Annotated in this window: 212 protein-coding genes and 11 pseudogenes (2 of these 223 only partly in view); 101 read left to right on the top strand and 122 right to left on the bottom strand. The window is 57.6% G+C overall.

The genetic code is table 11. The annotated features are described in order from the left end of the window. Nucleotides 1–534: the 5' portion of a succinyl-diaminopimelate desuccinylase gene (gene dapE, locus ACQY4M_RS03640; protein WP_428540949.1), read on the bottom strand. It extends 615 nt beyond the left edge of the window; the window shows 534 of its 1,149 coding nt (coding positions 1–534); its start codon is at nt 532–534; its stop codon lies off the left edge, out of view. 117 nt (nt 535–651) lie between these two features. Here dapE and ACQY4M_RS03635 point away from each other — a divergent pair, with 117 nt between their 5' ends. Further along, nucleotides 652–1,770 (top strand): transporter substrate-binding domain-containing protein, encoded by a 1,119-nt coding sequence (locus ACQY4M_RS03635; RefSeq protein ID WP_428540946.1) that lies wholly within the window; start codon nt 652–654, stop codon nt 1,768–1,770. Here the strand turns inward: ACQY4M_RS03635 and ACQY4M_RS03630 are convergent. Beyond that, entirely contained in the window at nt 1,759–2,169 is a 411-nt protein-coding gene (locus tag ACQY4M_RS03630) for a hypothetical protein (RefSeq protein ID WP_428540943.1), read from the bottom strand. The two genes, ACQY4M_RS03635 and ACQY4M_RS03630, sit on opposite strands and share 12 nt — an antisense overlap. A 73-nt stretch (nt 2,170–2,242) precedes the next feature. On the opposite strand from ACQY4M_RS03630, the gene ACQY4M_RS03625 reads away from it, so the two are divergent. After that, entirely contained in the window at nt 2,243–2,596 is a 354-nt protein-coding gene (locus tag ACQY4M_RS03625; protein ID WP_428540940.1) for a MerR family transcriptional regulator, read from the top strand. Here ACQY4M_RS03625 and ACQY4M_RS03620 read toward each other — a convergent pair. The 3 genes from ACQY4M_RS03620 to dapD all read right to left on the bottom strand — a co-directional run bounded on the left by ACQY4M_RS03620 (nt 2,593) and on the right by dapD (nt 4,580). Next, complete coding sequence (locus ACQY4M_RS03620) at nt 2,593–3,228, bottom strand: HAD hydrolase-like protein (protein ID WP_428540937.1); 636 nt, start codon at nt 3,226–3,228, stop codon at nt 2,593–2,595. The genes ACQY4M_RS03625 and ACQY4M_RS03620 overlap by 4 nt on opposite strands. Continuing rightward, nucleotides 3,225–3,590: a hypothetical protein gene (locus ACQY4M_RS03615; RefSeq protein ID WP_428540934.1), complete on the bottom strand. Its 366-nt coding sequence runs from the start codon at nt 3,588–3,590 to the stop codon at nt 3,225–3,227. The genes ACQY4M_RS03620 and ACQY4M_RS03615 overlap by 4 nt, the downstream gene beginning before the upstream one ends. Before the next feature lie 162 nt (nt 3,591–3,752). After that, on the bottom strand, nt 3,753–4,580 hold the full coding sequence (dapD, locus tag ACQY4M_RS03610; protein ID WP_428540931.1) for a 2,3,4,5-tetrahydropyridine-2,6-dicarboxylate N-succinyltransferase: 828 nt from the start codon (nt 4,578–4,580) through the stop codon (nt 3,753–3,755). Between the two features lie 134 nt (nt 4,581–4,714). Here dapD and mnmH point away from each other — a divergent pair, with 134 nt between their 5' ends. Continuing rightward, entirely contained in the window at nt 4,715–5,755 is a 1,041-nt protein-coding gene (mnmH, locus tag ACQY4M_RS03605) for a tRNA 2-selenouridine(34) synthase MnmH (RefSeq protein ID WP_428540928.1), read from the top strand. Here mnmH and selD read toward each other — a convergent pair. Then, a complete protein-coding gene (selD, locus tag ACQY4M_RS03600; protein WP_428540925.1) occupies nt 5,752–7,935 on the bottom strand; it encodes a selenide, water dikinase SelD in 2,184 nt (727 codons plus the stop codon). The genes mnmH and selD overlap by 4 nt on opposite strands. A 153-nt stretch (nt 7,936–8,088) precedes the next feature. On the opposite strand from selD, the gene ACQY4M_RS03595 reads away from it, so the two are divergent. Beyond that, nucleotides 8,089–8,904, top strand: a complete 816-nt coding sequence (locus ACQY4M_RS03595; RefSeq protein WP_428540922.1) for a TIGR00730 family Rossman fold protein — start codon at nt 8,089–8,091, stop codon at nt 8,902–8,904. Nucleotides 8,905–9,363: 459 nt separating this feature from the next. Here the strand turns inward: ACQY4M_RS03595 and rlmN are convergent, their stop codons facing one another. Beyond that, nucleotides 9,364–10,527, bottom strand: a complete 1,164-nt coding sequence (rlmN, locus tag ACQY4M_RS03590; protein WP_428540919.1) for a 23S rRNA (adenine(2503)-C(2))-methyltransferase RlmN — start codon at nt 10,525–10,527, stop codon at nt 9,364–9,366. 116 nt (nt 10,528–10,643) lie between these two features. Next, on the bottom strand, nt 10,644–11,171 hold the full coding sequence (locus ACQY4M_RS03585; RefSeq protein ID WP_428540916.1) for an invasion associated locus B family protein: 528 nt from the start codon (nt 11,169–11,171) through the stop codon (nt 10,644–10,646). A 180-nt stretch (nt 11,172–11,351) separates the two neighbouring features. Between ACQY4M_RS03585 and ACQY4M_RS03580 the strand changes: the two genes are divergently transcribed. Together ACQY4M_RS03580 and ACQY4M_RS03575 are read left to right on the top strand one after the other, a co-directional pair. Continuing rightward, on the top strand, nt 11,352–12,350 hold the full coding sequence (locus ACQY4M_RS03580; protein ID WP_428540913.1) for an asparaginase: 999 nt from the start codon (nt 11,352–11,354) through the stop codon (nt 12,348–12,350). 82 nt (nt 12,351–12,432) lie between these two features. Beyond that, nucleotides 12,433–12,678 carry a hypothetical protein gene (locus ACQY4M_RS03575; RefSeq protein WP_428540910.1) on the top strand — a complete coding sequence of 82 codons (246 nt, stop codon included), beginning with the start codon at nt 12,433–12,435 and terminating at the stop codon, nt 12,676–12,678. A gap of 165 nt (nt 12,679–12,843) precedes the next feature. On the opposite strand, the gene serB is transcribed toward ACQY4M_RS03575, so the two are convergent. Beyond that, nucleotides 12,844–13,716 (bottom strand): phosphoserine phosphatase SerB, encoded by an 873-nt coding sequence (gene serB / locus ACQY4M_RS03570; protein ID WP_428540907.1) that lies wholly within the window; start codon nt 13,714–13,716, stop codon nt 12,844–12,846. Between the two features lie 141 nt (nt 13,717–13,857). On the opposite strand from serB, the gene ACQY4M_RS03565 reads away from it, so the two are divergent. The 3 genes from ACQY4M_RS03565 to ACQY4M_RS03555 all read left to right on the top strand — a co-directional run bounded on the left by ACQY4M_RS03565 (nt 13,858) and on the right by ACQY4M_RS03555 (nt 17,518). Continuing rightward, nucleotides 13,858–15,000 (top strand): phosphoserine transaminase, encoded by a 1,143-nt coding sequence (locus ACQY4M_RS03565; RefSeq protein ID WP_428540904.1) that lies wholly within the window; start codon nt 13,858–13,860, stop codon nt 14,998–15,000. A gap of 61 nt (nt 15,001–15,061) precedes the next feature. Beyond that, entirely contained in the window at nt 15,062–16,657 is a 1,596-nt protein-coding gene (gene serA / locus ACQY4M_RS03560; RefSeq protein WP_428540901.1) for a phosphoglycerate dehydrogenase, read from the top strand. Nucleotides 16,658–16,789: 132 nt separating this feature from the next. Then, nucleotides 16,790–17,518 carry a metallophosphoesterase gene (locus ACQY4M_RS03555; protein ID WP_428540898.1) on the top strand — a complete coding sequence of 243 codons (729 nt, stop codon included), beginning with the start codon at nt 16,790–16,792 and terminating at the stop codon, nt 17,516–17,518. Here ACQY4M_RS03555 and ACQY4M_RS03550 read toward each other — a convergent pair. Genes ACQY4M_RS03550 through ACQY4M_RS03535 form a run of 4 tightly spaced genes read right to left on the bottom strand, consistent with a single transcriptional unit; the run spans nt 17,515 to nt 21,906 of the window. Further along, on the bottom strand, nt 17,515–19,077 hold the full coding sequence (locus ACQY4M_RS03550) for a hypothetical protein (protein ID WP_428540895.1): 1,563 nt from the start codon (nt 19,075–19,077) through the stop codon (nt 17,515–17,517). The genes ACQY4M_RS03555 and ACQY4M_RS03550 overlap by 4 nt on opposite strands. A gap of 39 nt (nt 19,078–19,116) precedes the next feature. After that, a complete protein-coding gene (locus ACQY4M_RS03545) occupies nt 19,117–19,305 on the bottom strand; it encodes a DUF2783 domain-containing protein (RefSeq protein ID WP_428540892.1) in 189 nt (62 codons plus the stop codon). After that, nucleotides 19,306–20,916 (bottom strand): FAD-dependent oxidoreductase, encoded by a 1,611-nt coding sequence (locus tag ACQY4M_RS03540; protein ID WP_428540889.1) that lies wholly within the window; start codon nt 20,914–20,916, stop codon nt 19,306–19,308. 39 nt (nt 20,917–20,955) lie between these two features. After that, complete coding sequence (locus ACQY4M_RS03535) at nt 20,956–21,906, bottom strand: MBL fold metallo-hydrolase (RefSeq protein WP_428540886.1); 951 nt, start codon at nt 21,904–21,906, stop codon at nt 20,956–20,958. Between the two features lie 58 nt (nt 21,907–21,964). On the opposite strand from ACQY4M_RS03535, the gene ACQY4M_RS03530 reads away from it, so the two are divergent. Then, nucleotides 21,965–22,531, top strand: coding sequence for a DUF2585 domain-containing protein (locus ACQY4M_RS03530; protein ID WP_428540883.1), 567 nt, complete (start codon nt 21,965–21,967; stop codon nt 22,529–22,531). 26 nt (nt 22,532–22,557) lie between these two features. On the opposite strand, the gene fahA is transcribed toward ACQY4M_RS03530, so the two are convergent. The 4 genes from fahA to hmgA all read right to left on the bottom strand — a co-directional run bounded on the left by fahA (nt 22,558) and on the right by hmgA (nt 27,229). After that, nucleotides 22,558–23,820, bottom strand: coding sequence for a fumarylacetoacetase (fahA, locus tag ACQY4M_RS03525; protein ID WP_428540880.1), 1,263 nt, complete (start codon nt 23,818–23,820; stop codon nt 22,558–22,560). 9 nt (nt 23,821–23,829) lie between these two features. Then, entirely contained in the window at nt 23,830–24,375 is a 546-nt protein-coding gene (gene maiA, locus ACQY4M_RS03520) for a maleylacetoacetate isomerase (protein ID WP_428541116.1), read from the bottom strand. Nucleotides 24,376–24,440: 65 nt separating this feature from the next. Next, on the bottom strand, nt 24,441–25,871 hold the full coding sequence (locus tag ACQY4M_RS03515; protein ID WP_428540877.1) for an IS256 family transposase: 1,431 nt from the start codon (nt 25,869–25,871) through the stop codon (nt 24,441–24,443). Continuing rightward, nucleotides 25,868–27,229: a homogentisate 1,2-dioxygenase gene (hmgA, locus tag ACQY4M_RS03510; RefSeq protein WP_428540874.1), complete on the bottom strand. Its 1,362-nt coding sequence runs from the start codon at nt 27,227–27,229 to the stop codon at nt 25,868–25,870. The genes ACQY4M_RS03515 and hmgA overlap by 4 nt, the downstream gene beginning before the upstream one ends. A gap of 144 nt (nt 27,230–27,373) precedes the next feature. On the opposite strand from hmgA, the gene ACQY4M_RS03505 reads away from it, so the two are divergent. Together ACQY4M_RS03505 and ACQY4M_RS03500 are read left to right on the top strand one after the other, a co-directional pair. Then, entirely contained in the window at nt 27,374–27,808 is a 435-nt protein-coding gene (locus ACQY4M_RS03505; protein ID WP_428540871.1) for a MarR family winged helix-turn-helix transcriptional regulator, read from the top strand. Beyond that, nucleotides 27,801–28,976 carry an acetyl-CoA C-acyltransferase family protein gene (locus tag ACQY4M_RS03500; RefSeq protein WP_428540868.1) on the top strand — a complete coding sequence of 392 codons (1,176 nt, stop codon included), beginning with the start codon at nt 27,801–27,803 and terminating at the stop codon, nt 28,974–28,976. Before ACQY4M_RS03505 ends, ACQY4M_RS03500 begins: the two co-directional genes overlap by 8 nt. 110 nt (nt 28,977–29,086) lie before the next feature. On the opposite strand, the gene pbpC is transcribed toward ACQY4M_RS03500, so the two are convergent. Further along, nucleotides 29,087–31,120, bottom strand: coding sequence for a penicillin-binding protein 1C (gene pbpC / locus ACQY4M_RS03495; RefSeq protein ID WP_428540865.1), 2,034 nt, complete (start codon nt 31,118–31,120; stop codon nt 29,087–29,089). Beyond that, a complete protein-coding gene (locus ACQY4M_RS03490; RefSeq protein WP_428540862.1) occupies nt 31,117–36,498 on the bottom strand; it encodes an alpha-2-macroglobulin family protein in 5,382 nt (1,793 codons plus the stop codon). Before ACQY4M_RS03490 ends, pbpC begins: the two co-directional genes overlap by 4 nt. Nucleotides 36,499–36,708: 210 nt before the next feature. On the opposite strand from ACQY4M_RS03490, the gene ACQY4M_RS03485 reads away from it, so the two are divergent. Beyond that, on the top strand, nt 36,709–38,919 hold the full coding sequence (locus tag ACQY4M_RS03485; protein WP_428540859.1) for an ATP-binding protein: 2,211 nt from the start codon (nt 36,709–36,711) through the stop codon (nt 38,917–38,919). Here ACQY4M_RS03485 and yaaA read toward each other — a convergent pair. The 5 genes and pseudogenes from yaaA to ACQY4M_RS03460 form a co-directional block, all read right to left on the bottom strand. Further along, complete coding sequence (gene yaaA / locus ACQY4M_RS03480) at nt 38,904–39,680, bottom strand: peroxide stress protein YaaA (RefSeq protein WP_428540856.1); 777 nt, start codon at nt 39,678–39,680, stop codon at nt 38,904–38,906. The two genes, ACQY4M_RS03485 and yaaA, sit on opposite strands and share 16 nt — an antisense overlap. After that, a pseudogene (locus ACQY4M_RS03475) lies at nt 39,681–40,007 on the bottom strand (HRDC domain-containing protein); the annotation flags it as partial. Nucleotides 40,008–40,139: 132 nt separating this feature from the next. Continuing rightward, nucleotides 40,140–41,183: an IS5 family transposase gene (locus ACQY4M_RS03470; RefSeq protein WP_428539227.1), complete on the bottom strand. Its 1,044-nt coding sequence runs from the start codon at nt 41,181–41,183 to the stop codon at nt 40,140–40,142. Nucleotides 41,184–41,227: 44 nt separating this feature from the next. Continuing rightward, nucleotides 41,228–43,015, bottom strand: coding sequence for a DNA helicase RecQ (gene recQ / locus ACQY4M_RS03465; protein ID WP_428540853.1), 1,788 nt, complete (start codon nt 43,013–43,015; stop codon nt 41,228–41,230). A gap of 3 nt (nt 43,016–43,018) precedes the next feature. Beyond that, nucleotides 43,019–43,306: a YggT family protein gene (locus ACQY4M_RS03460; protein WP_428540850.1), complete on the bottom strand. Its 288-nt coding sequence runs from the start codon at nt 43,304–43,306 to the stop codon at nt 43,019–43,021. 135 nt (nt 43,307–43,441) lie between these two features. Between ACQY4M_RS03460 and ACQY4M_RS03455 the strand changes: the two genes are divergently transcribed. The 8 genes from ACQY4M_RS03455 to ACQY4M_RS03420 all read left to right on the top strand — a co-directional run bounded on the left by ACQY4M_RS03455 (nt 43,442) and on the right by ACQY4M_RS03420 (nt 50,760). Next, complete coding sequence (locus tag ACQY4M_RS03455; protein WP_428540847.1) at nt 43,442–43,984, top strand: thioesterase family protein; 543 nt, start codon at nt 43,442–43,444, stop codon at nt 43,982–43,984. Nucleotides 43,985–44,050: 66 nt separating this feature from the next. Continuing rightward, complete coding sequence (locus ACQY4M_RS03450) at nt 44,051–45,421, top strand: MFS transporter (RefSeq protein WP_428541113.1); 1,371 nt, start codon at nt 44,051–44,053, stop codon at nt 45,419–45,421. Beyond that, complete coding sequence (gene mepA / locus ACQY4M_RS03445) at nt 45,418–46,281, top strand: penicillin-insensitive murein endopeptidase (RefSeq protein ID WP_428540844.1); 864 nt, start codon at nt 45,418–45,420, stop codon at nt 46,279–46,281. Before ACQY4M_RS03450 ends, mepA begins: the two co-directional genes overlap by 4 nt. Further along, nucleotides 46,254–47,138, top strand: coding sequence for an esterase-like activity of phytase family protein (locus ACQY4M_RS03440; protein WP_428540841.1), 885 nt, complete (start codon nt 46,254–46,256; stop codon nt 47,136–47,138). The genes mepA and ACQY4M_RS03440 overlap by 28 nt, the downstream gene beginning before the upstream one ends. Nucleotides 47,139–47,223: 85 nt before the next feature. Continuing rightward, nucleotides 47,224–47,844 (top strand): queuosine precursor transporter, encoded by a 621-nt coding sequence (locus ACQY4M_RS03435; RefSeq protein WP_428540838.1) that lies wholly within the window; start codon nt 47,224–47,226, stop codon nt 47,842–47,844. Nucleotides 47,845–48,104: 260 nt separating this feature from the next. Next, nucleotides 48,105–48,527 carry an alternative ribosome rescue aminoacyl-tRNA hydrolase ArfB gene (arfB, locus tag ACQY4M_RS03430; protein ID WP_428540835.1) on the top strand — a complete coding sequence of 141 codons (423 nt, stop codon included), beginning with the start codon at nt 48,105–48,107 and terminating at the stop codon, nt 48,525–48,527. Then, nucleotides 48,524–49,789, top strand: a complete 1,266-nt coding sequence (locus tag ACQY4M_RS03425) for an aminotransferase class III-fold pyridoxal phosphate-dependent enzyme (protein WP_428540832.1) — start codon at nt 48,524–48,526, stop codon at nt 49,787–49,789. The genes arfB and ACQY4M_RS03425 overlap by 4 nt, the downstream gene beginning before the upstream one ends. Next, on the top strand, nt 49,786–50,760 hold the full coding sequence (locus ACQY4M_RS03420) for a phosphotransferase enzyme family protein (RefSeq protein ID WP_428540829.1): 975 nt from the start codon (nt 49,786–49,788) through the stop codon (nt 50,758–50,760). The genes ACQY4M_RS03425 and ACQY4M_RS03420 overlap by 4 nt, the downstream gene beginning before the upstream one ends. Here ACQY4M_RS03420 and pncB read toward each other — a convergent pair. The 10 genes from pncB to mutM all read right to left on the bottom strand — a co-directional run bounded on the left by pncB (nt 50,757) and on the right by mutM (nt 62,325). After that, on the bottom strand, nt 50,757–52,049 hold the full coding sequence (gene pncB / locus ACQY4M_RS03415; RefSeq protein ID WP_428540826.1) for a nicotinate phosphoribosyltransferase: 1,293 nt from the start codon (nt 52,047–52,049) through the stop codon (nt 50,757–50,759). The genes ACQY4M_RS03420 and pncB overlap by 4 nt on opposite strands. 3 nt (nt 52,050–52,052) lie before the next feature. After that, nucleotides 52,053–52,652, bottom strand: a complete 600-nt coding sequence (gene pncA, locus ACQY4M_RS03410) for a bifunctional nicotinamidase/pyrazinamidase (RefSeq protein WP_428540823.1) — start codon at nt 52,650–52,652, stop codon at nt 52,053–52,055. 27 nt (nt 52,653–52,679) lie between these two features. Then, complete coding sequence (gene gyrB, locus ACQY4M_RS03405; RefSeq protein WP_428540820.1) at nt 52,680–55,097, bottom strand: DNA topoisomerase (ATP-hydrolyzing) subunit B; 2,418 nt, start codon at nt 55,095–55,097, stop codon at nt 52,680–52,682. A gap of 87 nt (nt 55,098–55,184) precedes the next feature. Then, the gene (locus tag ACQY4M_RS03400; protein WP_428540817.1) at nt 55,185–55,994 is read right to left on the bottom strand and encodes a nucleotidyltransferase domain-containing protein; all 810 of its coding nucleotides are present in this window, start codon (nt 55,992–55,994) and stop codon (nt 55,185–55,187) included. After that, nucleotides 55,991–57,103 (bottom strand): DNA replication/repair protein RecF, encoded by a 1,113-nt coding sequence (gene recF, locus ACQY4M_RS03395; RefSeq protein WP_428540814.1) that lies wholly within the window; start codon nt 57,101–57,103, stop codon nt 55,991–55,993. The genes ACQY4M_RS03400 and recF overlap by 4 nt, the downstream gene beginning before the upstream one ends. Continuing rightward, nucleotides 57,100–58,218: a DNA polymerase III subunit beta gene (gene dnaN, locus ACQY4M_RS03390; protein WP_428540811.1), complete on the bottom strand. Its 1,119-nt coding sequence runs from the start codon at nt 58,216–58,218 to the stop codon at nt 57,100–57,102. Before dnaN ends, recF begins: the two co-directional genes overlap by 4 nt. Before the next feature lie 105 nt (nt 58,219–58,323). Next, a complete protein-coding gene (gene dnaA / locus ACQY4M_RS03385; RefSeq protein ID WP_428540808.1) occupies nt 58,324–59,664 on the bottom strand; it encodes a chromosomal replication initiator protein DnaA in 1,341 nt (446 codons plus the stop codon). A gap of 564 nt (nt 59,665–60,228) precedes the next feature. After that, nucleotides 60,229–60,492, bottom strand: coding sequence for a 30S ribosomal protein S20 (gene rpsT / locus ACQY4M_RS03380; protein WP_428540805.1), 264 nt, complete (start codon nt 60,490–60,492; stop codon nt 60,229–60,231). Nucleotides 60,493–60,654: 162 nt separating this feature from the next. Further along, nucleotides 60,655–61,431 (bottom strand): enoyl-CoA hydratase, encoded by a 777-nt coding sequence (locus ACQY4M_RS03375; RefSeq protein ID WP_428540802.1) that lies wholly within the window; start codon nt 61,429–61,431, stop codon nt 60,655–60,657. A 63-nt stretch (nt 61,432–61,494) separates the two neighbouring features. Then, nucleotides 61,495–62,325: a bifunctional DNA-formamidopyrimidine glycosylase/DNA-(apurinic or apyrimidinic site) lyase gene (mutM, locus tag ACQY4M_RS03370; protein WP_428540799.1), complete on the bottom strand. Its 831-nt coding sequence runs from the start codon at nt 62,323–62,325 to the stop codon at nt 61,495–61,497. Between the two features lie 72 nt (nt 62,326–62,397). On the opposite strand from mutM, the gene ubiE reads away from it, so the two are divergent. Next, nucleotides 62,398–63,150 carry a bifunctional demethylmenaquinone methyltransferase/2-methoxy-6-polyprenyl-1,4-benzoquinol methylase UbiE gene (gene ubiE, locus ACQY4M_RS03365; RefSeq protein ID WP_428540796.1) on the top strand — a complete coding sequence of 251 codons (753 nt, stop codon included), beginning with the start codon at nt 62,398–62,400 and terminating at the stop codon, nt 63,148–63,150. A 3-nt stretch (nt 63,151–63,153) separates the two neighbouring features. After that, the gene (gene ubiB, locus ACQY4M_RS03360) at nt 63,154–64,689 is read left to right on the top strand and encodes a 2-polyprenylphenol 6-hydroxylase (protein WP_428540793.1); all 1,536 of its coding nucleotides are present in this window, start codon (nt 63,154–63,156) and stop codon (nt 64,687–64,689) included. Here the strand turns inward: ubiB and ACQY4M_RS03355 are convergent. After that, nucleotides 64,686–65,348 (bottom strand): flagellar hook capping FlgD N-terminal domain-containing protein, encoded by a 663-nt coding sequence (locus ACQY4M_RS03355; RefSeq protein WP_428540790.1) that lies wholly within the window; start codon nt 65,346–65,348, stop codon nt 64,686–64,688. The genes ubiB and ACQY4M_RS03355 overlap by 4 nt on opposite strands. Nucleotides 65,349–65,359: 11 nt before the next feature. Continuing rightward, nucleotides 65,360–65,710, bottom strand: a complete 351-nt coding sequence (locus tag ACQY4M_RS03350) for a flagellar hook-length control protein FliK (protein ID WP_428540787.1) — start codon at nt 65,708–65,710, stop codon at nt 65,360–65,362. Nucleotides 65,711–66,016: 306 nt separating this feature from the next. Here ACQY4M_RS03350 and ACQY4M_RS03345 point away from each other — a divergent pair. Further along, nucleotides 66,017–67,242 (top strand): annotated as a pseudogene (locus tag ACQY4M_RS03345) (IS256 family transposase). A gap of 37 nt (nt 67,243–67,279) precedes the next feature. Here ACQY4M_RS03345 and ACQY4M_RS03340 read toward each other — a convergent pair. From ACQY4M_RS03340 to istA (ACQY4M_RS03310), 7 genes are all read right to left on the bottom strand, one after another. Then, nucleotides 67,280–67,876 carry a hypothetical protein gene (locus ACQY4M_RS03340; RefSeq protein WP_428540784.1) on the bottom strand — a complete coding sequence of 199 codons (597 nt, stop codon included), beginning with the start codon at nt 67,874–67,876 and terminating at the stop codon, nt 67,280–67,282. Then, nucleotides 67,877–68,293: a C40 family peptidase gene (locus tag ACQY4M_RS03335; RefSeq protein ID WP_428540781.1), complete on the bottom strand. Its 417-nt coding sequence runs from the start codon at nt 68,291–68,293 to the stop codon at nt 67,877–67,879. Then, nucleotides 68,293–68,817: a hypothetical protein gene (locus ACQY4M_RS03330; RefSeq protein WP_428540778.1), complete on the bottom strand. Its 525-nt coding sequence runs from the start codon at nt 68,815–68,817 to the stop codon at nt 68,293–68,295. Before ACQY4M_RS03330 ends, ACQY4M_RS03335 begins: the two co-directional genes overlap by 1 nt. Then, nucleotides 68,814–69,236: a hypothetical protein gene (locus ACQY4M_RS03325; protein WP_428540775.1), complete on the bottom strand. Its 423-nt coding sequence runs from the start codon at nt 69,234–69,236 to the stop codon at nt 68,814–68,816. Before ACQY4M_RS03325 ends, ACQY4M_RS03330 begins: the two co-directional genes overlap by 4 nt. Further along, nucleotides 69,233–70,732 (bottom strand): hypothetical protein, encoded by a 1,500-nt coding sequence (locus ACQY4M_RS03320; RefSeq protein WP_428540772.1) that lies wholly within the window; start codon nt 70,730–70,732, stop codon nt 69,233–69,235. The genes ACQY4M_RS03325 and ACQY4M_RS03320 overlap by 4 nt, the downstream gene beginning before the upstream one ends. A 121-nt stretch (nt 70,733–70,853) precedes the next feature. After that, nucleotides 70,854–71,585, bottom strand: a complete 732-nt coding sequence (istB, locus tag ACQY4M_RS03315; RefSeq protein WP_428539322.1) for an IS21-like element helper ATPase IstB — start codon at nt 71,583–71,585, stop codon at nt 70,854–70,856. Next, nucleotides 71,582–72,622: an IS21 family transposase gene (gene istA, locus ACQY4M_RS03310; protein WP_428541110.1), complete on the bottom strand. Its 1,041-nt coding sequence runs from the start codon at nt 72,620–72,622 to the stop codon at nt 71,582–71,584. Before istA (ACQY4M_RS03310) ends, istB (ACQY4M_RS03315) begins: the two co-directional genes overlap by 4 nt. Before the next feature lie 112 nt (nt 72,623–72,734). Here istA (ACQY4M_RS03310) and ACQY4M_RS03305 point away from each other — a divergent pair, with 112 nt between their 5' ends. Together ACQY4M_RS03305 and ACQY4M_RS03300 are read left to right on the top strand one after the other, a co-directional pair. Next, the gene (locus ACQY4M_RS03305) at nt 72,735–73,961 is read left to right on the top strand and encodes an IS256 family transposase (protein ID WP_428539582.1); all 1,227 of its coding nucleotides are present in this window, start codon (nt 72,735–72,737) and stop codon (nt 73,959–73,961) included. Between the two features lie 341 nt (nt 73,962–74,302). Further along, nucleotides 74,303–74,968: pseudogene (locus ACQY4M_RS03300) on the top strand (recombinase family protein); the annotation flags it as partial. Here ACQY4M_RS03300 and ACQY4M_RS03295 read toward each other — a convergent pair. The 4 genes from ACQY4M_RS03295 to ACQY4M_RS03280 all read right to left on the bottom strand — a co-directional run bounded on the left by ACQY4M_RS03295 (nt 74,968) and on the right by ACQY4M_RS03280 (nt 78,469). Then, nucleotides 74,968–75,369, bottom strand: coding sequence for a hypothetical protein (locus tag ACQY4M_RS03295; protein WP_428540769.1), 402 nt, complete (start codon nt 75,367–75,369; stop codon nt 74,968–74,970). The pseudogene ACQY4M_RS03300 and the gene ACQY4M_RS03295 overlap by 1 nt on opposite strands. A 26-nt stretch (nt 75,370–75,395) precedes the next feature. Then, on the bottom strand, nt 75,396–76,067 hold the full coding sequence (locus ACQY4M_RS03290; protein ID WP_428539759.1) for an IS1595 family transposase: 672 nt from the start codon (nt 76,065–76,067) through the stop codon (nt 75,396–75,398). Nucleotides 76,068–76,333: 266 nt separating this feature from the next. Beyond that, on the bottom strand, nt 76,334–77,119 hold the full coding sequence (locus tag ACQY4M_RS03285) for a lysostaphin resistance A-like protein (protein ID WP_428540766.1): 786 nt from the start codon (nt 77,117–77,119) through the stop codon (nt 76,334–76,336). A 123-nt stretch (nt 77,120–77,242) separates the two neighbouring features. Then, nucleotides 77,243–78,469 (bottom strand): IS256 family transposase, encoded by a 1,227-nt coding sequence (locus ACQY4M_RS03280; RefSeq protein ID WP_428539582.1) that lies wholly within the window; start codon nt 78,467–78,469, stop codon nt 77,243–77,245. 226 nt (nt 78,470–78,695) lie between these two features. Here ACQY4M_RS03280 and ACQY4M_RS03275 point away from each other — a divergent pair, with 226 nt between their 5' ends. After that, nucleotides 78,696–79,019, top strand: coding sequence for a winged helix-turn-helix transcriptional regulator (locus ACQY4M_RS03275; protein ID WP_428540763.1), 324 nt, complete (start codon nt 78,696–78,698; stop codon nt 79,017–79,019). Here ACQY4M_RS03275 and ACQY4M_RS03270 read toward each other — a convergent pair. Both ACQY4M_RS03270 and pepN read right to left on the bottom strand, forming a co-directional pair. Continuing rightward, nucleotides 79,016–79,768: an SDR family oxidoreductase gene (locus ACQY4M_RS03270; RefSeq protein WP_428540760.1), complete on the bottom strand. Its 753-nt coding sequence runs from the start codon at nt 79,766–79,768 to the stop codon at nt 79,016–79,018. The genes ACQY4M_RS03275 and ACQY4M_RS03270 overlap by 4 nt on opposite strands. A gap of 1 nt (nt 79,769) precedes the next feature. Continuing rightward, a complete protein-coding gene (gene pepN, locus ACQY4M_RS03265; RefSeq protein WP_428540757.1) occupies nt 79,770–82,322 on the bottom strand; it encodes an aminopeptidase N in 2,553 nt (850 codons plus the stop codon). A gap of 210 nt (nt 82,323–82,532) precedes the next feature. Here pepN and ACQY4M_RS03260 point away from each other — a divergent pair. The 7 genes from ACQY4M_RS03260 to ACQY4M_RS03230 all read left to right on the top strand — a co-directional run bounded on the left by ACQY4M_RS03260 (nt 82,533) and on the right by ACQY4M_RS03230 (nt 89,635). Beyond that, a protein-coding gene (locus ACQY4M_RS03260) for an IS3 family transposase (protein ID WP_428539245.1) occupies nt 82,533–83,665 on the top strand; the annotation gives its coding sequence in 2 pieces (ribosomal slippage) (nt 82,533–82,785 and nt 82,785–83,665; 1,134 coding nt in all). A gap of 198 nt (nt 83,666–83,863) precedes the next feature. After that, nucleotides 83,864–84,907 carry an IS5 family transposase gene (locus ACQY4M_RS03255; RefSeq protein ID WP_428539221.1) on the top strand — a complete coding sequence of 348 codons (1,044 nt, stop codon included), beginning with the start codon at nt 83,864–83,866 and terminating at the stop codon, nt 84,905–84,907. Nucleotides 84,908–84,955: 48 nt separating this feature from the next. Continuing rightward, nucleotides 84,956–85,558, top strand: a complete 603-nt coding sequence (locus ACQY4M_RS03250; RefSeq protein WP_428540754.1) for a Hint domain-containing protein — start codon at nt 84,956–84,958, stop codon at nt 85,556–85,558. 111 nt (nt 85,559–85,669) lie between these two features. Further along, nucleotides 85,670–87,169: an IS21 family transposase gene (istA, locus tag ACQY4M_RS03245; RefSeq protein ID WP_428539289.1), complete on the top strand. Its 1,500-nt coding sequence runs from the start codon at nt 85,670–85,672 to the stop codon at nt 87,167–87,169. Further along, the gene (istB, locus tag ACQY4M_RS03240) at nt 87,166–87,897 is read left to right on the top strand and encodes an IS21-like element helper ATPase IstB (RefSeq protein WP_428539322.1); all 732 of its coding nucleotides are present in this window, start codon (nt 87,166–87,168) and stop codon (nt 87,895–87,897) included. Before istA (ACQY4M_RS03245) ends, istB (ACQY4M_RS03240) begins: the two co-directional genes overlap by 4 nt. Nucleotides 87,898–88,025: 128 nt before the next feature. Next, nucleotides 88,026–88,313: a Hint domain-containing protein gene (locus ACQY4M_RS03235; protein ID WP_428541107.1), complete on the top strand. Its 288-nt coding sequence runs from the start codon at nt 88,026–88,028 to the stop codon at nt 88,311–88,313. 71 nt (nt 88,314–88,384) lie between these two features. Beyond that, the gene (locus tag ACQY4M_RS03230) at nt 88,385–89,635 is read left to right on the top strand and encodes an IS256 family transposase (protein WP_428539230.1); all 1,251 of its coding nucleotides are present in this window, start codon (nt 88,385–88,387) and stop codon (nt 89,633–89,635) included. 322 nt (nt 89,636–89,957) lie between these two features. On the opposite strand, the gene ACQY4M_RS03225 is transcribed toward ACQY4M_RS03230, so the two are convergent. Then, nucleotides 89,958–91,001, bottom strand: coding sequence for an IS5 family transposase (locus tag ACQY4M_RS03225; RefSeq protein ID WP_428539221.1), 1,044 nt, complete (start codon nt 90,999–91,001; stop codon nt 89,958–89,960). Nucleotides 91,002–91,218: 217 nt separating this feature from the next. On the opposite strand from ACQY4M_RS03225, the gene ACQY4M_RS03220 reads away from it, so the two are divergent. The 3 genes from ACQY4M_RS03220 (at nt 91,219) to ACQY4M_RS03210 (ending at nt 94,739) form a co-directional block, all read left to right on the top strand. Then, nucleotides 91,219–93,357, top strand: a complete 2,139-nt coding sequence (locus ACQY4M_RS03220; protein WP_428540751.1) for a malate synthase G — start codon at nt 91,219–91,221, stop codon at nt 93,355–93,357. A gap of 106 nt (nt 93,358–93,463) precedes the next feature. Further along, complete coding sequence (locus ACQY4M_RS03215; RefSeq protein ID WP_428540748.1) at nt 93,464–94,237, top strand: gamma-glutamyl-gamma-aminobutyrate hydrolase family protein; 774 nt, start codon at nt 93,464–93,466, stop codon at nt 94,235–94,237. A 58-nt stretch (nt 94,238–94,295) separates the two neighbouring features. After that, nucleotides 94,296–94,739 (top strand): c-type cytochrome, encoded by a 444-nt coding sequence (locus tag ACQY4M_RS03210; protein ID WP_428540745.1) that lies wholly within the window; start codon nt 94,296–94,298, stop codon nt 94,737–94,739. Between the two features lie 61 nt (nt 94,740–94,800). Here ACQY4M_RS03210 and ACQY4M_RS03205 read toward each other — a convergent pair whose 3' ends face one another. The 5 genes from ACQY4M_RS03205 to ACQY4M_RS03185 all read right to left on the bottom strand — a co-directional run bounded on the left by ACQY4M_RS03205 (nt 94,801) and on the right by ACQY4M_RS03185 (nt 99,691). After that, the gene (locus ACQY4M_RS03205) at nt 94,801–95,076 is read right to left on the bottom strand and encodes a hypothetical protein (protein WP_428540738.1); all 276 of its coding nucleotides are present in this window, start codon (nt 95,074–95,076) and stop codon (nt 94,801–94,803) included. Nucleotides 95,077–95,147: 71 nt separating this feature from the next. Continuing rightward, entirely contained in the window at nt 95,148–97,382 is a 2,235-nt protein-coding gene (locus tag ACQY4M_RS03200) for a molybdopterin cofactor-binding domain-containing protein (RefSeq protein WP_428540735.1), read from the bottom strand. Nucleotides 97,383–97,384: 2 nt separating this feature from the next. Then, nucleotides 97,385–97,849 carry a (2Fe-2S)-binding protein gene (locus ACQY4M_RS03195; RefSeq protein WP_428540732.1) on the bottom strand — a complete coding sequence of 155 codons (465 nt, stop codon included), beginning with the start codon at nt 97,847–97,849 and terminating at the stop codon, nt 97,385–97,387. Nucleotides 97,850–97,972: 123 nt separating this feature from the next. After that, nucleotides 97,973–99,166, bottom strand: coding sequence for a kynureninase (kynU, locus tag ACQY4M_RS03190; RefSeq protein WP_428540729.1), 1,194 nt, complete (start codon nt 99,164–99,166; stop codon nt 97,973–97,975). A 36-nt stretch (nt 99,167–99,202) separates the two neighbouring features. Continuing rightward, entirely contained in the window at nt 99,203–99,691 is a 489-nt protein-coding gene (locus ACQY4M_RS03185) for a DUF523 domain-containing protein (protein ID WP_428540726.1), read from the bottom strand. 119 nt (nt 99,692–99,810) lie between these two features. Here ACQY4M_RS03185 and ACQY4M_RS03180 point away from each other — a divergent pair. Next, nucleotides 99,811–100,261, top strand: a pseudogene (locus ACQY4M_RS03180) (methyltransferase family protein). Nucleotides 100,262–100,270: 9 nt separating this feature from the next. On the opposite strand, the gene ACQY4M_RS03175 reads toward ACQY4M_RS03180, so the two are convergent. Beyond that, the gene (locus tag ACQY4M_RS03175) at nt 100,271–100,867 is read right to left on the bottom strand and encodes a rhodanese-like domain-containing protein (RefSeq protein WP_428540723.1); all 597 of its coding nucleotides are present in this window, start codon (nt 100,865–100,867) and stop codon (nt 100,271–100,273) included. Nucleotides 100,868–100,924: 57 nt separating this feature from the next. On the opposite strand from ACQY4M_RS03175, the gene ACQY4M_RS03170 reads away from it, so the two are divergent. The 6 genes from ACQY4M_RS03170 to ACQY4M_RS03145 all read left to right on the top strand — a co-directional run bounded on the left by ACQY4M_RS03170 (nt 100,925) and on the right by ACQY4M_RS03145 (nt 106,536). Then, on the top strand, nt 100,925–102,499 hold the full coding sequence (locus ACQY4M_RS03170) for a Re/Si-specific NAD(P)(+) transhydrogenase subunit alpha (RefSeq protein WP_428540720.1): 1,575 nt from the start codon (nt 100,925–100,927) through the stop codon (nt 102,497–102,499). Between the two features lie 13 nt (nt 102,500–102,512). Continuing rightward, complete coding sequence (locus tag ACQY4M_RS03165; protein WP_428540717.1) at nt 102,513–103,952, top strand: NAD(P)(+) transhydrogenase (Re/Si-specific) subunit beta; 1,440 nt, start codon at nt 102,513–102,515, stop codon at nt 103,950–103,952. Between the two features lie 17 nt (nt 103,953–103,969). After that, nucleotides 103,970–104,350 carry a hypothetical protein gene (locus ACQY4M_RS03160; RefSeq protein ID WP_428540714.1) on the top strand — a complete coding sequence of 127 codons (381 nt, stop codon included), beginning with the start codon at nt 103,970–103,972 and terminating at the stop codon, nt 104,348–104,350. Nucleotides 104,351–104,434: 84 nt separating this feature from the next. Next, nucleotides 104,435–104,824, top strand: coding sequence for a MerR family transcriptional regulator (locus ACQY4M_RS03155; protein ID WP_428540711.1), 390 nt, complete (start codon nt 104,435–104,437; stop codon nt 104,822–104,824). Continuing rightward, nucleotides 104,817–105,188, top strand: coding sequence for a carboxymuconolactone decarboxylase family protein (locus ACQY4M_RS03150; protein WP_428540708.1), 372 nt, complete (start codon nt 104,817–104,819; stop codon nt 105,186–105,188). Before ACQY4M_RS03155 ends, ACQY4M_RS03150 begins: the two co-directional genes overlap by 8 nt. 67 nt (nt 105,189–105,255) lie before the next feature. After that, the gene (locus ACQY4M_RS03145) at nt 105,256–106,536 is read left to right on the top strand and encodes a DUF3422 family protein (protein ID WP_428540705.1); all 1,281 of its coding nucleotides are present in this window, start codon (nt 105,256–105,258) and stop codon (nt 106,534–106,536) included. A 9-nt stretch (nt 106,537–106,545) separates the two neighbouring features. On the opposite strand, the gene ACQY4M_RS03140 is transcribed toward ACQY4M_RS03145, so the two are convergent. The 3 genes from ACQY4M_RS03140 to ACQY4M_RS03130 form a co-directional block, all read right to left on the bottom strand. Next, nucleotides 106,546–107,451, bottom strand: a complete 906-nt coding sequence (locus tag ACQY4M_RS03140; RefSeq protein ID WP_428540702.1) for an ABC transporter permease — start codon at nt 107,449–107,451, stop codon at nt 106,546–106,548. Continuing rightward, nucleotides 107,444–108,451, bottom strand: coding sequence for an ABC transporter permease (locus tag ACQY4M_RS03135; protein ID WP_428540699.1), 1,008 nt, complete (start codon nt 108,449–108,451; stop codon nt 107,444–107,446). The genes ACQY4M_RS03140 and ACQY4M_RS03135 overlap by 8 nt, the downstream gene beginning before the upstream one ends. Nucleotides 108,452–108,539: 88 nt before the next feature. Then, nucleotides 108,540–110,237 carry a peptide ABC transporter substrate-binding protein gene (locus ACQY4M_RS03130; RefSeq protein ID WP_428540696.1) on the bottom strand — a complete coding sequence of 566 codons (1,698 nt, stop codon included), beginning with the start codon at nt 110,235–110,237 and terminating at the stop codon, nt 108,540–108,542. Nucleotides 110,238–110,650: 413 nt separating this feature from the next. Here ACQY4M_RS03130 and argE point away from each other — a divergent pair, with 413 nt between their 5' ends. The 3 genes from argE to ACQY4M_RS03115 are packed head-to-tail and all read left to right on the top strand — an operon-like array spanning nt 110,651 to nt 113,734. Beyond that, entirely contained in the window at nt 110,651–111,817 is a 1,167-nt protein-coding gene (gene argE / locus ACQY4M_RS03125; protein WP_428540693.1) for an acetylornithine deacetylase, read from the top strand. Between the two features lie 4 nt (nt 111,818–111,821). Next, nucleotides 111,822–112,985 carry a M20 aminoacylase family protein gene (locus ACQY4M_RS03120; protein WP_428540690.1) on the top strand — a complete coding sequence of 388 codons (1,164 nt, stop codon included), beginning with the start codon at nt 111,822–111,824 and terminating at the stop codon, nt 112,983–112,985. A gap of 8 nt (nt 112,986–112,993) precedes the next feature. Continuing rightward, nucleotides 112,994–113,734 carry a glutamine amidotransferase gene (locus ACQY4M_RS03115; RefSeq protein WP_428540687.1) on the top strand — a complete coding sequence of 247 codons (741 nt, stop codon included), beginning with the start codon at nt 112,994–112,996 and terminating at the stop codon, nt 113,732–113,734. A 105-nt stretch (nt 113,735–113,839) separates the two neighbouring features. Here the strand turns inward: ACQY4M_RS03115 and moaA are convergent, their stop codons facing one another. After that, nucleotides 113,840–114,850 (bottom strand): GTP 3',8-cyclase MoaA, encoded by a 1,011-nt coding sequence (moaA, locus tag ACQY4M_RS03110; RefSeq protein ID WP_428540684.1) that lies wholly within the window; start codon nt 114,848–114,850, stop codon nt 113,840–113,842. Nucleotides 114,851–115,028: 178 nt separating this feature from the next. Between moaA and ACQY4M_RS03105 the strand changes: the two genes are divergently transcribed. Next, entirely contained in the window at nt 115,029–115,460 is a 432-nt protein-coding gene (locus tag ACQY4M_RS03105; protein ID WP_428540681.1) for a hypothetical protein, read from the top strand. Then, on the top strand, nt 115,461–117,077 hold the full coding sequence (locus ACQY4M_RS03100) for an AMP-binding protein (protein ID WP_428540678.1): 1,617 nt from the start codon (nt 115,461–115,463) through the stop codon (nt 117,075–117,077). It abuts the gene before it with no gap. Nucleotides 117,078–117,126: 49 nt separating this feature from the next. Here ACQY4M_RS03100 and ACQY4M_RS03095 read toward each other — a convergent pair whose 3' ends face one another. Genes ACQY4M_RS03095 through glmU form a run of 3 tightly spaced genes read right to left on the bottom strand, consistent with a single transcriptional unit; the run spans nt 117,127 to nt 120,983 of the window. After that, nucleotides 117,127–117,804 (bottom strand): DNA alkylation repair protein, encoded by a 678-nt coding sequence (locus ACQY4M_RS03095; protein ID WP_428540675.1) that lies wholly within the window; start codon nt 117,802–117,804, stop codon nt 117,127–117,129. After that, the gene (gene glmS / locus ACQY4M_RS03090) at nt 117,801–119,624 is read right to left on the bottom strand and encodes a glutamine--fructose-6-phosphate transaminase (isomerizing) (RefSeq protein WP_428540672.1); all 1,824 of its coding nucleotides are present in this window, start codon (nt 119,622–119,624) and stop codon (nt 117,801–117,803) included. Before glmS ends, ACQY4M_RS03095 begins: the two co-directional genes overlap by 4 nt. A gap of 3 nt (nt 119,625–119,627) precedes the next feature. After that, the gene (gene glmU / locus ACQY4M_RS03085; RefSeq protein WP_428540669.1) at nt 119,628–120,983 is read right to left on the bottom strand and encodes a bifunctional UDP-N-acetylglucosamine diphosphorylase/glucosamine-1-phosphate N-acetyltransferase GlmU; all 1,356 of its coding nucleotides are present in this window, start codon (nt 120,981–120,983) and stop codon (nt 119,628–119,630) included. A 130-nt stretch (nt 120,984–121,113) separates the two neighbouring features. Between glmU and ACQY4M_RS03080 the strand changes: the two genes are divergently transcribed. The 7 genes from ACQY4M_RS03080 to ACQY4M_RS03050 all read left to right on the top strand — a co-directional run bounded on the left by ACQY4M_RS03080 (nt 121,114) and on the right by ACQY4M_RS03050 (nt 127,794). Continuing rightward, nucleotides 121,114–121,779 carry an HAD-IA family hydrolase gene (locus ACQY4M_RS03080; RefSeq protein ID WP_428540666.1) on the top strand — a complete coding sequence of 222 codons (666 nt, stop codon included), beginning with the start codon at nt 121,114–121,116 and terminating at the stop codon, nt 121,777–121,779. Nucleotides 121,780–121,804: 25 nt separating this feature from the next. After that, entirely contained in the window at nt 121,805–123,010 is a 1,206-nt protein-coding gene (locus tag ACQY4M_RS03075; RefSeq protein WP_428540663.1) for a DegT/DnrJ/EryC1/StrS family aminotransferase, read from the top strand. Further along, nucleotides 122,998–124,218 (top strand): glycerate kinase type-2 family protein, encoded by a 1,221-nt coding sequence (locus tag ACQY4M_RS03070; RefSeq protein WP_428540660.1) that lies wholly within the window; start codon nt 122,998–123,000, stop codon nt 124,216–124,218. Before ACQY4M_RS03075 ends, ACQY4M_RS03070 begins: the two co-directional genes overlap by 13 nt. Before the next feature lie 55 nt (nt 124,219–124,273). After that, nucleotides 124,274–125,179 (top strand): MBL fold metallo-hydrolase, encoded by a 906-nt coding sequence (locus ACQY4M_RS03065; RefSeq protein ID WP_428540657.1) that lies wholly within the window; start codon nt 124,274–124,276, stop codon nt 125,177–125,179. Nucleotides 125,180–125,236: 57 nt separating this feature from the next. Next, complete coding sequence (locus ACQY4M_RS03060; RefSeq protein WP_428540654.1) at nt 125,237–125,644, top strand: TIGR01244 family sulfur transferase; 408 nt, start codon at nt 125,237–125,239, stop codon at nt 125,642–125,644. Between the two features lie 4 nt (nt 125,645–125,648). Next, nucleotides 125,649–126,473 (top strand): SulP family inorganic anion transporter, encoded by an 825-nt coding sequence (locus ACQY4M_RS03055; RefSeq protein ID WP_428540651.1) that lies wholly within the window; start codon nt 125,649–125,651, stop codon nt 126,471–126,473. 94 nt (nt 126,474–126,567) lie between these two features. Then, a complete protein-coding gene (locus ACQY4M_RS03050) occupies nt 126,568–127,794 on the top strand; it encodes an IS256 family transposase (RefSeq protein ID WP_428539582.1) in 1,227 nt (408 codons plus the stop codon). Between the two features lie 37 nt (nt 127,795–127,831). Here the strand turns inward: ACQY4M_RS03050 and ACQY4M_RS03045 are convergent, their stop codons facing one another. Both ACQY4M_RS03045 and msrB read right to left on the bottom strand, forming a co-directional pair. Next, a complete protein-coding gene (locus ACQY4M_RS03045) occupies nt 127,832–128,422 on the bottom strand; it encodes a cytochrome-c peroxidase (RefSeq protein WP_428540648.1) in 591 nt (196 codons plus the stop codon). A 171-nt stretch (nt 128,423–128,593) separates the two neighbouring features. Next, nucleotides 128,594–129,070, bottom strand: coding sequence for a peptide-methionine (R)-S-oxide reductase MsrB (gene msrB, locus ACQY4M_RS03040; RefSeq protein ID WP_428540645.1), 477 nt, complete (start codon nt 129,068–129,070; stop codon nt 128,594–128,596). Nucleotides 129,071–129,351: 281 nt separating this feature from the next. Here msrB and ACQY4M_RS03035 point away from each other — a divergent pair, with 281 nt between their 5' ends. From ACQY4M_RS03035 to ACQY4M_RS03025, 3 genes and pseudogenes are all read left to right on the top strand, one after another. Further along, nucleotides 129,352–130,395, top strand: coding sequence for an IS5 family transposase (locus tag ACQY4M_RS03035; RefSeq protein ID WP_428539227.1), 1,044 nt, complete (start codon nt 129,352–129,354; stop codon nt 130,393–130,395). Between the two features lie 150 nt (nt 130,396–130,545). Continuing rightward, a pseudogene (locus ACQY4M_RS03030) lies at nt 130,546–131,637 on the top strand (DUF5928 domain-containing protein); the annotation flags it as partial. Between the two features lie 10 nt (nt 131,638–131,647). Continuing rightward, nucleotides 131,648–132,028: an HIT domain-containing protein gene (locus tag ACQY4M_RS03025; protein ID WP_428540642.1), complete on the top strand. Its 381-nt coding sequence runs from the start codon at nt 131,648–131,650 to the stop codon at nt 132,026–132,028. Here ACQY4M_RS03025 and ACQY4M_RS03020 read toward each other — a convergent pair. Continuing rightward, nucleotides 132,025–133,176, bottom strand: coding sequence for a glycosyltransferase family 87 protein (locus ACQY4M_RS03020; protein WP_428540639.1), 1,152 nt, complete (start codon nt 133,174–133,176; stop codon nt 132,025–132,027). The genes ACQY4M_RS03025 and ACQY4M_RS03020 overlap by 4 nt on opposite strands. A 185-nt stretch (nt 133,177–133,361) precedes the next feature. Here ACQY4M_RS03020 and ACQY4M_RS03015 point away from each other — a divergent pair, with 185 nt between their 5' ends. The 3 genes from ACQY4M_RS03015 to ACQY4M_RS03005 are packed head-to-tail and all read left to right on the top strand — an operon-like array spanning nt 133,362 to nt 137,090. Beyond that, nucleotides 133,362–133,538, top strand: a complete 177-nt coding sequence (locus ACQY4M_RS03015; RefSeq protein ID WP_428540636.1) for a zinc-finger domain-containing protein — start codon at nt 133,362–133,364, stop codon at nt 133,536–133,538. 54 nt (nt 133,539–133,592) lie between these two features. Further along, a complete protein-coding gene (gene polA / locus ACQY4M_RS03010; RefSeq protein WP_428540633.1) occupies nt 133,593–136,382 on the top strand; it encodes a DNA polymerase I in 2,790 nt (929 codons plus the stop codon). Between the two features lie 21 nt (nt 136,383–136,403). Continuing rightward, nucleotides 136,404–137,090 carry an aspartate/glutamate racemase family protein gene (locus ACQY4M_RS03005; RefSeq protein ID WP_428540630.1) on the top strand — a complete coding sequence of 229 codons (687 nt, stop codon included), beginning with the start codon at nt 136,404–136,406 and terminating at the stop codon, nt 137,088–137,090. Here ACQY4M_RS03005 and ACQY4M_RS03000 read toward each other — a convergent pair. Next, complete coding sequence (locus ACQY4M_RS03000) at nt 137,087–137,839, bottom strand: hydroxypyruvate isomerase family protein (protein WP_428540627.1); 753 nt, start codon at nt 137,837–137,839, stop codon at nt 137,087–137,089. The two genes, ACQY4M_RS03005 and ACQY4M_RS03000, sit on opposite strands and share 4 nt — an antisense overlap. Nucleotide 137,840: 1 nt before the next feature. Next, on the bottom strand, nt 137,841–138,416 hold the full coding sequence (locus ACQY4M_RS02995) for a DUF1285 domain-containing protein (protein ID WP_428540624.1): 576 nt from the start codon (nt 138,414–138,416) through the stop codon (nt 137,841–137,843). Between the two features lie 71 nt (nt 138,417–138,487). Here ACQY4M_RS02995 and ACQY4M_RS02990 point away from each other — a divergent pair, with 71 nt between their 5' ends. The 4 genes from ACQY4M_RS02990 to ACQY4M_RS02975 are packed head-to-tail and all read left to right on the top strand — an operon-like array spanning nt 138,488 to nt 145,209. Beyond that, the gene (locus ACQY4M_RS02990; RefSeq protein ID WP_428540621.1) at nt 138,488–139,492 is read left to right on the top strand and encodes an AAA family ATPase; all 1,005 of its coding nucleotides are present in this window, start codon (nt 138,488–138,490) and stop codon (nt 139,490–139,492) included. Beyond that, nucleotides 139,489–140,364 (top strand): DUF58 domain-containing protein, encoded by an 876-nt coding sequence (locus tag ACQY4M_RS02985; RefSeq protein ID WP_428540618.1) that lies wholly within the window; start codon nt 139,489–139,491, stop codon nt 140,362–140,364. Before ACQY4M_RS02990 ends, ACQY4M_RS02985 begins: the two co-directional genes overlap by 4 nt. Next, the gene (locus tag ACQY4M_RS02980; RefSeq protein WP_428540615.1) at nt 140,364–143,132 is read left to right on the top strand and encodes a DUF4159 domain-containing protein; all 2,769 of its coding nucleotides are present in this window, start codon (nt 140,364–140,366) and stop codon (nt 143,130–143,132) included. The genes ACQY4M_RS02985 and ACQY4M_RS02980 overlap by 1 nt, the downstream gene beginning before the upstream one ends. A gap of 1 nt (nt 143,133) precedes the next feature. Then, nucleotides 143,134–145,209, top strand: a complete 2,076-nt coding sequence (locus tag ACQY4M_RS02975; RefSeq protein ID WP_428540612.1) for a hypothetical protein — start codon at nt 143,134–143,136, stop codon at nt 145,207–145,209. Nucleotides 145,210–145,429: 220 nt separating this feature from the next. On the opposite strand, the gene ACQY4M_RS02970 is transcribed toward ACQY4M_RS02975, so the two are convergent. Next, nucleotides 145,430–146,562 (bottom strand): IS3 family transposase gene (locus ACQY4M_RS02970; protein WP_428539245.1). Its coding sequence is split into 2 segments (ribosomal slippage): nt 145,430–146,310 and nt 146,310–146,562, totalling 1,134 coding nucleotides; the frame shifts between segments, so codons are not numbered across the junction. A gap of 112 nt (nt 146,563–146,674) precedes the next feature. On the opposite strand from ACQY4M_RS02970, the gene ACQY4M_RS02965 reads away from it, so the two are divergent. From ACQY4M_RS02965 to ACQY4M_RS02945, 5 genes and pseudogenes are all read left to right on the top strand, one after another. After that, nucleotides 146,675–147,148 (top strand): hypothetical protein, encoded by a 474-nt coding sequence (locus tag ACQY4M_RS02965; protein WP_428540609.1) that lies wholly within the window; start codon nt 146,675–146,677, stop codon nt 147,146–147,148. Nucleotides 147,149–147,526: 378 nt separating this feature from the next. Further along, nucleotides 147,527–148,465, top strand: a pseudogene (locus tag ACQY4M_RS02960) (IS256 family transposase); the annotation flags it as partial. Nucleotides 148,466–148,842: 377 nt separating this feature from the next. Continuing rightward, a complete protein-coding gene (locus ACQY4M_RS02955) occupies nt 148,843–150,069 on the top strand; it encodes an IS256 family transposase (protein WP_428539582.1) in 1,227 nt (408 codons plus the stop codon). A gap of 133 nt (nt 150,070–150,202) precedes the next feature. Continuing rightward, nucleotides 150,203–150,850, top strand: coding sequence for a lipopolysaccharide biosynthesis protein (locus ACQY4M_RS02950; protein WP_428540606.1), 648 nt, complete (start codon nt 150,203–150,205; stop codon nt 150,848–150,850). Nucleotides 150,851–151,083: 233 nt separating this feature from the next. Beyond that, on the top strand, nt 151,084–152,211 hold the full coding sequence (locus ACQY4M_RS02945) for a hypothetical protein (RefSeq protein ID WP_428540603.1): 1,128 nt from the start codon (nt 151,084–151,086) through the stop codon (nt 152,209–152,211). 14 nt (nt 152,212–152,225) lie between these two features. On the opposite strand, the gene ACQY4M_RS02940 is transcribed toward ACQY4M_RS02945, so the two are convergent. The 5 genes from ACQY4M_RS02940 to ACQY4M_RS02920 form a co-directional block, all read right to left on the bottom strand. Continuing rightward, a complete protein-coding gene (locus tag ACQY4M_RS02940) occupies nt 152,226–154,238 on the bottom strand; it encodes a sensor histidine kinase (protein WP_428540600.1) in 2,013 nt (670 codons plus the stop codon). Then, on the bottom strand, nt 154,231–155,607 hold the full coding sequence (locus ACQY4M_RS02935; RefSeq protein WP_428540597.1) for a sigma-54-dependent transcriptional regulator: 1,377 nt from the start codon (nt 155,605–155,607) through the stop codon (nt 154,231–154,233). The genes ACQY4M_RS02940 and ACQY4M_RS02935 overlap by 8 nt, the downstream gene beginning before the upstream one ends. A gap of 64 nt (nt 155,608–155,671) precedes the next feature. Next, nucleotides 155,672–156,961, bottom strand: a complete 1,290-nt coding sequence (locus ACQY4M_RS02930; protein WP_428540594.1) for a (Fe-S)-binding protein — start codon at nt 156,959–156,961, stop codon at nt 155,672–155,674. Further along, nucleotides 156,958–157,599 (bottom strand): hypothetical protein, encoded by a 642-nt coding sequence (locus ACQY4M_RS02925; protein WP_428540591.1) that lies wholly within the window; start codon nt 157,597–157,599, stop codon nt 156,958–156,960. Before ACQY4M_RS02925 ends, ACQY4M_RS02930 begins: the two co-directional genes overlap by 4 nt. A 61-nt stretch (nt 157,600–157,660) precedes the next feature. Further along, nucleotides 157,661–158,437, bottom strand: coding sequence for a (Fe-S)-binding protein (locus ACQY4M_RS02920; protein WP_428540588.1), 777 nt, complete (start codon nt 158,435–158,437; stop codon nt 157,661–157,663). A gap of 45 nt (nt 158,438–158,482) precedes the next feature. Between ACQY4M_RS02920 and ACQY4M_RS02915 the strand changes: the two genes are divergently transcribed. Beyond that, nucleotides 158,483–159,709, top strand: a complete 1,227-nt coding sequence (locus ACQY4M_RS02915; RefSeq protein ID WP_428539582.1) for an IS256 family transposase — start codon at nt 158,483–158,485, stop codon at nt 159,707–159,709. A 12-nt stretch (nt 159,710–159,721) separates the two neighbouring features. Here the strand turns inward: ACQY4M_RS02915 and ACQY4M_RS02910 are convergent, their stop codons facing one another. The 11 genes from ACQY4M_RS02910 to ACQY4M_RS02860 form a co-directional block, all read right to left on the bottom strand. Then, nucleotides 159,722–159,907, bottom strand: a complete 186-nt coding sequence (locus ACQY4M_RS02910; protein ID WP_428540585.1) for a hypothetical protein — start codon at nt 159,905–159,907, stop codon at nt 159,722–159,724. A gap of 107 nt (nt 159,908–160,014) precedes the next feature. Beyond that, nucleotides 160,015–161,058, bottom strand: a complete 1,044-nt coding sequence (locus tag ACQY4M_RS02905; protein ID WP_428539221.1) for an IS5 family transposase — start codon at nt 161,056–161,058, stop codon at nt 160,015–160,017. Nucleotides 161,059–161,062: 4 nt separating this feature from the next. Continuing rightward, entirely contained in the window at nt 161,063–161,542 is a 480-nt protein-coding gene (locus ACQY4M_RS02900; RefSeq protein WP_428540582.1) for a 4Fe-4S dicluster domain-containing protein, read from the bottom strand. Beyond that, complete coding sequence (locus ACQY4M_RS02895; protein WP_428540579.1) at nt 161,539–162,183, bottom strand: hypothetical protein; 645 nt, start codon at nt 162,181–162,183, stop codon at nt 161,539–161,541. Before ACQY4M_RS02895 ends, ACQY4M_RS02900 begins: the two co-directional genes overlap by 4 nt. Next, entirely contained in the window at nt 162,180–163,235 is a 1,056-nt protein-coding gene (locus tag ACQY4M_RS02890; RefSeq protein ID WP_428541105.1) for a formate dehydrogenase subunit gamma, read from the bottom strand. Before ACQY4M_RS02890 ends, ACQY4M_RS02895 begins: the two co-directional genes overlap by 4 nt. 111 nt (nt 163,236–163,346) lie before the next feature. After that, complete coding sequence (fdh3B, locus tag ACQY4M_RS02885) at nt 163,347–163,940, bottom strand: formate dehydrogenase FDH3 subunit beta (protein WP_428540576.1); 594 nt, start codon at nt 163,938–163,940, stop codon at nt 163,347–163,349. Between the two features lie 14 nt (nt 163,941–163,954). Further along, nucleotides 163,955–166,849 (bottom strand): formate dehydrogenase subunit alpha, encoded by a 2,895-nt coding sequence (locus tag ACQY4M_RS02880; RefSeq protein WP_428540573.1) that lies wholly within the window; start codon nt 166,847–166,849, stop codon nt 163,955–163,957. Between the two features lie 103 nt (nt 166,850–166,952). Next, nucleotides 166,953–167,147 (bottom strand): twin-arginine translocation signal domain-containing protein, encoded by a 195-nt coding sequence (locus ACQY4M_RS02875; RefSeq protein WP_428540570.1) that lies wholly within the window; start codon nt 167,145–167,147, stop codon nt 166,953–166,955. A 52-nt stretch (nt 167,148–167,199) separates the two neighbouring features. After that, nucleotides 167,200–167,811, bottom strand: a complete 612-nt coding sequence (locus ACQY4M_RS02870) for a TorD/DmsD family molecular chaperone (RefSeq protein ID WP_428540567.1) — start codon at nt 167,809–167,811, stop codon at nt 167,200–167,202. A 15-nt stretch (nt 167,812–167,826) separates the two neighbouring features. Next, nucleotides 167,827–168,402, bottom strand: a complete 576-nt coding sequence (locus ACQY4M_RS02865; protein WP_428540564.1) for a DUF3306 domain-containing protein — start codon at nt 168,400–168,402, stop codon at nt 167,827–167,829. Then, complete coding sequence (locus tag ACQY4M_RS02860) at nt 168,399–168,971, bottom strand: DUF3305 domain-containing protein (RefSeq protein ID WP_428540561.1); 573 nt, start codon at nt 168,969–168,971, stop codon at nt 168,399–168,401. Before ACQY4M_RS02860 ends, ACQY4M_RS02865 begins: the two co-directional genes overlap by 4 nt. Nucleotides 168,972–169,313: 342 nt before the next feature. On the opposite strand from ACQY4M_RS02860, the gene ACQY4M_RS02855 reads away from it, so the two are divergent. Further along, on the top strand, nt 169,314–171,272 hold the full coding sequence (locus ACQY4M_RS02855) for a 4Fe-4S binding protein (protein ID WP_428540558.1): 1,959 nt from the start codon (nt 169,314–169,316) through the stop codon (nt 171,270–171,272). On the opposite strand, the gene ACQY4M_RS02850 is transcribed toward ACQY4M_RS02855, so the two are convergent. Beyond that, nucleotides 171,266–172,018 (bottom strand): hypothetical protein, encoded by a 753-nt coding sequence (locus ACQY4M_RS02850; protein ID WP_428540555.1) that lies wholly within the window; start codon nt 172,016–172,018, stop codon nt 171,266–171,268. The two genes, ACQY4M_RS02855 and ACQY4M_RS02850, sit on opposite strands and share 7 nt — an antisense overlap. Before the next feature lie 61 nt (nt 172,019–172,079). Here ACQY4M_RS02850 and ACQY4M_RS02845 point away from each other — a divergent pair, with 61 nt between their 5' ends. From ACQY4M_RS02845 to ACQY4M_RS02835, 3 genes are read left to right on the top strand one after another with little or no spacing between them, the layout of a single operon-like run. After that, nucleotides 172,080–173,144: an Mrp/NBP35 family ATP-binding protein gene (locus ACQY4M_RS02845; protein ID WP_428540552.1), complete on the top strand. Its 1,065-nt coding sequence runs from the start codon at nt 172,080–172,082 to the stop codon at nt 173,142–173,144. After that, nucleotides 173,141–173,890, top strand: coding sequence for a DUF4444 domain-containing protein (locus tag ACQY4M_RS02840; RefSeq protein WP_428540549.1), 750 nt, complete (start codon nt 173,141–173,143; stop codon nt 173,888–173,890). Before ACQY4M_RS02845 ends, ACQY4M_RS02840 begins: the two co-directional genes overlap by 4 nt. Next, nucleotides 173,887–174,366: a DUF6505 family protein gene (locus ACQY4M_RS02835; RefSeq protein ID WP_428540546.1), complete on the top strand. Its 480-nt coding sequence runs from the start codon at nt 173,887–173,889 to the stop codon at nt 174,364–174,366. Before ACQY4M_RS02840 ends, ACQY4M_RS02835 begins: the two co-directional genes overlap by 4 nt. Before the next feature lie 150 nt (nt 174,367–174,516). On the opposite strand, the gene ACQY4M_RS02830 is transcribed toward ACQY4M_RS02835, so the two are convergent. From ACQY4M_RS02830 to ACQY4M_RS02815, 4 genes are all read right to left on the bottom strand, one after another. Beyond that, nucleotides 174,517–175,326: a substrate-binding domain-containing protein gene (locus ACQY4M_RS02830; RefSeq protein WP_428540543.1), complete on the bottom strand. Its 810-nt coding sequence runs from the start codon at nt 175,324–175,326 to the stop codon at nt 174,517–174,519. Then, on the bottom strand, nt 175,323–176,039 hold the full coding sequence (locus tag ACQY4M_RS02825) for an energy-coupling factor ABC transporter ATP-binding protein (RefSeq protein ID WP_428540540.1): 717 nt from the start codon (nt 176,037–176,039) through the stop codon (nt 175,323–175,325). The genes ACQY4M_RS02830 and ACQY4M_RS02825 overlap by 4 nt, the downstream gene beginning before the upstream one ends. Nucleotides 176,040–176,186: 147 nt before the next feature. After that, nucleotides 176,187–176,891 (bottom strand): ABC transporter permease, encoded by a 705-nt coding sequence (locus ACQY4M_RS02820; RefSeq protein ID WP_428540537.1) that lies wholly within the window; start codon nt 176,889–176,891, stop codon nt 176,187–176,189. 100 nt (nt 176,892–176,991) lie between these two features. Beyond that, complete coding sequence (locus ACQY4M_RS02815) at nt 176,992–177,903, bottom strand: LysR family transcriptional regulator (protein ID WP_428540534.1); 912 nt, start codon at nt 177,901–177,903, stop codon at nt 176,992–176,994. A 134-nt stretch (nt 177,904–178,037) separates the two neighbouring features. On the opposite strand from ACQY4M_RS02815, the gene ACQY4M_RS02810 reads away from it, so the two are divergent. Continuing rightward, nucleotides 178,038–178,601: an ester cyclase gene (locus tag ACQY4M_RS02810; RefSeq protein ID WP_428540531.1), complete on the top strand. Its 564-nt coding sequence runs from the start codon at nt 178,038–178,040 to the stop codon at nt 178,599–178,601. A gap of 65 nt (nt 178,602–178,666) precedes the next feature. Continuing rightward, complete coding sequence (locus tag ACQY4M_RS02805; RefSeq protein ID WP_428540528.1) at nt 178,667–179,176, top strand: hypothetical protein; 510 nt, start codon at nt 178,667–178,669, stop codon at nt 179,174–179,176. 38 nt (nt 179,177–179,214) lie between these two features. Here the strand turns inward: ACQY4M_RS02805 and ACQY4M_RS02800 are convergent. Further along, nucleotides 179,215–180,347 (bottom strand): IS3 family transposase gene (locus ACQY4M_RS02800; RefSeq protein WP_428539245.1). Its coding sequence is split into 2 segments (ribosomal slippage): nt 179,215–180,095 and nt 180,095–180,347, totalling 1,134 coding nucleotides; the frame shifts between segments, so codons are not numbered across the junction. Nucleotides 180,348–180,447: 100 nt separating this feature from the next. On the opposite strand from ACQY4M_RS02800, the gene ACQY4M_RS02795 reads away from it, so the two are divergent. Continuing rightward, nucleotides 180,448–181,017, top strand: a complete 570-nt coding sequence (locus tag ACQY4M_RS02795) for a glutathione S-transferase C-terminal domain-containing protein (protein ID WP_428541102.1) — start codon at nt 180,448–180,450, stop codon at nt 181,015–181,017. On the opposite strand, the gene ACQY4M_RS02790 is transcribed toward ACQY4M_RS02795, so the two are convergent. The 7 genes from ACQY4M_RS02790 to ACQY4M_RS02760 form a co-directional block, all read right to left on the bottom strand. Beyond that, entirely contained in the window at nt 180,912–182,381 is a 1,470-nt protein-coding gene (locus ACQY4M_RS02790) for a TRAP transporter large permease (RefSeq protein WP_428540525.1), read from the bottom strand. The two genes, ACQY4M_RS02795 and ACQY4M_RS02790, sit on opposite strands and share 106 nt — an antisense overlap. A 1-nt stretch (nt 182,382) precedes the next feature. Further along, nucleotides 182,383–182,946 carry a TRAP transporter small permease subunit gene (locus ACQY4M_RS02785; protein ID WP_428540522.1) on the bottom strand — a complete coding sequence of 188 codons (564 nt, stop codon included), beginning with the start codon at nt 182,944–182,946 and terminating at the stop codon, nt 182,383–182,385. A gap of 72 nt (nt 182,947–183,018) precedes the next feature. Then, entirely contained in the window at nt 183,019–184,059 is a 1,041-nt protein-coding gene (locus ACQY4M_RS02780; RefSeq protein WP_428540519.1) for a TRAP transporter substrate-binding protein, read from the bottom strand. Between the two features lie 86 nt (nt 184,060–184,145). Continuing rightward, nucleotides 184,146–185,876 (bottom strand): thiamine pyrophosphate-binding protein, encoded by a 1,731-nt coding sequence (locus tag ACQY4M_RS02775; RefSeq protein WP_428540516.1) that lies wholly within the window; start codon nt 185,874–185,876, stop codon nt 184,146–184,148. Beyond that, nucleotides 185,873–186,844 carry an alpha-ketoacid dehydrogenase subunit beta gene (locus tag ACQY4M_RS02770; RefSeq protein WP_428540513.1) on the bottom strand — a complete coding sequence of 324 codons (972 nt, stop codon included), beginning with the start codon at nt 186,842–186,844 and terminating at the stop codon, nt 185,873–185,875. The genes ACQY4M_RS02775 and ACQY4M_RS02770 overlap by 4 nt, the downstream gene beginning before the upstream one ends. Further along, complete coding sequence (locus tag ACQY4M_RS02765) at nt 186,844–187,842, bottom strand: thiamine pyrophosphate-dependent dehydrogenase E1 component subunit alpha (protein ID WP_428540510.1); 999 nt, start codon at nt 187,840–187,842, stop codon at nt 186,844–186,846. The genes ACQY4M_RS02770 and ACQY4M_RS02765 overlap by 1 nt, the downstream gene beginning before the upstream one ends. Nucleotides 187,843–187,844: 2 nt before the next feature. Further along, nucleotides 187,845–188,618, bottom strand: coding sequence for an IclR family transcriptional regulator (locus ACQY4M_RS02760; protein WP_428540507.1), 774 nt, complete (start codon nt 188,616–188,618; stop codon nt 187,845–187,847). A gap of 76 nt (nt 188,619–188,694) precedes the next feature. Here ACQY4M_RS02760 and ACQY4M_RS02755 point away from each other — a divergent pair, with 76 nt between their 5' ends. Then, a complete protein-coding gene (locus ACQY4M_RS02755) occupies nt 188,695–189,486 on the top strand; it encodes a hypothetical protein (protein WP_428540504.1) in 792 nt (263 codons plus the stop codon). 33 nt (nt 189,487–189,519) lie between these two features. Continuing rightward, a complete protein-coding gene (locus ACQY4M_RS02750; RefSeq protein ID WP_428540501.1) occupies nt 189,520–190,521 on the top strand; it encodes a KpsF/GutQ family sugar-phosphate isomerase in 1,002 nt (333 codons plus the stop codon). Between the two features lie 13 nt (nt 190,522–190,534). Here ACQY4M_RS02750 and ACQY4M_RS02745 read toward each other — a convergent pair. The 3 genes and pseudogenes from ACQY4M_RS02745 to ACQY4M_RS02735 form a co-directional block, all read right to left on the bottom strand. Then, nucleotides 190,535–191,289, bottom strand: a pseudogene (locus ACQY4M_RS02745) (IS5 family transposase). A gap of 88 nt (nt 191,290–191,377) precedes the next feature. Beyond that, nucleotides 191,378–192,196 (bottom strand): 3-deoxy-8-phosphooctulonate synthase, encoded by an 819-nt coding sequence (gene kdsA / locus ACQY4M_RS02740; RefSeq protein WP_428540498.1) that lies wholly within the window; start codon nt 192,194–192,196, stop codon nt 191,378–191,380. Next, nucleotides 192,193–192,999: a 3-deoxy-manno-octulosonate cytidylyltransferase gene (locus tag ACQY4M_RS02735; RefSeq protein WP_428540495.1), complete on the bottom strand. Its 807-nt coding sequence runs from the start codon at nt 192,997–192,999 to the stop codon at nt 192,193–192,195. Before ACQY4M_RS02735 ends, kdsA begins: the two co-directional genes overlap by 4 nt. A gap of 111 nt (nt 193,000–193,110) precedes the next feature. Between ACQY4M_RS02735 and ACQY4M_RS02730 the strand changes: the two genes are divergently transcribed. The 5 genes from ACQY4M_RS02730 to ACQY4M_RS02710 all read left to right on the top strand — a co-directional run bounded on the left by ACQY4M_RS02730 (nt 193,111) and on the right by ACQY4M_RS02710 (nt 196,240). Continuing rightward, nucleotides 193,111–193,725, top strand: a complete 615-nt coding sequence (locus ACQY4M_RS02730) for a ribonuclease D (RefSeq protein WP_428540492.1) — start codon at nt 193,111–193,113, stop codon at nt 193,723–193,725. 103 nt (nt 193,726–193,828) lie between these two features. Beyond that, the gene (lptC, locus tag ACQY4M_RS02725) at nt 193,829–194,437 is read left to right on the top strand and encodes an LPS export ABC transporter periplasmic protein LptC (RefSeq protein WP_428540489.1); all 609 of its coding nucleotides are present in this window, start codon (nt 193,829–193,831) and stop codon (nt 194,435–194,437) included. A 24-nt stretch (nt 194,438–194,461) separates the two neighbouring features. Beyond that, a complete protein-coding gene (gene lptA, locus ACQY4M_RS02720; RefSeq protein ID WP_428540486.1) occupies nt 194,462–194,962 on the top strand; it encodes a lipopolysaccharide transport periplasmic protein LptA in 501 nt (166 codons plus the stop codon). A 3-nt stretch (nt 194,963–194,965) separates the two neighbouring features. After that, a complete protein-coding gene (lptB, locus tag ACQY4M_RS02715) occupies nt 194,966–195,727 on the top strand; it encodes an LPS export ABC transporter ATP-binding protein (RefSeq protein ID WP_428540483.1) in 762 nt (253 codons plus the stop codon). A gap of 21 nt (nt 195,728–195,748) precedes the next feature. Beyond that, the gene (locus tag ACQY4M_RS02710; RefSeq protein WP_428540480.1) at nt 195,749–196,240 is read left to right on the top strand and encodes a hypothetical protein; all 492 of its coding nucleotides are present in this window, start codon (nt 195,749–195,751) and stop codon (nt 196,238–196,240) included. A gap of 38 nt (nt 196,241–196,278) precedes the next feature. Here the strand turns inward: ACQY4M_RS02710 and ACQY4M_RS02705 are convergent. Next, a protein-coding gene (locus ACQY4M_RS02705; protein ID WP_428539245.1) for an IS3 family transposase occupies nt 196,279–197,411 on the bottom strand; the annotation gives its coding sequence in 2 pieces (ribosomal slippage) (nt 196,279–197,159 and nt 197,159–197,411; 1,134 coding nt in all). Nucleotides 197,412–197,540: 129 nt separating this feature from the next. Between ACQY4M_RS02705 and ACQY4M_RS02700 the strand changes: the two genes are divergently transcribed. From ACQY4M_RS02700 to ACQY4M_RS02685, 4 genes and pseudogenes are all read left to right on the top strand, one after another. Beyond that, entirely contained in the window at nt 197,541–198,338 is a 798-nt protein-coding gene (locus tag ACQY4M_RS02700) for a hypothetical protein (RefSeq protein WP_428540477.1), read from the top strand. Between the two features lie 70 nt (nt 198,339–198,408). After that, a pseudogene (hpf, locus tag ACQY4M_RS02695) lies at nt 198,409–198,984 on the top strand (ribosome hibernation-promoting factor, HPF/YfiA family). 35 nt (nt 198,985–199,019) lie between these two features. Continuing rightward, on the top strand, nt 199,020–199,484 hold the full coding sequence (locus ACQY4M_RS02690; protein WP_428540474.1) for a PTS sugar transporter subunit IIA: 465 nt from the start codon (nt 199,020–199,022) through the stop codon (nt 199,482–199,484). Nucleotides 199,485–199,608: 124 nt separating this feature from the next. Then, on the top strand, nt 199,609–200,652 hold the full coding sequence (locus tag ACQY4M_RS02685) for an IS5 family transposase (RefSeq protein ID WP_428539221.1): 1,044 nt from the start codon (nt 199,609–199,611) through the stop codon (nt 200,650–200,652). A 69-nt stretch (nt 200,653–200,721) separates the two neighbouring features. Here the strand turns inward: ACQY4M_RS02685 and ACQY4M_RS02680 are convergent, their stop codons facing one another. From ACQY4M_RS02680 to ACQY4M_RS02670, 3 genes are read right to left on the bottom strand one after another with little or no spacing between them, the layout of a single operon-like run. Next, the gene (locus tag ACQY4M_RS02680; protein WP_428540471.1) at nt 200,722–201,078 is read right to left on the bottom strand and encodes a hypothetical protein; all 357 of its coding nucleotides are present in this window, start codon (nt 201,076–201,078) and stop codon (nt 200,722–200,724) included. Between the two features lie 14 nt (nt 201,079–201,092). Continuing rightward, the gene (locus ACQY4M_RS02675) at nt 201,093–201,971 is read right to left on the bottom strand and encodes a hypothetical protein (RefSeq protein WP_428540468.1); all 879 of its coding nucleotides are present in this window, start codon (nt 201,969–201,971) and stop codon (nt 201,093–201,095) included. 13 nt (nt 201,972–201,984) lie between these two features. Beyond that, nucleotides 201,985–202,710 (bottom strand): Hint domain-containing protein, encoded by a 726-nt coding sequence (locus ACQY4M_RS02670; RefSeq protein WP_428540465.1) that lies wholly within the window; start codon nt 202,708–202,710, stop codon nt 201,985–201,987. Nucleotides 202,711–202,838: 128 nt separating this feature from the next. Between ACQY4M_RS02670 and ACQY4M_RS02665 the strand changes: the two genes are divergently transcribed. Then, complete coding sequence (locus ACQY4M_RS02665; RefSeq protein WP_428539227.1) at nt 202,839–203,882, top strand: IS5 family transposase; 1,044 nt, start codon at nt 202,839–202,841, stop codon at nt 203,880–203,882. 150 nt (nt 203,883–204,032) lie between these two features. Here the strand turns inward: ACQY4M_RS02665 and ACQY4M_RS02660 are convergent, their stop codons facing one another. The 3 genes and pseudogenes from ACQY4M_RS02660 to ACQY4M_RS02650 form a co-directional block, all read right to left on the bottom strand. Further along, entirely contained in the window at nt 204,033–204,155 is a 123-nt protein-coding gene (locus ACQY4M_RS02660) for a hypothetical protein (RefSeq protein WP_428540462.1), read from the bottom strand. Between the two features lie 6 nt (nt 204,156–204,161). Next, a pseudogene (locus ACQY4M_RS02655) lies at nt 204,162–204,941 on the bottom strand (beta-1,6-N-acetylglucosaminyltransferase); the annotation flags it as partial. Nucleotides 204,942–204,972: 31 nt separating this feature from the next. Next, complete coding sequence (locus ACQY4M_RS02650) at nt 204,973–206,223, bottom strand: IS256 family transposase (protein ID WP_428539230.1); 1,251 nt, start codon at nt 206,221–206,223, stop codon at nt 204,973–204,975. A gap of 94 nt (nt 206,224–206,317) precedes the next feature. Between ACQY4M_RS02650 and ACQY4M_RS02645 the strand changes: the two are divergent. The 4 genes and pseudogenes from ACQY4M_RS02645 to ACQY4M_RS02630 all read left to right on the top strand — a co-directional run. Continuing rightward, a pseudogene (locus tag ACQY4M_RS02645) lies at nt 206,318–206,887 on the top strand (transposase); the annotation flags it as partial. A gap of 44 nt (nt 206,888–206,931) precedes the next feature. After that, nucleotides 206,932–207,867: pseudogene (locus tag ACQY4M_RS02640) on the top strand (SulP family inorganic anion transporter); the annotation flags it as partial. A gap of 79 nt (nt 207,868–207,946) precedes the next feature. After that, nucleotides 207,947–208,960 (top strand): tRNA dihydrouridine(20/20a) synthase DusA, encoded by a 1,014-nt coding sequence (dusA, locus tag ACQY4M_RS02635; protein ID WP_428540459.1) that lies wholly within the window; start codon nt 207,947–207,949, stop codon nt 208,958–208,960. A gap of 1 nt (nt 208,961) precedes the next feature. Beyond that, nucleotides 208,962–209,786: a sulfite exporter TauE/SafE family protein gene (locus ACQY4M_RS02630; RefSeq protein ID WP_428540456.1), complete on the top strand. Its 825-nt coding sequence runs from the start codon at nt 208,962–208,964 to the stop codon at nt 209,784–209,786. An 89-nt stretch (nt 209,787–209,875) separates the two neighbouring features. On the opposite strand, the gene ACQY4M_RS02625 is transcribed toward ACQY4M_RS02630, so the two are convergent. Next, nucleotides 209,876–210,553 carry a helix-turn-helix transcriptional regulator gene (locus tag ACQY4M_RS02625; RefSeq protein ID WP_428540453.1) on the bottom strand — a complete coding sequence of 226 codons (678 nt, stop codon included), beginning with the start codon at nt 210,551–210,553 and terminating at the stop codon, nt 209,876–209,878. A gap of 246 nt (nt 210,554–210,799) precedes the next feature. Between ACQY4M_RS02625 and tatA the strand changes: the two genes are divergently transcribed. From tatA to ACQY4M_RS02605, 4 genes are read left to right on the top strand one after another with little or no spacing between them, the layout of a single operon-like run. Then, complete coding sequence (gene tatA, locus ACQY4M_RS02620; RefSeq protein WP_428540450.1) at nt 210,800–211,024, top strand: twin-arginine translocase TatA/TatE family subunit; 225 nt, start codon at nt 210,800–210,802, stop codon at nt 211,022–211,024. 39 nt (nt 211,025–211,063) lie between these two features. Then, nucleotides 211,064–211,654, top strand: a complete 591-nt coding sequence (gene tatB, locus ACQY4M_RS02615; protein ID WP_428540447.1) for a Sec-independent protein translocase protein TatB — start codon at nt 211,064–211,066, stop codon at nt 211,652–211,654. Then, nucleotides 211,651–212,601 (top strand): twin-arginine translocase subunit TatC, encoded by a 951-nt coding sequence (gene tatC, locus ACQY4M_RS02610; RefSeq protein ID WP_428540444.1) that lies wholly within the window; start codon nt 211,651–211,653, stop codon nt 212,599–212,601. Before tatB ends, tatC begins: the two co-directional genes overlap by 4 nt. Continuing rightward, complete coding sequence (locus tag ACQY4M_RS02605) at nt 212,598–213,437, top strand: ATP-binding protein (protein WP_428540441.1); 840 nt, start codon at nt 212,598–212,600, stop codon at nt 213,435–213,437. Before tatC ends, ACQY4M_RS02605 begins: the two co-directional genes overlap by 4 nt. 19 nt (nt 213,438–213,456) lie before the next feature. Here the strand turns inward: ACQY4M_RS02605 and ACQY4M_RS02600 are convergent, their stop codons facing one another. The 5 genes from ACQY4M_RS02600 to ACQY4M_RS02580 all read right to left on the bottom strand — a co-directional run bounded on the left by ACQY4M_RS02600 (nt 213,457) and on the right by ACQY4M_RS02580 (nt 217,307). Beyond that, nucleotides 213,457–214,620, bottom strand: coding sequence for a peptidoglycan DD-metalloendopeptidase family protein (locus ACQY4M_RS02600; RefSeq protein ID WP_428540438.1), 1,164 nt, complete (start codon nt 214,618–214,620; stop codon nt 213,457–213,459). A gap of 54 nt (nt 214,621–214,674) precedes the next feature. Beyond that, on the bottom strand, nt 214,675–215,313 hold the full coding sequence (locus tag ACQY4M_RS02595; protein WP_428540435.1) for a protein-L-isoaspartate(D-aspartate) O-methyltransferase: 639 nt from the start codon (nt 215,311–215,313) through the stop codon (nt 214,675–214,677). Further along, the gene (gene surE, locus ACQY4M_RS02590) at nt 215,310–216,098 is read right to left on the bottom strand and encodes a 5'/3'-nucleotidase SurE (protein ID WP_428540432.1); all 789 of its coding nucleotides are present in this window, start codon (nt 216,096–216,098) and stop codon (nt 215,310–215,312) included. Before surE ends, ACQY4M_RS02595 begins: the two co-directional genes overlap by 4 nt. A gap of 137 nt (nt 216,099–216,235) precedes the next feature. After that, on the bottom strand, nt 216,236–216,886 hold the full coding sequence (locus tag ACQY4M_RS02585; protein ID WP_428540429.1) for an SDR family NAD(P)-dependent oxidoreductase: 651 nt from the start codon (nt 216,884–216,886) through the stop codon (nt 216,236–216,238). 10 nt (nt 216,887–216,896) lie between these two features. Then, nucleotides 216,897–217,307, bottom strand: coding sequence for a DUF1801 domain-containing protein (locus ACQY4M_RS02580; RefSeq protein ID WP_428540426.1), 411 nt, complete (start codon nt 217,305–217,307; stop codon nt 216,897–216,899). Nucleotides 217,308–217,543: 236 nt separating this feature from the next. On the opposite strand from ACQY4M_RS02580, the gene ACQY4M_RS02575 reads away from it, so the two are divergent. After that, nucleotides 217,544–218,770 (top strand): IS256 family transposase, encoded by a 1,227-nt coding sequence (locus ACQY4M_RS02575; protein ID WP_428539582.1) that lies wholly within the window; start codon nt 217,544–217,546, stop codon nt 218,768–218,770. Nucleotides 218,771–218,807: 37 nt separating this feature from the next. Here ACQY4M_RS02575 and ACQY4M_RS02570 read toward each other — a convergent pair whose 3' ends face one another. The 8 genes from ACQY4M_RS02570 to alr form a co-directional block, all read right to left on the bottom strand. Continuing rightward, nucleotides 218,808–219,293, bottom strand: a complete 486-nt coding sequence (locus tag ACQY4M_RS02570; RefSeq protein ID WP_428540423.1) for a DUF2199 domain-containing protein — start codon at nt 219,291–219,293, stop codon at nt 218,808–218,810. Next, the gene (purF, locus tag ACQY4M_RS02565; protein WP_428541099.1) at nt 219,290–220,744 is read right to left on the bottom strand and encodes an amidophosphoribosyltransferase; all 1,455 of its coding nucleotides are present in this window, start codon (nt 220,742–220,744) and stop codon (nt 219,290–219,292) included. Before purF ends, ACQY4M_RS02570 begins: the two co-directional genes overlap by 4 nt. A 105-nt stretch (nt 220,745–220,849) precedes the next feature. Continuing rightward, a complete protein-coding gene (locus ACQY4M_RS02560; RefSeq protein WP_428540420.1) occupies nt 220,850–221,440 on the bottom strand; it encodes a CvpA family protein in 591 nt (196 codons plus the stop codon). A gap of 30 nt (nt 221,441–221,470) precedes the next feature. Then, nucleotides 221,471–222,835: a DNA repair protein RadA gene (radA, locus tag ACQY4M_RS02555; RefSeq protein WP_428540417.1), complete on the bottom strand. Its 1,365-nt coding sequence runs from the start codon at nt 222,833–222,835 to the stop codon at nt 221,471–221,473. Between the two features lie 30 nt (nt 222,836–222,865). Further along, complete coding sequence (locus ACQY4M_RS02550; RefSeq protein ID WP_428540414.1) at nt 222,866–223,324, bottom strand: paraquat-inducible protein A; 459 nt, start codon at nt 223,322–223,324, stop codon at nt 222,866–222,868. A 109-nt stretch (nt 223,325–223,433) separates the two neighbouring features. Further along, nucleotides 223,434–224,180, bottom strand: coding sequence for an ABC transporter ATP-binding protein (locus tag ACQY4M_RS02545; RefSeq protein WP_428540411.1), 747 nt, complete (start codon nt 224,178–224,180; stop codon nt 223,434–223,436). Continuing rightward, nucleotides 224,177–224,959 carry an MlaE family ABC transporter permease gene (locus ACQY4M_RS02540; RefSeq protein ID WP_428540408.1) on the bottom strand — a complete coding sequence of 261 codons (783 nt, stop codon included), beginning with the start codon at nt 224,957–224,959 and terminating at the stop codon, nt 224,177–224,179. The genes ACQY4M_RS02545 and ACQY4M_RS02540 overlap by 4 nt, the downstream gene beginning before the upstream one ends. Continuing rightward, complete coding sequence (gene alr / locus ACQY4M_RS02535) at nt 224,956–226,002, bottom strand: alanine racemase (protein ID WP_428540405.1); 1,047 nt, start codon at nt 226,000–226,002, stop codon at nt 224,956–224,958. Before alr ends, ACQY4M_RS02540 begins: the two co-directional genes overlap by 4 nt. A gap of 242 nt (nt 226,003–226,244) precedes the next feature. Here alr and ACQY4M_RS02530 point away from each other — a divergent pair, with 242 nt between their 5' ends. Next, nucleotides 226,245–226,297, top strand: the 5' portion of a protein-coding gene (locus tag ACQY4M_RS02530) for a leucine-rich repeat domain-containing protein (RefSeq protein WP_428540402.1). It continues 1,216 nt past the right edge of the window; 53 of the gene's 1,269 nt are visible here — the first part of the coding sequence; it begins with the start codon at nt 226,245–226,247; its stop codon lies beyond the right edge, outside the window.

The following is a 226,297-nucleotide window of genomic DNA, read 5'->3' as shown; positions in this document are numbered from 1 at the left end:
CTTCATCATCTCGCCCATTTCATTGGGGCAGGTAGGTTCGCCCACCAGACAGGCGTCCATCCGCTCTCCGTTCGCTTGCATCCAGTCCAGCAGCGCCACGGTGCCGTCTATCGCATCACCTTCTTCATCACCGGTAATCGCCAGCACGATCGACCCGTCCGGAGGGGTATCGCGCACGAAATCAATCGCGGCGGCGGCAAAGGCGGCCACGCCGGATTTCATATCGGTTGCCCCGCGCCCCCACAACCAGCCGTCCACAATGTCACCGCTAAACGGGCCACGGGTCCAGGCGGATTCGTCCCCGACAGGCACAACATCGGTATGGCCGTTAAAACCAAAGGTCTTGCCGTTGCCCTGCTTGCCCCAGCGGGCGAACAGATTAGACACCTCGCCGCGATCCACACGGGTGCAGGTGAAACCGGCGTCAGACAGCAGGTTCTCCATCAAAACCAGCGCGCCACCTTCATTCGGGGTGACAGATGGGCAGCTCAGTAAATCGGCAGTTAACTGGACGGGATCAATCGGGTTGGTCATCTTGTCTCTCCTTGGCTTGCCCTTAGCGATATAGGGATACCGGATTGGCCGCAATCCTTGCCCGAACCACACCCCGGATTTCAGCCGGTCAGGCGCATCATTCTGTCACGCCGGGGAATGGAAAATTTGGATTGCGATTCGCTACCTCGTAGTGCATTAGAGGCACGAACCTGGGGAACTATCATGCGAATTATGTTGATTCTGGCTTTTATGGCCAGCGTTATGTCCACAATTGCATCAGCTCAAGAACTGCGCGTCGCGACAGTGACACGCCCGCCCTTTTCGATGGAAATGAATGGTGAAAACGTTGGCTTTAGCATTGATCTGTGGAAAGCCCTGATGATCGACATGCGGCGGAACTCGAAAATTATCCGTGCGGAAACATTCTCTGGAATGCTGGATATGGTTGAAAAGGGGAAAGCAGACGCAGCGATTGCCAATATTTCAATCACGTCCAAACGCGAAAGCCGGTTTGATTTCACCCACCCGATTTTCGAGGGTGGGTTGCAGATCATGGTGCATTCCGACGCCAATAACACACCTTCGATCTGGTCAGCGCTGTGGTCCAAAGACCTGCTGTTGGCAATTGCCCTGTCATTTGCAGCTTTGCTGGGTGGCGGAATGCTGATGTGGCGATTTGAGCACGGCAAAGAGGAATATTTCAACATGCCCGCCCGCAAGGCGATTTTCTCGGCTTTCTGGTGGGCGTTGAATCTGGTGGTCAACGGCGGGTTTGAAGAACGTGTTCCAAAGTCTGTTTTCGGGCGCTTGTTCGGGGTTTTTCTGGTTGTGTCATCGCTATTTGTTGTTTCGGTGGTCGTGGCAAAAATTACGGCAACCCTAACGATTGCCGGCATTCAGAATTCGGTTAATTCCGTCAACGACCTGCACGGAAAATCCGTCGGAACAACAACTGGCTCGACCGCCAGTGCCTATCTGGATACCCGCGATATACGCCATAAAACATATGATGATCTTGATACATTGCTCGCGGCTTTCGAAAGTAAGAAACTGGATGCCGTGGTTTTTGATGCCCCTATTCTTGCCTATTATGCAAATAATAAAGGGCGGGACACAGCAGAAGTGGTCGGGCCTGTATTCCTGCGGGAAAACTATGGCATCATCCTGCCACCCGAATCACCACTGGCCGAGCCAATCAACCAAAGCCTGCTGCGCCTGCGCGAAGATGGCACCTACACCGAAATTTATCGCAAGTGGTTCGGTTCAGCCCCCTGATGGATCGTCAGCGACGGGCCACCATTGAATAATGCCGAAAACCAGTTCGACCACCAGAAATGCAATGATCAAGCTACTTGCCCCTGATATGACAGCATTCACCTGCCACGCCGCAAACAGCAACCAAGCGGTGCCATCCAACCGGCCCAAAAATACCGATGTCTGACGCAGGCGGACGATTGACCATATCACCACGACCGTACCGAAAAAGTTTGCGAACAGGGTGTCATATATCCCCGCCACCGGCATTTGGCCGGACAACCCCAGCCCATTATGCAATTGTGTTAAGCTTCCGATAAGCAGCGCGAAACTCCATGGCGACGCAAAGGCGGCAGAAACGACAATATCGTACCACGCGCTGATACGGACGATCTTTAGATAATTCTTGTAACACAACATATTCCTGCTCCGTTTGATTTTACAATTCTGGCAGGCTACACCTTGGACTATAGTCAAAGGTCAAGAGGTTTTTATGCGCATTGGTAAACTGGCGGAAATGACAGGTGTTAGCCGCGACGCGTTGCGCATGTACGAGGCCCGCGGCCTGCTGCGCAGTGAGCGCAGTGCAAACGGATATAGGGATTTTTCAGAAGGCAGCGATCAGTTGGTTGGATACATCAAGACCGCACAGGCTTTGGGGTTCACCCTTGCCGAAATCGGCAAGGATTTGCCCGCGCTTACCGCTGGTGGATTGCCCGCAAGCGAGGTTGAGGTCATTCTGCGCCGCAAACTGGACGAAATTGACGCGCGGTTGGCTGGGCTGACTGACCTGCGCGTGCAACTGGCCGCCCGCTTGGAGCAGGTTTGCCCACTGGCAAAAGTCTAGGACAATAGCCCTTGCACCACCGACAGCAACTCTTGCGGAGTTTCGCACACCGCATCAGCCGTGGCCCATTCCTCGGCCGATCCATAGCCCCAAGTCACCGCAATTGCCTTCATCCCCACCGCGCGGGCGGCGTCATAATCGTGGTGGCGGTCCCCCACCATCACCGAAAGTGCCGGGTCTATCCCTGTTAAATCCAGCGCATGGGCCAGCAGGTCACCCTTGTTGTTGCGGGTGCCGTCCAGTTCAGGGCCGAATTCATGTTCCAGAAACGGTGTCAGCCCAAAATGCGCTGTGATCTTGCGTGCATAGGCGTGCGGCTTGGCGGTCGCCAGAAACATGCGGTAATCCGCGCCTTGCAATTGTTCCAAAGCGGGAATAATGCCGGAATAGAGACTGTTTTCCAGCAGACCAACCGAGGTATAGCGTTCCCGATACAGGTCAATCGCCACCTGCGGGTCGGGCACCTGCATACGGGTGAAGCTATCCATCAGGGACGGCCCGATCACCCATTCCAGTTCATCCATATGCGGCACGGGCAGGTCCAGTTTTTCCAGCGCGTAGATAAAGGATTTGGTGATGCCGATCTTGGGGTCTGTCAGTGTGCCGTCCAGATCCAGAAAAACGGTGCTCAATTCGGGCGCCCTTTGCCTGCAGGGCGCTGATCCTCGAAAAACGGGGTCATCTGCGCCACCACCACCGAATTTTCATCCAGCGCGCGTTGCATCAATTCCTTTTCCTCGTCGCTGATGTCGTGGCCCTGTTCCAGACGTTCCTGCAAGGTGCCATAGCCGGTCACATCCAGTGGTGCCATGTCGGCCTGTTTCAGGATTGCCACAGTCTCGCGCACCGCCTCGGCCTCGTCCACACCGCTGGCGTAAACCATCAGCGCCGCACCGGTTGCCCTCTTGGGCAAACCGTCGCCATCCTTGCGGCCCACTTCGACCAAAAGGGTATAGACCTGCTGGCGGGATTTCTTTTTGGGTTTGTCAGTCATGGCATCCTTTCGCCCGGCATCGCCGGGCAGCGCCCGACACTGGAGGGCATTGGAAGGTTGTTGTTGCAGACATCCAGAAAATCAATTCCGGAATTGGTGGCTGTCGTAACGTTGCAAAAGCGCCCTCCCGGGGGAGGGTCGGGCGCTGCCCTATATTGTGCATCAATCCCGCAACAGCTCGTTGATGCCAGTCTTGGAGCGTGTCCGCTCGTCCACCCGTTTCACGATCACCGCGCAATAGAGGCTGATGTTGTTCTTGGTCGGCATGTTGCCCGCCACCACCACCGAATAGGGCGGCACTTCGCCATACATCACTTCGCCGGTTTCGCGGTCCACAATCTTGGTCGACTGGCCGATATAAACACCCATCCCCAGGACCGAGCCTTCGCGGATGATACAGCCTTCAACCACTTCACTGCGCGCGCCGATAAAACAATTGTCCTCGATGATGGTCGGTCCGGCCTGCATAGGCTCTAACACACCACCAATCCCCACACCGCCGGACAAATGCACGTTCTTGCCGATCTGGGCACAGGACCCGACCGAGGCCCATGTATCCACCATCGTGCCCTCATCCACATAGGCCCCAAGGTTTACAAAGGATGGCATCAGAACCACACTGGGGGCGATAAAGGCCGATTTGCGGGCAATCGCGCCGGGTACCGCACGAAACCCCGCCGCCGCCCACTGGTTCGCGCCCCAGCCCTTGAACTTGCTGTCTACCTTGTCCCACCAGCCCGCTCCTTGCGGGCCGCCTTCCATCGATTCCATATCCTTGATGCGGAACCCCAGCAGCACCGCCTTTTTGGCCCACTGGTTCACATGCCAACTGCCATCGGCCTGCTTTTCAGCCACCCGCAATTTGCCGCTGTCCAATGCGTTCAGCGTGTCCTCGATGGCGTCGCGAACCTCGCCTGTGGTGGCAGGGGTGATGGTGTCGCGGGCGTCCCACGCGGCCTCGATAACGGTTTCCAGCTGATCATTTGACATGCGGCTTCTCCAATAATTCGCGGTTTAGGGATTGCTCTACACCAGTGACGGGCCGTCGGGAATAGAAAAACGCGCATCCCTGTTGCGGCTGATTAGCCCTTTTCCCCATCCGCCAACAGGCGTAAACCGCAGCCATGCCTGTCCAGTTAAACACCCTTTCCGACCTGTCCGAACTGCCGTTTGATACCATCATCGACGTGCGTTCACCTGCGGAATATGCCGAAGACCACATTCCCGGTGCGATAAACCTGGCGGTTCTGGATGACGAAGAAAGGGCGCGAGTGGGCACGATTTATGTTCAGGACAACCCGTTCGAGGCCCGCAAAATCGGCGCGGCACTGGTAGCGCGCAACGCGGCAAGGCATATCGAAGACCATCTGATGGATTACCCCAAGGGCTGGAAACCGCTGGTTTACTGCTGGCGCGGCGGGCAGCGGTCCGGGTCATTCACCACCATTCTGAAACAGGTCGGCTGGCAGGCCAAGGTGGTTGAGGGCGGTTATCGCAGTTACCGGCGGCTGGTGAAACAGGCGGTTTATGACACCCCGTTTACCGCACCTGTCACCTTGCTGGACGGCAACACTGGCAGCGCCAAGACTGAGATTTTAACGCTGTTGGATGCGCGCGGGGTGCAGGTGATCGATCTGGAAGGGTTGGCCAACCACCGTGGCTCGCTGTTTGGCGCAATGGTCGGCGGACAACCTTCGCAAAAGGCGTTTGAGGGGGCGGTGGCACAGGTGATCCTGAAAATCGATCCGTCACGGCCTGTGGTGATCGAGGCCGAAAGCTCGAAGGTGGGCGACAGGATCGTGCCGCTGATGCTGTGGGCCGCAATGAAGAACGCCCCGCGTCTGGAGGTTCAGGCGCCGTTGGTGGCACGGGCAAAGTATCTGGTCACGGCTTATCGGGATATGATCGAGGATACCACGCGACTGACCGAAACGCTGGACAGGTTACGCCCCTATCATCCGGCCGAGCGGGTCAAAGACTGGCACGCACTGGCCGCATCCGGTGATATGGAGCAACTGGCCAGTGAATTGATGGCGCTGCATTACGATGCCCGCTACGGCAAGGCCCGCACCCGCACGGATGACATTACGCCACTGCCGGTGGCCGGTTTGGGACCGGATGATCTGGAAGAAGTGGCAGACCGGATTGCGGGTTTGCTGGGTTAAGCCAGCATTATACCGCTGCCGTCCGTGACCTCGCCAATGATCGCGGCGGGTTCGCCAGCATCCAGCAGTTTCGCAAGGGTCGTTTGCGCCTGTTCCGCCGGAACTGCCGCCAACAATCCGCCCGCAGTTTGCGGATCGAACAGCAGGATTTCCGGTGCTGATTTCATATCCCCCTGCACCTGCACCGCCGCACGGTTTGCCATCCAGATGGTTGATCGCACACCCTGATCGGCCAACGTTGCTGCTCCGTCCAGCAGGGGAACATCGGCCAAATTCAAGGCGGCCCCGACACCTGATCCCCGCAGCATCGTATCCAGATGCCCCGCCAGCCCGAAGCCGGTGACATCGGTCATTGCATGGGCCACGGGGGCCAGAATTCCGGCGGCTGTATCCAGCGGACGTTCCATCATCCGGTAGGCGGCCTCAACCCAGCCCCCTTCAGCCAACAGGCGCATTTCGGCGGCCAGAATGGTGCCGGTGCCAATCGGTTTGGTCAGGATCAAAACATCGCCCGCCTGTGCACCGGTATTGGAAACGGTGCGCTTGCCCGCAAGGCCGGTGACTGAAAACCCGATGGTCAGTTCCGCCCCCTGACTGCTGTGGCCCCCCACCACTTCGGCGCCGGCAGCCCCGAAGGTTTCAGTCGCCGCCTGCATGATTTCGCGCAGGGTTTCGGCCTGCAGTTTGGCCCCCATACGGGGCAGGATAATGCTGGCCAGCGCCGCTTGCGGTTTGGCCCCCATCGCCCAGATGTCGCCCATCGCGTGAATGGCAGTGATCCGCGCCATGCGGTAGTGATCGCTGACAAAAGCGCGCAGATGGTCGGTGGTCAGCACCTGCTGGCCATCGCCACAAGCCAGCACGGCGGCGTCATCGCCGGGGCCGGACAACACATCCTTGCGGGCGGCTGCGGGCAAAGTTTGTAGCACGGTTTGCAGATCGGCAGGCGCCACCTTGGCCCCGCAACCGCCGCACAGGGGCACATCGCCCATTTCCTCGCGCACGCCCTGGGCCAGATCACGCGGCAGAGGCGGGGCGGGCATTTCGGGGTATTCCTCGAACTGGCGCATAAATTTCAGGTCGATATGGTTTTTCCATTTCCACAACAGCGGCCCGTCCAGACGCAACCCCGCCTTGTCGGCAATCGCACCTTTGCCGCCGGTCAGCATCAGTTTCAGAAAAGTTTTCTGCGGCCTAAATGCTTTGCGGGTGCCGCCCGTCAGCTCGGCGCGCAGGTTGTGAAACAGAACAGGGGCCTCGCGCACCGCATAAACGCCAGCCTTGGGGCGGGGCGCATGGGTCAGGTCGGCGCAGTCTCCGGCGGCGTAAATCAGCGGATCGGCCAGCGTTTGCAAGGTTTCGCCCACGTCGATAAAGCCGCGATCATTGGTCAGGCCGGTATCACGCAACCAATCATGCGGGCGGGCCATGGTGCTGCCGACGCAAAATGATTTGGGGATGGAAGAGCCATCGGCCAAATGCACCTGATCACGGGCGATATGGGTGACTTCGGCGTTGGTTTTCAGCACAACCCCCAGCCGTCCGATATGGTGCAACAGGGCCTTGCGTGCACCGTTGCCAATCCCGCTAAGGGGGGTATCGGCCCGTTCCAGAATGGTGACGCGGGCGTTGGTTATGCCGTTGGCTTTCAGGTGGTGCATCATCGCCAGTGACAGCTCGACACCGGCCACCCCGCCGCCAATCACCACCACGTCAGGGGTGCGGCTGCCGGCGGTGGCGTCCGTCAGAAACTTTTCCCATTCCGCCGTATAACGGGCCAGCGGTTTCGCCCCCATCGCGTTTTCGTTGAACCCCGGAATGGTCGGGGCCTCGGTGGTGATACCAACATTGACCGAGGCAATGTCATAGGCAATATCCGCCTGCCCCGCCACCTGCACCCGCTGGGCCACACGATCAATTCCCGTGACTTGCCCCAGCACCAGCCGCGCACCGGCGAAACGGGCCAGCCGCACCAGATCGATCTCCAGATCCATCCGTTCGTAATGGCCTGCGATATAACCGGGCAACATACCGGAATAAGGTGCGGTGGGGGCCGGATTGATCACGGTCAGGCGTGCGCCTGCCATCGGTTTCATACCAAACATCCGCGCCACCAGCGCATGGGTGTGACCACCGCCAATCAGAACAATATCGCGGATCAGTGGGATAGGTGTGTGCATGTAGGGACCAATGATACAAGGTTTTGCAATGTGACTATGCCTGTCAGTGGCGAAGTTCAAGTCACGGGAACGCGATCTGTTTGCGCTTGGCATTGGCTGCAAACAGCGCTTTAATGCAGGACTGTTGCGTCACAAGGATATTCAGGAAGCATTATGAACAAAGAACACCGCAAACACCCGATGCGCCACTCGCGGCAAGACATCGAAGCCGCCCGCGAGATACCGGACACACCGCAAACCCGTGCGCCGTCCTACCGGCTGGCCTTTGCCGATGATGAATTCCTGTGCCGTGACGAACTGCGTCCCGTGCGATTGCAGCTGGAATTGCTAAAAACCGAAATGGCGCTGGATGAAGCAGGTATTGATTCAACCGTTGTGCTGTTTGGCGGGGCACGCATTCCTGAACCTGCAAAAAAGGACACAGCCCGCACCAAAACACTGGCCGAACTGTCGAAATACTATGACGAAGCCCGCGAATTCGCCCGCCTGATGACGTTGAAAAGCAATGGTAACGGCGGCAAAGAAAACGTGATCGTCACCGGTGGCGGACCGGGGGTGATGGAGGCCGGAAACCGTGGCGCGCTGGATGCCGGCGGGGTTTCGATCGGGTTGAATATTGTGCTGCCACATGAACAGGCACCGAATGAATATGTAACGCCTGATCTGTGTTTCAATTTCCACTATTTCGCCATACGCAAGATGCACTTCCTGATGCGCGCCAAGGCGCTAGCCGTATTCCCCGGCGGGTTCGGCACGCTGGATGAAACCTTTGAAACGCTGACCCTGATCCAGACCGGCCGGATGGATCGCATCCCCTTCCTGCTGTTTGGCGAAAAATTCTGGCGTAGCATTATCAACTGGGAAGCGCTGGCCGAGGCCGGCACGATTTCGGCCGAGGACCTGAACCTTTTCAAGTTTGTCGAGACGGCGCAAGAGGCGGTCGAGGTGATTGAAAACTGGGCGGGTTAACTCCCGCTGCCCAGCGTCCTGCAGGAAAGCGATTTGTGGCGATGCCCCGGAAACGGTCTGCGGAATTTGCGCATCAGGCTGGCATAGCCATAGCCAAGCTCGGATCCTTTGCAAATCCGGCCACCATTCAGGTGATGCAAACACAGACCCCCGCCTGCCTCATGCAGACAATATCCCTTGCCGGCCAACCGGTTCTGTAAATCCGCCCAGCTGTCCGCATATGCAAAATCATCTGCGAGAAGCGCCCGCAAGGGAGCGACGAGCCGCTCATCAGCCCTGACGGACTTCTTCGCTTTTTCACGGCGCCGGAAATCGCGATTCAGGGCATCGCGAATGATCTGACCTACTGAAACATCCTCTTGTCAGGCGATCCTGTTCAGGGCCTCAAGCGTTACTGCGGGGATTTTTACAAAGACTGATTCCATACCCGAAGATTTGCCGAACATGGTTAGCAATCGGTTAATCCCGAACCTTTCGCTTCTTCACCCGCTCGCTTTCGGATTTTAACTGGCCACAAGCGGCCATAATATCCTCGCCGCGCGGTTTGCGCACAGGCGATGAATAGCCCGCATTAAACACAATATCCGCAAACGCGCGGATGCGGTTGTTACTGGAACGTTCATAGGGCGAGCCGGGCCATTCATTGAACGGGATCAGGTTAATCTTGGCCGGTATCCCCTTGATCAGTTGCACCAGACGCCGCGCATCTTCATCGCTGTCGTTTACGCCTTTCAGCATCACATACTCAAAGGTGATGCGTTCCGAATTGCTGGCTTTGGGATATTCCCGCAGCGCATCCAGCAACGCCTCGATATTCCATTTCTTGTTGATCGGCACCAACCCGTCGCGCACCTCGTCCGTGGTGGCGTGGAAAGACACCGCCAACATGCAGCCGATTTCGTCTGCAGTGCGGGCGATTTCCGGCACCACACCGGATGTCGACAGGGTGATCCGGCGGCGAGAAAGCGATATCCCCTCGGGGTCCATCGCGATTTTCATCGCATCGCGCACGGATTCGAAATTATACAAAGGTTCGCCCATGCCCATCAGCACGATATTGGACAGCAACCGCGCTTCGGGCGGGTTGGACACACCCGGTTCCGGCCATTCCCCCAGATCATCGCGCGCCACCATCACCTGCCCGATAATCTCGGCCGCGGTCAGGTTGCGCACCAGCCGCTGCGTGCCGGTGTGGCAGAACGAACAGGTCAGGGTGCAGCCCACTTGCGAGGAAATGCACAACGTCCCGCGCCCCTCTTCGGGGATGTAAACGATCTCGACTTCATGCCCGCCCGCAATCCGCACCAGATATTTTCGGGTACCATCAGCGGACACCTGTTTGGTCACCACCTCGGGCACCGCCACCACGAATTTTTCGGCCAGCATGGCGCGGATGTCTTTGGACAGGTTGGTCATCTGGGCAAAGTCACGCACGCCCTTTTGGTATATCCACTGCCAGATCTGCCCCGCCCGCATCTTGCCCTGTTTTTCAGGTATCCCTGCCTCGATCAACACTTCGCGAAGCGCCGCACGGGTCAGGCCGACAAGGTTAGCCTTCCCCTCCTGATCCACTTTGCGCGGCAGGGTCACGACTTCGGGGGTGATGGGGGCCTTGTCTGGCATTGTATTCTCCAACGGGGTTAGAACGCACCCTTTAAAGGATTCGCAGGCGTAATGCCAAACAAAACACCCCGCCGCAAACGCAACGAGGTGCCGGTAATTTCAAACGGGGCTATGCCCTAGTTGGAACAGCGCTTGGCCGCTTCTTCCACCGCAGCGGTAAAGCCCAGCAGCGAGAAAGTATCCTTCGTCACCGTGCCCCGCCCTGAACGGCCGGTCACAACGGCCTTGGCGCCGCGCTTCATTGCGGTGATCAGTTTGGCGTCATCCGCTGGTGTCGCGGGCCATGCATTTTCACCCGATGTAAACAATTCATAAGAATTATCGCCAACCTTCATAGAAACGGTTGATCCCTTGGCAAACGGATAGCCACCGGTAAACGATACTTCGCCCTTTACGCCCGATCCGGGCCGGTAGGACACAAACAGCAGGATTTCACTACGCCGCACGGCCACAACGCGCCCGTCCTTGGTGTTTACGGTTTCCTTTGGGCTGGAAACAGCCCAGCATTCGGTCGGGTTATCCTCGACAAAAACGCTCCAGTCGGTTTTGGCCGCCACGCGGTTGGTCGATTGCTGCGCCATAGCGCCGGTTGCCAACATGGCAATCAATGCGCCGCCCAGTGTTCTAGCGATAATAGATTTCATGTCCTTCATAGCCTCCAGCTGTTTCTACCTCAATTAATGCCGCTCCAGTGGTCATTTTGCCTTGACCTTTTGCTTGTGCGGGCGTGTTTTCAACTCGATACATACACATTAACGTATTATCGCCCAGTAATTAAAGCCCTGTTGGCAAATTTTCGCGCAAAACCCGAAAAGGAAAGATAAATGACGAACCCCGTTCCAATGGCCGAAATCTGGCGTGGCCCGTTTCTTGAATCAATTCACACCGGCCATGCGGTGATTTGTGATGCCTCTGGAAATATCGTTGAAAGCTGGGGAGATCCGGATTTCGTGATGCTTCCGCGCTCGTCCTCGAAGATGATTCAGGCACTACCGCTGATCGAAAGCGGCTCGGCGGCGGCGGCTGGACTCGGCACTGAACAACTGGCGCTTTCCTGTGCATCCCACAACAGCGCCGCGATCCACACAGACCGTGTTTCGGCATGGTTAGAGACACTCTCCCTGTCAGAATCCGACCTGCGCTGCGGATCACACGACCCCAAAGATACCGTGGCGCACCACGCCCTGATCCGTGCACATGAAAAACCCTGCCAGATCCACAACAACTGTTCAGGCAAGCACACCGGCTTTCTGACCCTGAACAAACATCTTGGCGGCGGGCCAGAATACATTGATCCCGACCATCCCGTGCAACTGGCCGTTCGCGAAGCCTTCGAGGATGTGACCGGCATGGATAGCCCCGGTTTTGGTATTGATGGCTGTTCAGCCCCCAATTTTGCCACCACCATGCACGGTTTCGCCCGCGCAATGGCTTTTTTCGCATCCGCCAGCGAAGATGGAGCAACTGTGCGCGAACGGGCGGCGGCCGCGCTGGTTCAGGCGATGGTCACATATCCGGAACTGGTCGCAGGCGAAGGCCGCGCCTGCACCGAGTTGATGCGGGCAATGGATGGCCGCGTGGCGCTGAAAACGGGGGCCGAGGCGGTTTTTGCTGCGATCATTCCTGAACTGAAGCTGGGCGTAGCCGTGAAAATATCCGACGGCACATTCCGCGCCTCGGAATGTGCGATTGCGGCAATTTTGGTGAAATTGGGTGTGTTAGAGCCTGATCACCCCGCCACATTGAAACGCATGAACGCGACGGTGACGAATTGCAACGGGATTACGACGGGGTATGTGAAGCCCGCGGAAGGGGTGTTTTAGAAGTAGCACCAGATTAACTTGATCTTTCAATCTCAACAATGCAGATAAGTATAAATCTAATTTTTGATCTGGTATGATTCCTATGAATAAGATTCTGTATATTTCTGGCTCAACCGCGTTTTTCGCATGGGTGTTCTATGCGGGCCTGCAAGTTCACTCCGGCGATTCTCTTGGATGGGGGCGTGGTATTCTAAGAATTATCGTCAGTTTCATAGATTTTCTAAGCACCCAATTTGGGTATGAAAACACTGGATTCCTTATTATGGGACTAGCGGTTTTTGGCGGGATATTTGCAGCAATCTCAATTTGGCGAAGCCCTTTCTTCTAAAATAAAACGTGCTAACGCGCCGATTGCGAATTGCAACGGGACATATGAAGCCTGCGGATGGGGTGTTTTGAAGCGCTGTTGTCATCCCCGCGCAAGCGGGGACCTTTTGAAATATAGTGCGACACCTAGAGAGGTCCCCGCTTGCGCGGGGATGACAACATTGTGCTAAACAAATTCCTCGGCACTATACCCCTGAATATACAGCAGTGCCGTCAGATCACCGTGGTTGATGCGGATATCGCATTCCGCCGCCACCGACGGTTTGGCATGTAGCGCCACGCCGGCACCCGCTAAACCCAACATCCCCAGATCATTCGCACCATCGCCCACGGCCATCACCTGATCCGCCGCCAGACCCAGCCGCGCGGTGATTTCATGCAGCGCCGCCACCTTGGCATCGCGGCCCAAAATCGGCTGCCCCACCTCGCCGGTCAGTTTGCCATCCGCAACGATCAACGTATTGGCGCGGTGTTCGTCAAAGCCCAGCGTTTCGGCCACCATCCCCGTGAACGCGGTGAACCCACCCGACACCAGCGCGGCATAGGCCCCGTTTGCTTTCATCGTCACCAACAGCGCCTTGCCGCCCGGCATCAGGGTAATGCGGTTGGCCAAAACAGTCTCTATTACAGCGGAATCCAGCCCTTTCAGAAGTCCGACCCTTTCGCACAGCGCCTCCTCGAAATCCAGTTCGCCATTCATCGCCCGCGCGGTAATCTGCGCCACATGGTCGCCAATTCCAGCCTGTGCGGCTAGTTCGTCAATACATTCCTGCTGGATCATCGTGCTGTCCATATCCGCCAGCAGCATCTGCTTGCGCCGCCCCTCTGACGGCTGCACCACCAGATCAACGCCCATCCCCTGCAAATCAGCCCAGACATCCCAGCGGTTCGCGGGCACCGTTTCCACCTGGAATTCCGCCGCCACATCCGGCGCCAGCCACAGCGCATCCCCGCCACCCCAGGCATTGCGCAGGGAATCGACCACCGCAGGGCCGACCACAGGGTTTGACGGGTTGGACAAAAGCGTGACTGTAAACATCTCTCATAACCTTTATGTCGTTTTTCCGATTGGAATGCCGCTATGTGGCAATTTTCGGGGTTGCGTCACCCCCCGCGTATCAGTATTGCCGCAAGTGGGCTACCCCTCCCCAACGAGGGGCATTATATCTGGAAGGATACCATGTCTATACCTGTACAACCGGCTACGCGGCCGGCGAATCCGCGTTTTTCATCCGGCCCTTGCGCCAAAAACCCCACCTATACACTTGATGCCCTGTCCGACGCGCCACTTGGCCGTTCGCATCGTGCTGCCGTTGGCAAAGCCAAACTGAAAGCCGCGATCGAAACCACCCGTGAAGTGCTGGGAATTCCCGCCGATTATAAAATCGGCATCGTTCCCGCCTCCGACACCGGCGCAATGGAAATGGCCATGTGGTCATTGCTGGGCGCGCGTCCGGTTGAAATGCTGGCCTGGGAAAGCTTTGGCGCGGGCTGGGTCACCGATGTGGTGAAACAGTTGAAACTGGATGCCAAGGTAACAGTGGCCGATTACGGCCAGATCGTTGACCTGAACGCCGTCGATTTTAACAGCGACGTTGTGTTCACATGGAACGGCACAACATCCGGCGTGCGTGTGCCGAACGGTGATTTCATTCCGGCGGACCGCGAAGGGCTGACCATCTGCGACGCCACATCGGCGGCCTTTGCGATGGACCTGCCGTGGGACAAGCTGGATGTGACCACATTCAGCTGGCAAAAGGTGCTGGGCGGCGAAGCGGCCCACGGGATGCTGATCCTGTCACCGCGTGCGGTTGAACGGCTGGAAACCTACACCCCCGCATGGCCCCTGCCGAAAATTTTCCGCCTGACCAAAGGCGGCAAACTGATCGACGGTATATTCAGCGGGGCCACCATCAACACCCCCTCGATGCTGACAGTCGAGGATTATCTGGTTGCGCTGGACTGGGCCAAATCAGTTGGCGGTCTGAAGGGCATGATCGCCCGCGCAAACGCAAATACCGCCGCGGTTCAGGCGTTCGTTGACAGTCACGACTGGATCGAATTCCTTGCGGATGATCCGGCGCTGCGCTCGAACACTTCGGTTTGTGTCAAATTCACCGATGATCGCATCACCGACGGCGCTGCCTTTGCCAAATCCGTGGCCAAACGTCTGGAAGATGCCGGCGTGGCCTATGACATCGGTGCCTACCGCGATGCCCCTGCGGGCCTGCGGATCTGGTGCGGTGGAACGGTAGAAGCCGCTGATGTTCAGGCGCTGATGCCGTGGATTGACTGGGCCTTTAACGCCGAAATCAACGCGTAAATTTTCGGGCGGCCCACGGGGCCGTCCTCCCCTTGCATTTATATTCAAAGGAGCCTTACCAATGGCACCCAAAGTACTCGTCTCCGACAAACTCTCGGAAACCGCCGTTCAGATTTTCCGTGACCGTGGCATTGATGTGGATTTCATGCCCGACCTTGGCAAAGACAAAGACGCCCTGCTGGCCGCGATTCCCGCCTATGACGGGCTTGCGATCCGCTCGGCCACCAAGGTGACGCCGAAGATTCTGGAAGCTGCAAAAAACCTCAAGGTCGTCGCCCGCGCCGGTATCGGCGTTGATAACGTCGACATCCCCGCCGCATCGAAAAAGGGTGTGATCGTGATGAACACACCATTCGGCAATTCGATCACCACTGCCGAACATGCCATCGCTTTGATGTTCGCCGTTGCGCGGCAACTGCCCGAGGCCAATGCCTCGACCCAGGCTGGCAAATGGGAAAAATCCCGCTTTATGGGGACTGAAATCACCAACAAAACCCTTGGCCTGATTGGCGCAGGGAACATCGGATCAATTGTTGCCGACCGCGCATTGGGGTTAAAGATGAAAGTCATCGCCTATGACCCCTTCCTGTCGGAAGAACGCGCCGCAAGATTGGGTGTGGAAAAGGTAGAGTTGGACGATCTGCTTGCACGGGCCGATTTCATCACCCTGCATGTGCCGCTGACCGACAAAACACGCGGCATCCTGAACGCCGAAGCCATCGCCAAAATGAAAAAAGGCGTGCGCGTGATCAACTGCGCCCGTGGCGGTCTGGTGGACGAAGCCGCCTTGGCCGAAGCCATCAAATCGGGCCATGTTGCCGGGGCCGGTTTTGACGTTTACGAGGTCGAACCCGCCAAGGACAGCCCGCTATTCGGTCTGCCCAACGTGGTTTGCACCCCCCACCTTGGCGCGTCCACATCGGAAGCGCAGGAAAACGTGGCCGTTCAGGTGGCCGAACAAATGTCGGATTACCTGCTGACGGGCGCTGTAACCAACGCGCTGAACATGCCGTCGGTCACCGCCGAAGAAGCCAAGGTCATGGGGCCGTGGTTGAAACTGGCCGAACATCTGGGGGCCTTTGTTGGCCAGATGACACATGAACCGATCAAAGCCATCAATATCCTTTACGACGGTGTGGCCGCCGAAATGAACCTTGCTGCGCTGGACTGTGGGGCGATTGCCGGTATTATGAAGGCGACAAACCCCGATGTGAATATGGTTTCCGCCCCTGTGATCGCCAAGGATCGCGGCATCCAGATTTCCAAAACCACACAGGAAAAATCGGGGGTGTTTGACGGCTATGTCAAGCTGACCGTTGTCACCGACACGCTGGAACGCACCATTGCGGGCACAGTGTTCAGCGATGGCAAACCGCGCTTTATCCAGATCAAGGGCATCAACATCGATGCGGAAATTGGCGAACATATGCTCTATACCACCAACAAGGACGTGCCCGGCATCATCGGCACGCTGGGTCGTGTTCTGGGCGGTCACGATGTCAACATCGCCAACTTTACACTGGGCCGCAAAGAGGTAGGCGGCGATGCGATTGCGCTGCTATATGTTGATGGTCAACTGGACGAAAAAACCAAAGATGAGCTTAAGGCCACAGGCCTGTTCCAATCGGTCAGCCCGCTGGAATTTGAAGTTCACTAGAGCGTGTCGCGTCTGATTGAATTCGAGCATTCATCGACCGGACCGAACGCGCAGTAATAACATTCTGCCAAAGGCCCTCTGGACATTCAGGGGGCCTTTGGTTTTGGTGCGATCAGGAAAAGGGGAAATACAATGCGCGTCTATGCGATTGGCGATATTCACGGACAGATCGAACTGCTGCAAGAAGCACATGAACGCATTGCCGCAGATCGGGCGCAAACTGGCGATATGGCGGCCCCCGTGGTGCATCTGGGCGATTTGCCTGATCGTGGGCCGGATACAAAGGGCGTTATCCAGCTGTTGGTTAATGGTGTCGCCCGAGGCGAGCCGTGGTTAACTGTGCGCGGCAATCATGACCGGATGTTCGCCGGATTCCTGAAGGACCGCGATTACCACGACCCGCGTTTGCGCCGTGAATACACCTGGCTGCATCCGCGCCTTGGTGGCATCGAAACGCTGGCCTCGTACGGGGTCGATGAAAACACCCCGCATGAAGAAGTGCAACGCGCGGTTCCCGACAGCCATAAACAGTATCTGGCGGATATGCCCCTGATGCAACGCTTTGGCGATATTGCCTTTGTCCATGCGGGCGTCATGCCGGATATGCCTCTGGATCAACAGACCGAGGATGATCTGCTTTGGATACGCGACCCGTTCCTGAATTACACCGGCCCGTTTGAAGCGCTGATCGTGCATGGCCACACGCCGGTTGATGCGGCCACGCATTATGGTAACAGAATCAATCTGGATTCGGGTGCTGGCTATGGCCGGTTGCTGACGACTGCGGTATTCGAGGGCACCCATTGCTGGGTTCTGGGGGATAACGGGCGCACCCCCTTAACGCTTGAAAACAACCTCTAATCCTTGCGAATAACGCCCGTTATGGCCGCAGCACCCAATGCCGTGACGATCCAGCCCAGCCCCTTGGCGAACCATCGTAGCCACCATCCGACCCGACCCAGCGGGCTGCGTGATGTGGAGGGTGCCCATGCGCTTTCTTCGCCAAGGTTGACAATCGGGATCACCAGATCTGCGGCATAGGCAAAGCCGGAAAAGGTTTCCCAATCCTGCCCTGCCTGTCCGGGTTGCGACCAAAAAGCCGCCGGGTTTTCGGGGTGGGTTAGCGTCGCCTCGATCCAGGGTTTGGATACCAGAATGGGTGCGGCATTCGGGGCCATGTCACCGGCCTCCCAGACCGCCCTGTAAAACAGGCCCAATCCGACAATCAGGATCAGCGCCAGCCCCACGGCACGCGCTGGTCGATAACCATAACCGATGGTGAACCGCATCACCGGATCGGTAACGACAGACAATAACCAACGCAGAGGCCGTCCATCCTGTTTCAGCATCTTGCGACTGTCGGCCCGTTGCAGTCGTTCCTTGTGCATCAGCACCGTGCGGGCATCATTGCGATGGCCCATCTGGTCCAGCACATAGGCAAGCTGTTCAAACGGCTGGGTGGTGAACGGCGTGCCGACAGGGCGGCGATCCAGCCATGCGAGACGCGACGCCACTGACGTATCTGTATGCCGCGAGAAATCCTTGTAGCGAAAACCATCCAGCCGCACCGGATAATTCGCGCCCGGTCCCGCCGGTTCATCCTTTAGCCGCGCCACCTGCGCGCCGGCCAGATTAACAATCCCGCGCGAGACCTGATTGTCCTGAAAATACAGCAAGCCCCCGATCCGCGCCCGTGCAAGCGACAGGGCAATATCGCTGCCGTGTTCCTCGGTCGCGCCGAAAACGGCATCACCCAATGCCGCATCCATCGGGGAAATTGCCGTGTTAGTGACGAAAAAATCATGCTCCACCCGTGCCGATGAAAAAAACAGGCTGCCGTTGGCGGTCAGCGTCGTGGCCCCTTCACCATACGGGTAGTTCCCCAGAAAAACCGATCCTTCGACGCGCAGCGACGGCGCAAAAACCGCGTCTTGTCCGGTCGGGTTGATCACCACATCGCATAGCTGCAAATCCCCGTTAATACGGGCGCCAGCAAGGCCGATTTCACCGCTGACAAGCGTATCCCTGCGAATATACAAAGAGCCGGAAAAACTGGCATTATCCGCTGACAGCCCCTTGATATGACAACCCGAAATATGCAACCCGCGAAGGCTGGCGTTGACCAGCGTCAGGGTCTCGTCAATCTGGCAATGGGTCAGGGTGATATCGCGGACGCAATCGCTGCCTTGCAAATCCAGCGTGCCCTTAATCCACGCCCCGCGAAGGCGCAAACCTTTTTCATCCAGATCAACCCCACCCAGCAGGATATAGCGGATCAAAGCAGCACGGATGGTGCAATCATCTGTGGCTTCGGGCGGCAATTCGCCATCGCCCACCATGATACGGGTTGGGCTGGCGCATTCGGCCAACAGCTTTTCTTCGGCGGGCGTCAGCGGGGCAAAGGATTTGATCGTTACCATGGCCCTAAACTGGCATGCGCCACAGTGTTGGGCAAGGGTTTACCCTTTGGCTGCTTTCATCGCCTGTTCCAGCACCTTGCGGTCGCCAATATGGTTCGCCAGCAGCAAAACCAGACGGGCATTGATCGCATCGGATTCCTCTTTGCTGTGACCGTCGTGCAGGGCCAGCAGATCGGCATAGAAATCATCGGCACCTTTGATGTTCGGGGTGGTGATCAGATCGGTCATTTACTTGCCTCCCTGCATAGTGGCGGTTTTCAGGGCGTCCAGAACAGCCGCTTTGTCATAGCTTTGCCAGCGGGCCGCAACGTGTTGGTCGGGGCGCATCAGATAGATAGCGGATTTCGCGTCCTCCAGATAACGGGCGGCGAATTCGGGGCTTTCATCGGGGGACAGGTGGATAATTTCAGTCTCTATTCCGCCTAAATCCAGCGAATCATTCACCTTGACACCAATCACCAGCAACTGGAACCGGTCACCCAGCCTGTCCAGCAACCAGCCCTCTTTCAGCGGCGCATCCACAGCGGGCGACCCCGGGCGCAGAGCCACGGGCAGCCCCTCGTCATCCGGTCCGTTCAGAACCGAGCCATCATAGGTGCAGGGCACCGACAGGCGGCCAGAATTCACCAGCGGGCGGGCAAATTCATAGTGTTCGGACAGATCCAGAACCGCATTTCTAAACACACGGCTGATATCCGATTTCGGCGTGATAAAATCGGTCGAGCGGCTGGAGTTCAGGATATTTTCATCCGCCCCGTAGACCCGCTCGTCACTATAGGTATCCAGCAGGGTATCGGGCGCATTACCCTCCAGCACCAGCTTCAGCTTCCATGCCAGATTATCGGTGTCCTGCAACCCGCTGTTCGCCCCGCGCGCGCCGAATGGCGAAACCTGATGCGCGGCGTCACCGGCAAACAGCACGCGGCCGTGGCGAAAGGCCTCCATCCGGCGGCACTGGAAGGTATAGATCGAAACCCATTCCAGTTCGAACTTTGCATCATCGCCCAGCATTGCATGCAGACGCGGGATCACGTTTTCCGGCTGCATTTCCTTTTCGCGGTCAATGTCCCAGCCCAGTTGCAGATCAATCCGCCAGACATTGTCGGGCTGTTTGTGCAGCAAGGCCGATTGCCCGCGGTTGAACGGCGGATCAAACCAGAACCAGCGCTCGGTCGGGAAATCGGCCTCCATGATCACATCGGCAATCAGGAAATTATCCTCGAACACGCGCCCGACAAAATCCAGACCCAGCATCCGGCGGGTGGGGGAACCCGCCCCGTCACAAGCAATCAACCAATCTGCCTCGAGCAGGTAAGATCCGTCCGGCGTCTGCACCTCGATCGTAACGTGATCATCATGGGTGCCCACGGCCTCGACCCGGTTTTTACCGCGCAACTCGATCGGTTTTCCTTCGGCCTGCAATTCGCGGACACGGTTCACCATATACTCTTCTAAATAATATTGTTGCAGATTGATAAATGCCGGGTTTTTGTGGCCTCCCTCATCCAGCAGGTTGAATTTGTAAACTTCGCGTTCATCAAAGAACACCTTGCCGGTGTCCCAGACAACACCCTTGTCCACCATCGGTTCACCACAACCCAGACGGTCCAGAATCTCCAGCGGCCGCTTGGCAAAACAGATCGCGCGGGAACCAAACGACACTTTGTCGTTGTCATCCAGAATAACCACCGGCACATCCTGCTGCACCAGATCAATCGCAACACCCAAACCAATCGGTCCAGCACCGATAACCACCACAGGGTGGCGGACGGGTTTGGTTTTATCCTGATCCTTGGACCGTTTATAAGGATACATCGGGGTTTCAAAGATTTTGGTCATGGTGGTATTCCTTCTAATTCGCCGGATTAGTGCCTGTTTCTAACCTTGTAGCGCCTCCCACATCTCTATATCACGTTGTGCTGTCCAGATGCGGGGCGTGTCGATACCGCGGGCCTCGTCATAGGCACGGGACACGTTAAAGGGCAGACAATGCTCATAAATTGCATAGTCGCTAAACTTGGGGTCACATTCGGCCCGAACGGCATCCCAAGCCTCTTTCAACGTGCCACCACGGGCAGCAACACGGGCGGCGGGGCGATAGGTGCTTTCAACAAAGTCCAGCGTGCTTTCCAGTGCAGCGGCCACTTTGGCCCGCCCGATCAGGGCATCGCCGCGACCCGGTGCAATGCTGACCGGATCAAAGCTGGCGATGTTTTCCAGTGTCTCGCCCCAATCGGCGAAATGGCCATCCCCGCAGTAACAGGCCGAATGGTATTCGACGATATCGCCGGTGAACATCACTTCTGCATCGGGCACCCAGACCACGGCGTCGCCGGCTGTGTGGGCGCGGCCCAGATGCATGATGTCAACGCGGCGGTTACCCAGATAAACGGTCATGGAGTCGGAAAACGTAGTGGTAGGATAAGTCAGGCCGGGGATGCTCTCATACCCTTCAAACAGACGGGGGAAGCGTTGGAATTCACTGTCCCAGTCCTCTTGGCCACGCTCCACCACCATGCCCCGCGCCGCATCCGACATGATGATTTCCGGTGCGCCATAAGCCGATGCACCCAGCACCCGAACGGCGTGATAATGCGTCAGAACCAGATGGCTGATCGGCTTGTCCGTCACCTTGCGAATTTCCGCGATCACCTTTTCCGCCAATCTCGGGGTGGCCTGCGCCTCGATCACCATGACGCTTTCGTCGCCGATGATAACGCCGGAATTCGGGTCTCCCTCGGCGGTAAAGGCCCACAGCCCGTCGCCGATTTCAACAAAGCTGGTCTTTTTCTCGGTCATGTCGCCTTGCGATGCGAATGCTTTGGCCATGTGGTCTCTCTCCTGATTTTATCTAGACAGCGGTGTGCTGCTGTGATTCTGTGCCTGTATGAGTATTAACAAACGTCATTTTCCGTATTGGCTTGTTTTCGCCATTATCCTTGCAACTGCCGGCATTCTTTATTCGATGGGCCGCGTGCCGATCTGTAAATGCGGCACCGTCAAACTGTGGTATTTCGAATTGAATACTTCGGAAGGGTCGCAGCATCTGATTGACTGGTACAGCCCCAGCCACCTGATACACGGGATTCTTTTCTACGCCATTCTTTGGCTGGTGGCGCGGCGGCTGGATGTTGGCTGGCGGCTGGTGATCGCCACGATTGTCGAATCCGCATGGGAAATAATGGAAAACACCAACGCGGTGATCGAACGCTATCGCGAAGTCACCATTTCGCTGGATTACTTCGGTGACAGCGTGGTCAATTCGGTTTCCGACATAACCTGCATGCTGATCGGTTTCTGGCTGGCGCGGCGGTTGCCGGTCTGGGCCAGCGTGGCGATCGTGATCGGGTTCGAGGTGCTGACAACCGCGCTGATCCGCGATGTTCTGACGCTGAACATCCTGATGCTGCTTTATCCGCTGGATGCAATCCGCGATTGGCAGGCGGCGCTTTAGGGCCGGATATGTGGCTCTAACCCGCACTATTCGAACGGGTTTTTCACAGCGGGCAGGATTGTCCCGCGACATTCGCCAAAGCCGATCCGGTATCCATCCCCCTGCGCGTGACCCTTCAGGGTCAAGGTATCGCCATCCTCGATAAAGCTGCGGGTTTCGCCGGTATCAAGCGTGAATGGCTCGCGCCCCGCCCAGCTGAGTTCCAGCAATGAGCCGAATTCATCGCGTGTAGGGCCGGAAATGGTGCCGGACCCCAACAGATCACCTGCGTTCATTTCACAACCGCACACCGCATGGTGGCACAGTTGCTGCGCGGCGGAATAATACATCCGGCTGTAATTGGTGCGGGTGATGGTGGTGGCTTTGTCCGTGCCTGCAGGCTGCATGGTGACTTCCAGATTGACGTCATACAGGCCGGGTTTGTTTTCGGTCAGATAGGGCAGCAGTTCCTTTTCACGCGGCGGCGTGGCGGTGCGGAAATCTTGCAGCGCGGCGGCGGTTACGATCCACGGACTGATGGTGGTGCCGAATGCTTTGCCTTGAAACGGCCCCAGCGGCTGATATTCCCAGCCCTGAATGTCGCGTGCGGACCAGTCGTTCAGCAGCACATAGCCAAAAATCATCTCATCTGCCTGATCAACCGTTATCGGCTGGTCCATTGTTGACCCTGTGCCCACAATCGCGCCCATCTCCAGTTCGATATCCAGCCGTTTGCACGGCCCGAATGTGGGCATCTCGGCATCCGGCGCTTTTGTTTGGCCCAGCGGGCGGTGAATATCGGTGCCCGACACCACCACGGTCGAGGCACGGCCGTTATAGCCAATCGGGATGTGTAGCCAGTTGGCCGGCAGATCGGGTGAGCCACGCATGATCGACCCCATATTCTTGGCGTGCTGCATACCGGCATAGAAATCGGTGTATTCGGACACGGCAAAAGGCATGTGCATTGTAGCATCGGATTGCGCCACCATATGTAGCTCTAACGCTGACTGTTTCGCCGATCCTTCTGCCAAAGCCGCTGTCAGGTCCGCACGAAAGGCAGCCCATGCCTCGGCCCCCAGATCCATAAAGTCATTCCAGAACGGCACGTCGAACACGGGCACATCTGCGGGTGTAAATACCCCCGCTTCCTCGGCTGCGGTGACGTCCAGAATCATATCGCCAATGGCCACGCCGCAATGGGCCTCCCCTTCGCCAATGGAAAACACACCATAGGGCAGGTTGTTCAGCGGGAAATCGGTGTCGGCGGCATTGGCCGAAGTGATCCATGATCTAAGCAAGTTGGACATTTTGGTTCCTCAGGACTGTGCGTCAGGTTGGTTTTCGGGCCGTGCCGCATCAAAGGTAGGCAGGGAAAAACAGTTTTGTTCGATCTCGGTCAGGCGGGCGTAAGGGGTCAGGTCCAGTTCCCAGCGCCGTGCGTTATAATACTGTGCCACAAGGCAAATGTCAGCAAATCCCGGCGCATTGCCAAAAGCAAACGGCGTATCGTTCCGCACCATCTGTTGTAGCGCATCAAATCCCTTGCCGGTCCAGTGGCGCATCCATTCGGCGCTGTCCTCGCGACTGGCCCCGAAACGGGCCTCGAGGTGTTGCACCACGCGCAGATTATTGACGGGATGGACATCAGCCGCAAGTACCAGCGCCGCCGCTTTGACATGGGCGCGTTCAATCGGATCAGAGGGCAGCAGGGGCGGTTCGGGGTTGGTGATGTCCAGATACTCGCAAATCGCCAGTGACTGGGTAAGGGGCGTGCCATCATCCAGAACCAAGGTCGGCACCAGATGTGACGGATTTAACGCCACATAATCGGGCGCATGTTGCTGACCACCGTCGGCAACCAGGTTGTGTCTCGAAAGTGGTGGAAATTGATTTCAGGCACCTCCGAGCGGGTTGAGTTATGCGCCGGTCAGGCGGCTTGGTCAAGGGTTGCGTCGGCGACGGGCTGAGCGAGCGTTTCCCAGCCATCGACCTTTCGCATGACGATCTGCCCCGAGGCCATCAGAGCCCAAAGCAGCATCGGCACGGTCTCGGCGCATGGCAGCACGGTCTGGGTCTTGATGCGGCGGCGGAATTCCTCGTTCAGGCGTTCGATCGCATTTGTCGTTCTGGCCGATTTCCACTGGCCTTGTGGCAGACGCGTGAAGGTGAAAAGCTTATCTCCTGCTTCTTCCAAGCTGTCAGCGACGGCCTTGCATTTCAGCCGCCATTTTCGCAGAAATGCCTTGCGGCGGGTGGCGATTTCCTCGGGTGTTTTGGCGTAGATCATGTCGCGGTAATCTTCTGTCAACTCATCATGCATACGCTTGGGTGCCTTGGCCAGAAGGTTGCGGTGCTTGTGCACCGTGCACCTCTGGATCGGCAGATCTTCACCCCAGAGGGCAATGAGAGCGACCTCAAGTCCCGGTGCCCCGTCCACGATGACAAATTCGGGCCGTTTCAACCCGCGCGCATCCAGATCGTTGATGAACTGACGCCAGGCGGAGGTGCTTTCGCCGCCCATGTTCATCAGTGATAACAAGACCTTCTGCCCATCCCGGCGCACGCCAATCGCGGCCAGAACCGAGATATTGGTGGCCTTCCTGTCAATCCGCGTTTTGATCACGGTGCCGTCCAGGATCAGCCGCACGATGTCTTCATCCGCAAGGCTGCGGGCGCACCACGCCTGCCAGTCCACCTTCACCTTGCGCCAGGCGCGGCTCACCACATCCTTGCTGACCGCCCCCTGAAACAGGCCGAACAGGGCGCGTTTTACCCGCCGTGTGTTGGTGCCCGAAAGGTAGACAGCAGCGATCAGCGCCTCGGCCTTCTTCGTCAGCCGCTGGTAGCGGGGCAATGCCTTCGAGCGCCATTCTCTGGCCTTGCCGGCCTCGCCTGTGATCCGCGCACGCGGCACGCGCACCGTTTCGGTTCCAAATGTTCCGACCAGTTGCCGCTCGCGATGCCCGTGGCGGTATCCGGCCTTTGCCCCGCCGCTGCGGCCATACCGGCAACGGCCCAGAAACTGCTCCAGCTCCTCTTCGAAAACCGCCTCGATCGTCGCGCGGATGTTCTGGCGCAGCCGGTCTTCAATCGGGTCATAGCCTGCTTCATTGGCCAGTAGCGCGGATGTCGATGTTGCTGTATTCTTTGTCATGGCGTGATCTCCTTGGCGGTTCCAGCCGCCGGTTGGGTGGCTTCGATGCACCCGGAGATTACGCCGTCCTCGAATTTCCACCAAACTCGCGACACTACCGGCAACCAGATCAACCGGCACGACCTCATAGTCCAACCCCTTCATGTTCAGCGCAATGCGAACACGGTAGGCTGCGGTTGATCTCCAGTAGGAATAGAGTTTCATTTCACCCCCTTAGTGCCATCGAATTTCTTTTCAAGATCACTCCAGCATTCCACATAATCATCCTGCACCGGTGCCTCGTATGCGGCGAAATCGGTCAGGTGCTGCGGGAAGCGGGTCTCGAACATGAACGACATGGTGTTGTCCAGAAACTCGGGCTTCAGATCAGCGTTGCTGGCCCCCTCGAACGCATCACGGTCGGGGCCATGCGGGATCATCATGTTGTGCAGGCTCATGCCGCCGGGGACAAACCCTTCGGGCTTGGCATCATAGATGCCATAGATATTGCCCATCAGTTCGGACATGATGTTTTTGTGATACCACGGCGGGCGGAAGGTGTTTTCCGCCACCATCCAGCGTTCACGAAACAGCACAAAGTCGATGTTCGCGGTTCCCGGCGTGCCCGAAGGCGCGGTCAGCACGGTGAAAATCGACGGGTCGGGGTGGTCAAACAGGATCGCGCCGACAGGGGAAAAGGTGCGCAGGTCGTATTTGCAGGCGGCATAGTTGCCATGCCACGCAACCACATCCAGCGGCGAGTGATCGATAAAGGTTTCGTGGAACTGCCCGCCCCATTTGATGATCACACGGCTGGCCGCATCCCGATCCTCGAACGCCGCCACGGGCGTTTTGAAATCGCGCGGATTGGCAAGGCAATTGGCCCCGATTGGCCCGCGCGAGGGTAGATCGAATTTCTGGCCGTAATTCTCGCAGACAAATCCGCGGGCGGGGCCGTCGATCAATTCTACCCGAAACACCATGCCGCGCGGCAGGATAGCGATTTCCTTTGGCTCCAGATCAATGATGCCCAGTTCGGTGCAAAACCGCAAACGCCCCTCTTGCGGCACCACCAGCAGTTCGCTGTCGGCGGAGTAAAAATATTCGTCCTGCATGGAGTCGGTGATCAGATAGACATGAGTCGCCATCCCAACCTGCGTATTCACATCCCCTGCCGTGGTCATCGTGCGCATGCCGGTTACGAATGTCTGCGCTTCGTCCGCGTGTGGCACCGGATCCCAGCGATACTGACCCAGTGACAGGGTGTCGGGGTTGATGTTCGGCGCGGATTTCCAGTAGGGTATTTTGATCCGCGAAAAGCGCGATACATGCCGCACGGACGGGCGAATGCGGTAACACCATGTGCGTTCATTCTGTCCGCGCGGCGCGGTAAACGCCGTGCCGGACAGCTGTTCTGCATACAACCCGTATTCGCATTTCTGCGGGCTGTTCATCCCTTGCGGCAGGGCACCGGGCAGGGCTTCGGTTTCGAAATCATTGCCAAATCCGGGCATATATCCATCGGTGGTTCCGCAAGCGGAATTGGCACGGGTCATCCCGTGGTCTGTCCTGTCGGTGGTCATGGGCGCGTCTCCAGTCGGCACTCGTAGCGTTTCCTGATGGCACCCTATCGTTGCAAATGCAACGAAGTCAAGCGCTGTGGACGGTTGATTCCGGTTGCGATACATGTGTTCATTGCAAATGTAACAAACTTGCGGAGTTCCCTGGTGAGCGATTTTGATCTGGACGCTTTTCTGCCCTATCAGCTGGCCGTTCTGGCCGCGCAGGTCAGTCATGGGTTCGCGGCCCTGTACAAACAAAAATTCGGTATCACCATGCCGGAATGGCGCGTGGTCGCGCATCTGTCACACGCAGGGCCGGTCAGCGTGCGCGAAATCCAGCAGCGTGTTGCAATGGACAAATCCAAAGTCTCGCGCGCGGCTTCCCGGCTAGAGGCGGCGGGCTATGTCAGCAAACGGATCAACGAAGGCGACCGGCGGCTGGTTGAACTGGAGCTGACTGAAAAAGGCCATGCGATGATCAACGTACTAACCCCGATTGCCAAGGACTACGAGGCCAGCGTTCTGGCCACACTGGGCGATCATGCAACATGCTTTCGAGCAGCGTTAGAGACACTTTTGAAGGAAAAAGCAGATGACTGACATCGTAATTCTGGGCAGCGCCCGCACCGCAATCGGCACATTTGGCGGGGCATTGGCAGGGATTCCCCCGACAACATTGGGCGCAGTGGTCGCCAAGGCCGCGATGGAGCGGGCGGGTATTAATCCGGCATTGATCGAACATGTGGTTTTCGGAAACGTCATCAACACTGAACCCCAAGACATGTATCTGGGCCGTGTCGCCGCGATGCAGGCCGGCGTGCCCGAATCCGTGCCGGCAATGAATGTCAGCCGCCTGTGTGGTTCTGACGCGCAAGCCATTGTTTCCTCGGCGCAAATGCTGATGCTGGGGGATGCCGATTTCACGCTGGCCGGCGGCGCCGAAAACATGAGCCGCGCACCCTATATCACGCCCGCCGCCCGCTGGGGGCAAAAGATGGGTGATGTGAAATCCATGGACATGCTGCTGGGCACTTTGAACTGCCCGTTTGGTTCTGGGCACATGGGGGTGACAGCGGAAAACGTCGCGGCCGAGTATGGCATTTCCCGCGAGGATCAGGATGCCTTTGCGCTGGAAAGCCAGACGCGGGCAGCCAAAGCGATTGAGGCTGGGTATTTCGAGGAGCAGATCGTGCCGGTCGAGGTGAAAGTACGGCGCGAGGTGGTGAAATTCAAGGTCGATGAACACCCCAAAGTCACATCAGCCGAAGCGCTGGCCGGACTGCGCCCCGCCTTCCAGAAGGACGGCACGGTGACGGCGGGCAATGCCTCGGGCATCAATGACGGCGCGGCGGCTTTGGTTCTGGCACGGCGCGGGGCGGCGGAAAAGGCTGGGTTAGAGCCACTTGCCCGCATCCTTGGCTATGCCCACGCCGGTGTTGCGCCCAATATGATGGGGATCGGGCCAATCCCTGCGGTGCAAAACCTGTTAGAGAGAACGGGCCTGTCGGTCGATGATTTCGACGTGATCGAATCCAACGAAGCCTTTGCCGCACAGGCGCTGGCAGTGAGCAAGGTTCTGGGGCTGGATCCGGCCAGGGTAAACCCGAACGGCGGGGCGATTGCGCTGGGGCATCCGGTGGGGGCCACGGGCGCTTTGCTGACGGTCAAGGCGCTGTATGAACTGGAACGGACCGGCGGCAAACGGGCGCTGATTACCATGTGTATCGGTGGTGGTCAGGGGATCGCGCTGGCAATCGAGCGGGTTTAGAGCATGTCGCACCAAATCGAATTCGTCGCCCCAACTGAACGCATTTGCTCATGCAAACGCTGCCTCGGTCGGGGCGGCGAATACTCGAATCCGGTCAGGTGCGACACGCTCTAGTTCAGCCGGATTTCCGCCCGCGCAGACCGCCCCTTTGCGTCAATCACCGACAGGGTGATGAAACCGGCGCCCTCGGTCTCCAGCACGGATTGCCGCTCATAGGTGGCCACGGCAAATGGTTTGCCGTTGGCCAGCCATGTAAAGGGTGCGATCCCGTCGCGTACCTTAACCACTAGAAAGCCGCCATCCACTTCTACCTCGGCCCCGTCCGGCGGGAAGGCAACAGTGGGTGCGCCTTTGGGTATTTCAAACAGCGCATTGCGGCCACGGAACCGCTGCAAGGGCTGTGGCAGTTCGGCGTTGCTGACGGTCAGTGCAGCAGGAGGTGGTGGGCGCAGCGGGGTCAGTGTGGGTTTTATGCGGCTAAACACCTCGAACAAAACGGGGGCCGCCAAGCCACCACCAAAGGCGCCCGGCACCGGTGTGCCATCGGCACGGCCCATCCAGACACCGACCACATGTTGCCCGTCAAACCCCAGCGCCCATGCATCACGGTGGCCATAACTGGTGCCGGTTTTATAGGCCAGCCGGTTGCGCGGCGCATTGGGTGGCGGGGCAAGGCCCGACAGGATGTCGGCCACATACCACGCCGCCACGGGGGACATCAGGTTTCGACCGACCTGTGCAGGGTTAGAGCCGCTTTTCCATATCAGCGGACGCGGTTTCCCGCCACTCGCCAACCCCGCATAAAGTTGCACCATATCGGTCAATGACACCCCCAACCCGCCCAGCGCGATTGCAAGGCCGGGTTTGCCGCCGGGCACAACAGGGTTCATCCCTGCGCGCCGCAGGTTGGACATCAGGTTGGCGGGGCCAATGGCCTCGGTCAGCTTGATCGCGGGGATGTTCAACGACAATTGCAAGGCGCGGCGGATGCGGATGGTGCCACGAAATTTGCCATCAAAGTTTTGCGGCACATAAGCGCCGAATGCTGTTGGCACATCATCAATCAGGGTTTCAGGGTGGGCCAGCCCCTGATCGAAAGCCATGCCGTAAACCAGCGGTTTCAGGGTCGAGCCGGGCGAACGCAACGCGCGGGTCATATCGACAAAGCCAAGGCGGTTGTCGGCGCGATAGGCGGCAGAGCCGACCGAGGCAAGGATTTCTCCCGTGGTGTGATCAGCCACCAGAATGGCAATGGACAGATTATCGCCTTTGCCCTGAAGCGCGGTTTTGGCCAGCGCTTCCAGTTTACGCTGCAAGGTTGCGTCCAGTGTCAGCTTGCCCACACCTTCGGCCACCGCACGATCGGCCATATGCGGGGCGAGGGCCGGAAAGGGGTGCTTTTGTGCAGGAACAGGCTCTGATAATGCTGTTTGCGCCATGTCCTGATCCAGCACACCCGCCGACAGCATCCGGTCCACCACGCGGGCGCGGGCAGCGCCGGCAGCACTCCGATAGCGATCGGGGCGGCGGGTTTCCGGTGCCTGCGGCAGGGCCACCAGCAGGGCGGCCTGTGCGGGGGTCAGGCGGCGCGGGGCTTTGCCGAAATAGGCGCGAGTGGCGGCGCGCACCCCTTCCAGGTTTCCGCCAAAAGGCGCGCGGTTCAAATAAAGCGTCAGGATTTTATCCTTGCTTAGCCGTCGCTCCAGCGCCAGCGCCACACGGATCTGGCGCAGTTTGCCAGCCCATTTACCGGTTGTGCCATCTTCCAGCAGGCGCGCGGTCTGCATTGTCAGGGTCGAGCCGCCGGAAACGATTTTTCCCTGTATTAGTGCCTGATAAGCCGCCCGTATCATCGCCACCGGATCAACGCCCGCGTGGCTGTAGAATCGCTTGTCCTCGTAAGCAATCAACATTTTGATGTAATCGGAGTCCACACCGTGCAGTGTGGTTTTCAAACGCCAGCGCCCGTCAGCAACCGTATAGGCACGCAGCAGGGTGCCGTTGCGGTCCAGAACCTCGGCCGAGGTTTCGGAGGTCAGCGGTGGCAGAACCGTGGCATCAACCCAATCGTCAAACGCATCCCGCGCTGCCGCAGTGATGAACAGCAGCAGCGCAAAGGCTAAAAGGGCGTGACGGCGGATCATTCGGTGACCGTGATCTGCCCCGCATCCGAAACCGCACGGTAGATCGGACGATACATATCTTCAACACTGGCCGCTGGCTGGTGATAGCTGCCCGGCGAAATGGCCCGCACGATATAGGCCAGGTCAAAGGGGCTGTCGCTGCGCCAATCTACGGCTGCAAGGAAACGATCCGAACGAAACTCGGCGTTTTGCACATCCGTGTTGGCCTCGAGCCAGTCAAGGCTGCTGACATCCCCAGACGAGATCAAACCGGGGTTGTCGATCTCGAACCCGGCGGGCAGCGGGTCATTCACCATCAAACGTCCTTCTGAATCGTTATAGGGACTGATGGTCAGCACCACCACAAGGCGGGTGCCGACAGGATGGCCGGAAGGGTCAACCGGATCACCGTCCAGCGTGTAATAGCTGCGCTTGATCGCATAACCATAACCGGTGGCGGGTTCGGGCTGGTCCGGCACACCGAATGTGGTCAGAGTGACAGGTTCGTCTCTGTCTGACCCATTGCGAATGGCCATACCGGCCGCGGTTGCACCATCCTGCAACACGCGGACCATCGGACCGGTGACAGGTTTGCCATTCACGGTGAACCCCTGCATGTTCGGATCATTCAGCAACGCCTTGACCGCCATCAGCGACCACATGGATTCCTGTGTGGAATGGTAGCGGTCATTGGCATAGGCGTTGGCCACACGATGCGCCAGATCGCCGGTGTCAATCGCATTGCTGCCCGCATCCACAGCCAGTGCCAGAACGGCGGCGGCATCGCGCATATTGGTGCCATAATCGGAACGCCAGTACTGGGTTTCCTCGCGGCCCCAACTGCGGCCAATCATCCGGCCAGCGCGGGCGAACATATCGTCGGCGCGTGGCTGATCGCCATAGCTGGCCAAGGCCGCACCGATCTGGGCAACGGCCAGCGGTGTGGCGAAATCGCCCGCTTTTTCATCGGCGTAGTAACGCAGATCACCCATATTCGCCGCCCCTTCGCGGGCCAGCACGAACAGGGCATAGGCCACGTCCTCGCCGCCATTGTCAAAGTCGGGTGCATAGTTGACGCGGTTGCGCAGGTTATCAATCGCCGAGCGGAAGGCGCGGTCGGGCACATCGAACCCTTTGGCGCGCGCACGGCTTAGGAAATCGGTGACATAGCTGGCCAGCCACAGATCATCCGACCCCGGCCCCCACAGGCCGAAACCGCCGTTACTGGCCTGATTGCTTAGCACCCGTTCAATCGCCTGATCGACCCGTTCGGCGATCTTGTCACGATTGCCAAGGCCCATCACCTGCGCCACTTCGTTCAGATATAGCAGCGGCATGGCGCGGGATGTGGTTTGTTCAGTGCAGCCGTAGGGATAGCGATCAAGCGCCTCAAGCAAACCGGGGGCATCGAACTGCGCCAACGGACCCGCCGACAGGATGGCCGAACCGGTGCCGGGTTTGAATTCGGCAAACAGGTTGTCATCCAGCGTAAACGTATCGCCCGCGTTAAGAGTAAAGCGACGGGTAAAGGAAACCTCGGGGTCCAGCGATTGCACAGGGATCACCAGCGGCTTGTTTAGCACCTTGCCGTCGGGCGTGGTCAGGGTGACGTTGATCTTGTGCTCGCCAATATCGGTTGCGGTGATCGGCACGGAAAACGTGGTTTTCTGCAAATCGCCAAGTGTGAATTCAGCGGGCAGATCGACGGTGTTCACAGCAACACCCTGCCCCCAGACCTCAAGCCCCATTTTGCCCGAAGGCCCTGTAGCGTGGGTGATTTCCAGCAACATGCGCGATGTATCGCCCGGCGCAAGGAAGCGTGGCAGGCTGGCGGTGACCACCACGGGGTCGCGCACCAGAACGTCTTTCTCCGCCTTGCCAACACCCGAAGCCGTCCAGACCACAGCCATCAGGCGCACGGTGCCGTTGAATTCGGGCATGTCGAATGTGGCGTGGGCAATGCCGTTTTCATCCACCTGAACCGGACCGCTGAAATAGGCGACCAGTTCTTCGGTGGGCGGCGGTGATTGCGTACCCATTTCGCTGCCCGCGTCCCCGCCGGAACGGATAGACCCCATCGCGCCGTTCATTCCGTCAATCAGACGGCCATAAACATCGCGGATGCCCATGCCCAGTTTGCGCTGGCCGAAATAATGTTCCGGCGCATCGGGGCTTTGGAACCCCGTCAGGTTCAGGATGCCGACATCAACAGCGGCAATGGTGGCATAGGCTGTATCACCCGCCTTTACCCCGTCCACCTTCAGCGTCACCTGCATAGGTGCCCGCGGGGCGGATTCATCGGCCATGTCAAAGGCGGCCGTCAGTTTGCGTTCACCCGGATCAACCGGCGCATAGGACAGGCCCAGCGCGCGGGCGGGGTTGTGACCGGCGGCCACATCCATCGGGCGGATCACGGTGGCAGTAACGTAAGCACCCGCCCCCCACTTATCGGTCACAGGCAGCGGTATCAGGTTTTCACCCTGCACCACATCCACCACTTTCATGTCAATCAGGTGGTTCGACATCACCGTCACCAGCGCCTTGCCCGCGTAACGGGGAACCACGCGCAGGGTGGCGGTTTCGCCGGATTTATAGGCGGGTTTGTCCAGCGATACTTCCAGAGTATCGGGGGTCGAGGCCGCATCAGCCGAGGCATACCAACCGGCATAAAAATCGATCGAGGACGCCAGATAGGTCCCGTCACTGCGCTGCACGACCAGTTCGTATTCGCCCCAGTCAACGGGGGCCTCGATGGTCAGCGGTTCACCGTTCAGGGCAAGGGCGCCACCGGCCACACGTTTGCGGGTCTGGGTTTCTTCCCAGTTCCAGTTGCCGTATTGCTGATACCACTGGTAACGGGTTTCAATCCGGTTCACGGTCCATTTCACCTGCATTGGTGTCTGGGCCTCGTCTTGATCAATCGCAATGATCTGAAACGCGGCGGCAGAGCCTTCGGCCACCACATCGTCAAACAGCGGCTTGATGCCGATCATCGGGCCATCAGGCGCAAGGCGCTGGGTGATGCGGCGCTCAACGGGACGGCCCGAACCTTCGGCAATAAGCACGCTGAAACGCGCCTCGAGCGGCTGTCCTGTCTGTTCTATTTCAGGGAAGGCGACGGGAATACGGGCGATCCCCGCATTATCGGTGCGCAGATCGGTCGGCAGGGATTCCACCGCCGGGTTCAGCCGTTCATTGTAACGGCCAAAGCTGTAGCCGGGATAGGATTCCAGACCATCACTGGCCCGCACCAGCACTTCACCTTCAATCGGCAGATCAGCCCCCGGTGCGCCAAACAGATAACGCACATCGGCAGTCAGCATGGTGCCCTCAGAAAGACGCAGCGGCGCGTCGGGCAGCTTCAAATCGAAATCAATGCGTTCTGGCAGGAAATCCTCGACCAGTACAGTGGTGCTGGCAAGCGCGGGAGCGTCCACATCGGTGAACAGCTCCAGCCGCCATGTGCCGCGCGGCACGCGGGGGCCGGTGGGCAGGTTAAAGATATGGCCACCAGCGCGTTCGTCCGTGGCGGTCGAAACCTGCCGGCTGTATTCCACCCCGTCGGGGCGGGTCAGGATCGCAGTCAGCGGCAGACCAATGATGGCATCCGCGGTGGCGTCACGGGTCAGGGCGGTGACATTGATCACCTCGCCGGCGTGATAGGCCCCGCGATCGGTGGTCATGAACACGTCGATATGTTTGGCCGGCTCGCGCCCCTCGACCCCGCGGTCAGACAGATCGAATTCGGGATCGCTCAGCGACAGGAAGGCAATATCCTTGTCCCCGTCCTTGGCAATAATCAGCGCCGGTTTTGATCCACCGGTGCCGCGCGCCAAGGCATCGGGGAAACGTACGTAACCGCGTGAATCCGTCTCTAATTCAGCCAAAACAGCGTTGGCGCGGGACAACAGGGTAACTGTGATCCCTTCGCGTGGTTTGGCATCGCCCAGACCACGGACAAAGACGTGAACGCCATCGGCCCCGCTCATCGTGGCCAGCCCCAGATCGGACAGCACGAACCACTGGGTTGCGGGTGGGTTATCATAGGGATCAGCGCCCGGGACACCCGCTTGCAGCGCATAGATGCCCGGCGGCAGATCGTTGATCACCTCGCCCATCGGCAGACGGGTGGTCATATCCTGATTAAGCGACATTTTCACTTCGCCGGTCCCGCGCCAGATTTCTTCGGCCACCTGGCCTGCAAAATTCTGGAGTTGCCATTGCGAAAGGGGACGGCCGAAATATTCGTCCTGCATCGCGCGCAACAAGTTGCGGTCGCTGACACGGCGCAGCACCAGTTCCAGTTCGGACACATTGACGGTTTGCACCGGAATACCTGCATCAGCGGATTTGGGCAGCACATAGGCGCGGCCCGGAAAGGTAACCATTGGCCTGCGGTCATTAACGTAAAGTGACAGTTTCACCGGCTCCAGCAAGGCTTCACCGGATTCCGCAGGCAGCCCTTCACGCAACACCATGTCATAGCGTTTGCCATGTTCGACACCCGAAACGCACAGCTTGTTGTCATTAGCATCAACTGACAGGTTCGATGCGGACAGACGAACGTAAGGTGTGTAATCGACAGCTTTGTCCAGAGGCTCGGAAAACTGTGCGCAAATACGCGGTTCAGCCAGATCGCTTTCGATGTCGTGATCTGTAACCTTCAGGCCGTATTTATCGATAGCATATTGCAGTTTCTCCATCACCTTCCCAGTCGGGGAAATGGTTTCGGCCAGACGCAGCGCTTTTAACATTTCACGGTTGCGCCCATTCAGTTCCAGTGCATCGGCCATTGCCAGCAGGGATGAAACCTTGTCGCCATCCGATGCGCTGCGCAGATAAGCATTGGTTGCAGCCAACAACGCGCGGGTCTTATGACGCCGTTTGTCGCTATAATTGCCGGAACGGTTTTGATATGCCGCGCGGGAATATTCTACCCATAGGCCGGGCTGATCCGATAAAGTAATCGCAGCCCCAAAATATCTCTGTGCTGTAGATGGCCGGGCATCTCGCCCCATCCGCCAAAGTGTCACAGCATTTTCGCCTCTTGTGTCATAAAGACGTGCCAGATCATTTGCAAAATCCTTGGCTGCCTGAAAGTCATCTGGACGCATAAAGTTCAGTTCAGCTGCCCGCGCCGATGCCGCCGCAAGGATTTTCGGATCCGCCGTCAGAACACGGGCCGAAATGGCCCCGTCATAAGGGTTGGTCTCGGTCACATCGCTTTTGGGAAAACAAGAGTTCGAGCGCGCGTTGAAGGTAAACGCCTGACAACGATCATCCGCCAAACAAGCGCGTTCGCAGGCAGGTAGGGTGGTATCAAATAGCGATTGCAAGTCAGAGCCGTAAAAATCCACATCCCGCGTGATCGCAATCCGGCGATCAGGTCGTTGGCCCAAAGGGATGTTGTGAGCAATAATAAAACGGCGACGGCTTTGACCAAAAAGCGCATGAATAACCCTCCTGAAATACAATGCGTAATGGTTGCACAAAGCCACATCAGGTGCAATCCGATCTTGGCGCGCAGAAACTTTACCGCAGTTAAGGCATTGTTCACCATGTTCACGGAATGTTTGATTAACAAAACATCCGGCGAGTCGGAGGGATGAATGGAACTGAGCGAAAAACTGGCGCAGGAACGGCGCGGGCGTCTGGCGGCGGAACGGTTGCTGGAACAGAAACAGAATGAACTGTTCAACGCCAATTCACGGCTGGGACAGCACGCGCGAGCGTTATCGGTGGAAATCATCGAAAAGCGTAACGAGGCCGAGGAACTGAAAGGTGAAAACACGCGCGTTCGTTCCGATCTGAAAACCGCCGAACGCCGTTTGTGGGATTCGATCCAGACCATTCAGGACGGGTTCGCGGTGTTCGATATGAACGACTGTATGGTCCACGCCAATGATTCCTATCTGTCGGTTTTCGACGGGCTTGAGGAAATCCGCCCCGGTGTCAGCTATGTGCGGATCGTGCAGTTGCTGGTTGAAGAAGGAATCGTCGACATCGGCAACAAAACCCCGATGGAATGGCGCGACAGCATGTTGACCCGCTGGCACACCGACCCGATCGAACCCCGCGTGATCCGCTTGTGGAACGGCGAATACATCAAACTGGTTGATCGCCGCGCCAGTGATGGCGACACGGTTACGCTAGCCCTGAATATCACCGAGCAAATCCGCCACGAGGCCGAGTTGAACAAAGCCCGCGATAACGCCGAAGCAGCCAATCGTGCCAAATCGGCGTTTCTGGCAAACATGAGCCACGAAATCCGCACGCCGATGAACGGGGTTGTGGGCATGGCCGATCTGCTGACCGACACGCCGCTGGACGACGAACAGCGCCTCTATGTCGACACCATCAAGAATTCCGGCGAAGCCCTTTTGGTGATCATCAACGATGTGCTGGATTACTCCAAGATCGAGGCGGACAAGCTGACGCTGAATTCCGAACCCTTCGATCTGGAACAATGCATCCACGAAATCGCCACACTGTTGCAGCCCTCGGTTCAGGACAAGCCGGTCGAGATTCTGGTGGATTTCGACATGTTCCTGCCGACGCAATATATTGGCGATGCGGGCCGGATGCGGCAGATTTTAACCAACCTGATCGGCAATGCGGTGAAATTCACCCATGAGGGCCATGTGGCCATCCGTGTGGTCGGGCTGGACGCCGGTGATGGCAAAACGCGTGTGCATATTTCAATCGAGGATACCGGCATCGGCATCCCCCCCGAAATGATTGATCACGTCTTTGGCGAATTCAATCAGGTCGAGGACGAGCGCAACCGCAAATTCGAGGGCACCGGTCTGGGGCTGGCGATTACCAAACAATTGATCGAACTGATGGAGGGCGAGGTCTGGGTGGATTCCGTGGTGGGCGAAGGGTCCAGTTTCGGGTTTCACGTCACCCTGCCCGTGCATGAACCCGCGCTGATCGCACCGGACGATTCCCTGTCGCATATCAATCAGGCGCTGATCATCAGCCCGATGCGCGGCGCGGTCGAAATCCTGACCAAACAACTGGCACTGCTGGGGATCAAGGCGATCAGCTTTGACCGTTGCGATGTGGCGCTGGCCGCTGATTTCAAAAAGCCGGACATCGGGTTCGTCGACCAGATATTGCTGGAAAAGGGGGGCAAAGGGTTGGCTGAAGGGCTGCATGCCAAATTCCCCACACTGCCTTTGGTCCTGCTGGGAACCGATCGCGAAATGCTGGGTAACAGTCCGGCGCTGGCGGTGCTGCAAAAACCGATTTTGCGGCGGGCCTTGTATGAAACACTGCTGAATCTGGATGAATCCCTGCCGGATGAGGTGGAGGAAACACCCGTTCCCGAATTCGATATGGATGAGGTGCCGGAGAGTGTTGAAAGCGAGCCGCCTGTCAATGAAGAGCCACCACAAACCGAGCGAAAAATGCGTATTCTGGCGGCCGAGGATAACAAAACCAACCAGTTGGTGTTCCGCAAAATGGTCAAGGATCTGAACATCGAATTGCAGTTCGCCAACAACGGGGTCGAGGCGGTGGAACTGTTTGAAAGCTTCCGGCCCGATATGATTTTCATGGATATTTCCATGCCGGTGATGGACGGCAAAGAAGCCACCCGCAACATCCGCGAGATCGAGGAAAAATCCGGCCTGGCCCGCACGCCTGTGGTGGCCCTGACCGCGCACGCAATGGCGGGGGATGATACGGAAATTCTGGCGGCTGGGCTGGATTATTACCTGACAAAACCGCTGCGCAAGGCGGCGATCTGTGAAAAGGTTTCAACGCTGATGCCCGAAGATGTGTTGCCGGTGATGCCGGATCAGGCCTCGGGGTAATCCCGCAGAAAAACCCAGCGGTCGCCCTCGGACATATCGGCGTTATACCGGTAACCGCCGGTGTCGAAATCCTTCATCCCTTCGGGGTCGGTCAGCCGCCGCTCGATAATAAACCGCGCCATCGCCCCGCGTGCCTTTTTGGCGAAAAAGCTGACGATTTTCGGCGTGCCTGCCTTTTCCTCCATAAATACCGGCGTGATCACCCGCAAGTTCAGCGCATCGCGGTCTACCGCGTCGAAATATTCCACCGAGGCGCAGTTCACCAGCACATCCGTGCCAACCTGCGCCGCCGCTTCGTTCAGTGCCAGCGCGATCCGGTCGCCCCAGAATTCATACAGGTTCTTACCGCGCGCAGTTTTCAACCGGCTGCCCATTTCCAAACGGTAGGCCTGAATCAAATCGCGCGGACGCAGCAGACCATACAGACCCGACAACATACAAAAGTGGTCCTGCGCCCAGTCCATTTCATCCGCATCCAGCGTTGCCGCCTCCAGCCCCGTATAGGTATCACCGGAAAACAGCAGTGCGGCAGGTTTGGCATTTTCAACGGTGGAAACAGGTTCAAACGCGGCAAACCGACCCGCGTTCAGACGGGCCAGTTTATCGCTGATCTTCATCAGCTTTTGCAGATCATCCGGCGTCAGTTCCCGCGCATAGTCGGCCAGTTCGTTCGCCGCATCCTGAAAGACGGGCAAAGTGGCGTCCGGCAGCATGACCGCCTTTTCGTTCAGCCGTTTGGCCGGTGAAACCACAATCAGCATCTATTCCCCCTCGCTTAACACATCCAGAAACGCCGCGCCAAAGCGTTCGGCCTTGCGTTCGCCCAGCAGGCGTTCCATCGCGGATTGGTCCGATGGTTTAGCATTCGCCACCTTGGCCAGCAAGGACGCGGAACAGGACATCGGTTTATCCAGCCCGTCCGGCCCGCGCGCAAGCATCCCTTGCACTTCCAACAGCCGATCATACAGCGCCCCCGCATCACGCCCCGCCAGTTTGCGACGTTGCGGGTGGGTGGCAACGGCAGCTTCGCCGGTGATGATCTGCAAGAAAATCTCGCCGTATTTCTCAAGGGAACCTCTGTAAATTCCCGTTTTCGCCTTCTTCGCGGCGGGGTGGACGGTTTTTCGCCTGTCCCGCCTGATTGCTTCGGATCATAAACCCATTTTCACCGGTTTCAAGCCGGTTTTGGGTATTTCAGGCACACCTCACCCCATGAACCCTTATCCCGGCGCCGCCAGGCCGCATTCGAACTGGACGAAGCGCTTCATGTTGTAGACCAGGTTCATCATCCCGATGCGAAATCGCGCCCGCTTCAGGCCGATGGAGCGGATCAGCTTGCCGCCCATGGAGCGCTCCTGAAAAGCGAATACATGCTCGACCCGGACCCGCACTTTCGAGCGCCTCCGGTTGGCCTTTTGCTGGCGCTCGCCAAGCGGCTTGCCGCGCCTGCCCTTGTGATGGATATGGCTGTGAAGCCCCCGCTCTTCCAGCTCGCTTTCGATCTTTTGCGAGCGATAGGCGCTGTCGGCCCACAGGTCCGATGAGGTGTTGCTCGCATCAATCAGACCGGCAAGCGCCTGGCTGTCATGCACGGCGGCATCGGTGACATCATAAGCGCGGATGAATTTGTGCCGCCGGTCGACATTGATGTGGTTCTTGTAGCCGTAATAGCTCTTGCCGTGCTTCTTCGTCCAGCGCGCATCCACGTCCTTCTGGCGCTTCTTGTGGGGTTTTTCCTCCCACTCTTCAGGCGTTTCGCCCGCCTTGATTTTCTCGTTCTCGTCCCTTTTGTTGTGCTGGCGCGGCGCCGGAACGATGCTCGCATCAACAATCTGCCCGCCCATCGCCAGATAGCCCTTTTCGCGCAGAAAGGCATCGAACTTGTCAAACAGCTCCTTCATCTTCCCGGCCCCGGCCAGCCTTTCACGGTAGGCCCAGATGGTCTTGGCGTCAGGTACGCTGTCTTCAATGCCAAGGCCGAGAAACCGCATGAACGACAGGCGGTCGCGGATCTGATACTCGATCTGATCGTCAGAGAGGTTGTAGAGCTGCTGCAAAACCATCGTCTTGAATATCAGCACCTCATCCCAAGGCGGGCGGCCAGCGTTGGATTTGCGCTGTTCGGGCGGCGTGCGCCATATGGCCTTCAGCTCGTCCCGGTAATCCTCGAACGGCACCATGTCGTTGAGCAACACCAGCGGATCACCAGATTTGTCCAGTCCCGCGTATCGGCTGGAAAGATCAAAAAATCCCATCTGACCCATGACAAAACCCCGTCGGTCGAATCATTTTCATCCTGATGACGATTCTACCCCGTCAGGCCGGATTTTGGGGGATTTTTAGAGGTTCCCTCAAGCTTTTTCGCACCAACCCCGCCGATATGCGCCATTTCATCCAGCGTCTGCGGACGGGTCTGGGCCATTTCGATTAGGGTGCGGTCGTTGAAAATGATATAGGCGGGCGCGCGGGCTTCTTCCGCCAAGGCGCGGCGCTTGGCCTTCAGGGCAGACAACAGCGGCGCATCCTCGTCCGAAACGAGCGCCTTGACCGCGGGGCGGCGTGACGCCTTGGCACGGCGGATGGTGTCGCGGCGCAGTTCGATTTTTTCTTCGTCCCGCAGGATCGGGCGGGCGTTTTCGGTCATGCGGAAGGCGCCAAAGCGTTCGGAATCCGGGCGGATCAGGTCAAACCCCATCATCTGCCGGAAAATCGCCTGCCATTCGTTGCGGCTGTATTCCTTGCCCACGCCAAAGGTCGGCAGGGTATCATGGCCGCGTTGCTTCACCTTGTCGGTTTCATTGCCGATCAGAATATCAATCAGATGCCCCGCGCCGAAATATTCCCCCGTGCGAAACATGGCCGACAGGGCCATGCGCACCGCCGTGGTGCCGTCAAAGGTTTCCGGCGGGGTTTCGCATTGATCGCAGTTGCCGCAGGGATCGCTTTCTTCGCCAAAGAACGCCAGCAGTTTTTGGCGGCGACAGCCCAGCGCCTCGGCCAGACCCAGCAGCGCGTTCAGGCGGGTGTGATCGGCGGCACGGCGTTCGGGCGGGGCCAATCCTTCGTCGATCTGGGTGCGGCGCAGGCGGATGTCATCGGGGCCGTATAGGGTGAGTGTTTCAGCAGGTGCCCCGTCACGACCGGCACGGCCGATTTCCTGATAATAGGCCTCGATCGACTTGGGCAGATCAGCATGGGCGACCCAACGGATATCGGGTTTATCAACCCCCATGCCAAAGGCCACGGTGGCAACCACGATCAATCCGTCCTCGCGCTGGAAACGGCCCTCGACATGACGGCGATCCGGGGCCGCCATTCCGCCGTGATAAAAACAGGCGGAATGGCCAGCCTCGTTCAGCGCGGCGGACAGGCTCTCGGTTTTCTTGCGGGTGGCGCAATAGACGATGCCGGATTGCCCTTTGCGGGCGGCGGCAAATTCAAGGATCTGGCGGCGGGGGGAATCCTTTGATTCAAACCGCAGGTGGATGTTGGGCCGATCAAAACCGTGCAGGAATACGGCGGGATCGGAACCATCAAACAGGCGGGTGATGATCTCGGCGCGGGTTTTTTCATCGGCGGTGGCGGTAAAGGCGGCCAGTTGCACATTCAGTGTGCGGCGCAGATCGCCAAGGCGCAGGTAATCGGGGCGAAAATCATGACCCCATTGGGAAACGCAGTGGGCCTCGTCCACAGCAATCAGGGTGGTATTGATCCGCTGCAAAAACGCCTGTGTGCCCGAGGACGCCAACCGTTCGGGGGCCATATAAAGGATTTTCAAACGGCCATCGTTGGCGGCGGCATAGACGTATTCGGTCTCTTCCTCGGTATTGCCAGAGGTTAGCGCGCCGGCCTCAACCCCTGCTTCTTGCAGGGCGCGGACCTGATCGCGCATCAGGGCAATCAGCGGCGAAATCACCACCGTCACCCCGTCCCGCATCAGGGCGGGCAGTTGGAAACACAGGGATTTGCCGCCGCCGGTGGGCATGATCGCCAGCGTATTGCGGCCCTGCACCACGGCATCCACGATGTCGGCCTGACCGGGGCGGAACTGATCAAAGCCGAAAACAGAGGAAAGAAGGCCGGTGGCGTCAGACACGGATTACAGGAAGAACGCGATGTTGTTTCGCAGGATGATCCGCAAAACGATGATGCCCAGAAACGCCACCAGCGGGGCAAGGTCCAGCCCCGGTGTGGCCGGCAAGAACCGGCGGATGCGGGAATAAAGCGGTTCCAGAAGGCGGTTCAACCCGTACCAGATTTGCGCGACCATCGGCTGATGCAGGTTCAGCACCTGAAAATTGATCAGCCAGCTCATGATGATATGGGCGATCATAATGAACCACGCCACATCAAGGATCAGGTTCAGGATTTGATAAAGCGAAGTCATATGCAGCGGCCCCTTTAAGCGTTTGTCGGATACCTAAGCATCAAGCGGGGATATGGCAAGCGCTGTGCCGCCACGTTGTGCTTGACGCGGGGTATTATTCCCCCACATTGCACCGACATCACAAAGGAGCCGTTAATGTATCCGTTTTTCCGCATGGCCAAAGAACTGATTGTGCACAGAAATGCACCGCCGCTGAAGATGGGCGAGGTGCATGTGTCCAATCACATCTGCTGGCCGTGGGATCTGGATTTCTGGTTCGAGCTGAACAACGGGCGCTCCCTGACGCTGTATGATCTGGGGCGGATACCGCTGGCAAGCCGCATCGGCCTGATCCGCGCAGTTCGTAAAAACGGCTGGGGGCTGACCGTTGCAGGGACTTCGGTGCGCTACCGGCGGCGCGTGCGGATGTTCCAGCGGTTCCAGATCCAGAGTCGGGCGCTGGGCTGGGACAACCGGTTTTTGTATCTGGAGCAATCCATCTGGACCCGTGGCCATTGCGCCAATCAGGCGCTGTATCGCACGGCTGTGACAGGACCGGACGGGATTATTGACCCTGCCAAGGTGGGTGTCGCGATGGGGGTTGGCGAAACCAGCCCCGAATTGCCCGAATGGGTGCAAAACTGGATAAAGGCCGAGGACAGCCGCCCGTGGCCACCTGAAAATCTGGCTAAAACCTAAAGGTTTCCTTGCACTAGCCTGCCTTTCCCTGTTCTATCACAAAAAAAGAGACGGGGAGTGAGCGGTATGGCTGAAGTTTCGCAAAAGAAACGGGTTTGGGGCTGGATGATGTTTGACTGGGCCAGCCAGCCCTACAACACATTGCTGCTGACCTTTATCTTTGGTCCCTATTTCGCGGAAATGGTCACAACAAACCTGATGGGCAGCGGCGTGGCCGAGGAATTGGCCAAGGCCAAGGCGCAGGCCTATTGGGGCTGGGGGCTGGCCATCAGCGGGCTGATCATCGCCATCACCGCGCCCATACTCGGGGCCTTTGCCGATAGTTCCGGCCACCGGATGGCCTGGATCAAACTGTTTTCGGTATTCTACATCGTTGGCGCATTCGGCCTGTGGTGGACCGCACCCGACAGTTTCAGCATTATCTGGGCGCTGGTATTTTTCGGGATCGGTTTCATCGGTATGGAATTCACCACGATTTTCACCAACTCGATGTTGCCATCACTTGTCCCGCGCGAGGATACCGGCAAGATTTCCGGCTCGGGCTTTGCTCTGGGATATTGGGGCGGCGTACTGGCGCTGGCCATCATGTTCCCGCTGTTTGTGGAAAACGCAAACGGAGTGACATTGCTGGGCAATCCGCCCCTTCTGGGGTTTGATGGCGCAACCCGCGAAGGCACGCGGCTGGTTGGCCCATTCGTCGCCATCTGGTTCATCATCGGTATGATCCCGTTTTTCCTGTGGGTGCGGGAAAAACCTGCCGATGTGCAGATCGAGGGCAACACCCGCGATGCCCTGCGCGGATTGTGGCAAACGCTCAAATCCCTGCCCAAACGCCACAGCATGTTTGCATTCCTGACCTCCAGTCTGTTTTACCGTGATGCCCTGAACGGCCTATACGGCTTTGGCGCGCTATATGCCAAAGGCGTGCTGGGCTGGGAAATCATGATGATTGGTGTATTCGGGGTGATTTCAGCGATTACAGCCGCCATTTTTGCCTATTTTGGCGGAATACTGGATAAAAAGTTCGGGCCTAAACCGGTGTTGATCGGAACAATTATTGCGCTGATAACTGTCTGTATTATCGTGGTGTCGATGACCCGTGAATCGCTGTTCGGGTTCGCCTTTGCGCCGGATTCACAAATGCCCGACATCATCTTTCTCATCTGTGGCGGCGTCATCGGTGCTGCTGTCGGGATGCTTCAGGCCAGTTCACGCACCATGATGGTGCGCCACGCTGACCCCGAACGCCCCACCGAGGCCTTTGGCCTATATGCCCTGTCGGGCAAGGCCACCGCATTTCTGGCGCCTGCCCTGATCGCACTGGTTTCGGAAATCAGTGGAAACCAGCGCATTGGTATCACGCCTCTGGTTTTCTTGTTCGCAATCAGTCTGATTCTGCTAGTTTGGGTCAAACCCCAAGGAGACCACGGCGCATGAAATTCAGGTTTTTAACGATTGTCGCGCTTGCTGTTGGCATCGCCCTGCCTGCCACTGCTGCACCTTTGGCAAAACAGTTGTTCGGCGCCCAAAGGCAGGGATCGGCACAACGCTCCGCCCCTTATGGCAGTTATGCCAAGGGCTGTCTGGCTGGCGGCGTGCAGTTGCCCCATACCGGCCCTACATGGCTGGAAATGCGGGTCGCGCGGAACCGCAACTGGGGGCACCCTGAACTGATTGATTTCATCAAACGCCTTAGCCGCAAAGCATCGCGGATGCGCGGGGCCAAAGGAATTTACCTTAGCGATATGTCACAACCGCGCGGCGGGCCAATGCTGTCGGGGCACCGGTCGCACCAGATCGGGCTGGATGCGGATATCTGGTTGATGCCAGCCACCAACATGAATCTGACCGTGCAACAACGCGCCAACCTGTCCGCCGTTTCCTACCGCCGCGCCAAAGGGGCCTTTGTGAACAGCAAATGGGGCCGGTTCCAGCATAATATCATCAAAGCTGCGGCCCAAGACCCGCGCGTCGCACGAATATTCATCTTTCCCGGTGCCAAGGTGCAGATGTGCAAGGACGAAAAAGGTGACCGTCGCTGGCTGCGCAAGGTTCGCCCGTGGTGGGGCCACCATTACCATTTCCACGTCCGCCTGAAATGCCCCAAGGGCGCGCGCGGCTGTGTCAATCAGGCCCCGCCCCCGCCCGGTGACGGATGCAAGGGGGCACAGGAATGGGTGGATAACATCCTGAACCCGCCGCCACCCGATCCGAACGCACCGCCCCCGAAGCCACGGCGTGAATACGTTCTGTCGGACCTGCCCAAACAATGCCGAACCGTATTAGAGTCGCGCTGATTGGCCTGTTGCTTGCTGCATTGCCGGCAAGCAGCATCACCGCCCAATCCGCCGAATATATCAGCAGCTATACATGGCCTGCCCCCACCCCCAGAACCGGTGGGTTTTCGGCGCTTGAGGTTTCCGAGGATGGGCAGAAATTCACCGCCATCAGTGATCTGGGATTAATCGCAACCGGTCAGTTGCACCGCAAAGATGGCCTGATATCCGGCGTCACTGCGATGCAGTCCATATTGAAGAATACCGAGAATGGTAAACTCTCGGCCTTCAATTCCGATGCCGAAGGGCTGGCAATCCGAAAGGATGGCCGCATTTACGTATCATTCGAACGCTACCACCGCATCTGGACCTACAACCGCCCCGACGGTCAGGCCGCATGGATCCCCCGCCACCCCGGTTTTGGCGAAATGGATCTTAACGGCGGTATGGAAGCACTGGCCATCGGACCGGACGACGCGCTTTATACGATGGCCGAAGGGTCCAGCAATCTGACAACCCCCTTCACCGTCTATCGCTATCGTAACGGTACCTGGACCACACCGTTCAGTATTCCCCGCATTGGAACATTTCTGCCGGTCGGGGCCGATTTCGGACCGGATGGAAAGCTCTATCTGCTGGAACGCAAATTACGCAGCGTTTTCGGTTTTGAAACCCGTGTGCGCCGGTTCACCATTTCGGGTGATGTTATCTCGGAGGGAATAACCCTTTTAAAAACCCCCGCAGGCACCCATGACAATCTGGAAGGGCTATCCGTCTGGCGTGATGCGGAGGGTGATATCCGGCTGACGATGGTATCGGATAACAACCTGAACGCCCTGCAACGCACCGAATTTGTCGAGTACCGGATCAAGGAATAGCTTGCCATACGTGGCCAATAACGCTAGGACGCGGCGTCCCTTCGGGGGCCGAGTCTCCGCAACCTTGTAAAACGGAAATAACATAATGACCCGCATCCTACCTGGCGTGATCGCCATGGCCGCCATTGTCGTGGCCAGCAATATTCTTGTTCAGCACCTGTTCGGCCAATGGCTGACGTGGGGTGCATTCACCTACCCCTTTGCCTTTCTGGTTACAGACGTGATGAACCGTGTTTACGGGGTAACCGCCGCTCGCAAGGTGGTATTTGCCGGTTTTGTGGTGGGTGTTATCTGCTCGCTGATCGGCACGCAGATCATGGGCGAATTCGGCCCGCTGGTGACATGGCGCATCGCAATCGGATCCGGCGCAGCATTCCTGACCGCGCAGATGATGGATGTTGCCATTTTCGACCGCCTGCGCCGTGGCGCGTGGTGGCGGGCACCGCTGGCGTCAACGCTGGTTGGATCCAGCCTTGATACCGCGCTGTTCTTTACCATCGCCTTTTCCACCCAGTTTGTGTTCCTTGAGCCCGCCAACGATGTGTCCTGGGCAAACGAGGTGCTTCCCTTGCTGGGCGTTGGCCCGCAGGTGCCGCTATGGGTGTCTTTGGCGCTGGCCGACTGGATGGTCAAACTGTCGCTGGCCCTGATCGCGCTGATGCCTTTTCGCGCTATCGTCACGAAATTATCACCAGATGTTGCGTAAAACCTTTTGACATATGCAAAATCTGTGGCACCATCGGGATGTTATCAACATTCAGAAAGGAGGTGCCTATGTCTATTGGGATTCAGGAGCAACTGGTGAGGATTACGTGCGAGGTGAGGATTTAGGGGGCAACCCCCTTGGATAATCATCTGGCTTCGGGTGCCATTTGCCCCGCTTGCCACCTCCAATTCTCGAGAGGAGCCTCTGCGAAAGCCGCAGAGGCTCTTTCCGTTTCTGGCAAGCTGTCCTAGTGTTGCCCCATGTTACGGATCAACGACGACATAACACTGGCCGATTGGGAACTGAGCGAAAGTTTCACCCGTTCCTCGGGCCCCGGCGGGCAGAATGTGAACAAGGTGGCGACTGCAGTTGAACTGCGGTTCGAGGCCCAACGCAGTCCGAACCTGACAGGGGCCGTCAAGGCGCGGCTGAAACGGCTGGCCGGACGGCGCTGGACGCTGGACGGGGCGATTCTGATACGGGTCGAGGACACCCGCAGTCAGGCCCGAAACCGTGAAATTGCACGGGAACGGCTGATCGAACTGATCGAAAAAGCATTGTATGTACCCAAACGGCGGATCAAAACACGGCCAACGCTGGCCTCGAAACGGCGGCGGGTGGAAGGCAAGGTAAAACGCGGACAGGTCAAGGCGCTGCGCGGCAAGGTAAAGGGCGACGAATGAATTTGATTGAACGGCGCAAACGGTTGTTGGGGCGGCATGTCACCACCTTTTATGACGACCCTTTTGCGCCCGTGCGCGGGCAAGGCGTGTGGTTGTATGATGCAGAGGGGCGGCCGTTTCTGGACTGTTACAACAACGTGCCGCATGTGGGGCATTGCCACCCGAAAGTGGTCGAAGCAATTGCCCGTCAGGCCGCTACTTTGAACGTGCACACGCGTTATGTGCATGATGGTGTGGTAGAGTATGGCGAGCGTTTAACGGGAAAATTCTCGCATGGTCTGGATTCCATGATTATGGTGAATTCCGGCTCTGAAGCCAATGATGTTGCCCTGCGTATGGCGCAGGCGGTAACGGGGAAAACCGGCATCATCGGCACCGACAACACCTATCACGGCAACACCGCTGCGGTCAGTCAATTGAACGCAACCAAAGTGCCCGTTGGGGGCTATGGGGATCACGTTCGGAAAGTAACCTCGCCTGATAGTCTGCGGCCCGTGGGCGGAAACCGTGAAGGGCAGGCAGAAGCATTTTGCGCAGAAATAGAGACTGCTATTGCCGAACTCGAGGCCACGGGTCACGGTGTATGCGCCCTGATTATCTGCCCCTATTTCGCCAACGAAGGGTTCCCTACACTTGAACGCGGTTTTCTGGATCGTGCCATTGCTGCGGTGCGCAAGGCGGGTGGTTTGATCATCGCGGACGAGGTGCAGCCGGGGTTTGGACGGTTGGGCAGTCACTGGTGGGGGCATGACCGGTTGGGCTTTGCCCCCGACATTGTTACGCTGGGCAAACCGATGGCGAACGGACATCCGGTGGCTGCAGTGGTGACACGGGCCGAGGTGCTTGAGGCATTTCAGGACGTATTCAAATATTTCAACACTTTCGGTGGAAATCCGGTCAGCGCAGCGGCGGCGATGACCACGCTTGAGGTGATCGAGGATGAAGGGCTGGTCGAAAACGCCCATGATGTTGGTGCTTACGCACTGGACCAATTGCAAGGGCTGACCGGAAAATACGACGTCATTGCCGATGTGCGCGGCGCGGGGCTGTTTTTCGGGGTCGAGCTGATGCAGGACGGTCAGCCGGCGAGTGATCTGGCCCTGCGGATGGTGAACGAGATGCGGCAACGCGGCGTATTGCTCAGCACAGTTGGGCGCTTTGACAACGCCCTGAAAATTCGCCCGCCTTGCGTGTTTTCCCGCGAAAACGTCGATCTGTTGGTGTCGGTGATGGATGATGCCTTTGCGGCGGTTCTGAAATGAACGACGCGCAGGCCATTGCCTATGCCAAGGCCGCACTGGCGGCATGGGACGTGCCTGCCTGCACCCCGCACCTGATCAAGAACCGCGAAAACGCGGTGTTCGAGGTCACTGGACCAAACGGCACCCGCGCCGCATTGCGCCTGCACCGGCCGGGCTATCAGACCGATGCGGCGATCCGTTCGGAACTGGTCTGGTCGCAAGGGTTGGCACAGGCCGCAATGGCGGTTCCCTGCCCGCTGCAAACCCGCGACGGGGATGTGATTGCGCCGGTGGCTGATGCCGGGCGGGTCGCGTCACTGGTAACTTGGAGCGAAGGCGAGCCATTGGGCGAAGGCGGGGTGGCGTTTTCATGGGAACCGGACAGGCAGGCGCAGTTGTATCATGCTCTTGGCGCGGAACTGGCACGGCTGCACCGGATCAGCGATACATTGTCCCTGCCCGACTGGTTTGAACGGCCCTGCCTGGATGTGGACGGCTTACTTGGTGAGGCACCGCTGTGGGGCCGGTTCTGGGAAAATGCGGCTCTAACACAGGGGGAAATGACCCTGTTGCAAGAGGGCCGCAACCGTTTGCAGGGTGAGTTGCAGGCGTTTTCGGCAGAAGCGGATTTCGGGTTAATCCATGCAGATGCCTTGCGGGAAAACGTGTTTGTGCAAGGGGATACCGTTACCCTGATCGACTTTGACGACGGCGTATTCGGGTTCCGCCTGTATGATCTGGGCGTAGCCATGTCGCAGAATTGGGATTTGCCCAACGCCCCGGAACTGGCAGCGGCGCTAACCGAAGGCTATGGGTTAGACGTAAAATCATCCGCATTAGTGCCTGTTTTCACCGTAATTCGGGCGCTGGCATCCTGTGGTTGGTGTATGCCCAGATACGCGCCAAATGATCCTGCGCTCATTACCTACACCAACCGCGCTGTGAAAATCGCCAAGCGGTATCTGGACGGCAAGCCGGTTTACGGAGCCTAAACCACAACCTCTTGCGCCTCTTGCTCGCCGACACCGAACACCCGTTTGTAGCGGGCGATTTCATCCGCCGGTCCCATCGCCTTGTTCGGGTTGTCCGACAGTTTCACCGTTGGCCGCCCGTTGGCCGCGATCGCCTTGCAAACGATCGAGAACGGCGCCAGCGCGTCATTCGGTGTCAGCCCGCGGAAATCGTTGGTCATCAGGGTGCCCCAGCCAAACGATGGTCGAACCCTGCCCCTGAACTGGTTTTGCAGCTCGATTATCTTGTTCACATCCAGCCCGTCAGAAAAGATCACCAATTTTTTGGTTGGGTCTTCGCCCCGGCTTTTCCACCAGTCAATCGCAATCTCGGCCCCCGTGGCCGGATCACCGCTGTCGATGCGAATGCCCGTCCAGCCTGCCAACCAGTCCGGCGCGTTTTCAAGGAAACCCTTGGTGCCGTAAGTATCGGGCAGGATGATCCGCAGATTGCCGTCATGTTCTTCGTGCCAGTCGGCCAGAACATCGTAGGGGGCGCGGCGCAATTCCGCATCCGTTTCGGCCAAAGCGGCGTAAACCATCGGCAGTTCGTGTGCATTGGTACCGATGGCTTCGATATCGCGGCGCATGGCGATCAGGCAATTCGAGGTGCCGACAAAGCTTTCCCCCAGCCCTTCGTGCATCGCCTGAACGCACCAGTCCTGCCATAGAAAGCTGTGGCGGCGGCGGGTGCCGAAATCGGCCAGCCGCAGGCCCTCAAGCCCGCGCAGTTTTTCAACCTTTTCCCACAGTTTGGCCATGCCGCGCGCATACAGCACCTGCAATTCGAACCGCCCCATCGTGTGCAAAACGGCCCGCGAGCGTAGCTCCATCAACACCGCCAGCACCGGAATTTCCCACAGCATGACCTCGTGCCATTTGCCCTCGAACGTCAGTTCGTACTGCCCATCGCGTTTTTCCAGATGGTAGGGGGGCAGGCGCATGCCCTCGAACCACTCCATGAAATCGGGGCGGAACATGGCGCGTTTGCCATAGAACATGTTACCACGCAACCATGTGCTTTCGCCGCGCGACAGCGACAGCGAACGGATGTGATCCAGCTGTTCGCGCAACTCGCCTTCGTCAATCAGATCGGCAAGGCGGATGTGTTTGGAGCGGTTGATCAGTGAAAACGTGACATTGGTATCGGGTTTGTTGCGAAACACCGACTGGCACATCAGCAATTTGTAAAAATCCGTGTCGATCAGCGAGCGGACGATCGGGTCGATCTTCCATTTGTGATTATAAACGCGGGTGGCAATATCAACCATGTTTCAGCTTTCCAGTTTTACGCCGGCGTCTTGCATCGCGGCGCGGGCGGCGGCAAGGCTGCCGTCCATATCAATGGCCCGACAGGCCCCTTCCAGAACCGTCACATCAAAGCCCAGTTTCACCGCGTCCACAGCGGAAAAGTGCACGCAGAAATCAGTGGCAAGGCCAACCATCGTCAGTGTGGTGATGCCACGGCTGCGCAAATACCCCTCAAGCCCCGTCGGGGTTTTGTGGTCATTTTCAAAAAAGGCCGAATAGCTGTCGATATCGGGGTTATAGCCCTTGCGGATGATCATATCGGCGGCATCGGTGTTCAGATCGGCGTGAAAATAGGCCCCGCCGGTGCCCTGCACACAATGATCCGGCCACAAAACCTGTGGACCATAGGGCATTTCGATCATGTCAAACGGCGCCTTGCCCGCGTGGCTGCTGGCAAAGGATGAATGCCCCTGCGGATGCCAGTCCTGAGTCAGGATGGTGGATTCAAATTCCCCCATCATCGCATTGATTTGCGGGATGATCTGATCCCCTTCGGCCACAGCCAGCGCCCCGCCGGGGCAGAAATCATTTTGCACGTCGATGACGATCAGGGCGTTGGGCATGGGAGTTCCTCCTGTTGGAAAGGATCGTTAGAAATCCAGATTTTCCACATTCAGCGCGTTCGTCTGGATGAATTCGCGCCGCGGCTCGACCACGTCGCCCATCAGTTTGGTGAACAGATCGTCGGCCTCGGCCACGTCGTCGATTTTCACCTGCAGCAGCACCCGCGCTTCTGGGTCCAGCGTGGTTTCCCACAGCTGATCGGGGTTCATTTCACCCAGACCCTTGTAGCGTTGCAACGACAGGCCCTTTTCACCCTCGGCCAGAATGGCGTCCAACAGGTCAATTGGGCCAAAGATCGGCACTTCGCGATCCTTGCGAACTAGTTTGGCGGGTTTGGAATAGACCTCTTGCAGGGTTTCGGTCATCGACCCCAGTTTGCGCGCCTCGCCCGAGCGCAAAACGCGGCCGTCCAATGTGCGCACTTCGTCCACACCGCGCAGCATACGGGTCAGGCGGATACCGTGATCCTGCGTTGGACGCCCCTGCCAGCCGCGTTCGTATTCTTCGGCGATCAGGTCCAGACGGGTGGCAACCGCATCGGCCACGCCTTGCAGATCCGCATCGGCCTGTCCTGCGACAAAGCCACCGGAAATTGCAGTCTGTTCCAGAATGTGACGCGGGTAAAGCGTCGGAAAAGCCTCGAGGATACGGCGCACTTGCCGAGCCTCGTTGATCACACGGACCAGATCCTGACCGGTGATTTCCTCGCCTGATTCCAGCCGCAAAGTGGCGCCATCAACGCCCATTTCGATCAGGTAGTCCTCAAGCGAAGCCTGATCTTTCAGGTACACTTCGGATTTGCCACGGCTGACCTTGTACAGCGGCGGTTGGGCGATATAGAGGTAGCCGCCCTCGATCAGTTCGGGCATCTGACGGAAGAAAAATGTCAGCAGCAGGGTGCGGATATGCGCACCGTCCACATCGGCATCGGTCATGATCACGATCTTGTGGTAGCGCAGTTTGGAAATGTCGAATTCGTCACGGCCAATGCCGGTGCCCAGCGCCATCACCAGATTGCCGATTTCCTGTGATGCCAGCATCCGGTCAAACCGCGCCCGCTCGACGTTCAGGATTTTACCCTTCAGCGGCAGGATCGCCTGTGTCTGCCGGTCACGACCGGTTTGCGCCGATCCACCGGCGCTGTCCCCTTCCACCAGAAAGATTTCGGTCTTTGAGGGGTCTTTTTCCGAGCAATCCTTCAGCTTGCCAGCCAGAAAATTCACATCCATTGCCGATTTGCGGCGGGTCAGTTCGCGGGCCTTGCGGGCGGCCTCGCGGGCGTGGGCCGCTTCTAGGATTTTACTAACGATCATCTTGGCTTCGTTCGGGTTTTCCTCGAACCACTCGGACAGCTTTTCGTTTACAAGGCTTTCGACGACTGGCCGCACTTCGGAAGACACCAGCTTGTCTTTGGTCTGGCTCGAGAACTTGGGGTCTGGCACTTTGACCGATAACACGCACGTCAGCCCCTCGCGGGCATCATCGCCGGTAAAGGAAATCTTTTCCTTTTTCGCGATACCAATAGACGCAGCGTAATTATTGATCGTGCGGGTCAGCGCACCACGGAAACCCGCCATATGGGTGCCGCCATCGCGCTGCGGGATGTTGTTGGTAAAGGGCAGTACGTTTTCGTGGTAGCTGTCGTTCCACCACATGGCAACCTCGACTGTGATGCCCTCTTTTTCGCCGGTGAATGAAATGGGATCAGGCAACATGCCGGATTTTGAACGGTCCAGATAGCGCACAAATTCCCGCACGCCACCCTCGTAAAACAGATCGGCCTTTAGCGGCTCGGCGGGGCGTTCATCGGTCAGGATGATCCGCACGCCGGAATTCAGAAACGCCAGTTCGCGCAGACGGTTTTCCAGCGTGTGGAAATTGTATTCCAGATTGGAAAATGTCTCGGTCGAGGCCATAAAGCGCACCTCGGTGCCGGTGCGATCACCACATTCGCCAACCACCTTTAGCGATTCGACCGTGTCGCCATGTTCAAACCGCGCAACGTGTTCCTTGCCGTCACGCCAGATGCGCAATTCCAGCCATTCGGACAGGGCATTCACCACCGAAACACCAACCCCGTGCAGACCGCCCGAGATTTTGTAGGAATTGCTGTCGAATTTACCGCCGGCGTGCAACTGGGTCATAATAACCTCGGCCGCCGAAACGCCTTCTTCCTCGTGAATTCCCACCGGAATCCCGCGGCCATTATCGCTGACTGATACGCTGGAATCCGCGTGGATAATGACGGTTACGGCGTCGGCGTGACCTGCCAGTGCCTCGTCAATACCGTTGTCCACAACTTCATACACCATATGGTGCAGGCCCGAGCCATCATCGGTATCCCCGATGTACATTCCAGGGCGTTTGCGAACCGCTTCTAACCCCTTGAGAACCTTGATAGAATCCGCACCATATTCTTCGGGATTCTTATTGTCGTCAGCCATACGCGCAATCCTTGTTCGTTTCGCTGATTTATACGGGGTTTGCAGAAGAATGTCACGAGTCTGGCGTAATATTTAGGGGCGGTGGGATTATAGGCAAACAGATTGTGTATAACGCCGGTGTATGCGGTTTGCCTCGTCCCACAGGTGTTGGCGTTCGCCCTCTTTTCCGGCCGTTGATAGCCATTCCTCAGCGGCCTCTGTTTCTTGCAGGATTAACGCATCCAGCAAGGGATCGGATGCCGCGACTTCGGCCTTCTCACGGGCCTTTTTCTTTAGGATCGTCATACGCTCTAGTGCGGCAGTTTCCTGATCGGACAGAGATACCCCCTGCATCAGATCCGCCATTGCCATCGGTGGCATAGGCTGATCGTGCAAACGCATCCAGCGTAAGGCGAGCATCGGGCGCAAGGTATAGAAATACCGTTTCAGACGCAAGCTGCCGGCAGGATTCATAAGGCGGCGCTGTTGTCGGCGCAGCATGGACAGATAGTGCCACGTCACCGATTTCCGCGTCAGGGCACGACGGCTAAAATTGGTCAAATCGGCAATAACGCCTTCTGCCTCATGATAACAAATCGGGGACTGCAGCCATTCCCCGATCACCGCGTTTGACGATAAGGCGAGGATCAGGGCCTTACTTAATTCCCAGCCGGACAGATCCAGCTCATCATCTATCGGGCGTTCGATCACATCGCGCTTTTTGCCAAGAGTCAGATGCCATTCAACCAGACGCGCATAAACAAAACGCACATCATAATCGCTGTCGGGGGAATGGAACCCCCAAGCGCGCGAGCCGGATTCGATTGCAAACAGAATCTGCACGTTTTCCTCGGCAGAAATTTCGTTCAGGCGATCAACAATAACCTTGTGCATGTCCGCATTGACTGCGTCGTTCATTCTTTGCCCTCCTCAACGTTTGAAATACTGTTTTCCTCGGTCACTTGCAGATACATCGCCCGATCCCCCAGTGCCGAGAACAGTTCAGCGCCGGTGCCTGTCATCCATGCCTGCGCGCCCAAGGCGCAGATTTCATCGTACAGTGCGGCGCGGCGGTCAGCGTCCAGATGGGCGGCGACTTCGTCCAGCAGCAGGATTGGCGGGGCGCCCACCTGTGCCTTTAGCGCCCGCGCGGTGGCAAGGATCAGCGACACCAGCAGCGCCTTTTGCTCGCCGGTGGAGCAATCACGCGCGGGCACGCCCTTTGCGGTGTATTCGGCGAACAGGTCGGCACGATGCGGGCCGGTCAGGGTGCGACCTGCCAACAGGTCGCGGGAACGGCTTTGGGCAAAGGCATCCAGCAGCGATGTTTCGTCCATCAGCGCGTCCGAGCCTTCGGGGTGAATCAGGGTCAGGGTGGCCGTCGGGAAGGATGTTTCGGCTTCGGCCTGTGCGGATACCAACTGTTCCAGCGCGGCCATCCGGTTGGCGTGGATTTCGGCCCCTGCGCGGGCCATTTGCGTCTCTAACGCGGCATACCAGCCCGCATCGCGCTGCCCGTCCTTCAGCAACCGGTTGCGTTCGCGCATGGCTTTTTCATAGGTCAGAACGGCCTCGGCGTGGGATGGCGTAAAACTCATCGTCATGCGGTCCAGAAACCGCCGCCGTCCCTCGGCCCCTTCGGTCCACAACCGGTCCATCGAGGGCACCAGCCACAGAACCCGTGCAATACGACCCAACGCCACTTGCGGTGCGGCTTTGCCATCTATCCGCACGTTGCGCGAGGCCCCGCCCTCGGACCATGTTTCGACCTCGTGCATCTGGTGCAGACTTTGCAGAATTGCCGTGATCTTCCAGCCCAGCGCCTCGGGCTTGCGGGTCATTTCGTCGACGGTGGCACGGCGCAACCCGCGACCGGGCGACAGCATCGACACCGCTTCCAGAATGTTGGTTTTGCCTGCCCCGTTCGGCCCGTAGATCGCCACGGGCCGCGCATCCAGCGCCAGAACCAGAGCCTTGTGCGAACGGAAATGCGAGAGCTTAAGCTCTATTACACACAGCTCTGTCAAACGCGCATCGGCATCACGACATAGACGGCCGAGGTATCATTCCCCTCGCGCATCAATGTCGGATCACCGGAAGAATTGAACATGAACACTGCGTTTTCACGATCGACCTGTGAGGCGATTTCCAGCAGGTATTTCGCATTAAAGCCAATCTCCAGCGGCTCGTCACCATAGGCCACGGCCAGTTCTTCTTCGGCCGCACCACTGTCAGGCGCGTTGACAGACAGGATCAACCGGTCTTCGTCCAGCGACAGTTTTACAGCGCGCGAGCGTTCGGAGGAAACGGTGGCCACACGATCAACCGCTTTGGCAAATTCGGCGGCGTCCACTTCCAGTTTCTTGGTGTTGCCAGTGGGGATAACGCGGGTGTAGTCGGGGAATGTGCCGTCGATCACCTTGGAGGTCAGGGTGATTTCCGGCGTGGCAAAGCGCACCTTGGTTTCCGACACGGACACGGCGATTTGCACATCGTCGTCTTCCAGCAGTTTGCGCATTTCGTTTACGGTTTTACGCGGCACGATCACGCCCACCATATCGGCGGCACCCTCGGGCAGGTCGGCATCGACACGGGCCAGACGGTGGCCATCGGTGGCCACACAGCGCAGCACCTTGCCGCCTTCGGCATCGGCCACATGCATATAAACGCCGTTCAGATAGTAACGGGTTTCCTCGGTCGAAATGGCGAATTTGGTTTTGTCGAACAACCGGCGCAGCACTTCGGCCTTGGCCGAGAAGTTGGCAGCATATTCGGACGACGCCATCACGGGGAAATCTTCTTTGGGCAAGGTCGCCAACGAAAAATTCGAGCGCCCCGCTTCGATCGTCAAGCGGCCCGAGGTGCCGTCATCAGTCAGTTGCACCAGCGCCCCGTCCGGCAGTTTGCGCACGATTTCATGCAGCATCACGGCGGAAACCGTGGTGGCTCCGGCACGTTCGACCTGACCGACGATTTTGTCCACCACCTCGATATCCAGATCTGTGGCGCGGAAACTGACAGTTTCGCCCTCGGCCTCGATCAGCACATTTGCAAGGATCGGAATGGTGTTGCGCCTCTCGACTACGGATTGCGCCTGTGCGACGGCCTTTAGCAGGTCTGCGCGCTCGATACTGATTTTCATTCCCATCGCTCCTACAGGGTATCGGGGCGACGAAATTACCTGATTTCGTGCCCCGCTCAAGTCTTTTGTTGGAATGTCAGCCGTATTGGCCTGCGCGTCAAGCGTTTAGGCCTCTAATGCGCGCCTTAACAGGTCCAGATCATCGGAAATCTGGCTATCAATCGCCTTTAGCTCTTCGATCTTGCGCACACCGTGCATAACCGTGGTGTGATCGCGCCCGCCAAAGCGGCGCCCAATCTCGGGCAGGGACCGCGAGGTCAGCTTTTTGGCCAGATACATTGCGATTTGACGCGGACGGGCCAGATTGCGCATCCGGCGCGGGCCGATCAGGTCGCTAAAGCGGATGTTGTAATGTTCGCTAACCTTGCGCTGGATTTCCTCGATGGTGATTTTGCGGTCCGAAGCCCGCAGCACATCGGCCAGACAATCCTGCGCCAGTTCCAGCGTGATTTCGCGACCCACAAGCGAGGCAAAAGCGAACAGACGGGTCAGCGCGCCTTCCAGCACACGGACGTTAGTGGAAATGCGGTGGGCCAGAAATTCCAGCACCCCGTCAGACATCACCAGATCGTCGTTCTTGGCGCGGTAGGCGTCAACCTTGGTTTGCAGGATACCAAGGCGCAGTTCGTAATCGGTCGGGTGCAAATCGACCACCAGACCCGATTGCAGACGCGATTTAATCCGCTCCTCAAGCCCCTTGATTTCACCCGGCGCACGGTCGGCGGAAATGATGATCTGTTTGTTCTGGTCCACCAGCGCGTTGAAGGTGTGAAAGAATTCTTCCTGTGTGCTGTCCTTGCTAGCGATGAATTGCACATCGTCCACCATCAGCACATCGACCGAGCGGAACAGCTGTTTGAAATCCATCATCTTGCGTTCGCGCAGGGCCTGCACAAAGCGATACATGAATTGTTCCGCCGACAGGTAAACCACATTCAGATCGGGACGGCGGGATTTTAGTTCATGGGCGATGGCGTGCATCAGGTGGGTTTTGCCCAGACCAACGCCCCCATACAGGAACAGCGGGTTAAAGCTGACAGGGCCACCTTCGGCCACGCGTTTGACGGCGGCATGGGCCAGCTCGTTCGGCTTGCCGACAACGAAACTGTCAAAGGTAAAGCGGGCATCCAGCGGGGCGCCGGGCAGTTCGCCGGCGGGTATTGGCGCGGTTGTTTTGGCGGTTGTGGCCAGTTTGGCAGGCGCCCGTTTGGAAACGGCAAATTCGATGCGCGTTACAGCGGAACCCGCAGTGGTCATCAGATGTTTGATCTGGTCTGCAAAATTGCGACGCACCCAATCGCCAATAAACTGGGTCGGCACGGCAAAGGTGGCAACGCCATCTTGCAGACTGGAGAACACCAGCGGCTCTATCCAAGTTGAATAGTTATTTGCCCCCACCGATTCTTGTAGCTTCTGTCGTACTTGGCCCCACAACTCATCCGTCATTCTGTATTACCCGTTTTCAAAACTCTAACTGCCAAACCGGACAAGAGATGGCATTTCTGCCAACCCACCCGAAGCTACATGCCCCTCACAAGTCGCCATTGCTACCGCATAGCCCATAGGCCGATACACCGAATTAACGGTGCACATAGCGGTGCGTTTACTGGACATGTCCGGCACCAAAGACCAATCAAAAAAACCCGATCGGTCAGGCGCCTTCGCTCCGGCATCCCTTAGCCTGCATACGGCCAGAGATCCGAACATCAACCAAACGCCCTGATTGCGGATTGTTCAGCGCATGATCCTGAGCAATCAGGTCTCTGCGCTTTCCGTTTTTCAAGGCTTGCCGGGTTGCATGTCCCCCAAGACGATGTGAATCGCTTGGGTAAGCTAGCAAGGTCAAACGGGACCACGCAACAGAACTTCGATCTTGACTCAAAGATTGTTAAATCGAATCTGTCGAGGAGATATTTTTTCCAATAAATCCGGTGAAACAGTGGCCTTTTGAAAACACAAAAGGACGCAAACCCGAGGCTTGCGTCCTTTCACTTTTCGAGAATCAGTAGATTAGCCCAGAGCTTTGACCCGAGCGGACAGGCGCGACATTTTGCGCGCAACTGTGTTCTTGTGGAAAATGCCGCGCGATACGCCGCGCATCAGTTCCGGCTGTACTGCACGCAGGGCAGTCTGTGCTGCTTCTTTGTCGCCGCTTTCGATTGCTTCTTCTACTTTGCGCAGGAAGGTGCGAACGCGTGTGCGGCGGGCTTTGTTGATTTCATAACGGCGCTCGTTCTGGCGGGCGCGTTTCTTTGCTTGGGGCGAATTTGCCATGTGTCGATTTCCCTTTCAGGGGTCAGTTTACTATTTCGTTCGCGCAAAAAGCCCCGTCCGAGTTTGTAACCGGTCGTTCCGGCCAAAGCGGGCCTCTCACGCATGTATGGCGGCCTAATAGGATAGAATCATCCGAATTGAAAGGCCAAATTTCAACCCGCCCTATTTGCCGCGGAACTGTGCCTCGCGTTTTTCCAGAAAGGCGTTCATGCCTTCGGACTGATCCTCGGTCGCAAACAGAGAATGGAACAGGCGGCGTTCAAACAGCAGCCCCTCGCGCAGGCTTGTTTCATAGGACCGGTTCACCGCCTCTTTGACAGCCATTGTCGTCAGCAGGGACTTTTCAGCGATCTTTTGTGCTGCGGCCATTGCCTCGTCCATCAGCTTTTTCGCTGGCACGACACGACTGACCAGACCGGAACTTTCAGCCTCGGCCGCATCCATGAAACGTCCCGTCAGGTGCATTTCCATGGATTTGGATTTGCCCACGAACCGCGTCAACCGCTGGGTGCCGCCAATACCGGCGACCACGCCCAGATTGATTTCGGGCTGGCCGAATTTCGCATTGTCCGCCGCAAGGATGAAATCACACATCATGGCCAGTTCGCAGCCACCACCCAGCGCGTACCCTGCCACAGCGGCAATCACGGGTTTGCGCATTTTCAGCAACTGTTCGGTTTCGGTGCCAAAGAAATCTGACATGAACATATCGACAAAGCTTTTGTCGGCCATTTCCTTGATGTCGGCCCCGGCGGCAAATGCCTTTTCCGATCCGGTGATGACAACGCAGCGCACCTTTTCATTTTCATCCGCCGCCTTCAACGCATCCGCCAATTCCCCCAGCAGTTGGGAGTTCAGCGCATTCAGCGCCTCGGGTCGGTTCAGTTTGATAAGGGCAACGTGGTCTTCGGTTTCGACGATTAGGGTCTCGTAAGCCATGGAATCATGCCAAGTTGTTTCTGTTGGGAACGATTCCCTAGCATTTCTGACCAAGGGTTCAAGTTATCTTTGGCATTGCGCACAATAGAAAGTTGAGCGTCCCCCCTGCGTGATTCGCCGGATTTTGCCGTCACATCCCTTGGTTAGACAGGGTTCCCCCTCGCGTCCGTAGGCGCGAAAGCTGTGTTGAAAATATCCCAGTTCGCCATCGGCCTGACGATAATCCTTAAGCGACGATCCACCCGAATCAATGGCTTCGTTCAACACATCACGGATTGCCGGCACCAAGGATCGCACGCGTGTTGCCGATAGCTGCCCCGCCTTACGCGTCGGAGAAATCCCTGTCCGCAACAGCACTTCGCAGACATATATATTTCCCAGCCCCGACACGATTTTCTGATCCAGAAGCGCGGTTTTGATCGGGGTGTTCCGGCCTTTTAGCCGGTCCAGAAGATAGGCTTCGTCAAAGCTGTTTCCCAATGGTTCAGGCCCCAGACTGGCCAGCAGCTTGTGCCCTTCGGCCTGATCAGTGGCCACCAGATCCATCGCCCCGAAGCGGCGCGTATCGTTGAACACCACGCGGGCGTCGTCCTGCATGTGAAGCACAACATGATCGTGTTTCTGAATGTCGGGGTGATCGCCTTTGGATATCAGCATCCGCCCCGACATACCCAGATGGATCAACAGGGTTTCCCCCGAATCCAGATCGGTCAGAATATACTTTGATCGCCGCCGCAGCCGTTCCACCCGCTTGCCAGTCAGCCGCTGTTCCATCCCGTCAGGAAACGGCCAGCGCAGATCAGGGCGGCGCACCTGCGCGCGGATGATCTGTTTGCCCTCCATTACAGGGATCAGCCCGCGACGGACTGTCTCGACTTCGGGTAATTCGGGCATATGCGGCTCCCTCTCATTGTATCGGGCGGCAAGGGTATTATAAGGGGGTCAAGTATCAAGGATGATCCGACAATGAGCAACAGCAACGAAAAAACCACCCACTTCGGTTTCCGGACCGTCGCCGAGGACGACAAGGCCGGAATGGTTCACGGCGTGTTTTCCAATGTCGCCAGCAAATACGATGTGATGAATGACGCCATGTCGATGGGCATCCACCGTATCTGGAAAGACGCGATGATGAACTGGCTGGCCCCGCGCGCCGGGCAAAAGCTGCTGGATGTGGCGGGCGGGACCGGTGATATTTCCTTTCGCTTTCTGAAACGGGCCGGACGCGCGCATGCCACGGTGCTGGACCTGACCGAACCGATGCTGGTCGAGGGCGCCAAACGGGCCGAGGCCTCGCAACTGGCGGATCAACTGGACTGGGTGGTAGGTGACGCGATGGCGTTGCCGTTCAAGGATAATACCTTTGACGTTTACACCATTTCATTCGGCATCCGGAACGTGACCCGCATTTCCGATGCCCTGTCCGAAGCTTTTCGCGTGTTGCGCCCCGGCGGGCGTCTGATGGTGCTGGAATTCAGCCAGATCCCCAACGACATGATGCAAAAGGTGTACGATCTTTATTCCTTTAACATCATCCCGCGTCTGGGACAGTTGATCGCCAATGATCGCGACAGTTACCAGTATTTGGTCGAATCCATCCGCAAATTTCCCGAACAGGAAACATTCGCGCAAATGATACGCGAGGCCGGTTTTGAAAACGTAAAATACCGCAATATGTCGATGGGCATTGCGGCGCTTCATTCCGGGTGGAAAATCTAGCAGATGCGCGGACCTCACAATATCTGGCGGTTGATCCGCACAGCGGCCACGTTCGAGCGCACGGGCGCCTTGGGTGTGGTGCTGAATGAAATGGATGCGCCCACCTCGATCCGGGTCGTGGTGCGGTTGTTTGGCTGGACCATGCGCTGGGCGGGCCTGAAGGGCGATCCGAACATGCCGCCTGTCACGCGGGCACTGAATGCGCTGGGACCGGCCTATATCAAATTCGGTCAGGTGCTTTCGACCCGCCCCGATCTGGTGGGCGGTGATCTGGCAACACAATTGCGGGTATTGCAGGACAAACTGCCGCCGTTTCCAACGGATGTGGCCAAAGCCACTGTGGAAGAAGAACTGGGGAAACCTGCGGACGATATTTACAGCGAATTCAGTGATGCTGTTGCCGCAGCTTCGATTGCACAGGTGCATTATGCACGGTTGATCAATACCGGCGAAGAAGTGGCCGTAAAGGTGCTGCGCCCGAATATCGAACGCGCCTTTCGCAAGGATATCGACGCCTTTTATTTTGCCGCATCGGTAATCGAATTTCTATCGCCATCCTCGCGCCGCCTAAGGCCGCGGGATGTGATCGAGCATTTCGACCACGGTGTGATGAGCGAACTGGATTTGCGCAGCGAGGCCTCGGCCGCGTCGGAATTTGCCGAGAACACCAAGAACGACGAAAAGTTTCAGGTGCCGCTGGCAAATTGGGAGTTTTCCAGCCGCCGGGTGATGACACTGGGCTGGGCCGACGGGTTGCCGTTGGGCGATAACGATGCGCTGGACGCTGCGGGGCATGACCGTGTGGCGCTGGCCAAGCGGGTGTTGCAACTGTTCCTGAGCCACGCCTTGCGCGACGGGTATTTTCACGCCGACATGCATCAGGGCAACATGAAGGTGGCCGCCAATGGCGACATCATCGCCTATGATTTCGGGATCATGGGGCGAATTGATGAATACACCCGCCGCGTCTATGCCGAAATCCTGATCGGATTTATCCGGCGCGATTACAAACGCGTCGCCGAAGTGCATTTCGAGGCTGGCTATGTGCCCGCCGACCGTGATGTTGATGAATTTGCCTCGGCCTTGCGGGCCGTGGGCGAGCCGATTTTCGGCATGGATGCCTCGCAAATTTCAATGGGGCGACTGTTCCATTACTTGTTCGAGGTTACCGAACGTTTCGGCATGGAAACCCGCACCGAACTGATTCTGCTGCAACGCACAATGGTGGTGGTCGAAGGCGTGGCGCGGTCACTGGACCCCTATATCAACATCTGGGAAGTCGCACGGCCCGTGGTCGAGGATTACATCAAATCCAACCTTGGCCCCCGCGCAATGATGCGTGACCTGCTGAAAACCGCGCGGGTTTTGGCGCGGTTTGGGCCGGAATTGCCCAAAATGGCCGAAGCTGCCTTGATTCACCATTCGCAACCGCCTGTAAAACCGCAAACGACATCCCCTTGGAGGCCTGCAATGTATATCCTGTTGGGGGCCGTAACGGCCTGGACAGGGTTTCTGTTGGCGCTTGCAGTATTATCCTAAACAGGGTCACGCAGGGCAGATACCGAAGTCGATGGTACCTCGACCCCGCCTTCCAGCACCAGAATGGTTTCGCCGTTCCGGCTTTTGGCCTCCAGCACTCTGGAGTAGATTTCTGCCTTGTTTGTCGCGATCAATTCATCGCCTGAATAGCTTTCCACCTCGAAAGTATACAGCCCGTTTGAAAACGGTGCGCCATTCCCGTCCACACCGGCCCACTGGATTTCATCTGTTGACGGGGTGAAATCCTGCCGCTGCACTTCGTTTCCGCTGCTGTCCTTGACCACCAAAACCGCACGATCGGCACTGGCCGCCGGATTGGGGGAAACGCTGATTGGGCTGCCGTCAAAATTGGCCGCGGCCGCAGCACGGGCATCCAGCCCGATCCAGGTGGCCATTTCCCCCATGCCCATCACGCTCATTTGTGCGCCGAGCGCCTCGAGCAGATCATTGGTTTTAACCTGTTGTTCAACACCGGAGAATTGCGCCAATTGGCTGGAAAAATCATCAGAACTCATCGGACTAAGCGGGTCCTGGTTTTTTATCTGTGCAGTTAGCAGTTTCAGAAAAACATCATAATCAGAATTTACCGCTTCCTTATCTGTTGCTGCATTCCCGGTTTGGGTTGCTGCCTGAGAGGGGGGTGTATTTGTGACTTGCATTGTTTTTCCTTTCAAAGGCGCAGATCAAGCCCGTTTGACGGTTCCAAAGAAACCCGCGCAGGGTGGATGTTTTCAATTTCGGTTGGGGGGGCAAATTTTGCGGCATGTCGGGTTTGCGCATCCGGGTTGTTCCCGCCAGCATTTTCACGGTCATGTTGCGAAAACTGGAACCCCACATCTGCGTATCCCATATCGCGAAACTCTTGCGCCAGCGTTTCGATATGGCGTCGCATCAGGTCCATCGTCTCGCCGCGTTCGGCCAGCACAGCAACATTAATACCCCCGTCTGTCAGGGTAAACGTCAGACGGACTCGACCCAATTCATGAGGGTTCAAGGTTAATTCAACCGGCCGTTCGGGCATTTGGCGCGCCACATCCGCCAATTGCCGCGCGATATGTCGCGGGATTTCCGGCTGTGTAACCGCTGCGTTTTGCTGCGTGGGCGTCAATACCGTTGCATGTGAAGGTCTGGATAGAATATCCAGGGGTTCAAACGCAGTATTGCTATCAATCGGAACTGTCTCGTTTGTCTCCTCACTGGTCATCAGTGTTGTAACAGGAATAGCCTAGGTAGTGTCGCGAGTTTGGTGGAAATTCGAGGACGGCGTAATCTCCGGGTGCATCGAAGCCACCCAACCGGCGGCTGGAACCGCCAAGGAGATCACGCCATGACAAAGAATACAGCAACATCGACATCCGCGCTACTGGCCAATGAAGCAGGCTATGACCCGATTGAAGACCGGCTGCGCCAGAACATCCGCGCGACGATCGAGGCGGTTTTCGAAGAGGAGCTGGAGCAGTTTCTGGGCCGTTGCCGGTATGGCCGCAGCGGCGGGGCAAAGGCCGGATACCGCCACGGGCATCGCGAGCGGCAACTGGTCGGAACATTTGGAACCGAAACGGTGCGCGTGCCGCGTGCGCGGATCACAGGCGAGGCCGGCAAGGCCAGAGAATGGCGCTCGAAGGCATTGCCCCGCTACCAGCGGCTGACGAAGAAGGCCGAGGCGCTGATCGCTGCTGTCTACCTTTCGGGCACCAACACACGGCGGGTAAAACGCGCCCTGTTCGGCCTGTTTCAGGGGGCGGTCAGCAAGGATGTGGTGAGCCGCGCCTGGCGCAAGGTGAAGGTGGACTGGCAGGCGTGGTGCGCCCGCAGCCTTGCGGATGAAGACATCGTGCGGCTGATCCTGGACGGCACCGTGATCAAAACGCGGATTGACAGGAAGGCCACCAATATCTCGGTTCTGGCCGCGATTGGCGTGCGCCGGGATGGGCAGAAGGTCTTGTTATCACTGATGAACATGGGCGGCGAAAGCACCTCCGCCTGGCGTCAGTTCATCAACGATCTGGATGCGCGCGGGTTGAAACGGCCGAATTTGTCATCGTGGACGGGGCACCGGGACTTGAGGTCGCTCTCATTGCCCTCTGGGGTGAAGATCTGCCGATCCAGAGGTGCACGGTGCACAAGCACCGCAACCTTCTGGCCAAGGCACCCAAGCGTATGCATGATGAGTTGACAGAAGATTACCGCGACATGATCTACGCCAAAACACCCGAGGAAATCGCCACCCGCCGCAAGGCATTTCTGCGAAAATGGCGGCTGAAATGCAAGGCCGTCGCTGACAGCTTGGAAGAAGCAGGAGATAAGCTTTTCACCTTCACGCGTCTGCCACAAGGCCAGTGGAAATCGGCCAGAACGACAAATGCGATCGAACGCCTGAACGAGGAATTCCGCCGCCGCATCAAGACCCAGACCGTGCTGCCATGCGCCGAGACCGTGCCGATGCTGCTTTGGGCTCTGATGGCCTCGGGGCAGATCGTCATGCGAAAGGTCGATGGCTGGGAAACGCTCGCTCAGCCCGTCGCCGACGCAACCCTTGACCAAGCCGCCTGACCGGCGCATAACTCAACCCGCTCGGAGGTGCCTGAAATCAATTTCCACCACTTTCGAGACACAACCCTCCGACGATCTCGGTGTAGGACAGCGCACCGTATGGCGGTGCAAACCGGTGTTTTCCCAATACAAGGGGAACAGGTTCATCCCGGCGCAGGGCGTTCTGCAAACCGGAAATCGAATAAGTGTTCTTTTTGCTGATATCATCGGGTGTTGGCACCGGAATCAATGCGTTCAAAAGCAGCGACCCGACCACATTGAGACCGGCAGCGATCAGACTGATCCCCAGTTTGCTGGTGATCCCGAAAAAACCCGCCACGGCAGGTGCAAAAGCCAGTGCCACCACCGAAATAACAACGGTCAGAATGCTGCGCAGGGCCGACTTGCCCGGAATCAGCCGGATGATAACCTGCACGCCGGTGCGTGGGCGGATGCAGTGCCAGAACCGCCGCTCGATGATTTGTGCTCCTTTGGCCGTCACCAGACAGACCCGCAAATTCTCGTGCTCGCAAACCGGCAGACCCGGCATCGTGTGCTCCACCATTTCCAACATGGTCAGCCCCTCTGGCAAGGCAGCGTTGATGCGGCCCTGTCCGGGATCAAGCAGCGGGGAGGCTATTACAGGGACCGTCATTCAATCCTCCTTTAACCGGGTTTGAATATGGCGATAAACGCCGACAAAACGCGATGCCCAGCGCGGATCTGTGCAGTCCTCGACCTTGGCTGCATCATCGGACTGGATATGCAACATCCACCGGTCATCGATCACGATGGCCACATGGGTCGACAACCGTCCGTGCCGGTACAGGATCAGATCAAACGGACGCGGGTTGTCGACCGGCTGCCATATCTGTTTGTCATAGTGGCGATCCAGCAGCGCGGCGACCTCTGCGGCTTCCTCGGCGCTGGAATAGCTTTCTGTGTATGACGGCAGGGCAATCCCCAGTTCCCGCGCATAGACCAGCCGTGCCAGCCCCCAGCAATCGCACCCGTCAAAGCCGCGCCCTCGATCAGAATAGGGGATGCCGATATATCCGTCAGACCACGCCATCAGCGGAACAGCCCCGGAAACCGGTCTTTGGTGAATCTGTCCATCGGCACCGATTCCTCCTCGATGGGAGCACGGGAAATCGAGATCGAAACCTCGCCTGCGTTTCCGTCGACACCGATGATGTTCAGATTGCGGTATTCCGCCTCGACCAGATCAGGGGACGAGGCCAGAACCACCGCCATATGCACCACGGGCCGGTCGGTGAAACTGCGCAACACATGCGCGATTTCATTGTCGACATTTTCCAGCACCAACGTGGCTGCGGCTGGCGCGTCTTCCAGATCGGACGGGAACTCGGCCGAGGCCAAAATGAACAGATAAGGGTCGGTCTGCGGGTCCGCCCCGGACCAGCTGGAGCGGGTGCCATAAAGCAGCGGCTCGACTGACAGCCGTTCGGTCGGGTCGGTTGACAGGCGCACCGGGGCGGGCAATTCCGTATGCTCGACGGTTAGTAGAACGACTTCGACTTCAGGGCTGCTGGCCTCTTCAAGGGCCGCGCGGGCATTTAGGGAAACCCGTCTCATGGCAACACCGCGATCTGGAATGCAATCCGGAACCGGATGCCCTTGACGGTTTCGCGCGGGGTCGATGCGCCGAACAGGCACAACCAGCGGGCCGACAAAAGCAGGGGCGCGCCGCTGCTGGTCAGCAACGGGTTGCCGCTGGCGTCCAGCATTGACCAGCCATCGGTGGTCGGGTCGGGCATCCAGAACGGTTTGGTGCCCAGTTTTGTTGCTGTCCGGTAAAAATTGTCAAAGACCGCTTTCTCGGATCGGGGCACGTCAATCGTCATTGAATATTCTCGCACCACGCTGGAAAAACGTCGCCGGTATGCGGGTGGGCCGGTTTCACCGGATTTGCTTTTACGCCCGTCCTGCAGCTGTGACTGGAACCCGTTTCGCATTGGACGTGGCAGGCTGTCGGGCCAAGTGGCAACGCTCATCGTAATGCCCCCCCGGGCCGCAACCCGTATTTACGCTTCAGAACGCGATCAGCGCCACCTCCGGCCGTAGTCATGGCATCCCCCACCGCATCGGCCAGCACCAGCTTGTGAGAGCGCCGTCCGCTGCTGTCGACGGTTTCCTCGACCTCGCCATGAACGGGGGTCGAGGACTGGTTGTCGATCACGATCAGCGGGGCCTGTGATGCACCGCCCGTACTGCCCTGATTTCGCATATAGGCAGGGGCCACCAGACCACCGGCCGCAAAGCCCGGAATGTCATTGCCTGCATTAATCAATTCCAGCAGCCCGCGATGTTTTTTTGTTGCGGCGGCATTGACCATGAATTCGCCACTGCTGCCCCACATCAACACATCATCCGAGGTGCCACCCCCGCGCCCGTAGATCATGCCGCCCTCGGCATTCGCCGGAATGGCAGCCGGTTTCAGCCCGGGGAAAGCCGCGCCCAAAACCATACCGATTAGCCCGCCCGAACCGCCCGTGCCTAACAGGGCGGCCAGCGGGCCTTCACCCAGCAGGATGGCTTTCAGCGCCGCTGCCTCGATGCTCTGGCCAACACTGTCCATCACATCGGCCAAACTCTTGCCTTGCAGGATCAGACCATCCAGCGCGTTGTAGGTTGTGTCGGTCAAAAAGTCCCATGTGTCCTTTTGCTGCTCCAACCCCTTGGATTCGGCATTACGCTGGGCAATCAGGTCGGCAATGGTCTGCTTTTCTGTTGCGGTCGCCGTAGCCATCGCTTCGCGATTGCGCAGCATTTCCTTTTGTACCGGATCGGTCTCGCGCAGGATCGCCAACTCGTCCTTCAGGCTCTGGATCAGTTTCTTGGTCGCATTTTCCTGCTTGCGGCTTGCACCGCCGCCACCACGATGTTTGCGCGGCGGTTTGTAGTTCTCCAGAAATACGATGGCGTCACTGTTTTGCCAGTCAGAAATACTCCCGCCCTGTTTGCGGGGATCGCCTCCGCGCCCGGCCCCGGCACCTGCTTGCCCCATAGCCGCGATCTGTGCGGCTGTTTCCAAGGAAATCCCAAGGGCTGCGGCCAACCTTTCAGCCTCGGCAGCTGCACTCGATACCCCGCCCGCCATGTTGAGAGAGGCCAGCGCCTGTCCTTTCTCGAATGCCGCCAGCAATTCGGCTTTCAGATCGGCAGACACATTCATTGTGTCCAGCGTATTTTCGAACACTCTGCGCTCGGCTGCGGCACGCAATTGCGCAACCTGCGCCGATCCTTCGCCATAGCGCAGTATGGCAGCACGGATCGCATTTTCCTGCTGCAGGGTTTGCAGCATCTGTTGCGCAGAAGCGGCTTCCTGATAATTGGATTTCACCCGTGCCGATGCATATTCAACGGCGCTTGCCGCCCATTCTGCCAGTGGATTTCGGGGGGGATTGGCTTTGTCCCATGTGGACATCAGCGTGGCTTTCAACTCTTTGGCCACACCCAGTTCTTCAACTTTCTGTGCGTAAATTGTCAATGAGCATTTAAAACTGACCCGGTTTCGGCATTTAAATTTGCCCCCCCCTTTGTGGCGCAAAGCCCCCAGTCGGGCCGCCTTCATGTAGCGAGTCCGTCTGGGGGCTTTGCTTGCGGAACGGCTAGTTTTTTCTACGGCGTTTACTCTGGGCGAACCGGTATGAGGTATTGCCGGTTTCGATGATGTTGCAGTGATGAGTGACGCGATCCAGAAGGGCGGTTGTCATCTTGGCATCCCCGAAGACCGAGACCCATTCACCGAACTCAAGGTTGGTTGTGATGATGATGCTGGTCTTCTCGTAGAGCTTGCTGATCAGATGGAAGAGCAACGCGCCACCGGATTTGGGAAACGGGATGTAGCCCAGCTCGTCGATGATGACGCAGTCCAAAGCCGAGAGCTGCCGGATGATCTTCCCTGCATTGCCGTCGGCCTGTTCCTTGATCAGGGCGTTGATCAGATCGACGGCGTTGAAGAAGCGCGCCTTCTTGCCGTTGTTGATCAGCGTCGTTCCCAGCGCGATGGCGATGTGGGTTTTGCCCGTGCCGGTTCCGCCCACCAGGATGAGGTTATGGGCCTCCTCTGTGAACTGGCCGGTGCAGAATGGTTCGATCTGGGCCTGGGTGAGGGCGGCGGCGCTGTAATCGAAGGTGGCGAAGTCCTTGTGATGGGGGAACTTCGCAACCCTCATTTGATACTGGATGGAGCGCACCCGGCGCTCTACAGTCTCGGCGTCGATCAGTTGCCTTATCGCTGTGGTCAGACTTGGCGGCTTGCGCGCGGACAGCAGATCATGGGCGCAAGCTGCCATTCCATGCAACCTGAGGGCTGTCAGTTGGTCGATCAAGGCATTCATACGGCAACCTCCTCAGCCGAGCACAGGGTCTCATAGCGTTTGCAATCGGCTTCGGGCCGCAAGGTCAGCTGCGGATAAGCGCAGGCATCGCTGAGCGGTGTGATGACCGGTTCCACCAACTGGTTGATCAGATTGATGATGGCGGGCAGCCGCAGGGTGTTTTGTGCCACCGCCAGATTGCAGGCCGTCTCGACCACCTCGATCCCGTGATCCTGTGCCAGCAGGAGCAGGTCGACGAACTCCCGATCCCCGCCTTTACCAGCCATGTAATGTTCCCTGATCCGATGCATGGCCTCGGGCAGTTCCCAGCCCACAAAGGGGGCGCCATTGCGCAGGGCACCAGGCTTGCGGTCCAGCAGGGGAACGTAATGCCAGGGCTCGAAATAGCTGATATTGCGGGTAAAATGACGCCTGTGCTCGGCAATCACATCCTGACCGGAGACCACCACGATCCGGCCGGCATAGGCGCGTAGCGACACATGATGCCCGGCAAAGCGGGAGGGCACGCTGTAGCGATTGCTGGCATATTGAACCAGGCAGGTGGAGCGGACACGGACGGTCTTTTCCACGTAGCCGTCGAAGGCCCGACCCAGGGGGCGCAGTTCGGCGCGCTCGTCTTCGAACACTTCGGTAATCGTGCGATCCTGCTGCTCGGGATGGGGACGCTCTGCCAGATCTTCGCAACGCAGACGCAGCCACGCGTTCAGCGCCTCGAGATCATCAAAGGCCGGTTCGGGAACGAACAACCGGCCCCGCAAGAACTGGACCTGGTTCTCGACCTGTCCCTTCTCCCAGCCCGCAGCGGGCGTGCAGGCCACCGGCTCCATCACATAGTGGTTCATCAAGGCCAGGAACCGGGGATGGAATATCCGCTCCTTCGAGCGCGAAACGTAGGTCACCATGGTCTTGGGGTTGTCGATGATCACCCTGCGCGGAACGCCTCCGTAAAAGGACAGCGCCTGCACGAAAGCATCCAGCACCATCTCCTGGGCTTCACCGGGATAGGCAATCACGAAAGGCTTGCGGCTGTGACACAGGCGGAAATGAGCTGGTAGTGTCGCGAGTTTGGTGGAAATTCGAGGACGGCGTAATCTCCGGGTGCATCGAAGCCACCCAACCGGCGGCTGGAACCGCCAAGGAGATCACGCCATGACAAAGAATACAGCAACATCGACATCCGCGCTACTGGCCAATGAAGCAGGCTATGACCCGATTGAAGACCGGCTGCGCCAGAACATCCGCGCGACGATCGAGGCGGTTTTCGAAGAGGAGCTGGAGCAGTTTCTGGGCCGTTGCCGGTATGGCCGCAGCGGCGGGGCAAAGGCCGGATACCGCCACGGGCATCGCGAGCGGCAACTGGTCGGAACATTTGGAACCGAAACGGTGCGCGTGCCGCGTGCGCGGATCACAGGCGAGGCCGGCAAGGCCAGAGAATGGCGCTCGAAGGCATTGCCCCGCTACCAGCGGCTGACGAAGAAGGCCGAGGCGCTGATCGCTGCTGTCTACCTTTCGGGCACCAACACACGGCGGGTAAAACGCGCCCTGTTCGGCCTGTTTCAGGGGGCGGTCAGCAAGGATGTGGTGAGCCGCGCCTGGCGCAAGGTGAAGGTGGACTGGCAGGCGTGGTGCGCCCGCAGCCTTGCGGATGAAGACATCGTGCGGCTGATCCTGGACGGCACCGTGATCAAAACGCGGATTGACAGGAAGGCCACCAATATCTCGGTTCTGGCCGCGATTGGCGTGCGCCGGGATGGGCAGAAGGTCTTGTTATCACTGATGAACATGGGCGGCGAAAGCACCTCCGCCTGGCGTCAGTTCATCAACGATCTGGATGCGCGCGGGTTGAAACGGCCCGAATTTGTCATCGTGGACGGGGCACCGGGACTTGAGGTCGCTCTCATTGCCCTCTGGGGTGAAGATCTGCCGATCCAGAGGTGCACGGTGCACAAGCACCGCAACCTTCTGGCCAAGGCACCCAAGCGTATGCATGATGAGTTGACAGAAGATTACCGCGACATGATCTACGCCAAAACACCCGAGGAAATCGCCACCCGCCGCAAGGCATTTCTGCGAAAATGGCGGCTGAAATGCAAGGCCGTCGCTGACAGCTTGGAAGAAGCAGGAGATAAGCTTTTCACCTTCACGCGTCTGCCACAAGGCCAGTGGAAATCGGCCAGAACGACAAATGCGATCGAACGCCTGAACGAGGAATTCCGCCGCCGCATCAAGACCCAGACCGTGCTGCCATGCGCCGAGACCGTGCCGATGCTGCTTTGGGCTCTGATGGCCTCGGGGCAGATCGTCATGCGAAAGGTCGATGGCTGGGAAACGCTCGCTCAGCCCGTCGCCGACGCAACCCTTGACCAAGCCGCCTGACCGGCGCATAACTCAACCCGCTCGGAGGTGCCTGAAATCAATTTCCACCACTTTCGAGACACAACCCCGACTTCCTACATTATTCACTTTTTCGACCAGATTACCCCCACTATTGCCCAGGAGCAACCTGTGGGTAAGTAATTGAAAAATAAAGGTGCAATCCCACTATACTCACATTATTTAATAATTTTCCTACATAATGGATGGACTCTTGCCCTCCCGTTTCCTACGATCCGGACGAATCAAGCCGCGCCTTCCGGTACTCTGGCCTGACGACACCAGGGTTTTGGAAAGGATCAATTTTGACAGCGGCAAAGGAATTATGTGGATCGGAAGAAGACATGCGTCCCGTGATCCGGGCGGCCGAATATGTGCGCATGTCGACCGAGCATCAAAAATATTCCACCGAGAACCAGGGCGAAGCGATTCGTGCCTATGCCAGCACCCACGGTATGAAGATCGTGCGCACCTATGCTGACGCGGGCAAGAGCGGGCTTAGCATCAAGGGGCGCGACGCGCTCCAGCGCATCATCGAGGATGTCGAAACCGGCGCGGCGGATTTCGAGGTCATTCTGGTTTATGACATCAGCCGCTGGGGCCGGTTTCAGGATGCGGATGAATCCGCCTATTACGAATACATCTGCCGACGCGCCGACATTCAGGTCCAGTATTGCGCCGAGCAGTTCGAGAATGACGGCAGCCCCGTCGCCACCATCGTCAAAGGCGTGAAACGGGCGATGGCGGGCGAATACAGCCGAGAACTGTCGGTCAAGGTCTTTGCTGGGCAGTGCCGCCTGATCGAGCTGGGCTACCGCCAGGGCGGCCCGGCCGGATTTGGGCTGCGCCGCGTCCTGATCGGCGAGAATGGCGAGAGGAAAGCCGAGCTGGCGCGAGGTGAACACAAGAGCCTGCAGACCGACCGCGTCGTCCTCGCCCCCGGCTCGGCCGAGGAAGTCGAGATCGTGCGCGATATCTATCGCCAGTGCATCGAGGACGGAAAGCCAGATTAAGCCTCTGTAAAATCAGGAAGCCCGAAGTTTGCATTGACATCATGTAGATATGAATAAGGGTTTCCCCCGCGCGATTTTCGACCAGCCAGATACCCTCTAACCCCAATATCTGCTGCAGCAAGTGCGGCCCCTGCCCCGAGCAGGGCAGGTTGGCCCAGATCGGTAAAATATGCCAGTGCGCCAGCAGATGGCACAGAAACTGTAATAGCTCTGTACGCCCCTTCCCACGCGGTTGCTATGCTATTGCCGTCAAGCTCTCGTTTTAGGGCTCGCAAACTTGGTTCGATTTTTTGCTCGTAAATCTGTTGGGCCCTATTGAAAGTCTCCCACCCGTTGATCACTTCATCCTGGCTCGCCAATTGACTGGAAAGTTCTGAAATCTGCGCGGCAAATTCCAAGTATTGATCTTTCCTTTGGGTCATGCCTAGCTGAGCGGGTTTTCTCTGAGGTAGCTTAGCAGTATCTTGTACTTGTTCAAGTTGCGATGATTATAGCGCCATTCTGTTTCCTTGAGATGCAAATGGAAGGTGTGTTTGGGAAGGCCCTTGAACTTGGCAAGGCGTAGTTTGGCCAATCCCCAGAAGCCTTCGATGCCGTTGATGTGCACGCGGCCACGCGCGAATTCATCCTTGGAATGGTCGACACGGAAGTGCCCGTATCCCAAATCCACCAAACCGTTATAGCCGCGCCAGCCGTCTGTGTTGATCACGGATGCCGGATCAACCCGACCGCGGATAATCCCTTGCAGGGTTGGCTTTGAGCAGTCCGGTACGATCTCGGTGTAGACCTTTCCGTCACGCTCGAAGACGCCAAACACGGTCGTCTTCCCATAAGCCCCGCGTCCGCGCTTGCCTTTCACACGTCGCGCGCCAAAGAAGCTTTCGTCCACTTCTATGATGCCGAACATCGGACGCTGTGCCTCGCAGGCCAAAAGGATACGCTCGCGCAAAGCGCGGTAAAACCGATTGACGGTATTGCGGTTGAGACCCGAGAGCTGGGTAGCCTGGGTGGCCGTCAGATCAGCGGCAAAATACCGAACAATCTCGCGGATTTTCTTCTCTGAAACGCGGGAACCGTGTGCGTATCTATTCTTCATGCCTTTTCATAGCCTTATGACAATTTATTGTCACTCAGCTAGGCATGACCCTTCTTACCCTTACCGCCTTGCTTAAAGCGTTTCGGCTTTTCGTTGAAACACTTGTCATACCCTGCCAGTGAGGCAGTGATTGCGCAGCAATGGCGTTCACTGGCAGGGCATGATCCAATATTAAGTCGAAACGCTATAATTGTTCCCTTAAAGGCCCAAATATACACGCTCGGGCCAGTTGGGCCAAACTCGCGAACAACTCGCTGATCTGCCCGTCAGGGCTGGTGCTTGTGGCTTTCATCTCGCCTTTCTCGGTGGCGTAGCGACGCTGGTGGAAATATCCAGATAGAAAACCAGAGGATGGCGGCTTCAGCGATTATCAGCGGGCGCAGCAGGTTGGCTATCTCGGCAGGGGGGCCGCTGAGGCTGGTCAAGCCGCCGATGAGCAGGAAATCCCACAGCCAATGCAGCACCATCAGCGGCCAGATCGCCCCAAGGCGGATGGCGATCGGCGCATAGACCAAGCCGACCAGGAAGGTGAATTTCAGCTGCGCAACAACACCCGCACCGTTCACCCCGCCAAAATAATTGACCGAATGCAGCAGGGAAAAGGTCACCGCGCTCACCAGCATTGCCACCCAGACAGAGCCGTTTTTCAGGAACCCGCGTAGCACCACGCCGCGATAGACAAGTTCTTCGGAAATACCGACCAGAAGCGTGGTCAGTCCGACCAGCGCAAACACCCCGAGCCGTTCACCCGGCAACTGGATATGTGACAGAAGAACGATCCAGCCCCAGACAATAATCACCCCGGGCGGCAGCAGCCACAAAAGCTCTCTTGCGTCTGCAATTTTCCCCATTCCGACCTCGGGCCAGTTGTAAAACGCCCTGATCCAGAAAACCGCCAGCGCCAGAAGAACCAGTTCGACCCAGGACAGGACACGCACAAAGTACGGATCGCCATAGGCATACCCCGCCCAGTGGAGCGAGACATACATGCCCACGCCAATAATCGCCGTGTAAAGGGCCGCCAAAAGGAGTGCATTCAGTTTGACAGACATGTTGTTCCTTTCAAGTATTGCGGGCGGTCCTGATAATCACATTGAACCACCCCGAGGGGTTGTGTCTCGAAAGTGGTGGAAATTGATTTCAGGCACCTCCGAGCGGGTTGAGTTATGCGCCGGTCAGGCGGCTTGGTCAAGGGTTGCGTCGGCGACGGGCTGAGCGAGCGTTTCCCAGCCATCGACCTTTCGCATGACGATCTGCCCCGAGGCCATCAGAGCCCAAAGCAGCATCGGCACGGTCTCGGCGCATGGCAGCACGGTCTGGGTCTTGATGCGGCGGCGGAATTCCTCGTTCAGGCGTTCGATCGCATTTGTCGTTCTGGCCGATTTCCACTGGCCTTGTGGCAGACGCGTGAAGGTGAAAAGCTTATCTCCTGCTTCTTCCAAGCTGTCAGCGACGGCCTTGCATTTCAGCCGCCATTTTCGCAGAAATGCCTTGCGGCGGGTGGCGATTTCCTCGGGTGTTTTGGCGTAGATCATGTCGCGGTAATCTTCTGTCAACTCATCATGCATACGCTTGGGTGCCTTGGCCAGAAGGTTGCGGTGCTTGTGCACCGTGCACCTCTGGATCGGCAGATCTTCACCCCAGAGGGCAATGAGAGCGACCTCAAGTCCCGGTGCCCCGTCCACGATGACAAATTCGGGCCGTTTCAACCCGCGCGCATCCAGATCGTTGATGAACTGACGCCAGGCGGAGGTGCTTTCGCCGCCCATGTTCATCAGTGATAACAAGACCTTCTGCCCATCCCGGCGCACGCCAATCGCGGCCAGAACCGAGATATTGGTGGCCTTCCTGTCAATCCGCGTTTTGATCACGGTGCCGTCCAGGATCAGCCGCACGATGTCTTCATCCGCAAGGCTGCGGGCGCACCACGCCTGCCAGTCCACCTTCACCTTGCGCCAGGCGCGGCTCACCACATCCTTGCTGACCGCCCCCTGAAACAGGCCGAACAGGGCGCGTTTTACCCGCCGTGTGTTGGTGCCCGAAAGGTAGACAGCAGCGATCAGCGCCTCGGCCTTCTTCGTCAGCCGCTGGTAGCGGGGCAATGCCTTCGAGCGCCATTCTCTGGCCTTGCCGGCCTCGCCTGTGATCCGCGCACGCGGCACGCGCACCGTTTCGGTTCCAAATGTTCCGACCAGTTGCCGCTCGCGATGCCCGTGGCGGTATCCGGCCTTTGCCCCGCCGCTGCGGCCATACCGGCAACGGCCCAGAAACTGCTCCAGCTCCTCTTCGAAAACCGCCTCGATCGTCGCGCGGATGTTCTGGCGCAGCCGGTCTTCAATCGGGTCATAGCCTGCTTCATTGGCCAGTAGCGCGGATGTCGATGTTGCTGTATTCTTTGTCATGGCGTGATCTCCTTGGCGGTTCCAGCCGCCGGTTGGGTGGCTTCGATGCACCCGGAGATTACGCCGTCCTCGAATTTCCACCAAACTCGCGACACTACCATGAAAAAATCCAGAAATAGGTCAAACATTGGCAGGTTCCTTTGATTTCTAAAAGCTATCATATAAGTAGTATCTATTGAATAAGGAGTCAATTCACATCTGGAAATTAGTTTGATAAGGTTTGGACATGAAAGCGGTTGATCGAAATATTTGCCCGATAACGCGGGCTTCCAGAATTATAGGTGATCAATGGTCACTGCTGATCCTGCGCGAGCTTTTTTTTCAGGAACCGCGCCGTTTTCGGGATTTCGAGGAACTGCTGGGGGTCAGTCCAAACACGCTTTCGGCGCGCCTGAAAAAGCTGGAGCAGGCACAGATGGTCAAACGGCAGATGTATTCAACCCACCCGCCGCGGGCCGAGTATTACCTGACCGAAAAAGGCCGGGCCTTTGGGCCGGTTCTGGAAGCGCTCTATAAGTGGGGCGATGCCCATACGCCAAAAGAATCCTAACGCCCGCCAGATACATCCAGCGTGCTGCCGGTGACATAGGAGGCCTTGTCCGAGATCAGCCAAAGGGCAGCTTCGGCAATCTCTTCGGCTGTGCCCATGCGTTTCATCGGAATCCAGCCTTCCATCCGCTTGCCGCGTTCCGGCTCGCCGCCCTTGGCGTGAATTTCCGTGTCGATGATGCCCGGGCGGATGCCGACCACTCGGATGCCCTCTTTTGCGACCTCCTGCGCAAGTCCGATGGTCATCGTGTCGATCGCGCCTTTGGTGGCGGCGTAATCGACATATTGCTTGCCCGCGCCCAGTTTGGCCGCGATCGAGGACATGTTGACGATAACCCCGCCTTTGCCACCGTATTTCGTGGACATCCGGCGCACGGCCTGCCCCGCCACCAGAAAGGCCCCGATTACGTTGACATCAAAGATGCGGCGCAGGCGGGCGTGGTCGATTTCATCCACACGCGCCTTTACATCGACGATGCCAGCGTTGTTCACCAGCGCGTCCAGATGGTGGAAATCCTTGTCAAAAGCGGCAAACATTGCGTCAATCTGCGCAGGATCGGCTACATCGCAACAGTATATTTCACAACGCTGCCCACCGGCCCGCACATCCTCTGCCACGGTCTGTGCCGCCGCTTGTCCGGTCCGGTAGGTCAGCGCCACGTCAAACCCTTGCTTGGCCGCCATCCGCGCCACGGCCGCACCGATGCCTGCACTTCCGCCCGTGATCAAAACGACCTTTCGATCCGCCATATCAGCCCTCCAGTATCCGCTGCACCATTTCCGTGGTGTCGCCGGACAGATCGGGGGTGTTCCTGATCCGCTCCAGTTCGGCCCGCATCAGGGTTTGCCGCCCCTCGTCATACCGTCGCCAGCTTTGGTAGGCGGTGATCATGCGGGCCGTGGTTTGCGGGTTCACGGGGTCCAGTCTGATCAGCCAGTCGGCCAGTAACCTGTAGGATGCGCCGGAGGGATCGTGAAATCCTGCCGCGTTCATTGCCAAGGCCCCGAATACGGCGCGGAAACGGTTCGGGTTTTTCATGTCGAAATCGGGGTGACGGGTCAGGGCGTCGGCAATTGCGGCCGCTTTTTCGGGGGCAGCCACAGCCACCTGAAGCCCGAACCATTTGTCGATTACCAGACGGTCATGCGCCCATTGATCGTAAAAGGCGGCCAGTTCATTCGCGCCAGTTTCGGCCTCCAGCAAGCAAGCCAGGGCACCGAATTGCTGGGTCATATTGTTAGCCGCACCATATTGCGCCCGCGCCTGATCTCCGCCGTCTTGCCGTGTTATCAATGCCAAAACTGCCCCTTGCAGAGTGCGTTTGCCTGCGGGTTCGGGATCGGACGAATAAGGGGCAGGGGTGTGCATTTCGGCGTAAAGGCGCGGCAGCAGATCCTGCAATTCCTGCGCCTTGGCCTGCGCCATGGTTTCCGCCGCGCGATAGATGCGCATCGGATCCGGCGTGTGGCCGGTTTCAAACAGGGTTTTTGCAATGTCGTCTTGTGATGGGGTGCGCATCAGCAGGGCGCGATAGGCCGGATCAACTGTGTTGTCGCGTAACACATGGGCCAGCGCCTTCAGGTATCCGGTATCGGACGCGGCCCCGTCCGTGACCATGCGTAACAGGCTGTCCTTGGCCAGATCGCGCCCTGCCTCCCATTTGTTAAAGGCATCGGTGTCATGGGCCAGCAGGAAGGCGCGTTCTTCGTTGTCGGTATCACGGCGCAGCACCACAGGGGCGGAAAAGCCGCGCAGGATTGAAGGCACAGGTTTGGCCGACAGCCCGTCAAAGCTGAAACTCTGCTCGGCCTTTGTCATCTCCAGCACCACGGTTTCCTGCACCTCATCGCCATTCGGCCCCAGCAGACCAATCGCAATAGGCAGCACTTGGGGCTGTTTTGCATCCTGCCCCGGTGTAGGTGGGGTTTCTTGTTTAAAATGAAGGGTGTAGGTACCGTCCTTATAGTCATCTGTCACCGTCAGAACCGGCGTGCCGGCCTGTGAATACCAGCGCTTGAACTGTGTCAGATCGCGGCCGGTGGTATCCTCGAACACCTTCAGCCAATCCTCGATTGTCACGGCCTGCCCGTCATGGCGTTCAAAATACAGATCCAGCGCCTGCCCGTAGGCCTTATCACCCACCAGCCGTTTCAGCATCCGCACTACCTCGGCGCCTTTTTCATAGATGGTTGCGGTGTAGAAGTTGTTGATTTCAACGAAACTGTCGGGGCGTACGGGATGGGCCAGCGGGCCTTGGTCTTCGCTGAATTGCCGCCCGCGCAGGGCAAGCACATCGTTGATCCGTTTCACCCCGTGGCCGCGCATATCGCCGGTGAAGGATTGATCGCGAAACACCGTCAGACCCTCTTTTAGACACAGCTGGAACCAGTCGCGGCAGGTGATGCGGTTGCCGGTCCAGTTGTGGAAATATTCATGCGCAATGATTGCCTCGATCCGCTCGAAATTGGCATCCGTTGCGGTTTCGGGGCTGGCCAGCACGCAGGACGAATTGAAGATATTCAGCCCCTTGTTTTCCATTGCCCCCATGTTGAAATCATCCACCGCAACGATGTTGAACAGGTCCAGATCATATTCGCGCCCGTAAACATCTTCGTCCCACTTCATCGACTTTTTCAGCGCTTCCATGCCAAAGGCGCATTTGTCGATGTCGTCAGGCCGCACCCAGATGTTCAGATCCACCTTGCGGCCCGATCTGGTGGTGAATGTGTCGGGGTGGTTGCGCAAGTCCCCGGCTACCAGCGCAAACAGGTAGGATGGCTTGGGCCACGGATCGTGCCATTCGGCCCAGCCATCGCCACTGGCGGTGGGGTTGCCGTTGGACAATAGCACCGGCAGATCACCTTCGATCCGCACGCTGAAGGTGGCCATCACATCAGGGCGGTCGGGGTAATAGGTGATGCGGCGAAAGCCCTCGGCCTCGCATTGGGTGCAATACATGCCGTTTGACATATAAAGCCCTTCAAGCGCGGTGTTGTCCTGCGGGTTGATTTCGACCTCGGCCTCCCATGTGAAGGGGGCGTCGGGCGCTTGCACGGCCAGGCCCTTGTCGGTGACATGGGGCTTCCAGTCCTGCCCATCGATCGCGGCGCGGATCAGGGTCAGATGTTCGCCATGCAGGAAAAATTCGCGGCTGTCGTTGGCCGGATTGGGTATAAAGCGGATTTTCGATATCACGCGGGTGGATTTGGGCGACAGTTTGAAGGTCAGATGCACCGTGTCCACCAGATAAGCGGGGGGAGTGTAATCTTTCAGGTAAATCTTTTGCGTGTTGTCAGAGGACATTCGTCATTCCTTGGTCCATGGAAAGCCTGTGAATCCACTGGAATATCAGGCGGTTGATTGTTGGTTCGGCTTGTTACGCGGCAGGGTTGTCTTGCCGCCGATACTTGTTCTTGGCACAGCAGAATGTTAAAGAAAAGATCAAGCAGAGGTGGTCGCGGAAATTCGGACCAGTTGTTAAGGTGGATCGACTTATGAGAAAGACGATTCAAAATGACGAAACGAAAGAACCATTCTCCCGAATTCAAAGCCCGCGTTGCGCTTGAAGCAATCCGCGAGGAAATGACGATGGCGGAGCTGTCGAAGAAGTATGGTGTGCATCCAACCCAGATTGGCACATGGAAACGAGCAGCGATTGAAAACATGGCCACGGCATTTTCCAGACGGGGCCGTGATCCTGATCGGGTTGATGAAGCCCAGATTGAGAAGCTGCACTCCAAGATTGGTCAGCTGGTCGTGGAACGGGATTTTTTAGCCAACGCCTCGCAACAGTTGCTCGGGAAGCGAGGCAAAAAATGGTGAGCCGTGAGCATGATCTGAGTGTGCGACGACAATGCGGGCTACTTTCTCTGGCGCGCTCGAACCTGTATTACCAGCCAAAAGGCGAAAGTGCTGAAAATTTGCGGTTCATGACAATAATCGACAAGCAATTCTTGCAGACGCCGTGGTATGGATCACGGCAAATGGCCCGGCACATGCAGCGCCAAGGTTACAAGTGTGGTCGCCACAGGGTCCGCCGTTTGATGCGGCTGATGCGGTTGGTTCCGATCTACCAGACGCCCAACACGAGCAAGAAACATCCGCAGCATAAGATCTACCCGTATCTGCTGCGAGACCTGACGATTGATCGTCCAAACCATGTGTGGTGCGTAGATATCACCTACATTCCGATGCAGCGCGGGTTCCTCTATTTGGTCGCGATCATGGACTGGCACAGCCGCAAGGTTTTGAGCTGGAGATTGTCAAACAGCATGGAGGCAGATTTTTGCGTTGAAGCCCTGAAAGAGGCTATGGCCAAATACGGCAAGCCCGATATCATGAACAGCGACCAGGGCAGCCAGTTCACCGGGTTTGAATGGACGCAGGCGCTGAAAGAAGCCGACGTGAAAATCTCGATGGATGGCAAAGGTCGCTGGGTCGATAACCGGATGATCGAGCGGCTTTGGCGATCCTTGAAATACGAATGCATTTACCTCAACGCATTTGAAACGGGTTCGCAGACCCGCGCCGGGATCGGGAAATGGTTGGCTTACTACAACACCGAGCGCCCGCATTCCACCCACGGAATATTGACCCCGGATGAAGCCTATGACAGAAAAACAAAACCAATGAGTTTGGCAGCCTAAATGAAACCCTGATCCATCTTAAACTGGCTGCTGACTGGTCAAAAAAGTGGGACCACCTCTAGCCGAGTGTAATGGTTCAAGCGTAAGATAGTGAGTATAGGTGTAATGAGTTACTTTTTAAAGACCTCTGCATAACATCGGGATTCCCCCGGGTTGGCCGTTTTGGTAAGCTAGCCGGGAAATCTCTGGGGTGAATAGATGGACCTTTTCCTGCACGAAGCGGCGGCACGGATCGGCGCGGATGACGTTCTGTCGAAGATCGACGCGCTGATGGATTGGAACTCGTTTTTGCCGATCCTGCGGCGCGGTCTGGGGCGCTCGGGGATCGGGCCTCAGGGCTATGATCCGCTGGTTCTGTTCAAGTGTCTTCTGGTTGGCCAGTGGCACGGGCTGAGCGACCCGAAGCTGGAGCGGGCCTTGAAGGTGCGGCTGGATTTCATGCTGTTCTGCGGGCTCGATCTGCACGCGTCGGTGCCGGATGAGACGACCCACTGCCGGTTCCGCAATGCGCTGGTCCGGGGTGGCGTTTACGATGAGCTGCTGGCCGAGGTCTGCCGCCAGATCGAGGCGCATGGGCTGAAGCTGAAAGAGGCTGAGGCGGCGATCATTGATGCGACCCTGATCGCGGCGGCGGCGCGCCCGCGCACCCATATCGACGCCCCGCAGGACCGGGCAGAGGACGGGGCAAGGGAAGGGACGCCGGATGATCCGCCCGAGGTCTCACCCGACGGGGCACAGCTGCATTTCAGCGCCGACCCTGATGCCCGCTGGGTCAAGAAGGGCCGCAAGAGCACGCTCGGCTACAAGGGCTTTGCCCGCTGCGACGAAGAGGGCTTTATCGACAAGGTGCACACCACGCCCGCCAATGCCGCCGAAAGCCCCGAATTCGCCACCATGATCGCGGGCGCAAAGGCGCAGCGGGTGCTGGCCGACAAGGCCTATGCGAGCAAGGCCAACCGCCAGATGCTGCGCGGCAAATACCGCGACGGCATCCTGCGCAAGGCAGCGCGCGGCCGCCCCCTGCGGCAATCGGAGAAACGCTTCAACCGGCTGATTTCGAAACGCCGCTTCCGCATCGAGCAGACTTTCGGCACGATGAAACGCCTCTTCGGCCTGCAGCGGGCGAGATATTTCGGGCGCGCCAGGGTGCATGCCCAGATGGTCATGGCCGCCATCGCGCAAAACCTGCTCAAGGCCGCAAACAGGATCACCCTCAACCCGCAAACCCCCGCAATCGCATAGCCCCAAACCCCGCCACCCGTCTGTCCGCCGGACCCGCAGGGGCGCAAGGTGGGCGGCCGAAATCTTGCTTCAACCGAAAGCCATGGCCTCATGCAGAGGTCTTTTTTATATGTTTACAGCCCGTCAGATTTTGTAAATCCACCCCCCAATGAATCCGGCGGGGCAGCAAGTGGCTCAGCGCCCTTCACGCTTGAGTTGAAACCGGGTGCGACGCCGACAATAATTGAAATAACCGACGACGAAGCCGTTTTTGACGAGATTGACGGCTCTCAAGTCCTGACCAATAGTATTAATCTGGATGGCACAAGTTATTCTGCGGGGACAAGCATCCACTCTGCTTATGATTTGATCAACACTGCCACTGGTCATAAAATCACATCAATGCATTTTGGCGGAGACGGTTATGAGCAGGGGGCGGTGCATGGTATTGCTTCAACCGTCGAGCTGGTTCCGGGCACGGTCTATACCTTTAATACCGAACGCACGTCATACACACAAAACAACCAGTATTCCGATTACTTTGCCTGTTTTGTCAAAGGCAGCCTGATAGAAACAGCCCAGGGGCAGGTTGCTGTCGAAAATCTGCGGGTTGGCGACATGGTGAAAACACAGGACCACGGGTTTCAACCCATTCGTTGGATAGCAGTGTGAATCGGCGTGCAAAACTGACCCACTTGGGTGGGTTATGAGCGAGTAAAATTGACCCACCTGTTTCGTTAACATCCGCGCAAAATTGTGCGGAGGAAAGAGCAGGTGATATTGATGGAAAGCGTATCGAAGATCCGGCGCTGGGTGCTGGTTGAAGGGCGCAGCATCCGGTCTGTGGCGCGGGCGACGGGACTGTCGCGGAACACGATCAAGAAGTATTTGAAGGACGAGAATCCGCCGAGCTACCAGCGCCATGCGCCGCCAGTTCGGCACAAACTGTGCAATGGGTTTGATCTTCGGCTGCAGGAACTGTTTGATCAGGACTCGAGGCGACCACGCCGGGAGCGGCGGACGGCCCAGAAGCTATACGAGCAGCTTGTGGCAGAGGGCTATACCGGGTCCTATTCGCCGGTTCAGCGTTTTGTTCGTGAGTTGAAGCGCGCCGGGGCCTGTTCGGGAGATGCGTTTATCCCGCTGCATTTTGCGGCGGGTGACGCGCTGCAATTTGACTGGAGCGAAGAACGGGTCGTACTGGGTGGTGTCGAGCAGAAGGTGAAGGTCGCTCATTTCCGCCTGTGTCACAGCCGCAAGCCTTTCGTGATTGCCTATCCCGGTGAAGCCCAGGAGATGGTGCTGGATGCTTTCGTGCAGGCGCTGTCCTTTTACGGAGGCGTTCCGCGCAGGGTGATCATCGACAACCCCAAGACCATGGTGACCTACGTTTCGCGCTCGAAGGAGCGGATATTCCATCCCCGGTTCCTGGCCTTGATGAACCACTATGTGATGGAGCCGGTGGCCTGCACGCCCGCTGCGGGCTGGGAGAAGGGACAGGTCGAGAACCAGGTCCAGTTCTTGCGGGGCCGGTTGTTCGTTCCCGAACCGGCCTTTGATGATCTCGAGGCGCTGAACGCGTGGCTGCGTCTGCGTTGCGAAGATCTGGCAGAGCGTCCCCATCCCGAGCAGCAGGATCGCACGATTACCGAAGTGTTCGAAGACGAGCGCGCCGAACTGCGCCCCCTGGGTCGGGCCTTCGACGGCTACGTGGAAAAGACCGTCCGTGTCCGCTCCACCTGCCTGGTTCAATATGCCAGCAATCGCTACAGCGTGCCCTCCCGCTTTGCCGGGCATCATGTGTCGCTACGCGCCTATGCCGGCCGGATCGTGGTGGTCTCCGGTCAGGATGTGATTGCCGAGCACAGGCGTCATTTTACCCGCAATATCAGCTATTTCGAGCCCTGGCATTACGTTCCCCTGCTGGACCGCAAGCCTGGTGCCCTGCGCAATGGCGCCCCCTTTGTGGGCTGGGAACTGCCCGAGGCCATGCATCGGATCAGGGAACATTACATGGCTGGTAAAGGCGGGGATCGGGAGTTCGTCGACCTGCTCCTGCTGGCACAGGATCACGGGATCGAGGTGGTCGAGACGGCCTGCAATCTGGCGGTGGCACAAAACACCCTGCGGCTGCCCGCCATCATCAATCTGATCAACCAGTTGGTGGAACCGGTCATCACACCGCTCAGCGATGCCTGCGCTTATCCGCAGCTGACCTTGCGGCCCGAAGCCGATTGCAAACGCTATGAGACCCTGTGCTCGGCTGAGGAGGTTGCCGTATGAATGCCTTGATCGACCAACTGACAGCCCTCAGGTTGCATGGAATGGCAGCTTGCGCCCATGATCTGCTGTCCGCGCGCAAGCCGCCAAGTCTGACCACAGCGATAAGGCAACTGATCGACGCCGAGACTGTAGAGCGCCGGGTGCGCTCCATCCAGTATCAAATGAGGGTTGCGAAGTTCCCCCATCACAAGGACTTCGCCACCTTCGATTACAGCGCCGCCGCCCTCACCCAGGCCCAGATCGAACCATTCTGCACCGGCCAGTTCACAGAGGAGGCCCATAACCTCATCCTGGTGGGCGGAACCGGCACGGGCAAAACCCACATCGCCATCGCGCTGGGAACGACGCTGATCAACAACGGCAAGAAGGCGCGCTTCTTCAACGCCGTCGATCTGATCAACGCCCTGATCAAGGAACAGGCCGACGGCAATGCAGGGAAGATCATCCGGCAGCTCTCGGCTTTGGACTGCGTCATCATCGACGAGCTGGGCTACATCCCGTTTCCCAAATCCGGTGGCGCGTTGCTCTTCCATCTGATCAGCAAGCTCTACGAGAAGACCAGCATCATCATCACAACCAACCTTGAGTTCGGTGAATGGGTCTCGGTCTTCGGGGATGCCAAGATGACAACCGCCCTTCTGGATCGCGTCACTCATCACTGCAACATCATCGAAACCGGCAATACCTCATACCGGTTCGCCCAGAGTAAACGCCGTAGAAAAAACTAGCCGTTCCGCAAGCAAAGCCCCCAGACGGACTCGCTACATGAAGGCGGCCCGACTGGGGGCTTTGCGCCACAAAGGGGGGGGCAAATTTAAATGCCGAAACCGGGTCAGTTTTAAATGCTCATTGACAGATAGCAGCAAGGACAGTTCCCGCGACCGGAAACATGGCGCCGATTGTGTTTTCAAAAGGGGCGATCGGGAACTCTGATATTCTGGAAGTTTCGCCCGAGCACCGGATGCTGGTATCGGATTCGCGTACTGAAATGCTGTTTGGTCAGGAACAAGTATTGATTTCAGCCAAGCATATGCTGGACGGGGATCAGGTATACCGGCGTATAGGTGGAGACGTCACATATTACCACTTTATGTTTGATCAGCACGAAATCGTTTTTTCGCGAGTAATGCCCGAAAGTTGGTGATGGGGTGATTGGGTGGCATATCATGGCGGTGTTGACGCGCCGCGATTCTCAGAGAGAAAAGGATATGCCACATGGAAGACGATACTATTTTGGAGTTTACCGATCCAGCCGGAATTTCACCTGATCCGCTGACGGATATCTTGCGCAAAGGCGCGCGGGATCTGTTGGCACAGGCGGTCGAGGCCGAGGTTTGTGATCTGATGGCGCAACACGCGCATTTGAGGGATTCGGCCGGTCGCCAGCGCCTTGTTCGCCACGGATACCTGCCGGAGCGCGAGGTGATGACGGGGATCGGCCCTGTCCCGGTGAATGTGCCTCGGGTGCGTGATCGTGGCACGGGGGCGGAGAAGATCAGGTTCACCTCGACGCTTCTGCCGCCGTATCTGCGCCGGGCAAAGTCGGTCGAGGAGTTGTTGCCCTGGCTCTATCTCAAAGGTATTTCCACGGGTGATTTCGGCGAAGCACTGGCGGCCCTTCTGGGGCCTGATGCGGGTGGTTTGACATCGAGCACGATTTCGCGCCTGAAGGCGGAGTGGTGGGCAGAATACGAGCGTTGGAACCGGCGTGACCTGTCGGCCAAACGCTATGTGTATTTCTGGGCCGACGGGGTTTATTTCAAGCCGCGCACGGATGCTGACAAGCAATGCATGCTGGTGATCATCGGCGCGGACGAGTGGGGTAACAAGGATGTTCTGGGCCTCGTGGACGGGTATCGAGAAAGCAGCCAGAGCTGGCGTGAACTGCTGCTGGACTTGCAACGTCGTGGCCTCAGAAAAGCCCCTGATCTGGCCGTTGGTGATGGCGCGCTCGGCTTCTGGAACGCCTTGCGGGAGGTGTTCGGTGAGACCCGGGAGCAGCGCTGCTGGGTGCATAAAACCGGCAACGTCCTGAATGCCATGCCGAAGTCGCTGCAAGCCAAAGCCAAGGGCCATCTACAGGACATCTGGATGGCCGAGAACAAACGGGACGCCGAGGCCGCGTTCAATTTCTTCATCGAAGCCTATGGCGTGAAATACGAGCGTGCCGTGGGGAAGCTGACCAAGGACCGGGACGTGCTGCTGACCTTCTACGACTTCCCTGCCGAGCACTGGAAACACATCCGCACATCCAACCCCATCGAAAGCATATTTGCCACCGTGCGGCACCGAACGAAGAAGACCAAAGGCTGCCTCGGGCGCAAGACCGCCTTGGCAATGACCTTCCGCCTGATGATGTCGGCAAAGAAGAAATGGCGTAAACTCGACGGCGCATTCCGATTGCCGGAAATCATCGAAGGGGTTGAATTTAAGGACGGGATCAAGCAGGAAAAACATGCCGCCTGATTACTGCGTCACCAACTTTTGGGCATAGCTCTTTTTTCGCAAGGGGTGCCCAGTGAAAGCTTCTTGCCCGGGCAGGCCGCGATGCGTGGGCTGGATGACAAATCTCGGGATGAAATCCTTACTTTGTTTCCAGAACTTGCGAAACAGGATCATCAGTACAAGGCCGCAGCGTTGTGCCTAAAATCCTTTGAAGCGGGTTTGCTGGGATAGTATCTTCAAAAGACCTCTGCATGAGGCCATGGCTTTCGGTTGAAGCAAGATTTCGGCCGCCCACCTTGCGCCCCTGCGGGTCCGGCGGACAGACGGGTGGCGGGGTTTGGGGCTATGCGATTGCGGGGGTTTGCGGGTTGAGGGTGATCCTGTTTGCGGCCTTGAGCAGGTTTTGCGCGATGGCGGCCATGACCATCTGGGCATGCACCCTGGCGCGCCCGAAATATCTCGCCCGCTGCAGGCCGAAGAGGCGTTTCATCGTGCCGAAAGTCTGCTCGATGCGGAAGCGGCGTTTCGAAATCAGCCGGTTGAAGCGTTTCTCCGATTGCCGCAGGGGGCGGCCGCGCGCTGCCTTGCGCAGGATGCCGTCGCGGTATTTGCCGCGCAGCATCTGGCGGTTGGCCTTGCTCGCATAGGCCTTGTCGGCCAGCACCCGCTGCGCCTTTGCGCCCGCGATCATGGTGGCGAATTCGGGGCTTTCGGCGGCATTGGCGGGCGTGGTGTGCACCTTGTCGATAAAGCCCTCTTCGTCGCAGCGGGCAAAGCCCTTGTAGCCGAGCGTGCTCTTGCGGCCCTTCTTGACCCAGCGGGCATCAGGGTCGGCGCTGAAATGCAGCTGTGCCCCGTCGGGTGAGACCTCGGGCGGATCATCCGGCGTCCCTTCCCTTGCCCCGTCCTCTGCCCGGTCCTGCGGGGCGTCGATATGGGTGCGCGGGCGCGCCGCCGCCGCGATCAGGGTCGCATCAATGATCGCCGCCTCAGCCTCTTTCAGCTTCAGCCCATGCGCCTCGATCTGGCGGCAGACCTCGGCCAGCAGCTCATCGTAAACGCCACCCCGGACCAGCGCATTGCGGAACCGGCAGTGGGTCGTCTCATCCGGCACCGACGCGTGCAGATCGAGCCCGCAGAACAGCATGAAATCCAGCCGCACCTTCAAGGCCCGCTCCAGCTTCGGGTCGCTCAGCCCGTGCCACTGGCCAACCAGAAGACACTTGAACAGAACCAGCGGATCATAGCCCTGAGGCCCGATCCCCGAGCGCCCCAGACCGCGCCGCAGGATCGGCAAAAACGAGTTCCAATCCATCAGCGCGTCGATCTTCGACAGAACGTCATCCGCGCCGATCCGTGCCGCCGCTTCGTGCAGGAAAAGGTCCATCTATTCACCCCAGAGATTTCCCGGCTAGCTTACCAAAACGGCCAACCCGGGGGAATCCCGATGTTATGCAGAGGTCTTTTCAATAATTTCCTGAAACAGTTTTGGTAATATTCCTTTAACAAACTGTTGATTTGCGTTCGCTGCCCCATTAGCAGTTACCATTGGGCTGTGGCTTGTGTGTTGTCATTGCTGGCAATCAATGGGAACTGGTGGAAATATGAAAAATATATTTGAAATCAATGGACTGAAGGTTTCCGAAGTGCTGGCAGAGTTCGTAAATCAGCAAGCATTGCCAGAAATCGATATTTCGGCAGAACATTTCTGGGCGGGTTTTTCTGATCTGGTGCATGATCTGGCACCCAAAAACCAGGCATTGCTTGCGATACGCAAGGATATGCAAAAACAGATAGACGATTGGCACATCGCGCGGCGCGGGCAGGCGCATGATGCCGTGGCCTATCAGGCGTTTTTGCGTGACATCGGGTATTTGCTGCCCGAAGGGGCGGATTTTGCCATTCAAACCACCAATGTGGACCCTGAAATCGCCAGCATCGCGGGGCCGCAAGTGGTGGTGCCGATCATGAATGCCCGCTTTGCCCTGAATGCGGCGAATGCGCGTTGGGGGTCGTTGTATGATGCGCTCTATGGCACCGATGCGCTGGGCGATCTGCCTGTGGGCAAGGGGTATGATCCTGAACGCGGTGCGCGGGTGATTGCATGGGGGCGGGCGTTTCTGGATGATGCTGTGCCCTTGGCAAATGGTAGCCATGCAGACCATGATGGCTATCGGGTAGAAACGGGCGCCTTGGTGCCTGCGCTGAAGAACCCCGCGCAGTTTGCCGGCTATCGGGGGGATGCGAATTCACCTACGGCAATCCTGTTGCAGAACAACGGCTTGCATATCATTATCGAGGTAAACTCAGATGTTGAAATCGGCGCCAATGACAAGGCGCATGTGGCTGATATCCGTCTGGAATCGGCGCTGTCCACTATTATGGATTGCGAAGATTCCGTCGCCGCCGTCGATGCCGAGGACAAGGTGCTGGCCTATTCCAACTGGCTGGGCCTGATGAAGGGCGATCTGTCGGAAACGCTGATGAAAAACGGCCGCGAGATCACCCGTAAACTGAACCCCGACCTTGAATTCACCGCCCCCGATGGCGGCGCCGTTGCCCTGAAGGGACGCGCCCTGATGCTGGTGCGCAATGTCGGGCATCTGATGACCAATCCGGCCATTCTGGACCGTGATGGCAACGAAATCCCCGAGGGGCTGATGGATGCCATGCTGACCACGCTGATTGCCATGCATGACCTGCGCAAATCCGGTGGCTTGCGCAACTCGGTCGCCGGTTCGGTCTATGTGGTGAAACCCAAAATGCACGGACCCGACGAAGTAGCATTTGCCGATGAAATCTTTACCCGTGTCGAAGACATCCTCGGCCTGCCGCAATACACCGTCAAGCTGGGCATCATGGACGAGGAACGCCGCACCAGCGCGAATTTGAAGGAATGTATCCGTGCCGCGCAAAACCGTGTGGCGTTTATCAATACCGGATTTCTGGATCGCACGGGGGATGAAATCCATACCTCGATGGAAGCGGGACCAATGGTGCGCAAGGGCGAGATGAAACATACCCCGTGGATCAAGGCCTACGAGGATCGCAATGTCGATATCGGGCTGACCTGCGGTTTGCAGGGCAAGGCACAGATCGGCAAGGGGATGTGGGCGATGCCCGACCTTATGGCGGATATGCTTGCGGCCAAGATTGGCCACCCGCTGTCCGGCGCCAACTGCGCATGGGTGCCCAGCCCAACTGCGGCCACCCTGCATGCAACGCATTATCACAAGGTGGATGTATTTGCCCGTCAGGACGAAATTACCGCCGCTGGCCCACGCGCCACGCTGGACGATCTTCTGACCATTCCGCTGGCCGATGGCACCAACTGGTCCGAGGCCGATATTACCGCCGATATCGAAAACAATGCTCAGGGTATCCTTGGTTATGTGGTGCGCTGGATTGATCAGGGGGTGGGCTGTTCCAAGGTGCCCGATATCCACGATGTCGGGTTGATGGAAGATCGCGCCACCTGCCGCATTTCCTCACAGGCGCTGGCCAACTGGCTGCATCACGGGGTTGTATCCAAAGAACAGGTGATGGACGCGATGCGCAAGATGGCCGCCGTGGTGGATAGCCAGAATGACGGTGACCCTGCCTATCGTCCGATGGCCCCCGATTTTGACAGTATCGCCTTTCAGGCGGCCTGTGATCTGGTGTTCAAGGGGCGGGAACAACCCTCTGGCTATACCGAACCGGTTCTGCATGCGCGGCGACTGGAGCTAAAGGCCCAAGGATAAACGTGCGCGATTGCACACAACGCTACTACCGTGTGCGAAATGTGCGTTTACCGGCAAGATACTTTTGTCGTATACCCATGCCAACTTACCAAGGCTCAGGTTTACTATGAAACGTCCCGTTGTCGGCATTATCGCGAATTTCTATATGTTGGGGGATGATTACCCCGCTTTTGCCAGTGGCCAGATGAACGCCGAGGCTATCAGCCATGTTGCGGGTTGTGTGCCGCTGATGATCCCCGCCAATCCGCATTACGTTTCGGTTGATGAATTGCTGGAAACATGCGACGGATTTTTGTTTACAGGCGGACGTCCCAATGTGCACCCTTCCGAATACGGCGAGGAAGCCACCGAAAAACACGGTGATTTTGACCGTTGCCGCGATGAAATCACCCTGCCGCTGATCCGTGCCTGCGTTGATCGTGGCCAACCATTTTTTGGTGTCTGTCGCGGTTTTCAAGAGGTAAATGTGGCGATGGGCGGCACGCTCTATCCCGAAATTCGCGAACTTGAGGGACGGATGAACCACCGGATGCCACCCGATGGCACACTCGAGGAAAAATTCGCCTTGCGCCATTGCGTGCATTTCACCGAAGGCGGGATATTTGAAAACATTGTCGGTAAGCACGAGGTGATGACCAACACCTTGCACGGGCAAGGGATTAAAACCCCCGGTCCGCGTGTGGTGATTGACGGAATTGCCGATGATGGCATACCCGAAGCGACCTATATCAAAGATGCCCCCGGTTTTGCCCTCGCGGTGCAGTGGCACCCTGAATACAACGCCGAAAAAGACCCTGTTTCAAAACCCCTGTTTGCACATTTTGGCGATGCCGTGCGCAATTGGGCCACCGGACAGCGCCCTGTGTTGAAAACCGCTTGACCTTCCCCTGACGGGAACCTGCAGACTGTGCTGGAAACAGCTACAGGAGCAATAAGAAATGAATAACAATGTGCGGTTAGGTATCGCGGTTTTGGCTTTGGCCGGATTTGGGGCATTGATCTACAATAACTATAAAACACCCGAGCAGGTTGCAGCTTCTGTAACGGGGGACGAGCCTGCCGGCCGGGCGATTGTGCAAATCACGGTGCCCGAACTGACGGGGCAGGCCGCCATCGGCAAGCGGGCATTTGAGGCAAAATGCGCGACGTGTCACGGGGAAAATGCCGTCGGTCAGGTGGGGGTGGCCCCGCCATTGATACATCAGATATATCGCCCCGGCCATCATGGTGACATGGCATTCCTGATGGCCGCGCGCAACGGGGTTCGGTCACACCACTGGAAATTCGGGAACATGCCGCCGGTAGAGGGCATCACCGATGCAGAAGTAAAATCCATCGTGGCCTATGTGCGTGCCTTGCAACAGGCCAATGGCATTAACTAGGTCAAGATTGGGATACGCGGCGGTTCTGGGCCACCGCGCATCCTGTTTCGGAATCTACGCCCTAGCTATGCAGGCGGCGTTTCCAGCTATGGCGCTCCCAGCGGTGCATGAATTTGGGCACCGGTTTTCCATTGCGGTCGCGGCGATCTTCCCAGCGGTCCAGACGATCTTCGATCCGGTCGCGCGGGCCGTGGTTCACCCGTTCGTCACGGCTATTTTCCAGGCGGTCGATCCGGTCTTCGATCCGATCCCATTTCGGGTGGCCGGGTCCGGCAGCGGCTGGCATGGACACACCAATCAGAACCAAGGCACTCGTGGCTAATATCAAGCTTTTCATATCTGTCTCCTGTTGTTGTTTCAGTGACAGATAGAACGGGGTAAGACGGATTTCCCGTCGCAGAAAATTATTTACCCCGCTAATTCGAACAGCTTTGACAGTGGCAATTCCCGTGCCCGTTTACCCGTTAGATCATATAGCGCATTAGCCAACGCGGGCATGGAGGGCGGTGTGCCCGGTTCCCCCACACCGCCCATATGCATATTGTTTTCAGATACTTGCACTTCGGTAACCGGCGCGGTTCCCATCCGCAGCGCGTCATAATCAGGGAAGTTTTCCTGCTCCACCTCGCCATTTGCAAATGTAATTTCCCCATGCACCGCCGCCGACAACCCGTAAATCATCCCGCCTTCCATCTGCGCCCGGATATTGCGCGGGTCCAGTGCCGTACCGACGTCACAGGCGATCCACGCCTTGGTGATGCGGATGCCCTGATCGCTATCCGCTACCTCGATCACCTGCGCAACCGGCGTGCCGAAGGACCACGTCACAGCCACCCCGCGCCCGATGCCATCCGGCGTTTTGCCGCTCCAGCCCGACATCTCCCGCACCGCCGCCAGCAATTTGGCCGTGGGCGGGCTAAGTGGCGCGATATGGTCAACGCGAAACTGCAACGGGTCCGCACCCGCCGCGTGGGCCAACTCGTCAATGAAGCTTTCGTGGAAAAACCCGTTGAAGGAATTGCCGACCGAACGCCAGAACCCCACCGGCACATCCACATCCGCCAGATGCCCCGCCACGCGGTAATTGGCGATGTCATAGGGCTGGTTCGCGGCCCCTTCCACATGCGCGGGGTCCGCCCCCGGCGGGGCAAAGCCCATGATCCGCGTCATCGACTGTTTCGTGACCGAGGGGGCGGCGATGCGGGCGTCAAACAGCACTGCTTCGCCGTCCTTTACCGCCCCTTTCATCCGCGCGATGGCGGCGGGGCGATAGAAATCATGGCGCATGTCCTCTTCACGGCTCCACATCACTTTGACGGGCACATCCGGCATCGCCTTGGCCACTTTGGCGGCCAGAATGGCCACGTCCGCTTCGGCCCGTCGGCCAAATCCGCCGCCCATAAACAGGGTGTGAACGGTGACCTGATCCGCTGACAGCCCCGTGACCTCCGCAGCCTTGTCGGCAAAGACCAGAGGGGCCTGATTGCCGCACCAGATTTCCAGCGCATCACCGGTAAACAGCGCCGTGGCGTTCATCGGTTCCATCGTTGCATGGGCCAGATAGGGCACGCGGTATTCGGCAGTAATTTCCGTGGCACCATCAGGTGTGACCGATGTATTGCCATCATCGCGCAGGGTGGAATTGGGGGCCTCGTCCAGAGATTTTTCAATCGCCGCAAACAGCCCGTCGGTGGTGGCAGGGTAGGGCGCGTCCTGCCAATCGATCTGCACCGCATCCGCCGCCTGAAACGCCAGCCATGTGTTGCTGGCGACCACGGCAATGCCGTTGCCCAGATCAATCACCCGCTCGACACCGGCCATCTTTTTGGCCGCGCTGGCGTCAAAGGATTCCATGCTGCCCCCAAGGCGCGGGTTGATCCGCACGGTGGCAAAGCGCATCCCTTCCAGCCGCATATCCGCGCCATATCGCGCGGTGCCGGTGGATTTTGCTACCATATCGACACGCGGCATGTCGTGGCCCAGATATTTCCATTCGGAGGCAGGGCGCAAGGTCACATCCTTTGGTGGTGCAATCTTTGCAGCCGCCTCGGCAAGGTCTGCATAGGCAATGGCACTGCCATCCGCCCCGATCATCTGCCCGTTTTCTGTCCGTAGTTCGCCGCTTAACCTCTCCGCCGCTGCCAGCTTCAACGCCTCGCGCGCCGTGGCCCCTGCCAGACGCATCTTTTCAAAGGCGTCAATCGTGGCGGTCGAGCCACCCGTTACCTGAAGCGACAGGGTTTTGGGCACCACGTCCTTCACCTCGCGCATGAATTCCTGCCATGCGGTGCGTTTGCCATCCTCGTATTCCGCATGTCCGGTGATCAGCGCGCCGTTATAATAGGCCTGTGCCGCAGGGCCATGCAGCACGCGCACATCTTCCCATGCCACATCCAGTTCCTCGGCCACCAGAGCGGCCAGCGTGCTTTGCACCCCCTGGCCCATCTCGGCGCGCGGGGCGATGATGGTCACGCCTTCCTGATCAATGATCAGATAGGGGTTCAGCGTCACCGCGCCCGCCCCCGGTTTCAACGGGTTTTCCAGCGGCTTTTTCGCCATGTAAACGCCAAAGGCCACGCCACCTGCCACAGCGGCCGAGGTTACGATAAACGCGCGGCGGGTGTATGTTCTGATCCGTCCCATATCTATTCCCCCCGCATTTCGGATGCGGCCGTTTTGATCGCCGCCCGTATTCGCCCGTAGGTGCCACAGCGACACAGGTTGCCGTTCATCGCCGCGTCAATCTCGGCATCATTCGGGGCATTGTTTTCGGCCAGCAGCGCCGCCGCCTGCATGATCTGGCCTGACTGGCAATAGCCGCATTGCGCCACCTGATGCGCGACCCAGGCCTTTTGCAGCGCATCCATCGCATCGGGCGTGCCGATCCCCTCGATCGTGGTCACCTCGCCGGCCACATCTTCCAGCGCCACCTGACACGACCGCACCGCCTCGCCATCCATATGCACCGTGCAGGCACCACAGGCGGAAACCCCGCAGCCGTATTTGGTGCCGCTCAGCCCCAGTTCATCGCGCAACACCCACAGCAGGGGCACCTCGCCGGGCAAATTCACCTCGTGCCGCTGTCCGTTTACAATCAGTGAATATGCCATTGCGCACCCCTTATTCCCTGCAAACTGAACTTAACAGTTTAGCACGCGCTGCGCCCGAACAAAAGCACCATTCCTTGTCTTCTTCTTTTCCTAAACACCTGCCGTGCGCAGCGCATCCCGTGTTTACGTCACGTGCGACTTCTGCCGGTATTCATCACGGTCCCACAAATTGTTCTGCATCACATCCGCAACCACCGCCACCGCCGCATCCACATCCGTCGCGTCGATATAAAGCGGGGTAAAGCCGAATCGCATAATGTCGGGCGCACGGAAATCGCCAATCACGCCACGGGCAATCAGGGCCTGCATCGCGGGATAGCCATGTTCGAACCGGAACGATACCTGCGATCCCCGCTTTGCCCCATCCCGCGGGCTGGCCAGCGTCAGGGCGGGGCAGACGGCTTCGATCCCTGTAATAAACCGGTCACACAGGGCAATCGACTGCTGCCGCACATCCTTCATATCGGCCATGTCCCAGACATCCAGCGCGGCCTCGAGCGCGGCCAGTTGCAGCACCGGCGGGGTGCCGACCCGCATCCGCTCGATCCCGGCGCCGGCGGTATAGTTAAGATCAAAGGCAAAGGGCGCGGCATGGCCCAACCAGCCGGACAGCGCAGGGCGCACCCGTTCTGCATGGCGCGGGGCGACATAGATAAAGGCCGGTGCGCCGGGGCCGCCGTTCAGGTATTTATAGGTGCAACCAACGGCGAAATCCGCCCCCGCGCCGGACAAGTCCACCGGCAAGGCCCCCGCCGAATGGGCCAGATCCCAGATCACCAGCGCACCTGCCGCATGGGCCTGTTCGGTCAACGCCCGCATGTCGTGCTTGCGCCCCGTGCGGTAATCGACCTCGGTCAGCATCAGCACGGCGACGTCCTCGCTGATATGCGCGGCCACCTCCTCGGGTGCGGGCGTGATCAACTGGTGCTGGCGGCCAAGCGCGCCAATCAGCCCTTCGGCCATATAAAGATCGGTCGGAAAGTTGCCGCTGTCGGACAGGATCACCCGCCGGTCAGGGCGCATTTCCAGTGCGGCGGCCAGTGCTTGATAGACCTTGATCGACAGGGTATCGCCCATCACCACATGCCCCGCCTCGGCCCCGATCAGCCGGGCGATACGGTCGCCAACGCGGGTAGGTTGCTCCATCCATCCGGCGCGGTTCCAGCCGGTGATCAGCATCTCGCCCCATTCGTCCTGCATGGCCTGCCCGATCCGCGCCACGGCGGCTTTGGGCAGGGGGCCAAGCGAATTGCCGTCTAGATAGATCACCCCCTCGGGCAGATGGAACATGGCTTTGGTGGCGGCGAAATCGGTCATGGTGGGGCTCCTGTCATACCGGCCGGACATTAGAGGCTATTTGCGGTCAAGCAAAGCGGCCAGTTCATCAATCTGTGTGTCATTCCACACCCTGATGCCGTGGCTTTGCAATAGTGCTGCCGTGACGCCCATACCTGCCGTGCGACGGCCGTCAAAATGTCCAGCATAGATAAACGAGGTGCCACAAGAGGGACTGCCATCGGTCAGCACCGCGTGGCGGCATCCGTTTGCCAGTGCGATTGCCAGAGTGGCCTTGGCACCTTCCAGAAAGGCCCGCGTCACATCTGCGCCGGCACTGTCGTAAATCCGTGCCTTACCGGTTAATACCTGTCCGGATATTGCCCCCGTTTCGATCTCGGCGGGCAGGCGCGGGGTGGGTAGGCCACCGGCCACTTCCGGGCAATGGGGGATCAGGCGGCCCTGGGCCTGCCAGCGCGCCAAATGCGGATTGGCCGAGGTTTTCGCCCTACCGTCATAGCGCACGGGATCGCCCATCAGGCAGGCGCTGATCAGTATCTTGTCCATTGGAAATGCTTAGAACAGATCCTTGGCTTTGCCCAGCCCGCCAAAAATCGCGACATTGTGTTGCGATACTGTCAAAGCTGCCTTGGCCCGCTGCCAAAACACCCCTATAACCTGCCGCCATGAAACAAATCGAAATCCCCCCCGTCTGGCTTGCCGCGTTCCTTGCAATCGCATGGGCGCAATCCACCTATTATCCTATGGGCCTGTCATTTGGCGGAGTTTGGGGCCGATTTTGTTGGCGGTATTCTGGTGGGGGCTGGCCTGTTGCTGATGCTGCTGGCTGTGGTCGAGTTTTACCGGCGAAAAACGACAATTGTGCCGCGCCGCGAAAGCAGTGCTTTCGTGCAGTCGGGGATATACCGGCGCACGCGCAATCCGATCTATCTGGGGGATGCGCTGGTGCTGACGGGGCTGATCCTGCGCTGGGATGCGGTGTTGTCACTGCCCTTGATCCCGATTTTCATCTGGGTGATCGAGAAACGCTTTATCGAGGGCGAGGAAAAGCACCTGCGCCGCACTTATCGTGCACAATGGGCGAGATATGAAAAGAAGGTGCGACGCTGGTTGTAACGGGGCCTGTCAGGCCGGATTCATCACGTCATTCAGACGCTTTTCAATCTCTTCCTTGGTGCCCGGATAGGTCGGCAACCCGCGCGGAATCCAGCCTTTCCCGTTTGGCCCGCCTGCCATGCCTTCTGGGACATTTACCAAACCGGGAAAGCCCTGTTTGTTTAGCGCATCAAAAACATAGGTTGACCGATGCCCGGTTCTGCAAATCAATCCAATCGGTTTATCGGGGTAGGCGTTGCGCAGTTTTACCAGAGAATCGACAAAACCTTTTGCTGTATAATCCAGCCCGATTGCCCCTTCGCCAAGGCCTGACTCGGCCCATTCCTGCGGGGTGCGCACATCAACCAGAATGATGTCACCTGCTACAGCGGCCTTATGTGCCTCGGGCGGTGTCATTACAGTTTCATCTGCCTGAACAGGTGTTGCATTTAATGCAATTCCAGCGGCAACAACCGTGATGGCTCCGGTCAAAAAGACGCGACGGCTGGATTGCAGAAAGGGGGTGGTGACTTGGCCTTGCATTTGGTCTACTCCACATTGATGATATGCCTGATGTATATGGGCGCAAAAGAACGTATTGCAAATAGTGAATGTGGTGTTAAGCACAGACAAATGGTCACATTCATGTGTTGATGCGCGTGGGGAAAGAAGGAGGGACTGGCTTTGAAAATCGGAACACCGAAAGAGGTTTTTGAAGGCGAGGCGCGGGTGGCGATGACCCCCGAAAGTGCGCTTCAGTTGCAAAAACTGGGGTATGACTGCCTGATCGAGGCAGGGGCCGGCAAGGCAGCCGGCTTCACCGACGCGGCCTATAAAGAGGCTGGTGTGACAGTTGTCCGCGGGGCTGTGAACCTGTGGAAAGAATCCGATGTGATCACCAAGGTTCGCCCCCCCACCAAGACCGAAGAACGCCGGTTGACCAAGGGCAAGACTCTGATTTCGTTCTATTTCCCCGGCCAAAACGAAGAGTTGATGGAACTGGCCGCCGACAAGGGTGCAACCGTGATCGCCATGGACATGGTGCCGCGCATCAGTCGAGCGCAAAAGATGGACGCGCTGTCGTCCATGGCCAATATCGCCGGTTACCGCGCGGTGATCGAGGCGGGCAACAACTTTGGCCGCTTCTTTACCGGTCAGGTGACAGCGGCAGGTAAAGTTCCCCCTGCGAAAGTGTTGGTTGTGGGGGCCGGTGTGGCCGGATTGGCCGCGATTGGCACAGCGGTTTCGCTGGGCGCCATCGTCTATGCCTTTGATGTGCGCCCCGAAGTGGCCGAGCAGATCGAAAGCATGGGCGCCGAATTTGTTTTCCTCGAATTTGAAGATGCCCAGCAGGACGGCGCGGCAACGGGTGGCTATGCAGCCCCCTCCAGCCCCGAATTCCGCGAAAAGCAGCTGGAAAAATTCCGCGAGCTGGCACCGGATATGGATATAGTCATTACCACCGCGCTGATTCCGGGGCGTGATGCGCCAAAACTCTGGACCAAGGATATGGTGCAGATGATGAAGCCCGGCTCGGTTATTGTTGACCTTGCGGCGGAGCGCGGCGGCAACTGTGATCTGACAGTGCCGGACGAAAAGGTGGTTTCCAAGAACGGTGTAACCATCATCGGCTATACCGATTTCCCCAGCCGGATGGCGACGCAATCCTCAACGCTCTATGCCAACAACATCCGCCATATGATGGATGATCTGACGCCTGAAAAGGACGGCAAGATCGTGCACAACATGGAGGACGACGTGATCCGCAGTGCAACGGTGGTTTACAAGGGCAAGATTACCTTCCCGCCGCCACCTTTGAAGGTGCAGGCCATCGCGGCCCAGCCCAAGAAAGAAGCGCCAAAGGAACTGACTGTCGAAGAAAAACGTGCGCAGGAACTGGCAGAATTCAAGGCGGCGACCAAACAACAGGTCGGTATGCTGGCGGCCGGCGGTTTGCTGATGCTGATCATCGGAGCCTATGCCCCAGCCAGCTTTATGGCGCATTTCATCGTGTTTGCCCTATCGTGTTTCATCGGTTTCCAGGTGATCTGGAACGTCAGCCACGCGCTGCACACGCCATTGATGGCCGTGACCAACGCCATTTCGGGGATCGTGATCCTCGGGGCGTTGTTGCAGGTCGGGTCAGGCAACTGGCTGGTTGTGATCCTTGCAACCGTTTCGATCCTGATCGCGTCGATCAATATTGTTGGCGGTTTTCTGGTGACACGCCGGATGCTTGCCATGTTCCAGAAATCTTAAGGGGGGCGGGATCATGAGCATTGGTATCGTATCCGCAGCCTATATTGCATCGGCTGTTCTATTCATTCTGTCCCTTGGGGGACTTAGCAATCAGGAAAGCGCCAAGCGCGCGGTCTGGTATGGCATTGTCGGCATGGGGGTTGCGGTGTTTGCCACCGTATTCGGCCCCGGCATTGGCAGCTACTTCCTAGTGGTTTTGGCCATCGCGGCGGGGTCTTATGCGGGCTACTATGTGGCGGGCAAGGTCGAGATGACCGAGATGCCGCAACTGGTGGCAGCATTGCACAGTTTCGTTGGTCTGGCTGCCGTTTTCATCGGCCTGAACGCTGAACTTGAGCTTGGCACCGTGCAACATTTGCTGGCCACGGGCGGCAACACCGAAGATCTGGCGGGCTTTGCCAAAAAGCTGGCCCATAAGGACGCAGTGGAAATCGCCATTCTGAAGGTCGAGGTTTTCCTTGGCGTGTTCATCGGTATCATCACCTTTACCGGATCGGTTGTCGCCTTTGGCAAACTGGCGGGCAAAGTGGATGGCAAATCAACCAAGCTGCCCGGCGGGCATATGCTGAATGCGGTGGCGCTGGCTGTTTGTGTGGTGCTGGGGCTGATGTTCTTTAACGGTGCAGGTATCTGGACGTTATTGCTGATGATCCTTGTGGCCGGTTTTATCGGCTGGCATCTGATTATGGGCATTGGTGGTGCCGATATGCCCGTCGTTGTGTCGATGTTGAACAGCTATTCCGGCTGGGCGGCGGCGGCAATCGGGTTCACCCTTGGTAATGATTTGCTGATCGTGACCGGCGCGCTGGTTGGTTCTTCCGGTGCGATCCTGAGCTATATCATGTGCAAGGCGATGAACCGTAAATTCATTTCGGTTATTCTGGGCGGTTTTGGTGGCACTTCTGGTCCGCAATTGGAAGTCGAGGGCGAACAGGTGCCGATCGAGGCCGAAGCGGTAGCTGCCGCTCTGGAAGACGCGGACAGCATCATCATCGTGCCGGGCTATGGTCTGGCCGTGGCGCAGGCGCAGCAGGCGGTTTCGGAACTGACCAAACGCCTGCGGGACAAGGGTAAAGAGGTGCGTTTCGCCATCCACCCCGTTGCCGGACGCCTTCCGGGCCACATGAACGTGCTGCTGGCCGAGGCCCGCGTGCCCTATGACATCGTGCTGGAGATGGACGAGATCAACGACGATTTCCCAGACACCGACGTGGTGATCGTGATTGGCAGCAACGACATCGTCAATCCGGCCGCGCAGGACGATCCAAACAGCCCGATTGCGGGCATGCCGGTTCTGGAAGTGTGGAAGGCCAAGCAGGTGTTTGTATCGAAACGCGGGCAGGGGACCGGTTATTCCGGCATCGAAAATCCGCTGTTCTACAAAGACAACACGCGGATGTTCTATGGTGATGCCAAGGACAGCCTGAACAAACTGTTGGCCTTGATCAGTTGATAAATGGAGATGTTTAAATGAAGAGACTAGTTGTAATTATTGCCGCGCTTGCTGCTCTTTCGGCTTGCTCGGTTGACCCAGAAAAGGCGGCTGTGCGCCGTGCTGCGTTAATACAGAAGGTGTTTCCAAACCCTTCTGATCAACAAGGGCTTGATCTGGTGCTTCCTTTGACAAGCAGCGGAGTCGTTACACATTTGGCAATCGGGTATTTTACCAAGGATGTTAGCCAGCCAGAAGTGACTCGGCGGGTTGCATCATTTTGCGCACGGCAAAACAGCTCTCGTCTGACTGGGCAGGCCAGAATCGATAAAGATATGGGCCTTAGCGCCAGAACATTTTCTGATGGCAGCAAGAAACAAATACATACCGTGTGGTATGACTGCGTTCGCGCCAAGTAAAATAACACTTGTCCTAGAGCGCACTCTAGCAGCTAAGGTCCCTGTGAATCACTTCACGGGGGCCTTTTTTATGGCACAGATATTATGATGATCGGCGAGTTCGCCCGCGCGGCGGGGCTGTCGGTTTATACCGTCCGGTTTTATGAAAAGATCGGCTTGATCCCTGCGCCACCGCGCGATTCCGGTGGGCGCCGAGTGTATTCCGAGGACAGCCTTGGCTGGATCCACTTTCTAAAACAGTTGAACGCCACCGGGATGAAACAGGCCGACCGCGTGCGCTATGCCGCGCTGCGCTTGCAGGGCGAGGCAACCTATAGCGAACGGCGACAAATGCTGGAAGCGCATTACGACAAAATCCGCGCAGATCTGGCGGCATTGCAGAAAACAAGTGATCTGATGCAAAGCAAGATTTCCCTTTACCAAAGACTAGAGGCTGAACTGGCCGCAAGTGAAAAGGACAATAACAATGACTGACGCCCTGAAACGTGGCCGCGATGTGCTGGCTGAAATGAACCCCGAAATCGAACAGGTGTTGCGGGACCGGTATGACGGCATCCTGCCAGGTTTTGCCGAAAGTCTGGTCGAATGGGCCTATGGGCGCCATTACAGCCGCGAAGGCCTGGATATGAAAACCCGCCAATTGTGCACCGTTGCGGCACTGACCGCGCTTGGCGGACAGACAGGGCCGCAGCTAAAAATTAACATAGAAAACACGCTGGCCGCAGGCGCAAGCAAGCGCGAGATTGCCGAAGCGATATGGCAAATGGCTGTTTATGGGGGTCTGCCTGCCGCGATCAACGGATTGAATGCGGCAAAAGAGGTGTTCGAGGCTCGTTAACGACATCAAATGTTTACAGGCGGGGAATATGCGCTAGGTTGCCCGCGTAAACGTTTAAGGTGCCCAGATGAGCCAACTTGAAGACCACCCCCTGCGCTACCAGATGGCAAACGAGCTGCACGCCCGGCCGTTTCCCATTCTGTCGGCCCCGTGCCATGCGGTGTTTTTGGCGCTGAAAAATCCCGTGGATGCCGCCAATCGTGACCGTGGGCTGGACCTCGCCCACCTGATTGATCTGCTGGACCGCTTTGGCGCCCCGCACCCGCAGCCGGACGCCACGCATTTCTTTTGCGATCTGGGGCGGCACCGGTTGAAGTGGGAATTGCACCACGAATTTGTCACCTACACCATCTTTACCGACGGGGTGGCAGAACGTCCGTTTGACCCCGTCGCGTTCGAGGTTTTCCCTGCCGACTGGCTGGCAACCCTCCCCGGCAAGCGGCTGACGTCTGCCCTGATACGGGTCGAGGAAATGCCAAAGACCCCCGAGCAGGTCGAGGCGAAGATAAAGGACTGTTTCGTCGCCGAAAGTATCGCGGTATCCTATACGCTGGACCGGAACGCCATTGTCGCAGGGGACTACCGGATCGATAGCGCGGGGCATTTGCGGTTCGCGATCTTTGTTGAACCGGGCACCGGCGAGCGGCGGATCGGGCGCACCTTGCAGCGGTTATGCGAGATCGAAACCTATAAATCCATGTCGATGCTGGCGCTGCCAAAGGCGCTGAACCTGTCCAAACGGCTGGCGCAGATTGATGTGCAGGTGTCCGATCTGGTCGGCCATATCAAAAACGCGGCCCGCTCCGAGGAAGAGGCGTTGGGCGAATTGCTGGGTATCTCGACCGAACTTGAGGATTTGATGGCGCAAACCAGTTTTCGTTTTGCTGCATCGCGGGCCTATAGCACCATTCTGGAAGAACGGATTGCGGCGATGCGCGAGGACCGCTTTGGCGGGCGGCAAACCTTTTCGGAATTCATGCTGCGCCGGTTCGATCCGGCGATGCGCACGGTCAGGTCAGCCGAGGCACACCTGAAGGAAATGGCCGAGCGGGTGATGCGGGCGGCGGATTTGTTGCGCACAAGGGTCGAGGTGGAGCGGTCTGCGCAAAATCAGGCCCTGCTGGAAAGCATGGACAAACGGGCCGATTTGCAACTGCGGTTGCAGCGGACGGTCGAAGGGCTGTCTGTGGTGGCGATCAGTTACTATGCAATCAATCTGGTGACTTACGGGCTATATCCCTTTGCCAAAGCCGCGCATCTGGATAAACCGATGCTGACGGCTATGGCCACGCCTGTGGTGTTGTTGGTGGTCTGGTGGATCGTGCGCCGGATCAGGAAGGCGCATTAGGGTTTCCCCTTACCGTTTGCGTAACCGTGGATCCAGCGCATCGCGCAGCCCGTCGCCGATATAGTTTACCGACAGCACCGTCAGCGAAATTGCCAGACCGGGCCAGATCACCCGCTCGGGGTAAATTTGCAGGTATTCGGCAGCGTCATTCAGCAGCCGGCCCCATGTTGGGAAATCCGGCGGAAAGCCAAGGCCAAGGAAGGACAGCGCGCTTTCGGTGATGATAGCGTTGGCTATACCCAGTGTGGCAGACACCATGATCGGTGACATCACGTTGGGCAGAATGTGTCGCATGATCATCTTGAACGGGGTGGTGCCGATGGATTGTGCCGACAAGATGAATTCGCGTTCCTTCAGCGCCAGCACATCACCGCGCACGATCCGCGCTGTAGGCATCCAGCTGGTGATGCCGATGGCTGAAACCATCAGGATGAATATCCCCATCTCCGGCCCGAAGGCGGCGGAAAGTGGTTCGCGAAACAACATCATCATAACCAGCAGCAGTGGCAACAACGGCAGAGCCAAAAACAGATCGGTGATCCGCATCAATATCCCGTCCAGCCGCCGGAAGTACCCCGACAAAACCCCTATAAACGTGCCTAGAAACAACGCTAAAAGCATTGCTGTCATACCGACCGCAATCGAGGTTCGACCGCCCTGGATCATTTGTGCCAACGCATCGCGCCCCAACCCGTCAGTGCCCAGCGGGTGGGCTAGCGATGGGCGCTGATCCATTGCGCCATAGTCGTTATAGGCAGGGTCAATCGGCCAGAGGAATTTACCAAACAGGACCGCAACAAGGATTAATAGAAACACAAACGAGGCGAGCATCGCGCCCTTGTGGTGGCGGAACTGGTCCCAGATGTCCCACCACTGGCTGCGCGGGGCTTTGGTTGGCTGTGCGGTCTCAGTCATAGCGGATCCTCGGGTCCAGAATGCCATAAAGGATATCGGCAATCAGGTTGAATATCACAATCAGGAAGGCAAAGATGAAGGTCAGGGTCTGCACGGTCGGCAGGTCATTTGCCTCGATCGCCTTGATCAGCATGTCACCGATGCCGTTCACCTTAAAAACCTGTTCGGTGATGATCGCGCCGCCAAAAACGCCGGGAACCCCCAGCGCAATCACCGTCACAACCGGGATCATCGAATTGCGCAGCACATGCACCAGCACCACCACCTTTTCCGACAGCCCCTTGGCCCGGGCGGTGCGCACATAATCCTGATTCAGGTTGTCCAGCATCGAGGCCCGCATGAACCGGCTGATCTGTGCGGCGTTGTATAAGGCGAGAACAAACACCGGCATGGCGATCTGTTTTAGCTGTTTCACAAAGCTGGGCCAGTCGTGAACCACCAGCATTGTGTCATAAATCGACGGGAACCAGCCCAGATAGACCGAAAAGATCACGATCAGCAGCAGGCCGGTGAAAAACGTCGGCACGGAAAAACCGATCATCGAAATGAACGTGCCGATCTGGTCGAACCACGAATATTGCTTGTAGGCCGAAATAACCCCGATCGGGATCGCTATCAATGCGCCAACCACATAGGACAGGCCAACCACCCACAGGGTTTGCGGCAGGCGTTGAACGACTACATCCATCACCGGACCGCGCCACTGCCAGCTGATCACCCGCAGTTTGCCATCGGCAAAACCGGTGCCAAAGAAGTGGTCGATCATCACCTGTGGCTCGATGATAAAGAATTGCACCAGCCATTTGTAGAACTGCACATAGTTGGGCTGACCCAACCCCAGAGCCTCGCGCATTTTGGCTTTTACCTCGGGGGGGACGGTCAGCGGCACATTGGCCGTGGGGTCGCCTGGGGCAAGTTTCAGTAAGGCGAATATCACCAGAGCGATGAACAGAAGCGTCGGGACGGCCAGTAACAGGCGTCTGATCGTGAAGGTTAGCATCGGCGTCTCGGTTTATGGTTCTGGGAATATTTAGGGTAGCAAGTGGGCGACCCCGAAACATGTCCGGGGCCGCCTGAGTTCGCTTGATTTACTTGGCGCGTGTCCAGTCGGCCACGTTCCACATCTGGCTGTCCCAGACGTTCATATCAACACCGCCCAATGTGTTAGAGCGGGCAGATACACTGGCGCGGTGAGTGATCGGCAGCATGATGTAGTTCTGCATCAGCATGTCGTTCATCGCTTTGGCCAGTTCGGCGCGTTTGTTGATGTCACCGGTTACGGACATCTCTTTTACAAGTGCCTCGTAATCATCGTTACAAAAACGCGGCATATTGTTGCCCTGCCACTGGTTTTCCGGGCTCGGGATTTGGGCGCATGTCCAGCTTGCCATGTAACCTTCGGGGTCTGTGCCGTTGAAGTTGTTGGTGTACATTTCAACATCGGCAAAGAATTTCTGGAAGGTGTCGTTCGAGCCCGGATCTGAACCAAAGAACACAGAGGCCGAGATGTTGCGCAATTCAACTTCTACGCCGATCTGGTTCCACCACTGTTTGATAGCCGCCTGATATTTCTGGCGGACAGCGTTTGTCGATGTCTGGTACAGAACTTTCAGGCGCATGCCGTCTTTTTCGCGGATACCGTCCGAGCCTTTGACCCAGCCCGCATCGTCCAGCAGCTTGTTTGCGCCATCAATGTCTTGCACGAGGCAAGAGTCATTGGCGGTTGATGCATAGATTGCAGGGGCAGGCAGCACGTTACAGGTCGGTTTGCCTGTGTCGCCGTAACCGATTTTGGTCAGCAGCGCGCGGTCGATGGCCATTGACAGGGCCTTGCGCACGTTGATGTCTGACAGGAACGGGTGCGGGTGCTTGATCGTGCCGCGCTCGTCGCCCAGATCGGGGCTGACATCTGTCAGGTTGATCATGATGCATTCAACCGATGTGCCAAAGCCGGAAATGACCTGTCCTTTGCCTGCCGATGCCATACTGGCCAGAACATCGGGGGACAGTTGCAGATTCCAGGCGTAATCGAATTCGCCAGTTTCCAGAACAGAACGGCCCGCCGCCTGTGCATCGCCGCCACCTTTGAAGGTCACAGTCGCAAATGCCGGTTTGTTCGGGTCGCGATAGTTTTCATTGGCTTTGAACGAAATCACGTCATTCGGACGGAAATCTGTGACCACAAACGGGCCAGTGCCGATCGGGTTGAAGTTTTCAGTCGTACATTCCTGTGCCTTGGCACCGACGCAGTTTTCAAACTGGGCCTTCTGGATAATCGGTGTGCTTGCACCAACAAACGGGCCATAGGGGAACGGCTTGGGTTCCGAGAAATGGATAACAGCCGTGCGGTCATCAGGAGTGTCGATGCTGGTAACGCCGTCAAAATAGTTCGACGAGGCACAACCACCATCAGGGTCGGTGCAGTATTCCCATGTGAATTTCACATCGGCCGATGTCAAAGCTGTGCCATCAGACCACTTCAGGCCTTCTGTCAGCTTCCATGTGATGGATTTCAGGTCAGCGGAAACACCACCGTTTTCAACGGTTGGAACTTCGTCAACCAGCCAAGGTACGATTGCGCCGCTTGCGTCATAACGGGCCAGAGGCTCGTTCACCAATGCTGCTGCGTCCTGTTCCTTGTTACCGCCGGACAGATACTGGTTCATCGTGGATGGGGCTTGCCAGTAGATGATGTTCAACTGGCCGTCAGAGCCACGTTCGGCAAAGGCCGCGGGGGCCATTGCAAAGGCACATGCTGCGCCCATAAGGATTGTTTTCATTTTCATAGGTTTTATTCTCCTTGTTGATATCTTGGCTCGAATTCTCACAGGCTCGCGGTTGGATCCGCGGCGTTTGTTGTCATGTTCATGTGAAAAGGGGCAGTCCAGCCTTGTGCGGATTCGCAATTGCGAATTTTGCCGTAGCAATGGTGTTGAACTATTACAATGTCCTTGAAAACAAGGACGGGCAGCGCCCAATTGGGCATATTGCACCCCCAGGTGGTTCTTGTTTTTATACCGGCATGTTCCATCCGGCTGTTTTGATTTGATAGACGTTAACATGATTTTTTAGCGTATCAACACCTAACTGCCTGACGTCGCGTGATTTCTTACCCGATGTTCAAATTTTATCCGCAAGGTCTTGACGTTACCCGCATCCGCGCCCAACCTGCGGCCTTGCCAGAACACAGGAGAGAACAGTGCCCCAAATCTATTCCGCACGCGAAATGCTTGAAAAGCTTGTTTCTTTCCCCACCGTCAGTTCGGAATCAAATCTGGAACTGGTGGATTGGGTCGAGGCGTATCTGGCCAGCCATGGTGTCAAATCCCATCGGGTTTATAATGCGGAAGGCACCAAGGCGAACCTCTATGCCAATGTCGGCCCCGAGGTCGAGGGCGGGGTGATCCTGTCGGGCCATACCGATGTGGTGCCGGTGGAAGGGCAGGATTGGGACACGGACCCTTTCACGGTTGTTGAAAAGGACGGCAAACTATACGGGCGGGGCACTTGTGACATGAAAGGCTTTGACGCGCTGGCGCTGGCCGCCGTGCCGCTGGCGCTGGAGCGCGGTATCAAGCGTCCGATCCAGATTGCATTGTCTTATGACGAAGAAGTGGGCTGTGTCGGGGCGCCCGATATGATTGATGCAATGGCCGAACATATGCCACGCGCATCGGCAGCGGTGATTGGCGAGCCTTCAATGATGAAGGCGGTCAGCGGCCACAAGGGGGCCTTTGGTATCCGCACCCATGTGCATGGTTACGAGGTCCATTCCTCGCTGATCCATACCGGTGTTTCTGCGGTGATGGAGGCGGCCAAGCTGATTGACTGGGCCAACCAGATGAACGCCATTAATGCGGCTGCCCCCGTGCCGCCCGAGGTCGCAGCATTTGTGCCACCTTATACCACGCTGCATGTCGGTATTATTCATGGCGGCACCGCGAACAATATCACCGCCAAGGATTGTGAATTCGGGCTGTTTATCCGCTGTGTGCCCAGTGATGACTTTGATCAATGGACCAAGGCCTATCTGGACAAAGTGGCCGAGGTCGAAGCCGGAATGAAAGCGATCCGGCCCGAGGCGTGGATCGAAACCCATGTAACCAAAGGTGTGCCGGGGCTGAAACCCGAAAAGGATGGCGCAGCCGAAGCTCTTGTGCGTCGCCTGACCGGTGACAATTCCACCAATGTGGTGTCTTACGGCACCGAGGCCGGCCAGTTTCAAGCGCGCGGGCATTCTGCAATCATTTGCGGGCCGGGTAGCATTGATCAGGCGCACCAGCAAAATGAATTCATTGAAATCAGCCAGTTAGAGGCGGGTGAGCAGTTCATGCACCGCCTGATTGACCACCTAAGCGAGGACTAGAACGATGCCCATCAAGAACAGGTTTGCCGATCTGCACGAAGAAATCACCGGCTGGCGCCGCCACCTGCACGAAAACCCCGAACTGCTGTTTGATACGCCGAAAACATCGGCCTTTATCACCGAAAAGCTGAAGGAATTCGGCTGTGACGAAGTGGTTGGCGGTATCGGGCGCACCGGCGTTGTGGCGGTGATCAAGGGCAAGAGTGATACATCCGGCAAGGTAATCGGCCTGCGGGCGGATTTCGATGCACTGCCCATATTTGAGGCCACGGGATTGGATTATGCCAGCAAAACTGAAGGAAAGATGCACGCCTGCGGCCATGACGGTCACACCGCGATGCTTCTGGGGGCGGCGAAATACCTGTCGGAAACCCGCAATTTCGATGGCACCGCCGTTCTGATCTTCCAGCCTGCCGAAGAAGGTGGAGCGGGCGGCAAGGAAATGGTCGATGACGGCATGATGGACCGCTGGAACGTGCAAGAGGTTTATGCCATTCATAACTGGCCCGGTGCGCCTGTCGGGTTTTTTGCCACTCGCTCGGGGCCGTTTCTGGCGGCAACCGACCAGTTCGATATCCGGGTTGTGGGCAAAGGCGGTCACGGGGCCATGCCACAAAATACGGTGGATGCCACTGTTGTTGCCAGCCACATCGTTGTGGCGTTGCAGTCTATCGTGTCGCGCAATGTTGACCCGGTTGAACAGGCGGTGGTTTCGGTCACCAGTTTCGAAACCGAAAGCAAAGCCTATAATGTAATTCCGACTCTGGTTAGCCTGAAGGGAACCGTGCGCACCCTAACAGATGAAAACCGCGATCTGGTCGAAACACGTCTAAAGCAGATTGCGACTTCGACTGCCGAGGCATTCGGGGCGAAGGCCGAAGTCAGCTATATGCGAGGCTATCCGGCCATGGTGAACCACGATACGGAAACCGGTCACGCAATAGATGTGGCAGAAAAGGTTACGGGGAGTTGTGGCGAAGCACCTTTGGTTATGGGCGGCGAGGATTTTGCCTATATGCTTGAAGCACGCCCCGGTGCCTTTGTGGTGCTGGGAAATGGTGATAGCGCGATGCTGCATCACCCTGAATACAATTTTAACGACGAAATCATCCCGACCGGTTGTAGCTGGTTTGCCGAAATGGTGGAAAGCCGGATGCCGGCAAAGTAGGGACTGTGATGAAACCCTTTCTGATCCTGCAACTGCGCCCCGAGACCGAGGCAGCGGATGACGAGTTTCAGGCCTTTCTGGATAAGGGGGGGCTGAAACCCGGAGATGTCCATCGTATCCGGCTGGATTGCGAGGATATTCAGCAAGACCTTGATCTGTCGGCTTATTCCGGGGTGATTGTCGGCGGGGGTCCGGGCTGTGTCTCGGACCTGCCCGAGAAAAAGACACCCGTTGAAGCACGGATCGAGGCCGAAGTGCTGGGGCTGATGCCGCAGATATGCGAGCAGGACGTGCCGTTTCTGGGGTGCTGTTATGGCATCGGGGTGCTGGGCGAATATCTGGGCAATGTGATCAGCAAGGAAAACTATTCCGAAGAGGTGGGCACCTCGGACTGCACGCTGACCGAGGCGGGGCAGGCGGATGCTTTGCTGGAAGGCGTGCCGGAACATTTCAGTGCCTTTGTTGGCCATAAGGAAGCGATGCAGCGGTTGCCCGAAGGGTGCGCGCATCTGGTGTCCTCAAAGGCGTGCCCCTATCAGATGGTGCGCTTTGGGCAGAATGTTTATGCCACCCAGTTCCACCCCGAAGCGGATGCGGCAGGGTTTGAAGTTCGGATCGGGATATACAAGCATCGGGGATATTTCGCGCCCGAAGATGCGGAAAAACTGGTGCAGATGTGTCGGCAGGCAGATGTGTTTGCGCCCGAGTTGATCCTGCGAAATTTCGTGTCACGCTATGGGCAGGATTGACAGCAACGGTTGCGCCGCCTGACGGCGTCGCCCAAGGCTCGCCCCTATGGGGCTCGCCTTTTGCCTTCGGCGAAGGTATTTTCGGGCAAGAAGAAGGGGGGGGAACTACCCGCCTGTGTGGCTCATGTGGCGGGTCATTTGCCCGTCGGCTTTTTGGCGGGAATAGTCGAAATCATGGCCTTTAGGTTTGGTGCCAATCGCTTTGTGGATCGCGGCGACTAATGGGGCGTCGTCCTCGGGGTTGTCGCGTAGGGCGGGGCGCAGGTCCATGTGGCCCTCTTGTCCCAGACAGGTATAGATTTCGCCGGTGCAGGTGATGCGTACACGGTTGCAGCTTTCGCAGAAATTATGCGACAGCGGGGTGATAAAGCCGATTTTCTGACCGGTTTCGTTCAACCGGATATAGCGGGCTGGCCCGCCGGTGGTTTCGGACAGATCGGTGGTGGTGAAACGTGTTTCCAACCTGTCGCGCAGATCCTTGAGCGACCAGTATTGCCCCAGACGGTTGGCTTCGCCCATGTCATCGCCCATCGGCATGACTTCGATAAAGGTCAGATCCAGCCCCTTGCTGGCGCACCAGTCTTGCAGGGTGAACAACTCGTCTTCGTTAAAGCCTTTTACAGCCACCGCGTTCAATTTCACACGCAAACCGGCCGCCTGTGCGGCCTCGATGCCGCGCAGAACCTGTGGCAGGCGGCCCCATCGGGTGATTTCGGCGAATTTTTTCTCGCTTAACGTGTCCAGCGATACGTTGATGCGTTTGACCCCGCAGGCCGCCAGTTCCCCGGCGTATTTTTCCAGTTGAGAGCCGTTGGTGGTGACGGTCAGTTCTTTTAGCGCGCCCGAGTCCAGGTGCCGTTTCATCGCGCCGAAAAACGTCATGATTCCACGCCGCACCAAAGGTTCGCCGCCGGTGATGCGCAGCTTCTGCACGCCAAGATCGATAAAGGCCGAACACATGCGGTCCAGTTCCTCGAGCGTCAGAAGTTCCTTTTTCGGCAGGAATTTCATGTTCTCGGACATGCAATAGACACAGCGGAAATCGCAGCGGTCGGTGACGGATACGCGCAGGTAGGTAACGGCGCGATTGAAGGGGTCGATCAGGGCAGGTTCCATGTATCCTGTCTATGCTTCAATCAAGGGCACAGCAAGGGGTGTCACCAAATGGTGAGGCATTGAACCGCAGGCTGATCCGTCCTAATCTGTAGTCATGAAAAATATAGTTAAAACAAGTGTAGTGATTTTGGCCGGTCTTTTTTTGGCCGGTTGTGATGGGAAATTCAGTCAGGGGGGGGTGTTCAAGCCCAAGCCGCAAGAGCCGGCCAAGGTTGAAAGCGATTCAGGCCCGCGTCCGGCGGCGCGGCCTGCGGGTGTTGCCGCCAAACCGGCTGCCACGGCGCACACAGCCGAGCAGTTTGACACCACAACGCCAAAGCAGCGGGCCGAAGCGGTGGCCGAGGCTTCGGACAGCGGGGCGCGCAAACTGGGCACAACGATAGCATCCTTGGGCAATCCGGCCGAGGCGGGGTTCTGGATCAAGACGCCATTGGTCAGCAAGGCCGGTAAAGGACGGTTGGAGTATCCGGCCACGGGCAAATCCGTGGCGGTTGATCTGATCCCGATTGACGGGCCGAAAACCGCAGGCAGCCGCGTGTCACTGGCCGCGTTGCGCCTGTTGGGAGCACCTTTGACGGGGTTGCCGGAATTGATTGTATTTACGGAATAAATGCAGGTTCGGCGGTTCATAACACCCGATGCGGACTGGGCGGTGATGCGGCAAGGTTTCCATTGGGATTTGCCTGCCAGTTATAATATTGCGCAGGGGTGTTGCACCGCTTGGGCCATATCCGAGCCTGACCGCGTGGCGTTGACCCATCTGGCGGCGGACGGGGGGCAGCAGGTCTGGACCTATGGGATGCTCGAGGCGGCCTCGAACGCGCTGGCCAATGCCTTTGCAGCGCGCGGGGTGGGGCGTGGTGATCGGGTGGCGATCCTGCTTCAGCAGGGGCCGGAGGTGCTGATCAGCCATTTTGCCGCCTACAAACTGGGCGCGATTGCTCTGCCGTTGTTCACGCTTTTCGGCGAAGAAGCACTGTCCTACCGCCTGTCGGATTCCGGCGCACGAGGGGTGGTGACGGACGAGGCGAACCTGCAAAAGGTGATGGCGCTGCGCGGGGATTTACCGGACCTGAAAGAGGTGTATTCGATTGACCCTGCCACGTCACCTGTGCGGGATTTCCACGGGGAAATCGCCGCTGGATCGGCGGATTTCACCTCAGCTGTCACCACACCTGATGATCCCGCTTTGCTGGTCTATACGTCCGGCACCACCGGCCCGCCCAAGGGGGTGCTGCACGGGCATCGGGTGTTATTGGGGCATCTGCCGGGGATCGAGGTTCATCATGAATTCTTTCCGCAAAAGGGCGATTGCGGCTGGACCCCTGCCGATTGGGCCTGGGTTGGCGGGCTGCTGAACATGGCGCTGCCGTGCCTGCATTACGGGGTGCCGCTGATCAGCCGCAGGATGCGCAAGTTTGATCCCGAAGAGGCCTATCAACTGATCATTCGCCACCGCATGCGCAACCTGTTCCTGCCGCCCACCGCGCTGAAACTGATGCAGCAGGTGGATGTGCCGGAGGGTGTAGATATCCGCTCGGTTTCGTCAGGCGGCGAGAGCCTTGGCGCGCCGTTGCTGGCCTGGGCGCAGGAGGCGCTGGGGTGCCATATCAATGAAATCTACGGGCAGACGGAATGCAATCTGGTGATTTCCAGCCAAGGGGGCGGCGGGCATCAGAAGGCGGGTTTCATGGGGCCGGCGGTGCCGGGGCACGAGGTGGCGGTGATCGATGCCGACGGGCAAGAGATGCCCGCGGGCGAGATGGGCGAAATTGCGGTGCGCCGGCCCGATCCGGTGATGTTCCTGCGCTATTGGAACAAACCCGAGGCGACGGCGGCGAAATTCACGGGCGACTGGATGCGCACCGGTGATCTGGGCGTGCGCGATGCGGAGGGCTATTTCCGCTTTGCCAGTCGGGATGACGATGTGATCACCTCGGCCGGATACCGGATCGGGCCAAGCGAGATTGAAAACTGCCTGGGCGGTCATCCGGATGTGGTGATGGCGGCGGTGATCGGGGTGCCGGATGCGATGCGCACCGAGGTGGTAAAAGGTTTTGTCGTGCTGCGCGAGGGGGCGCAGTGGAAGGGGCTGGAAGAGGTGTTGATTGCGCGGGTGCGCGAAAAGGTCAGCCCGCATGTGGCGCCACGGATGATCGAACGGGTAGAGAGCCTGCCGATGACGGCGACAGGCAAGATTATGCGGCGGGAGTTGCGCGGGGATTGAGTGCTGGATGCCTTAAGCGGGGATATTTGGGCGAAAAAGAAACAGGGTGTTATTTGAGCTGGCGGGCGGCTTCTTTGCGGGCAAAGGGCTTCATTCGTTCGCCGTATTGATCCAGAAAGGCGCGGGTGCGGTCGGCATCGTGTTTGGACAGATCGCGCAGCCACCATGCGATCGCTTTCTGGATGAACCAGTCCTTGTCATCGACATAGCCAGCCGCCCAGCCCAGCACGCGGTCGCGGATGGCCAGATCGGCGGGTTTGGGGTGGTTCTGGCGGGTCCAGGGCAGGGTGATCACCAATGCGGCGCGGCGGGTCCACATGTGGGGGGATGTGGTCCAGAGTTCCACTTCGTCAACACGCGCGGGGTTTGCCTGAAGCCGTTTGCGCCCCGCCATGCAGGCGTGATCGGCCAGCGCCCAGCCGTCAAAATCGGGCACCCATGATTTGATCAGATCCCAGACGGCATCATCAGGGCGGATGCGCGCCTGTGTCAGCAGTTTGGTGGCGGCGATGCGGGCCTCGAATATGTTGCTTTGCCACAGACCTTCGGCCAGTTGCACACGGCCCGCGATATCAAGGTCGGCGCGCCACTTCTTGACCTCGGCATCAATCATCGGGTTGGCAACACCCAGAAACGGGTGGCTGGATTTGTGATAGGCGGCCATTTGCAGCGCCTTGCCGGGCACTGTATGGGATTTCAGCGCCGCAATGGCATTTTCAGGCGTCATTCCACCGTCACCGATTTGGCCAGATTGCGCGGCTGGTCCACATCGGTGCCTTTGGCAATCGCCGTGTGATAGGCCAGCATCTGTGCCGGGACCGCGTACAGGATTGGCGCAAACAGCGGGTCCACCTGCGGCATGGCAAGGGTTTCCCATGCGCCTTCACTCGCTTCCCTGATGCCTGCGGAGTCCGAGATCAGCAGTACCTTGCCGCCGCGTGCCATCACCTCTTGCATGTTGGAAACGGTTTTATCAAACAGCGCATCACGCGGGTCCATCACCACCACGGGCATGGATTTATCAATTAGGGCGATGGGGCCGTGTTTCAATTCGCCCGAGGCATAGCCTTCGGCGTGTATATAGCTGATTTCCTTCAGTTTCAGCGCGCCTTCCAGCGCCAGCGGGAACATCGCACCACGGCCCAGAAACAGCACATCCTGTGCTTCGGCCAGCTTGCGGGAAATGGCTTTGACCTCGGGACCGGTGTTGATCGCAAGGCTTAGCAATCCGGGCAGGGTGCGCAAGGTGGCAAGGTGGCCGGCAAGGGTTTTATCGTCCAGCACGCCCTTGTCCGACGCGGCCTTTAGCGCCAGCGTGGCCATGACGGCCAACTGGCAGGTGAACGCCTTGGTTGAGGCCACGCCGATTTCGGTGCCAGCAAGGATTGGCAAGGCCAGATCAGATTCCCGCGCGATCGAGGATTCGGGCACGTTGACCACGGAAACGACCATATCGGCCTTGCCCTGACAGTAGCGCAGGGCGGCCAGTGTGTCGGCCGTTTCGCCCGACTGGCTGACGAACAGGGCCAGCGTGCGGGCCGGAATGGGTGGTTCGCGGTAGCGGAATTCGCTGGCAACGTCCACTTCGACGGGCAGGCGGGCAACCTGTTCGAACCAATATTTCGCGGTCAGGCAGGCCAGATAGGCGGTACCACAAGCAACCATGGTGATGCGGTCGAACTGGGTGAAATCAATGCCACCATCGGGCAGGGTGATCACGTTGCCATCAGCGGTGATGTAATGCTCGATCGCCTCGCCCAGAACGGTGGGCTGTTCGGCGATTTCCTTGGCCATGAAATGCTTGTGACCGCCTTTTTCAATCCTCGTGCTGTCGATATTCACGGTCTTGATCGGGCGGTAAACCTGCTGGCCGTCGGCATCACGGATTTCCACGCTGTTGCGGGTGATGACGGCCCAGTCGCCCTCTTCCAGATAGGTGATCCGGTTGGTCATCGGTGCCAGCGCAATTGCGTCTGAGCCGACATACATTTCGCCATCCCCGTGCCCAATCGCCAAGGGCGAGCCTTTGCGCGCGGCGATCAGCAGATCGTCTTCGCCGTCAAACAGGAAGCACAGCGCGAATGCCCCGTCTAGACGCGACAGGGTTTTTTGCACGGCCTTGCGCGGGCTGTCGCCTTGCTCGATATAGTGATGGGTCAGAAGGGCGACGGTTTCGGTATCGGTTTCGGTCTGGAATTTGATGCCTTCATTGGCCATTTCCGCGCGCAATTCGCGGAAATTTTCGATGATGCCGTTGTGCACCACAGCGACCGGTCCGGCCCTGTGCGGGTGTGCGTTGCCGGTGGTGGGGGCGCCGTGGGTGGCCCAGCGGGTGTGGCCGATACCGGCCTTGCCAGCCAGCGGATCATGCACCAGCAAATCGGACAAATTCACCAGTTTGCCAACTGCGCGACGGCGGCCCAGTTTGTTGTTATCAATGGTGGCAATGCCGGCGCTGTCATAGCCGCGATATTCCAGCCGTTTCAGGGCTTCGACAAGTAATGGGGCGGCCTCGTGATCACCCAAAACACCAACTATTCCACACATAATTTACGCCCCTTTGTCGCGCTTGGCCTTGGCGGCCTTGAGTTTTGCAAACAGCTTGCGGGCCATGCCCGGTTTGGTTTCCTGCCGCGCACGGGCAAGGGCCAATGCCCCGTCCGGCACATCGCGGTTGATCACCGATCCGGTGGCTGTCATGGCTTCGTTCCCGACCGTTACCGGCGCAACCAGCATGGTGTTCGAGCCGATGAATGCGCCTTCGCCGATCTCGGTGCGGTGCTTCATAAAGCCGTCATAGTTGCAGGTGATCGTGCCCGCGCCGATATTGCTGCGTGCGCCAATGCTGGCGTCCCCGATATAGGACAGGTGGTTCACCTTGGCGCCTTCGTGGATCATGGCGTTTTTGACCTCGACGAAATTGCCAACCTTGGAGCCTTCGGCCAGTTTGGCACCGGGGCGCAGGCGGGCATAGGGGCCGACAATGGCATCGCGCGATACATGGCAGCCCTCAAGATGGGAAAAGGCGCGGATGGTGGCGCCTGACTCAACCGTCACATCGGGGCCGAATACCACATTGGGTTCCACCACTGCATCACGGCCAATCACCGTATCAAAGGCAAAGAACACCGTGTCCGGAGCGATCAGGGTAACGCCGTTTTCCAGTGCTTCGGTGCGTTTTTGGGCCTGAAACAGCGCTTCGGCCCGGGCCAGTTCGGCGCGGGTGTTGATGCCAAGGGTCTCGGCTTCGTCACAGGTGACAACGCCGGCGCTTAGCCCGCGTTTGCGTCCGGCGGCAATGATGTCGGTCAGGTAGTATTCGCCACTGGCGTTGTCATTGCCAATGGTTTCCAGCAGATCGAACAGTGTTGCGGCATCGGCCGCCACCAACCCGCCATTGCACAGGGTGATGGCCAGTTCTTCAGGCGTGGCATCCTTGGCCTCGACAATCCGTTCGAACTGCCCGTCCCGCACTACCATCCGGCCATAACGGCCCGGATCGGCGGCCTCAAACCCCAGCATCACGATATCCGCACCCTCTGTGCGGGCCTGCGCCATTCTGGCGATTGTGTCGGGGGATACAAAGGGGGTGTCGCCGAACACCACGATGGCATCGCCGCCAAACCCGTCCAGCGCCCCGGCGGCCTGCAAAACCGCGTGGCCGGTGCCCAGTTGTTCGGTCTGGTGCACGATGGTGGCGTCAGGGTCATAGGCCAGCACGGCAGGTTTGACCAGATCGGCCCGATGCCCCGCGACCACCACGGTTTTTTCCGGCGAAACCGCACGCCCCGAGGCCATCGCATGCACCACCAAAGGCACGCCGCCCAGCGGGTGCAGCACCTTGGGCAGGTCCGAATTCATCCGTGTTCCCTGACCGGCGGCCAGAACGATTAATGCTGTTGCCATGATGCGTCTGCTCTTTTCTTTTTGTCGCCGCCCGTATTATCGCTTATAGGCGTGGGGGCAAGTCACTTGTGTTTACGCATTATTACAACAGCAGGCAGGCCTTCGCCAAGAGGGGCGCAAAGGGTGGGACATGAAAACGGTAATTTTTGATCTGGACGGCACATTGGCCGACACCAGCGGTGATCTGATTGTGGCGGCAAATGCCTGTTTCGCCGCACTGGGACACGGGGCAATGCTGGATATGCAGGCAGATCAGGCCACGGCCTTTGCCGGCGGGCGGGCAATGCTGCGGCTGGGTTTTGAACGGCTGGGTGTGGACGATATCGAGGCGCGGATTGATGAGCAGTTTCAGCCGTTTATCGGGTATTACGGGGCGAATATTAATACCCACACGCGGATCTATGACGGGGTCGAGGCGGCGGTGCAACGCCTGCTGGATGCCGATTATCGCGTGGGGATCTGCACCAATAAACCCGAATGGCTGGCCGAGGATCTGATGCAACGGCTGGGGATGCGCGATATGTTTAGCGCGCTGATCGGGGCCGATACCCTGCCGGTGCGCAAGCCCGATCCCGCACCCTATGTAGAAACGGTGCAGCGGGCGGGCGGTAATGTGGCGCGCTCGGTGCTGATTGGCGACACGGTGACAGACCGCGAAACGGCGCGGGCGGCGGGGGTGCCTTCGGTGCTGGTGACATTCGGGCCGACGGGGCGGGATGTCGAGGCGCTGCAACCCGAGGCATTGCTGGATCATTACGATGATCTTTTTGACCTTGTGGAAGGGATGATCGGCTGACAATGTGCCTTCAAGGAGGCCAGATATGAGCGACAGATTCACCGGTAATTTCACCCAGCAGGAACCGATCCCGGACGAGGGGATCGAGGCTGCCCTGAACGTGCTGCGCCACGGGCGTTTGCACCGCTATAATGTGGCCGAGGGCGAAGCGGGGGAAACCGCGCTGCTGGAGCAGGAATTCGCCGCCTACATGGGATCGAAATACGCGCTGGCGGTGGCTTCGGGTGGCTATGCAATTGCCACGGCGCTGCGGGCCGTGGGGGTTGTGGCGGGTGACAAGGTGTTGACCAATGCCTTTACTCTGGCCCCTGTGCCGGGCGCGATTGCCAGCCTTGGCGCGGTGCCGGTGTTTGTCGGCGTGAGTGATGGGTTAACCATTGATCTGTCTGATCTGGAAGGAAAAATTACCGACAGCGGGGCAAAGGTTCTGTTGCTCAGCCATATGCGCGGTCATATCTGCGACATGGACGCATTGATGCGGATTTGCGATGCGACAGGCGTTCTGGTGATCGAGGATTGTGCCCATACGATGGGCGCGCGCTGGCGCGGGGTGCTGTCGGGGCGGCACGGGGTGATGGCGGCCTACTCGACCCAGACCTACAAGCATATGAATTCGGGCGAGGGCGGGTTGCTGGTGTCGGATGATGCCACGCTGATGGCCCGCGCGGTGATGTTGTCGGGCAGCTATATGTTGTTCGAACGCCACCTTGCGGGGCCACCTGCGCAAGCCTTTGAAAACCTGCGTTACGAGGTGCCCAATATATCGGGCCGGATGGATAATTTGCGCGCGGCGATCCTGCGCCCGCAATTGCAGGCGCTGGATGGGCAGGTGGCGGCCTGGAACGCGCGTTATCGCGTGGTCGAGGCCGGCTTGCGTGGCACGGCGGGGCTGACCGTGATCGAACGGCCAAAGGAGGAGGAATACGTCGGTTCCTCGATCCAGTTTCTGTTGCTGGACTGGGCGGATGAGCAGATCGACGCGGTGTTGCAGCGTTGCGCGGCGCGTGGTGTGGAACTGAAATGGTTTGGCGGGGCCGAACCCAGCGGCTTTACCTCGCGCTACGACAGTTGGCGTTATGCGCCAGAGCAGAGCCTGCCGGAATCCGACCGCGTATTGAAAGGGATACTGGACATGCGCCTGCCGCTGACCTTCAGCCTGCAGGATTGTGAACAGATTGCCGGTATCATCCGCACCGAGGTCGGGGCGGTGTATCAGCAATGGGCGGGGTGATGCGCGAAAAGGCGCAGCAGATTTTCCGCGCTGGCGTGGCGGCGGCGGACCCTTATCAGGCAGTGGATCGGGCGTTGCGGGCGGACCCGGTGCAGTGTGCGGGTAAATTGCTGGTCTTGGCTGTGGGCAAGGCTGCAATGCGGATGGCGCAGGCGGCGGTGGCGCATGTGTCGGGCGCAGAAGTGATTGTGATCACAAACTATGAGAATGCTAAAGAGGTTGATTTTGCAGAAGTATTCGCCGCAGGACATCCGGTTCCTGATGATGGCGGGGCCAGGGCTGCGCGCCATGTGATCACAAAATTGCAAGCTCTGGGGAGGGCCGATCAGGTTCTGGCGCTGATCAGTGGCGGTGGTTCGGCCTTGCTGCCCGCACCGCCTGCGGGGATCAGCTTGCAGGACAAGGCCGAGGTCAACCGGCTGCTGCTGGCTTGCGGGGCGGAAATCGGTGAAATGAACCTGATCCGGCAGCAGATTTCCGACCTTAAAGGCGGCGGATTGTTGCGGATTGCCGCACCGGCAAAGGTGCGGGCGCTGATCCTGTCGGATGTTGTGGGGGATGATTTGCGCCGGATCGCCAGCGGGCCGACGGTGGCGCCGGTGGGCACGCGGGAACAGGCGGTGGACCTGCTGAAATCCTATGCAGTGTGGGACGATTTACCCGCTTCTGTGCAATCGCATTTGTCAACGCCAGCGCCGGACTTGCCCCCTTTGCCACAGGCAGAAAACCAACTGGTCGGATCAAACCCGATCAGCGTTGCCGCGATGAAACAGGCAGCCGGGGCAGCCACTGTCCACCCCGAACCGTTGACCGGAGATGTCACTCAAGCGGCAAAAATTGTTATGAAATCCGGCACAGGCATCACTCTGTTCGGTGGCGAAACCACCGTCAAGCTGACCGGCACAGGCCTTGGCGGGCGCAATCAGGAACTTGCGCTGCGGGTGGCGCTTTTGGCCGAACAACAGGGCTGGGGCGATGAATGGGTGTTCTTGTCCGGTGGCACCGACGGGCGCGACGGGCCATGTGATGCGGCGGGCGGGATTGTCGATGGCGGCACCCTGAAGCGGATACGTGAAGCGGGTGTTTCACCCGTGGATATGCTGGCCAATAACGACAGCTATCACGCGCTACAGGCGGCGAGCGATCTGCTGATGACCGGCGCTACAGGCACAAATGTCGCAGACCTGCAGGTGTTGATCCGGCGGTAAGCTTGCTTATATTCAGTAAAAGGAATATGAATGCCCATCCGCAAAGGAGCCTGTTATGAAAGACACTGCCAACGACACGGATTTCCCCGTAAACAAGGACGTCACTCCCAAGGTAACGCCGTTTTTCGACGAGGGCAGCAATACCTTTTCCTATGTGGTTCAGGACCCCAATTCGGACGCCTGCGCGGTGATCGATTCCGTGCTGGATCTGGACTATGCCGCCGGACGCACAGGGTATGAACACGCGGACAGGATTATCAACTTTATTCAAGATAACGGGTTGAAACTGGAATTGCAGATCGAAACCCACGTTCATGCCGACCACCTGTCGGCTGCGCCCTATATTCAGGAAAAACTGGGCGGTAAAATCTCGATCGGGGATAATATCACCGTGGTTCAGGATGTTTTTGGCAAAGTGTTCAACGAGGGCACCGAGTTTCAGCGCGACGGCAGCCAGTTTGACATCCTGTTTCGCGAGGGCGACACTTATACAATCGGCACCATGCCTGCATATGTGATGCACACGCCAGGCCACACACCCGCTTGCATGACCCATGTGATCGGCAATACCGCTTTTGTTGGCGACACGCTGTTCATGCCCGATGCCGGTTCGGCGCGGGCCGATTTCCCGGGCGGGGATGCTGGGCAACTGTATGATTCTGTGCAGAAAATCCTGTCCCTGCCAGATGAAAACCGCCTGATGATGTGCCACGATTACGGCCCCGGTGGCCGCGAGGTTCAATATGAAACCACGGTGGCGGCGCAAAAGGCCGAAAACATCCATTTCAGCGGCGGCACAACCCGCGAGGAATTCGTGAAAATGCGCGAGGCCCGCGATGCCACGCTGGCCATGCCGCGTCTGATCATTCCCTCCATTCAGGTCAACATGCGGGCCGGAAACATGCCAAAACCCGATACAGATGGGAACGTCTATTTAAAGGTTCCGATAAATAAACTATGAAGAGCCCAACAAGCTTCGGGGAACATCGAAGCGATGGCGAAAAGGGATAGAAGAAGCATGGAAATAAGGCGCCTTTCGGATGATTTTGCAGTTAGCCCGCAGATCAAGGTCGAGGATTTACAGGCAATCTGGGATGCAGGATACCGCACCCTGATCTGCAACCGCCCCGATGGCGAGGAAGCAGAGCAAGCGGATTTTGCTGCGATTGAAGCTGAGGCCCGCAAGATCGGGTTCGAGGTTTTCCACATCCCTGCAATCTCGGGCAGGGCCGCGATGCCCCATGCAATCCAGACCCGCAAGGCGCTTGAAACCGCACCAAAGCCCGTCTTCGCTTATTGCCGCACCGGCACCCGTTGCACGGTGATCTGGTCGCTGATGATGCTGGGCGAAATGGAGGATGCCGATATTCTGGCCTCTGCCGCCGCCGCCGGGTATGATATGTCCCGCCTGATCCACGTCGATTGACCCTATGAAACGCCTGTCGATCCCCGTGCCTTTGCGCCGCTACCTGCCAGTTCTGGACTGGGGCAGCCAATATTCCCGCGATGATCTGACAGGGGATGCAGTGGCAGCGGTGATCGTCACGATCATGCTGATCCCGCAATCTCTGGCCTATGCCTTGCTGTCTGGTTTGCCGCCGGAAATGGGCCTGTATGCGTCAATCCTGCCACTGATCGCCTATGCGGTGTTCGGCACCAGCCGGGTGCTGGCCGTGGGGCCGGTGGCTATTATTTCGCTGATGACAGCCACAGCGGTGGGCCAGATGGCACTGTCAGGCACTGCAGAATATGCCGCCGCCGCGATTGTGCTGGCGTTTATGTCGGGGCTGATCCTGCTGTTGATGGGGGTGCTGCGGCTGGGGTTTTTGGCCAATTTCCTTAGCCATCCGGTGATTGCCGGTTTCATGGCCGGCGCGATCATCCTGATTGCCACCAGCCAGATCAAGCACCTGTTCGGGATCAAGGCCAGCGGCAGCGACCTGATCACCCTTGGTGGTGCATTGATCCGTAACATCGCTCAGACCAACCCGATTACGGTTGCAATATCAGCGGTTTCTGTCGGGTTCCTGATCTGGGCACGCAAGGGGCTGAAACCCCTGCTTGTGCGCACGGGCCTGCCCGCGCGACTGGTTGCCATCCTGTCCAAAACCGGCCCGCTTGTAGTGGTGGCCGCCACGACTTTTGCCGTCTGGGTGTTTCACCTGGATCAACACGGCGTGTCGATTGTCGGTAAACTGCCCCGGGGCATCCCGCCATTTACCGTGCCGGTGTTCGATGCGGAAACTGGGGGGTAGTGTCGCGAGTTTGGTGGAAATTCGAGGACGGCGTAATCTCCGGGTGCATCGAAGCCACCCAACCGGCGGCTGGAACCGCCAAGGAGATCACGCCATGACAAAGAATACAGCAACATCGACATCCGCGCTACTGGCCAATGAAGCAGGCTATGACCCGATTGAAGACCGGCTGCGCCAGAACATCCGCGCGACGATCGAGGCGGTTTTCGAAGAGGAGCTGGAGCAGTTTCTGGGCCGTTGCCGGTATGGCCGCAGCGGCGGGGCAAAGGCCGGATACCGCCACGGGCATCGCGAGCGGCAACTGGTCGGAACATTTGGAACCGAAACGGTGCGCGTGCCGCGTGCGCGGATCACAGGCGAGGCCGGCAAGGCCAGAGAATGGCGCTCGAAGGCATTGCCCCGCTACCAGCGGCTGACGAAGAAGGCCGAGGCGCTGATCGCTGCTGTCTACCTTTCGGGCACCAACACACGGCGGGTAAAACGCGCCCTGTTCGGCCTGTTTCAGGGGGCGGTCAGCAAGGATGTGGTGAGCCGCGCCTGGCGCAAGGTGAAGGTGGACTGGCAGGCGTGGTGCGCCCGCAGCCTTGCGGATGAAGACATCGTGCGGCTGATCCTGGACGGCACCGTGATCAAAACGCGGATTGACAGGAAGGCCACCAATATCTCGGTTCTGGCCGCGATTGGCGTGCGCCGGGATGGGCAGAAGGTCTTGTTATCACTGATGAACATGGGCGGCGAAAGCACCTCCGCCTGGCGTCAGTTCATCAACGATCTGGATGCGCGCGGGTTGAAACGGCCCGAATTTGTCATCGTGGACGGGGCACCGGGACTTGAGGTCGCTCTCATTGCCCTCTGGGGTGAAGATCTGCCGATCCAGAGGTGCACGGTGCACAAGCACCGCAACCTTCTGGCCAAGGCACCCAAGCGTATGCATGATGAGTTGACAGAAGATTACCGCGACATGATCTACGCCAAAACACCCGAGGAAATCGCCACCCGCCGCAAGGCATTTCTGCGAAAATGGCGGCTGAAATGCAAGGCCGTCGCTGACAGCTTGGAAGAAGCAGGAGATAAGCTTTTCACCTTCACGCGTCTGCCACAAGGCCAGTGGAAATCGGCCAGAACGACAAATGCGATCGAACGCCTGAACGAGGAATTCCGCCGCCGCATCAAGACCCAGACCGTGCTGCCATGCGCCGAGACCGTGCCGATGCTGCTTTGGGCTCTGATGGCCTCGGGGCAGATCGTCATGCGAAAGGTCGATGGCTGGGAAACGCTCGCTCAGCCCGTCGCCGACGCAACCCTTGACCAAGCCGCCTGACCGGCGCATAACTCAACCCGCTCGGAGGTGCCTGAAATCAATTTCCACCACTTTCGAGACACAACCCAACACCTTCACAGTTGGCAGATAAATCCACCGGAAAATCTATAGCGCAGATTTCGGGGCCCCATATCTTGCCAAATGCAGGTGCATAATCCGACTCGCATACCCGTTGCACCACACAAGCGGCGTGTGGCATCGCCATTTCAACCGGGTTGGTGAACGGCCCCATCGCCTGATCTGCCGCGACATTCCCCAAAACATGGCCAGTGGCCCGCCCATCCAGGAACGCCCCCCCGACAAACAACACGCCACCATCTTCAATCGTATGATGGAATACCGGCGCATTGGCAGCATAGGCTGCTGTGGGTGGTTTACGGTTGCCAAAGCGACCTGAAATTGACCCTTCGACCACGCTCCCGCCGCCATGTTCCCCTTCAACTGGGCTTCCAAACCCATAATCTGGGTCATGACAGGATGCACAGGACATATTGTGGTTAAAGGACAGGTCTGCATCGAAAAATAGCTCTTTTCCCAGCGCTTGCATGGTCGACAAATCGTCTGCCACACCAACAGAAGGAGCCACCAGAGACGCCGCTGCAAACAGAGACAGAATTCCAAGTTTCATTTCACATTCCAATACAATAGTGTTTTACTCAGGTATTTCTTACGGCAGAGGGCTTTCGCTGTAAAGATAAATATCTGACTGTTATTGTAAGATTTATAGCTGCAAGCAGCTTCGCAAAAAAATGGCCGCCAAGGGCGACCACATATTGTTTTAATATCTGAAGGTTATGCGTTATGTAGCAATGAACTTCAACGCGACCCCGTTCATGCAATAACGTTTGCCGGTCGGTTTCGGCCCATCATCAAACACATGCCCCAGATGCCCGCCACAGCGACGGCAATGCACTTCGGTGCGGCGTGAAAACAGCGTGTTGTCCGCCTTGGTACCAATCGCATTTGGCAAGGGTTTCCAAAAGGACGGCCAGCCGGTGCCGCTTTCGTATTTGGTTTCCGAGGAATACAGCGGCAGATCACATCCGGCACAGGCAAACACCCCTTTGCGGTGCTCGTCATTCAGCGGGCTGGTAAAGGCGCGCTCGGTCCCTGCCTCGCGCAGCACATTATAGGCTTTGGGCGAAAGCAGTTTACGCCACTCCGCCTCGCTGCGCATGATTTCAAATTTTTCGGTTGAGGCGTTGATCCGCAGAGTACCCAACCCAAAGGCCGCAGCTGCGGCAAACCCCGATGTCAGCATGGCTCGTCTGTTCATATCGTCACTCCTTTTGGGGCCCTCATAACACAAACCCTACCTTGCAACGCAAAACACATGGCTTCACAGTTTTGTGTCAACTTGGAAATACCGCCGCAATACCAGATGTGCGCTGGCCATAACCCCCATCCACAACAATATCGAAACTGGATGCTGGTCAAACATCATCACAATGAACCAAGGCCCGAACAATAGGGAACCTCTAAAAATCCCCCAAAATCCGGCCTGACGGGGTAGAATCGTCATCAGGATGAAAATGATTCGACCGACGGGGTTTTGTCATGGGTCAGATGGGATTTTTTGATCTTTCCAGCCGATACGCGGGACTGGACAAATCTGGTGATCCGCTGGTGTTGCTCAACGACATGGTGCCGTTCGAGGATTACCGGGACGAGCTGAAGGCCATATGGCGCACGCCGCCCGAACAGCGCAAATCCAACGCTGGCCGCCCGCCTTGGGATGAGGTGCTGATATTCAAGACGATGGTTTTGCAGCAGCTCTACAACCTCTCTGACGATCAGATCGAGTATCAGATCCGCGACCGCCTGTCGTTCATGCGGTTTCTCGGCCTTGGCATTGAAGACAGCGTACCTGACGCCAAGACCATCTGGGCCTACCGTGAAAGGCTGGCCGGGGCCGGGAAGATGAAGGAGCTGTTTGACAAGTTCGATGCCTTTCTGCGCGAAAAGGGCTATCTGGCGATGGGCGGGCAGATTGTTGATGCGAGCATCGTTCCGGCGCCGCGCCAGCACAACAAAAGGGACGAGAACGAGAAAATCAAGGCGGGCGAAACGCCTGAAGAGTGGGAGGAAAAACCCCACAAGAAGCGCCAGAAGGACGTGGATGCGCGCTGGACGAAGAAGCACGGCAAGAGCTATTACGGCTACAAGAACCACATCAATGTCGACCGGCGGCACAAATTCATCCGCGCTTATGATGTCACCGATGCCGCCGTGCATGACAGCCAGGCGCTTGCCGGTCTGATTGATGCGAGCAACACCTCATCGGACCTGTGGGCCGACAGCGCCTATCGCTCGCAAAAGATCGAAAGCGAGCTGGAAGAGCGGGGGCTTCACAGCCATATCCATCACAAGGGCAGGCGCGGCAAGCCGCTTGGCGAGCGCCAGCAAAAGGCCAACCGGAGGCGCTCGAAAGTGCGGGTCCGGGTCGAGCATGTATTCGCTTTTCAGGAGCGCTCCATGGGCGGCAAGCTGATCCGCTCCATCGGCCTGAAGCGGGCGCGATTTCGCATCGGGATGATGAACCTGGTCTACAACATGAAGCGCTTCGTCCAGTTCGAATGCGGCCTGGCGGCGCCGGGATAAGGGTTCATGGGGTGAGGTGTGCCTGAAATACCCAAAACCGGCTTGAAACCGGTGAAAATGGGTTTATGATCCGAAGCAATCAGGCGGGACAGGCGAAAAACCGTCCACCCCGCCGCGAAGAAGGCGAAAACGGGAATTTACAGAGGTTCCCTACAGAAAAAACTGGGGATGACCCGCGAAATTCCTGCCGATTTGCAGATCATGATCGGCAGCCAATGGTGGTGTCTGCGCCGCCGCACTGTCGAATGGATTTTGGAATTCACCCGCAAGCGCAAGGATGTGATGCGGTTTTTTCGCACAACCTGGATTCCGGATGAAACCTTTTTCCAAACCCTTGTGCGCCATCTGGTGCCTGAAAACGAGATCAAGGCGCGCACCCTGACGTTTCTGGTGTTTTCCGATTACGGTATGCCGGCGACGTTCTATAATGACCATTACGATTTGCTGCTGGGCCAGAATTTCCTGTTTGCCCGCAAAATCAGCCCCGAGGCGCATGAGCTGAAGCGCAAGCTGGGGGACCTTTATGCCAGCGAAAAGCAGGATTTCCAGATTTCAAACGAAGGCCAGCGCCTGTATAAATTCCTGACCAACCATGGCCGTGTGGGCCGCCGCTTTGCCCCGCGTTTCTGGGAGGCCGAAAGCACAATCGGGCGGGACCGCGAGTTGCTGATCGTGTTGTGCAAGAAGTGGCATGTCGCAAAGCGGCTGGTGAAAACGATACGAAAGGTCACGGATTTGCCCGTAATTGAGTATCTGTTTGACGAAGAAGCCACCCAACTGCCCGATCTGGGGGGTATTCAATCGACACTGGCAAAACGCACCCGCCACCGTCGGGCATTAACCCGGATGCTATTTGATTATTACGGTACCAACCGGATGCTGATTTGCCTTGATCCGAATAACGTTGATCTGTTGAAAGACTTTCAGGCGGGCGGGTCCAATATCAGATTGCTGGAAATCGAGTGTGATTTTAGCGACGATTATTTGATTGGTCATGCCAAACGGGTCGGGTTGGCGGGTGAAAAAACGCCGTCCGAAACCATTGCCAAACTGTTGCCAACCATCCGTCAGGATGTGGTATTCGAAAGCGAGCAAATCCGCGAGGCGGGGTTCGAGCATCACTTCCTGATCCGCGAGCGTAATTCGGTCGAGGAAAATATCCCGCCTATTGCAGGGTTCCTTGACATAGCGGATGATAAGGCACGCGATATTGCCCAAACCAACCACCTGTTCACCGACTAAGGATTGCCCTATGCCCTATGCTTATGATGACCAGAACATATTCGCCAAAATCCTGCGTGGGGAAATTCCCTGTGGCAAGGTGATGGAAACCGAACACACGCTGGCCTTTCATGACATCAGCGAACAGGCGCCGCATCATGTGCTGGTTATTCCCAAAGGGCCGTATGTCTGTTTTGACCATTTTGCAGCTAAGGCAAGAGATGCTGAAATCATTGATTACACCCGCACCATTGGCGCTGTGTGCAAGCAGTTGGGGGTCGAACCAGGCGAGGGGGGCGACGGGTATCGCCTGATTGCCAACGCAGGACGTGACGCGGTGCAGGAAGTGCCGCATCTGCATGTGCATATACTGGGCGGGCGTCCCTTGGGGCGGATGCTGCAACCCGCTTAGGGGTTGCGGGTATCTGACGAGGTGCTGCATTTGATTTTGATCAGCAAAACCGCGATGGTAAACAGCAAAACCGCAAGGAAGTTGAATTTATATTCCGGTGGCAACACCGTCAGGACCATCGGGATGGATTCAATAAACAATACGGCCACCACCCAGGGGCATTTTTCCTGTGTGTGGGCATGTTTGACCACCAGTATCAGCGGCAGCAACAACAACGTATAATCATACAAAACGATATAGGGGCTGGTGAAGAACGCAGCCAGTCCGGCGACCACCCAGAACCTGTCGTATTTGGCATCCCGAAACGCATAGGCCCCCAGCCCGCAGAGCGCCGCCAGCAGTGCAAAATGCAAGATCCATCTTATTGCGACCGGAACCCCGAACGGGGCCAGCGCCACAAAGAAGGATGATCTGTACGGATTTTCGAGCTGCATGGCCAACAGGTTTTCCGAGGCGGATTTCAGCAGGGATAAAAACTGCAACCATATATCGCTGCCATAAAACATGCTGGTGGACAGGATCGCAACAGCGGCAATAATGATTGATGGCAATATCGATTTGGGCAGGGTTTTGAGGAAATACAAAAACAGGATCACCCCGCCGACATGGGGTTTGGCTGCAACCACCGTCAGGGCAATCAGCGCCAGTACAGGATGGCGTTTTGACAGATGATATCCGAGCAGCAGAAACACCAGAAAGAATACCGTGGGGTGGCCAAAAGCGATGGGGATCAGCAAAGGAAACGCCGACAGGATTATGATCTCGCGGAACCTGTCGCGAAACAGGGAATAGACCGTCAGGTAATAGGCTGTCAGGCCGACAAAGTTGAACACGACATAGGCAATGGGGGCTTTGAACAGGGCCAAGGCCTGACTATAGGGCAGCAAAATTGGCGGATAGAACCACGGAAAGGCGCCAGGCGTGCCGTAGGTTGGCTCGAACCTGGCAACAAAGCTGTCCCAGTCAAACGCCAATTGTGCTTGACCGTTGTTTGCCAATACGCCAGCCAGATGAAATGTGTGGAAATCAAAGATGCCATAGGTTTCCCACCGGACATATTTAAGGATCACAAATACAAACGGCAGTGCAGCAAGGATCCAGAACAGGGTTTTGCTGAAATAAGCCGAGCTGTTTTCGGATCGGGGCATTGTAGCCTTTTCATAACTTAAACAATAGAATGCGTTCCTTACTGTTATCGCGAGCCTGTTGTGAAGGCAACGGTTGCGCGTTTGCCTTGCAAATTTGCAGGACGCAGCAAAAGGCGTGATTGATACCTTGTCCGTGCGCTGTGGATCGTTATCATAGCGTCGAATATTTGACGAATGGAGCGACCATGACCACCGAAGCCCCCGAAACCGTAGTTGTCGATAAATACCGCATTTCCTGCGATGGCGGTGGTGCGAATGGCCACCCAAAGGTCTGGCTGCAAATCCCGGACGAACACGGCTGGGTCGAATGCCCCTATTGTGACACCAAATTCATCCACAGTGATTATGTGAAAAAAGACTAGGCCATATGGTGGCCGCATTGCTCCCGTTCGGGCGCTTTGCCCAAGGAGAATGACATGAGTTTTGGCAAAGGCTGCCATCTGCATCTGATCGACGGCTCGGCCTTTATTTTCCGCGCCTATCACGCATTGCCCCCTTTGACGCGCAAATCCGATGGCTTGCCGATCGGGGCGGTCGCGGGGTTTTGCAACATGTTATATAAGCAGGTCGAGGCCAACAAGGGGCCGGATGCACCCACCCATGTGGCGGTGATCTTTGACTATTCCGGCAAGACGTTTCGCAACGAAATCTACGACAAATACAAGGCCAACCGCCCACCCGCTCCAGAAGATCTGGTGCCACAGTTCCCCCTGACCCGCGATGCCACCCGCGCCTTCAACATCGCCTGTCACGAGGTCGAGGGCTATGAGGCCGACGATATCATCGCCACCCTGTCCAAACAGGCCCGCGCGGCGGGTGGGCGTTGCACCATTATCAGTTCGGACAAAGATTTAATGCAGCTGGTTGGCGGCGGCGTTGAAATGCTGGATGCGATGAAGAACAAGCGGATCGGTGTGGACGGCGTGCGCGAAAAATTCGGTGTCGGGCCGGAACGCGTGGTCGATGTGCAGGCGCTGGCGGGGGATAGTGTTGACAACATCCCCGGTGCGCCCGGGATTGGTATCAAAACGGCGGCGTTGTTGATCAACGAATACGGCGATCTGGAAAATCTGCTGGAACATGCCGAAGAAATCAAGCAACCCAAACGCCGGCAGGCGCTGATCGAAAACGCCGATCTGATCCGCCTTTCAAAACAACTGGTGACGCTGGTTGACGATATGGATCTGGATTTCACGCTGGATGATCTGGAACTGAAAGAGCCCGAGCCGGAACCTTTGCTGTCGTTTCTGGCGGAAATGGAATTTCGCACCCTGACCAAACGCATTGCCGAGCAGATGGGGGTTGAGCCACCCGCGATAGAGGTGACTGCGGCCCCTGTTGATGCCCCCGATGCCCCGCCGTTTGACGCCGAAAAATACGAATGGGTCAAGGATGTGGATGCCCTGACCAAATGGATCGAGCGGATTTACGAGCGCGGTTATGTGGCGGTGGATACCGAAACCACGGGGCTGGATACCATGCGGGCCGATCTGGTTGGCATTTCTCTGTGTGTCGAGGCGGGCGAGGCCTGTTACATCCCGCTGCGCCACAAGGAAAGCGCGGGGGATGATTTGTTTGCCACGGACGCGCTGGCCGAGGGGCAGATGAATTTCGATGTGGCCCTGACCATGCTAAAGCCGATGCTGCAGGATGAAAGTATCCTGAAAATCGGCCAGAACATGAAATACGACGCCAAGATTTTCGCCCGTGTTGGCGTGGATGTTGCCCCGATTGATGATACCATGTTGCTGTCTTATGCCCTGCATGCGGGCTTGCACAATCACGGTATGGATGCGCTGTCGGAACGCTATCTGGACCACACCCCGATCCCGATCAAACCGCTGCTGGGCACAGGCAAATCCGCGATCACCTTTGACAAGGTCAAGGTGGCCGATGCCGTGCCCTATGCCGCCGAGGACGCCGATATCACCCTGCGTCTATGGCAGGCGTTCAAGCCGCGCCTGCATGTGGAACAGGTGACCACGGTTTATGAAACCATGGAGCGCCCGCTGGTTCCCGTTCTGGCGCAGATGGAGATGAATGGCATCAAGGTGGATCGCGATGTTCTAAGCCGGATGTCGAACAATTTCGCCCAGAAAATGGCGGCGCTTGAAGCCGAGATTCACGAGCTGGCCGGTCGGTCGTTCAATGTCGGGTCACCCAAACAACTGGGTGAAATCCTGTTTGACGAAATGGGTCTTGAGGGCGGCAAGAAGGGCAAAACCGGCGCTTATGCCACCGGTGCCGATGTGCTGGAGGATCTGGCCGCCGAGGGCAACGAGCTGGCCGCGCGGGTGCTGGACTGGCGGCAACTTAGCAAGCTGAAATCGACTTATACCGATGCGTTACAGGATCACATCAACCCCGATACGGGCCGCGTGCATACGTCTTATGTGATTGCGGGGGCGAATACAGGGCGGTTGGCCTCGACCGATCCGAACCTGCAGAATATTCCGGTGCGCACCGAAGAGGGGCGCAAAATCCGCGAAGCGTTTGTAGCGGATGAGGGCAAGGTTTTGCTGTCGCTGGATTACAGCCAGATCGAACTGCGGATACTGGCGCATATCGCTGATATTGAAGCATTGAAACAGGCGTTTCGCGACGGGCTGGATATTCACGCAATGACCGCAAGCGAGATGTTCGATGTGCCGCTGGACGAAATGACACCGGATATCCGGCGCAAGGCCAAGGCGATCAATTTCGGGGTGATCTATGGCATTTCCGGCTTTGGTCTGGCCCGCAACCTGCGCATTCCGCGCAAAGAGGCGCAGGGATTTATTGACCGTTACTTTGAACGCTTCCCCGGCATCCGCACCTATATGGACGCGACTGTGGACTACGCCAAAGAACATAAATACGTGAAAACCCTGTTTGGCCGTAAAATTCACACGCCCGAGATGGGATCAAAAGGCCCGCGTGCCGGTTTTGCCAAACGCGCGGCGATCAATGCGCCGATACAGGGGTCGGCCGCCGATATCATCCGCCGTGCGATGGTGCGAATGCCTGCGGCGATTGAAGGTATGCCCGCCAAGATGCTGTTGCAGGTCCACGATGAACTGATCTTCGAGGTGGATAAGGACGCGGTGGACGATGTGACCAAAGTGGTGCGTGACGTGATGGAAGGGGCATCAATGCCCGCCGTCAAACTGGATGTGCCGCTGATTGTAGACGCAGGCGCTGGGGCCAACTGGGCCGAGGCGCATTAGGGTTTTGTGCGAGGTGAGGGCATGGATAGACCATTTCTGGGAATTCTTGCGCTCGATACCAATTTCCCGCGGATAAAGGGGGATGTCGGCAATCCTGACAGCTATCCTTTTCCGGTTGTTGTCGAAGTGGTCACGGGGGCCGATAGCCCTGATATCGTGCGCGACGGGATGCCCGCAGACTGGCTCCTCAAAGCGTTCATTGCAAAAGCGCGCGTGTTGGAAGAACGCGGAGCGGCGGCGATTATTTCCACATGCGGCTTTCTGGTGAATGCACAAACCGATATCGCATCTGCGGTGAAAATTCCGGTGCTATTGTCTGCGCTGTCGCTATTCTCGCTTGCTCTGGCGGCGTGTCCGGGCCGGATCGGCATATTGACAGCTTCAGATCAGGCGCTGGGCCACAACACGTTGACGGCGGCGGGCATATCGCCGGAGTTGGTTGCGGTTGCCGGTCTGGAGGATGTGCCGAAATTTGCCGAAACCTTCCTTGAGCCGCGTGAAAAGCAGGCAACCGAGCTGGACTATTCTGCAATTGAAAATGCTGTTGTTGCGCGGGCCATAGGGATGCAAAAAGCAAACCCGGACCTTTCGGCCTTTATTCTGGAATGTGGAAACCTGCCGCCTTATGCGAATGCCGTGAAACAGGCCACCGGTTTGCCGGTGTTTCACCTTGTCGGGGCGGCGTCATTGTTGATGGAGGCCAGCTAGAGCTTGACCCATCCCAGCCCGTCATTTGTGCGCCCCTTTGGGTGGTACTCGCCGCTGACGAACCCCTTATAGCCATCCGCATCAATCTGTTTGAAGAATCCGGCGAAATCAATATCGCCGACATCCGGCTCGTGCCGCCCCGGTGCGCCGGCGATTTGGATATGCACCGCGCGGTGGCCGTGTTTGGACCATGTGGCGGGTAGATCATTGGTGATCATATGCGCATGGTAGGCGTCGAATTGCAGGTTTACATTGGGGGCATCCACAGCATCCAGAATTTCGGCGGCCTGATCGAAATCATGCAGGAAATAACCGGGGATATCGGTTGGGTTGATCGGCTCGATGGTCAGGCTTTGTTTTGGGGCCTGCATTGCGGCCCATTTCAGGTTTTCGATAAACGTGGCCCGCGCCACGGCCCCATTGGCACGCCCCGCCATGATGTGGATATGGGTGGGTTTCAGCAGTTGTGCATAGCGCAGGGTGCGTTTGAAATCATACTGGAACCGCGCCTCACCATTCGGGATCGCCGCATAACCTCGATCCCCACCCGCCCAATTTGGCGGCGGGGTGTTGATTAGGGCCATCTTCAGGCCGTGCTTGATCAGGGCCGAGCGCATTTCCTGCGCCGGATTGTCATAGGGGAACAAGATTTCTACCACGTCAAACCCGGCCTCTTTGGCCGCGCCGAAGCGTTCGATCAGCGGGTATTCGGTGAACAGCATCGTCAGGTTGGCGCAGAAGGTGGGCATGTCAGGTTAACTCGTCACTGGGGATAATGGGAAAGAATTCGCTGCCCGACCAGATGCCGAACCAGCCATCATGATGGGCACCAATGTCGACAAGGCGGTAGAAACTCTTGCGGTCAATCAAAGCCTCAAGATTGGCGCGGATCAGAACATAGGGGGATGGCTCGCCGGTCTCGGCATCGCGTTCAACGCGGATCGGATGGTCAGGGCCTGCGGTGGCAAAATCGCCAACATTGGTCTCAAAGGTCAGGGTCTGATCCTTACCGCTGCCCGACACCTCGAAATCCACCGCCACGAAAGGCGCGTCATCCACCGTGATGCCGACCTTTTCCACCGGTGTGACAAGGAAATAATCATCGCCGTCCTTGCGCAGGATAGTAGAAAACAGCCGCACCAGTTCCGGTCTGCCAATCGGGGTGCCCAGATAGAACCATGTTCCGTCCCGCGCAATCCGCATATCCAGATCACCGCAGAAATCGGGGTTCCACAGATGCACCGGCGGCAACCCGCCTTTACTGGCCTTTCGCGCCGCAGATGCGAGGCTTTCCGCCGATGGCTTCACAATCTTTTCATCATTCATCGCTTTTGCCGTTTGTAACCCGTGCAATTTGCCCGTTTAATACACACATAACCGCGTAAAGGGAGTGTGTCATGGACAAAGCCGAAAATCTGGTCGCCGATATCGAGGCATTGGGCGCGAAACTGGCCAAGGCCAAGACGGTGATTGCCAGCCGGTTCATCGGACAGGAACGGGTCGTGGACCTGACGCTAAGTGCTTTGTTGTGCGGTGGTCACGGGTTGCTGATCGGTGTGCCGGGTTTGGGGAAAACGCGACTGGTTGAATCGCTGTCGACCGTGATGGGGCTGGATGGCTCGCGAATACAGTTCACGCCGGATCTGATGCCGGCTGATATTCTGGGGTCCGAGGTGCTGGATGAAACGGGTGGCAAACGCGCCTTCCGGTTTATTGAAGGGCCGATTTTCTGCCAGTTGCTTTTGGCGGATGAAATCAACCGCGCCTCGCCCCGCACACAATCGGCGTTGCTTCAGGCGATGCAGGAGAAAAAAGTCAGCATCGCTGGCAAGGAGCGCGATCTGGGTGTGCCGTTTCATGTGTTGGCCACGCAGAACCCGATCGAGCAGGAAGGCACCTATCCGCTGCCAGAAGCGCAACTGGACCGTTTTCTGGTGCAGATTGATGTGGAATACCCCGACCGCGACACCGAAAAAGCGATTATTCTGGCCACAACAGGTGTCGAGGATGGAGAGGTTCGCCAAGTGTTTACCGCACAGGAATTGCTGGATGCGCAAACCCTGCTGCGCCGGATGCCGGTAGGTGAAGCGGTGGTGGATATGATCCTTGATCTGGTCCGTGCCTGCCGCCCAGACGATGAGTTGTCGACAATGGAAGTGCGTGAAAACGTGTCATGGGGGCCGGGGCCGCGTGCTGCGCAGGCGCTGATGATGACGGTGCGCGCAGCGGCGTTGCTGGACGGGCGGCTTGCCCCCACACCTGATGATGTGATCGATATGGCGCGGCCGGTGTTGATGCACCGGATGGCGCTGTCCTTTGCCGCCAAGGCGCGCGGCGAAACGCTGGGTGATCTGATTGATTCCGTGGTGGCGCAAGTGGCCAGAAGCGAGGCTGCGGCGTGACAGGACCAGCCGCCCTAAGACGCAAATCGGCAGAACTGGCAGGGGCTTTGCCGCCTTTGCTGGCCGATGCCGAACGGCTGGCGGCGATGGTGCTGCTGGGCGAACACGGGCGGCGGCACGCCGGACAAGGCGATGAATTCTGGCAATACCGCGTGGCAATGGACGGGGACGAGGCGCGCAATATTGACTGGCGGCGTTCGGCCCGCTCCGACGTGCATTTCATCCGGCAAAGGGAATGGCAGGCGGCGCAATCGGTGATGCTCTGGGTGGACGAGGCCGCGTCGATGCGGTTCACCTCGGCCAAAGAGCTGACTACAAAAGGCGAGCGGGCGCGGGTGTTGGCGATGGCCGCATCGATCCTGCTGGTGCGGGGCGGGGAAAAGGTGGGTCTGACCAGCAGCGCCAACCCGCCGCGTTCAGGGCAGGGCCAACTGGTGCGCATGGCGCAGGAACTCTCGGGGCTAGAGGCCGAGTCGGATTACGGTGCGCCGGATACCCACGGCATGCGGCCCAATACTCGCGCGGTGTTTATATCCGATTTTCTGGGCGATATTGCAGGGGTTCAAAAAGCATTGACAGATGCGGCGGATCGCGGAGTAAAGGGCGCTTTGGTACAGATACTGGACCCGCAGGAAGAGGCGTTTCCCTTTGACGGGCGCACGATTTTTGAAAGCATGGGCGGCACCCTGCGCCATGAAACCCTGAAGGCAGGGGATTTGCGGGATCTTTATTTGCAACGGCTGGCGGAACGCAAGGCGGCGCTGGCCGATCTGGCGCATCGAACCGGCTGGCAATACGCCTGCCATCACACCAATGACGCGCCGCGTGTGGCGCTGACCTGGCTTTATCACGCATTGGAGCGGCGGCACTGATGTTTACAATCGGCCCCATAGGTTTTACCGCGCCCTGGCTGTTGCTGGGGCTGATCGCACTGCCGATCCTGTGGATTTTGCTGCGCGCGGTGCCGCCTGCACCAATCAAACGCCGCTTCCCCGGTGTGGCGCTGTTGCTGGGGCTGACAGATGACGAAACCCAGACCGACAAAACTCCTTGGTGGCTGATGCTGCTGCGGATGCTGGCGGTGGCTTTGGTCATTATCGGCTTTGCCGGTCCGGTGCTGAACCCGAAAACCGAAGTGACGGGCAAGGGGCCTTTGTTGATCGTGGCTGATGGCACATGGGCTGATGCCCGCGATTGGTCCGCGCGGCGGGACCGGATTGCGGGGTTGCTTGAGGAAGCGTCACGCGCGGGGCGGGTGGTGTCGGTGACGATGCTGACGGATTTGCCAGCGGGTGAAGCGCAGTTTTTGTCGGCGGATGTTTGGCAGACCCGTTTGGGCGGGCTGACCCCGAAACCATGGGCGCCGGATGAAGTGGCGATTGCCGAGTGGGTGGACGGTTTGGGTGATGGTGGGTTTGAAACCTTCTGGATGTCCGACGGGTTGGCCCGCGAGGGGCGAGAAGAGTTGTTAACGGCGCTTGAGGACAAGGGTGCTGTGACGGTGATGCAATCGCCCCGTCCGGTGCTGGGTCTGAAGCCGGTGCAGATAAAGGATGGCGCGTTGCAGATCACGGCGGTGCGCAGTGCGGCGGCGGAAGCGGCGACGGTGACGGTCACGGCCATCGGGCTGGACCCCGCAGGCGTTGAGCGCGAATTGGCGCGGGTCGAGGCATCGTTCGAGGCGAGCGCGGACACAGCCGAAGTGGCGTTGAGCCTGCCGCCCGAATTGCGCAACCGGATTTCGCGATTTACCATTCAGGGCGTCCATTCGGCAGGCGCTGTTACGCTGGCCGATGACGGTTTGCGCCGTCGAGAGGTGGCGTTGATCGCCCCGCATGACACGCAGGAAGGGCTGCAATTGCTGTCGCCCCTGCATTATCTGAAACAGGCGCTGGAACCCACGGCAGACCTGATCAAAGACGGACTTGAGGATGTGTTGCCCGCCAACCCCGATGTGATTATTCTGGCCGATGTGGCCAAGCTGACCGAAGATCAGAAGGCCGGTTTGGTCGAGTGGGTGAACAAGGGCGGGTTGCTGGTGCGTTTTGCCGGCATACGTATTGCCGCGAGCGATCTTAGTCGTCGCGAAGAAGATGTGCTGATGCCGGTGCGCCTGCGCGCGGGTGGCCGCACCGTCGGCGGCGCGATGAGCTGGGGCGAGCCAAAGGCCCTGCAACCCTTCCTCGAAAATTCGCCGTTCTACGGGCTGCAGATTCCCGGTGATGTGACGGTTACCTCGCAGGTGCTGGCGCAACCTGATCCCAACCTTGCCGGACGGGTAATTGCCGCGCTGGCCGATGGCACGCCGCTGGTTACCCGCAAGGAAATGGGGCTGGGGCAGGTGGTGTTGTTCCATGTCACCGCCAATGCGGAGTGGTCCAGCTTGCCTTTGTCGGGCCTGTTTGTGCAGATGCTGGAACGGCTGGCGATTTCGACCCGTCAAACCACACCAAGCGCCGAAGATCTGGAGGGCACCACATGGGCGCCGGTACGGGTGCTGGATGCCTTCGGGCAGTTGGCCGATGCGGGGGCTATGGCAGGGGTGAAGGGTGAGGATCTGGCTGTCGGTGTTGTGACTGCAACCATGCGGCCGGGCCTTTATGAAAGCGATGAACAACGTATAGCGGTGAATGCGGTGGGCGCTGAAACCACGCTGGAAACGGCCACTTGGCCTGCGCGGATTGCGGTCGAGGGGCTGAATGTGGCCCGTGAAACCCTGCTGAAGGGCACGTTTCTGGCGGCGGCTTTGGTGCTGTTGATGCTGGATATTCTGGCCTCGCTCTGGCTGTCAGGTCGTCTGTTCGGTCCGCGCAGTGGTGTGGCGGCGGTGCTGGCGCTGGGCCTGTTGGCATTTGGCGATTATGCACAGGCGCAGCAGGTGGATGATGAATTCGCCATCAATGCCACCGCCGAAGTGGTTCTGGCCCATGTCCTGACCGGCGATAAGCAGGTAGATGATATCGCACAGGCAGGGCTGTTGGGTCTGTCGGATGTATTGTTCCAGCGCACTTCGATCGAGCCTGCAAACCCGATCGGCGTAAATATCGAAACCGACGAGCTGTCATTCTTTCCACTGCTTTACTGGCCGATCACGGCCAATCAGAAGATACCCTCGAAAGAGGCCTATGCCAAATTGAACCGTTACCTGCGCACCGGCGGGATGATCCTGTTTGACACGCGCGATGGCGATATTGCGGGTTATGGCAGCCAGACGCCCGAGGGGCGAAAATTGCAACAACTGGCACTGGGTCTGGATATTCCGCCGCTGGAACCGCTGCCGCTGGATCATGTTCTGACCCGCAGCTTTTACCTGTTGCAGGAATTTCCCGGCCGCTTTGTCGGTCGTGATGTCTGGGTCGAGGCCGCGCCACCGGATGCCGAAAAGGTGGAAGGCATGCCGTTTCGCAACCTGAATGACGGGGTGACGCCGGTGGTGATTGGCGGCAACGACTGGGCGGCGGCCTGGGCGGTGGACAATGTGGGGAACTATTTGTTTCGCGTCGGGCGTGGCTATACCGGCGAGCGCCAGCGCGAGATTGCCTTTCGGTTCGGGGTTAACCTGATGATGCATGTGCTGACCGGCAACTATAAATCGGATCAGGTGCATGTGCCCGCCCTGCTGGAAAGGTTGGGGCAGTGACATGAGCAATTCCATCCTGTTTTCCCCTCTCGTCCCTCTGCCGATACTGGCTGCCTTGGTTGTATTGGCGGTGTTGTTCATCGGCTTTGCCATCTGGCGCAAACTGGCGGGCTGGCCCCTGCGCGGGCTGGCGGCGCTGGTGCTGATCGGTGCGCTGGCCAATCCAGCCTTGCAGCAAGAGGACCGCGAACCGCTGACCGATATCGTGCTGCTGGTGGTAGACGAAAGCGCCAGTCAGAAGGTGTCGGATCGGCAGGATCAAACCGCCACGGCCTTGGCTGAACTGACCGCCCGTATCACCGCCCGCCCCAACACCGAATTGCGCACAACCACGGTGCCCGATGCCGAGGGCGACGGTGGCACCTTGTTGATGGGCGCTGTGGCCGAGGCCTTGGCCGACATCCCACAATCGCGCATTGCCGGTGTGCTGCTGCTGACCGACGGGCAGGTGCATGATGTGGACCTCGCCCCCAACATCCCCGCGCCAGTGCATACGTTGCTGACGGGGCATAAAACCGATTGGGACAGGCGGCTAAGTGTGAAAAACGCCCCCGGTTTTGCCATTCTGGGCGAAGAGGTTTTACTGACCCTGCGAGTGGATGATCAGGGGGCGGTCCCGGCGGGGCTGGGTAAGCTGGCAGAGCTGGAAATCTCGGTCGATGGCGGGCCGGCGCAGGCGTATAATGTGCCGATCGGGCAGGATCTGGAATTGCCGGTGACGCTGCCCCACGGTGGCATGAACGTGATCCAGTTTACGGTGCCGGAGTCCGAAGGCGAACTGACCAACCGCAACAATATCGCCGTGGTGCAGATCAACGGGGTGCGCGACCGGCTGCGGGTGCTGCTGGTATCGGGCCAGCCACATCCCGGCGAACGCACATGGCGCAACCTGCTGAAATCGGACAGCTCGGTCGATCTGGTGCATTTCACCATCCTGCGCCCGCCCGGCAAACAGGACGGGGTGCCGGTATCGGAGCTGTCACTGATCGCCTTTCCTGTGCGCGAGCTGTTTTTGGACAAGATAAACGATTTTGATCTGATCATTTTTGACCGCTACAAACGGCGCGGATTGCTGCCTTCGATCTATATGGACAGTGTGCGCGATTATGTCGAACAGGGCGGGGCGCTGATGGTGGCGGCGGGGTCGGATTTTGCGTCAGCGGATTCGATTTATCACACGTCACTGGCCGATATCCTGCCTGCCGCCCCCACGGCGCGGGTGCTGGAAGAGGGCTTTAAACCACTGGTGTCGGACATTGGCCAGCGCCATCCGGTGACTGAAGGGCTGGAAGATTTCGCCCCCCCTGTGGCCAAGGGCGAGGATGGACCCGGCTGGGGCCGCTGGTTCCGCCAGATCGAGATCGAAACATTGTCGGGCAACACTGTGATGACAGGTGTTGGCGATCGTCCTCTGCTGGTGCTGGATCGTGTCGGCGAGGGGCGCGTGGCACTGCTGGCCTCGGATCAGGCATGGCTGTGGGATCGCGGGTTTGAAGGTGGCGGGCCGCAACTGGAACTGCTGCGGCGGCTGGCGCACTGGATGATGAAGGAACCCGAACTGGAGGAAGAAGCCCTGTGGGCCGAAGCGCAGGGGCAGACAATGACCATCATCCGCCGCACGCTGGGCGAAGAAGTGCCGGATGTCGAAGTGACCTTGCCGGATGGCAGCACGCAGACGGTAACGTTGAAACAGGTATCACCGGGGCGCTATCAGGCTACGTTTGATGGGCCGACAATCGGGCTGTACCGGTTAAGCGACGGGGAAAAGGACACGGTGATCGCCCTTGGCCCTTCGGCCCCGCGGGAATTTGAGGAAACCATTGCAACGGGGGATAAGCTGTTACCGGTGGTCGATAAGATGCGCGGCGGAACATTCGCGCTGGAGGACGGCGTGCCAAGTGTGCGCAACGTGCGGGAGGGCCGTCCGGCATCGGGGCGCGGCTGGCTGGGCATCACCCCGCGCGAGGCCTATCTGACAGCGGATGTGACACTGATCCCGTTGCTGCCTGCATGGCTTACGCTGTTGTTGGCGGCGTTGTTCACGGTTGGCGCATGGCTGCGCGAAGGGCGTAGGTAGGGGATTCCTGACTGGCCTTAGCAGGATTAAGTGGTCAGAATAGCTTTGTTTATTATCCTATTGAAGGAGTAGGTGATTTGATGTGTCACTTTAGAACCCTGACTATTCTTCTAATTTTCTCGATTTGCAATGCGGCAGGAGCGTTGGCGGAAACCGTCTGAGAGGTGGTCCCACTTTTTTGACCAGTCAGCAGCCAGTTTAAGATGGATCAGGGTTTCATTTAGGCTGCCAAACTCATTGGTTTTGTTTTTCTGTCATAGGCTTCATCCGGGGTCAATATTCCGTGGGTGGAATGCGGGCGCTCGGTGTTGTAGTAAGCCAACCATTTCCCGATCCCGGCGCGGGTCTGCGAACCCGTTTCAAATGCGTTGAGGTAAATGCATTCGTATTTCAAGGATCGCCAAAGCCGCTCGATCATCCGGTTATCGACCCAGCGACCTTTGCCATCCATCGAGATTTTCACGTCGGCTTCTTTCAGCGCCTGCGTCCATTCAAACCCGGTGAACTGGCTGCCCTGGTCGCTGTTCATGATATCGGGCTTGCCGTATTTGGCCATAGCCTCTTTCAGGGCTTCAACGCAAAAATCTGCCTCCATGCTGTTTGACAATCTCCAGCTCAAAACCTTGCGGCTGTGCCAGTCCATGATCGCGACCAAATAGAGGAACCCGCGCTGCATCGGAATGTAGGTGATATCTACGCACCACACATGGTTTGGACGATCAATCGTCAGGTCTCGCAGCAGATACGGGTAGATCTTATGCTGCGGATGTTTCTTGCTCGTGTTGGGCGTCTGGTAGATCGGAACCAACCGCATCAGCCGCATCAAACGGCGGACCCTGTGGCGACCACACTTGTAACCTTGGCGCTGCATGTGCCGGGCCATTTGCCGTGATCCATACCACGGCGTCTGCAAGAATTGCTTGTCGATTATTGTCATGAACCGCAAATTTTCAGCACTTTCGCCTTTTGGCTGGTAATACAGGTTCGAGCGCGCCAGAGAAAGTAGCCCGCATTGTCGTCGCACACTCAGATCATGCTCACGGCTCACCATTTTTTGCCTCGCTTCCCGAGCAACTGTTGCGAGGCGTTGGCTAAAAAATCCCGTTCCACGACCAGCTGACCAATCTTGGAGTGCAGCTTCTCAATCTGGGCTTCATCAACCCGATCAGGATCACGGCCCCGTCTGGAAAATGCCGTGGCCATGTTTTCAATCGCTGCTCGTTTCCATGTGCCAATCTGGGTTGGATGCACACCATACTTCTTCGACAGCTCCGCCATCGTCATTTCCTCGCGGATTGCTTCAAGCGCAACGCGGGCTTTGAATTCGGGAGAATGGTTCTTTCGTTTCGTCATTTTGAATCGTCTTTCTCATAAGTCGATCCACCTTAACAACTGGTCCGAATTTCCGCGACCACCTCTCTGTGATGTAACGATTAGCGATTATCTGGTTGGGGGGAGTTATGAGATGAAACTTGGCCCCAGCTTGCTTCAATCAGACAAAACCATTCGTAATTTTGAACATGTTGTCGATACTGATGCTGAAATATATCTGGATCACGACAACATCACGTTGAAATCCGAAAAAAGCAGGTTGCTGGTTGAGTTTGTTGATTTCGGGAAGGGTGACAGCGCTTGGCAGGGAACTGACGACCTAACGCTGATATTGCCCGAAGCCCGCGTTGGGCTGGAAAGGTTGGCGGGCTGCAAGTTTGCCAATTTTCCGCATATGAAATTTACGGGCACAATGATTTCTACTGGTGGGGATGAAACCGCTGCGGACGCTGAATTGAACCTCGCCATTGTCAGTGTAAATGACGATGAAGAAGCCATGGAATATGCCGTTGGAACGCTCAAGGCGAGCTTTGAGGTGCCAAGCGATGGCAGGATTTTGCGCATCAGGCATAGTTACTATGTCGAGCTTTGGTCGATCAGACCTTAGGGTTTTGATTTATGGAAGGAAGATTATGATAATTCAACGCGCACTTATGGCGGGGATACTAAGCATTGGCGCTATGTTTTTCCCCAATATTTCCACTGCCGAATCCGGTGAAAAATTTGATGCCGAGATGTGTGGCGGGTTTTTAACGCGAGACCAAATGATCGGGAATTACATCCTTTCATCCAATATTGGCACCATGTCTTCGCAGGGGTATACGATGCCTATGCCCGCGTTCACATCATCTGTCACAATATTTTCCATTGATGGCCGGTTGGGCATGGTCAGTGATGATGGCCATCTGAATCTGGATTTGGGATTGCCGGTTGTGTCTCGAAAGTGGTGGAAATTGATTTCAGGCACCTCCGAGCGGGTTGAGTTATGCGCCGGGCAAAGTCGGTCGAGGAGTTGTTGCCCTGGCTCTATCTCAAAGGTATTTCCACGGGTGATTTCGGCGAAGCACTGGCGGCCCTTCTGGGGCCTGATGCGGGTGGTTTGACATCGAGCACGATTTCGCGCCTGAAGGCGGAGTGGTGGGCAGAATACGAGCGTTGGAACCGGCGTGACCTGTCGGCCAAACGCTATGTGTATTTCTGGGCCGACGGGGTTTATTTCAAGCCGCGCACGGATGCTGACAAGCAATGCATGCTGGTGATCATCGGCGCGGACGAGTGGGGTAACAAGGATGTTCTGGGCCTCGTGGACGGGTATCGAGAAAGCAGCCAGAGCTGGCGTGAACTGCTGCTGGACTTGCAACGTCGTGGCCTCAGAAAAGCCCCTGATCTGGCCGTTGGTGATGGCGCGCTCGGCTTCTGGAACGCCTTGCGGGAGGTGTTCGGTGAGACCCGGGAGCAGCGCTGCTGGGTGCATAAAACCGGCAACGTCCTGAATGCCATGCCGAAGTCGCTGCAAGCCAAAGCCAAGGGCCATCTACAGGACATCTGGATGGCCGAGAACAAACGGGACGCCGAGGCCGCGTTCAATTTCTTCATCGAAGCCTATGGCGTGAAATACGAGCGTGCCGTGGGGAAGCTGACCAAGGACCGGGACGTGCTGCTGACCTTCTACGACTTCCCTGCCGAGCACTGGAAACACATCCGCACATCCAACCCCATCGAAAGCATATTTGCCACCGTGCGGCACCGAACGAAGAAGACCAAAGGCTGCCTCGGGCGCAAGACCGCCTTGGCAATGACCTTCCGCCTGATGATGTCGGCAAAGAAGAAATGGCGTAAACTCGACGGCGCATTCCGATTGCCGGAAATCATCGAAGGGGTTGAATTTAAGGACGGGATCAAGCAGGAAAAACATGCCGCCTGATTACTGTGTCACCAACTTTTGGGCATAGCTCATCTACTTCCCCTGAAAGTTCCAACTCCTCTAACTCTATCAATTCTGACAACGATGAAATGTCGCTGTCCTGCCCCGGACTAAGGACCAGATGCTTCAGATTATTTAGGCCGGATAGTGGCGAAAGGTCTTTTACCCTCCCAGAAAGCCGCAAACGTTGCAGTCCTGTCAATCCGGATAATGGCGAAAGGTCACTATCCCGTCCCAGTTTGAGGGTTAGTCTCTTTAGATTTGTGAGACCTGATAACGGTAGTGTCGCGAGTTTGGTGGAAATTCGAGGACGGCGTAATCTCCGGGTGCATCGAAGCCACCCAACCGGCGGCTGGAACCGCCAAGGAGATCACGCCATGACAAAGAATACAGCAACATCGACATCCGCGCTACTGGCCAATGAAGCAGGCTATGACCCGATTGAAGACCGGCTGCGCCAGAACATCCGCGCGACGATCGAGGCGGTTTTCGAAGAGGAGCTGGAGCAGTTTCTGGGCCGTTGCCGGTATGGCCGCAGCGGCGGGGCAAAGGCCGGATACCGCCACGGGCATCGCGAGCGGCAACTGGTCGGAACATTTGGAACCGAAACGGTGCGCGTGCCGCGTGCGCGGATCACAGGCGAGGCCGGCAAGGCCAGAGAATGGCGCTCGAAGGCATTGCCCCGCTACCAGCGGCTGACGAAGAAGGCCGAGGCGCTGATCGCTGCTGTCTACCTTTCGGGCACCAACACACGGCGGGTAAAACGCGCCCTGTTCGGCCTGTTTCAGGGGGCGGTCAGCAAGGATGTGGTGAGCCGCGCCTGGCGCAAGGTGAAGGTGGACTGGCAGGCGTGGTGCGCCCGCAGCCTTGCGGATGAAGACATCGTGCGGCTGATCCTGGACGGCACCGTGATCAAAACGCGGATTGACAGGAAGGCCACCAATATCTCGGTTCTGGCCGCGATTGGCGTGCGCCGGGATGGGCAGAAGGTCTTGTTATCACTGATGAACATGGGCGGCGAAAGCACCTCCGCCTGGCGTCAGTTCATCAACGATCTGGATGCGCGCGGGTTGAAACGGCCCGAATTTGTCATCGTGGACGGGGCACCGGGACTTGAGGTCGCTCTCATTGCCCTCTGGGGTGAAGATCTGCCGATCCAGAGGTGCACGGTGCACAAGCACCGCAACCTTCTGGCCAAGGCACCCAAGCGTATGCATGATGAGTTGACAGAAGATTACCGCGACATGATCTACGCCAAAACACCCGAGGAAATCGCCACCCGCCGCAAGGCATTTCTGCGAAAATGGCGGCTGAAATGCAAGGCCGTCGCTGACAGCTTGGAAGAAGCAGGAGATAAGCTTTTCACCTTCACGCGTCTGCCACAAGGCCAGTGGAAATCGGCCAGAACGACAAATGCGATCGAACGCCTGAACGAGGAATTCCGCCGCCGCATCAAGACCCAGACCGTGCTGCCATGCGCCGAGACCGTGCCGATGCTGCTTTGGGCTCTGATGGCCTCGGGGCAGATCGTCATGCGAAAGGTCGATGGCTGGGAAACGCTCGCTCAGCCCGTCGCCGACGCAACCCTTGACCAAGCCGCCTGACCGGCGCATAACTCAACCCGCTCGGAGGTGCCTGAAATCAATTTCCACCACTTTCGAGACACAACCGATCGTCTTCACTGCCCTGTTTTTTCTGGTCCACAGTATAGAACACCACAACACCCCGAAAACCCCTGTGCTACAGGCGCAAACCACCGAGGGCGCAAAGTGGTTCTGGATCGTTGCCAACGCGGTTTTCCTTAGTCAGGCGGGGGCGTTGGTCATAGGTGGTATGGTTCTAAGCGACATTGACGTTGGCCACCTTCGCCTTGCTGAACGGCTGGGCTTGATGGCCGGCTTTGCCCTGACAGTAACAGACCCCGTTGTTGCCCGATTTTTCGCACGGGATCACGGCAACAGCATATTGCTAAAACGGCATTTCATACTCGCCTCGGGTTTTGCGACCATTTTTGCTCTGACAATTTCCATTTTCATCATTTTCTTTAACGACAGATTGCTAAAACTTGTGGGCGGGGATGCCGAAATTGGCCGCGCCTTGTTATATGTTTATCTGGCGGGCAGTGTTTTCAATGCAATGACCGGCACTTCCAGTATGCTTCTTTCTATGACCGGGAATGAAAAATTCCTGATGCGCACGGTTGTCATGACGTTCCTGCTGGCCATGCCGTCCTATTATTTTGGTGGTCTTGCTGGTGGCGCAATGGGGTTTGCCATCGCCTATCTATTGATACTGGTTCTGAAGAATTCGATCATCTTCTTGCGTGTTCTGCAAATCCTGTCCGGGCCTGACGCGGATATGGACGCCAACGGCAAAACCGGCTAGGCCAAGGCATGAATTATCCCGTCGACCATAATTCAACAAACCCGCATTCGGGGAAGGGACGGCCCCTTCGCGATCTGATTGTTCTTGCCGTTTTTGCGATAACCTATCTGGCGCCAATCATCGTTTCCTTCTTTCTGGAAGGGTCGGCATCTTCCAAAACATATTTCCTGATCCTGACAATAACGCTGGCGATATCCTCGATCTATATCCTTTCAAGGGGGGGCATTACGCTGGTGTTCTATTTCCAGCTCTTATCATTTGCCTTATTCGCCTACGGGATCCAGCAGATTATCGGCGCCACATTTGTATTCGGCAATCAGCTTTCGGAAATCTCGACAACCGCCTTTTTTGTCTTTTTCCTGCATATCATTTTTTGCGTTATCGGGTTTCGGATAACACGCCAGCCAATACTCCGCCCGCCCCTGAAACAAGCCCGAAAACCAAATCTGCTTTATGTCGTTGCCGGATGTGCATTGGTTGTTGTTCTGGCCTTTATTATCCTTGGGCCGGCGCCATATCTGTCATCCAGAACCGAAATCTATCTGCTTGATAACGGCGCCAATGCGGGGTCAAGCATTCTGGAATACTGGTCAAAGATTGTCTTCTTTTTTGCCGCGATTGCATCGCTTGGCACCTCTAGCAAATTCAAGGCACCCCGGCTTGCCACCTGGATCCTGATCGGGATCGCCATTGCTATTGCCAACCCCGTCAACACACCGCGCTACATCAGCATTACCGCGCTTATGGTTTTTGGCATGACCCTGCTTTTACTCAGCCCCATAAGGCGCAATATCCGGCTGGTGGTTGGTTTGCTTCCTATTTTGCTGGCCGTGGTGCAGCCCCTTACATCCCTGATGCAAAGTGGTCTGGAAAACCTGAGTTTCGCAAACGCAATGGGGTTATACAGCTCGATCGAATTTTCAAGCTTTGAAGTGTTCCTGAATACCGTTCGGATTTACGAGGGGCATTCAGGCCTGTCCAACTATTCCCTAAGTGCGATATTCATTTTTATTCCACGCTCGATCTGGCCCGGCAAAGCCGAGGGGATCGGAGTGGAAGTGGCGGAACAAAGCGGCTTTACCTTTCTCAACACCGCCCTGCCTTCGTTCGCCAACTTCTATGTCGATTACGGGTTCATCGGCATTATTTTCGGCAGTTTGATTGTCGGGGCCCTGTTGCATCGCTTTGAGCTGCCCAAAATAACCGCTTTCTCTTTCACAAACCGCCGGCAAATGTATTCCATCATCCTGTTTGCCCTGATGCCGATCTTTGCCCGTGGTGATTTTTCATCCTTGGCAATTGCCGCCTATCCGATGCTTTTCGCTTACGAGTATGTCCGGTTTCTGGCACGATTGCGTTAATTGCAACAGCTCCGTTATTCGAATTGCGCCGCCGGAATCCAGACTGTAAAACTGGCCCCTTCCCCTACCTTGTTTTGTGCCCGTATCCTGCCACCGCTGCGCGAGACCAGCTTTTGACTGATAGACAGGCCCAGTCCCGTGCCTTCGGCCTGTTTGGTTGTAAAAAACGGATCAAATACAGATCCCAGCACCTCGGGGGGCATGCCGACACCTGTGTCCGATACCTCGATCTCGACACCCTGCACATCACCTTCGTCTTTGTTGGCGGACCGCAGGGTCAATGTACCACCATCGGGCATGGCATGGATGGCGTTGACAATCAGGTTAATCAGAACCTGTTGCAATTCCGTGCGGTTCATCGCAACCGGGCGATCGGCATGCAGATCCAGCACCAGTTCGATGTTCCCCTTGCCCAGCAGATGTTGCACCAGCGGAATACTGTCATTGATCACCTCGTCCGGCACATGGTGCTCGACAATACCTGCATATTCTTCGGGACGGGCGAATTGCAACAGCTTGCTGACCAGAACATTCACACTGTGGACCTGTTCATAGATCAGGCCAAATTCGGTATCCAGCCCAGTTTCATTTCCCACCTCTTGCCGGATCACATCCAGATTTCCCTGTATTACCGCAATCGGATTGTTGATCTCATGAGCAATACCGGCGGTGATTTCGCCAATCGCAGCCAGTTTTTCGGCCACAAGCAATTGCTTGGTTGTGGCTTCCAGCCGCTGGTTTGCTTCGCTCAATTCGCGGGTGCGTTCAGCTACACGTTTGTTCAGCTCCTCGGCCCAGTCACGCAGTTTTTGGTCACGTTCCTGCAATTGCTCCAACAAGTGGTCCAGATGCCCTGCCACACGCCCTACTTCATCTTGCCCTACAGGCAATCCGGTGCGCGCGCCCATGTCCCCATCATCTACCCTGGTAATGGTGGCCACCATGCGTTCCAGCGGTTTGATAATCCCGCCGGCCCAACGCAAGAAGATCGGCACAGATAGCAAAACCAGTGCCAAAAAACCGCCGAGTATCGTTTTCAGGGTGCGCTGTTTAGCGGCCTGAAACGGTGTATCCAGAAACCCGACATACAGCATCCCGACCCGTTTACCAAAGCTGTCCACGATCGGCTCATACGCTGATATATACCAGTCATTGACCACGAACGCCCGATCCAGCCAGACTTTGCCACCATCCAGCACAGTTGATCGCACAATTGCCGAAACACGGGTGCCCAGCGCGCGGACGTTTTCAAACAGGCGCACATTGGTGCTGACGCGGACATCCTCCAGAAACAGGGTTGCGGTGCCACGGCTGCCTTCGGTCAGGCTGGCAGCGGGGTAAACCAGATCATTGATGGTGTCGATAAAGGACAGGTTGCGGTTCAGCAGCAGCCCACCAACCAACGCGGCGGGAATACCGGCCTTAACAGCCGAAGCCGTGTGGACCACCATACCACGGGTTTCAGCCCGTCTGTCCGTTGGAACTGCGGCTTCGGTCGGGACCAGTTTTATCCGTGCTTTTTGCGCCAATGCGGGCGAAATAGCGGCCAGATCATCGGCCTGAAATATATCAATTTCGGTTGCATCATGGCCTTTAATGGCCTGCACAACGACCGGCCATTTCATCGTATCCAGATTTCCTGCAAAAGGCGGTGCTGAAACAAGTTGGCCATCCTTCTTCACGAAATACAGAAAATCCAGCCCCAGATTTGCGCGTTCGGCCTCCAGATAAGTGGCAAGTTCGGTATCATCATTGCCCTGCATCACACGCGCAAATTCGGCAGAGTCGCCCAGTGCCTTAATCCGTTCTCCGCTGCGTTCCAGAATACCTTGAAAATACTGATGCGCGATGGTCAAATCGCCATTCACTTTGGCAATAAGAAGATTGTCAAACCGGTTGACCCAGTTCACCCCGACAACCCATAAAAACAGTGGCATCACCACCAGCATAGGCAACAGGGCAATCGCCAGCAGGCGGGCGCGGACCGAGCGAAACCATTTTATCCGGCTGTGCAGAGGCCTAGACATCCCACATCGCGCATTTACGGTCGATGGTTTTGCGTGACACACCCAGCCGGCGCGCGGCCTCGGCACGGTTGCCACCACAGGCATCCAGAACGGTCAGGATATGACGCCGTTCAACTGCTTGCAGGGAATCCGGCGCGGCATCGGTGTCTTCCTCGTCGCCACAGGAAAATTCCTGCGGGAATTCCCCCAGGATAAGCGAGCGTTCAATCAGGTTGCGCAATTCGCGCACATTGCCGGGCCAGTCATAGCAGGACAGTTTCAACAGCACCTGTTCGGTCAAGGGCAGCGGCGGCACCCGCAATTCATGCGACAGCTTTTTCATGAACATCGCTGCCAGTTCCGGCAAATCGCTGATGCGTTCGCGCAAGGTGGGCATACGGATATTCAGCACATTGATACGGTGATACAGATCTTCGCGAAATTTCCCCTGCTCAACAGCAGCCGGAAGATCAGCATTCGTGGCAAATATGAACCGCAGGTTCAGCGGCACTTCGCGCTGCGATCCAAAGGGGCGAATGCGCATTTCCTCGATCACCCGCAACAAGGTAGCCTGCAACGACAGCGGCATTTCTGCGATTTCATCGAAAAACAGCGTGCCACCGCTGGCATAAAGCAGCAGGCCATCCTGCCGTCCGTGTGCCTGCACGGTCTCGCCTTGAACATTTCCGAATAATTCGTTGGCAATCACTTCGGGGGAAAAAGACGCACAATTGACCGGCACAAAGGGTTTGTCGGCGCGGTCCGACATGGCGTGCAAGGTGCGGGCGGCAATTTCCTTGCCGGTGCCTGTATCGCCGGTAAACAGCACCGGCGTAGGCAGCGATGCCACCCGTTGCAGGGTTTCGCGGATGTCGGTAATTTTTTTGGAATTACCCAGCAACCGTCCCCGCCCTGCTGTGGCATCCGCCGACAATTCGTATTTCAACAGGAAGTTTTCGCGTTGCAGATGCAGCCGGTCCATGCTGCGCGCTACAGCATTCAATATCTGGTTTGAGCGAAACGGTTTGAGCACAAAATCCACCGCCCCCGCCCGCAGCGCCTGAATGGCGGTTTCCAGATCGGCAAAGGCAGTGATCAGGATAGCATCGGCAAAAAACCCGACCTGAAGCTGTTCGCGCAGCCATTCAAGGCCGGTTTTACCAGGCAGGATATTATCAAGTATAACAATATCATAGTGATTATTATCCAGCAGGCGCGAGGCTTCTTCCACATCAGCGGCCTGTTCGACCCGTTTGCAACGCGGACCAAGGATTTTCACCAGAAAATTGCGCATCCCCGGTTCATCATCCACCACAAGGATCGAGCACAGCTCAAGCCCCGCGCCAAATTCGGGTGACATATCTGATGCGGATTTTTCAGGTTTGTTCATTGATGCCCCGGCGAACAGATTACATAGTTCAACCTGCCTAACCTGCGCTATTGTTCACCAACTTTCAACCTTCGGCTTGCTCTATATCCTTCAAGGTTTCGGCAACCAGTTCACCCAGTCCCAACACTTCAAGGTTATACATCTCGCGTTCTTCCAGACCTTCTTCGAACACTGTGCGACAGTTGGCGCAAGGCACAACCACAGCTTCCAGTCCGTCAATCGCATTCAGTTGGTCCGCCTTGCACCCGAAGGCGGCGTTCTGCAATTCAGCGGCACGCGGGTTGGCCGAAACACCACCGCCACCACCACAACACAAGTTACCAAGGCCGGCATATTCCATTTCGACAAAATCGGAGCAGGAATCATCCAGTAGCGAGCGCGGTTCTTTCAACAGCCCGCCACGCCGGATAATCTGACAGGGGTCATGCAGCGTCATCTTGCGCCCGTCCTTGACCCCTGCCGGTATTTTGCCGTCACGGCGCAACTGGTCCAGCAGTTCAATAATATGCACCACCTCGAATTTAAACGGGCGGCCAACCATATTCGGACCCGCCCAGCGGATCGCGCCATAGGCGTGGCCACATTCCGGGCTGATCACATACTTCACACCCAGCTCTTCGGCAGCATCCACAACACGGGTAACGATTTCTTTGGCCAAGGGGCCTGATCCGATTTGAACGCCGACATTGGTTGCCTCGTAGGCTTTGGAAGAAATGGTCCAGCTTACCCCGGCTTTTTTGAAAATTCTGGCATAGGCCCCGATGATTTCAGGATAGCCCATGATCTCCATCGACGACAGGATCGCCATATAATCGGCCCCCTGTTTGTCGACTTCGATCTTGATGCCGGTTTCTTTTTCCTGATGTTTGACCTGCGCCAGCAGGGCTTTGGGGGTCACGCCCATCGGGCTGCCGGTTTTCTCGACAAAATCGACAGATCGCTTCAACCCGTCCGGCACGATATCCGCTGCCGCATAGCCTTCGCGCATCTTGCGAATGGTGCCGGCGATGTCGATGCCCATCGGGCAAACCATCGTGCAACGCCCACACATGGTGCAGCTGTCATAAACCAGCGTTTCCCATTCGCGCAACTCGCCCTCGGTTACGGCGGGGGGCAACAGGCCGAACATCTTGCGGATGCTGTGCAATGGCGCCATTTCCCGCTTGTAGGTCTTGACCATCGGGAACAGTTTATAGGTGGGCGTATATTTTGGATCCTTGGTGGCCATGTAGAAATGGCACGCCTCGGCACATTCGCCGCAATGCACGCAAGCCTCGAAAAACGAGGCGACCTCGCCATCGGTAAATTGCAGAAACTTATCAACCGCGATTTGGGCTTTGTTATCACTGCTCATGGGTTCATCCCCTTACGGCCATAGGTCGCGCCGGTGTGGCCGCGCGACAGGAAAAAGGTGAAGGCGTGCATCAACCGGCTGAACGGAAAGTAGATCAGCCAAATATCGACGAACAACATATGAATGCCCCGCAGCACATCGTGGCTTTGTTGCAGCGCCAAGCAGCCGGTCAGCATGACAAGGAAGGTCAGCCATGTGCCGATATGGTCATCCCAATCGGATATCAACCGCATCACAGGGTCCGAAAACCGGCGCACCCACAGAACGATAAGGCCGGCAAAGGCAATTTCCGAAGCAAGGATAAAGCCCCAGCGTGGTAGTGGCGTCCACGAAATGCCCAGATACTGTTTGATAAAATCAATGTGGAACGCACCGAAAAAGAACAGCACGAACAAGCCAAGATGAAAAGCATAACCCGCCACGAAGTGAATCCAAGTGCGCCGTGCGAACATGCCGCGTGGCACGAAATGGCGCAGGTTACCTTTGATGAAACCGGCTGTCGCCGAACCCTTGGGCGGTGAAATATCAGGTTTACGCCCCATACGGATCAGACCGAATAAGCGCCATGCGGCAGCCAACACAAAAATAACGGCGGCGACATAGAACAACGGGCCTTCTACGAAACCAACAAACCCCATGCTTTCACCCCCTGTACATTAAAGAGCCGCGTCCGCCTTTATATTACGTCCAGCCTTCGTATCAGTCTATCATTTGGCGCTCGATCATCTGCACCATATCTTCGATTTTCTTATCCCATTTGAAATGTTCGGAACTCTTGTCAAAGGTCATGTGGCAAAAGGCACATGACATAACGACACCTTCTGCCCCGGTTTTTTCCACCTGATCCATTTTGATCTTGAACGATTCCAGCTGCAACTTGCGGGCGCTTTCGATCACAACCACGCCACCACCGCCGCCGCAGCACCAGTTGGTTACACCACCCGGCTTCATTTCGCGGTAATCGGTTACAAGGTCTCGCATCATTTCGCGTGGTTCTTCAAACACACCACCGCGTCGGCCCAATTTACACGGGTCGTGATAAGTAAGTGCCCGACTCTCGGGTTTGAGCTTAAGTCGTCCCTCTTTGTGCATACGTGCCAGAAATTCGACGATATGCAGCACTTCAAATGGCAATTCTCGGCCCAATAGGTTGGGCGCCTCCCAGCGGATCGAACCATAGCCATGGCCGCATTCCGGAGCCAGAACAGTTTTTGCCCCCATATCTTCTGCCGCTTCGGTAATTCGTTCCACCATTGTCCGGGCTATGCTCTCTTCGCCAGAAAATAGGCCCAGATTGCTCGCCTCGTAGCCTTTCGACGAGAAGCTCCAATCTATTCCAAGGCGGTCAAGAATCTTGGCCATTGCCGCCAGAGTTGGTTGATAGGCTTCATAATCTAGTGAAGAGTCGAGCAACAAAACTTCGGTAGTGTCGCGAGTTTGGTGGAAATTCGAGGACGGCGTAATCTCCGGGTGCATCGAAGCCACCCAACCGGCGGCTGGAACCGCCAAGGAGATCACGCCATGACAAAGAATACAGCAACATCGACATCCGCGCTACTGGCCAATGAAGCAGGCTATGACCCGATTGAAGACCGGCTGCGCCAGAACATCCGCGCGACGATCGAGGCGGTTTTCGAAGAGGAGCTGGAGCAGTTTCTGGGCCGTTGCCGGTATGGCCGCAGCGGCGGGGCAAAGGCCGGATACCGCCACGGGCATCGCGAGCGGCAACTGGTCGGAACATTTGGAACCGAAACGGTGCGCGTGCCGCGTGCGCGGATCACAGGCGAGGCCGGCAAGGCCAGAGAATGGCGCTCGAAGGCATTGCCCCGCTACCAGCGGCTGACGAAGAAGGCCGAGGCGCTGATCGCTGCTGTCTACCTTTCGGGCACCAACACACGGCGGGTAAAACGCGCCCTGTTCGGCCTGTTTCAGGGGGCGGTCAGCAAGGATGTGGTGAGCCGCGCCTGGCGCAAGGTGAAGGTGGACTGGCAGGCGTGGTGCGCCCGCAGCCTTGCGGATGAAGACATCGTGCGGCTGATCCTGGACGGCACCGTGATCAAAACGCGGATTGACAGGAAGGCCACCAATATCTCGGTTCTGGCCGCGATTGGCGTGCGCCGGGATGGGCAGAAGGTCTTGTTATCACTGATGAACATGGGCGGCGAAAGCACCTCCGCCTGGCGTCAGTTCATCAACGATCTGGATGCGCGCGGGTTGAAACGGCCCGAATTTGTCATCGTGGACGGGGCACCGGGACTTGAGGTCGCTCTCATTGCCCTCTGGGGTGAAGATCTGCCGATCCAGAGGTGCACGGTGCACAAGCACCGCAACCTTCTGGCCAAGGCACCCAAGCGTATGCATGATGAGTTGACAGAAGATTACCGCGACATGATCTACGCCAAAACACCCGAGGAAATCGCCACCCGCCGCAAGGCATTTCTGCGAAAATGGCGGCTGAAATGCAAGGCCGTCGCTGACAGCTTGGAAGAAGCAGGAGATAAGCTTTTCACCTTCACGCGTCTGCCACAAGGCCAGTGGAAATCGGCCAGAACGACAAATGCGATCGAACGCCTGAACGAGGAATTCCGCCGCCGCATCAAGACCCAGACCGTGCTGCCATGCGCCGAGACCGTGCCGATGCTGCTTTGGGCTCTGATGGCCTCGGGGCAGATCGTCATGCGAAAGGTCGATGGCTGGGAAACGCTCGCTCAGCCCGTCGCCGACGCAACCCTTGACCAAGCCGCCTGACCGGCGCATAACTCAACCCGCTCGGAGGTGCCTGAAATCAATTTCCACCACTTTCGAGACACAACCGAAAACTTCAGCGTGGGGTTTGTCGAGGTGCATCTTGACATCATATTTTTTCTCAACGTCATCGAGGATTTTCCGCAATTTTTTTGCAGTGACACCAATCGGGCTACCGGTATCGCGCGCAGCGTGGGCCATTTTTAAGACCTCTGCATGAGGCCATGGCTTTCGGTTGAAGCAAGATTTCGGCCGCCCACCTTGCGCCCCTGCGGGTCCGGCGGACAGACGGGTGGCGGGGTTTGGGGCTATGCGATTGCGGGGGTTTGCGGGTTGAGGGTGATCCTGTTTGCGGCCTTGAGCAGGTTTTGCGCGATGGCGGCCATGACCATCTGGGCATGCACCCTGGCGCGCCCGAAATATCTCGCCCGCTGCAGGCCGAAGAGGCGTTTCATCGTGCCGAAAGTCTGCTCGATGCGGAAGCGGCGTTTCGAAATCAGCCGGTTGAAGCGTTTCTCCGATTGCCGCAGGGGGCGGCCGCGCGCTGCCTTGCGCAGGATGCCGTCGCGGTATTTGCCGCGCAGCATCTGGCGGTTGGCCTTGCTCGCATAGGCCTTGTCGGCCAGCACCCGCTGCGCCTTTGCGCCCGCGATCATGGTGGCGAATTCGGGGCTTTCGGCGGCATTGGCGGGCGTGGTGTGCACCTTGTCGATAAAGCCCTCTTCGTCGCAGCGGGCAAAGCCCTTGTAGCCGAGCGTGCTCTTGCGGCCCTTCTTGACCCAGCGGGCATCAGGGTCGGCGCTGAAATGCAGCTGTGCCCCGTCGGGTGAGACCTCGGGCGGATCATCCGGCGTCCCTTCCCTTGCCCCGTCCTCTGCCCGGTCCTGCGGGGCGTCGATATGGGTGCGCGGGCGCGCCGCCGCCGCGATCAGGGTCGCATCAATGATCGCCGCCTCAGCCTCTTTCAGCTTCAGCCCATGCGCCTCGATCTGGCGGCAGACCTCGGCCAGCAGCTCATCGTAAACGCCACCCCGGACCAGCGCATTGCGGAACCGGCAGTGGGTCGTCTCATCCGGCACCGACGCGTGCAGATCGAGCCCGCAGAACAGCATGAAATCCAGCCGCACCTTCAAGGCCCGCTCCAGCTTCGGGTCGCTCAGCCCGTGCCACTGGCCAACCAGAAGACACTTGAACAGAACCAGCGGATCATAGCCCTGAGGCCCGATCCCCGAGCGCCCCAGACCGCGCCGCAGGATCGGCAAAAACGAGTTCCAATCCATCAGCGCGTCGATCTTCGACAGAACGTCATCCGCGCCGATCCGTGCCGCCGCTTCGTGCAGGAAAAGGTCCATCTATTCACCCCAGAGATTTCCCGGCTAGCTTACCAAAACGGCCAACCCGGGGGAATCCCGATGTTATGCAGAGGTCTTTTTTTGTGATTTCCGGTGGCACAAGGCCCACCTCTGACATGCCCTCGCGCATCACCCAAACCAGCGAGGCAATGTCGATTCCCATCGGACAGGCAAGTGTGCATCGGCCGCACATAGAGCAAGAATCATAAATCAGATCCTGCCAATCCGATAATTCTTCTTCGGTGACTTTCTTTGGCGCCCGCCCAATCATACGCCAAAGAGGCGACAATGGATCCTTGCTTGCCTGATAGGCCTGCTGGAGGGGCTGGAATTTCATCACCGGCGCATGTCTGGGGTCACCCGTCGCCTCGTGGTATTGGCAGGCCTGCGCACAAAGCCCGCAGCGAACACAAGCATCCAGATAGCTTGCGACCTTGGCACCTGTTTTTTCAACAAATTTATCAATGGCTTTTTGAACGGTCATAGCTTAGCCCCCCGCCGGCCATAAGTGGCACCGGTCTGTGCCCGCGAAAAGAAGAAGGTAAAGGTGTGAATCAGGCGACTAAACGGGAAATAGATAAGCCAGATATCAACAAAAACCATATGAGTAGCCCGCAGTGCAACGTGCGATTCCTGCAGTGCCAAACAGCCAGTCAACATTACCAGAAAGGTCAGGATGGTGGCGGCATAGTCTCCGGATGTGGATATCAGTTTCTGAACCGGATCAACAAACCGGCGGACCCAAAGCAAGATAAGCCCAGCAAAGGCCACCTCGGCAGTGAGTACAAAAGCCCAACGCGGCATTACAGGCCAGCCAAAACCGAGAATACGCTCCTGAAGAAACGCGACATGCGGTGCGGCAAGTAGAAGAAGCACGAATAACCCGATGTGAAAAGCATAACCGGTAACAAAATGGAATGAGCTGCCTCGCCAGAAGGTACGACGTGGCACGAAATGACGCAGGACTGTAAAGATCGCCCCGCCAATCGCAGAGCCATTGGGGCGGGCAAGGTCGCGCTCTCCGCCCAACCTCAAAATACCAATCAGGCGGTAAACCACCCCCACTACAAAGATAGCAGCGGCAACATAAAACAACGGACCTTCGACGAATTGCAGGAACGTCATGATGTGCCCTCCTCTTCTGTCGCGGATTTTCCTGTTACCTCTTCGTACCACAGATCATGGTGTTCTTTGGCCCAGTTTTCATCCACTTCACCTTTCAGCATGGAATCGATGGACCCTTCCATCCCGGCAGTGCCGACATAGATATGGCCAAACAGGACCGAGATTAGCACGATTGCCCCGCCCGCATGCAGGATGGTCGACAGTTGCAACCAGCGCAGATCATCCACCAGCCACGGGAACAGCAGCAGAATGCCGGTTGCACTCATCACGATACCGACAAGGATCACTATCCAGAACCATGTTTTTTCGCCGAAATTGAACTGCGAGGAACTGACGTGGCCGCCAAAAAAACCGCCCAGTTTAAAAATCCATTTCAGATCCACCCACTGGAAAAAATTGCCACGCACGAATTTGATAAACATCCATACCAAAGCAACAATAAACAGCGGACCAAACAGGTTGTGCCCCTGCATGGACGCACTGGTCAGAACCGAGTTTACCTCTTTGCCCAGATAGGGTGCAATCAGTGGACGCCCTAACAGGATGATCAAACCGGTTACGCCCAGTATGATAAACACGGATGCCATGAACCAATGCGATACCCGCTGGTTAATATTAAAACGCGGCAGGGTTTTACCGGAAAACCCGCCTTTGATACGCATTTTGCCTTTGATCAGATGGTATAGCAGCAATAAGGCGATGACGCCCAGCGGGAACCATCCGGCATATTTGCGGATATAGTTTTCACGCAGTTCACGCCAATGCTGACCTGTTGTGGTTAGCACAGCCCCTTCGGGGCGGGCCTCCAACATCTGCTTTATGTCATTTGGATCACCGCCGCGAAAATTGCGCCAGAAATCGGATTGGGAATCATCACCCAATGCGTTTGAGGGACCGTCTTCTATCCCGTCGTCCAGATTTACTGCGTTCCCGGGCGCACGAACACTTTGTGCGTGTATATCGGTCGCACCAAACAGCATCAACAGCACCAGCAACAGGGCAAACCCTGCGCTAAACTTGCCAAACGATGTGCGGGCGGATGTTAGTAGCATATTTTGCAAAGCAATTGACCTTTCTGACAAGGCGACACACGCGAAACCTTCGCGATATGGGCTGTGGCGCGCAATAGATCCTGCGCGCCACGTTGTTTTCAGATCAAAGGATCAGCCGCCCTTTTGGCCATAGGCAGTGCCCCAGCCCCAGGCGCCGGACCCAAAGCCGCGTGCCACGACCCGTTCGCGGTAGATGCCGGACACAACGTCCCCGTCACCTGCCAGAAGGGCCTTGGTTGCGCACATTTCAGCGCAGATCGGCAGCTTGCCTTCCGCAATACGGTTGCGACCGTATTTCTGGAATTCGGCCTGACTGTTGTCCTCTTCCGGGCCACCAGCGCAGAAGGTGCATTTGTCCATCTTGCCGCGCGAACCATAATTGCCGGCCTGCGGATATTGCGGCGCGCCAAACGGGCAGGCAAAGAAGCAATAGCCACAACCGATGCACAGATCTTTGTTGTGCAGCACAATGCCGTCGGCTGTCTGGTAAAAACAGTCGGTCGGGCATACGGCCATACAGGGCGCATCCGAACAATGCATACACGCCATCGAGATCGAGCGTTCACCCGGCGTGCCATCATTGATGGTTACAACCCGGCGACGGTTGATGCCCCAAGGCACCTCGTGCTCGTTTTTACAGGCGGTTACGCAGCCGTTGCATTCAATGCAGCGTTCCGCGTCACAGAGAAATTTAACTCGTGCCATTTCTCAATTCTCCTTTACGCTACAGTGATTTTGCAAAGGGACGCCTTGGTCTCTTGCATTTGGGTGACAGAATCGTAGCCATAGGTCATGGCCGTATTGGCGCTTTCGCCCAATACATAAGGGTCGGCCCCTTCGGGGTATTTGTCCCGAAGATCCTTGCCTTCGAACTGGCCACCAAAGTGGAACGGCATGAAGGCCACGCCTTCGCCGACCCGTTCGGTCACCATTGCGGCCACTTTGACCTTGGCGCCCTCGGCCCCTTCGACCCAGACCTGTTGACCATCACGAATGCCCAGATTGTTGGCATCGCGCCGGTTCACTTCAACAAACATTTCCTGCTGAAGTTCGGCCAGCCAAGGGTTGGAACGGCTTTCGTCGCCGCCGCCCTCGTATTCGACCAACCGGCCCGTGGTCAGGATCAGCGGATAGTCCTTGCTGAAGTCCTGCTTCTGGATCGATTCATACAGTGTTGGCAGACGATAGGCTTGTTTATCCGCATAGGTCGGATAATCCGCCACCAGATCACGCCGCGATGTATAAAGCGGCTCGCGGTGGATCGGCACAGGGTCAGGGAAGGTCCAGACCACGGCACGCGCCTTGGCGTTACCGAACGGCGCACATTCATGCGCGATCGCCACCCGCTGGATACCGCCTGACAGGTCGGTTTTCCAGTTGGTTTTCGGACCGGCCACAGCGTCGATAGCGGCGCGTTCGTCATCCGTCAGGTCTTTGTCCCAACCCAGATCCATCAGCATCTGCATGGTGAACTCAGGGTAACCGTCCTGAATTTCCGACCCTTGCGAATAGACGCCTTCGGCCAGCAGGTTCACCCCGTCACGTTCCACACCGAAACGGGCGCGGAAGGTCAGGCCACCTTTGGAGACAGGTTTGGACATGTCATAAAGGTTTGGCGTGCCCGGGTGACCCATTTCAGGGGTGCCCCAACATGGCCACGGCAGACCGTAGTATTCACCGTCGTTCGGGCCACCGATGGCCTGAAGTGTGGTGCGGTCGAACGTATGCTGGTTGGCCATATGGCTTTTGATCCGCTCGGGCGAACAGCCGGTATAACCGATGGTCCATGTGCCGCTGTTGATTTCGCGGGTGATGTCCTCGATATTCGGCTCGTCCTCGGCCTCCATCGAAATATTGCGGAAGAACCTGTCGGCCCAACCGAATTTCTTGGCAAATTTGGCCATGATGATGTGATCCGGCAGTGATTCAAACACTGGATCAACCACCTTGTCGCGCCATTGGAACGACCGGTTGGATGCGGTGACCGAGCCGCGCGTTTCGAACTGGGTCGAAGCGGGCAACAGGTAAACACCATCGGTGCGGTCATGAAGCACGGCGGAAACCGTTGGATAGGGGTCAACAACGACCAGCATATCCAGTTTTTCCATCGCGGTTTTCATTTCCTTGCCACGGGTTTGGCTGTTGGGCGCATGGCCCCACAGGATCATACCGCGCACATTGTTTGGCTGGTCGATGTTGTCCTTGTCTTCCAGAACACCGTCAATCCAGCGGCTGACCGGAATACCCTTCAGGTTCATCAGGGATTTATCCTTGCCGTCAGCGCCTTTGATGCTGTCGAAACGGGACTTCATCCAGTCAAGGTCTTCACCCCAAACGCGCGACCAGTGTGCCCATGCGCCTGCGGACAGGCCATAGTAACCGGGCAGAGTGTGGGACAACACGCACATATCCGTTGCGCCCTGAACGTTATCGTGGCCACGGAAAATGTTGGTGCCGCCACCGCTGGTGCCCATGTTGCCAAGGGCCAGTTGCAGGATGCAATAGGCGCGGGTGTTGTTGTTGCCGTTGGTGTGCTGGGTGCCACCCATGCACCAGATCAGTGTGCCGGGGCGGTTGTTGGCCAGCGTGCGGGCGACCCGTTCCATCTGTGATCCGGGAACGCCTGTAACGCGTTCAACTTCGTCCGGCGTCCAGTTGTTGACCTCTTTGCGGATTTCGTCCATGCCATAAACGCGGGTGCGGATGAACTCCTTGTCTTCCCAGTTGTTTTCAAAGATATGCCACAGGATACCCCAGACCAGCGCAACGTCCGAACCCGGGCGGATGCGGACATATTCGTCGGCATGCGCGGCGGTGCGGGTAAAACGCGGATCGCAAACGATCAATGGTGCATTGTTCTGCTCTTTGGCTTTCATAAGGTGCAACAAAGAAACCGGATGCGCCTCGGCAGGGTTCCCACCGATCACAAGGATCGCCTTGGAGTTATGAATGTCGTTGTAGCTGTTGGTCATGGCGCCGTAGCCCCATGTGTTGGCCACACCGGCAACCGTTGTCGAATGACAGATACGTGCCTGATGGTCCACGTTGTTTGTGCCCCAATAGGCGGCAAACTTGCGGAACAGGTAGGCCTGTTCGTTGGAATGTTTCGCCGATCCCAGCCAATAAACTGAATCAGGCCCGCTTTCCTCGCGGATTTTCATCAAGCCGTCGCCGATCTCGTTGATCGCCTGTTCCCAGCTGATGCGCTTCCATTCACCACCCTCTTTTTTCATCGGGTACTTCAGGCGGCGTTCGCCGTGGGCATGTTCGCGAACCGCAGCCCCTTTGGCGCAATGTGCGCCCAGATTGAACGGGCTGTCCCAGCCGGGTTCCTGCCCGACCCAGACACCGTTATCGACTTCGGCAATCACGGTGCAGCCGACCGAACAGTGGGTGCAAACGGTTTTAACTGTTTCAATGGCACCATCCATCGCCTCTTGGGCGGATGCCTGTGTGACCGTGCCACCTGTCGCGCCAATCGCTGCAAGGCCGCCAATGGCAAGCCCCGAGCCACGCAAGAACGTGCGCCGGTCTACCGATTTCTCGGCAATGTTGGATAGGAGGCTGGACCCTTGGGAGCGTCTCGCAATCCCGTTGGTTTTTTTCCTAAGCATGTGTTTCTCCCTTGCTGAAACCGGCGGGGCCGGCTTTGCGGGGTTTCGTAAAATAGAACCGCTGGGCGTCTCGCAACCGTTGGTCCCCTCGATAATTCAAGCGCTAGAACTTCGCACTTTCATAATAGGCCCGCGTATGCGCTGTATCGCGCACCCCGCTTTCCTTTTCGTCCTGCACGGCGGCCTTGGCTGTCGTGCCGGACAATGACACAGCAGCCACGGCTGCCGGTGCGGAAACTGAAGCCATCTTTAGAAAATTCCGGCGACTTTTTGCGTCGACTTCTGTTTTCTTGCCCATCAGCTTTCCTCCCTTCTTTTATGCCCGCGTGATGCAGGCGGTTGTTGCGGGTCTAACCCGCGTTCATGCGAAATGCTTCGCGTTCGATGTCCATAAACGCCTTACCCGCCGCACCAACCGATGCGTAAAAGACCGAATTCTTGGCCCCTTCTAGATCGGTAAAGAAATGCGTGGCCCAGGGGGCGATATGTTTGTTGAAATATTCGGTCTGCCGCTCCAGCGGCACAGGATCACCAAAGCGACCCGTGATCATACCCGCCATCATTTCAAACAGGCTGGCGATGTTGTCTTCAGGCTCGAACACATTCGGGGCACGCGCGATGCGTAACGCCGCCATGTCCTTGCGCAGGGCCGCCAGCGGTTTTTCATTCAGAAACCCTGTCAGATAGAAACTGGCATAGGGCAGCAATTCGCCGCGCCCCAATCCGATAAACAGCGCGGTAAATTCGCTTTCGGCGGCACGTTCCTTTGTCACCGCCGCAACCCGTGCCATCGACTGGATCGCCTTGCCCAAGTCGCTGTCATCTCCCGTCAGGTTCGCGGTTTTTTGCAACAGCTCTTTAGAGGGCGGACGCGCCAGAAGCGCCGCCAGAAAATCATAAAAATCGGCGCGCAGCTTGTCTTCTTGGGCAATATCGGGCGTTGTCATAGTGGCTGTCGTCATCCTTTGGCTTCCTGCCTAGCTGGCAAACTGAAACCGTATTCTGCGCTTGATGGCAAAATCCGGTTCATCGTGTTGTTCTGTCTGTGTTTCAACGGGGGTTTCTTCGGTCAGAACCATTTCAGGCTCTTCCTCCACAATCTCTTCGATCAGGGCCTGCGGCTCCTCTGTAACCACTTCAGCCACGTCCTCGGGCGCTTCGATTTCCTCGACTTTATTCAAAATGCCCTTGCCGACCTGATATGCGGTTTTGACGGCCTTGCCCAAGGCACCTTCCTTGGTGAAATCATCGCCGTAATCGACCAGATTATCGACATTCGCCAACACCGGATTGCTGCGCCACAACCGACGCAACGCCAGTTTGCGGATGCGTTCGGGAACGGCGGCCTGCATAAAGCCGGAAAAATCGTCACCGGGTTGCAATGTTTCAGGATCCGGCAGATCCAGTTCCACCAGAATTTCGGCGTCCGTCTTTTCCGCCAATTCAGCTTGACGTTCGGCAACAACAGCCCGTTGCTGCGCCAAGGCTTCGGCCTCGGCTTCGGCCTGAACCGCCGCACGTCTGCGCGACCATCTATCCAGCGGCGCGCTCAATGCACCACCCTCGCCTTGCGGGACGGCGCACGATAAACGTCACTGGCCTGATGAATACGGGCATCCCCGATCCCGTCTTCCAGCAGATCAATCCGCTTTTTATCGCGCTTGCGTTTGATGAACACTTCTTCTTCGTAATGTTTTTGCACGAAATCATTGACCCAGGCGATCAACCCGTCAGGCATCGGCACCTGTTCGATAATTTCTTCGCCGCTATCCGCATAATCCTGTGCGTCATAGGGCGATGCAGTGGCCAGCAACACTTCGATATCCTGCGGCGCGTCCGGCTCGTCCGCCTCGCGCATCACAACGTAAATCGCAGGAGGATTGGTGGACAGACCGGCGCGGTAAGCCTCGGCATCAGTGCGGAACAGTTCCAGATCAACCGTGGCGGCGTGGTATTCGACGACATCGCCTTCGCGGCGCAATTCCTTCCAGCTTTCCTGAGCTGCACCGGGCAACACTGCGACCGCCTTCCAGACCCACTTTGCCCAGCGCGTCACGCCCGGAGATTTCCGGAGCACAATCCCAAGCGGTAGGCTGGCTGTGGCATTTTTCGTCAAAAGCATTTCTCCCTTGGCCGGATATGTCATTTACGCACACCTCGACCTGCCTTTCAGCTTGCAGCGATTTTTCCATCTGATCAAAGAGAAATTTCAGTTTTCGTGGATTGGTGATTAATGGCACTGGAAAACTAGACAATTCGTCCCAAACCGATCGCCCTGCACCGCCTGACGGGACATAAAGTCCACCCGTCGAAAACCTTAGTCTTTCGCTTGGAATTCATCCCTCCTGAAAACCGAATCACCTGTGGCAAGATTTGATTCGAAATCCCTTTACGGCGCGGCGATTTGGTGAATATGTGGGTGGGGGAATCGCCCTGACCTAATGGGGTGATCAATGGGGGAAATATGGCTAATAGACTGATTTTATGTGATTGTTCCGGAAGTCAACCACTTGACAGAAAGTCGTTGGAAGACACATGTGGCCTGTCCTGTTCGCGCGTTTACACGGCCCTTTGCACAACACAAATCGGTGAAGCGGCCAAGGAAATGGCCAAAGGCGGCACCGTGATCGCCTGCCTTCAGGAGCGCGACCTGTTCGAGGAACTAGCAGACGAAATTCAGGCGGAAATGCCCGTTTTTATCGATATCCGCGACCGCGCCGGATGGTCCGAGGAGGCGACAAAATCGACCCCGAAAATGGCCGCTCTGATTGCAGATTCCCTGCTGGAAAAACCAACGGAAAAACTGTTTGATATAACATCCGAAGGGCGCTGTTTGATCCTTGGATCATCCGATGTCGCGCTGCCCGTAGCCGAACAACTGGCCGATATTCTGGCCGTCACCATACTACTGGAGGGGGTAGAGGATGCGCCCGTTGACCGGCGGTTCGATCTGGTTGCGGGGCGCCTGAAAACCGTCACCGGAACGCTTGGGGATTTCCACCTGAAAATCGATGCCCTGCAACAGCTGGATCCGGCCGGACGCGGCCCGTTCCAAATGACGCCGCCCCGTGACGGGGCCGAAACCGAATGTGACATCATCCTTGATTTGCGCGGCGAAACCCCGCTGTTCCCCGCCCCGAACAAACGCGACGGCTATCTGCGCGCCGACCCGCGCAATCCTGCTGCTGTGGCCAAGGCCGTGTTTGATGCCAGCCAGATGGTCGGCACATTCGAAAAACCGTTCTACCTGAAAACCGAAAACCACCTGTGCGCCCATTCCCGCGCCGAAATCACCGGCTGTTCCAAATGCCTTGATATCTGCCCGACCGGCGCGATTTTCCCCGATGGCGAACATGTCACCGTTGATCCGGCGATTTGCGGTGGTTGCGGGTCTTGCGTGGCGCTGTGTCCCTCGGGCGCTTTGACATATGACGCACCGGCCACGGATTTCACCTTCAAGCGGCTGCAAACCCTTGCCGATGCCTACCGCAATGCCGGTGGAAAATCCCCCCGCCTGATGGTGCATGATGGCGAATACGGTGGCGAAATGATCAGCCTTGCCGCCCGTTTCGGACGCGGATTGCCCGCCGATGTGATCCCGATCGAGGTCGCCGCCCTGTCCGGTTTCGGCCATGCGGAAATGCTGGCGGCACTGGCCTGCGGGTTCAGCGAAATCAACATCCTGATGACCCCGAAAACAGACCCCGAAACCCTGATCCGCGAACAGGCGCTGGCCTTGGCCATAGTAGACGAGCCACGCATCACCCTGCTTGATCTGGCCGATCCCGATGCGCTGTCTGACACGCTCTATCGCGCGGCCCCCGCCCCGCTGGTCGACGTCCCGATCCTGCCGCTGGGCAGCCGCCGCCAGATCGCCCGCCTGTCGGCCACCGCCCTGCACCCCGATACGGATGCCCCGATCCCGCTGCCCGAGCACGCGCCCTATGGCGGGGTGGTGGTGGATACAGACGCCTGCACCCTGTGCCTGTCCTGCGCATCACTGTGTCCGACCGGCGCCCTTGGCGACAATCCCGACAAACCGCAGTTGCGTTTTCAGGAAGATGCCTGTCTGCAATGTGGGCTATGCACCCGCGTTTGCCCGGAAAAGGCAATCACCCTAAACCCGCAATTCAACCTGTCTGATCAGGCCTTTACCCAAGTTGTGGTGAACGAGGAAGATCCGTTCGAATGTATTTCCTGCGGCAAACCCTTTGGTGTAAAATCCACCATTGAAAAAGTTATGGAAAAGCTGGCCGGCAAACACCCGATGTTCGCCACAACGGACGCCGGAAAACTGATCCAGATGTGCGATACCTGCCGGATCGAGGCGCAGTACCATTCCGAAAACAGCCCGTTCCAGGGCGGCGAACGCCCCCGCGTGGTCACGACCGAAGATTACCTGAGCAAGCGTCGGGATCACTGAGTTTGCAACGGCGCCCCCAGATCGGCCGGTTTGATCGTTGCCACAAAGGCAAGGATGTCGTCCAGCTCCCCGATTGTCAGTTCCAGCGGGTTGATCGGCGGGGGGCGGGCGGGATCAAACGGGTCGGTCACATCAACAATCTGCGAAAAGGACGGGTGCGGAATAAGGGTGTAAAACCCGCCGAATCTTTGCTGCCAGTCCGGAAAGCTGCGCATCAGGGCGAACGAGGGGGTCGAGCCGATGCCCTTCATCCGGTTGCGCGCGCCAATAACATGGCAACGCCCGCAGTTTCGGTAAGACAGGGTTTCCCCGCGTGCAACGTTCCCTTCCGGCGCAACCTCGGCCACCTTTTCGGCCAATCCCGCCGCGCCGGTAAACGGTTGGCCATTTTCGGGCCGGAACTGTTCAATCGCCCGCTGACCAACATCGGACAGCAACCAACCGGCAAACCGCTTGGCCCCGTTGCCTTCGCTCGCCGAGACATAGTAAACCACATCCCCACGCGCCAACACCGGCTTGGCGTCAACGCTGGCCTGATCATCCAGCACCACATTGGCCCCGTCCATCACCACCTGAACCGGCACCCCCGTTTTCAGCGAAAACCGTGGTCGCAGGAATTGCACCAGCCCGCTTTCTTCAAGCGTGGGGGCAGTGCGCAACCTTATCCCGTCCTCCTGCCCCGACGCCACCATCGGCGCGACAAACAGCAGTATTGCGAGGCGCAGTATTTTGTTTATTCTATCCATTCCCCAAACCTAGAGGGCCGGCATTCCGCCCGTCAATCCACAAGATAAAGGTAAAGCCCCCATGAGTGCCACACGCGAAGATATTCTGGCCGCGCTGAAACAGATCAAAGACCCCAATAGCGGCTCCGATATGGTGACTGCCGGACTGGTCAAGGCGCTGACCGTCGAGGATGGCACCGTGCGGTTCGTGATGGAGATCGACCCCAAGGCACACACCGTGATGGAAGCCGTCCGTGCCGACGCACAAGCCGCGCTTGAGGCGCTGGACGGGGTCGAGAAGGTGACAATCGCCCTGACCGCCCACAGCAACGCCACCCCGCCTGACCTGAAGGCGCATGGCGCCCCCAAACCTCAGGGACCGCAGAAAATCCCGGGGGTTGACCGGATCATCGCCATTGCCTCGGGCAAGGGCGGGGTCGGAAAATCCACCGTTTCCGCCAATCTGGCCGCAGCGCTGGACGCCGAGGGGCGCAAGGTCGGCCTGCTGGATGCCGATGTATTCGGCCCTTCGCAACCACGCATGCTGGGCATTTCGGGGCGGCCTGCCTCGCCGGATGGCAAAACCATCCTGCCGCTGCGCAATCACGGCGTGACCATGATGTCGATGGGCCTGATGACCCGCGAGGACGAAGCCGTAATCTGGCGCGGCCCGTTGCTGATGGGGGCGCTGCAACAGATGCTTAATCAGGTGCAATGGGGCGCGTTGGATGTGCTGATCGTTGACCTGCCGCCGGGCACGGGCGATGTGCAGATGACCTTGGCGCAAAAGGCCGAACTGGATGGCGCAATCATCGTATCCACTCCGCAGGATGTGGCCCTGCTGGACGCCCGCAAGGGGATCGATATGTTCAAAAAGCTGGGCACGCCGATCATCGGCATGATCGAAAACATGTCCACCCATATCTGTTCGAACTGCGGGTTCGAGGAACACACATTCGGCCACGGCGGCGTCGCAGCCGAGGCCGAAAAGATGGGTGTTCCCCTGCTGGCCGAACTGCCGCTGCATCTGGACATTCGCCTTGCCGCCGATGGTGGCGCACCGATCGTGGTGTCAAAACCCGATTCCCCACAGGCCAAATCCTTTCGCGATCTGGCCAGGAAACTGATCGACATGGGCCACGCATGACCGAGGAAAACCCCTTCGAGACCCCGCAGCCCGTCACCTTTCCCCCGCTGTTTCAGGGGCAGGAAGTCGAGGGCGCGACCGATCCCTTCGACAAGGCCTGCGCACTGGCCGCACTGGGGTGTGATTCCGGCGTCCTGGTGCACAATGTCAGCGCCGACCGCCTGCGCGCGGCCATCGTATTCGCCCCCGAAGTGCCGCTGGAACAGGCCATGAGCGTGCTGTGCACCTGCGGGATCGGGTTTCAAAACGCCCTTGGCGCTTTGGCCCCGCCCGAGGTCGCTGTGCATCTGGGCTGGGCCGGAGAACTGCGGGTCAATGGCGGCGTGGCAGGCACCCTGCGCGCGGCGGCCTCGACCAATGATCCGGCGGAGGAACCCGACTGGCTGGTGATCGGCCTAACGGTTGACCTGATCCCGCCTTCAGACATCGCCCCGGGGAACCACCCCGACAGCACCGCACTATACCTTGAAGGCTGCGGCGATGTTTCCCCGATCCGCCTGCTGGAAAGCTGGGCGCGGCACACGCTGGTGTGGATCAACCGCCTGATGGAAGACGGCAATCAGGCGCTGCATGCCGAATGGCGCGGGCTGGTGCATGGCATGGGCGAAGATGTAACCATCGACTATAATGGCCAAACCCTGTCCGGCACATTTTTAGGCGTGGACGAAGATTTCGGCATGCTGATCCGCGATGGTGAAACCACCCACCTTGTCCCCCTGTCATCGCGTCTGGAAGGAAACCCATGAAACTTGCCCGCGCCATCCACTTTGATGAAAGTGACCGCAACATATTCCACCAACCGGCCCGCACCGGCGAATGGGCCATTTCCGGCGGTTTCGAGTTTTCCAACTGGGGTCAGGCCGACCTGACCGGCAAGGCGCGACAGGCCTTTGCCAATGGCTGGCTGGGGCTGGAAACATTCGGGCGGGTGACTTTTGTTGCTGTGACCCAGATCGAGCCCTCGGAATTTGACGCGCTGGCCGACACGCTGGCCCAGCATTTCGTTACCATCTACGGCGCCCCGTCCCTGGAACAGGCCCGCCCCGTGGCATTGGAAGAACTACATCACATGGCCGACATGTGCGAGGATCACGACAGCAACACCCTGTTGACGGTTGCACGCGAACTGACCGAAAGCGGCGTCAAGGAAGCCTACCGCGTGATCGAACCGCAAGGCGCCGAACTGGACCAGTTCGCCATCCACTCTACCCCCGAGGAATAGCCCCGCGCCCACCATCTTTGTTCTTCGGGGCTTCGCCCGTTTGTCGCCTGAAACGCTCCCCCGGAGCGTTTCCAAGACGGCTCAAACTCCCCGCCGGAGGCAACCCTGGTTTTGCCTCCGGCGGAGGTATTTAAGGCAAGAAGAAGACCGTCAGGGTTTCGTCGCATTAAAGGTAAACAGGGTTTCACCGTTTATTTTGTAGCCGTTGATCAGTTTGGCGGCTGTTTCGCCGGTCAACCAGTCCTCAAGCTGTGCCACCAGTTCAGTTTTCACATGCGGATGACGCTGCGGATTGACGGGGATAAAGGCGTATTGGTTGAACAACACCGGATCACCCGCGAACAACAGTTTCAAATCCCCCTTGTTGCCAAAATTCAGCCAACTGGCGCGGTCCGCCATCACATAGGCGTCCATGCCGCTGGCCACATTCAGCGTGGCCCCCATACCGGCGCCCGCCGCGCGGTACCAACTGCCAAAGGTCGCAGGATCCAGACCGGCAGCTTGCCATAGGGACAACTCCTTTTTGTGGGTGCCGCTGTCATCCCCGCGACTGACAAAGGGGGCTTTGGCGGTGGCAATTTTCTGCAAGACGCTAGCAGCGGTATCGGCCACGGTAATCTGAGCCGGATCAGCCGAGGGGCCAATCAGGATGAAATCATTATACATGATCTCGCGCCGATGCGTGCCGAAACCGGCCTTAAGAAATGCCTCTTCCGCCTTGCGGGAATGGACCAGAATGGCGTCCACATCCCCCGCCTCGCCCAGTTTCAGCGCCTGCCCTGTGCCCACCACGATCAGTTGCACATCAAGGCCTATGTCTTTCTTGATCTGCGGCAGCAACACATCTGACAGGCCGGAATTTTGGAAGGATGTGGTCACCGCCAGCTTGATTTCTGCCGCCTGCACCATCTTTGCCAGAAACAGGGAAAACAGGGCGGCAAAAGGGAATTTCCAGTTCATTCTACGATGTCTCCATTGATAAATGCGCGTGCTTCGGCTGTGGCGGGGTGTTTGAAAAAATCGGGTGCGGGCGCGGTTTCATGCACCTTGCCGCCATACATAAACACCACATCCGTTGCCAACCGCCGGGCCTGCCCCATGTCATGTGTCGCCATCACGATGCGGGTGCCGTCGGCCCTTGCCTGTTGCAAAATCGTTTCAATTTCGCGTATCGCGCGACCGTCCAGATTGGCGCAGGGTTCATCCAGAAACAGGATTTCCGGCTTGCGGATCAGGGCGCGTGCCAGCGCCAGCTTTTGCTTTTCGCCGCCCGACAAATAGGGCGCGGGACGTTCCAGCGCATCCCCCAGACCGAACCGCGCGGCCCATTCGGCGGCGGTGCTGCGGGCCTGCCTGCGCGGCACCCCGTGCAGGATCAGCGGATAGGCGATGTTATCAACCACCTTGCGGCGCATCATGATCGGGGACTGGAACACATAGGCCTGCCGTCCGCGCGCCATCCCGTTCGGCACCGCCCATTCAACACGCCCGCCGGACACCCGTTGCAACCCGTGCATCAGGCGCAGCAGCGTGGTTTTGCCCGACCCATTCGGCCCCATCACAATGGTCAGCCCGGTTTCGCCAATCTGCAAATCCACCGGCCCGACTAGTGTCTTGCCACGCACGCGGGCAATCGCGCCGTCCAGTGTCAGTGGCAGGATGGAGTGTGTCACGTTTGTTCGCTCTTGGTTGATTGTTGCCGCTATGGTTGCGCGGTTTTTATGGTGATGCCAAGGGAAATTTTGCGCTGCTGGCCTGTGCTGTCATTTTGACTATTCCATCCGCGCCCCAAACCCCCGAGGTGGACAAATTGACCACCCTTACCAGACGCTGGCCCGTTCGGTGCGCGAAACAGTATGCATCAACAGGTTGATCGTTACCGCCATCGTAATCAGCACAAACCCCAGCCCCATCGCAAAAGCAAAATTCCCTTTGCCGGTTTCCAGCGCGATTGAAGTAGTCAGCACCCGTGTGGAATGGTCGATATTCCCCCCCACAATCATAATCGCCCCCACCTCGCCAATTGCACGGCCAAAACCGGCCAGCATCGCCGTTAGCAGGGCGCGGCGCCCGTCCCATAACAGGGCCATTATGCGTTGCCGCCGCGTGGTGTTCAGCGAAATCAGCAAATCGTGATATTCCGCCCATAAATCGCGGATCGTCTGATGCGAGATCGAGGCAATAAGTGGCGTGATAATGATCACCTGCGCGATGATCATCGCGGTCGGGGTGAACAATAGGCCAAACACACCGAACGGACCTGATCGCGACAGCATCATATAGACAAACAGCCCCACCACCACCGGCGGCAAGCCCATCAGCGCATTCAGCACAGCAATGGTCTGGCGGCGAAACCGGAAGCGGTTGATCACCAGCCACGCGCCCAGCGGCAAACCGATCAGGGACGCAATCAGCACCGCCGTCACCGTCACCCGCAACGACAGGCCGACAATTTCCAGCAAGTCGGGGTCAAGCGTAATGATCAGCTGGAATGCGTCAACAATACCCCTCGTAATATCATTCATTCGCCAAATCCGATTGATGGGTCACAGAACCGTTCATGTGTGGACGCTACAATAGGTAGGAAGCCATCTCAATGGTCAAGAATGCAGGAATGGCCAACTTCTATTTTCTCAAGCTTTGCCAATCCGTCAGCCCCTTGAACCGACCTGCCAGAAAATCCAGAAAACCGCGCACTTTGGCAGGCATGTAACGTGCATCCAAATAGACCGAATGAATATCAAGGGATGAAGATGGGTAATCAGCAAGAACCCGTTCCAGATTTCCAGCGGCAACATCTCGGGTCACAACATAATCAGGACAAAGGCCAATCCCTTCGCCTGCAATCACCAGATCACGAACGGCCAGTGCACTGTTGACCATATATCCACCGTTCACTGCAATCTTCTGCATCTGTCCATTGATCAAGAATGGCCATGCGCCACCGGAACGCAGATTTGTATCCTGAATACATTGATAATCATTCAAATGGCGTGGCGTTTCCGGGGGCGTTTTTGCAGCCAGATAATCGGGTGAGGCAACTGCCCACAATTCAGTTACTGCCAGTTTGCGGGCGATCAGGCTCGAATCTTCTAGCGCGCCGATCCTGATTGCCAAATCAAACCCTTCATCAGCCAGATCAATAAACCTGTCACTTAACCGCAGTTCAATGGCCAAATCAGGGTGCTGCTGCCTGAACTGTCGGACAAGAGGTTGCACATAGAGTTCCCCGAATGTTGTCGGTGCCGCAAGGCGCAGTATTCCTTTCAATGCTTTGTTGTCATCTCTGACCGATCCCTCTAATGCATCGAAATCCTCAAGCAATCGGGCGCACCGGGGATAGTATCGTTGCCCGGCGTCAGTCAGGCTTAGGGTGCGGGTTGTTCGGTGCAAAAGGCGTACCGACAAATGGTCTTCTAACTGGGCAATGTATTTACTGGCCAGTTTGTTCGATATCCCGACGCGATCTGCTGCGGCAGTAAACGATCCGGTTTCAACCGTAGCCACAAAGGTTCTCATTCCTGTAATCATATCCATAATTATCTATACCACGGCGATAATAATTCTCCAATACCGCCATTTCAAAACATAATCATTTTCCGCATGTTCAGCTTATCGAAAGGGGCAACTGGCAACCCGCCGCCCCGCAACAAACTGAAAAGGAACATGTCATGAAACTCAAATCGCTTCTTACCGCATCCATCATCGCCATTGCCGCCAACGCTGCCTCGGCACAGGAACCCAGCTACTTTGAGGGCGGAATTACGCCCGGCCAGTTTTACTCTGGTGGTGCTTCGGATGGTCCGCTGGGCGATCAGCATCTGAAGACATTTGATGAGCTGGATTTCGATGTTTTCAGCAATCAGGACTGGTCGCGCCTACATGAAAGCCACGCAGACGACATCATTGTTACATGGCCGGACGGGCATTCGACAGTGGGCATCGATGTTCATATCGAAGATTTGAAAAAGCTTTTTGTCCATGCCCCGGACACCGAAATCAAACTGCATCCCGTTCGTATTGCCTCGGGTGACTGGACGGCAGTGATCGGCGTTATGACCGGCACATTTACCGAACCGATGCCCATTGGCGATGGTAAGTTCATCGAGCCAACAGGAGATCGGTTCGAGCTGAAGATGTCCACCATCGCCTTCTGGCAAAACGGCGAGATGGTTCACGAATGGTTGTTCTGGGACAATGCCACTTATGCAGCGCAACTGGGTATTGGCGGTTAATTTCCCCATGCTGCCTGCGCAAACAACCGTGCAGGCAGCCCATTATTCAAGAAAGGAGAACTAAAATGCTTATTCAGGGCAAGTGGACATCAAACTGGCACCCGGTTCAGGCCAAAGACAAAACCGGTCGCTTTATTCGCCAGACCTCGGAATTCAGAAACTGGGTCACACCAGATGGAGCAGCTGGCCCAACAGGTATTGGCGGCTTCAAGGCCGAAGCAGGACGCTATCGGTTATATGTTGCCTTGATCTGCCCTTGGGCTTCTCGCACATTGATTGCCCGATCATTAAAGGGGTTGGATAATATTGTTCCCGTAACTGTTGTTGAGCCGTTTCTGACCGATCAAGGATGGCAGTTTGGTGACTATTCAGGTGCAGATTTGGACCCTCTGCTTAACGCCAGATATATGCACCAAATATATACTCGCGCGGCACCGGATTATTCGGGCCGTGCCACGGTTCCGGTACTGTGGGATATGAAACAGAATGTGATGGTGAACAACGAAAGCGCCGATATTCTTCGTATGTTCAATTCGGCGTTCGACGGATTGGCAGAGGTGGTCCCACTTTTTTGACCAGTCAGCAGCCAGTTTAAGATGGATCAGGGTTTCATTTAGGCTGCCAAACTCATTGGTTTTGTTTTTCTGTCATAGGCTTCATCCGGGGTCAATATTCCGTGGGTGGAATGCGGGCGCTCGGTGTTGTAGTAAGCCAACCATTTCCCGATCCCGGCGCGGGTCTGCGAACCCGTTTCAAATGCGTTGAGGTAAATGCATTCGTATTTCAAGGATCGCCAAAGCCGCTCGATCATCCGGTTATCGACCCAGCGACCTTTGCCATCCATCGAGATTTTCACGTCGGCTTCTTTCAGCGCCTGCGTCCATTCAAACCCGGTGAACTGGCTGCCCTGGTCGCTGTTCATGATATCGGGCTTGCCGTATTTGGCCATAGCCTCTTTCAGGGCTTCAACGCAAAAATCTGCCTCCATGCTGTTTGACAATCTCCAGCTCAAAACCTTGCGGCTGTGCCAGTCCATGATCGCGACCAAATAGAGGAACCCGCGCTGCATCGGAATGTAGGTGATATCTACGCACCACACATGGTTTGGACGATCAATCGTCAGGTCTCGCAGCAGATACGGGTAGATCTTATGCTGCGGATGTTTCTTGCTCGTGTTGGGCGTCTGGTAGATCGGAACCAACCGCATCAGCCGCATCAAACGGCGGACCCTGTGGCGACCACACTTGTAACCTTGGCGCTGCATGTGCCGAGCCATTTGCCGTGATCCATACCACGGCGTCTGCAAGAATTGCTTGTCGATTATTGTCATGAACCGCAAATTTTCAGCACTTTCGCCTTTTGGCTGGTAATACAGGTTCGAGCGCGCCAGAGAAAGTAGCCCGCATTGTCGTCGCACACTCAGATCATGCTCACGGCTCACCATTTTTTGCCTCGCTTCCCGAGCAACTGTTGCGAGGCGTTGGCTAAAAAATCCCGTTCCACGACCAGCTGACCAATCTTGGAGTGCAGCTTCTCAATCTGGGCTTCATCAACCCGATCAGGATCACGGCCCCGTCTGGAAAATGCCGTGGCCATGTTTTCAATCGCTGCTCGTTTCCATGTGCCAATCTGGGTTGGATGCACACCATACTTCTTCGACAGCTCCGCCATCGTCATTTCCTCGCGGATTGCTTCAAGCGCAACGCGGGCTTTGAATTCGGGAGAATGGTTCTTTCGTTTCGTCATTTTGAATCGTCTTTCTCATAAGTCGATCCACCTTAACAACTGGTCCGAATTTCCGCGACCACCTCTGGCGCCGCGGTCGATCGACCTATATCCAGCGCATTTGGCGTCAGAGATTGATCAGCTGTCCCCGTGGTTATACCACAATCTTAACAACGGTGTTTACAAAGCCGGTTTTGCATCCAGTCAGGCGGCTTATGACGAAGCCGTTGCCAATGTATTCTCAACGCTCGATCAGTTGGAAGAACGGCTTTTGGATGGTCGCTCGTTTCTATTGGGCGCCGATCTGACAGAGGCCGACATACGCCTGTTTGTCACATTAATCCGGTTTGACGCGGCCTATCATGACCTTTTCAAAACCAACTTGCGACGCATAGCTGATTACCCGATCCTGCAATCCTATCTTAAACGAGTTCTAAACTTTCCCGGCATTGCCAAAACGGTAAATCTGGAACACATCAAAGCTGGGTATTACTCGATAAAGGCATTAAACCCTTCTGGCATTATTATTCCCAATGGGCCAAATGATATCGAACAACTGGTAAAAGACGCCCAACAACAGGGTGTCTACTCCAGCAATACCCTTGGCAACCACAGCGCAATTTCCGGAAATGCCATCACCATGCCCAAGCCGAATAGCTGCAACAGCACGAACGGCACAATCCCGGCATAGATTTGCTGGATCTTGATCGACTTGGGGGCGACCGCTTTCATATAAAACAGCGCAAACCCGAAGGGTGGAGTCAGGAACGAGGTTTGCAGGTTCACCGCCAACAGGATTGCAAACCAGTAAACCGTGTCTACCTTGGCAACGTGATCGCCAAAATCCAATTGCTGGATAATCGGGGCGAAAACCGGTAGCACGATCAGGGTGATTTCGATCCAGTCAAAGAAAAATCCCAAAACAAACACGATCCCCATCAGCATGAACAACAGGCCCCATGAGCCAAGGCCAAGCGATTCAACCAGTTCAACCACAATCATATCCCCGCCCAGTGACCGGAACACAAAGGAAAACAGCGTCGCACCCACAAACAGGCCGAATATCATGGCATTGGTCAGGGCGGTGCTTTCCATCACTTCGGATACCACTTTCCAGAAATTCTTCAGGCTCTGCCAGAAACTGCCGGTCACACCTTCGTCTTTTACCTTTTCACCCGTGACGAACATTTCCATCGGTTTGACCCCCAAAGCGGGCAGGATCACAAGGTTGAACAATCCCAGCAGGATTGACCCCATAGCCCCCACACCCGCAGCTTCGGTCGGAGTGGCAAGGCCCATCAGGATCGACCCCAGAACAGCCATGATCAACAAAACCGGCGGGATGAACGACCGCAACACCATCAGCAGGATCGGACCCAAAGTTTGCGGCCCGATATTGGCATCCAGACGCGGGGCAAGTTTCGGGTTCAGCGTGCACCGAATGACGATGTAGACAAAATACAGACTGGCCAGTAACAGGCCGGGGAACACGGCGGCAACAAACAGATTGCCGACCGAGCGACCCAGCAGATCGGCCATGATCACCAGCATGATGGACGGCGGGATCAGGATGCCCAATGTGCCGGACGCGGCGATGGTGCCGGTGGACAGGCGCGCGTCATATCCCTGTTCAATCATCACCGGCAGCGCCAGCAGCGACATCATCACAACCGATGCCCCAATGATCCCCGTTGTAGCGGCCAGAATGGTTCCCATCAGGGTCACCGCCAGCGCAAGCCCGCCGGGGATGCGGCGCAGCAATACCTGCAAACAATTCAGCAGATCGCGGGCGATGCCGGATCGTTCCAGCATCGTGCCCATAAGGATAAACATCGGCACCGCTGTTAGCAGCAGGTTTTCCGATACCGCCCCGTAAATACGAGACGGGATTGCGCCAAATTGCGGCCAGTCAAACAGCCATGGGTCGATCCAGATTGCCAGCAGTGCAAATCCCAACCCGACACCGCCCAGAACAAAGGCCACCGGAAAGCCGGAAAACAAAAAGATACCCAGCGCACCGAACATGGCGAGCGGCAGAATTTCCTCGATGCCCATGTTATATCTCCTCGCCCAGCATTTCGGCGGCCTGATCGGGCGGCAATTGCCCACGCAGACCGGCAACCGCTTTGATCAGTTGCGAAACACCCGCAATGCCGATCAGGGCAAACATGATAGGAAGGCTGACTTTCAAGGCCCAGCTGTAGGGCAGGCCGATAATGGATTTCGATATTTCATGTTCCAGAAAAGACGTGTGGGTATAAGCTGCCGAATAGTATCCGGCAATGCCGACAAACGGCAGCAGGAACAGCACAAGCCCAAGGATTTCAACCCAATATTTTCCACGCATGGAAAACCTGTCGCGCAATAAATCAATACGCACATGGTTGCCCTTTATCAGGGCATATCCCAACATCATTGTGAAAAAGTAGGAATGCAGCCAGTATTCGGATTCCTGCACTTTGGTAGAATTCAGGCCAAACGGTTTTGGCACCCCGAAATACCGCGTGCCAACATCATAGCAGACGGTCAGAACCAGCAGCAGCCCTGCCCATTTGAAGATGCGCGCGATCATGGTCAAAAACCCGTCAAACGCCGCACTTAGTTTCAACAATGCCCGCATGATATATCTGCCCCTTACCGTGAAAAAGGTGCGCGACCCCGCCTTTGGAACAGGGCCGCGCAGTCTTGGCTCTTACTTCAGATACCCGTACTCGGCCCAAAGCTTGTACTCGTCACGATAGGCCTGAAGGGATGCCCAGACGCGTGCAAAGTCTTCGTTGTCCGCGGCTTGTTCGGCGGCAACCTCGTTCCACTTTCCCTCAAAAACAGCCAGTTCATCGTCTGTCCAGCGGTGCAGGGTCACGCCTTTATCGACAAGCTCTTTCAGGGCTTTGGCCTGAATAGCCTCGCCTTCGGCCAGACCCATTGCGACATTTGCCTTGCAGGCAGTTTCGATCACAGCGTGCTGCTGATCATCCATCGCGTTCCACTTGTCCATGTTGACCATGAATTCAAGGAACGTGGACTGCTGGTGCCAACCGGGGAAATAGTAATGCTTGGCAACCTGATAAAAGCCCAGCTTCAGATCAATCGCGGGCATGGAAAATTCGGTCGCATCAATCGCGCCGCGTTCCAGCGCCGGATAGATGTCGGCCGCCGCCAGTAGCTGTGTATCGACCCCCAGTTTCTGCATCACCTTGGCACCCAGACCAAAGAAACGCATTTTCAAACCCTTCAGGTCATCAACCGAATTGATCGGCTCGCGGAACCAGCCCGAAGCCTCGGGGGCGATGATGCCGCAGACGTTGACGTGGATATTATGACGCGCGTAGATCTCCTGCATCATTTCCTCGCCGCCGCCATAATACATCCAGCCAAGGTATTCACCCGCTGATGGCCCGAAAGGAACAGTGGTGAACAATGTCACGGCAGGTTCCTTACCCGCCCAATACCCCGGTGCGGACCAGCCTGAATCAACCGCGCCGGATTTGATCGCGTCAAACAGTTCCAGCGCGGGCACCAGCGCACCCGGTTCGAACATTTTGACCTGAATGCTTCCGCCGGATGTTACATTGATATTGGTTTCCAGCTGCTTGCCCAACGTGCCCAGTTGCACCAGCCCCGAAGGAAAGGTCGAGCCCATTTTCAGCCGTACCGTATCAGCCGAAGCACCGCTGACCGTGGCCAGCGTCATTGCCGCGCCTACAAGTGTCGCACTAAAAAGTTTTTTCATGTTTTAGTCTCCCTATTGATGCCAACCCATACCGGTTGGCGAATGATGAAAGCGGGGTTTGCCCCGTCTGTTATTTTCGGTTTTTGTCAGGCAACCCGATCGCCCTTCTTGATTTTCACTGTGCGGTTATCGACTGCCGGCAACATACGCGACGGATCGCGCGTGACCATCACGTCAATCACCGTTGGCCTCCCTTTTTCCGCAAATGCAGCAGCCAATGCAGGGGCCAGATCATCGGGCGTTTCCACACGAATTCCGTGACAGCCCATTGCCTGTGCCACATTTGCATAATCGGTTTCCGAAAGGTCCGAGGATTGGTAATTCCCCTCGCCATACATCAGATGTTGCAGCGCCTTGACGTAGCCAGACGCCGCATTGTTCACCACGATCACGGTCAGCCCCAGCCCCATGCGCCGCGCGGTTTCCAATTCGCCCAGCACCATGTTGAAACCGCCGTCACCGGTCAGCCCGACAACAACCGCATCCGGCGCGGCCAGTTGCGCCCCCATCGCACCGGGCAACCCGTATCCGATGCTGGCAAAACCGCGATCCGGTACAAAGGAACGCGCTGATTTCTTGGTGTCAAACAACAGGCCGCCCCAATGGGCCGCAAAGCCGCCATCGGCGATCAGATAGCCGTCAGCAGGCAGGGCTTTGTTGATCTCGGTGATCAGGCGCGCCATATGGACGGGGGATTCGTCGGAATAAAGCCGTTCCGATACATCCTGCCGCCACGCTTCCATCGCCGCAGGGATTTCCGCCAGATACTCGGCGCGGCTGGCCTTTTGCGCGGCTGCATTTGCAGCCAGCGCCGCCGTGATGTCCTGTAGCCCCGCCTTGGCATCGCCCCACAGGCGCAGGGTGGGTTGATAGGTGCGACCCATTTCTTCGGCCACGGAATCCAGATGGATCACCCGCGCACCAGCAGCCGGAATAGTGTATCGCTTGGTGGCGATTTCACCCAGTTTACAGCCGACCACCAACAAGCAATCGCTTTTGGCAATCAGGTCATTCGCAATCCGGTCATAGCGCCCGAACAACCCCGCACTTAGCGGATTGTTGCAGGCAATCGCACCCTTGCCGGTCAATGTATGGGCCACGGGAATACCGCAAGCCTCGGCCAGTTCTGTCACCGCCGTTTGCGCGCCGGACAGATGTATCCCGCCCCCAACCAGCATCATCGGGCGTTTCGCAGCGGCCAGCATTTTTGCTGCCTCAACCACCCCGTCCGCATCGGGACGGCAGCGGATCGCCGGTATCTGGCAATGCGCCGGATCGGCCACGAAATCGGCCTCGTTAAACTCCAGCACGCCATGCGCCACATCTTCGGGCACCGACACTACCACCGGACCAGGACGCCCAGATGTGGCCAGCATGAACGCCCGCCGGATCAGCTCGGGTATCCGCGCCACCGTTTCCACCCGCAGCAGTTCCTTGCAGGCGGGGCGCAGGATGGTCACCTGATCGGTTTCCTGCGTCATATTCTTGCCCGCGTGATCGCGGTTGGCGTCACCAATAATCGCCACGATGGGTGATCCCGCATTCAGCGCCTCGACCAGACCGGTCACAAGGTTCGTTGCCCCCGGCCCCAGCGTGGCATCCACCAGCCCGACACGGTTTGACACCTTGGCATAGGCATCCGCCGCGAACACCGCGCAGCGTTCGTCATTGATCAGGTTGTGGTTCAGCCCCAGCCGCCGCGCCGCATCATAGAACGGCAACAATTGAAACCCGCCCATGCCGAACATCGGACCCACGTCATGGGCCAGCAACATGCGGGCGATGGCTTCGCCACCGGTTATTTCGATATTGCTCATTTGCCCAGTGTCTCCTTTGCCGCTGTGACGATCATCTCTTCGGTCACGCGCATTTTATCTTCGAGGTTGGGCGCATAAGCGACCAGTGAACGCGGCGCGCCCAAACGGCGAACGGGGCCGCGCAGGGCATCGCCCGCTTGTTCCACCACTGTTGCCACCACTTCGGCGCCAAAGCCGCCCACGGCCACCGATTCATGCGCCACGACCAGACGGCCGGTCTTACGAACCGATGAAATCACCGCTTCCTTGTCCCATGGCCACAGGCTGCGCAGATCGATCACTTCTGCATCCACCCCTTGCCCCGCGAGTGTTTCCGCTGCCTGAGCGCACAGGTTTGCGGTGTCGGACCAGCTGACCAGCGTCACATCCGTGCCAAGTCGGCGCAGCGCCGCTTTGCCCAGCTTAACCTCAAGCGACGTATCAACCTCGCCTCCCATCCCCCAGATGTTTTTATGTTCCAGATAAACCACCGGATCATCACAACGGATCGCGGCCTTCATCATCGAATAATTGTCCTGCGGCGTGGCGGGGCAGACCACCACCAGACCGGGGATATGCACATACCAGCTTTCCAGCGATTGCGAATGTTGCGCGGCCGAGGAGCGCCACAAACCGATCGGTTTGCGAATGACCATCGGCGCGCGGGACTGGCCGCCGAACATGAACCGCGCCTTGGCGATCTGGTTCACCAATTCGTCGGTCGCACACAGCGCGAAATCGGAAAACCGCATCTCTACCACGGGCCGCGTACCCACCATCGCAGCACCAAAGGCAGCACCCATGATGGCGGCTTCGGAGATCGGGGTGTCGGCCACACGGTCGGGGCCGAATTCATCCTGCAAACCAAGGTATTGCCCAAAGACCGAGCCACGCCCCAGATCCTCTCCCACGCACCAGACGGTTTCGTCCTCACGCATCATTTCGCGCAGCGCTTCGCGGCTGGCCTCGACGAATGTCATTTTCACCATCAGTAAGCCTCCTGCGCGGGGCTGCCGATGTCCTGAACATCCTGCAAGGCCATTTCATCAGCGGGGAAAGGGGTGGCGGCGGCATCGGCCAGAACCTGCACCATTTCGGATTGCGCGGCGGCGTGGATCGCATCCAGCTCGTCCGTGCTTAGCCCCATACCCGCCAGAACTGCACGTTGGCGTGCAATCGGATCATTGGTCTTGGCCTCGTGTTCGGATTCGCCTTTCGGGCGGTATCCGGCAGGATCAAAGGATGTGTGACCGGTGCGCCGATAGGTGATCGCGTGCAGCATTTCCGGCCCGCCACCCGCGCGGATGCGGGCGGTGATTTCAGCCGTTACATCGGCCACGGCTTCGGCATCGTTGCCATCCACCGTTGTCGCCCGCAGGCCCAGCGATTGCGCGCGCGCCGCGGCCCCCGGCCCGCCGGTGACGGACGATGTTCTGGTGGTGGCGGAATACTGGTTGTCCTCGCAAACAAACAGGATTGGCAGGTCAAACACCGAGGCCCAGTTCACCCCCTCAAGGAAAGGCCCGCGATTGATCGCGCCATCGCCGAAAATATCCACAACAATCCGGTCACTGCCCTGCAATTTCAACCCATGCGCCGCCCCCGCCGCAATGGTGATATTCGCCCCGACAACGCCGTTCGCCCCCAGCATCCCGACCCCGAAATCGGCAATATGCATCGAGCCGCCCTTGCCGCCGCAACAGCCGCCCTCGCGCCCCAGCAATTCGCGCATCATCGCCAGCGGATCGGCCCCTTTGGCCAAGGTGTGCCCATGCCCGCGATGGGTCGACAGCAGCATATCGTCGCGGTTGAAGTTACACATCACACCCACGGCAACCCCTTCCTGCCCGATAGACGGGTGGATCGCCCCCAGCACCAGTTTATCGCGTTCGGCGGCCAGACAGGCCTGTTCCTCGAAGGCGCGGATGCGTTCCATCATCGCCAGCAAATCGCGGGCGCGTCTGGTGTTATGGTCTGCGGTGGTCATTCCTATCCCTGCTCCATTTCGTCCATCCGACGGGCCAGCAATTCCGCTTCTTTGCGCAGTGCCGGCACCAATACCGTTTCAATCCGTTCTTTTGTCATGCGGGCGTCAATCGCGCCAAAGGCCAGCGCACCGACCACCTGTTTGCTGCGGGTGATCACCGGCACCGCGACAGCACTGGTGCCCGCTACGATCCGGCCAATATTGGCGGCATAGCCATTGGCAACGTAATCGTCATAGCTGGCCTGCAAATCCTGTTCCTTGATCCCGTATTCCGCCATCCAGTTGCGGTTCACCCGCAACACCGCCTCGCGTTTTTCGTCCCCCATCGCGCAAAACAGCGCCAAGGCCCCGGCGCCCACGCCCAGAGGTCGCTGGTCACCGATGTTCAAGGTCAGAGTTCTGATCGGGAATGCCCCAGTGGCCCGCGCAACACAGATCGCCGCCGCCCCTTCGGGCACCGACAGGAACACCGTGTCTTCGGACAATTTGGCCAGCCGCTCCATGCCGCGCTGTGCCATGCCTGCAATGTTCGACCGCGTCGCCACCTGCGCGATATGGGCCAGCTTGTGACCCAACAGGTAGCGGCGGCTTTCTGGATCCTGATAGATGAACCCGACATCCTGCATATTGGCGAGCACACGGAATGCTGTGGTTTTAGAGAACTCGCTACGTTCAACAATCTGGTTCAGCGCCAGCCCTTCGGGGGCCGCCGTCAGCACATCAATGATCCGCGCCGCGCGGGCGATTGAACCGGTTATTGCCGCTATTTCTGTCATTCCCCACCATAATTCCGTTTATCGGAACAAATCGTTCTGTTAACGTGCAATTAATTCAACCAACGAGTCAAGAACCATGACGGATAAAATACAGCTTCTGGATTCCATCACCGATGCAACAACGACGACCGCAGGGCAGATCGTGGTCAGCGGATCACACGGGGGGATGTATCCGGCAGCGGTTGCCTCGGACGCGGGGGCGCGGGCGGTATTGTTCAATGACGCGGGGATCGGGCTGGAACAGGCAGGCGTTGCCGGTGTGCTGGCGCTAGCTGATACGGGCATGGCCGCGGCGGGGGTGGATTGCCAAAGCTGCGAGATCGGGTCGGCGGCGGATACCTTGGCAAACGGGGTGATCAGCGTGGTGAATACCGTGGCCGAAACATTAGGGATCGCGGTGGGGACGCCGGTTGACACAGCCGTTTCCCTGCTTGAAAACGCCCCCATGCCGCAGGGCAAACTACCCCCCTATCCCGAGGCCCACCAGTCGGTTCATATCGGCGCGGTATCGGTGGAATTGCTCGACTCGGCCTCTCTGGTTGGGCCGCAAGACAGCGGCAAGATTGTGATCACCGGCTCGCACGGCGGGTTGATCGGCGGCAACCCGGCCCGCGCCATAAAGGCTCCCGTGCGCATTGCCGTGTTCAATGACGCGGGTTTTGGCAAGGGCAACATCGGCATCAGCCGCCTGCCCGCGTTGGAGGTGCGCAATATTGCCGCCGTCACCGTGTCCTGCCTGACCGCCCGCATTGGCAACGCAAAATCGGCGCTGGAAACCGGCGTGATTTCGGCCTTGAATGATGCCGCACAGGCGCATGGGGCAGAAATAGACACCCCGCTGGCCGCATGGCTTACCACCCTTGGCTAGACAGTGCGCCGCGCAACGGCTATCGGTTTTCCCATGAAAAAAACAGTTGATCCGCTTTCCTCGGTCGCCCAGGCGCTGACCCATTTCCAGAACGGCCTTGGCCAGATGCAAGAGGCTTTGAGCAGCCCCGACCTGTCTACCGCCGTTGCCGGTGCCGCCGATCTGATTTTCAACATGAAAGGCCGGCTGATCCTGTCGGGCATCGGCAAAAGCGGCCATATCGCCCGCAAACTGGCGGCGACATTCGCATCTACAGGCACGCCTGCGTTTTTCGTGCATGCCTCCGAGGCCAGCCACGGCGATCTGGGGATGATCCAGAATGACGATGTTCTGTTGCTGCTTTCATGGTCTGGCGAGACCAAGGAAATGGCCGACATCATCGCCTATGGCATCCGCTTTGACGTGCCGATCATCGGCATCACGGGGCGGGTTGGCAGCACACTGGCCAGCAAATCCCGCTTCCCGCTGGTTCTGCCTAGGGCCGCCGAAGCCTGCCCGCATAACCTTGCCCCGACCACATCGACTCTGCTGCAACTGGCGATGGGCGATGCGCTGGCGGTGACGCTGCTGCAAATGCGCGGCTTTACCGAGGAAAGTTTCCGCAATTTCCATCCAGGCGGCAAGCTGGGCTCGGCCCTGATGCCGGTGCGCGATATCATGCACAAGGGGGATGAATTGCCGCTGGTGCCGCTGGACGTGCCGGTGATCGAGGTGATCAGCGAAATTTCCGCCAAGGGGTTCGGCATTGTCGGGATGCAGAATCCTGACGGCAGCCTTGCCGGTGTGATCACCGATGGCGATATCCGGCGTTATCTGGAAAGCAATGCCTCGGGCACTCTGCAATCGGTGATCGGCGAGGCCAGGGCCGAAGCCCTGATGACCAAAGGCGGGATCACGATTGATCCAGACCGCCTGTGCGCCCGCGCTCTGAATGTGATGCAGACCAAACGGATTACGGCAGCTTTTGTGATGCAAGCAGACCGGCCCGTGGGGCTGATTACGGTGCATCAACTGTTGCAGATGGGCGTGGCCTAGGGTCGAGACTCAATCAAGTCCACCACAGGATAAAGGCAGCGATAGCGACGGCTGACAGGAAGTTTTGAGCCAGTTTGTCATAGCGGGTGGCAATGCGGCGGAAATCCTTGAGGCGGCAGAAGGCGCGTTCGATCAGGTTGCGAGCGCGATAAGCCTGCACATCATGGGGGATGGGGCGTTTTCGGGATCGGGTGGAGGGGATGACGGCCTCTGTTCCGGCCCGCGCAAGAGTTGCGCGCAGGCTGTTTGCATCATAGCCCCGGTCGCCGAGCAGGCGGCGTGGTGCGGGCATGGTTGCCAGCAGAGCAGGGGCAGCCGAGATGTCGGCAATGTTTCCGGGGGTCAGACTGAACGCGGCAATGCGCCCGTAACCATCTGTCAACGCGTGTATTTTCGTCGTGGGCCCGCCACGCGAGCGCCCGATGCAGTGAATCTTCGCCCCCCTTTTCCGCCATGCGCCGAGCGATGCGCCCGAACGGCAGTGGAATCGATACTCAGTTCGTGTGGGATTTCCGCCTGTCCGACCAACTCCGCGAAAATCTTCTGCCACAGTCCACGCCGGCTCCAGCGGTTGAACCGGTTGTAGATGGTCGTCGGCGGGCCGTATTCGCGCGGGCAGTCCTTCCAGCGACAGCCCGACTTCAGAACATGGATGATCCCGCTGATCACCCGTCGGTCATCTTTCCTGCGCGCGCCCGGTTGATTGTGCGGCAACAGCGGTTTGATCGCCGCCCACGCTTGATCCGAGAGCCAAAACCCTTCCGTCATCATCCACCTCCGGCTCGTTTTCCCGCAGTGAATCAGACACATATCGCAAAATCAACAGGTTGATTGGGTTTTAACCCTAGAGCCTGATCTAGCCCTTCATCAGCGTATCAATCGCCTTTAGCTGCGTCAGCATCTCGCCCATCTGGTCCAGCACCACCATGTTCGGCCCGTCGCTGGGCGCGTGATCTGGATCAGGGTGGGTTTCAACGAAAATCGCGGCGCAACCCACAGCCACAGCCGCGCGGGCCAGTGGCGGGGCGTATTCACGCTTGCCGCCGCTTGATCCGCCTTGCCCGCCGGGGAATTGGACCGAGTGGGTGGCGTCATACACCACCGGATAGCCGGTTTCGGCCATAATAGGCAGACTGCGAAAATCGCTGACCAGCATGTTATAGCCAAAGGATGTGCCACGGTCCGTCAGCAGGATACGCTCATTCCCCGTGCTGGCGATTTTATCCGAGACATTGACCATATCGTTCGGCGCCAGAAACTGCCCCTTTTTCACATTGATTGCCGCGCCGGTTTCACCAGCGGCCAGCAACAGATCGGTCTGACGGCACAAAAATGCGGGGATCTGGATGATGTCCGCCGCCTGCGCCGCCACCGCGCATTGCGGGATGTCGTGCACATCGGTCAGGGTGGGGCAGCCGAATTCGGCATTGATTTTCGCCAGGATCGAAAGCCCTTCATCTATTCCCAGACCCCGCTTGCCAGACAGGCTGGTGCGGTTGGCCTTATCAAAGCTGCCTTTGAACACCAAAGGAATGTCCAGATCGGAACACAGCCCGGTCAGGGTTTCGGCAATCCTGCGGCTGTGATCCAGCCCTTCCAACTGACACGGCCCAGCGATCAGCACAAAAGGCGCGCCATTGGAAAATTCGACCTGTCCTACGGTTACAGTTTTCATTCCACACCTCTTCTTTTCAATTCGGCCTCGATCCGCTCAACGTCGGTCGGGTTGTTCAATTCCCAGAATACTGTGCCGCGCGCCTCGACTTCAACACAGCGCACACGCACGCCGCGTTGCAGGAAACGCAACTGCTCCAGCCCCTCCAGTTGCTCCAACTCGCAAACGCCCCAATCATGATAGGCCTTTAGCGTGGCGGGGCGATAGGCATAGGCGCCGACATGGTGGAACACGGGCGTCATGGTCTGGGCGTTGTAGCTGTCATCGGTATAGGGCACGACCTCTTTCGAGAAATACAGCGCATCATGGTTCACATCGAACACCGCCGTGGTGCCGCCGACGCGACCATTGCGCCGGTCCTCGCGCAGGTTGGCCAGCATTTCACCATCACAACGCAACACCGGCGTGGCCATCTGCACATCGGGATTGTCGCGCATCTCGTCAATCAGTGCGGACAGAAACCACGACGGGGTCAGCGGCGCGTCGCCTTGCAGGTTGACCACGATGTCGGGCAGATCGGGCAGATGCTGCAGCGCATCGGCCACCCGTTCGGTGCCGTTGGCGCAATCCTCGCCGGTCATCAGAACCTTTGCGCCGAACCGTTCTGCCTCGCGGGCAATACCGGCGTCATCGGTGGCGATATAGACCTCGGATACTCCAGCCACAGCCTTGGCCGCGTCCCAACTGCGTTCGATCAGCGGCTTGGCCTTGCCTGTGGCCCCTTTCAGCGGGGCCAGCGGTTTGCCCGGATAGCGGGTCGAGGCATAGCGGGCGGGGATAACTATGATCACTTTATCATTCATACCCCCGTGATGCGTTATCCGCGCGGCAGGGCCAAGCAAAAAATGCGGTTCGCGCTGGAAGCGCGCCGTTTTTCTGTGTAACACCCTGACAACGAACATAAGGGATATACCGTGGCCAATTACTTATACCAAAACGACCTGCCCGATGATCTGGACCTTGGCCCGATCGTTGCGATTGATTGCGAAACCATGGGTCTGAACCCGATGCGCGACCGCCTGTGTCTGGTGCAAATGTCCGGCGGCGACGGCAACGCCCATCTGGTACAGGTCGCCAAAGGCCAGACAAAGGCGCCGAACCTGTGCCGGATGCTGGCCGATTCGAATGTTCTGAAGCTGTTTCATTTTGGCCGGTTTGACATTGCCGCGATGCAAAATGCCTTCGGTACCGTCACAGCCCCCGTTTATTGCACCAAAATCGCCTCGCGGCTGGTCCGTACCTATACCGACCGGCACGGGCTAAAGAACCTGCTGCAGGAATTGCTGGGCGTGGATATTTCCAAATACCAGCAAAGCTCGGACTGGGGGGCGGCAGAACTGACCAAGGCCCAGATCGATTACGCGGCCTCGGATGTGTTGTATCTGCACCGTCTTCGGGAAGAGTTGAACAAACGTCTGGAACGCGAAGGGCGGATGGAAATTGCGCAGGCCTGTTTCGATTTCCTGCCGATGCGCGCCAATCTGGACCTTGTAGGCTGGCCCGAAATAGACATTTTCGCCCATTCGTAATGCGCCATATGCCGCCGCACGGGCGTGAACACATCGGCGGTGCATCGCCTATGCTTTTTGCAATTCCCTTGGCCCGACACCGTTATTCTGGCACGGTTCCCGCATGACCACTTACGACAACAGCTATTCTCGGTTTATTGCCTGGACCAAGGTGATCCTGCCCATCGTCGCGCTGGGCATCCTGTCAACGTTGTTCCTGCTTTCGCGCAACATCGACCCATCGCTGTCGATCCCCTATGCCAAGGTCGATGTCGAAGGTCTGGCCCGCGAACAACGGATCGGCGCACCGAATTATGCCGGTGTAACGGAAGATGGCTCGGCGATCGCGATCATTGCCAATTCGGCCCGCCCCGACCCCGACAATCCCGACATAATCACCGCCACCGACCTGACCACCACGATCGAGGATGCCACTGGTGGGCGGATTGACATTGCCTCGGACAACGGGGTGATTGATACCGGCCAACAGGTTGTCACCCTGCAAGGCGGGGTGCGGATCGAAACCTCGACAGGTTATGTGATCAACACCTCGGGCCTGACGGCCGCGCTGAACGAAACCCGCGCCCAAACCGATGGCACAGTCACCACCACAGGCCCCTTGGGCACGCTGGAAGCCGGACAAATGCTGCTGGAACGCCAAAATGGCGCAAAAGGCGCGCATCTTCTGGTTTTCAAGGGTGGGGTGAAGCTGGTATACGATCCCAAAGGCTAGTCGCCCGAATTTCGAGGGGAAATGATGTTTACCAATATTCGCGCAGTTTTCATGGCGCTATTGCTGGTTCTGACACCGGCAATCGCCACAGCCCAGAGCACCCAGGTGGCGTTTGGCGGGCTGAAACATGATTCGACCCAGCCGGTCGAGGTTTCCTCGGATACGTTGCAGATCAACCAAGAGGACGGCTCGGCTGTGTTCAGTGGCAATGTGGAGGTGGGCCAAGGCACCATGCGCCTGTCGGCCGACCGCGTTGTTGTGGTGTATTCCACCGGTGACGGACCGCGCAAGATTTCCAAGATGCATGCAACCGGCAATGTGGTTCTGGTGAATGGTGCCGAGGCGGCGGAAGCAGCAGATGCGGTATATTCCATTGATACAGGCAATATCGTGATGACCGGCAATGTGATCCTGACACAGGGGCAAAGCGCGCTGTCGTCAAACAAGATGGTGGTTGACCTGAACACAGGGCTGGCCACGCTAGAGGGTCGCGTTAAATCCATCCTGCAAACCGGCGGGAACTGATCTATGTCACAGGCCCCCGATCTGACAGTTGCCGATGGCACCGGCGGCTTGCAAATCCGCAAACTGCGTAAAAGCTATCGCAAGCGGCCGGTTATTCGTGACGTCAGCATTGATCTGGGGCGGGGCGAGGTCGTTGCGTTGCTGGGGCCGAACGGATCGGGGAAAACCACCTGTTTCTATGCCATCGCCGGCCTGATCACGCCCGAAGGCGGGCAGGTGATGATCGACGGGCGCGATGTAACCATGCTGCCAATGTATCGCCGTGCCAAACTGGGGATCGGGTATCTGCCACAAGAGGTCTCCATTTTCCGCGGACTAAGCGTCGAAGACAATATTCTGGCAATTCTTGAAATATCCGAGCGCGACCGCCACAAACGCCGCGAACGGTTGGAAGAATTGCTGGGTGATTTTTCAATAGAGCACTTGCGCCGCGCCTCGGCACTGTCACTATCAGGTGGTGAACGCCGCCGCGTAGAGATTGCCCGCTGTCTGGCTGCCAATCCGAAATACCTGTTGCTGGACGAACCCTTTGCCGGGGTCGATCCGATCGCGGTTGGTGAAATCCGCGAACTGGTGGCGGCACTGAAAACCCGTGGCATCGGCGTGCTGATCACCGACCACAACGTGCGCGAAACGCTGGAAATCGTGGAACGCGCCTATATCATACATGATGGCAAAGTATTGATGAGCGGCACCACCGATGAGGTGGTCAAAGATGAAAACGTCAAACGCGTCTATCTGGGACAAAATTTCCGGGTCTCCTGACCCTGTCAACAAGGGCAAGACATGGCATTAAAACCCACCCTGTCCCTGAAGCTAACCCAAACCCTGGCCTTGACACCAGAGTTGCGCCAGTCGCTTACCTTGCTGCGCCTTCCAGCGGCGGATCTGATCGAGCAAATACATACTGAAGCATTGGAAAACCCGCTGCTGGTCATTGGTTCGCCGCGCAAAACCAAACAAAGCCCCAGCACATATGATGTTGCCCTGAATACGGTTGCCGAAATGCTTACACTGGGTGAATCCATCCGGCGCCAACTGGCAACAATGTCCTTGCCTGCTCTGATACGCGATATTGCCAGCTATTTAACCGGTGACTTGTCCGATATAGGTTATCTGGAAACAGACATCCCCGAGACCGCACAGACACTGGGTGTTACCGAAGCCGATATCGACACAGCCATTCAGGCAATCCAGTCTTGCGAACCTACCGGCGTGGGGGCCCGCAATCTGACTGAATGCCTATTGTTGCAAATAGAGGTGGTCCCACTTTTTTGACCAGTCAGCAGCCAGTTTAAGATGGATCAGGGTTTCATTTAGGCTGCCAAACTCATTGGTTTTGTTTTTCTGTCATAGGCTTCATCCGGGGTCAATATTCCGTGGGTGGAATGCGGGCGCTCGGTGTTGTAGTAAGCCAACCATTTCCCGATCCCGGCGCGGGTCTGCGAACCCGTTTCAAATGCGTTGAGGTAAATGCATTCGTATTTCAAGGATCGCCAAAGCCGCTCGATCATCCGGTTATCGACCCAGCGACCTTTGCCATCCATCGAGATTTTCACGTCGGCTTCTTTCAGCGCCTGCGTCCATTCAAACCCGGTGAACTGGCTGCCCTGGTCGCTGTTCATGATATCGGGCTTGCCGTATTTGGCCATAGCCTCTTTCAGGGCTTCAACGCAAAAATCTGCCTCCATGCTGTTTGACAATCTCCAGCTCAAAACCTTGCGGCTGTGCCAGTCCATGATCGCGACCAAATAGAGGAACCCGCGCTGCATCGGAATGTAGGTGATATCTACGCACCACACATGGTTTGGACGATCAATCGTCAGGTCTCGCAGCAGATACGGGTAGATCTTATGCTGCGGATGTTTCTTGCTCGTGTTGGGCGTCTGGTAGATCGGAACCAACCGCATCAGCCGCATCAAACGGCGGACCCTGTGGCGACCACACTTGTAACCTTGGCGCTGCATGTGCCGGGCCATTTGCCGTGATCCATACCACGGCGTCTGCAAGAATTGCTTGTCGATTATTGTCATGAACCGCAAATTTTCAGCACTTTCGCCTTTTGGCTGGTAATACAGGTTCGAGCGCGCCAGAGAAAGTAGCCCGCATTGTCGTCGCACACTCAGATCATGCTCACGGCTCACCATTTTTTGCCTCGCTTCCCGAGCAACTGTTGCGAGGCGTTGGCTAAAAAATCCCGTTCCACGACCAGCTGACCAATCTTGGAGTGCAGCTTCTCAATCTGGGCTTCATCAACCCGATCAGGATCACGGCCCCGTCTGGAAAATGCCGTGGCCATGTTTTCAATCGCTGCTCGTTTCCATGTGCCAATCTGGGTTGGATGCACACCATACTTCTTCGACAGCTCCGCCATCGTCATTTCCTCGCGGATTGCTTCAAGCGCAACGCGGGCTTTGAATTCGGGAGAATGGTTCTTTCGTTTCGTCATTTTGAATCGTCTTTCTCATAAGTCGATCCACCTTAACAACTGGTCCGAATTTCCGCGACCACCTCTGGATCAAGCAACATCAAAACGCCGCTTAATCAAGCCGTCACCAACTTTTGGGCATAACTCATTATGAAATGCGAATGGGCGGAACTATCAGACATTCTCGGCATTCCCAAAGGACAAATACAAACCTTTTCAGCAACCCTAAGAACCCTGACCCCCGAACCCGTTGCCCACCACCATTATGATTCTCGCCCGCTGGTTGCAGATATTATCGTCGAAATTGACGAAAATCGCAGAATTTCGGTTTCTCTATCTGAAAACTACTTGCCGGATCTAACAATCGACACCGACCTATATTCACAGGCCAAAGCTGATGCCGAAGCTAAAGAATATATCGAGGCTCAATACAATCACGCACAGAGCCTTATCCGTGCCATCCAGTTTCGGGGCGAAACACTTTTGCGCATTGCAAGAGCCATTGTCACCCAGCAACATCGGTTTTTCAGTGATGGCAGCAATCATATGACCCCTTTGACACGGCGCGCGCTTGGCGACAAACTGGCTCTTCATCCGTCAACCATTGGCCGGGCAATTGCCGGGAAGAATCTTGATCTGGATGGCACCATCTACCCGCTGTCATTTTTCCTGGGCGCAGGCCTGAAAAAAGGTATCTCTGGCGAAATATCGGCCTATGTCGTACAACAGACCATTCGCCAGATGATTGAGCAGGAATCTCCCGATTCCCCCCTGTCCGATGATACGATTGTTAAAAAATTACGTGCGGATGGAGTTGACATTGCCCGTCGAACTGTCGCCAAATACAGGGGATGTATGAATATACCATCATCGTATGTGCGCCGCAAAATCGCGGCTGCACAGCAAGCGCCCCACAGATCGCCGGGCCACAGAAATCATTTGAACTGATAACCGGGATGAAACCCTTTCTGTGCCAGCGTTGCGGGGCAATTTCAGCGTTTAACCCTAAGGAGATGTGATGCGGTACCAAATCAGCGGAAAACAGATTGATGTAGGTGAAGCCCTTCAGACTCACGTCAAAGACGAACTTGGCGCAGTTGTCGGAAAATATGCAGAACGCCCGACAGATGCGAATATAATTTTTTCGCGCGATGCCGGCGAGTTTGTCTGCGAGGCAACTATGCATCTCTCGACCGGATTGACCGCATCTGCCAAGGCGCATGCCCATGAAATCTATGCCGCTTTTGAAAAATGTACTGCCAAACTGGAATAGCAGCTGCGCCGTTACAAGCGTAGGCTGAAAGACCACCACCGCGTCCGAACACAACCGGTTGAACTTTCCGGTGCTTCCTCGTATATCCTCGCCGGATCGGATAATTCGGAAGAATCGGAACCTGAAACACTCCAGCCCATGATCATCGCTGAAATGGAGACGAAAATACCGTCTCTTTCTGTTGGCGAGGCCGTGATGCAAATGGAATTGGCCGGGGCACCGGTTCTGGTTTTCCGCAACGAAGGACATAGCGGGGTTAACGTGGTCTATCGCCGTGAGGACGGCAATATTGGCTGGGTTGACCCGTCGGACGCTAAATAAGCCCTAGGTATTTGGGCGGAGTAAAGTGAAGGCAGATGGAACTTTCGAATATTCTTTTGCCCGACGCCGTGCGCGTTATCGGTCAGGCAACCAGCAAAAAGCGTCTTTTCCAACAATTGGGCGAGATCGTTTCCTCTGCGCATGGTATTGACGCGGCCAAAGCAGCCAAAGCGTTGCAGGATCGTGAAAATCTGGGACCAACCGGGGTCGGGCACGGTGTTGCCCTGCCCCACGCCCGTATCGCTGGCTTACAATCCGTCGTTGGCACGTTTTTGCGTATCGAAAAACCGTTGAATTTCGATGCGGTGGATCGTCAGCCCGTTGATCTGGTTTTCACGTTGTTCGCACCACTTGATTCCGGCGTCGAGCATCTGAAGGCGCTGGCCCTTGTGTCCCGCACCATGCGCGACAGTGCCATTTGTGCCAAACTGCGGGCAAATACGGATCCTGCAACTTTGCATACACTTTTGACCGATACACAGGCGTCGCAGGCAGCTTAGGCTACCTTAGCGCCTTATACCCAAACATCATGTAATCCCGCTGGTAAAGACCTCTGCATAACATCGGGATTCCCCCGGGTTGGCCGTTTTGGTAAGCTAGCCGGGAAATCTCTGGGGTGAATAGATGGACCTTTTCCTGCACGAAGCGGCGGCACGGATCGGCGCGGATGACGTTCTGTCGAAGATCGACGCGCTGATGGATTGGAACTCGTTTTTGCCGATCCTGCGGCGCGGTCTGGGGCGCTCGGGGATCGGGCCTCAGGGCTATGATCCGCTGGTTCTGTTCAAGTGTCTTCTGGTTGGCCAGTGGCACGGGCTGAGCGACCCGAAGCTGGAGCGGGCCTTGAAGGTGCGGCTGGATTTCATGCTGTTCTGCGGGCTCGATCTGCACGCGTCGGTGCCGGATGAGACGACCCACTGCCGGTTCCGCAATGCGCTGGTCCGGGGTGGCGTTTACGATGAGCTGCTGGCCGAGGTCTGCCGCCAGATCGAGGCGCATGGGCTGAAGCTGAAAGAGGCTGAGGCGGCGATCATTGATGCGACCCTGATCGCGGCGGCGGCGCGCCCGCGCACCCATATCGACGCCCCGCAGGACCGGGCAGAGGACGGGGCAAGGGAAGGGACGCCGGATGATCCGCCCGAGGTCTCACCCGACGGGGCACAGCTGCATTTCAGCGCCGACCCTGATGCCCGCTGGGTCAAGAAGGGCCGCAAGAGCACGCTCGGCTACAAGGGCTTTGCCCGCTGCGACGAAGAGGGCTTTATCGACAAGGTGCACACCACGCCCGCCAATGCCGCCGAAAGCCCCGAATTCGCCACCATGATCGCGGGCGCAAAGGCGCAGCGGGTGCTGGCCGACAAGGCCTATGCGAGCAAGGCCAACCGCCAGATGCTGCGCGGCAAATACCGCGACGGCATCCTGCGCAAGGCAGCGCGCGGCCGCCCCCTGCGGCAATCGGAGAAACGCTTCAACCGGCTGATTTCGAAACGCCGCTTCCGCATCGAGCAGACTTTCGGCACGATGAAACGCCTCTTCGGCCTGCAGCGGGCGAGATATTTCGGGCGCGCCAGGGTGCATGCCCAGATGGTCATGGCCGCCATCGCGCAAAACCTGCTCAAGGCCGCAAACAGGATCACCCTCAACCCGCAAACCCCCGCAATCGCATAGCCCCAAACCCCGCCACCCGTCTGTCCGCCGGACCCGCAGGGGCGCAAGGTGGGCGGCCGAAATCTTGCTTCAACCGAAAGCCATGGCCTCATGCAGAGGTCTTTGGTAGGCATCGCGCGTTGCCGCCTCTATTTCAGCGTCATAAACCTCCTCCAGACGGAAGGGGTGTTTATCCGGCACATCTGGCAACGGGTGTGGCGCAAGGCCCACCTGTGTGGCCAGTTGTTCCAGCCCCTGTTCCAGTTGCTCTTCGCGCAGAACCATATCGGGCAGGGCGAATTGGCCAAACCCCTGCAATGCCTGCGACTGGCTGGCCCATGAGGGATCAACCCGCACGCCGGTCTGCATTGTCAGGTTTTTCTTCAGGAACTTAAGGAACACCAGAAACGCCTTGCGATGTTCCTCGGCGGTGTATGTTTCATCCACCCCGTCTTCGGGGATCAACAAATCATAATCACGCAACAGGGCCGCACGGATTTCGGGGAAACCTTCGGGGCCGGTTTCAAGGATATGCTCGCAAAAAGCGGCATGCGCCCGCACGACAGGATGCGGATCACGGTAAAGCTGCGATGCCCGCTGTGTTTGCGTTTCCATTGCCGCAGGGTTTTCTGGTTGAACCCGCCCAGCAGATCACCGCCACCGATCCCTTTCAGCCATTCCCGAACCTGTGCCTCGGGGCCGCCCTTGATCGGCAGATACATCAGCGGCGCAATTGCCGCCGCCACATAGCCCGGCACGACAGGACCACGGCGCGGCTCGAAATTCGGGGTGCGGGTCAGGTCAAAAGGATCCATTTTTTGCAGATCCTCAACCATCTGCTCATAATTAACCACCTTGTCGCGCAAACTTCCGGGGTTTTGCCGCCGCAAATTGGTCGATAGCGCCTCGATCTGGCTGTCTACACCTAAAAACCGCGCCAGCCCGTTCAGCACGTCAACATCCTGCACATCCTCGTAGGACAGGTAAAACGCCGTCTGGCCGCTGCATTGCAACTCGTGCAGTATCTTCACCTGAAAGGCCTGATACTCTGCCACATGTTTGCGATATTCATCCAGTTTGAACGTCACTTTGGCCGACTTGCGCGTATCACCCTGCCCCAGTTTCCACTGGTTGGTGGACCAGGCGATCAATTCGGACACATAGCTTTCCAGCGGATTACGCGTCAGGATAATTTTGCCGCAACGTTCATCCGGCAGAAAATGCGCCAAGGCTCGCGGATCATGGGTGGAAAAGAACCGGAAGCCCACCAGATTTTTCGGGTCCGCCTTCATCCGCTCCAGCAAATCAACCGGGTCCTTTTCCCGCATTTCCAGCGTCATTCCATGCAGCTTTTCACGGTTGGTATCGCCAATGAAATAGGTGGAAGCTCTCGGATTCAATCCCGGCGGCATAGACCAGTTCGTGACGGTCAAACATGATGTGGAAATATTCGACCTCGCCCCCCGTTTCTCGCAGGATTGTTTCGCCATTTATCAATGACTTGGCAGGTGCCAATACTTCGGGCAAGCCCAGATTTATTTCAGCACGCCATCCCGATAGTAAAACCCGGTGCTGGGGCGATACACGCAGGTCTTCTGTATTTCCCAATGCACCCTTGCGGATCAGAATCGGCGCAAATGCATTTTCGGCCGGAACAGTCCGTCGCCCGATCCAGCGCAATGGTTGTAAACCGTTATCAACGGTACGAACCATATCGCCTGTTTTCAAGTCCTCGACAGCAACAGGCCCATCGGCGGTTTCGATCTTCGTGCCGCGCACAAAACAGGTCACATAATTCCAGGTTTCGCGGCTTGAAGTCAGACCAGAGTAATTGTTTCCGGCTAAACTATCCAGAGAGATCGAGCGGATCGCCCCGGCTTCAAGAGCCGTTTGATCCGCATTTGCCGAGAATTCCGGCGCCAGATAGGTATTGCCGTTCACATCCTGATAAACAACAGCAGTTATTGTTGCAGTCGTTCCATCAATATAGGTGATTGTTGCATTGTAGATTGCAGTGCCATCAAAGGTTTGTGGGGCGCCACCGTTGATCGAGAACTGGTCATTCGGGTTGTTGTCCATATCGTAATAGGATCCGGGGCTGCCAACCGATGACATCGTAAGGGAACCTCTAAAAATCCCCCAAAATCCGGCCTGACGGGGTAGAATCGTCATCAGGATGAAAATGATTCGACCGACGGGGTTTTGTCATGGGTCAGATGGGATTTTTTGATCTTTCCAGCCGATACGCGGGACTGGACAAATCTGGTGATCCGCTGGTGTTGCTCAACGACATGGTGCCGTTCGAGGATTACCGGGACGAGCTGAAGGCCATATGGCGCACGCCGCCCGAACAGCGCAAATCCAACGCTGGCCGCCCGCCTTGGGATGAGGTGCTGATATTCAAGACGATGGTTTTGCAGCAGCTCTACAACCTCTCTGACGATCAGATCGAGTATCAGATCCGCGACCGCCTGTCGTTCATGCGGTTTCTCGGCCTTGGCATTGAAGACAGCGTACCTGACGCCAAGACCATCTGGGCCTACCGTGAAAGGCTGGCCGGGGCCGGGAAGATGAAGGAGCTGTTTGACAAGTTCGATGCCTTTCTGCGCGAAAAGGGCTATCTGGCGATGGGCGGGCAGATTGTTGATGCGAGCATCGTTCCGGCGCCGCGCCAGCACAACAAAAGGGACGAGAACGAGAAAATCAAGGCGGGCGAAACGCCTGAAGAGTGGGAGGAAAAACCCCACAAGAAGCGCCAGAAGGACGTGGATGCGCGCTGGACGAAGAAGCACGGCAAGAGCTATTACGGCTACAAGAACCACATCAATGTCGACCGGCGGCACAAATTCATCCGCGCTTATGATGTCACCGATGCCGCCGTGCATGACAGCCAGGCGCTTGCCGGTCTGATTGATGCGAGCAACACCTCATCGGACCTGTGGGCCGACAGCGCCTATCGCTCGCAAAAGATCGAAAGCGAGCTGGAAGAGCGGGGGCTTCACAGCCATATCCATCACAAGGGCAGGCGCGGCAAGCCGCTTGGCGAGCGCCAGCAAAAGGCCAACCGGAGGCGCTCGAAAGTGCGGGTCCGGGTCGAGCATGTATTCGCTTTTCAGGAGCGCTCCATGGGCGGCAAGCTGATCCGCTCCATCGGCCTGAAGCGGGCGCGATTTCGCATCGGGATGATGAACCTGGTCTACAACATGAAGCGCTTCGTCCAGTTCGAATGCGGCCTGGCGGCGCCGGGATAAGGGTTCATGGGGTGAGGTGTGCCTGAAATACCCAAAACCGGCTTGAAACCGGTGAAAATGGGTTTATGATCCGAAGCAATCAGGCGGGACAGGCGAAAAACCGTCCACCCCGCCGCGAAGAAGGCGAAAACGGGAATTTACAGAGGTTCCCTAGGGGTTAAAGGCCTCGCCATGGGCGGTGATGCCCTTGAACTGGTTCAGGTTCGAGCACAGAAAATTGGAACCGGTCCGTTTTTCCGCAAGCATCACGAAATAATCGAATTTGTCAGACATCACGGATTACTTTCTTACCAGATACGGCTTGCGTGGTTTTAGTGTTTTCTGGGCGCCCAAAACATCTGTCGGGAAATCGCCCATCAAATACGGATGCATCCCCTGATTTTTCAGATTTTGCAGGAATTTCCCGAACCCTGTCAGGTCCACCAGTTTTGGAACTTCGGACAGGGCATGCATGCTGCGCGGGCCAATTGCATCAAGGATCGTTTGCAACACTTCCATCGGGGATTCGACAAATTCGGACATGTTCAGCGTTTGCACCCGCGCCTTGACATAGGGCGAGCGCAGCACATTCAACTGGGCGCTTTCGATCCGCTGCAAACGGGCCGCTTCTTTGCGGATTTCACTGAAATTCAGGTTGGAATGGAACAACGGAACAACCCATGCGCCTGTGATAATGTAAATATGCGCATTCGGATCCTTGGCCATAAACCAGTTCAAAGCCTGCGTGTCGTTCGGGCCGTATTGGAAACACTGGTGTTCACCGCGCGCATTCCAGATCAGATTGGTCAGAAAGGATTTCGGGTTATAATCCCGTACCAATGCCGAATCCGAAATGCCCCCACTGTATATCTGGCCGCCACCGGAAAACTCGGCCCTTTCGGGGCCAAACAGGTGGCCATGCACCTTGACGCCCGCGTTTTTCTCTAGCCAGGGTGCAAAATCCAGCAGCAGTTTATCAAACCCCTGCAGCACCGAATATCCCGAGGCCGTCAGACCGTTTTCCCGCCCGTCTACCGGGAAACGGCTCTGCATATACAGTCCGGCGCGGCCATGAGTTCGGAGCTATGCCCAAAAGTTGGTGACGCAGTAATCAGGCGGCATGTTTTTCCTGCTTGATCCCGTCCTTAAATTCAACCCCTTCGATGATTTCCGGCAATCGGAATGCGCCGTCGAGTTTACGCCATTTCTTCTTTGCCGACATCATCAGGCGGAAGGTCATTGCCAAGGCGGTCTTGCGCCCGAGGCAGCCTTTGGTCTTCTTCGTTCGGTGCCGCACGGTGGCAAATATGCTTTCGATGGGGTTGGATGTGCGGATGTGTTTCCAGTGCTCGGCAGGGAAGTCGTAGAAGGTCAGCAGCACGTCCCGGTCCTTGGTCAGCTTCCCCACGGCACGCTCGTATTTCACGCCATAGGCTTCGATGAAGAAATTGAACGCGGCCTCGGCGTCCCGTTTGTTCTCGGCCATCCAGATGTCCTGTAGATGGCCCTTGGCTTTGGCTTGCAGCGACTTCGGCATGGCATTCAGGACGTTGCCGGTTTTATGCACCCAGCAGCGCTGCTCCCGGGTCTCACCGAACACCTCCCGCAAGGCGTTCCAGAAGCCGAGCGCGCCATCACCAACGGCCAGATCAGGGGCTTTTCTGAGGCCACGACGTTGCAAGTCCAGCAGCAGTTCACGCCAGCTCTGGCTGCTTTCTCGATACCCGTCCACGAGGCCCAGAACATCCTTGTTACCCCACTCGTCCGCGCCGATGATCACCAGCATGCATTGCTTGTCAGCATCCGTGCGCGGCTTGAAATAAACCCCGTCGGCCCAGAAATACACATAGCGTTTGGCCGACAGGTCACGCCGGTTCCAACGCTCGTATTCTGCCCACCACTCCGCCTTCAGGCGCGAAATCGTGCTCGATGTCAAACCACCCGCATCAGGCCCCAGAAGGGCCGCCAGTGCTTCGCCGAAATCACCCGTGGAAATACCTTTGAGATAGAGCCAGGGCAACAACTCCTCGACCGACTTTGCCCGGCGCAGATACGGCGGCAGAAGCGTCGAGGTGAACCTGATCTTCTCCGCCCCCGTGCCACGATCACGCACCCGAGGCACATTCACCGGGACAGGGCCGATCCCCGTCATCACCTCGCGCTCCGGCAGGTATCCGTGGCGAACAAGGCGCTGGCGACCGGCCGAATCCCTCAAATGCGCGTGTTGCGCCATCAGATCACAAACCTCGGCCTCGACCGCCTGTGCCAACAGATCCCGCGCGCCTTTGCGCAAGATATCCGTCAGCGGATCAGGTGAAATTCCGGCTGGATCGGTAAACTCCAAAATAGTATCGTCTTCCATGTGGCATATCCTTTTCTCTCTGAGAATCGCGGCGCGTCAACACCGCCATGATATGCCACCCAATCACCCCATCACCAACTTTCGGGCATTACTCTGGCGTCAGTTCATCAACGATCTGGATGCGCGCGGGTTGAAACGGCCCGAATTTGTCATCGTGGACGGGGCACCGGGACTTGAGGTCGCTCTCATTGCCCTCTGGGGTGAAGATCTGCCGATCCAGAGGTGCACGGTGCACAAGCACCGCAACCTTCTGGCCAAGGCACCCAAGCGTATGCATGATGAGTTGACAGAAGATTACCGCGACATGATCTACGCCAAAACACCCGAGGAAATCGCCACCCGCCGCAAGGCATTTCTGCGAAAATGGCGGCTGAAATGCAAGGCCGTCGCTGACAGCTTGGAAGAAGCAGGAGATAAGCTTTTCACCTTCACGCGTCTGCCACAAGGCCAGTGGAAATCGGCCAGAACGACAAATGCGATCGAACGCCTGAACGAGGAATTCCGCCGCCGCATCAAGACCCAGACCGTGCTGCCATGCGCCGAGACCGTGCCGATGCTGCTTTGGGCTCTGATGGCCTCGGGGCAGATCGTCATGCGAAAGGTCGATGGCTGGGAAACGCTCGCTCAGCCCGTCGCCGACGCAACCCTTGACCAAGCCGCCTGACCGGCGCATAACTCAACCCGCTCGGAGGTGCCTGAAATCAATTTCCACCACTTTCGAGACACAACCTCTGGGGTAAACTGCTGGTGTCGGCCATACTGATTTCGATCATCGGCTTTGTTGAATCTGTCTCCGTTGGCCAAACGCTGGCCGCCCGTCGCCGCCAGCGGATCATACCGGATCAGGAATTGATCGGTTTGGGGATGGCCAATATCGGTTCGGCCATATCGGGTGGGTTTCCGGTGACCGGCGGGTTTTCCCGTTCCGTAGTGAATTTTGATTCCGGCGCCCGCACACCAGCGGCAGGGGGCATGACCGCCATCGGCATCCTGCTGGCCGCGCTGTTCCTGACACCCGCGCTCTTTTACCTGCCAAAGGCCGCGCTGTCCTCGATCATCATCGTGGCGGTGTTGTCGCTGCTGGACCTGTCGATGTTGCGCAAAACATGGGGCTATTCGAAAACCGATTTTCTGGCTGTCACCGTCACCCTGCTGGCGACCCTCGGCTTTGGCGTTAAAATCGGCGTCACAGCAGGGGTGCTGCTATCGCTGGCGCTTTTCCTTTACAAAACCTCGCGCCCGCATGTGGCCGAGGTAGGGCGCGTACCGGGCACCGAGCATTTCCGCAATATCCTGCGCCACTCGGTGGAAACCACGCCACAAATCCTGACCATCCGTATCGACGAGAGCCTGTATTTCGCCAACGCCCGCTATCTTGAGGATTACATCCTTGACCGTGTGACCGGCGACAAGGACCTGCGCCATGTGGTGCTGATGTGTCCGGCGGTGAACGAAATCGACACCAGCGCGCTGGAATCAATCGAGGCCATCAATCACCGCCTGCACAGCCTTGGCCTGAAACTGCACCTGTCCGAAGTCAAAGGCCCCGTGATGGATCGCCTCAAACGCACCGACCTGCTGGACGAACTGACGGGACAGGTGTTCCTGTCACAGCATCAGGCGATTGATACGCTGTCCGGATAACCCCGCCCTGTTTCTTTTTCGCCCAAATATCCGCGCCGCAGGCATGGAATCTTTAATCCCCGCCCCGTAAACAGACCGTATGACCCAAGCAACCGAAACCCGCGCCGCCGCCCGCCTGTCCGTCGCCCCGATGATGGACTGGACCGACCGCCATTGCCGCTATCTGCACCGGCTGATGTCGGCCCGCGCGCTGCTCTATACCGAGATGGTCACATCCCCCGCACTGGTGCGCGGCAAGGCGCGGCACCTGTTGCGGTTTGACCCTGCGGAGCACCCCGTGGCCGTGCAACTGGGCGGCTCTGATCCGATCGAGCTGGCCGCTGCCACCCGCATTTGCTGTGACGAGGGCTATGACGAGGTGAACCTGAACATCGGCTGCCCCTCGGATCGGGTGCAATCAGGCAGTTTTGGCGCGGTGCTGATGGAAAACCCCGCACTGGTGGCGGACTGTTGCGCTGAAATGGTCGCCACCTCGGATGTTGAAGTCACCGTGAAATGCCGCATCGGCGTGGACAAACAGGAACCACGCGAAATCCTGCCCGCCTTTCTTGAAACCGTCCGCGCCGCTGGCGTCACCCGCTTCACCATCCACGCCCGCAAGGCGTGGTTGCAGGGCCTCAGCCCCAAGGAAAACCGCGATGTGCCGCCGCTGGATTATAATTTGGTGCTGCAAATGAAACGTGAATTTCCCGATCTGCATATTTCGGTCAATGGCGGTATCTCCACGCTGGATCAGGCGCGCGGGTTTCTGGACGCTGGGCTGGACGGGGTGATGATCGGCCGCGCGGCTTACCATACGCCGGATGCGGTTCTGCTGGGGGCGGATCAGGAAATCTTCGGCGGGGCAGGGCGCAAAACCACCTTTCGGGTGGTCGAGGAAATGCGCCCCTATATCGCTCGCCATCTGGCCGAGGGTGGCCGCCTAAACCAGATCACCCGTCATATGCTGGGCCTGTTCGCAGGCCGCCCGGGCGCACGCGGCTGGCGGCGCACCCTGTCCGAGGGTGCGCACAAGGACGGTGCGGGGCTGGAAGTGCTGGACGCCGCCCTGCAACATGTGCAGGATCGCCCCAAAACAGCCGAGAGCGCCTGATATGCCCGAAATGGATACCCTGTTACCGATGGTCGCTTTGTTGCTGGCAACAGGGGCCTTTGCCGGTGTGATGGCCGGATTGCTGGGGGTTGGCGGTGGTATCATCCTTGTGCCGGCCTATTTCTACATCTTTTCGTCGCTTGGCTATGGCAGTGACCAATTGATGCAAATCTGCCTTGCCACGTCCTTGGCCACCATCATCGTCACCTCGCTACGCTCGGTCTCCAGCCACAACAAAAAGGGCGCGGTGGATTGGGACATCTTGCGCGGCTTTGCCCCCGGCATCGTGGTTGGGGCTGCTTTGGGCGTGCTGATCGCCGCCGCGCTGCGTTCGGTTGTGCTGCAAGGAATCTTTGGCGTGCTGGGCATCACCATTGGGTTCTACCTTGCTTTTGGTCGCAACCACTGGCGTCTGGGGGATGCCATGCCAACCGGCATACGGCGGGCTATCCTGTCGCCGATCCTCGGCTTCATGTCGGTGCTGATGGGCATCGGTGGTGGCTCGTTCGGGGTGCCGTTAATGAGCCTCTATAACACCCCCATCCACCGCGCTGTTGCCACCGCAGCCGGGCTGGGCGTGTTGATCGCGGTCCCCTCGGTGATCGGCTTTCTGATGCTGGACATCCCTGCCGATGTCAAACCGCCCTATACCATCGGTGCGGTCAACCTGCCGGCCTTTGTGCTGACCATATCCATGACCCTGATCACTGCACCCTATGGCGTGAAACTGGCGCATATGATGGACCCCAAACCGCTCAAACGCGTCTTTGCGGCCTTCCTGATCCTTGTTGCCCTGAATATGCTCCGAAAAGCGGCGGGGTTTTAGGCTTCTTCTTTTCCCAAATACCTTCGCCGAAGGCTCTCCGCGCCCCTGTTAAGGGGCGCGCGGGGTGACGCGCGTCAGCGCGGCACAATCTATTCCCCCAACCCTTCCAGATAATCCGACAGGGTTTTGCCCACATCATCGCCAAACTGCGACGGTAACACAGAAACATCGCTCATCCGGTCCACCCGCAGCACCCGAAAATCCTCGCGCATCTCGCACCATGCAATCACCGTCCAGACCCGCCCCCAGTATTCCAGTTGCAGCGGGCGCACCACCCGTTCAATCATTTCGCCGGCCTCGTTACGATACCCCAACTGCACCTTGTGCCGCATTCTGATCGCTGCCCGCAGGGTGGGCATATATTTGAACCCCTTGGCCGCATCCTCAAGCGGGTTTGTGGCAAATCCCCACCCAAGTGCTGGTGCATCCCGATCCTCGGGCAGAACGATATCCACCTTTGCAATCAATGATTTGGCGGCTTCGGCCAGTTCCTTGTCCGTCGATTTGGCAACCACATCCATTCCCAGATGAAACGCTTCCAGTTCGGTCATTGTCAGGTTCAGGGGGGGCAGGGTGATCGGCGCGGTCATGCTATAGCCCAGCCCGCGTTCCCCCTCGACCGGCACCCCTGACGCAATCAGCTTGTCCATATCGCGGTAAATCGTGCGCACGGAAACATCCAACCGTTCGGCCATGTCCTGCGCACGGTGCAAGCGCCCGTCACGCAGGATCTGGATCATTTCAAAAAGGCGGTCTTTGCGGCGCATGGGTGCAAACTCGGTGACGCGGCGTAGAAGGTCAAGCGGCCACAGCCGGTTTCGCGGTTGATTCGCCCAATTTTAACCCGCACAACTGACAAAAACATGTCAGTTGACAATATGGCGGCACAAAATCGGTAAAAAAGCCGCGATTTGCGGCGAATTTGACCTTTGATCTTCTTTAAAGAGACAATAAACACAGAGGGTGAAATTCCTGTCCGGCCCCCGCCGGACATCCTGACATAGGAGAAGACTATGCTGAATAATATTGGCCTGCCGGGCCTTCTGTTGATCGCCGTTGTGGTGCTGGTTCTGTTCGGACGCGGCAAAATCTCGTCCTTGATGGGCGAAGTGGGCAAGGGCATCTCGTCCTTCAAAAAAGGCGTAAGCGAAGGCAAGCAAGAGCTGGAAGATTCTGCTGTTGCCGCCAAGGACGTCACCCCCGAAGACGAAAAAGAGAAAGACAAAGACGAGGCGTAATCGCCCCTTTCCTGTTTCTGTTGAGAAGGCGGATCGCATATGTTTGACATCGGCTGGACCGAATTATTGGTTATTGGCATCGTCGCGTTGATCGTGGTGGGTCCAAAAGATTTGCCCGGAATGTTTCGCACCCTTGGCCGGTTCACCGGCAAGGCCAAAGCGATGGCACGCGATTTCCAGTCGGCGATGAACGAGGCCGCAGATTCGGCTGGCGTCAAGGACGTGGCGGATGATCTGAAAAAGGTAACTTCGAAAAAATCGCTGGGTCTGGATGCGCTGGACGAGGTCGCGACCAAGTTCGAAAACTGGGATCCGATGACGCCCGAGGCACAGGCCAAAGCTGCGGAAACGAAAGCTGCCGAAAAGGCCCAAAAGGCCGCATTGGTCAAAGAGCGCACCGAAGCTGCCAAGAAAATGCACGCCGCGACAGCAAAAGCGAAAGAGGGCAAAACAGCCGCAAAACCTGCCGCCAAGCCAAAGGCAAAAGCATCGGCCAAGCCAAAAGCAAAAGCAGCCACAAAACCAAAAGCCAAGGCACCGGCAAAGCCGAAAACGGCCAAGCCAAAAACAGCCGCTAAGCCAAAACCAAAAGCCGCAAAACCCAAAGCAAAATCAGGTGACAAAGCATGACCGACGAGGTTGAAAGCTCGTCAGCTCCGCTGATCGAGCATCTGGCAGAATTGCGCAATCGCATCATCTATTCGGTGATCGCGTTTATCGTTGGCATGGTGATCTGTTTTTCCTTTGGCAGCCCGATCCTTGATTTTCTGCTGACCCCGATTGAAAAAACCATTCGCTCCTTGGGCGATCCAAATCCGGTGATGCAGTTCACCGCTCCACAGGAATATTTCTTTACCCTGATCCGCATCTCGATGGTGTTTGGGCTGGGCCTATCCTTTCCTGTCATCGCTTACCAGATGTGGCGTTTTGTGGCGCCGGGCCTGTATAAAAACGAGAAAAGCGCGTTTTTGCCGTTTATCATCGCATCCCCTGCGCTTTTCATTCTGGGCGCGGCATTCTCGCATTACATCGTAATCCCGATGGCGATGACGTTCTTTCTGGGTTTTGCCGATGCATCGTCCTTCTTTACAGCGTTTCAGCCACAGGACGGTGCGGTTTCAACCGATACGGGTGTGCAGATTGTGTTTCAGGGGAAAGTCAACGAAACCCTTGATATTACACTGAAAATGATGGTCGCTTTCGGGCTTTGCTTCCAGTTGCCAGTGCTGTTGACCCTGATGGGCAAGGCCGGTCTGGTCAGCGCCAAAGGGCTGCGCGGCGTGCGTAAATACGCGATTGTCGGCATTCTGGTGCTGGCCGCGATTGTCACCCCGCCGGATGTCATTACCCAGCTGGTTCTGTTCACAGTGGTGTTCGGTCTGTACGAAGTTTCAATCCATCTGGTTGCCTATGTCGAACGCAAGCGCGAGGCCAAACTGCGGGCCGAAGGGCTGTGGTTTGACGACGACGAAGATGAAGACGAGGGCGAGGAAGCCGAAGAAGAAGACCCGCTAATGGACGAGTTCGATAAGGACGAAGCCGAAGAAGAGGGCTATTTCAAAGAAGACGACAAATGAGCGGCAAGGCGCTGAAACGGATCGCGGCGGCACTGGAGCGGATCAGCCCCAAGCCCGCCAAAGCCCCTGATTTCAGCGCCGCTGACGCTTTTGTCTGGCATGTCGATCCCGACCATCTGGAACCTGTCGCCAAGGTGAACCGTGTTGCTCTGGACCTGTTGGTCGGCGTGGATCGCGCCCGCGACACGCTGCTGGAAAACACCCTGCAATTCGCCCGTGGCCTGCCCGCCAACAATGCCCTGCTGTGGGGCGCGCGCGGGATGGGGAAGTCGTCACTGGTCAAGGCCATTCATGCGGCGGTTCTGGAACAGGGGCTGGCGCTGAAGATCGTCGAGGTCCAGCGCGAGGATCTGCCCAGCATTGGTCGTTTGCTGGCGCTGCTGCGGGGTGCGGACGAACGGTTCCTGCTGTTTTGCGATGATCTGTCGTTTTCCCATGACGACGAACATTACAAATCGCTAAAGGCGGTTCTGGACGGCGGGGTGATCGGGCGGCCGGAAAATGTGGTGTTCTATGCCACTTCGAACCGTCGCCACCTGATGCCACGCGATATGATCGAAAACGAGCGCGGCTCGGCCATCAACCCGTCCGAGGCGGTCGAGGAGAAAGTTTCCCTGTCGGACCGCTTTGGTCTGTGGCTGGGGTTTCATGCCTGTTCGCAAGATAAATATCTGGATATGATCAAAGGGTATTGCGCGGCCTATGGCGTGACGATTGACGACCAAACCCTGCGCGCCGAAGCGATCGAATGGGCGGCCACACGCGGCAGCCGGTCGGGCCGTGTGGCATGGCAGTATTTCACGGATTTGGCTGGGCGAACGGGCGTTCCTCTATAAGCGAAACGCCCGCCATTTGTTATTGTAGATAGGGCATCGGATCGACGCTGTCGAAATCCTTGCGCACTTCGAAATGGACGAAGGCCGGATTGGCGGCGCGCACCTTGGCGATGGCTTGGCCCCGACGCACACGGTCGCCTTTTTTCACGGTGATCTTGTCGATGTTGGCATAGATCGTCAGCAGGTTGCCTTTGTGCCGGATCACAAGGATCGGCACCTGATCTGTGTCACGGGTAATCGCGGCCACGGTGCCGTCATCGGCAGCAATCACCGGTGTGCCGGCCTTGGCGGCGATGTCGATACCGTCACTTTTGGTCGAATAGGCGCGAATGATGTTGCCCTGTACCGGAAACAACAGCCGTGCATTGCTGGCAGCCGCAGGTTTTCCGCCACCCAGATTGGGCGAGGCAGGTGTTGCCGGTTTGGCCGCTGCCGGTTTTTCGGCAGGCAAGGGTTTGGTCGAACTTGGCGGCACCGGAACCGGTGTGCCTGCACCTGGCGGGGTTATGCCATCTTTGGGGGGCGGGCTGCTCTTGGCCACGGGGATTAGCAGATATTGCCCTTCGCGGACTGTCAGATTATTTCCAAGCCCGTTCCATTCTGCCAGCGATCGTACAGAGACATTATAAAGCCGCGAGATCGAGTAAGCGGTTTCGCCGCGCTCGACCTTATGACGGATTGGTTCGACCCCTGAAGGAGCATTGGAATTGGTATTTGCCGGGTTGCTGCCTGCCCGTTCAATCGCGCCACCGGCAAGGGTGGTGATGTCAACGGGTTCGGGTTGCAACGGGCCGGAGGTGACAGCACCCGTTGCCGGCGATGGTTCGCTCACACGGCGGGGCAGGGCAATGATTTCGTCCGGGCGCAGTTTGGTATCGGGTGACATGCCATTATAGCGGGCCAGTTCGGCCGGATCCAGACCAAGACGGTTGGCAACACTGGTCAGGGTATCGCCACGCCGCGCCACGGCGACCTGGTAATTGGGATAGGAAATCACACCGCGGTCATCCGCTGGCGGGCGGGGTGCGGTGGCTTGCCTTGTGGCGCCGGAGGTGTTGGGCGCATTGCCGAAATTGTTGCGTAGATCAAAGTCGAGATTGCTACAGCCCGAAAGGGTGCTGAACATCGTCAGGGCCACACCTGAAAACAGGGCCCGCATCATAGGGGTTTGGCGTTTTGCCATTTGCTCGTTCCTCAAATACCGCGGCCCGTTTGTCGGACCTGTTATTGCTCTGTTTTATTCCTTGCCCAGACCTTCCAGCAGGGGCACGAAACGCACGGGTCTTAGTTCTTCGTAGTCATAGCCTGTCTCGTGGCGCACAACCTTTATCAGACTTTGAACCGCCTGTTCCTGACCCACGGGTAATACCATAATACCGCCAATTTTCAATTGCGCCAAGAGGGGACCGGGGGGATCCTCGGCGGCTGCGGTAACGATGATACGGTCAAACGGAGCCTGATCGGGCAAACCATGGCTGCCATCTGTAGTGATTGCGGTGATATTGGTCAGGTCAAGTTTGCGAAAAACCGCCTCGGCGTCGCGTACCAGACGGCTGTAGCGATCAACCGTGTAGACCCGCCGCGATAACTGGCTAAGGATGGCAGCCTGATAGCCGGAACCGGTGCCGACCTCCAATACCTTGTCGCGCGGTTGCACCTTCAGGGCCTGTGTCATAATGCCGACAACCGAGGGCTGGCTGATGGTCTGGCCACAGGCAATCGGCAGGGGCATGTCCTCGTAGGTGCGATTTTCAAACAGCCCTTTGATAAATGCTCCGCGGTCGATTTTCTCCATAGCCGACAGCACGCGTGCATCGGTTACCCCCTTGGAACGCAAGGCAAATAGGAATTGCATTTTGCGTTCGGCATCCTTCATTTGGGCAGGGCACCTTGCAGGGTTGCGACATCTTCATGGGCGGTCAGATCAGCCCGCATCGGGGTGATCGAGATATAGCCGTCCAGACAGGCGGCGACATCGCTGCCCGGTTCGGTCGGGGTATGCTGGCTGCCGCCGCGTACCCACAGGAATTTGCGCCCCGAGGGGGCGAAATGCGGTTCGACACTGAAATTCACATCACGCCGGTAGCCCTGAACGGTGGCTTTCATGCCTTTGACATCGGCGGCGGCGATGGGGGGGAAGTTGACGCTGTGAAACAGGCGATAGTCGCCGTTTTGCTGTGGGGTGTTGTCCAGAATGGCTCGCACGGTGGCGGCGCCATGCACTGCTGCCGCATTGAACGGATCGTCCAGTTCGGCGGTTTGTGGCCCAAGGTATTGCGACAGGGCAATCGCGGGCAGCCCCTGAAGCGCGGCTTCCAGCGCGCCGCCGATGGTGCCTGAATAGAGCGTGTTTTCGGCGGCGTTGTTGCCACGGTTCACGCCAGACAGCACCAGATCGGGCGGGTTGTCCTTCATCACGTCATGCAGGCCGGCCAGCACGCAATCGGCAGGCGAGCCTTCGGCGGCAAAACGGCGCTCGGCCAATTGTGCGATCATCATCGGGCGGGTGTATGAAATGCAGTGCGATACGCCCGATTGCTCGAAAGCGGGGGCAACGGTCCAGACCTCGCCATCCGGTCCGGCGATTTCGCTGGCAATGGCCATAATGGTCAGCAGGCCGGGGGCGTTGATGCCGTCGTCGTTGGTGATCAGAATACGCATGGTTGGTTTGCCTTTCTTGCCCTGTAGATTCAATAGGGCAAGGCGCAGGCGCGGTAAAGCCACAGCCGAGATTGCGCCCGTGCTGTGGCAGAAAAGATTCTATGCCTGCGGCGCAGGTATTTAGGGCAAGAAGAAGCCTAAAGTTCGGCCAGTATTCGCGCGGCCTCGTTATGCGGATCAGCCAGCGGCGAGCGATCCTCGCCGGGGTAGAAGCGGGCGCGCAGGGCGGTGGGCATCGGATTTGGCGTGGCGATATGTACGCGGGGCCCGTTTTTGGCGGTTTCGGCCTGCCAGCTGCGGGCCTGTGCAATTTGCGCGGCCTTGGTTGCGCCGTAAGCGCCAAAGAATTTTGCGCCGCTTGTGGATGGGTCGTCAAAGAAAACGGCAGTTCCGTCGCGGCCCAGCAGGGGGGCGACATATGTGATCATGATACCGGTGGCGCGCACGTTCAGGGCGATGGCCTTGTCCCAGTCTTTGGCGTCGATATGGTCGACAGGGGACAGTTGCGTGTCGTGGAATGCGGTGTGAATCCACAGTCTCACCCCGCCCCAGCGCTCATGGATCGAGCGGCACAGGTGCTGCATGGCGGCGTCCTGCGTGATGTCCATTGGTGCCAGCGTTGCTGCCCCGCCTTTGGCCTTGATCCGGTCGTCCAGATCCTCCAGCCCGCCAACTGTGCGGGCTACAGCGACGATATGATAGTCGGGGGCCAGCGCCTCGGCCATGGCAAAGCCAAGGCCGCGCGAGGCGCCGGTGATCAGGGCGACGGGTTCGTTGGGATCTGTCATGTGTTGGTCTTTACCGTTTGTTGAGATGGTATGTTAGCGCCATTTCGATGCAATGCGCCAGAGCGTCATTTGGTAGCGGTTGATCAAGGCGGAAAAGCACCGCCCGCGTGCCCTGATAGGTGAGGGTATCGGGGTAGATTTCGCGCATGGTGTTAACCAGCGTGGTTTTGCAGTTAAAGAACAATGCACCATGATCCGGATTGGCGGGTTTCCAGCCTATACGGATGGTCGAGCCTGATCTGGTTGCTTCGGTCAGATAGGCGGGCTCGCCCCATTTCAGGGTTTCGGTCAGGTCGCCGACGGCGGGGTTGCTGGCGGCGGTCTGGAAGATCAGGCTGCGGAGGTTTAACAGCGCATCGCGAGCGGGTTTGGGGAAGGCGTCAAAGGCGGTTTTGACGGTTGGGGGGATTGAAGAGGGCAATTTACTAAACCTGCTCTAGGTGCGGGCGGATATCATTGCCGTATAGCGCATATATATCAAGAAGCTGATCAAAGGTGATACCTTTGTCCTGTGCTTCAAAATACGGATGTTCCTTGTCTGATATCCAAAGATACGGGGGTAGTGTCGCGAGTTTGGTGGAAATTCGAGGACGGCGTAATCTCCGGGTGCATCGAAGCCACCCAACCGGCGGCTGGAACCGCCAAGGAGATCACGCCATGACAAAGAATACAGCAACATCGACATCCGCGCTACTGGCCAATGAAGCAGGCTATGACCCGATTGAAGACCGGCTGCGCCAGAACATCCGCGCGACGATCGAGGCGGTTTTCGAAGAGGAGCTGGAGCAGTTTCTGGGCCGTTGCCGGTATGGCCGCAGCGGCGGGGCAAAGGCCGGATACCGCCACGGGCATCGCGAGCGGCAACTGGTCGGAACATTTGGAACCGAAACGGTGCGCGTGCCGCGTGCGCGGATCACAGGCGAGGCCGGCAAGGCCAGAGAATGGCGCTCGAAGGCATTGCCCCGCTACCAGCGGCTGACGAAGAAGGCCGAGGCGCTGATCGCTGCTGTCTACCTTTCGGGCACCAACACACGGCGGGTAAAACGCGCCCTGTTCGGCCTGTTTCAGGGGGCGGTCAGCAAGGATGTGGTGAGCCGCGCCTGGCGCAAGGTGAAGGTGGACTGGCAGGCGTGGTGCGCCCGCAGCCTTGCGGATGAAGACATCGTGCGGCTGATCCTGGACGGCACCGTGATCAAAACGCGGATTGACAGGAAGGCCACCAATATCTCGGTTCTGGCCGCGATTGGCGTGCGCCGGGATGGGCAGAAGGTCTTGTTATCACTGATGAACATGGGCGGCGAAAGCACCTCCGCCTGGCGTCAGTTCATCAACGATCTGGATGCGCGCGGGTTGAAACGGCCCGAATTTGTCATCGTGGACGGGGCACCGGGACTTGAGGTCGCTCTCATTGCCCTCTGGGGTGAAGATCTGCCGATCCAGAGGTGCACGGTGCACAAGCACCGCAACCTTCTGGCCAAGGCACCCAAGCGTATGCATGATGAGTTGACAGAAGATTACCGCGACATGATCTACGCCAAAACACCCGAGGAAATCGCCACCCGCCGCAAGGCATTTCTGCGAAAATGGCGGCTGAAATGCAAGGCCGTCGCTGACAGCTTGGAAGAAGCAGGAGATAAGCTTTTCACCTTCACGCGTCTGCCACAAGGCCAGTGGAAATCGGCCAGAACGACAAATGCGATCGAACGCCTGAACGAGGAATTCCGCCGCCGCATCAAGACCCAGACCGTGCTGCCATGCGCCGAGACCGTGCCGATGCTGCTTTGGGCTCTGATGGCCTCGGGGCAGATCGTCATGCGAAAGGTCGATGGCTGGGAAACGCTCGCTCAGCCCGTCGCCGACGCAACCCTTGACCAAGCCGCCTGACCGGCGCATAACTCAACCCGCTCGGAGGTGCCTGAAATCAATTTCCACCACTTTCGAGACACAACCGATACGGGCGTTGGCGATCATTGCGCGGGCTGATTACTGCAGGGGTAGGCAAGGGCGCACCAGTCGGAACCGCGTTGCTTAGCCAACTGAACATAGACCCAAGGTCGCCCTGTGTGCCATCATCAAAACGGGCGCAAAATGCGTTGAAGTTATCAATTGAAAGTGTCCCCCACACTCCGAAACTGAAAACCTGATCGCTTCCTTGTATCGGAATTGGCAGAAGGCAATGAACAAAGCGGTGATCCCCCATCACACAAAAATCTTCGGTCAGGGCATCTGTATCTTCCGTTAGGGTGTGGTTGGGCTGTTGTTCAGGCGGGCCGTTCCAGACATCAGGCGCATTGCAGACTAGATCATAGATACCATCAAACGACTGGCTACAGCATTTACAAAGGTATGATGCGTCATTGAAACGCTGCCAGCGCGGATCATTGGCGAGTGCCTTTTCGAAGTTCATTCCGCCGCCTTGATTTCAAACCCCTGTGCAATCATATCCGCCGGTTCCACCGGATATTCGCCGGAAAAACAGGCGTCGCAATACTGCGGGCAGTCGTTGTTGCGTCCCTGTGCCTCGCCAGCAGCGCGATATAACCCGTCAAGCGTGATGAAGCGGATGCTGTCTACGCCCAGATGTTCGCGCATTTCGGCTTCGTTCATGGTCGCTGCCAGCAGCTTTTCGCGCTCGGGCGTGTCTACGCCGTAGAAACAGGGCCACATGGTGGGGGGGGACGCGATGCGAAAATGTACCTCGGCGGCACCGGCATCCAGAATCATTTCCTTGATCTTGCGGGATGTTGTCCCGCGCACAACGCTGTCATCCACCAATATCACCCGCTTGCCTTTGATCAGCGCACGGTTGACGTTCAGTTTCAGCAGCACACCCATGTTGCGGATGCTTTCGGTCGGCTCGATAAAGGTGCGGCCGGTATATTGGTTGCGGATGATGCCCATCGCATAAGGGATGCCGCTTTCTTGGGAATATCCGATCGCCGCCGGTGTGCCACTGTCGGGCACGGGACAAACGATGTCGGCGTCCACGGGGCATTCGCGGGCCAGTTCCACACCGATCTGGCGGCGAGTTTCATAGACGGACTGACCATTCAGAATGCTGTCGGGACGCGAGAAATAGACATGCTCAAAAATGCAGAACCGCGGTTTTGCCAGGGCAAAGGGGCGGTGGGATTCAACGCCATCTGCGGTGATCACCACCATTTCACCTGGCTCGATCTCGCGCACGAATTCCGCGCCGATGATATCCAGCGCACAGGTTTCCGAGGATAATGCCCAGCTTTTGTCCCCGATTTTGCCCAGCACCAGCGGGCGCACACCCAAAGCATCGCGCACGCCGATCAGTTTGGTGCGGGTCATTGCGACGATAGAAAAGGCGCCCTCGACCCGGCGCAGGGCATCCTTCATCCGTTCGGGGATGTTTTTCTGGAAGCTGCGGGCCATCAGGTGGATGATACATTCGCTGTCACTGCTGGACTGAAAGATCGAGCCATGCTGGATCAGTTCTTTGCGTAGCGCCGCCGCATTGGTGATATTGCCATTATGGGCAATTGCGGCCCCGCCCATCGCGAATTCGCCAAAGAACGGCTGAACGTCGCGGATCACAGCACCTTTTTTACCAGCGGTCGAGTAGCGAACATGGCCAATCGCCAGCGGGCCGGGCAGGGTTTCCATCAGGCTGGCCTTGGTGAAATTATCGCGCACATAGCCAAAGCGGCGGGCGGAATTGAAACCCTGCTCGGGGTCATGGCTGACGATGCCGCCGGCCTCTTGCCCCCTGTGTTGCAAGGCGTGCAGGCCAAGGGCGACGAAATTGGCGGCATCAACCTGACCAATCACGCCGAAAACGCCGCATTCCTCTTTTAGCTTGTCATCATCAAACGGGTGGCTTGGCAGCATTTTTTGCATTTCAGCAGTCGCTCCGAATCCCATGGCAGTGGTTCGCTTCCCTCTTTAGGGGGTCGCGGGCGGTCTGTCACCAAATAGTAGCAAACCGCCGTTTGCTTAATTCGAAGCAGGCTTGTTACATTCGCCAACCAGTTGGTCGTAACGCGAAGTGATCCAGCCCGGCGCATCCTCGGGGATGCTGTCGTTGATGCGGTCCTGCATTTTGGCAAAGACGCGTGCGGTGCGGCTGTCGTCGATCATCGGAATGGCCTGATCGGTGATAACGCGATCATAAACCACCAGCGCAATGCCAACCAAAAGCAGCCCGCGCGCCACGCCGAACAGGAAACCTAGCCCCTGATCAATACCGCCAAGCGCCGAACGCTGCACGATAGACGAAAACATCGGTGTAATCAGCGACATCACAATCAATGCCACGGCAAACATCACAATCAATGCCACGGCAAATACGGCGGCAAAGGCGGCAATGCGGGACAATTCGCAACTGTCTTTCAGGAAATCCCCCAGCACGGGCACCTCGCGAACCAGAGGTTCGGCCTGCGCCGCAAACATAAATGCCAGAATGGCAGCGACGACCCAGCCGGCAATCGACAGGCTTTCGCGTACGAATCCCCGCGAATATGCCAGAAGCGCAGACAGTATGATGACAACCGCCACCACTGCATCAATAATTGTAAAACCTTCCACGTCGTAATCTCCTAGCCTGCTTTGGACCGGTTAACCGGCACCGAAAATCTCACCAACAAATGCCGTCAAATCCGGCATTTTCTGAATATTCAGCCCCCCGGCGCCAGAGGTTTTACCACCTGACGGCGCAATTGCACCCGAAAAACCAAGTTTTGCCGCTTCTTTCAAGCGGTTTTCTGTCTGGCCTACGGGTCGCAATGCCCCTGATAGGCTAATTTCGCCAAAAACCACAGTGTCAGCGGGCAAAGCGGTATCTTCGCGCGCGGACAGTAGCGCGGCTGCAACAGCCAGATCGGCGGCCGGTTCGGTAATTCGCATGCCACCTGCGACGTTCAGATAGACATCAAGGCCGGTAAACGGGATGCCGCAGCGTGCCTCGAGCACGGCCAGAATCATCGCCAGCCGTCCGCTATCCCAGCCAACGACCGCGCGGCGGGCTTGGCTGTGTGGCGAGGGGGCGACCAGTGCTTGCAATTCGCATAAAACGGGGCGTGTGCCCTCGATGCCCGCAAACACCACCGATCCGGGGGCGGGTTTGTCGCGTTCCGACAGGAACAGGGCCGATGGGTTGGTAACCTCGGACAGGCCCGCGCCAGTCATTTCAAACACGCCGATTTCATCGGCAGGGCCGAAACGGTTCTTCACGGCGCGCAAGATGCGGAACTGGTGGCCGCGTTCGCCTTCAAAGTACAGCACGGTATCGACCATATGTTCGATCACCCGCGGACCGGCGATTTGCCCGTCTTTGGTAACGTGGCCAACCAGGATCACCGACATGCCGCGCCGTTTGGCAAATGTGGTCAATTCATGCGCGGCGGCGCGCACTTGGGATACGCTGCCCGGTGCGGATTCGACATTATCGGCCCACATGGTCTGAATGGAATCGATGATTGCCAATTGCGGTTTTTCGGTTTCCAGCGTGGTCAGAATATCGCGCAGGTTGGTTTCGGTGGCCAGTTGCACCGGCGCATCGCGCAGGCCCAGACGGTCGGCCCGCATGCGCACCTGTGCGCTGGCTTCTTCACCGGAAACATAGATGGTTTTCAAACCCTTGCGGGCGAAACTTGCAGCGGCTTGCAACAACAGGGTGGATTTGCCGATGCCCGGATCACCCCCTACCAGAACGGCCGAGGACGGCACCAGACCACCCCCCAGCACGCGGTCCAGTTCCCCCATGCCCGAATGGGTGCGCGGTGGCGGTACCTCGTCGCTGGACAGATCGGTCAGGTTCAGCGCGCGGCCACGTTTGCCGCCCAGCGATTTCTTTGTGGGGCCTGCCGAAAGCGGCGCTTCCTCGACAATCGAATTCCATTCGCCACAGGCTTCGCAACGCCCCGACCATTTGGTCGAGGACGCGCCGCAGGCGTTACAGGTGAAGGTGTGCGTTTTGGCCATAGGCCCTTTTGCCCCAGCTTTGCGTCTACATCAAGGCGTGCGTTTCTTCTCGGTCGCAAAAGAGATCGCCAGGGACGCCAGAATACAGCCGGTGAACAAATACAGCCCCCAGGCGGTTTGCACCGTGCCCACGCCAATCCCCTTGGCCACCACCAGATATAGCGCCACCAGAAAGATGTCGGCCATCGCCAACCGCCCCAGCCAGTGCAGCACCGGCAGCACCTTGCGATGCAGTAAATGGAAATGGATCAGGGCAAGGCCGATGGTTTTCATATAGGGGGCGAAAATGGCGAAAAATGTGACCAGCAGGGCCAAAAACACATCTGATTCCCACAGCGATTGCAGGCCGGTGATCACCGATATTTCGTTCAGATCAAAGAAATAGGGCATCATGCCGCCCAATACCCCCGCCCGCAGCATCGGTGCGAACCAGGCGATTGGAAACAGCACGATCAGCGACAGGTTGGCGATTTTCAAAAACAGGTTCACAAGATTACTCCACCCCGAAATGATTGGGCATTTGCGGCGCCCATGCTGATACTTATGGGGTCGAAAACCATGCCACAATGCTTGAAGCGCGAGAAATCCGCCCTATAGGTCAGCGCACCGCCTCGATCGGCCCCTCAGCGCGGCCGTGAATGAACTGGTCCAGATAAGGGTCACCGCTGGCATCCATTTCCGCAACCGGACCGGTCCACTGGATCACCCCGTCATGCAGCATTGCCACCTTGTCGGCGATGGCGCGAACGCTGCTCATGTCATGGGTAATGGTCATCGCCGTGGCGCCCATTTCTACTACAATTTCGCGGATCAACTCGTTGATAACACCCGCCATAATCGGGTCCAGCCCTGTAGTGGGTTCATCGAAAAAGATGATCTCGGGCTCGGCCGCAATTGCGCGGGCCAGCCCAACACGTTTTTGCATTCCGCCCGACAGTTCCGCCGGATAAAGATCGGCCACATCCGCTTTCAATCCCACGCGGCGCAGTTTTTCAATTGCAATCGCGCGGGCCTCGTCCTTGGGCCGTTTCAGGGAACCGCGCAGCAGGCGAAAGGCAACATTTTGCCAGACCGGCAGGCTGTCAAACAGCGCACCGCCCTGAAACAGCATCCCGAACCGCGCCAGAAAGGCGTCGCGGTCAACCTTGGTTACATCCTGCCCGTCCACGGTAATGATGCCGCTATCCGGCGTGATCAGCCCCAGAATACATTTCAGCAGCACCGATTTACCGGTGCCCGAGCCGCCGATCACCACCATGCTTTCGCCGGTGGGGATGGTCAGGTTAACCCCGCGCAAAACCTTGTTGCTGCCAAAGGCTTTATGAACATCCGTTAAAGTAATCATGATGAAAACAACACCGAGGTTAACAGGAAATTGGCCGCAAGGATCAGTACCGCCGCTGCCTCGACCGAGGATTTGGTGGCCTTGCCCACCCCTTGCGCCCCGCGTCCCGAATTCATGCCGTAATAACAGCCCATCAAGGCGGCGATAAAGCCGAACACAGCGCCTTTGATCAGGCTCGAGGCGACATCGGGGGCCTCGAGGAAATCAACCGTGTTGTTCAGATAGGTGGCGGCGTTGAAATCCAGTTTGCCGGTGGCCACAAGGAAGCCGCCGAAAATGCCGATGATATCGCCGATTCCCACCAGTATCGGCACCGTTATGAACGCTGCCAGAACACGCGGCACGGTCAGGTATTTCATGGGATGGGTGGACAGGGTGACCAGCGCGTCGATCTGTTCGGTCACCCGCATGGTGGCGATTTCGGCGGCAATGGACGAGGTGACCCGCGCCGCGATCATCAACCCCACCAGCACCGGTCCCAATTCACGCACCATACCGATGGCAACGATCTGTGGCACCACCGCTTCGGCGCTGAACCGTGCGCCGCCGGCATAAATCTGCAAGGCCAGCGCCCCGCCGGTGAAAAAGGCAGTCAGGCCAACAACTGGCAGGCTGAAATAACCAATAACCATAAGGGAATGGCCGAATTCCTTAATGTAAAACGGCGGGCGGACCATATGGCCCAGTGTCTGGAACAAAAAGATGCTGATCCGGCCAATGGCGGCCAGAATACCCATGGTATTACGGCCGATGGCGGCGATCGGGGCAAGCAGGCTCATGCGGCAAACCCTCCGGCATAACGGCGGGCGTAACGCGGGCCTAGGGACGTCAGGATTTCATAACCGATGGTGCCTGCCATTTCTGCCAGATCGTCCACCGTCTGTTGCGGGGTGATCAGGTCCAGATGGGTCGGGGCTTCGTTCAGGCGGGTGATATCGACCGTGATCAGGTCCATCGAGACACGGCCCACTAGGGGACAAGGAGTATCATCATGCCAGAAGGTGGCCTTGCCCGACAGTGCACGGATCAACCCGTCTGCATATCCACCGGAAACCGTGGCAATTTTCGCAGGTTGTTCAGCACGCCAGACATTGCCATAGCCCACGGTTTCGCCCGCCGCCAGATCGCGGGTCTGGATCACCGGCAGGGACAGATGCACAACGGGCCGCGCATCGGCAAAGGGCAGACCGCCATACAGGCCAATACCCGGGCGGGTCAGATCGAAATGATAGTCGGCCCCCAACAGGATGCCGCCGGTCGCAGCCAATGAGCGCGGGGCGTCAATGCCGTCGGTCATGTCGCGGAAGGCGGCCAGTTGGCTTGCGTTCATATCGTGGTCCGGCTCATCGGCGCAGGCCAGATGGCTCATCACCAAAACGGGGTTTTGCGGCAGAACGATGTCGCGCACGGCGGCCCATTCGGGGGCCTCCATGCCCAGCCGGTTCATGCCGGTGTCCAGCTGGATGCCAAAGGGGGCATTTGGCAGGGCCTCGAAATGGCGGGTCAACTGGTTCAGGGAATTCAGGATCGGGACCAGGTGCAGATCATGGATCATATCGGTATCGCCGCGCATATGCCCGCCAAAGACACAAATCTCGGGGCCGGGGCCAAGTGCCTGACGCACCGCGGCCCCTTCTTCGGCCACCGCCACGAAAAACCGTCGCGCACCGGCCTTGGCCAGCGCCCGCGCCACGCGGCCAGCATCCAGCCCATAGCCGTCAGCCTTAACCACCGCCGCCGTCTCGCAATCTGTCATGGCGTCCAGCGACCGCCAATTGGCAGTTAACGCATCCAGATCAATTGTCAGGTTTCCACTTCCCATAGGGGGTTTTTGACGGGTGGGGGGGGAAGGTCAAGCAGAAACACTAAACACATGCCTTGACAGCAACGATTATCCCCCGCATTTTCGCCTGATTATTGATGCGTACGAGTGCATATTTATTATTTTGGGGGTTCCCCCCAACAATTATATTTTGGAGATATTGAATGGACTTTAAGTCATTTCTAAGTGCGGCCAGTGCCGTTTCTTTTTTTCTAACAGCATCCGTTACATGGGCCGAACCGATGGACGAAGTCCTGGCCAAGATTGCGGAATGCAACGAAAAAGACTGTAACCA

Origin of the sequence: Profundibacter sp., assembly GCF_965277155.1 — a bacterium.
GTDB lineage: Bacteria > Pseudomonadota > Alphaproteobacteria > Rhodobacterales > Rhodobacteraceae > Profundibacter.
The sequence above is the reverse complement of the archived record's forward strand: the minus strand, read 5'-3'. Positions and strand labels throughout refer to the sequence as shown.

Excerpts from the sequence above, each read along its gene's own strand:
- ACQY4M_RS03635 (WP_428540946.1), top strand. The coding sequence starts at position 652 with ATGGAAAATTTGGATTGCGATTCGCTACCTCGTAGTGCATTAGAGGCA.
- ACQY4M_RS03630 (WP_428540943.1), bottom strand. The coding sequence starts at position 2,169 with ATGTTGTGTTACAAGAATTATCTAAAGATCGTCCGTATCAGCGCGTGG.
- ACQY4M_RS03625 (WP_428540940.1), top strand. The coding sequence starts at position 2,243 with ATGCGCATTGGTAAACTGGCGGAAATGACAGGTGTTAGCCGCGACGCG.
- ACQY4M_RS03615 (WP_428540934.1), bottom strand. The coding sequence starts at position 3,590 with ATGACTGACAAACCCAAAAAGAAATCCCGCCAGCAGGTCTATACCCTT.
- dapD (WP_428540931.1), bottom strand. The coding sequence starts at position 4,580 with ATGTCAAATGATCAGCTGGAAACCGTTATCGAGGCCGCGTGGGACGCC.
- mnmH (WP_428540928.1), top strand. The coding sequence starts at position 4,715 with ATGCCTGTCCAGTTAAACACCCTTTCCGACCTGTCCGAACTGCCGTTT.
- selD (WP_428540925.1), bottom strand. The coding sequence starts at position 7,935 with ATGCACACACCTATCCCACTGATCCGCGATATTGTTCTGATTGGCGGT.
- ACQY4M_RS03595 (WP_428540922.1), top strand. The coding sequence starts at position 8,089 with ATGAACAAAGAACACCGCAAACACCCGATGCGCCACTCGCGGCAAGAC.
- rlmN (WP_428540919.1), bottom strand. The coding sequence starts at position 10,527 with ATGCCAGACAAGGCCCCCATCACCCCCGAAGTCGTGACCCTGCCGCGC.
- ACQY4M_RS03585 (WP_428540916.1), bottom strand. The coding sequence starts at position 11,171 with ATGAAATCTATTATCGCTAGAACACTGGGCGGCGCATTGATTGCCATG.
- ACQY4M_RS03580 (WP_428540913.1), top strand. The coding sequence starts at position 11,352 with ATGACGAACCCCGTTCCAATGGCCGAAATCTGGCGTGGCCCGTTTCTT.
- ACQY4M_RS03575 (WP_428540910.1), top strand. The coding sequence starts at position 12,433 with ATGAATAAGATTCTGTATATTTCTGGCTCAACCGCGTTTTTCGCATGG.
- serB (WP_428540907.1), bottom strand. The coding sequence starts at position 13,716 with ATGTTTACAGTCACGCTTTTGTCCAACCCGTCAAACCCTGTGGTCGGC.
- ACQY4M_RS03565 (WP_428540904.1), top strand. The coding sequence starts at position 13,858 with ATGTCTATACCTGTACAACCGGCTACGCGGCCGGCGAATCCGCGTTTT.
- serA (WP_428540901.1), top strand. The coding sequence starts at position 15,062 with ATGGCACCCAAAGTACTCGTCTCCGACAAACTCTCGGAAACCGCCGTT.
- ACQY4M_RS03555 (WP_428540898.1), top strand. The coding sequence starts at position 16,790 with ATGCGCGTCTATGCGATTGGCGATATTCACGGACAGATCGAACTGCTG.
- ACQY4M_RS03550 (WP_428540895.1), bottom strand. The coding sequence starts at position 19,077 with ATGGTAACGATCAAATCCTTTGCCCCGCTGACGCCCGCCGAAGAAAAG.
- ACQY4M_RS03545 (WP_428540892.1), bottom strand. The coding sequence starts at position 19,305 with ATGACCGATCTGATCACCACCCCGAACATCAAAGGTGCCGATGATTTC.
- ACQY4M_RS03540 (WP_428540889.1), bottom strand. The coding sequence starts at position 20,916 with ATGACCAAAATCTTTGAAACCCCGATGTATCCTTATAAACGGTCCAAG.
- ACQY4M_RS03535 (WP_428540886.1), bottom strand. The coding sequence starts at position 21,906 with ATGGCCAAAGCATTCGCATCGCAAGGCGACATGACCGAGAAAAAGACC.
- ACQY4M_RS03530 (WP_428540883.1), top strand. The coding sequence starts at position 21,965 with ATGAGTATTAACAAACGTCATTTTCCGTATTGGCTTGTTTTCGCCATT.
- fahA (WP_428540880.1), bottom strand. The coding sequence starts at position 23,820 with ATGTCCAACTTGCTTAGATCATGGATCACTTCGGCCAATGCCGCCGAC.
- ACQY4M_RS03515 (WP_428540877.1), bottom strand. The coding sequence starts at position 25,871 with ATGAAACTCTATTCCTACTGGAGATCAACCGCAGCCTACCGTGTTCGC.
- hmgA (WP_428540874.1), bottom strand. The coding sequence starts at position 27,229 with ATGACCACCGACAGGACAGACCACGGGATGACCCGTGCCAATTCCGCT.
- ACQY4M_RS03500 (WP_428540868.1), top strand. The coding sequence starts at position 27,801 with ATGACTGACATCGTAATTCTGGGCAGCGCCCGCACCGCAATCGGCACA.
- pbpC (WP_428540865.1), bottom strand. The coding sequence starts at position 31,120 with ATGATCCGCCGTCACGCCCTTTTAGCCTTTGCGCTGCTGCTGTTCATC.
- ACQY4M_RS03485 (WP_428540859.1), top strand. The coding sequence starts at position 36,709 with ATGGAACTGAGCGAAAAACTGGCGCAGGAACGGCGCGGGCGTCTGGCG.
- yaaA (WP_428540856.1), bottom strand. The coding sequence starts at position 39,680 with ATGCTGATTGTGGTTTCACCGGCCAAACGGCTGAACGAAAAGGCGGTC.
- ACQY4M_RS03470 (WP_428539227.1), bottom strand. The coding sequence starts at position 41,183 with ATGGGTCAGATGGGATTTTTTGATCTTTCCAGCCGATACGCGGGACTG.
- ACQY4M_RS03460 (WP_428540850.1), bottom strand. The coding sequence starts at position 43,306 with ATGACTTCGCTTTATCAAATCCTGAACCTGATCCTTGATGTGGCGTGG.
- ACQY4M_RS03455 (WP_428540847.1), top strand. The coding sequence starts at position 43,442 with ATGTATCCGTTTTTCCGCATGGCCAAAGAACTGATTGTGCACAGAAAT.
- ACQY4M_RS03450 (WP_428541113.1), top strand. The coding sequence starts at position 44,051 with ATGGCTGAAGTTTCGCAAAAGAAACGGGTTTGGGGCTGGATGATGTTT.
- mepA (WP_428540844.1), top strand. The coding sequence starts at position 45,418 with ATGAAATTCAGGTTTTTAACGATTGTCGCGCTTGCTGTTGGCATCGCC.
- ACQY4M_RS03440 (WP_428540841.1), top strand. The coding sequence starts at position 46,254 with ATGCCGAACCGTATTAGAGTCGCGCTGATTGGCCTGTTGCTTGCTGCA.
- ACQY4M_RS03435 (WP_428540838.1), top strand. The coding sequence starts at position 47,224 with ATGACCCGCATCCTACCTGGCGTGATCGCCATGGCCGCCATTGTCGTG.
- arfB (WP_428540835.1), top strand. The coding sequence starts at position 48,105 with ATGTTACGGATCAACGACGACATAACACTGGCCGATTGGGAACTGAGC.
- ACQY4M_RS03425 (WP_428540832.1), top strand. The coding sequence starts at position 48,524 with ATGAATTTGATTGAACGGCGCAAACGGTTGTTGGGGCGGCATGTCACC.
- ACQY4M_RS03420 (WP_428540829.1), top strand. The coding sequence starts at position 49,786 with ATGAACGACGCGCAGGCCATTGCCTATGCCAAGGCCGCACTGGCGGCA.
- pncB (WP_428540826.1), bottom strand. The coding sequence starts at position 52,049 with ATGGTTGATATTGCCACCCGCGTTTATAATCACAAATGGAAGATCGAC.
- pncA (WP_428540823.1), bottom strand. The coding sequence starts at position 52,652 with ATGCCCAACGCCCTGATCGTCATCGACGTGCAAAATGATTTCTGCCCC.
- gyrB (WP_428540820.1), bottom strand. The coding sequence starts at position 55,097 with ATGGCTGACGACAATAAGAATCCCGAAGAATATGGTGCGGATTCTATC.
- ACQY4M_RS03400 (WP_428540817.1), bottom strand. The coding sequence starts at position 55,994 with ATGAACGACGCAGTCAATGCGGACATGCACAAGGTTATTGTTGATCGC.
- dnaN (WP_428540811.1), bottom strand. The coding sequence starts at position 58,218 with ATGAAAATCAGTATCGAGCGCGCAGACCTGCTAAAGGCCGTCGCACAG.
- dnaA (WP_428540808.1), bottom strand. The coding sequence starts at position 59,664 with ATGACGGATGAGTTGTGGGGCCAAGTACGACAGAAGCTACAAGAATCG.
- rpsT (WP_428540805.1), bottom strand. The coding sequence starts at position 60,492 with ATGGCAAATTCGCCCCAAGCAAAGAAACGCGCCCGCCAGAACGAGCGC.
- ACQY4M_RS03375 (WP_428540802.1), bottom strand. The coding sequence starts at position 61,431 with ATGGCTTACGAGACCCTAATCGTCGAAACCGAAGACCACGTTGCCCTT.
- mutM (WP_428540799.1), bottom strand. The coding sequence starts at position 62,325 with ATGCCCGAATTACCCGAAGTCGAGACAGTCCGTCGCGGGCTGATCCCT.
- ubiE (WP_428540796.1), top strand. The coding sequence starts at position 62,398 with ATGAGCAACAGCAACGAAAAAACCACCCACTTCGGTTTCCGGACCGTC.
- ubiB (WP_428540793.1), top strand. The coding sequence starts at position 63,154 with ATGCGCGGACCTCACAATATCTGGCGGTTGATCCGCACAGCGGCCACG.
- ACQY4M_RS03355 (WP_428540790.1), bottom strand. The coding sequence starts at position 65,348 with ATGCAAGTCACAAATACACCCCCCTCTCAGGCAGCAACCCAAACCGGG.
- ACQY4M_RS03350 (WP_428540787.1), bottom strand. The coding sequence starts at position 65,710 with ATGCCCGAACGGCCGGTTGAATTAACCTTGAACCCTCATGAATTGGGT.
- ACQY4M_RS03340 (WP_428540784.1), bottom strand. The coding sequence starts at position 67,876 with ATGACGGTCCCTGTAATAGCCTCCCCGCTGCTTGATCCCGGACAGGGC.
- ACQY4M_RS03335 (WP_428540781.1), bottom strand. The coding sequence starts at position 68,293 with ATGGCGTGGTCTGACGGATATATCGGCATCCCCTATTCTGATCGAGGG.
- ACQY4M_RS03330 (WP_428540778.1), bottom strand. The coding sequence starts at position 68,817 with ATGAGACGGGTTTCCCTAAATGCCCGCGCGGCCCTTGAAGAGGCCAGC.
- ACQY4M_RS03325 (WP_428540775.1), bottom strand. The coding sequence starts at position 69,236 with ATGAGCGTTGCCACTTGGCCCGACAGCCTGCCACGTCCAATGCGAAAC.
- istB (WP_428539322.1), bottom strand. The coding sequence starts at position 71,585 with ATGAATGCCTTGATCGACCAACTGACAGCCCTCAGGTTGCATGGAATG.
- ACQY4M_RS03305 (WP_428539582.1), top strand. The coding sequence starts at position 72,735 with ATGACAAAGAATACAGCAACATCGACATCCGCGCTACTGGCCAATGAA.
- ACQY4M_RS03290 (WP_428539759.1), bottom strand. The coding sequence starts at position 76,067 with ATGAAGAATAGATACGCACACGGTTCCCGCGTTTCAGAGAAGAAAATC.
- ACQY4M_RS03285 (WP_428540766.1), bottom strand. The coding sequence starts at position 77,119 with ATGTCTGTCAAACTGAATGCACTCCTTTTGGCGGCCCTTTACACGGCG.
- ACQY4M_RS03280 (WP_428539582.1), bottom strand. The coding sequence starts at position 78,469 with ATGACAAAGAATACAGCAACATCGACATCCGCGCTACTGGCCAATGAA.
- ACQY4M_RS03275 (WP_428540763.1), top strand. The coding sequence starts at position 78,696 with ATGAAAGCGGTTGATCGAAATATTTGCCCGATAACGCGGGCTTCCAGA.
- ACQY4M_RS03270 (WP_428540760.1), bottom strand. The coding sequence starts at position 79,768 with ATGGCGGATCGAAAGGTCGTTTTGATCACGGGCGGAAGTGCAGGCATC.
- pepN (WP_428540757.1), bottom strand. The coding sequence starts at position 82,322 with ATGTCCTCTGACAACACGCAAAAGATTTACCTGAAAGATTACACTCCC.
- ACQY4M_RS03255 (WP_428539221.1), top strand. The coding sequence starts at position 83,864 with ATGGACCTTTTCCTGCACGAAGCGGCGGCACGGATCGGCGCGGATGAC.
- istA (WP_428539289.1), top strand. The coding sequence starts at position 85,670 with ATGGAAAGCGTATCGAAGATCCGGCGCTGGGTGCTGGTTGAAGGGCGC.
- istB (WP_428539322.1), top strand. The coding sequence starts at position 87,166 with ATGAATGCCTTGATCGACCAACTGACAGCCCTCAGGTTGCATGGAATG.
- ACQY4M_RS03230 (WP_428539230.1), top strand. The coding sequence starts at position 88,385 with ATGGAAGACGATACTATTTTGGAGTTTACCGATCCAGCCGGAATTTCA.
- ACQY4M_RS03225 (WP_428539221.1), bottom strand. The coding sequence starts at position 91,001 with ATGGACCTTTTCCTGCACGAAGCGGCGGCACGGATCGGCGCGGATGAC.
- ACQY4M_RS03220 (WP_428540751.1), top strand. The coding sequence starts at position 91,219 with ATGAAAAATATATTTGAAATCAATGGACTGAAGGTTTCCGAAGTGCTG.
- ACQY4M_RS03215 (WP_428540748.1), top strand. The coding sequence starts at position 93,464 with ATGAAACGTCCCGTTGTCGGCATTATCGCGAATTTCTATATGTTGGGG.
- ACQY4M_RS03210 (WP_428540745.1), top strand. The coding sequence starts at position 94,296 with ATGAATAACAATGTGCGGTTAGGTATCGCGGTTTTGGCTTTGGCCGGA.
- ACQY4M_RS03205 (WP_428540738.1), bottom strand. The coding sequence starts at position 95,076 with ATGAAAAGCTTGATATTAGCCACGAGTGCCTTGGTTCTGATTGGTGTG.
- ACQY4M_RS03200 (WP_428540735.1), bottom strand. The coding sequence starts at position 97,382 with ATGGGACGGATCAGAACATACACCCGCCGCGCGTTTATCGTAACCTCG.
- ACQY4M_RS03195 (WP_428540732.1), bottom strand. The coding sequence starts at position 97,849 with ATGGCATATTCACTGATTGTAAACGGACAGCGGCACGAGGTGAATTTG.
- kynU (WP_428540729.1), bottom strand. The coding sequence starts at position 99,166 with ATGACCGATTTCGCCGCCACCAAAGCCATGTTCCATCTGCCCGAGGGG.
- ACQY4M_RS03185 (WP_428540726.1), bottom strand. The coding sequence starts at position 99,691 with ATGGACAAGATACTGATCAGCGCCTGCCTGATGGGCGATCCCGTGCGC.
- ACQY4M_RS03165 (WP_428540717.1), top strand. The coding sequence starts at position 102,513 with ATGAGCATTGGTATCGTATCCGCAGCCTATATTGCATCGGCTGTTCTA.
- ACQY4M_RS03160 (WP_428540714.1), top strand. The coding sequence starts at position 103,970 with ATGAAGAGACTAGTTGTAATTATTGCCGCGCTTGCTGCTCTTTCGGCT.
- ACQY4M_RS03155 (WP_428540711.1), top strand. The coding sequence starts at position 104,435 with ATGATGATCGGCGAGTTCGCCCGCGCGGCGGGGCTGTCGGTTTATACC.
- ACQY4M_RS03150 (WP_428540708.1), top strand. The coding sequence starts at position 104,817 with ATGACTGACGCCCTGAAACGTGGCCGCGATGTGCTGGCTGAAATGAAC.
- ACQY4M_RS03145 (WP_428540705.1), top strand. The coding sequence starts at position 105,256 with ATGAGCCAACTTGAAGACCACCCCCTGCGCTACCAGATGGCAAACGAG.
- ACQY4M_RS03140 (WP_428540702.1), bottom strand. The coding sequence starts at position 107,451 with ATGACTGAGACCGCACAGCCAACCAAAGCCCCGCGCAGCCAGTGGTGG.
- ACQY4M_RS03135 (WP_428540699.1), bottom strand. The coding sequence starts at position 108,451 with ATGCTAACCTTCACGATCAGACGCCTGTTACTGGCCGTCCCGACGCTT.
- ACQY4M_RS03130 (WP_428540696.1), bottom strand. The coding sequence starts at position 110,237 with ATGAAAATGAAAACAATCCTTATGGGCGCAGCATGTGCCTTTGCAATG.
- ACQY4M_RS03120 (WP_428540690.1), top strand. The coding sequence starts at position 111,822 with ATGCCCATCAAGAACAGGTTTGCCGATCTGCACGAAGAAATCACCGGC.
- ACQY4M_RS03115 (WP_428540687.1), top strand. The coding sequence starts at position 112,994 with ATGAAACCCTTTCTGATCCTGCAACTGCGCCCCGAGACCGAGGCAGCG.
- moaA (WP_428540684.1), bottom strand. The coding sequence starts at position 114,850 with ATGGAACCTGCCCTGATCGACCCCTTCAATCGCGCCGTTACCTACCTG.
- ACQY4M_RS03100 (WP_428540678.1), top strand. The coding sequence starts at position 115,461 with ATGCAGGTTCGGCGGTTCATAACACCCGATGCGGACTGGGCGGTGATG.
- ACQY4M_RS03095 (WP_428540675.1), bottom strand. The coding sequence starts at position 117,804 with ATGACGCCTGAAAATGCCATTGCGGCGCTGAAATCCCATACAGTGCCC.
- glmS (WP_428540672.1), bottom strand. The coding sequence starts at position 119,624 with ATGTGTGGAATAGTTGGTGTTTTGGGTGATCACGAGGCCGCCCCATTA.
- glmU (WP_428540669.1), bottom strand. The coding sequence starts at position 120,983 with ATGGCAACAGCATTAATCGTTCTGGCCGCCGGTCAGGGAACACGGATG.
- ACQY4M_RS03080 (WP_428540666.1), top strand. The coding sequence starts at position 121,114 with ATGAAAACGGTAATTTTTGATCTGGACGGCACATTGGCCGACACCAGC.
- ACQY4M_RS03075 (WP_428540663.1), top strand. The coding sequence starts at position 121,805 with ATGAGCGACAGATTCACCGGTAATTTCACCCAGCAGGAACCGATCCCG.
- ACQY4M_RS03070 (WP_428540660.1), top strand. The coding sequence starts at position 122,998 with ATGGGCGGGGTGATGCGCGAAAAGGCGCAGCAGATTTTCCGCGCTGGC.
- ACQY4M_RS03065 (WP_428540657.1), top strand. The coding sequence starts at position 124,274 with ATGAAAGACACTGCCAACGACACGGATTTCCCCGTAAACAAGGACGTC.
- ACQY4M_RS03060 (WP_428540654.1), top strand. The coding sequence starts at position 125,237 with ATGGAAATAAGGCGCCTTTCGGATGATTTTGCAGTTAGCCCGCAGATC.
- ACQY4M_RS03055 (WP_428540651.1), top strand. The coding sequence starts at position 125,649 with ATGAAACGCCTGTCGATCCCCGTGCCTTTGCGCCGCTACCTGCCAGTT.
- ACQY4M_RS03050 (WP_428539582.1), top strand. The coding sequence starts at position 126,568 with ATGACAAAGAATACAGCAACATCGACATCCGCGCTACTGGCCAATGAA.
- ACQY4M_RS03045 (WP_428540648.1), bottom strand. The coding sequence starts at position 128,422 with ATGAAACTTGGAATTCTGTCTCTGTTTGCAGCGGCGTCTCTGGTGGCT.
- msrB (WP_428540645.1), bottom strand. The coding sequence starts at position 129,070 with ATGAACAGACGAGCCATGCTGACATCGGGGTTTGCCGCAGCTGCGGCC.
- ACQY4M_RS03035 (WP_428539227.1), top strand. The coding sequence starts at position 129,352 with ATGGGTCAGATGGGATTTTTTGATCTTTCCAGCCGATACGCGGGACTG.
- ACQY4M_RS03025 (WP_428540642.1), top strand. The coding sequence starts at position 131,648 with ATGCCCTATGCTTATGATGACCAGAACATATTCGCCAAAATCCTGCGT.
- ACQY4M_RS03020 (WP_428540639.1), bottom strand. The coding sequence starts at position 133,176 with ATGCCCCGATCCGAAAACAGCTCGGCTTATTTCAGCAAAACCCTGTTC.
- ACQY4M_RS03015 (WP_428540636.1), top strand. The coding sequence starts at position 133,362 with ATGACCACCGAAGCCCCCGAAACCGTAGTTGTCGATAAATACCGCATT.
- polA (WP_428540633.1), top strand. The coding sequence starts at position 133,593 with ATGAGTTTTGGCAAAGGCTGCCATCTGCATCTGATCGACGGCTCGGCC.
- ACQY4M_RS03005 (WP_428540630.1), top strand. The coding sequence starts at position 136,404 with ATGGATAGACCATTTCTGGGAATTCTTGCGCTCGATACCAATTTCCCG.
- ACQY4M_RS03000 (WP_428540627.1), bottom strand. The coding sequence starts at position 137,839 with ATGCCCACCTTCTGCGCCAACCTGACGATGCTGTTCACCGAATACCCG.
- ACQY4M_RS02995 (WP_428540624.1), bottom strand. The coding sequence starts at position 138,416 with ATGAATGATGAAAAGATTGTGAAGCCATCGGCGGAAAGCCTCGCATCT.
- ACQY4M_RS02990 (WP_428540621.1), top strand. The coding sequence starts at position 138,488 with ATGGACAAAGCCGAAAATCTGGTCGCCGATATCGAGGCATTGGGCGCG.
- ACQY4M_RS02980 (WP_428540615.1), top strand. The coding sequence starts at position 140,364 with ATGTTTACAATCGGCCCCATAGGTTTTACCGCGCCCTGGCTGTTGCTG.
- ACQY4M_RS02975 (WP_428540612.1), top strand. The coding sequence starts at position 143,134 with ATGAGCAATTCCATCCTGTTTTCCCCTCTCGTCCCTCTGCCGATACTG.
- ACQY4M_RS02965 (WP_428540609.1), top strand. The coding sequence starts at position 146,675 with ATGAAACTTGGCCCCAGCTTGCTTCAATCAGACAAAACCATTCGTAAT.
- ACQY4M_RS02955 (WP_428539582.1), top strand. The coding sequence starts at position 148,843 with ATGACAAAGAATACAGCAACATCGACATCCGCGCTACTGGCCAATGAA.
- ACQY4M_RS02940 (WP_428540600.1), bottom strand. The coding sequence starts at position 154,238 with ATGTCTAGGCCTCTGCACAGCCGGATAAAATGGTTTCGCTCGGTCCGC.
- ACQY4M_RS02935 (WP_428540597.1), bottom strand. The coding sequence starts at position 155,607 with ATGAACAAACCTGAAAAATCCGCATCAGATATGTCACCCGAATTTGGC.
- ACQY4M_RS02930 (WP_428540594.1), bottom strand. The coding sequence starts at position 156,961 with ATGAGCAGTGATAACAAAGCCCAAATCGCGGTTGATAAGTTTCTGCAA.
- ACQY4M_RS02925 (WP_428540591.1), bottom strand. The coding sequence starts at position 157,599 with ATGGGGTTTGTTGGTTTCGTAGAAGGCCCGTTGTTCTATGTCGCCGCC.
- ACQY4M_RS02920 (WP_428540588.1), bottom strand. The coding sequence starts at position 158,437 with ATGCACCCGGAGATTACGCCGTCCTCGAATTTCCACCAAACTCGCGAC.
- ACQY4M_RS02915 (WP_428539582.1), top strand. The coding sequence starts at position 158,483 with ATGACAAAGAATACAGCAACATCGACATCCGCGCTACTGGCCAATGAA.
- ACQY4M_RS02910 (WP_428540585.1), bottom strand. The coding sequence starts at position 159,907 with ATGGCCCACGCTGCGCGCGATACCGGTAGCCCGATTGGTGTCACTGCA.
- ACQY4M_RS02905 (WP_428539221.1), bottom strand. The coding sequence starts at position 161,058 with ATGGACCTTTTCCTGCACGAAGCGGCGGCACGGATCGGCGCGGATGAC.
- ACQY4M_RS02900 (WP_428540582.1), bottom strand. The coding sequence starts at position 161,542 with ATGACCGTTCAAAAAGCCATTGATAAATTTGTTGAAAAAACAGGTGCC.
- ACQY4M_RS02895 (WP_428540579.1), bottom strand. The coding sequence starts at position 162,183 with ATGACGTTCCTGCAATTCGTCGAAGGTCCGTTGTTTTATGTTGCCGCT.
- ACQY4M_RS02890 (WP_428541105.1), bottom strand. The coding sequence starts at position 163,235 with ATGCTACTAACATCCGCCCGCACATCGTTTGGCAAGTTTAGCGCAGGG.
- fdh3B (WP_428540576.1), bottom strand. The coding sequence starts at position 163,940 with ATGGCACGAGTTAAATTTCTCTGTGACGCGGAACGCTGCATTGAATGC.
- ACQY4M_RS02880 (WP_428540573.1), bottom strand. The coding sequence starts at position 166,849 with ATGCTTAGGAAAAAAACCAACGGGATTGCGAGACGCTCCCAAGGGTCC.
- ACQY4M_RS02875 (WP_428540570.1), bottom strand. The coding sequence starts at position 167,147 with ATGGGCAAGAAAACAGAAGTCGACGCAAAAAGTCGCCGGAATTTTCTA.
- ACQY4M_RS02870 (WP_428540567.1), bottom strand. The coding sequence starts at position 167,811 with ATGACGACAGCCACTATGACAACGCCCGATATTGCCCAAGAAGACAAG.
- ACQY4M_RS02860 (WP_428540561.1), bottom strand. The coding sequence starts at position 168,971 with ATGCTTTTGACGAAAAATGCCACAGCCAGCCTACCGCTTGGGATTGTG.
- ACQY4M_RS02855 (WP_428540558.1), top strand. The coding sequence starts at position 169,314 with ATGGCTAATAGACTGATTTTATGTGATTGTTCCGGAAGTCAACCACTT.
- ACQY4M_RS02850 (WP_428540555.1), bottom strand. The coding sequence starts at position 172,018 with ATGGATAGAATAAACAAAATACTGCGCCTCGCAATACTGCTGTTTGTC.
- ACQY4M_RS02845 (WP_428540552.1), top strand. The coding sequence starts at position 172,080 with ATGAGTGCCACACGCGAAGATATTCTGGCCGCGCTGAAACAGATCAAA.
- ACQY4M_RS02840 (WP_428540549.1), top strand. The coding sequence starts at position 173,141 with ATGACCGAGGAAAACCCCTTCGAGACCCCGCAGCCCGTCACCTTTCCC.
- ACQY4M_RS02835 (WP_428540546.1), top strand. The coding sequence starts at position 173,887 with ATGAAACTTGCCCGCGCCATCCACTTTGATGAAAGTGACCGCAACATA.
- ACQY4M_RS02830 (WP_428540543.1), bottom strand. The coding sequence starts at position 175,326 with ATGAACTGGAAATTCCCTTTTGCCGCCCTGTTTTCCCTGTTTCTGGCA.
- ACQY4M_RS02820 (WP_428540537.1), bottom strand. The coding sequence starts at position 176,891 with ATGAATGATATTACGAGGGGTATTGTTGACGCATTCCAGCTGATCATT.
- ACQY4M_RS02815 (WP_428540534.1), bottom strand. The coding sequence starts at position 177,903 with ATGGATATGATTACAGGAATGAGAACCTTTGTGGCTACGGTTGAAACC.
- ACQY4M_RS02810 (WP_428540531.1), top strand. The coding sequence starts at position 178,038 with ATGAAACTCAAATCGCTTCTTACCGCATCCATCATCGCCATTGCCGCC.
- ACQY4M_RS02805 (WP_428540528.1), top strand. The coding sequence starts at position 178,667 with ATGCTTATTCAGGGCAAGTGGACATCAAACTGGCACCCGGTTCAGGCC.
- ACQY4M_RS02790 (WP_428540525.1), bottom strand. The coding sequence starts at position 182,381 with ATGGGCATCGAGGAAATTCTGCCGCTCGCCATGTTCGGTGCGCTGGGT.
- ACQY4M_RS02785 (WP_428540522.1), bottom strand. The coding sequence starts at position 182,946 with ATGCGGGCATTGTTGAAACTAAGTGCGGCGTTTGACGGGTTTTTGACC.
- ACQY4M_RS02780 (WP_428540519.1), bottom strand. The coding sequence starts at position 184,059 with ATGAAAAAACTTTTTAGTGCGACACTTGTAGGCGCGGCAATGACGCTG.
- ACQY4M_RS02775 (WP_428540516.1), bottom strand. The coding sequence starts at position 185,876 with ATGAGCAATATCGAAATAACCGGTGGCGAAGCCATCGCCCGCATGTTG.
- ACQY4M_RS02770 (WP_428540513.1), bottom strand. The coding sequence starts at position 186,844 with ATGGTGAAAATGACATTCGTCGAGGCCAGCCGCGAAGCGCTGCGCGAA.
- ACQY4M_RS02765 (WP_428540510.1), bottom strand. The coding sequence starts at position 187,842 with ATGACCACCGCAGACCATAACACCAGACGCGCCCGCGATTTGCTGGCG.
- ACQY4M_RS02760 (WP_428540507.1), bottom strand. The coding sequence starts at position 188,618 with ATGACAGAAATAGCGGCAATAACCGGTTCAATCGCCCGCGCGGCGCGG.
- ACQY4M_RS02755 (WP_428540504.1), top strand. The coding sequence starts at position 188,695 with ATGACGGATAAAATACAGCTTCTGGATTCCATCACCGATGCAACAACG.
- ACQY4M_RS02750 (WP_428540501.1), top strand. The coding sequence starts at position 189,520 with ATGAAAAAAACAGTTGATCCGCTTTCCTCGGTCGCCCAGGCGCTGACC.
- kdsA (WP_428540498.1), bottom strand. The coding sequence starts at position 192,196 with ATGAAAACTGTAACCGTAGGACAGGTCGAATTTTCCAATGGCGCGCCT.
- ACQY4M_RS02735 (WP_428540495.1), bottom strand. The coding sequence starts at position 192,999 with ATGAATGATAAAGTGATCATAGTTATCCCCGCCCGCTATGCCTCGACC.
- lptC (WP_428540489.1), top strand. The coding sequence starts at position 193,829 with ATGACCACTTACGACAACAGCTATTCTCGGTTTATTGCCTGGACCAAG.
- lptA (WP_428540486.1), top strand. The coding sequence starts at position 194,462 with ATGTTTACCAATATTCGCGCAGTTTTCATGGCGCTATTGCTGGTTCTG.
- lptB (WP_428540483.1), top strand. The coding sequence starts at position 194,966 with ATGTCACAGGCCCCCGATCTGACAGTTGCCGATGGCACCGGCGGCTTG.
- ACQY4M_RS02710 (WP_428540480.1), top strand. The coding sequence starts at position 195,749 with ATGGCATTAAAACCCACCCTGTCCCTGAAGCTAACCCAAACCCTGGCC.
- ACQY4M_RS02700 (WP_428540477.1), top strand. The coding sequence starts at position 197,541 with ATGAAATGCGAATGGGCGGAACTATCAGACATTCTCGGCATTCCCAAA.
- ACQY4M_RS02690 (WP_428540474.1), top strand. The coding sequence starts at position 199,020 with ATGGAACTTTCGAATATTCTTTTGCCCGACGCCGTGCGCGTTATCGGT.
- ACQY4M_RS02685 (WP_428539221.1), top strand. The coding sequence starts at position 199,609 with ATGGACCTTTTCCTGCACGAAGCGGCGGCACGGATCGGCGCGGATGAC.
- ACQY4M_RS02675 (WP_428540468.1), bottom strand. The coding sequence starts at position 201,971 with ATGACGCTGGAAATGCGGGAAAAGGACCCGGTTGATTTGCTGGAGCGG.
- ACQY4M_RS02670 (WP_428540465.1), bottom strand. The coding sequence starts at position 202,710 with ATGGACAACAACCCGAATGACCAGTTCTCGATCAACGGTGGCGCCCCA.
- ACQY4M_RS02665 (WP_428539227.1), top strand. The coding sequence starts at position 202,839 with ATGGGTCAGATGGGATTTTTTGATCTTTCCAGCCGATACGCGGGACTG.
- ACQY4M_RS02660 (WP_428540462.1), bottom strand. The coding sequence starts at position 204,155 with ATGTCTGACAAATTCGATTATTTCGTGATGCTTGCGGAAAAACGGACC.
- ACQY4M_RS02650 (WP_428539230.1), bottom strand. The coding sequence starts at position 206,223 with ATGGAAGACGATACTATTTTGGAGTTTACCGATCCAGCCGGAATTTCA.
- dusA (WP_428540459.1), top strand. The coding sequence starts at position 207,947 with ATGACCCAAGCAACCGAAACCCGCGCCGCCGCCCGCCTGTCCGTCGCC.
- ACQY4M_RS02630 (WP_428540456.1), top strand. The coding sequence starts at position 208,962 with ATGCCCGAAATGGATACCCTGTTACCGATGGTCGCTTTGTTGCTGGCA.
- ACQY4M_RS02625 (WP_428540453.1), bottom strand. The coding sequence starts at position 210,553 with ATGCGCCGCAAAGACCGCCTTTTTGAAATGATCCAGATCCTGCGTGAC.
- tatA (WP_428540450.1), top strand. The coding sequence starts at position 210,800 with ATGCTGAATAATATTGGCCTGCCGGGCCTTCTGTTGATCGCCGTTGTG.
- tatB (WP_428540447.1), top strand. The coding sequence starts at position 211,064 with ATGTTTGACATCGGCTGGACCGAATTATTGGTTATTGGCATCGTCGCG.
- tatC (WP_428540444.1), top strand. The coding sequence starts at position 211,651 with ATGACCGACGAGGTTGAAAGCTCGTCAGCTCCGCTGATCGAGCATCTG.
- ACQY4M_RS02605 (WP_428540441.1), top strand. The coding sequence starts at position 212,598 with ATGAGCGGCAAGGCGCTGAAACGGATCGCGGCGGCACTGGAGCGGATC.
- ACQY4M_RS02600 (WP_428540438.1), bottom strand. The coding sequence starts at position 214,620 with ATGGCAAAACGCCAAACCCCTATGATGCGGGCCCTGTTTTCAGGTGTG.
- ACQY4M_RS02595 (WP_428540435.1), bottom strand. The coding sequence starts at position 215,313 with ATGAAGGATGCCGAACGCAAAATGCAATTCCTATTTGCCTTGCGTTCC.
- surE (WP_428540432.1), bottom strand. The coding sequence starts at position 216,098 with ATGCGTATTCTGATCACCAACGACGACGGCATCAACGCCCCCGGCCTG.
- ACQY4M_RS02585 (WP_428540429.1), bottom strand. The coding sequence starts at position 216,886 with ATGACAGATCCCAACGAACCCGTCGCCCTGATCACCGGCGCCTCGCGC.
- ACQY4M_RS02575 (WP_428539582.1), top strand. The coding sequence starts at position 217,544 with ATGACAAAGAATACAGCAACATCGACATCCGCGCTACTGGCCAATGAA.
- ACQY4M_RS02570 (WP_428540423.1), bottom strand. The coding sequence starts at position 219,293 with ATGAACTTCGAAAAGGCACTCGCCAATGATCCGCGCTGGCAGCGTTTC.
- purF (WP_428541099.1), bottom strand. The coding sequence starts at position 220,744 with ATGCTGCCAAGCCACCCGTTTGATGATGACAAGCTAAAAGAGGAATGC.
- radA (WP_428540417.1), bottom strand. The coding sequence starts at position 222,835 with ATGGCCAAAACGCACACCTTCACCTGTAACGCCTGCGGCGCGTCCTCG.
- ACQY4M_RS02545 (WP_428540411.1), bottom strand. The coding sequence starts at position 224,180 with ATGATTACTTTAACGGATGTTCATAAAGCCTTTGGCAGCAACAAGGTT.
- ACQY4M_RS02540 (WP_428540408.1), bottom strand. The coding sequence starts at position 224,959 with ATGAGCCTGCTTGCCCCGATCGCCGCCATCGGCCGTAATACCATGGGT.
- alr (WP_428540405.1), bottom strand. The coding sequence starts at position 226,002 with ATGGGAAGTGGAAACCTGACAATTGATCTGGATGCGTTAACTGCCAAT.